Origin of the sequence: Virgibacillus dakarensis (genome assembly GCF_900155625.1) — a bacterium.
GTDB lineage: Bacteria > Bacillota > Bacilli > Bacillales > Amphibacillaceae > Lentibacillus_C > Lentibacillus_C populi.
In genome coordinates this window covers 402,349-633,034 of sequence record NZ_LT732553.1, presented here as the reverse complement: position 1 = coordinate 633,034, position 230,686 = coordinate 402,349, and the positions used below count along the sequence as shown (strand labels likewise).

The following is a 230,686-nucleotide window of genomic DNA, read 5'->3' as shown; positions in this document are numbered from 1 at the left end:
CGGCAGCTTCTACTTCCGTGTGAAAAAAGTCGACGACAATTGCTGTGCAGTTCTTGAGCTGCTGCGAGATCCAGCCGATGACGATTGCAATCCTGAAAATCCTGTTGATCAGGATACTTGTCATTTACGCGCTACCGGAATTTGCATCACCGTTGATGTAAACTGCTTCTGCCATGTAACATGCTTACCGGCAATTTCAGCATTTAACACTGTAGTATCACCTTCTCACAAATACTAATGCAGAACTTTTGGAGAAGAGGACATTTTATCCTCTTCTCCTTTCATTTTCAGTAAAGAACATATAAAATTTATAGCTGTATGGATTCTTTGACAGGAAGAGCCACGTCTGGCTCCAGCGCCCAGCGGCAACACCGAACCACACTAAATAGCAGGGCGAGAGCACTCTCGCCGCTAACCGAGCACTTCCGCCTTTGTGCTTACATACCAAGCATGCGAATTTCGATAATGTCTTCAATAGGTATACTGAATTTCCTTTTTCCCGTTCGAAGTAATATAACCTCATCCTCGCGTTCTATCATGATGCCACGGTATGATCGGTCCTCTGTTTTTACTTCACATTTTAGTTTAGGGATGTGGGACGGAATGTTAATAAAATAATCAATTTTTTCGGCAATGCTCATATCCTTGAATTTGGGTCTATTCTTATTTTCTTCCTCTCTGGCATCTTCAGTATCATTTCCCGGTTGTTCATGTACATCACTAGTTTCCGATTGAGTGTCAGTCAGTCTTTCACTTTCAGCCGTGGGTTGTGGATTTTGAAATTGCTCAAAGTTATTCCCTCGTGCAGACATTAAAGGGCTAAAATTGTTGTCACCCCGCTGTTTATTTGGTTTTGCTTTTTTTGGCGTCGTATAATTATGCTGCATGGGTGCCTCGGGCTTCTTTATTTTGGGTTGTTGAATGTAAAATAATGGGTCTCTGGCATATCTCTTTCTGACCATTGGACAATCTCTCCTTTTAAACTAATTATCAACTCATTATATGAGCCTATTTGCGTAAACGTGTTTAGGGAAATATCCCGGTGAGAGACTTCAATGCCCAGGAGGTGCTGTATTCTTTAAAACATGTTATTCGATATCAATAATCGCTTATAGTATGCAAAAAGAGTGATACCATTAGAATCACTCTTTTTAGCAAAACTCACAGCAAAAAACCCATGAATGCAGTTGCCAACCCAAAATAGATAAGAATGGAAATAAGATCATTGATCGTGGTAATAAATGGACCTGACGCTACGGCGGGATCAATTTTTAACCGATCCATTACCATTGGAATCAAGGCACCCGCGATTGTTGCAACGGTCAATGTCGCTAAAATGGAAATGCCGACAAGTAGCCCAAGAAAAATATCGCCTTTCCATAAATAGATCACAATCGTAATCACGACTCCACAACATGAACCGGTAATTAGTCCTGTACTGGCTTCTCGCATAATAAGTTTAAGCTTACCGGATTGACCGTATTCACCTGTTGCAATTCCTCTTACTGCAACTGCCAGAGCTTGTGTACCAGTGTTTCCGGACATCCCGGCAATTACCGGGATGAAGGCAGCCAAAATGGTTACTTTACTAAGTGTATCCTCAAACCGGCCAATCAAGCTGGCTGTTAGCATCCCTAAGAATAGTAAAATAATCAGCCAGGGCAACCGTTTTTTTGCAGAATGAATTGCACTTTCAGTAGGCCGATCTACATCAGATACTCCGGCAAGCTTGGAATAATCATCACTCGCTTCTTCATCCATAACATCCAAAATATCGTCGACCGTAATAATCCCGAGTAAATGCTGTTGAAAATCTACTACTGGAACCGCAAGAAAATCATAATCACGGATCATCTGGGCAACTTCTTCCTGGTCAAGAGCAACCGAAACGGACACAACCTTTTCACTCATCACTTCACCAATTAACGTATCTTCATCGGCAATGATAAGATCACGTAACGAAAGTACCCCAACTAAACGTTTATCTTCGTCTACCACGTATAAATAATAAATCGTTTCCGCATCCGGAGCTTCTTTTTTCAGGTCAAGCATCGCCTCTTTCGTTGTCTGTGTTTTGTAAAGGGCGATAAATTCCGTCGTCATAATACTTCCAGCAGTTTTTTCCTCATAATGGAGCAGCTGTTTAATCTCGCCGGCCGCCTCCTGATCCATGATCGTCAGGAAACTTGCAACTTTATCCTTTTCCAGTTCATTTAATATATCGACCGCATCATCGGTCGCCATGTCAGCGAAAACCATTGCGGCAAAACGCGGATCCATTTCACTAAAAAATGCTTCGGTATCTTCCAGTTCAATATTTTCCATGATCTCGGCGGTCTCTTCCGGAGATAAATACGTATAGATTTGCATCCGCAATTCTTTTGGCTGATCCATAAAAAATTTCCCCTGATCATACGGATGCATGTCCAAAAATTCTTCACGAAACAGATCAATTTGTTCATTTTCCAAGACCGTTGTCAAATTCCCCCATTGGCCTTCAATTTCGTTACGATTATCCATATGTATCACTTCCTTTCCGCCTATACTATATCATTATTCCCCAGGCTTTCAACTGTCATAAACACCGTTTATTATTTCACTTTTCAAAATTTGATAAGAATGCTTAAAAAAATCATGGTTTTCGTGTAAACTGTCTTAAGGAGCTTTATTTAAACAAATAAGGAAAAACAGAAAGCAAGGTATCCGAATGAACAGTCTATCGAACCGACTAAATATTGATTATACATTAATTTTCATTATCATCCTACTGGGGTGTGTAAGTTTATTTACCATATATACTATTGTGCCGTCCTTACCTGCAAGCTATGAGGGATCCAACTTTGTATTAAAACAATTTGCCTGGTATATTTGTGGTGGCGTTTTAGCAACATTTATTATGTTAATCGACTATGATCGATTTAAACAAATCACTTGGATATTATATGGGATTGGCATTGTATCGTTACTAATGTTAAAATTGCACTTTCCAGCACCACTTATTCATGAAGCAAACAACGCTACCAGTTGGTTTAAATTTCCGGGTATCGGCACCGTTCAACCGTCCGAATTTATGAAGATATTCCTTGTATTGACGCTTTCCCTTGTCACATCACAACATAATGAGAAGTATAAAGCAAGAACCATTAAAAGTGATTTGGGTCTGTTGCTAAAGATAGGGGCAATTGCTGTGCCACCCATGTTGTTAATAGCTACGGAGCCTGACTTAGGCGGCTTCCTGGTTTTGGCATTCATTACTGCAAGTATTGTGCTTGTATCTGGAATTAGCTGGCGTATCATCTTTTCGATCGTTTTCATTGTGCTTGGCGTTGTAGCTGCTGGTGTTGCTACATGGTACTTCTTCCCTGGTCCAATTGCTGACTTTCTTGAAGACTCGGTTTTTGGCCATGTATCAAGTCGGATATATGGATGGCTTGATCCGGAACAATATCCCGACTCTGGATACCAACTAATCTTAGCGATGCTTGCAATTGGATCTGGTCAGTTATTTGGTAAAGGAATAAGCAATATGGAAGTCTATGTTCCAGAGCGGCACACAGACATGATTTTCACAGCTATTTCTGAGCAATTTGGTTTTATCGGAGCAAGCCTTGTTGTTGCCCTATTCTTTATCTTGATTTATCGTTTAATTCATATCGCCTTATTAAGTAATGATAATTATGGCAGCTATCTTGTCACGGGAATGATCGGGATGTTTGGCTATCAAATTTTCCAAAATATTGGTATGTCCATCCAATTGCTTCCGGTTACTGGTTTACCTTTACCATTTCTAAGCTATGGTGGTAGTTCAACACTGGCCTACATAATGGCCATCGGTATTGTGCTTAATGTCCACTCACGGACGAGGAAGTATATGTTTGAATGATTATTCTCCAGCCACGCTGTTCTTTAAGAAATCGGCTACTTGGCCGATTTCTTTTATTTTTTCTCTTGCCCGATCGACCTGTTTCAAAATTTCTTTTTCCCGTATACTAAAACTATTCATATCAAGATAAAGGTGGGTAACTATGAAAATCGATGTTATCGGTGATGTGCATGGATGTTTGAATGAATTGCACACATTGTTTAATAAGTTAGGTTACGAAAAGCAAGATGATAGTTTTATCCATCCGGACGGGAGATTACCTGTTTTTGTCGGCGATATTACTGATCGAGGGCCACACTCGATGGATGTTATCCGGCTGGTATGTGGCATGGTTCTCGACCAAAATCGAGCAAGATATGTACCAGGAAACCATTGTAACAAGCTGTACCGGTATTTTTCAGGGAATAATGTCATGCTGAAGCATGGACTTGAGACAACGGCCGCGGAGTTTCAGGTGCTGAATGCGAAAGCACAGTCCAGCATAAAAAAGCAATTCATGACGCTCTATGAAAACGCGCCACTCTATTTGGAAATCCCCGAAGCAAATGCAATTGTTGCCCATGCAGGGATTAAGGAATCCTATATTGGGCGCTACGGGAAGAAAGTAAAAACGTTCGTTCTTTACGGCGATATTTCCGGTGAATATTATCCGGATGGGCGGCCAATCAGGAGAGACTGGGCGAGGCATTATCATGGAGATCGGTGGATTGTGTACGGACACACGCCCGTAATGGAACCGCGACTCGTTAACAAAACAGTCAATATTGATACGGGCTGTGTGTTCGGCAACGCGTTAACCGCTTTTCGCCTGCCAGAGGAAGAAACCGTAACAGTCCCATCCAGTCAGCCATTCATCGCCGAAAAATTTACACATTTTGATTAATCAGCCTGTTCATATCTTCCGGAATTGCCGAGTTGAACCGCATTACTTCCCTTGTAAATGGATGTTCAAACTCGATCTGGTAACAATGTAATGCCTGCCGTTCGATAACGTTGGAAGTACCCCCATACAGATCATCTCCGACAAGCGGGTGACCGATATGGGAAAAATGAACCCGGATTTGGTGGGTTCTTCCTGTTTCGAGATTAACATCAACAAGTGAGTGTGCAGCTGTCTCCTGGATAACATGATAATGGGTAATTGCCTGTTTCCCCGTTTCCGTGACCGTCCGTTCAATAATGGATCCCTGTTTCCTGCCGATCGGTTTATTGATCGTACCCTGATTCATTGGCAGCGTTCCTTCGACAATTGCCTGATAATGCCGTTTCACTTTCCCTTCCCTTTGCAATCGGGAAAGCAGTGAATGGCTGTAGCGGTGTTTAGCAATTAGCAAAAGCCCGGACGTATCCCGGTCAAGTCGTGTTACAACATGGACTGTAAAAGGGATTCGCTGCTGCTTGTAATAGGCCAAAACACCATTGGCGATGGTACCGGATGGCTGGTTCATCGATGGAATGGTCGCGATTCCAGCAGGCTTGTCAATAACTAAAACCCCATCATCCTCATAGACAACGGAAAGTGGCATTGTTTCCGGGTACATGCAGGTTCCGATTGTTTCTGGCGGGAGCTTTAATTCAAGCTGGTCACCTGTACCTAACGAAAACCGAACAGATTGCGCCTTACCATTTACACGTATTTCTCCTCCAGCAAATTTTACCTCCTTCAAAATCCGCCGGGAAACTCCTTGTACCTGCTGTAAATAATCACGGACCAGCATCCCGTTATATTCGTTCGTAATTGTCCACTTCACCCTTGTCACCTGCTGCTTTCTCTCTGTTTGTTCCACACTTTTAGTATCAAGCACGGCCTTGATCTGTTATTTCTTCTTATCCTCGTCCGTAACAAAGGAATCTCGCACCCGATTCCAAAACGGAAATGGCCGGAATCTGGCAAACCGTACTCTCTCTTTTGCGACACGGCACTGAATTGATTTCACATTTGTATACGTTTCGGTAAAGTGATCTATTGTAATAAGAAAGCTGCGATCGACAATTGGTTTTAGCAAGCATGTATGATGCTTTGGTAAAATTAATGGAGAACCAATTGTCCGGAAAACACGGTTATTAATCGATGCCATCTCCGTCAGCTGAATGGCTTCCAGTGACGGATGAATAATTCCGCCACCCAATGCCTTGTTGTATGCTGTGCTTCCCGACGGGGTGGATACACATAATCCATCCCCGCGAAACGTTTCAAAATGCTCGCCCTTAATTTCCACATCAAAAACGACCGAACCATCAGCTGTTTTGATTGTTGCTTCATTTAGCGCAAGGAATCGGTCTTCTGATGCCCCGCTTTTTGCCCGGATAATCACTTCCAGCAGCGGATATTCGACGACCTGGAATGGTGTTTTGGCAATTTCAATAATTAGCTTTTCCACTTCATTTGGGACCCAGTCAGCGTAAAAACCCAAATGCCCTGTGTGGATTCCGATAAATGCGGTAGAATCGGTTCGATGTACATAGCGATGAAATGCCTCAAGCAATGTGCCGTCACCACCAACTGAGATGACCAGATCGGGCTCTTTCTTATCATAAACTAAATCAAAATCGGTTAAATATTGCTTGATTGTTGCTTTGATGCTATTTGAACGTTCGTCCCCTTTTGATACGATAGAAAATTTCATGTGCAGTCATCCCTTTCCATTCCTAATTCCTTTTAACCTAGCTACTATTATTTACGGTGAAAGATCCGCTGCGCTTCCTGAACCTCATTTTTAATTTTCGACATTTCTTCATCCAGCTTAAACGCAGCCTCGGCGGCCCGTTTAAGTCTTGCTTTGATATCAGACGGAATTCTGCCTGCATACTTGTAATTCAATGAATGTTCATTTGTTGCCCAAAAATTCATGGCCAGGGTGCGGATTTGAATTTCCGCCAATACGATTTTTTCTCCGTGGATCGTTTCAACCGGATATTCAATAATCATATGAAACGAACGGTAGCCGCTGTCTTTTTTATGGGAAATGTAGTCCTTTTCTTCGATAATCGTTAAATCATTCCTTGATCTGATCATTTTTACGATCGTATAGATATCATCGACAAATTGGCAGACAACCCGTACCCCGGCAATATCCTGCATTTCGCGTTCAATGTTTTCAAGCTTTATCTGTTTCCGTTTTGCTTTTTCTAAAATGCTTGGAATCGGCTTCACTCTGCCACTTATAATTTCAATCGGTGAATGCCGTTTTTCATGTTCGAATTGTGCCCGCATCCCTTTTAATTTTACCTTTAATTCTTCAACAACCTGAGCATAAGGCGCAAGTATGGCTTCCCAATTCATCTGATGCACCACCCGTTATCTTTCAAAATTATAGCCCTTTATATTTTAACATATCAGCAGGCAATAGCTAATTTTTGCATATTTGGGTATGTGTCAAGTTTTTCTCGACGTTGCTTTCATACCAATATTTCAGGCGCTCCCATTTTGTACACCTTGTTCGGCTACCGCGCTGTCGCTTGCTGGCCTCATTTTTGACAGAACGGTCTTAAAAACCAAAGACCGTTCCATCAAAAACGAGGTTTATTGTAATATTTTAAATAAGTTACCTATGGCTGTTGAATGAGCCGCATATAAAGCGACAGAACCTTGTTTTACACCAATAGATGGTTGTGTTGGCTGACGTAATAATTGGGCCACTCTGACAGCTTTTTTTACATCCCGTTGTTTCCTGGTACTCCGTTCATTGCATTTCAGATAAGCGTTACGCAATGTATTATTCAACATGCCTTGTTTGATTTTCACCATTGCCTCCGCACCATCATTACTCCAATGCATTCCACGCTTTTTCATACGAAAAGACACATGCCGCTGGTTGGATTCCATAGCACCGAGTTTCCTGGCATCTCTAGGGCTGTCTGTTACAATATCCCGCCAGTCGTAAATGCGTTCCCAATTGTTGAGAATGTAACTGCGAAAGACGTTGATTTTCTCCATCTGCTTATCGTCTTCCAATGTGCTTTCGTATGTATCTAATTGAAGCTTGAATGCTTCTAAATCATGTTCCTTCAGTGCCTTTCTTCCTGCATCTTTATAGGCATTTCCTGCACTGCCAAATGCACGGTTAAATCCTTGTGAGATATGATAGTCATCCAGTTGGTTTAAAATCGGTTTATTCGATTGGGAAAAAGCAGCTTGAAACCTTTCAACTGTATAACCCGGGCCACCGTCACTGTTAGTAACAACCTGTGCGTCTTCCAGTGTATATCGGCTGGATGCCATCGCCTGCGTTTCATCCCAAAATGCATCTGTAGATTGCGTTGTCATAATTACTGTCGGTTCCTTAAGGGATACACGTTTCCCGTTTTTCTCCCATCCTTCATACATGATCGCATGGTGCACTTCCATACTCTGTTTTTTTTGGAGTCCGCGGACAAAAACACCATCTGCCTCCGCATAAAAGAAATCAACCTTTTTTCCTTCTGGCAGGGACGCTGCTTCATCCAACTCTTTCACCATCTCTTGATCCATCTCTGCCTGGGCTTTACCCACAGTCTTTACCATATTTCCTACCGTTTGGTGACTTAAGCTTACAGGTGTCCATTCCTTGAGAGTACGGGCCACTTGCCGGTAAGTACTTTCACTCGCCATTTCGGCTACTTTCAGTTCCACCAATGGACTGTATCGTTGCCTATCCCGCAGACCAATCCACTCATCCAATGGATAGACTGCCTTTCCTTTTTTATCCCTCATCAACGTATGATCAAAGGTAACCGTCCCAAACATAAATTGTACACTTCTTGAATCTGTGGTTTCCACTTTCCAGTCATCTGCACGTCTTTGTGCTACAATGACTTGATTTAATTCACTGAACATGCGCCCCATCAAAGAGGAAAAGAAGTTATACATTAAAATTTGAGCTCTTTCTTCAAACTCCACCAGATTCGTTGTATTCTTTATTAATTCATACAGCTTTGATATAATATGATCCATGAGAAGGCCTCTTTCTAAAATGTATTATGCCGTGCAAAGCATACATTTTAATGATAGAGCGCCTTCTCTTTTTTGGCTATCAAAAAGTACCGCAATTACTACCGAGTATAATTTTACACATACATATTTGGCGAACATCCGCGATAATCAATAGTAACCGATCTTGAAACGATGGAGGTTTTCATGATGCAGGAAATTGAAATCGAATATAAGAACCTGTTGACTGAGCATGAGTTCAATCGGCTTTTACGCCAATACTTCTTTCCCAAAGAAGCCGTAACACAAACAAATTATTACTTTGAAACAAAAGACTCTTTATTAAAAGAAAATGGCTGTGCATTACGAGTTCGTGAAAAAAACGGCAGCTTTATTCTTACTTTAAAAGAACCGCACCCAACAGGACTTTTGGAAACACATGATGCTTTAACGGAACAGGAAGTTCAGGACTTTCTAAATGGGAAATTTATCGAAAAAGCCAATGTCACCAATCGATTAAACACTATGCATATCCCCATTCAATCTTTAGTATACTATGGTAAATTAACTACTGAAAGACGGGAAACAATATACAAAAATGCTTTACTCGTGCTTGACCACAGTATGTACAATGAAACAGCGGATTACGAATTGGAGGTTGAAGCACCATCTGAACAAATTGGAATGCAGGTTTTCATGGCCGTGTTAGAGCAAAATACGATTGAGAGACGGGACACACCGAACAAAATCGAACGCTTTTTTGCAACGTTATAAATTTTTGGTAGATATTCCAGAAAGCGTTTACAAACAGATTAATTGCCCATTTACGGTTAACGTTGCTACAATATAGCTATCATTGCAACAGGAAAGTGAGAAACTCATGGAGCAAACCGGAACCATATTTGAAGCTATCGGCGGCTTCGATACAATAGATCGATTAGTAACAGCCTTTTATAAACGCGTTGGGAAGCATCCAAAATTAGTACCAATTTTCCCGGAGGATCTAACCGAAACAGCTAGAAAGCAACGATTGTTTCTTACACAATTTTTCGGTGGACCGAAACTTTATTCCGAAGAACGTGGCAATCCTATGATGAGGCGGCGTCATTTACCATTTGCAATAACACCATCACGGAAAGATGCATGGCTGGAATGCATGCACGCTGCACTGGAGGAAGCGGAAATTGCCGAACCATATCGGACAGCGATTTTTGAGAAATTAACCATGACGGCACACCATATGATGAACACACCGGAATAACAGAAAGGAGAATCGATGTGAGTTGGGAACATGCTGGGCTGCCAAGCTCGAACAAGACTAACACATCGGCTGGGTACAGATTATCTGACTATGTACAAAAACCTATTGAGATCTACGTTTTTATTGATCCACTATGTCCTGAATGCTGGTCACTTGAACCGTATTTGAAAAAGCTGGCGATCGAATATGGCGACTATTTCACAATCAGGCCAATCGTTAGCGGTCACTTGAACAATTTAAATAAAGATATTTTTGATAAGCCAAAAAAACTGAAAGACATTTGGGAAAAAACAGCAAGCCGGACCGGCATGAGCTGTGACGGGGATTTATGGATGGAAAATCCAATTTCGTCCCCAGCGATTGCTTCCCTTGCGATCAAAGCAGCCGAGCTCCAGGGTAAAAAAGCTGGACGGATATTTTTACGTAAGGTACAAGAGAACTTATTTTTAATGAAACGAAACATTTCTGATGAGGATGTATTGCTTACATGTGCCAAGGAAGCAAACCTGGATCTGGATGAATTCAAAAATGATTTGTACTCATCGTCTGCAAAAAAAGCGTTCCAGGGTGATCTAAAGTTAACACAAGAAATGCAAGTTGATTACATTCCGACAATCGTCTTCTTCAATCAAGTTATCGAACAGCATGGCATCAAAATCTCTGGCCTCTATCCATATGACATCTATGTACGTGTATTAAAACAAATGCTGCAAAAAGACCCGCAACCTGCTGAAAAACCACCCTTGGAAGAGTTCTTGGCTGATTTTGAGGTGGTAGGAAATAAGGAAGTCTCCGTTGTATATGACTGGACAATCGAAAAAGCTGACAAGGAAATGAAAAAACTGCAATTAAAACGGACGGTCGAAAAAATCCCCGCCAAGTTTGGAGCATTTTGGCGGTATATAAAGAAATAAGAACCCTCTATTTGGAGGGTTTTTGAATGGAAAAAAGGCAAGGTTGCCATACCCTTGCCTTTTTAACTTCCTATTAATCGTATACTGGTATTTTCCCATATGGACTTACCGTGACGCCACATTTGCTATTCCCTCCTTCTGTTAAAAATACCTTGTAAGATTATCTGCCAATCTCGTTGTTTGAAATTACGAAAACCGCTAAATTATTACTAACATCTAATGTTAACAAATATCACACAAAAGGAGACGGTTTTTATGGATCCCATATTTTTAATGAATAATGTATGGATTATTATTTGCACGGTCCTCGTTTTATTGATGCAAGGTGGCTTTATTTTACTTGAAGCAGGCTCAACTAAAATGAAGAACGCGGGACATATAGCAGGCAAAACAGTCTTTACTGTCGGGATTGCATCCTTAATCTTTTGGGCTGTCGGTTATGGACTAATTTATGGAGAAGGCAATTCCTTTATCGGTTTTTCCGATTTCTTTTTTGGTGATGCAACAACGATGGGAGAAGGCTTGGCTGGTTCTGTTGATTTTATGTTTCAACTGGCATTTGCTGCAATTGCGCTAACAATTGCTTTTGGCGGATTTGCTGAACGGGCAAAATTATCCGTTTATGTGGTTTTTGCCGTTCTGTTTTCTATCGTTATTTACCCGGTAATCGCTCATTGGATTTGGGGCGGTGGTTGGTTGGCTGAACATGGAAAACAGGATTTTGCCGGTTCAACAGTCGTGCATTTAACAGGAGCTATGGCTGCCATGGCCGCAACGATCATTTTAAAGCCACGGATCGGCAAATATAATAAGGACGGTTCAGCAAATAATATCGCAGGCCACAACCAGGTCTATACGGCATTGGGAACACTGATTCTTTGGGTAGGCTGGTTTGGATTTAATGCTGGAAGTACATTCGGTGTTGCAGACGCATTTTTCGGTTATGTCGCACTTAATACACAACTTGCTGCCGGGGCTGGTGCAATCGGTGCATTAGCAATTGTCTGGTTGGTAAACGGGAAAGCTGATATTCCCACAATATTGAATGGTGCTCTAGCAGGACTTGTAGCCATTACTGCTTCGTGCGCATTTGTAGAGCCTTGGGCAGCCGTAGTGATTGGTTTTATCGGTGGTCTGATTGTCTTTTATAGTATGCGATTCTTTGATAAACAAAAAATCGATGATCCAATCTTCGCATTATCGGTTCATGGTACTGCAGGTGTCTGGGGAACCCTGTCAAACGGTTTATTTGCAACACCTGAATTAGCAAGCATCGGACACCCTGGTTTATTTTATGGCGGTGGTTTTACGCAACTAGGTGTTCAAGCGCTCGGTGTTGTAACCTGCGGATTATATGCATTTGTTGCAGCATATATCATTTTGAAGGTAGTGGATCGTTTATTAGGCGGAATCCGTGTATCGAAGGAAGAAGAACTGATCGGTCTTGATTTAAGTGAACACGGCAGTTACGGGTATCCGGAAGCTATCCGTCATCCAAATGATAAGTTAGGTGCTTAAGCCATTGATGTAATTGAAACTAATTACAATACGAGCGGGATCCCCTCTCGTATTGCTTTCTTTAAATGCTGGCTGAAGTTTTGGAAAATGGAGCGGGATAATTTATGATGAAATGAAATCACCATGACTGTTCATTAAGGGATTAAAGAGGAAGTTACCCAACCGAAACGAGCATTCACTATAAATAGCAGGAGGAACAATTGATATTCATTTTTTCCTCACCCCAAATTGCGCATTAAACTGGCCACGTAACATTTCTTCCTTTAATTCTTTATCTTGCTTATTTTTCTCCTTCAACATGTCTTTGCGAATTTCGAATGTTTGAACTCCCTCTTCCCGCTTATTCGCAATATCAATAAGTTGTTCCACGTCATTGAAAGAATATTTCCGGTTTCCACGTTCCGACCGTTCAGGAAAAATAAGTTTTCTTTCTTCATAATACCTGATTTGCCTTTCCGTTAAGCCGGTTAACTCACTGACAGGTCCAATTGGAATTACTTTTCTTTTTTTATAGAAAGAGTCATTTGTCATCTTCCCACCTCAATATATTTGTTTGTTCGATTATACTAGAAAAACGGATGTGGATACTACTTTTATGTAAGAAAATCTGACATACTTGCTGTTTCCGACAATGTAACGTATCCACTAGCTTCACACCTTTGAGAAATCCACATAAAATAACTATTGGGCAAATTAGCCAGAAGGAGTGTCGTTATGTGCGGTATAACAGGATGGATTAATTGGAATCGAGAGCTAATAGGTGAAGAGCATATTGTAAAACAAATGGTTGCAAAACTGCAACATCGCGGCCCAGACGACTTAAATACATGGGCTTCCCGCCACGCGTTACTGGGACACTCACGTTTGATTGTTGTGGACCCCGCGGGTGGCAGGCAACCAATGACAAAACAAAAAGACGGAAAAAACGTCACGATGGTTTATAACGGGGAACTATATAATACGGAGGAACTGCGCACAGAATTAACCAAACGTCACCACACATTTCAGGGTCATTCTGATACCGAGGTTTTACTTGCGGCATACTTGGAATGGGGAAAGGCTTGTTTGGCTCGGCTTAATGGAATTTTTGCCTTCGCGATCTGGGATGAAGAAAGCGAAGAAATGTTTGCAGCAAGAGACCGTCTCGGTGTCAAACCGCTTTTTTACATCGAACAGAACGGCGAATTGCTTTTTGGTTCAGAAATAAAAGCAATCCTGGCTCATCCCGCGGTTAACCCAATTGTTGACCGAGAGGGTTTATCTGAAGTATTCGGCCTTGGACCTTCGCGTACGCCGGGGCATGGCGTATTCAAAGGAATTAATGAATTAAGACCTGCACATGCGCTTAGCTATAACCGTAATGGGATGAAAATCTGGCGATACTGGGATGTCGAAAGCGTGGAGCATACCGATGATGTCGACACAACCGTAGAAACAGTTCGTACTTTGTTCCAGAATGCGGTGGAGCGACAGCTTGTTGCAGATGTTCCATTAATAAGCTTCCTTTCCGGCGGTGTAGATTCAAGTGCCATTTCAGCATATGCCCAACAGGCTTTTGAGCAGCAGGGCAAGGCACCGCTTCATACGTATTCGATCGAATATGAGGAGAATGAAAAATACTTTAAAACAAGTAAATTTCAGCCTGATTCAGACAGTCAATGGATTGATCAGGTGAAAAATGCGCTTGGTACGGTACACCATGATCTAGTAATAGATAATACAACACTTGCTCATTACTTAAAAGATGCGGTATATGCAAGAGACCTGCCAGGAATGGCTGATGTTGATTCCTCGTTATTATGGTTTTGTGAGAGAATACAGCAACAGGCAACAGTAGGGCTTTCAGGTGAATGCGCGGATGAAATTTTTGGTGGGTACCCGTGGTTTCATAGTCCGGAAACGTCTGCAGCGGAGGGGTTTCCATGGATGCGCTCAACAGCTGAACGCCAGGCACTTTTAAATGATTCGTGGCAAAATAAGCTTCAATTAAATGATTACGTCATGCAGGGATTCCGTAACACTTTACAGGAAACACCACTGCTGGAAGGAGAATCCGAGATAGACGCCAAAAGACGACAGCTATTTTACTTGAATATGCACTGGTTCATGGCGACACTGCTGGACAGAAAAGACCGAATGAGTATGGCGGCAAGTCTCGAGGTCCGCGTCCCATTCGCCGATCATCGTATTGTGGAATACATGTGGAACGTTCCGTGGGCAATGAAAATGCTCGACAACAGGGAGAAAGGATTACTAAGAAGAGCTTTAACTGGAGTACTTCCTCACGATGTATTGTACAGGAAAAAGAGTCCTTACCCGAAAACATTCCATCCCCAATACACAAATGCAGTTGCTGATTGGCTGTCATCGATCATCAATGATTCAAATTCTCCACTACTGTATTTTTTTGATAAGAAGAAAATAAAAGAAATAATCGACACGAAAGGTGAGTCCTTTCAGGTTCCCTGGTATGGCCAGTTAATGACCGGACCGCAATTAATAGCCCACCTTGCCCAAATTAATACGTGGCTCAATGATTATAATATAAAGGTTGAAGAGTATTGAAAAACTTCCTTTCCGGGAAAAAGATGGAGGATTTGCCAATGTCGGCTTTCGCTCCATCTTTTTTGTTTGACTTCTCCGGCTTTTAATTTCCCCATTTTTCCGAATTTAAAAAAGAGCCATTTATGTATTGCCAAGCGAATGAAAACGTGTTAGATTAAACCTTGCAGAAATCGCGAAAGATATTTTTGGCTTAAGGGGGTATGTTTGACATGAAAGGTAAAGGTAATGTGGCAAGAAGGGAATCCAAAGATAATTTGTGGTTTATACCCCTAATTCTCTTTATCGGTAGCATCATTGCCATAAATCTTTATTATTAGGGTTGTAACCATATTAATGATAATTTGACATGTAATAAGGTCAGCAATTTCCTCTATACAAGAGGATGTGCTGACCTTCTCTTATTTTACCAGCAAAAAACTTCATAGCATAATCTTCTCATTTTTTCAGCTATCTCTCCGGAACCGTACGGCTGCTGGCACTTGATTTTATTGTATTTGCATTTCCTGCTGATGGACGAGATTTTTTAATGAAGAACGCTAGTATAAGACCAATTATGGCAAATACGCCGGCAACGATAAACGATACATTGACTCCATGAACCAGCCCATCGACACCTTCTTCTGGTATCGCATTATTTGACATAACGGTAACAAGCAATGCTGTTCCGACTGCACCTGCAACCTGCCTCATCGTATTGTTCATTGCAGTACCATGTGGAATTAAATCCGTTGGCAACTGGTTTAGTCCCGCAGTCGTAACCGGCATCATAACCATCGAAATTCCGAACATTCTAATCGCATTGACCGTTGCAATATACGTAAACGTTGTTTCGCCGGACATATCTGCAAATAAGAAGGTTGTAATAACAACAATGATTAAGCCGGTAACCGCAAGCCATTTCGCACCAAATTTGTCAAATAATCTACCCGTGATTGGGTTCATAGCCCCCATTAAAACTGCTCCAGGCAATAACGCCAGGCCAGACTCTAATGCAGAAAATCCGAGCATATTTTGCATCAATAATGGCAAAACAACGGCCGCCCCAATCATTGCCATAAATGTCACCATGCCAAGAGCAGTAGTTAACGTAAAAATTGAGAATTTAAACACTCGGAATTCAAGGATAGGTTTTTCCAATCTCAGTTGTCTGAAGATGAACCATGTAAGTGCAACCACACCAACGATCATAGAAATAATAACATGCATACTGGTCCATCCATCACTTCCCGCTGTACTGAATCCGTATAGCAAACCACCAAATCCTAATGTAGATAATATAATCGATAAAGCATCGACCTTTGGATTTTTTTGTTCGGTGATATTCCTCAGCATGAAATACGCAACAATAATATCAATAATAATGATTGGCAGGATTACATAGAATAAACTTCGCCATGGAAAATGTTCCACCATCCAGCCGGATAATGTAGGACCAATCGCTGGCGCAAAGGCGATGACCAAGCCAAACATCCCCATAGCCGTTCCCCGTTTTTCAATTGGGAAAATGAGAAACAGGATTGTTTGCATTAAAGGCATAATGATTCCTGCACCAGCGGCTTGGGCAACCCTGCCGAGCATCAAAATCGGAAAATCTGGAGCAACGGAGCAAATTAACGTACCAACCCCAAAGATTCCCATCGCAAACAAGAATAATCCTCTCGTCGTAAACCGTTCGATTAAAAACGCCGTAATCGGAATCATAATACCATTGACGAGCATAAAAATGGACTGCAGCCATTGTGCGACTGTCTCATCCAATTGTAAATCCCGCATAATATGAGGTAATGCTGTTGCTAATAATGTCTGATTCAGGATCGCTACAAAAGCTCCCGAAATTAACACAATCATTATTGGTGTTTTATTAATAGTATTTGACGATTGCGCAGGCACTTGATTTTCAACCATAATTTTCTTTCTTTCGTACGAATTTATTTCCCTTATCGTTTCCATAGCAAGCCTATTTTATGAATAGACTGCCTGCAGAAAAATTTTGATTGGAAACTTCCCATCATTTTCTTCCTTAAAAGGTAACATTTTATATCCTAACACAATAAATAAATGACTAAAAGAAATTAAGATCAAATGAGGAATTTAATTTCACCCGTAAAACACATAAAAAAACAAAGGATATGCGGGGCAGCGCATATCCTTCATTTTCACATCGCTTTGTATTATACAAAGGGGGATGGGAGAAAGTTCATGGTCAAACAAAGGGGTTTTGTTTGTTACTGATCTTACATTTATACTATAACAACGTTTCAAATGATTTTCAATAAGAATGTTCATCATTTCACAAAAATGTCACAGTTTTATTCATATTAACTTACTTTAGATACATATAATAGAGCAAATTAAACTTTTTGAGGTGATGTCGATGCAAGGTTTACTCCCCATTTTGTTTTTCATCATGACCATCATAGCTTTTTTCCTTAATATCCTGGCATTCATGAAACTGGTTCCAATATTTGTATCTTTGCCATTGCTATTCATATCGATCTATTTAACAATTTTCACGTTTACCCACAAACGTGTATTTCGCGGCATGCAATAATCAGATTATGTAGCGGGATGTAGCCGGTTTTCAGCGTTATCCCGTTTCATATCCGCCTGTTTTACGTTATTTCACCTGGCATCCTCAATTCGCCATTTTACATTATTCCCCACTTCTAGAGCCACCCGATTGTGTATTTACAAAATAGCTGCACCACCCCAGGTGATGCAGTATCTATGATCTTATTTCGATAACAATTTTTCCATTTCATTTAATTTTTCTTCAAAAACATCCAATGCGTCCAGTATCGGTTGTTTGGATGTCATGTCCACTCCAGCATGCTTTAAAACCTCAATTGGATAATCACTGCTTCCGGCTTTTAGGAACTTGTTGATATAACGATCAACTGCGCCCTCCTCACCAGATAGAATCCGATTTGCCAAGGTGGTGGCCGCGGAATACCCTGTGGCATATTGATATACATAATAATCCATGTAAAAATGCGGGATCCGCGCCCATTCCAGGCCAATTGCTTCGTCCGAAACAACATCGTCACCAAAGTATTTTTTATTTAAATTATAATAAATCTCCGTTAGCTTATCAGCTGTTAAGGCATCCCCATTTTGCATGCGAACATGGATATCGTGTTCAAATTCTGCAAACATCGTCTGACGGAAAACAGTGCCGCGAAAGCCTTCAAGGAAATGATTGAGAATATAAAGCTTTTGCTGCTCATCATCCAAGTGATGCAGCATATATTCATTCAATAATGCTTCATTACAGGTAGACGCTACCTCGGCAACGAAAATGGAATAGTTCCCGTAACGGAAAGGCTGTGCTTTTCTCGTATAATAGCTATGAACAGAATGACCTAATTCATGTGCCAGGGTAAACAAATCATTCAATCTGTCCTGCCAGTTTAATAAAATGTAAGGATGGGTTCCGTATGCACCCGACGAATAGGCACCACTGCGCTTTCCTTTACTTTCTTCGACATCAATCCAGCGATTTTCATAACCTTCTTTTACGATATTGACATATTCCTCTCCAAGCGGTGCCAGCCCTTCCAGTACGAGTTGTTGCGCTTTTTCGTATGGGATCTCCAAATCGACATCTTTGACGAGCGGCACATACATATCATACATATGCAACTCATCAACTCCGAGTACTTTTTTGCGTAATGCCGCATAACGGTGCAGAAGCGGTAATTTTTCATTGACTGCCCCAATGAGATTTTCGTACACCTGCTCATCAATATTATTACTATCCAGCGCTTCCTGTCTTGCTGAATCATAATGACGGACTTTCGCGCTGAAATTATTTGTTTTAATCGTTCCGGTTAGTGTCGATGCAAAAGTATGAATGAAATTCCCGTACGTTTCATACATCTTATTAAATGCCTCTTCACGTACACGGCGGTCTTTGGACTCTAAAAATCCAACATAACGGCCATGGGTCAAATCAACTTCTTCCCCTTTTTCATTCGTAATTGTCGGGAACTTCAAATCGGCATTGTTCAGCATACTGAATGTTTGCGACCCATTATCCATCGGTTCAGCTGCTTCGGCGAGTAATGCTTCTTCCTTTTGGCTCAACACATGGGGCCGCTGTCTCGTAATTTCATCCAGTGTGTGCTTATATACCTGCAATTCTTTCTTTTCCTCCAAAAATTGCTTTAATGTTGTTTCATCGATTGTTAAAATCTCTGGAACAATAAAACTCATGGAGCTGGATGCCAATGTTAACACACTTTCTGCCTTTTGATTGATCGCCTGATAAAATGAATTCGTCGTATCTTCATCATAACGCATATGTGCATATGTAAACAGCTTGCCCAGCCGCATAGATAAATTATCCTGCATTTGTAACAGGTCATACAGATTCTGTGCGGATTCTGCCAGTTTCCCCTGAAATTCTTCTATTTTAGGAATATCATTTTTTAAGGATTGTAATTCCTCTTCCCAAGCATCATCGGTTGCAAAAATATCTTCCAATTTCCATTTCAGTTCCTCTGAGATCTCACTTCTTTTTGGTAATTCCTTTGTTCCTTTCGCCAAGTCAATTTCCTCCTTTATTTTCTGCACTATACAGTTTCAACATCCATTGCCTAAATCCCTCTATTTAGATAGTATAACGAATTTATTCCGATTCATGCTCATATTTTGATCGAATTATTTGCTAACAGCCGATTAATAAACACATCGTCTCCTAATAATGCTTCTTCCACATTTTTATAAAATAAAAGGTTTGTTTGCTTGGTAAAATGAAAAGGAGATTGTTGCTTGAGGATGTTAAGCTGTTCTAGTAAAAGGAGATATTGCTGAATTGGTTGTATCTCGGCTGTAATAAGCGGGTAATTGGCTGAAGAAATGATGTGCTTTCTTAATAAATGTACACAGGTTGATAAGGAAATATGTCCGCCAATTGGTAAAGGGTCAAGTAAATCGAGACAAATCCGGCTTTGCCAATCCCATAATGGTGAACACATGCGATATTGTGCGGATACTGGAAGATGAATAACAGATGGCAGGTATTCAAAGTGGGTCCGTTTTAAGTAAAGCCACTGATGCCAGGCAAGCTCACTCCCATACAAACGATCTCTTTGTCGCAAGCGGAATCGCTTTTTTTCCTGTTTCCACAGCGTGTAAAGCAGTTGATTCGGCAGCCGATGTTGGCGAAAGATGTCGATGAATTTCATGTTGTTGAGGAGGGTATACGTTAGCTTTCCGATTGCCTGTTTTGTTGTTGTTATATAAATGTCTTGAAAAGTAGAAAACAGGGTAGTTTCCGGACAGAAGAACAATAAGGTTAACGGGAAACGCTTTGAAAATTGATGAAGAAAATGGTGGAGAAAATTATCCAGTTTGATTTGATACCGACTCAGTCGTTTAAACCGATTGGCACCGATGATCCATATTGGTTGTATGCCAAGCTGACGATAGCCTTCATTTCGTTTCCGGATTTCTTTCAAGGAAATTCTGGTACACTGATATTCCACAGCAATCTTTTTATTGTCAATTGTTACTAATAAATCCGGACGCTGTTTAATTTCAGATAAATATTCCTCAAGTTGAACGTTTAGTTTCTGCTGTTTTAACCATTTGTACAACATAAGCTTGCCTTTTTCATGATAGGCACCTTCCCCACCTTCATGTGAGGGACAATTCACTTTCGCTCGATGGGCAAAATGGGGAATCATTTTTGAGCCGGCCTTTATTACAACTTTTTCCTGACATGACGGACAGTAGAATTGTCCATTTGTTTTTAGTTCGGAAATTTCCTTCTTTGTCAATAAAGCAAGCATGACAAGGTTTCCCTCTTTTGTTTTCGCTTGCAGCATATACTACATCCACCTCCTTCATAATACCTATTCGACAGTAAGGTGTAAAATCCTGCAAAAAAATTAAAAACCTGCAACATATTATCTTTGCAGGCTTTCTACTTACCGAACATGGCACAGTTTTAAGAAGCCATATCCTTATAATTGAGCCGGGAAATGTGTTTTAACCTGGGTAAATACATCATTGGCAAAAATCTTTTTCCCGTATTCTTCGAGAAAATGAATGGTTAAGTCAGAATCATTGCCAAATTCGAGAACCTGGCTAATCAAATCTTCTTGCTGATCATCATCCAATTCATCTTGGGAAAATTCCATATATAAATAATAGATATCATTATAATGGTATAAGCTATTTTCCTCAATACCAGAACCTGTACCATGGAAATAATGACTTAGTTGAATAACATCCTCGAAATCATGGAAGCTTACGATAAGTGATAAATTGCCTTCTTCCGCTGTTTCATCATCCGGGTTTTGCTTGCTGGTTTTTCCAAATTTGTCGTCTAATATATTTTCAATTTTTTCATCAACAGATAAATCGATTGTTTTCCCATTTTCAACAGGAAGTTCAATACTCTCCCCACTTTTGGATACTTGGGCTTTTGTTACAATAATTTCTAAACCCTTTTCCAATGCTTGAACTTGAATCCATAATGGACCATCTACATTAAAATCTTCCTCATAGTTCAATTCATCCATCATTTGCCAAAATAATTGTTCACTGCGTTCGCGATTATACCAAATTTCTTCTCTTTCAAAACCGCGATCCTCAATGTCAATATAAGAAATATAAAATTTAACCGTATTTTCATTGATGCGTTCTATTTCCATTCCAATTCTCTCCCTTCTATAGAAAAACATTCGACCAAACTCAATATCCAAGTCACTCGTTTTTCCGTTACTTTACACCGCATTACTTTTAAACCATTTTAATGCGACAAATCATTAGGTGGAAGAGACAACTTCACCTGATACCTCTTTCCTATTGTTCTTATCCTAAACAGCGCTAACCATTCATTCTTCTATTTATATCTATATCTTATTGTATGACAGAATAACGCATTTTGAAAATTTAAATGCCTATATAATTAATTTATTATGATAACCGATTTTGGACAAATTGTCACTGGAATTTTTTGTGAATATAGTTAAAAATAAAGTGAATAAAAGCGCAGATCAATATTCCTGGATCTGCGCTTTTATTTTGTATCAGAACAATTAGTTTACCATACGCTGAGCTTCACGCAATTGAAAGGTACGGACCGTCCGCGGCAAGAAACGGCGAATTTCGTCTTCGTTGTAACCAACCTGCAGACGTTTTTCATCCAGAATAATGGGCCGCCGTAATAATCCGGGATTTAATTGAATTAATTTAAACAAATCTTTCATCGGCAATTGATCAATATTTACGTCCAATTTTTGAAAAACTTTAGAGCGTGTTGAAATGATCTCATCCGTTCCATCCTCGGTCATACGCAATATTTCCTTGATCTCATCCAATGATAATGGCTCGGAAAAGATATTCCGCTCTGAAAACGGGATGTCATGCTCCTCAAGCCACGCTTTTGCTTTTCTGCAAGATGTACAACTTGGTGAGGTATAAAGTGTTACCATGAAACTTCACTCCTCATTTCTATAAAATGTATGGTCATCTCATAAACTTTGAACAACCTATTAGATTAAAATAAGTTTAAATAACCTTATATGTATAAGTATACTACAATTGTCAAGCAAAAGGTAGGGGATTTCTTAGAAAAATAAGCTGAAATTCAAATGTTCACGAAATGTTTATATTTATGTATAAGATACCCCAGTTTATTTTCAATTAAACATTTTATTTGAAAAAAATATAGGATTTTTATGGAATGTCTTAAAGTGCGTGTTCAAAAAGTCGCCGAATTGGGTCTTGAAGGTCGAGGCAGCGTAGCTTTGAGCACCGGAGTGTACATAAAGGTACATGAGGAGCGGAAAAGCAAGCGGGCGACACGATTCGTCGCTTATCATTTGGTGACTTTTTGAACATCCTCTTCAAAGTCCGTATTCTAAAAATATCTCTTGAAGGCCAAAGCGGCGCAGCCCCGGCACCTGTCTTGGACAGGAGGTATTACCTTCTACTGTTGGCTATTGTCGTGGCGGTTTAGCAGAAGATCTCTACTGCCAGCTCCAGAGTTCGCCGCTCAGCATTTGGTGACTTTTTAAATATCCTCTAAAACATGAAATAAGGGGCATTCCATTTTAAGTCTTTTCCGTTAAACCATCAAATAAATTATCAGATTCCCGCTCTTCATCGTAAATTAATACCTCATCGACAGGCTGATATGATTTTCCATATAGCTCTTCATCTTTATACGTATGGATATCTTCATACATTTGTTTCATCTTTTCATAAATCACATCTTCTGATTCATCGTTGGGAGACCAGTATAAAATTTCCATTGGGGTTTCTTCATTTGTAGCAAGTGACCGGCGATTATAACCGATGGATTGCGCGTGGGTAAATCCTTCTCTTTGATAAAAATGAAGTCTTTTCCCAGTATCCGAATCATCATAATCAACAGGCTCTACCTCCAGGATAATCGGCTTATTTTTTTGTTTTAGCTTTTCAATCAGCTTATGCCCAATCCCTTGACCTCTTGATTTTGCTGAAACCCAAACATAATCAATAAAAATAAAGGTGTCAAATTCGGCGAACATTAATACATGATATGGCCCTTCATCCTTGTAGTACACGTCACCCTTTTCCCTTAACAGCATTTCCATATGTTCTTTGGATTTCATTTCTTCTACTGGAAAATATTTGTTTAACTTTTCATACCAATTCATTGACCTACTCCTTTTTTTATAATCCTTTTCTATTATAACGAAAATTTTCTTGTTTGTTAAATGGCGTTTACAAGGCACCATATGTAGTTTACCCGGCAGTGTTTTTTTTCAAACATACAAGAGGTCAGCAGCAACATAGCGACTGACCTTAACAGTTAATCGATCGGTGTATAATCAACATTCTTCGTATACACATTTGCAGCATTCCAAATCAAAAATTCGTTAATTCCATTTTCCTGCAGTGCCTTTATTTGCGCTTCCACTTCCGCTTTTCCATATTGGGTTGGGGCGCCATCATACAACCATGGTGCTTCAAAATCTTGGATCCAAGGCCTTGAAATTGGCGGATCGTCCAGCTTGCCTAATACGTCATTTTCCACCTTCGTATATTCGGTTACCAATTTATACGGATGTTTATCGGGAAAATCAATCCCGAAATAGGCTGTCCAATGACTTGGGTAAATCATTGATGAAATAACATCAACATTACTTGCGATTTTCGAGAAATTTTGTCCAATTCCTGGTGCTTCTGGGATAGTTGCCGAATAGCCGAAAATATCGACCCCAACCTTTACATCATAATACGCTAATTCTTTTTTGGCATATTTAACAAAATCCGTAACAGCCTGCACACGACGCTGGATATTTTCTACGTCAGTATCTTGATAGTCCCCTTGGCTGTATTCCAGTTCCTTATCATAATGTTCAAATCCTTCAGGAAACCGGACATAATCAAATTGAATTTCCTGAAAACCTAACGCTGCAGCCTGTTTTGCGAGATTTACATTGTATTTCCATACTTCCTTTTTAAATGGGTTAACGAAAGCCTCCCCTTTTCCATTTGTCCAAACCTTGCCATCTTTCTTGAAGGACAGGTCTGGACGTTTTTCTGCTAAAACGGAATCTTTAAAAACAACAATTCTGGCAATCGGATAAATCCCCTTTTTCTCAAGCTTTTCCAGCATTTTTCGCGGCTCATCTATGTAATTTTGGGCAACATCTTCATATGGTGATCCCTTTTCCGGTCTAAATGTAACGTTCCCATGATCTTCTTTGATGTCAATTACCATTGTGTTTAAATCGGTGGACTCAACCAAGTTTACGAGTGATTCAAACTGGCTTCCCCCAGCGGAAGGACCGGTAACATAGATCCCCCTGACAGCATCAGGATATGTAAAATTGAAGCCGGAGTCATATATGAAACGTTTGAAATGTTTGCTCTCGTCAAGTAGTTTTAAACTGGTCGTATTTTTAGCATGCAACTGGGCGATTTGTAATTCTTCTCCACTAATGACGCACGGCATACCTAATCCAAGCAGAAGAATCCCGAGAATCGTGATATCCTTCAGTTGTCCCTTCTTCATAAATTATCAATCTCCCTATTTTTAGCAACCTATTTATCTAGTATAAGGGAAACAATCAAATATTTGAACGGAATTTGGAGATTTTTGTCGAGTTTTTTAACTTTAAATCTGAATTAAATCAAAACTAGCAAGCGAAGAGATTATAACATAAAAGGCTTCTATCATTTTAAAAGCCCTTTACATTTTATAAAATCTGCTATTCTACTATCTAATTTACGCTAAGAGGCAAAGTAAACCAAAAGGTGTGGTAGTGACCGTTAGACTTTATCCCAATCTTGCCAGTGTGATGTTCAATAATTTCCTTTGAAATCGCAAGTCCAAGCCCTGTACCTCCTGTATCACGAGTCCTGGAAGGATCAACACGATAAAATCGTTCAAAAATTTTTTCTTGTTCTAAAAATGGAATCGTTTGACCAGGGCCAGAGACGGCAACCCTATATTCCGAGTTTAGGCTTTCACCTATAACTGTTATTGGCTCAGTCCCCTGATAATAACGAATGGCATTATCAATTAAATTACTGATGACTTGTGGAACTCCTCCATCATATACATTTACAATGCCGGGCTCGGTCTTTACATGCAACTTAATACCAGCATTTTTCAGAGACCAGCGAAACATCTCTACTGACTGCTCGACTAACACGGCCATATCTATCGGTTCTTTTTGAGAAAAGGTTTGCTTTGTTACATAATCCCATTCTTTCAGTTGTTCAAGTTGTTCAACCAAACTAATAAGTCTTTTTAATTCCTCATGAAGCGATTGATATAACTGCCTGTCACCCGAAATCACGCCACTTTTTAAAGCACTAAGGTACCCGTTTAAATTCGATAAGGGGGTACGAAGTTCATGCGACAAATCTGATACTAGTTTTTGCCGATACTGCTGATTATTTTTTAATTGCTTAACTAAATCATTAAAGTGACTGATTAATTGGCCTGTTTCGTCGTCAGACTTTACTTCAAGGGGATTCGGATATTGTCCCTGTTTCATCCGCTTCGTAGACTCAATCAATTCTTTTATTGGGTGTATCAATTTTTTTGTTAAATAAAAATGTATAAGGCTGCCGATTACAATTGCGGAAACACTAAATATCCACAAATACTGAAAAAGGGTTGAGTTAAACTGACCCTGTTTTTGATTATCCATTGCTCCCAATCCATCCGCCAAAAAACAAGCTGTGTTATAGATCGCCCAGCTGCTAAGTACAATAAAAAAGCCAATAACGATAATGTTTGTAAATGTTAACTTCCATAGAATTTGTTTGGGCCATGTCCTTCCACGTTTATTCATTAACATATTTATACCCCATTCCACGAACTGTATGAATACGTTTAGGTGAAGCAGGATTATCCTCAATTTTTCTCCGTAATTTTTTAATGTGTGCGTCAATTGTACGGTCCAGCACGGTTTTATCAGCGTAAGGATAAAGCCTGTGAATAAGCTCCTCTCTTGAAATGACAACATTAGGATTCTCCATAAAATGATAAAGCAGGTTAAACTCATGTTTAGTCAAATTCAATTGTTTATCAAGCAGCCATACTTCGCCCTTTCGCGGTTTTATGCATAGTCCACCATAGGTAATTTTTTGACAATACTGTCCAGTTCTTCGTAAAACCGCTTCAATATGTGCTACCAATTCATCTGGGTCAAACGGCTTCGTCAAATAATCATCCGCACCTATCTTTAATCCATTAATTCTTTCATCTACTCGTGCTTTTGCGGATAACATAATAATAGATACTTCATTACGTTCTTGTTCCCGGACCCACTTGCAGAAATCCTCTCCACTTAGTTTAGGGAGCATTAAATCAAGCACAATTAAGCATGGATGATAGGTTAAAAAAGCATCCTTTGCCATTTCACCATCAGTAGCCTCAACCACGTCATATTCCGCTTTTTTCAAATAAATGTTGACAAGCTCACGGATCATTTTATCATCTTCCACTACTAAAATTGTTTGTTTCACAGGATCACCTCTCCCCTATTGTACGTAAAAAGGGGTCCTACTTCATCTTTTCAAATTCTTCGACCATCATTTCATAATGTAATGCTCCGAAAGCCTTGTACTGAATAATTCCATTTGAATCAACCATGAAAGAAGTTGGAATCGGACGGATCGCATACGTATTGGCCACTTCAATATTCTCATCTAACAAAATAGGAAATGTTAAGTTAAATTCATCCACGAAATTTTGAACTTCTTGCATCCCTTGCTCTGTTTGTGTTAAATTGACCGCCAAAATAACGACATCTTTATTTTGATGGAATTTTTCCAAATCTGGCATTTCAGCACGGCATGGAGGACACCAGGTAGCCCAGAAGTTAACCATTACACGTTGGCCACGATAATCCGATAATTTCACATTCTTCCCGCTTAGCGTCTTTAGTTGAAAGTCAGGTGCAGCATTTCCTACCTCTAAGCCAACTGTAACTGCATTAGTTGTTTCACTCTTTTTATCAGCTGCTGCTTTGTTATCTTTATCACTATCGGAGCTAGCCTCTTGTTTTATTTCCTCATTTTCATCTTGAATTGACGTATCATCTGATTGGTTAACAAAATCATACACAGCCCATCCTATCATTCCAATAAGCACGATAATAATGATAGCTTTTTTCATTATTTTCACCTCCCTGGAACCCTGATAAGGGGATCATTTTACTCCATCTTTTCCAATTGTTGTACCATAAGATCATAATTCATCGCACCTAATGCAATAAATTGGATCCGACCATTAGAATCAATCATATAAGAAGTTGGATATGCCTGAACCTGATAAGCAGTAGAGACATCTGAGTTTACATCCATCAATACTGGAAAAGTCATTTCGTATTCTTCTACAAAATCGGTGATATTGTCTACGCTTTTTTCCGACTCTGTCAAATTGACGGCTAAAATAACAACATCCTTGTTATTATAAAGTTTTTCCAAGTCAGGAATTTCCGCCCGGCATGGCGGACACCACGTAGCCCAAAAGTTAGCTAAGACGCGTTTCCCTTTGTAATCCGATAAACGTACTGTCTCACCCTCCAGCGTTTTTAATTCAAAGTCGGGAGCAATTTGCCCCTTTGCAAGTCCCACTTTATCAGACTCTACGACCTTCTCTTCATTATCTGCCGGCGGAGAAGTAATTTTACCTCCGGAGATGCCGCCAGTATCTTCTTGAGTTGTTTCATCCGTTGAACTGACAAAATCATACGTGGCAAAACCAAGCATTCCTACTACAATTACAATAAGAATTATCTTTTTCATTGACCTTGACCTCCGTTACTATCCTAATCTCGATAGCCATGTATCTTGTACTAAATTAAGTAAAAACTCTGTAATACGCGGCATAAGACCGAAAAATAAGACCAACCCCATGATAATCATCATAACTGCACCTACCTTCATTATGACCTGACTATGCCTGACAATCCATCTTGTCGACCCAAGGAAAAAAGTCAAAATAAGAAATGGCAGTGAAAAACCAATAACATACATAACAGTGTAAAATATGCCCTGGCTTGGATTGCTTGCAGCCAGAAGCAAAATAGACCCAAAGATCGGACCGATACACGGTGTCCAACCAGCAGCAAATCCTAGGCCGATAAAAAATGTCCCCACATATCCTGCTGGCTTTTTAGAATAATGAAACCGCCTTTCCTTCATTAAGGCCGGTATCGTGATCCAGCCTGCAACAAACAATCCCATAACAATAATTAAAATCCCTGCAATTCGTTGAATAAACAATCCAGAATCACCTAGAAGTAAATTTTGTGCCCATCGACCCAAAAAGGAAGCGCTGGCACCCAAGCTGATAAAAACCAACGAAACTGCCAATAAAAAAAATAAAGAATGGCTTAATAACTGGCGACGAATTTTTGGGTTGTGATCTCCTTGCAATTCTTTTACACTGATTCCGGTAATATAGGACATATAAGCAGGGAAAATTGGCAGCACACAGGGGGACAAGAAGGATAATGCTCCTGCCCCTATCGCTAAAAACATTCCCACAATCAACATCGTATCTGCTTCAATTCCGCCCATTGCGATCCCTCTTTCTATGTTTAAAAATAATAAGTAAAATACTGCTGATAAAAAACAACCCCACAAACCACGGTGCCATTATATAGCCAAATACTGTTACAAACGGCTGAATAAATGTTAACAATAACACTCCTGCAGTCCAACCCGTTAATATCATAATTATTATCGTGATTACTGCTATACGTCCGCGGGTGAGGAAAAATAAAACAAGAAGAACAGTCAGTAAAACCAGGTACCCAAAAGCATATGTATTATCGTTCCAAACGAGCTGAATAAACTCATACGTAAATGACGCTACCAAAAATACATGTAGAAAGGATTCTATAAATTCAAGCACATACAGCTGCTGCCTTTTGGACTTATACACAAGTAGTAAGCCACTAAATAATACAGCCAGGTAAAAGCTTTGTGAATTGCTTGGATAAGCCAAAATAGCTAATGGATCCTTTATGAATATGGAAAAATTCAATATGACTTTTCCAAGCCAAATAAAGATGATAAAATTAATTAACTGTGAAATCATCTCCTCCATATGTTTTTTTCTTTGTTCCTTTGATAAATCGCTCGTTATATAATAGGAAATAAATCCCGCGAACATACTTACAGCAATAATACCAATGGATATTAATTTACTTACAATCACCAAAGAAGTTTCCTCCATTTCGATGTCTATCCAATCCTATCATAATAGGACAATGTGAAAATTTGATGAAAATAAGACTAATCCACAAAAAAGTTGGAATTAAAACAGGGACAATCTCGCGCCACGCTAAAGCTTCACCGCGTTAGTGTAGTGGAGGACTGTCCCACGTCCGTTTTAGATGACTTTATCAATAGATGCTATCAGTCTTTTCTCAATGTCTTGTGCAAGTTCCACAATGGATTCATTTTCGGTCATTTGCATCAATGCTGTCGGCCTAGGCATACCAATTTTTGTTTTTCCCTTATCATCATAAACAACAATTTTATTAGAAAACTTGGCATTCGCCATGCCTTTGGGCGAATGCCTTAGTTGCACTTATGCAGAATAAGAAAGTTTAAACTTTCTTATCTGCCAAGGTAAGAAATAGCCGACCAATTGATTCTGTGATAGCACGCGTTGTGCTGCTTCTGGGTTACACACTCCTAAAACATGATAGGCTTGCTGAAAGTCAATCGCTTTTTTCTGCAATGTTTCTCTAATATCAAATTGCCAAAGGACTCCAAACTTTTCATCTTTCAAACTCTTCTCAAGTGATTGAATTGCTTCATCGATTGTTTTATTTGTTTCAACTGTATAATGAAACATGATCAAGTATCTCCTTTTTAATTAAAGTTTTCCAATTTCAGAGACAGGATTTTATTTAGGGATTGCTCTTACAGCATAATTTGCCGGATTCAAGGGAACAACCTCCGTATCAAAGCCATTCCGTTCAAGAATGTTTATCATTTCGTTTGAAGAAATTCGGTGATGCAATGGCGGGCCTGATTCCGTTTCAATAGCCTCCCAATCGAGCAAAAGCATCTGTCCCTCAGGTTTTAAAATACGGTTTATTTCGGCAAGAGTCCTGTCAACATTCGGAACCTCATGCATCACAAAAGCAACGATAACTTTGTTTACGGATTCATCATCAAGTTTAATATGATCCAAGTCACTTTCTACATACTGAATGTTGTCAAGTTGTTCTTCTCCTGCATTTTCCTTCAGCATTTCCAGCATTTTGGGCTCAATATCAACTGCATAAACTTTTTCCGCGTTCTTGGCAATTGGAATGGTAAAATAGCCATTACCAGCTCCAAGGTCGGCAACAGTATCACCTGAATTCACACCTAGATATTCCATGATCTCATTCGGCGGCAATAATTTTTTACGCTCCGTTCGCATTAATGAATGTGCTTTTTCAGGATTAAATCGCTTGTCCGTCATATTTTTAGCCCCTTCTCTTCGTATTCTTGTCATCTCTTCTTGCCACTTCCAAAGTATTTTATTCAACAATATACTATTCTTCCCTTATCTACACCCAGGCACTCATACCACCTTTTACATTTGTCACATTCTTAAATCCTTGTTTCTTCAAGATTTTGGCTGCTTTCAGACTTCTCATCCCACTTTGACAAATAACTACCACTTCTTTATTTTTATCGAGTTTATTCATTTGTTGAGCTAATTGTGATAACGGTATATTTTTAAATGGTTTTCGGTGATTTGCTTGGTATTCCTGAGGTGTTCGTACATCAACAAATTGAACATTTTTGTCGTTAAACTTCTTTTTCAATTCCGGCACTGTTATTTGTGACAAACCTTTAACAGGCATGAATTTTCTTAGTACAAATGCTAATATTCCTATCAAGATTATCCACTGTATGATTCCCAAAATTATTTCTCCTCCCATTTGACCATGTTAAATGAAGATATCAACCCAAATTTTAATTGCTGTTCCCAAAATTAAAACTGCTAAAATCCACTGAAGATGCTTCGTATTTACCTTTTTCCCTATGTTTGCACCTAATGGAGAACCAAGTAAACTTGCTATTATCATGATTATGGCAGGTATAAATAATATTTGACCTGTCATCATCTTACTCGCAGTTGCACCAATGGATGATATAAAGGTAATTGCCAAAGAGGATGCGATGGTAACCCTTGTTGGAATATGCAATACAGTTAGCATCACTGGCACTAACAAAAATGCTCCACCAGCACCGACAATACCAGCTCCAATCCCAACCAAGAGTGCTATTGCAGCTGCAAGCCATCGGTTAAACTTTACACTGTCAAAAGTCGTTTCATCGCTTTCCCTTTTAGGCAAAAACATCATAATAACCGCAATTAAAGCCAGTATACCGTATATAATATTAATACCGGCTTCTGACATGTGTGATGAAACAAAGCCTCCTGCAAAACTGCCTATTAATATACTAATTCCCATATAACCAATGATCGTTTTATTTAAATATCCACCATTCCGATAGGCAACGACACCGCCTACTGTAGCAAACAGCACTTGAATAGCAGTAATACCAGAAACTTCATATGCACTAAAACTTGCAAAACCTAAAACAACAGGAATATATAATAACATCGGATAATTAATAATCGCTCCACCAATTCCTACCATTCCAGAAATAAAGGAACCGATAAAACCAATCAAAAAAATGGTAACGATAAACATCATACTATATTCCATATAACCTTTCCCCTAAATCAAAGGGGACCCAGCTGAAGGGTCACCTTTATCCTTTTTTTATCCAAAATTTTAGTACACTGTCTTTTTCTAATTCTTTTAAAAGCTCATGTCCACCGGATTTTGCCCATGCTGCTAGGTCACTTTTAGCACCCTTATCTGTTGCATGGACCTCCAATATTTCGCCTGTTTTTAGTTCATCCATTGCCTTTTTTGTTCTTACGATCGGCATGGGACATGATAAACCTGTTGCATCCAATACTTTATCTGCGCTCATTTTGATATACCTCCTAATTTATTCAGTTCAAATACATACGAGGGTATTATTCAAAAAACTATCCCTCAATCGCACAACGGTTAGGTCCTATTTCCATTTCTTTCTGTTCTTCCTGATCGGGCGAAAGTTTACCCATATTTATTTTGCGAATATCTTCATACGCATTCGGTTGCGGCGGAAGATTTTCGGTTACCATTTTTCTAAATTTCTGCTCATCATCTACTTGTAACCCTGCATTTTTCTGATAAAGGTCACCTAACCGAGCTAAGACTTTACCACCTTCACCAAGTTCTTCTGCAAAAGAGTAATGTGCAGGTAATACGATTAAATCATCGGAAAGTTCTTTGTAACGGTTATAGAGCGTATGTCGAAGATCTTCTACCCAATCTTCTGCCAATCCGGCTAAATCCGGACGACCAATTGATCGCACAAATAGATTGTCGCCAGTTAATAAATACTTACCATCAATTATAAATGACGTACTGCCAATTGTATGACCCGGTGAATAGATTGGTTGTATCTTTATAGCAGTATTACCCACCATGATGTCATTGCCTTCTTCAAGTGGTGTATACGAAAAGGTAGCATCCGCTGCATCTTTAGGTGGCAAGTAATAAGTGCCACCAACTTCTTCCGCGAGTTTGCGTCCGCCGGAAATGTGGTCTGCGTGTAAATGTGTGTCCATGACATGCTTAATCTGTACACCCTGTTCTTCCGCAAACTGTTTATAAATATCCGTCATCCTTGCTGTATCTACAATTGCTGCTTCTCCATTTGATTGAATGAAATATGATAGGCAACCTTTTCCTAAACGAACAAATTGGTGCAGGCTACCTCCGTCATTTAAATCAGCAATCTTTACCGGCTCCAAGTATTCACTCCAAGCTTTCATACCATCTTTCAGGCTATAAACCGTTGTAAATCCGGCATCGCTTAGCATATCTCCGATCATTTCGGATGAACCGCCTTTTGCACAGACAACGATTATTTCCTGATCTTTTTTCAACGTACCTTTAATAGGATCGATCCCGTCCAGTAAGTTGAAATACGGTTTATTGATAGCCCTGACCTTTTCGCCCTCTATTTTCCAATTATTAAATTCATCTGTATTCCGTACATCCAAAATCAACGTTTCTTCGCGGTTTACTATTTTTTTCGCCAATTCTTTAACTGAAATTGTTTTTGTCATTTGCAACCCCTCCGTTAAAATGATAGTGAGATATTTGCATCCTTCGCATAATCAATGAATGTAGCCGCGCCGCCTACTTCAATTCCATCAACAAATGCATCCTTAGCCAGATTCATTACATCCATCGTCATTTGGCAAGCAATTAATTTGACACCCAGTTCTTGAGCAATACCTACCAGCTTTTCAATGGATGGCACATTCGCCTTGCTAAATCCTTCCGCAAAATGTTCTTTTCCTTTTGGTAATGGAAGCTGTTTATGCGCCTCCTTATGAATTAGATTTAACCCTTCAAACGTAAAGAAAATCCCTACTTCGGCATCGGACGCTGCAGCTGCCGTCGCAATGTTAAATACCTTATATGCGTCAAATAATGTTCCGTTCGCTGCAATAATTGCTACTTTTGTGTTAGCCATTTAAAAATTCCTCCTAAAAGTGCGTGTTCAAAAAGTCGCCGAATGAGAAGGCCGGCTAAAATCGCAACGTCCTGTTGCAACGCCGGCACTAGCACTTCCTGTGCGTCGCAAGAAGGTCGAGGCGGCGTAGCTTTGAGCACCGGGCTTCCACAGGATGTGGTGACTTCTGCGTTGCCCACAGGACGTGGGCGGTTTTAGCAGAAGATCCTCTTCCGCCAACGAAGAGATTCGCCGCTTATCATTTGGTGACTTTTTGAACATCCACTATAAGTGGTTATTCAAAAATTGTTTAATTTTTTTCTATTGGGCTATCCCATGTGGACATACCTGGTAAAACATTTATCACATTCTTATATCCTTTTTCGGTTAAATTTTGTGCTGCTAAATCACTGCGGTTACCTGTACGGCAAATAATATATAGCTCCTTATTTTGGTCTATTTCATCTAGACGTTCATCTAATTCCTCAAGGGGTATATTGACCGCCCCTGGAATATGACCAAAAGCAAATTCTACGGGTTCACAAACATCTAGAATTGAAATGGGCGGTTCATTTAACTTACTGTGAAGTTTGTTAAGTTCAATGGTATATTCATGTTTGATTTCTTCCTTCAGTTCGGGATCACTTGCTTTTCGTAGATAATGTTTTAACAGATCACCGCCCTCGACTGTTCCAATATACTGGTGCCCGGTATTCTCTGCCCATGCCTTTAAATCAGCAATTGAGCCTTTATCTATAGCCTGAACTTCCATAACTTGACCAGGTTCTAAGTTCATCATTGCTTTTTTGGCCTTCACAATAGGCATTGGACATGTCAGCCCTTTTGCATCCACTATTCTATTTGCTGTAATCTGAATCCTCCTTACTTTTCAACTTCATCTTCCCAGTCCAGCATACCGCCTGTCATATTCGTAACATCATAGCCTTGCTCACTTAAAAACAAGCAAGCTTTGCCACTTCGACCACCAGAACGGCAAACCATATAATAATGTTTATTTTTATCCATCTCATCAAGACGGTCTGGTAATTGACCAAGTGGAATATGAAGTGCACCCGGTATTTTCCCTTGTGCTACTTCTTTCTCTTCCCGAACATCAATAATGCTCACGTTTTCCCCTGCTTTTAATTTTCCTGCTAATTCTTTTGCTGCAACTTCCTTCACTACTGTTCCCTCCTAACTAGTAAAATTCCAGACCAATCATCATTATACATATACCCGTACAGGTATTATATATTAAATAAAAAAATGGGTTAGTTGATTGCTTGCTTAACCCGTTTTTTATGATAAATGTTGTAAAACAGCTTGTCAATCTTATCTGCTTCTAACTAATAAATTAACTGCTTCTTTAATAAGATCCTCAGAACTTTCGCCAGTTTGTTTTTCTTCACGAATGCACTGTTCCAGATTTTTACTGACAACTAATGCAGCGGTACGATCCATTGCACTTCTGACAGCCGACATTTGCGTCACGACATCCCGGCATTCTTTTTCTTCCTCCATCATTTTTAATAATCCTCTAACTTGCCCCTCAATACGCTTCATTCTATTTTTCATTTGGGCATCATATTTCATTCGTAACACTCCTTTCAGCTTTACTAAGTGAACACATACATCTTTTTTGCGGGATACCGCTTCTGTCGTTTTATTATTGTCGCTATGCTCACATAATATACCCATGGAGGTATTTTGTCAACATGTTTCTACGTAAATGTTAAAAATCACATGAATACCCAACTTTTATATAAAAATAAAACAAGAACACTTATTACTTTCTAAGCATCCCTGTTTTATTTTCATCCATTCATTGAATTGTCACTTTAACAGTACGTACTCCCCACTTTATTGCAGCTTGCTTTGTCCGGACATAAACATCAATTTTGTTACCATTAATTGCACTGCCAATATCGCCAGCAATCGCATAACCATATCCTTCTACATGTACGACTGATCCTAAGGGAATAACATTTGGATCGACCGCAATTACTCTTGTATTAGGATTTTCCCTGAGGTCGATTCCGGTGTGCGTCACCCCTGAACCACCGGCACTCTCCATTGTATAAGCGGTGGCAGTAACGGTAAATGTTTTTTTGTTTGTGTTGTCCTGTGTTGCTTTTTTAGGTTTATCTACTTTTTCTTTACTTGCCGTACTAACTTTCCGTCCACTTTTTTTAACTTGTTCAGATTGCGAACTTTTTCTTGCTGCTGCTACAATATTTTGTTTTGCTTCCGTTTGAAGCGAGGCAATCTTTTTGTCTTCCAGTTGCAAGTTATCTATTAATGCAATTAACTCTTGCTGTTTCTTCTCTAACGACTCCCTGCGTTGTTCATTTTGCTGCTTTTCTTCTTTAATTTGTGCTAAAGTTTCCTCTTGTTCCGCTTTCATGGCGTTTAACTCATCAAGCTTTTCTAGTGCAAGCTTTTGCTTTTCGGCTACTTTATGTATGTCATTTTCGAGGGTTTCTAATAAGGAAGCATCAGCCTCCGTAATCTTGTTAACCATGGAAGTTCTGCTTATAAAATCACCAAAACTTTGCGCACCGAATATTACTTCTAAATAAGTCATTGAACCGCCCGCCTGTTGATAAGAGGCAATTCGTTCCTTTAAAATTTCCTTGCGTTTTTCAATATCCGTCTCTAATTCTTTAATTTCATCTTGAAGGATTCTAATTTCTTCTAGTGCACTTGTAATGTTTTGTTCTGTTTTCTCCATCATACCTTGCTTTTCATTCAATGATTGATTTACGCGTTCCATTTCTTTATTCAAATCTTCTATTTCTGACATCAGTTCAGCAACTTGTTCTTCTGCATTTGACAAATCTTCTTTAACATTCTTCCGTTGTTCCTGCAGGTTTTCTAACTTTGAATTTGCTTCTGCATAGCTATAATTGTTAAAAAATAAACTTCCTAAAACAATGATAGTTGCTAAGGTAATTGTAGCTAATTTTCTTGTCAACTTTTTCCCTCGCTTCCTATTTTTATTAAAAATAATTGCATTTCAACTCCAATAGTATATCACGGCAAACTTACACAACAATTAAGCTGAGATTACAATTGTATTTCATAAGTATCTCGCGTCAGAAATTACTTGCCATTTGTTTCATTTTTAAATAGTCTTTAAATAAACACCAATACAGAAAGGATTTTGTCACTGTGGAAAAAAAGATAAAGGATCTGACCCTGCTATTACTATATCTGACCTCTTGGAAGGAAGATGATATCCCAAAAGAAATGAGAAGAAGCTGGAAAGGCTATCCGTTTGAAATTTTAGATGAATTAACGGATGAAGATTTCATTAGAGGAAGTAAAAAATCAAAATCGGTCTATTTAACTGAAAATGGTATCAGCGAAGCGAAAAAATTAATGGAAACATATTTACAATAATGTATCTGCGCACTAAAGTTATAAACCAGTCTTCCCTTATATTTCATTGGCTTATTTTCTGAATAAACATGATATACTATATGAAGGATCTTTGACATGGAGTGATTGAAATTGAACGGTTAAACTTGAACGACCTAAACCAATGGATAGAAAAAAGCCTGAAGTTGAACGGCTAATAACCAGGAATCGTGATGAGAAAAAATAGGTTCGTACTCGCAAATGAGACGAAGATGAACAGAAAATAATCGACAAACTTTGTATTAGAAAATGGAAAATGGCTGATTAGGAAGGAAAAGTAAAATATCTTTCCAAACGAAAGTGGTTCTATGATTTCGATTGACGGGGCTAAATTGCGAATGGCGAATGGAGGGTAAATTATCCCTCTAATAAGCAAAAAAGGTGACTCCAAAATTAAAAGTAAATGTTGAGTCGCCTTTTTTGATAACTCTTTTGAAAAAATGAACACCTTTTAGTATATAAAGAACTAACTAAGGACTGCCTCTTCTTCGCTTAGACCAAGCGCTCGCGCTGTTAAAGCATGAATTTCTTGAATAAGTTCTGGATTTTCCACCAGTGACAAGCCATAAGAAGGAATTATTTCTCTTATTTTCGGTTCCCACTCTTTTAGATGCTGCGGAAAGCATCTTTTGAACATATCCAGCACAACATGAACGGCAGTGGAAGCACCTGGAGAAGCACCAAGCAATGCAGCGACTGAACCATCAGCGGCACTAACAAGTTCCGTACCAAATTGAAGCGTTCCTTTTCCGCCATCATCAGTGTCCTTAATTACTTGTACACGTTGTCCCGCTGTCACGGTATCCCAATCTTCACTTTTAGCATCTGGAATAAATTCCCGCAATTCTTCCATCCGTTGTTCTTTCGATAACATAAGCTGCTGCACCAGGTATTTTGTTAGTGGTATGTTTTTTGCACCTGCCGCTAACATCGTGAAAACATTATTCGGTTTTACAGAGCCTAATAAATCCATATTTGAACCAGTTTTTAAGAACTTTGGGGAGAAGCCGGCAAACGGTCCAAATAATAATGTTTTCTTGTTATCGATATATCGTGTGTCAAGATGTGGCACAGACATTGGAGGAGCGCCAACTGCAGCTTTTCCGTATACCTTTGCATGATGCTGCTTTACAACTTCAGGATTGTTACATACTAGGAATAGTCCGCTTACCGGGAACCCTCCAATATGTTTACTTTCGGGAATCCCGGTTTTTTGCAGTAACGGCAAGGCCCCTCCACCAGCCCCGATAAAGACGTAATTTGCAGTATGGTATTCGAGGGTACCGCGATCGAAATTACGAACTTTTACTTCCCACGAACCGTCGTCAGTACGTTTTATATCATCTACCGTGTGATTGTATTTTATATTTACATTTTGACCCTTTAAGTAGTCTAACAATTTACGCGTTAGTGCTCCAAAGTTGACATCCGTCCCTGAGTCGATTTTTGTTGCTGCTATAGATCCCTTAGATGTACGGCCATCCATAATAAGCGGAATCCATTCCTTTAATTTTTCCGGGTCGCAAGAAAATTCCATCCCTTGGAACAAAGGATGGTTTGCCAGTGCATCAAACCGTTTTTTCAAAAACATTACATTATCTTCCCCATGCACTAAACTTATATGAGGCAATGGTTTGATAAAGTCCTGAGGATTACTTATCAGATTGCTGTTTACAAGATAAGACCAAAACTGTTTTGAAAGCTGAAACTGTTCGTTAATCTTTAGTGCTTTGCTAATGTCTATGGACCCGTCCGGTTTTTCGGGAGTGTAGTTAAGCTCGCACAGTGCCGAGTGCCCGGTTCCCGCATTATTCCATTCGTTGGAGCTTTCCTCTCCTGGCTTTTCAAGCTTCTCAAATACAGTAATTCTCCAGTCCGGTGCCAATTCTTTTAAGAGTGAGCCCAATGTTGCACTCATGATTCCGGCACCAATTAAAATAACGTCTGTTGTCGTATGTTTATTACTCATATTTACCTTCCTTACATCTTAAAATTTGCACAAAGAAAGCAAGCGTTCCTGCTCATACGTTAACAAGTCAGGGCGCAACCTAGTTATACATCTTTTCTAACCATATTATAGTGTATTACAATTATACCATAAGTTATTTAAAAGCTGAAAAAAAGTGAGAAATCAAACGCATACGATATAGCAATGAAAAAGATAAAGTACAATTGCCCGTTGGATTTTTAGGGAGCTGGTGCAAACAAGTACCATGATAATTTGGAAAATTGGGCTTTGGAGCTAAATTTTTATAAGGTGATTCTGTGTCCAGCAGAATAATTAGGGTGGCACCGCGGTTCATGTGTCACAGAACCACAAAACCTTTGATTGCATTATTATAGAAATTACTATATAATCCAAGTGATTATTCTCTTCATTTTTAAGTTTCTATTCTAATTCCTAATCTTCCTATCTAATTGAATACGCCGATTTATTCGCCTCGCAATCGTTTCATCATGCGTTTACCCAAATCTCCTATGACAATTGACTGTAAACTCTTTCAATAGTATGAAGCAAAGTAGATATTCCCATTCTAGACTGGCACCATCCTATAGTGATTCAAACAGAACTTATATATTTTTCATTCCATCTATTTCAAATTTTAATAGACTGGGACTCTATAAATAAAAAGGATGTGGACTATGTTTTATAAACCGCGTACTATGTCTAATGAATTAATAATTCTGGAATTATTGAACGAGCGAAAGAATTTACCTAGAAAGGATAAGCAGCACTATTTTAATCTAAAAAAAGGTTACGAAGGAGAGATGCAATTTGATGCCTTAACAGAAAATCTTCAGTGTGAATGCTTGATATTAAATGATTTGTTACTAAAAGTAAATAATACTACCTTCCAAATTGATTCCCTCATTATTGCACATGGAAAGATTTACTTTTATGAGGTAAAAAACTATGAAGGCGATTATTATTACGAATCGGATAAGCTATTCAAAAGGAACCCTAAAGTAGAAGTAATTAATCCTCTGTACCAGTTAGGTAGAAGCGAATCCTTACTGCGTCAATTACTCCTCAGCATCGGATTCAACCCTCAAATAGATGCTTCCGTTGTTTTTATTAATCCGAAATTCACCTTATACCAAGCACCTCTAGATAAACCAATTATTTTTCCAACCCAAGTTAATCAATACATCGAAAATTTTAATGCAATACCTTCGAAATTGTCGGAAAAACATAAAAAAGTTGCAGATCAATTATTGTCGTTAAATAATACCGATTCTCCATATAAGCAAATACCTTCTTACTATTATGACGAACTACGAAAGGGGATTACCTGTTCTAAATGTCATTCATTTTCCTTATCTATTGAGAAAAGGAAATGTATTTGTCACGAATGTGGGAATGGAAAGCCGGTTATAGACGCTGTAATGAGAAGTGTTAAAGAATTTAAGATTCTATTCCCCAATGAAAAGATTACAACCAATATCATTCATGATTGGTGCCAAGTGGTACAATCAAAAAAGACAATAAGAAGAATTCTAGCAACCAATTTTAATATTGTAGGGGTTCATCAATGGACATACTACGAACAAGATTTAGATTTCTAACGCTATAAGTTCCCTCTAGTCCCTCATAATCAAAATGAAGGACTTTTTAGTGGATTGAAGAACATATTTGAGGTTTTCATCATATCGATGAGTGACTTCTTACTGGCTACACCATCTCATTTAGGCTTTCATCTCTTCTATGAGTGACTTTTCCCGGGTTCCTGCAGCGCGTTTAGGCTTTCATCTCTTCCATGAGTGACTTTTCTCGGGTTCCAGCAGCGCATTTGGGCTCTCATCTCTTCCATGAGTGACTTTTCTCGGGTTCCAGCAGCGCATTTGGGCTTTCATCTCTTCCATGAGTGACTTTTCTCGGGATCTACCATCATGATTTGTTCTTCGCCACAAGATGAAAGACGTTTAAGGAGTTTCATCTTGCATTTCAACCAACGGATCTATATAATAATAAAAAAGTCAATATCATAGCAATGAAAAAGATAAAGTACAATTGCCCGCTGGTTTTTTAGAGAGCTTGTGGCTGGTGAAAACAAGCACCATGGCAATTTGGAACTGGGCTTTGGAGCTTATTTTTTATAAAGTGATTCTGCGTCTAGCAGAATAATTAGGGTGGCACCGCGGTTCATTCGTCCCTTTATGCAGGGATAAATGGACTTTTTTAATGGAATTTTTTAATAAAACAAAACGGAGTGAAACAGATGAGCACAATATTTTCAGGAATACAGCCGAGTGGTACGCTAACAATAGGAAATTATTTAGGTGCGATGCAGCAGTTCGTCAAATTACAGGAAGAAAATCATTGCTATTTTTGTATTGTTGACGAGCATGCGATTACTGTACCTCAGGATCGTTTAAAGCTAAGACAAAATATTCGTTCGCTTGCAGCCTTATACCTTGCTGCAGGAATTGATCCGAACAAATCGACATTATTTATTCAGTCAGAAGTACCTGCACACGCGGAGCTGGCATGGATCATGCAATCGATCAGCTATATTGGGGAATTGGAGCGAATGACCCAATTTAAAGATAAAGCAGTTGGTAAGGAAGCAGTTTCTGTTGCACTATTAACGTACCCACCACTAATGGCCGCAGATATTTTACTGTACAATACCAATTTAGTTCCAGTCGGCGAGGATCAAAAGCAGCATCTCGAATTAACACGGAACTTGGCGCAACGATTTAACAATAAGTACAACGACATTTTTACCATTCCAGAAATCAGCGTCCCTAAAGTAGGCGCGCGCATTATGTCTTTACAGGAACCAACCAAGAAAATGAGCAAATCGGATAGTAATGAAAAAGCGTTTATTTCAATGCTGGACGAACCGAAGAAAATCGAGAAAAAGATTAAAAGTGCTGTTACCGATTCAGAAGGGATTGTTAAGTTCGATAAGGAAAACAAACCTGGCATTTCCAATCTCCTAACGATTTTGGCGAGCTGTACTGGCGAATCAATTGAAAAGCTTGAAGAAAATTATGCGGGTAAGGGATATGGGGAATTCAAACAGGACGTGGCCCAGGCCGTTATCCAGGTACTGGCACCAATTCAGGACCGTTACGATGCTCTTATCGAAGCTGAGGAATTAGACACTATCCTTGACGATGGTGCAGATCGTGCCGCTTTAATCGCAAATAAAACGTTAGCGAAAGCGAAAAAAGCAACAGGATTGGGACGAAAACGGAAATAAGATACTAAAAGTTGAACGTAAAAAGAAAAACACTTGACTAAAATTTAGCCAAGTGTTTTTACCGCTATTTTTTTTATTTTTGCCTCTGAGTTCCGCCCTCTTTATTTCTGCTTCGACGTATTTTGTTCCTGACTTTGTTCCAGTTCCCACATTTTTTCCAAAAACGGCTGACCTTTAATCATTTTTCCGCACAGGTCTTCATGGGCGCTGCTCCAGCCATGTTTGACACCATTATATAAAGCTTGCCAAACCTTTTCCTCATCCATATAACGAATATATGGGTATTTTTTTGGGTTCCATTCCGTCAGCCAATAGCGCAATTCTTCCAGGTTATTTGCTGTATGTAACTGATCAAGCGCCATCATCAGCAACTGTTTCAGCTGCCGCTCCCGTCTTGTTAATCCGAAGACAAGCTCTGGCGGCATGGATAGCATATGATATTCTTTTTTATACAAATCCCCATCAAATTTAAATGATTGTTTTTTCGTGTTTTCGATCATATCAAAGACAAGCTGTTCTTGCCTCGGTATTAATCTGCTTTTACGAATTGGAATCTGATAACCGATTGTATCCATTGCAATGATATCCGTTCCATCCGTAACTACACAGGCATAATCCAGTACGGTACGCTCCTGTCCTTTTCGAATATATGCACGTTTATATATGCAATCAAGCATTGGTTTTGGTAAATCATGCATATCATTTTCAATATAGTTGTATAAATCTTCATTTATGTACAAGAGCGGTACTTGATCAAGCAATTCGATCCCATCTTCCTTCCGCCATTCGTGAAAATAACATACATTATACCCATTCTCCTCCCCTTCAAACCAATTCACCCACACATCGTGCAAATACAACATAAACAACCCTCACTTTTCAACTAACATTTACCATACATTATGACCATCATGTTAGAAAAATATTCTGGGATTTTTATCACGGATTAACGGGTCATCATACCACCATCTCCAAGCGTGAGTAAACTAAAGACGTGAAGGTGAACGATAAACACCCCGTAAATTCCCGATTCTGTTCAATGTGTGTTTGGATATCGATAAATGGCAATCGCCATAAGGATAAACCCAATTGGTAAAAAGTAACATTCCGGTCGTCCTTTAAGGAAGATAAAATAATCAATCCAGCCTAATCCTGCCGGCAAAAAATTGGAATATGCAACAATGGTCACACCACCGGAAACAGCCAGTCCAAACCCCAATAAAAAGAGAAACAAATAAAACATGTCCATCCCACCCACGCTTGTCCATTCGTTTTAATTCAGTTTATGCTTGTGGACCGAAATACATGATAGGGTTGTCCATTTTCATGTTTTCGTTCCTGAATGCTATAGCAAGAATGCGTTCATGTTTCTGCTCTCCGGTTGATGTTTCCGTTCTCCGGTCGATATTTCTGCTCTCCGGTTGATGTTTCCGTTCTCCGGTCGATGTTTCTGCTCTCCGGTTGATGTTTCCGTTCTCCGGTTGATATTTCTGCTCTCCGGTTGATGTTTCCGTTCTCCGGTTGATGTTTCCGTTCTCCGGTTGATGTTTCTGCTCTCCGGTTAATGTTTCCGTTCTCCGGTCGATATTTCCGTTCTCCGGTTGATGTTTCCGTTCTTCGGTTGATGTTTCCGTTCTCCGGTCGATATTTCTGCTCTCCGGTCGATATTTCCGTTCTCCGGTTGGTATTTCTGTTTTCCGGCTGGTGTCCCTGCATCTCCAGTTGATGTTCTCTCCTGGGGCCTATATTCCCGCTTTTCCGCTTGATAGTTACCACCACCCGGTTCACATTCACAGCCTTCTTCATTTTTCTTGCTAGTAAAAAAAGACCAACCAGATCACTGGTCAGCCTCTTTTTAATCCGTAGAACTTATTTATATTTTTTAAAAATCAATGCAACATTGTGTCCGCCAAAACCAAGTGAATTGCTCATGACAACTTCTACATTTTGTTTACGTGCTTCATTCGGCACATAATCCAAATCACATTCCGGATCTGGTGTTTCATAGTTGATTGTCGCTGGTATAATATCGTCATCAATGGCTTTTACAGCAATAACGGATTCAATTCCGCCTGCTGCACCTAACAGGTGACCGGTCATGGATTTCGTTGATGAAACAGCTACCTTTCCAGCATGCTCACCGAATACGCGTTTAATTGCAGTCGTTTCATATTTATCATTTAAGTCGGTACTTGTGCCATGTGCATTAATATAATCAACATTTTCCGGGGAGAGCTCCGCATCATTCAATGCTTGTTGCATCGCTCTTGCTGCACCTTCGCCATCAAGTGCTGGTGCTGTAATGTGGTATGCATCCCCTGTTGCACCGTAACCAACAATTTCACCGTAAATATGGGCGCCACGCTTTTGTGCCGATTCAAGCGTTTCCAGGAGCAAAATTCCAGCCCCTTCTCCCATAACGAATCCATCACGATTTTTATCAAACGGTCTGCTTGCAGTTCGTGGATCGTCATTTAGCGATAAAGCCTTCGCCGAACAAAAACCGGCAAATGCCATATTCGAAATCGGCGCTTCGGTACCTCCGGCGATGACATAATCCGCTCCGCCACGCTGAATTACTTTAAATGCGTCACCGATGGAATTAGCACCTGATGCACAGGCTGTAGTCGTACAAGAATTAATTCCTTTTGCGCCCAATTGGATGGATACTTGGCCTGCAGCCATATCCGGAATCATCATTGGTACAAAAAATGGACTAACTCGTCTGGGGCCTTTTTCCAAAAACTTTCTGTGCTGATCCTCCCATGTTTGCATGCCGCCAATTCCTGATCCGATCCAAACGCCGACACGATCAGCGATTTCCTCATCGATTTTTAAATTTGCATCTTCCACAGCCATTTTTGCTGCTGCAACAGCGTATTGTGTGAATGGATCCATTTTACGAGTTTCTTTTTTATCAATATAGTTCAATGGATCAAAATCTTTCACTTCAGCAGCAACCTTTGCCGGAAAATCATCTTTATTGACTTTTGTGACAAAATCAATTCCGGATTTTCCGGCGACAAGATTATCCCATGTTGTCTTAGCATCATTGCCTAACGGAGAAATGGCTCCTAATCCGGTCACAACAACTCTTCTTTCCTCCATTTGGTCATTCACTCCTCGTCCTTTTACTCACCTATCATTATAATTGATTTTAAACGTTTAGGAAATTACGGCGCTCCGGTTCCCCGGAATCTTTCTCCTCTATTTCCCCCAACGTAATGCAACGGACCCCCATGTTAGTCCTCCACCAAAGCCGACTAATACCAGTAAGTCGTTATCCTTGATTCTACCATTCTTTACAGCTTCTGATAAGGCCATCGGAATAGAGGCTGCAGATGTATTTCCATATTTCTTAATTGTTTTTGCCATTTTATCTTCAGAAATGCCTAATCGTTCCCGGGCAGCTTCCATGATTCGTATGTTTGCCTGATGAGGAATCAGATAATCAACATCCTCTTTATGATACCCAATTTTTTCAATAACACTTACCGCTGATTTAGGCATTTGTCTAACCGCAAACTTGAATACCTCACGCCCGTTTTGGAACAAATATTTATCAGGATTCTGATATAAATATTTACCGCCTGATCCGTCAGAACCTAATTCAAACGATAATATTCCTTTTTCTTCCGATACTTTACCAACGACAGCTGCACCTGCACCATCACCAAAAAGGACACACGTATTTCGATCCTTCCAATCGGTTATTTTTGATAGCTTTTCTACACCTATGACCAATACGTGTTTGTAGGCATTTGTCTCGATAAATTGCTTGGCGGTGATCAACGCATACATAAACCCGGAACATGCTGCACCTACATCCATCGCCGCTGCTTTCGTTGCCCCCAGCCGATCTTGCAGGCGGCATGCAACAGATGGAAAAGGTGTATCAGGTGTTACAGTTGCAACCAATATCAAATCAAGTTCTTCTGGTTGCACGTTTGCTTCTTCCAATGCATTTTCCGCCGCATAAAAGGCCATATCTGAAGTATCGGTATCGTCATCAGCTATTCTGCGTTCTTCAATTCCTGTTCTCGTTTTGATCCATTCATCATTCGTGTCCACCATTTTTTCCAAATCTTTGTTTGTCAATACTTTCGGCGGAACATAATGACCCGTACCTAGTATACCAGCACTCATATCTCCATCCCCTTATATTCTAATGTTAATAGTGCTCTTCAAAAAGCTGCCAAATCAGCGTCTAGAAGGTAGCCTTGTAGATCCAGGGTACCGGGTTTGCTAGAAAGAAAGTATAAATTTGCAGCTGTATGGAGGCTTTGCCAGGAAGAGCCACCTCCAGCTCCAGTGCCCAGCGGCTAGTGTGCAACACCAGCCTCCGCAAGACAAGTCAACATCGGCTACTCCAGAGTTTACGCTTATTATTTGGTGGTTTTTGAACAACCTCTAATATCAATTATTATGACTTGGTACTAATTTTAATTCATTCTTCCCCCTGTTGCAAGGGAAAAAGAGAGTCAACCATTAACAACGTTTGTAATCGGGCAGGAACCACACAAATTAAGTCCCACCGTTACCGCTCATTTGGCAGCATACCAGTTTTTTTATAAACATCTATAGCGTCTTTTATCTTTTCCTGAAATTCTTCTGGGACAACCGGGCTGAACCTGCCTAATGAGATGGCATCATCCTGAAAATCAAATGTTAAAATTTGGCCTGAGAGTTCCCCTTTATTGAACTTTTTGGCAATAAGCTCATACAATTTGTCTGCATGCTGAACTGTGCTTGTTAATACTGCCGTTTTATCAATATCCGACTGATCGGAAACGTAGCCAATCGCATAGATTCCATCTTTACTTGCCAGTTTAATCATTTCACTACTAAAGGCATCTCCAGCAGGATAAATAACATCAGCATTCACATCACGCATTTTCTCGAAACTCTCCAAAGCGCTTTTTTCATCATTCCAATCATTAACATAATCAATATGCACTTCCGCATCGGGGTTTTGATATTTCACCCCTTCATAAAATCCTTCTATTTCGGGCTGCCATTCATATGCAGCAACAATTGCAACCTGATTTGTTTTTGTCATTTTTCCTGCAATCATTCCACCAAAATAACCCATCGCATGTGCATTAAAATTTAAACTTATCACATTATCCGCATAGTACCCACCATTAAAATAAACAAATTGTACATCTGGATACTCCTGGGAAATATCGACAAAGAACTTCCCATATGCACTGCTATGGCCAAAAATGAGGTTTACTCCATGGTTGACCAATTCATCCACAGCATTTGCCACGTCCTGCTCTGTTTTGATCCCCTCTTTAAAATAAACATCAACATCATACTTATCACGAATGGCGAGTAGGCCCTTATACCCCTTGGCTCCCCATGCTTGATCATGGATTGAGGTTTCTGCCAACATGCCTGCTTTTTGTATTTTGCCTTGGTCAAAATAAGAACTACAGCCTGATAATAGTATGATGAAACCGATTAGGATTATGATGTATCGCTTTTCCAACGTGTGCACTCCCATCCGTGAACATTGATGTACGGGCATCTCCCTATGTTAATTGTAGCGTTTAACCATCCAGCAGTAAACGTTATTCCCGATTACATTTATATTACATTAGTAAATAGTTTTAAATCTATTATAGTGATCCTGCACTTTTTTAACATTCTTCTCGATAGGTCTAATATCACGAAGGAAGATAAACCGTTTACTGTTCTTATCTAGTTTCCTATTGTCTTTTACAGACCTTAGTTCGATAAAGGATGGTAAATGATTGGATTGAATGATTTGCATCAGACAAAGAACAAAATCTTCAATATAAATGGCATCGTTTAAGAATACGTCTGAATCAAATGGTACAAATCTATTTTGAGCGTACATCCCCTTCTCATTCATTGGCATCCATTCACCAAACAGCAGTGGGAGCATAACCGTTGTCAACTGGGCATCACCTTCTTTCCTCGCTTCATCCCGACATAATTTAACCATTTTGTCTGCCTTCAGATCCAATGCATGACCATTTGATCCGTTTATAATAATTGCTGTATAACGTTCTCTGCATTCTTTTTTATCCTGCAACAAGGAAAATAAATCATTTCGTCCAACCATCATTGCCAAATTCTCTTTCTTATTTGTAGCAGTATTATCAAATCCATCTACCTGATAACCATTTTCAACCAAATAATTGATAATATGAAATCCAATCCAATCGAAACAATTTGTTACAAGAAATGACATCGCCTTTCCCCCTGTTCCTTATTACTATATTATTCATAAAATGAAACTTCATTCTGTGGGGGCTGCCGACGCGACAGGGCGTGCTAATACAGGCGAAGGCATGCGGACATGACGATTTTAGCCTGCCTTCCCTCCCCACAGAGTGTTGTGAGCGAATCAGGAATTTACGAACTCTTTATCTCCTACCTTCCCATTTTTGGTTTAGACACGCTTAGAGATGGGTGTATTACAGCCCGTCACTACGTGATAACGTAAAAGAAATACTTTTATTTTTTTAGCCAATTTGGTAAACTAAAAGCAGAATGTTAAAAAATGAGGTGTTTTCAGATGCGGTTCTTTTGGACGTTCATTTGGGCATTGGCAGTCGGCAGTGTTATTTCTTATATCCTGTCCAGTATGGCTGGTAATCCTTTTAACGTTGTTCATACACTTGCCCTGGCAATTATCTTTACATTAGCTATCTACTTATTAGGAGAAGGTGTACTGAAAGAACAAGAAGAGTAACCTTGGAACGACAAGATTGATTGTATATGTTCAAAAGTCTGACAAGTTACACATAAACCCTTGCCAACAAGGAGATGGCAAGGGTTTTAATGTTAGAAATGAAATGTGCGTCAATTGACTGTTAGTACCATGGTAATACACTTAATGCAGTAAGAGCAGCCAATGGCAAAATTAACCGTCGGAATCTTCTTGGTGGATACCCATAACCCGGGTACCCGAACCCTCCTGGATACCCATAACCCGGATATCCATAACCAAATTGCCGATTTTGATGGTTCATTTCCGGCTGTGTATGGTGTTCATACTGTTCTAAAGGTATAGCTAAATAAACATATTCATCATCCAGTCCGGTTACTATACCGTCAACTTTTGAGCCGTCAACTAATTCTGCAAGTACGTAAGAATGCATATGATCTTTACATAATTCGTATATATGATGATAGTCTTGTTTCATTTCCCTTTTTCACCCTCCTCTGCAACTAGACTATTCATTAGCCCAAAGAATAGTGACTGAAAAAGGATAGCAATTCACATAGATAATCAATTTAAAATGGAGGATTTTTTCATGGATGGCATTACAGAATTCTGGTTATTAGTAAAGTATGTACTGCTAGGAGTTTTCCAAGGGATTACTGAACCAATCCCGATTTCTTCGAGTGGACATTTAGTCATTTTACGTGAACTGTTTGGTATTGAGATCAAGGGGCTTTCCTTTGAAATACTAGTCAATTTTGGATCACTCATTGCCGTTTTAGTTGTCTATCGCAACGATATTATACGCCTAATCAACCATTTCTTCCGCTACATATTCACAAAGGATGCATCGGCAAAACGTGATTTTCGATTTGTGATGTATCTGGTAATTGCGACCATCCCTACCGGCATTATTGGTTTGCTGCTGGAGGATTACATCAGCAGCAAACTAAGCACGGTAGCGGTTGTCGGTGTAACACTGCTGATTACTGGTTTTGCTTTATGGATCATCCGTAACCTGCGTGGGAAGAAAAACGATGGTGATTTAACAGTAAAAGATGCGATCATTGTTGGCTTGGCACAATCGGTTGCCTTAATTCCCGGAATTAGCCGCTCCGGTGCAACCATTGTCGCTGCTATGCTTCTTGGAATGAAACAGGAAACTGCATTGCGCTTTTCTTTTCTATTATATATCCCGGTAAGTCTTGGAATAACCGTCATGTCTCTTTCCGATATTGTCAATGATCCTGACTTTGATGTATTAATGATCCCATATTTGCTCGCATTCATGGCTTCCATTATCGCATCATACTTTGCTCTGAAATGGTTTATCAACATTATGCGTCAGGGCAATTTGAAGTATTTTTCTTTCTATTGTTTTGCTATTGGGTTACTTGTAATCTTATTTTTATAATAAGCTCATCCCCTTGCTGCACTAAAGCTTAGTGTAGTAGGCACTGGGCACGGAAGCAATGGGAAATGGCAGCACAAAAAACTAGCGGATCGATAGAAACATTTGTATGTGATGAGCAAATTGTGACTGCCAGATCCGGCTCTAATTTAACATATTTAAGAAGTCGGTATCTTCTGTACATTCATAATTTTAAACAGCTACCTTTTATTTCAAGGATATTATCTGCTATACTTAGTGAAAGAAGATATGATTATTCTTTAAGGTGGTTATTTAAGATGTCTGAGAGGTACATCAAATCCAATATGTCCGATGATCTGAAGGAGCTGCTTGCTTCCGTTGACCATACGAAACCGATCAAAAAAGACACCTTTTTATTTTCGGAAGGCGAAAAAGCTGAAGAGTTGTACATTATAAAATCCGGGAAAATTCAAATTGGCAAGCTATCCCCTGACGGAAGGGAACTCACGCTTAGAATCTGCAACAGAGGTGACATTGTGGGTGAGCTTTCTTTATATGATAATGTGAAATATATTCTGAATGCAAAAGTGTTGGAGGATGGAGAAGTAGCTGTTATTAAAAAGTTTCATTTGGAAGAAAAACTGTTAAATAACGGCAGTCTGGCAATTGAATTTATGAAAGTAATGAGTGAATCCTTCCGCCGGGATCAAACAAGATTTCGTGATCTTGTCATGCATGGGAAAAAAGGGGCGTTATTTTCCACATTGATCCGCCTGTCAAATAGTTATGGCAAGAAACAAAGCAGTGGAAATATCTATATTGATATCGTCCTAACTAATCAGGAGCTGGCAAACTTCTGTGGTACATCCCGGGAAAGTGTCAATCGTCTATTAAATGATCTAAAGCGCAATCATATTATCTCAATGAAAAAAGGACATATTATTATTCATGATTTAAACTTTCTAAAGAAGGAAATAAACTGTGAAAATTGCCCGGTTGTCCTCTGCAGTATTCATTAATTGGACACAAACACTGCCATCATTTGTCAGTCACTCGACTGAGAATCAAAAGCTTCTAGCGTATAATACCTAGAAGCTTTATTCATGAAAGTTACTTTACAGCCCTTTTCTTCCCTCTCATCACCTTAGGTATATACACGCAATATGGCTCGGATTCCATGTAATCCCCCGTAACATTATAGGCTCTCGATCTTGAACCACCGCAAACAAAACGAAATTCGCAGACACCGCATTTCCCTTTATATTGATCTGGATCTCGTAGATTTTTAAATACTTCTGACTCCCGGTAAATCGTTGCTAACGGAGTGGTTCTTACATTACCAGCTTTAATTGGCAACAGACCGCTTGGATATACATCACCAATATGCGAAATAAATACAAAGCCATTGCCATCATTCACCCCTTTTGGTGCACGGCCAAGCCCGTCAATTTGCCCTGTCTTCCCATTCATCAAGGCATCCTCATAATAAATATGGTCTGTACTGCTTTTCCCATTATGTTCCCGCATTTTACCTTGGATAACGACGCGTCGATAGTGCTGAGCTGCAGTTGTTTTAATGTCGAATGGCACCCGTTTGGATAAATTATATAACCAGCGTAAGACACGTTCGTGCTCTGCTGGTGAGATCATATCCGATTCTTTCCCTCGCCCAGTCGGTACGAGGAAAAATACACTCCACAGCACACAGCCCAACTGTTCTACCATTTCAGCAAGTTCATCTAAATAATCAACATTGTACCGGGAAATGACTGTATTAATTTGCAATGGCATTTCCAATTCGTGCAAATAATTAATCGCATTCATTGTTAAATCGAATGAACCGGTTGTACCGCGAAAATGGTCATGAACCTCGGCGCAATGACCATCAATGCTGAATGCCCAGCGTGCCAGTCCGACATCTTTTGCCTTCTTCATTGCTTCCTTTGTGACATTCGGGGTTGCGGACGGTGTCATCGATACGCGAACCCCTTTGTGCACTGCATATTCGGCAATCTCAAAAACATCCGGCCGCTCCAATGGATCACCGCCGGTAAAGACAAGCATTGGATTATCCATTTCATAAATATCATCAATTAATTTCTTTCCTTCTTCAAACGTTAATTCTCTCGGATCCCGATGATACTGAGCCTCGGCGCGGCAATGCAAACATTTTAATGCACATGCACGTGTCAATTCCCATATTACAATAAATGGGTTTTTATTGTAATCTTGTGTAAACATAAAACCATCTCCTACCAATCATTACGACACTACGCTTACTGTACCACGATTTTCAAGTATTGGATGTGATGAAGTTCACAAATATCATTGCAAATGTCTTCGCTTTGAAGGTCCCTTGAATTTGTTTGGCGGATCCCATTATCAAATTTTGGGCTGGTAATGCTGATGTTTCAAGAGTCCTTCATAGTTTTTAACAGGGTATACTGTAAAAAACTTTTCGCTACAGAAGAGATTCACTGCTTAAATTTTACTGACTTCCTGAGCTTCATCTTATATTATTTTTTACCGATAGTAACTCGCCATATTGCTGGTCCCTGTTCCGTATATTCCCATGTAAATGCAGCTTCCCCCCGTTCGATCATCAATTGATAATGAAGTGGTTTTGGATCATGATCATTGGAAAGCTCCATATATTCGCCCGGCTTTAAACTATCAAATATTTCGAAAATCTTCGGATGACGAAAACGCGGCTCAATCTCCGGGGCATGGATTTTGGTTACAAAGTCTATGTTGTCCATTATTTTTCCTCCCTCTTCGTTTTATTACCACACACTTACTATAAAGGATAAATGCTATATAGGATGTGAGAATAAACACCTTCCAACTATGATTTTTATCACGCTATTAAAAACTGTTGACAATTAGGCTAATAACTTGGGGTGGAACGTGCTAAAATGATAAATAAGGATCAATATTTAAGATTTTATCTGCAGAAAAGAGGATGATTATGAACAGTCAATCCATTCAGGAGCTTCTGCAAAAAGTTCCCTTATTCAAAGATTTAACGGATTATGAAATGGAACCGATTGTAGATCTTGCAAAATCTCGAATATACCGGCGTGGGACACACATATTCATGCAAGGAGACCCATTAACGAACGTCTATTTTATCCACCAGGGAAAAGTGAAAATATACAAGACAGATTTTCATGGAAAGGAGCAAATCGTTAATGTCCTGCAGCGTGATGATATGTTTCCCCATCAAGGCTTTTTCAGACAGGACAATTACCCGGCACATGCGGAGATACTGGAGGATGCTACGCTAATCTATATTCCAATCCATTCTTTTGAAAACTTTCTTATCACCCATCCGGAAATTTGCATAAAGTTATTTCGTGTGTTAGGTGATATTATCGTTGATTTGCAAAGTAGATTGGAAGAGAAGATTTTGCACAATACGTACGAACAAATTGTTAAGCTTCTATTACGGCTTGCCCGGCAATACGGCACGAAGACAAGCGATCGTCACATTCGTGTAGCTACCCATTTTACCAACCGGGAGCTTGCCAACATGATTGGATCCAGTCGTGAAACGGTAAGCCGTACATTAACACAGCTGCGAAAGCAAAAATTGGTAACAATGGATAAAGCCGGTTTTTTCCTGCTGGATACGGAAAAATTGGAAGACGAGATGTTTTAGCCTACAAGCGACTGCTGGCATTGTAGTCGGTGTACTAACCTGCAACCTCAAACAGAATGACCCGAATATTCGTATATTTAGATTTAGTAAACTGCACAGCCATAGCTCTCTTGTCATAAAGAAGGCTGTCCTTTCATCGGACAGCCTTCTACTGCTAATCTACGGCTTTCCCATTCCCCGCAAAAACTGCAGCATCATCGTAATACTTTTATTAATCTCGGGATCCTTAAGCGCCTTTAACAGATCGAGCGGTCTGGTTGGTTCAGTTCGTTCATATGTGCGTGCCTCTTCCATCGCGTTGTTTAGTTTAGTTGTAAAATATTTCAGATCATCCACCCGGAGATCACCAAGCAGGAAAACCAATTTTCCGGCATTCTCCATTATTTCGGCATACTGTTCCTTGTTCAGTTCCCCCATAATATTTTCCATTGCTTCTTCTTTATGCTTCACAAGCGCGTTTATCATATCAAGGAACCCATTATCATGGATCGTTGACAATAAATCAATGCCTTTCAAAATAGCTTCTTTATTATCACTGACAGCTTTTATGACTTCTTCTATATTGCGCTCCTGAATGACCTCTTCAGGAATTTCCATTCGTTTAATGCTTGAAATAGGATTTGCCACTAGTTTTTCACCTTGCTTCCTGGAAAGATATAGTCTTTACGTTCCCATTTTCGTTCCACATTGACACTGATTTGCGGCTGCCGATTCCCTTTCCTGTGGTTGTGTGATGGGATTGGACTATTCCCTTTTCTCTGCAAAACTACCATTTTCGCGGCTACTTCCTTGTAAGCCGGTGTATTACTATCCTTATCGACTTTATTATTCGTTAAATAATTAATTGCCGATTTCCCATTATCATTTAAGGGCAAATAAAGCTCTTTCCCTTGTACTCGATCTGTTATATGGACTGATACTTTTACTTCTCCTTCTCTTGAGATCAGCTTCACTTTCGCCCCTTCTTCGACACCACGATCCTTGGCCAGCTCATGGGAAATTTCGACAAATGCGTTTGGTAATTCATGCGTTAATCCTGCTGATTTATAGGTCATATTACCTTCATGAAAATGCTCAAGCACCCGACCATTGTTAACATGCAAATCGTATTCCTCATCTGTATCATAATCATAGTTAAAATCCAATGGGTACAATTGCGCCTTATTATCCTCAAACGGAAACCCATCAACATATAATAACGGTGTATCAGTACCATCTTGTAAAACCGGCCATTGCAAACTACTATAGCCTGTTAAACGATCATAGCTTACTCCTCTAAATAATGAAGCAAGTTTTGCTGCTTCATCCATAATTTCCGATGGATGGGAGTAATTCCAGTCATAGCCCATTTCTTTTGCAATTAACGTGATGATTTGCCAATCCGGCTTTGCATCCCCGACCGGATCAAGTGCTTGGTATAACCGTTGGATGCGCCGTTCGGTGTTCGTAAACGTTCCTTCTTTTTCCAGACTAGGGACTGCTGGCAAAATAACGTCAGCATATTCAGCTGTTTTCGTTAAGAATAAATCCTGTACAATAAAGAAATCCAATTTTTCGAAGGCATTAGTTACGTAGTTTATATTTGCATCGACAACACCAGTATCTTCCCCTAAAACATATAAAGAATGGAGCTCACCATCATGAATAGCACGGATCATCTCATGGTTGTCCTTACCCGGTTCTCTTGGAATCTCAGTATTCCATGCTTTTTCATAACGCTCCCGAACTGCATCATCGGTTACTTTTTCATAGCCCGGGAAGAAGTCTGGCATACTACCAAAATCACTGCACCCTTGTACATTATTGTGTCCCCTTAACGGATATGCCCCAGTACCATTTCGCATATAGTTACCGGTGATTAGCAACAAATTGGATATTGCCGTGCTTGTGTCACTTCCCAACGTATGCTGTGTTACACCCATCGCCCAGCAAATGGCCAATTTATCGACACGAACTATTTCCTGGGCAATTTCCTTTAAATCGGCTTGGGAAATTCCCGTTAATTCCTCAGCATACGCTAACGTAAATTTTTCCAGACTTTTTTTGTATTCAGCAAAGTTATTGACCCATTTATCAATAAACTCCCGGTTTTCCCAGCCTTGGTCAATAATATATTTTGTCACGGCAGACAACCAGACTAAATCAGTTCCGCTTTTGGGCCGGAAAAATCGATCGGCTCGCTGGGCCATTTCATGTTTCCGTAAATCGAACACGTACAGTTTTTGCCCGAAAAGTTTGTGTGAACGCTTAATTCTTGAGGCAATAACGGGATGTGACTCCGCAGTATTCGACCCAATAACTATCACCATATCTGCTTGGGCGATATCGTCAATCGAACCGGAATCACCGCCATGCCCAACAGTCCGAAACAGCCCTTTCGTTGCAGGAGCCTGACAGTAGCGGGAGCAATTATCCACATTATTTGTACCAATAACTTGTCTTGCCAGCTTTTGCATAAGATACGATTCTTCATTGGTTGCTTTCGATGAAGAAATAAAGCCAAGTGCATCTGGACCATGTTCTGCGCTAATTTCCTGAAATCGTTTTGCGATAAAGTCCAATGCTTCTTCCCATTCCACTTCAGCAAAATGATCCTCTTTTCGGATGAGCGGCCTAGTAATCCGTTCCTCTGAATTCACGTAATCCCAGCCGAATTTCCCTTTTACACAAGTGGAAATGCCATTTGCTGGGGAATCTTTTTGTGGCTGGACTTTTAATATTTTCCGGTCCTTTGTCCATACATCAAACGTACAGCCTACCCCACAGTATGTACATACCGTCTTCGTTTTTTCAATCCGTTCTTCCCGCATTGCGGCTTCTGTATCCGAGACCGCAAATAAAGGCCCGTACCCCGTTTCTGCTTTTTTCGTTACTTCAATCATCGAGCGTAACAAGCCTGGTTTATGGTCGGTCATATAGCCAGCTTCGCCTTCCATGGACGTTTCCATTATCGCATTACAGGGGCAAACCGTTGCACACTGGCCGCAACTGACACAAGATGATTGATCAATTGGTACGTCATTATCCCAGATAACACGCGGTTGTTCTCTGTCCCAGTCAATAAGTAAAGTTTCATTCACCTGAACATCCTGACAAACTTCAACACAGCGCCCACATAAGATACATTGATCCGGATCATACCGGTAAAACTTGGACGAACGATCAACCTCATATGGCTTTGCTTGAAAAGGCCTTGCCTGATGTTCCAATCCGAAATCAGCAACCGTATTATGAATCTCGCATGTTCCATTGTTGTAATCGCAAACCGTACAATACAATTCATGCTTTTCTAATATTCTGTCTAACGCTTCCTTCTGTGCAGTATGGACCATTTCAGCGGTTGTCTCCACCTCCATCGCCTCGGTAATGGTTGTACCACATGCGCGGACAATTTCCCCATTGACCTTGACCATGCACGTGTCACAGGTCTGAATGGGCCCTAGTGATTCGTTATAACATATTTGTGGTACAAATTCGCCCGTAGTATTTATCAAATCTAGTAAAAGCTGTCCTGGTTCTGCCAGATATTCTCTACCATTTATTGTTACAATGATATGCTTTTGCATCAAGCTTTCCTCCCTATTTGGAAAAATACAGATTCCGCTGCACATCCCCATATATGCGCGAATCATGTGTATATACATTCAGTTTATTTTTGCGGACAAAACCAACTGCCGTAATGTGCAAATCATCAGCCAGTTTTAATGCCAAATCTGTAGGCGCTGATTTTGCTAACAGAATGCCCCCTCCCATTTTGGATACCTTCAAGACTACTTCAGAGGAAATCCTGCCACTAAATAAAATACATTTATCTTTCATTGACAGTTTATTTTGCAAAATAAATCCATATAGCTTATCAAGCGCATTGTGTCTGCCAATGTCAATGAAGGAGCTGATAATGCCGTTGCCAGCTGCCAGTGCTGCCTGGTGTACACCACCAGTACGATCAAACGCCTCGGCGATGTAATCGAATTGTTTCATCAAGTCAAGCGCCTGATCAGTGGAAATCGTTATTCTTGTTGTAATCGTTTTAGCTGTTTTAACGTCCTGTTTCAAATAAAATTCCCTGCTTTTACCACAGCAGGAACCAATCCATCGTTCAGTTCGTTCCGTAAATTCGATCGTGTTAACGAGCTCGACATAAGCAAACCCCGCCACATCGTCAATTGTTAATGCTCTCATTTGTCCGATCGATCGAATAATACCTTCTGAAGCCAAGAAGCCAATAACTAATTCTTCTAGATGATTTGGCGTACAAACAATCGTGGCGTATTGTGTACCGTTGATCACAATCGTCATTGCCGATTCGCGAGCGATTTCGTCTTCCTCTATTGTCTGCAGGTGGTGATGATATTTCGTTGTCTTCCATAATGTTGTACTATTTTTGTCCATAATCGCTCCTCCCTTTGACCATAAACCATACCTTTTCCCACGTAAGACCGACTATTAAATTATATTTCTAACAAGCGCCGATGATTCCACTAACGTGGTTCATTAACAATACCCGAAATTTCGATGTTTGCATCATATTGCTCACCTTGTAATCGTTTCATATCAACCCTGATCCATAGGGAAAGAATCAAAGCAACGATGAAAAGAATGCCAAAGACAAACATCGTAATATTGTAGCTTTTCGTTGAATCATAAATTAGTGATAAAAGAAGCGGACCAGCCACGCCAGCCATTGCCCAGGCAGTCAGAATATAACCGTGAATAGCACCGAGCTGTTTTGTCCCGAATATATCGCCAATATAAGCAGGAACGGATGAGAAGCCACCACCGTAACAGGACACAATGAAAAACACCAGTATTTGCAGCAATATTGCACTTGCAGCAAATGGCAAAAGAAAGAATGCAGCAATTTGAATCACAAAAAACGTGGTATAAACATTTGGACGTCCGATATAGTCTGACAACGTTGCCCAGCCGATCCGACCGCCACCATTAAATAACCCCATAATTCCAACCATGGCTGCAGCCGCGGCAGGTGTCATCCCGGCAATTTGCTGAGCCATTGGAGATGCAACTGAAATGATAGCAATTCCACATGTTACATTCAAAAACAGCATAAACCATAACATCCAAAACCGGCGCGTTTTTATTGCTTCATTCGCAGTAAGCTGGGAAAGATCCGGTTTAATTTTTCGTGTACCATTTTGTTCACTTTCTCGAAATCCTTTAGGTGCCCAGCCCTTTGGCGGTGGGGCAAGATACAAAGAGGCGAGGCTCATAACGGCAAAATAAATAATTCCAAGAATAAAAAACGTGTTGGAAATTCCTACTTTAACGATTAAGGATGCAGCTGCCGGGCCACTAATTAATGCCGCAAAACCAAAGCCCATAATGGCAAGACCCGTAGCAAGTCCCCGATGATCGGGGAACCATTTGACCAGCGTCGATACTGGAGCTATGTATCCTATCCCCAAACCAATTCCACCGATAATACCGTAGAAAAAATACAATAGAAGCAATGATTCCATTGCTGTGGCAAGACCTGAACCAGCTACACCGACACCAAAAAACAGCGCAGCCAGCATTGCTGATTTTCTCGGTCCATGTTTTTCAACAAATCTGCCCATAAAAGCAGCAGCAAACCCCAAAATAAAAATGGCAATACTAAAAACGAGCGAAATTTCTGTCGTACTCCAGCCAAATTGGTCTACCATCGGATTTGTAAAAACACTCCATGCATAGGCGGATCCAATCGAAATATGAACCCCGACAGCAGAGGCAGCAATTAACCAGCGATTTTTAACCCTCTCCAATGACATCCTCTCCCCTTTTGGTTTTCAATTATAAACACTTTGTGAATTAAATTTAAAGCAAATTTATCATGTAAGCGTATGCAAGTCAACCAGCATTTTGACTTTATTGAATTTTCATCGCGCTTTCCATTACGTTCCCACATTCTTGGTGATGTTTCACGTTTTACGTTGCATATGGACTTGTGACATTAATCACTACTTTTCTAATTGAAAATAATTATCATGGGGTATAACAAAGGCATATGAATCCGTAATACGAGGTGATAGTTCAATGAGCACAAAAAAATTTATCGAGTTAGATGTACGGGAGGATCTTCGTTTAAAAAAAGAGCCTTTCGATAAAATCATGGGAGCCGTGAAGCAGTTGGAAGATGGGCAAGCACTTGTATTACACGCACCCTTTAATCCTGTTCCTTTACATGCTGTTTTAAAGCGCAAAGGGTTCACACATGAAGCCGAAAAAGTAGCGAAAAAGCACTGGAAAGTTACCTATATCAAAAAAGGAGTTGAATGAAGTATGATTATTGATAATCGTGGACTAGAACCACCAAAGCCAATGATGCGTACACTAAAGGCATTGGACAAGATGAACAGCGGTGAGTCGTTAACCATTATCAATGACCGTCGTCCGATGTTTTTGTACGAGGAATTAAATGAGCGCGGATATTTGCATGAAACAGAACCTCAGGAAGATGGAAGTTTCAAGATTATCATAACAAAGACTGGTGATTAAACATGATGCCCGGTACGAGCATGAAATCAGACACAAACATTAAATTACCACTGGCTTTTATTCTTTATGCGCTAATAGCATTAGTAGCAGCACAAATAATACTTTTTGTAAATAATGATCTATTAGCTGCGGGAAATTTTCGCATCCCCGACATCTGGATGGGGGCTCATTTTTTGCTGTTAGGATATGCTGTCATGATTGCGATGGGGGCAATGTATCAGCTTGTCCCTGTTGCCTTCCTGACACCGATATGGAATCAAACATTTGGTTTTATCCAATTTCTTGTTACCGCTATTGGGATAACAGTTTTTGCGTTGTTACTGGGCTTGAAACCTGACCAGGCTATCTACGGTGGAATTATGGCCATTATTGGGATCATTATGTTTGTGATTCAGATGGCTAAAACGATCTTAAGGCAGCAAAAGAGAAATTCAATGACCCTATTTGTTCTTGGAGCAATTACCTGCTTTTTTTTAACAATTGTTGCCGGATTTTTGTTAGCATGGAATTTTGCCTTTGGCGGTGTTGGTAACCATAATACCATTTTGCATACGCATATCGTACTTGGCGTTGCTGGATGGTTCACCTTGCTGATTTTCGGGTTTTCCTATAAGCTTGTCCCCATGTTCAGTTTATCTCATGGTTATTCGATGAAATGGGCAAAAACCGCCTTCTTTACCTATATTGCAGGATTGCTCGGATTAATTGGATCATTTTGGACAGGAAGTGCATTGTTATCAGGAATTGGCTGGATTTTGCTGTTAGCCGGATTTAGCTTCTTTTTCTTTGATATTCGGGAAATCCTCGCAAAACGAATTAAGAAAAAATTGGATCGTCCTTTTTCATTTTCTTTGTTAGCCATTCATATTGGTTTAGGTGTCCATATAATCGCTGTAGGGCTATATCTTTTTCAGGTAAGTAATCAATTGATTTGGAGCTGGTTGATTTTTCTTTATGTGATGGGCTGGATCATCTTTAGCATTTTAGGATATTTATACAAAATTGTTCCATTTCTATGGTGGACATACAAATACTCGGAACGAATCGGCAAGGAAAAAGTTCCGACATTAAAAGATATGGTTAATGAAAAAGTGGCTGTAATACTGTTTGTGTTGTTTATCATTAGTGTTGCAGGACTCATGCTGTCCGGGTTATTACAACTTAGTATATTTTTACTTATTTTTCAGGCTCTGCTCGCGTTAACTTCATTACTTTACACAATATCCATTATCCGCGTGCTGCTTGTTTAATAATGAAAGGAGAGATTAGAAATGTCATTATTAACAGAGGTTAGGGCATCATTATTTGAAGTGATTGATCCGGAACTTGGTGTTAATATTATGGATTTGGGGCTTATTTATGCGATTGAACTGGATGATAATGATAACGTTAAAATCACGATGACACTTACGACCCCCGGATGCCCGATGCATGATAGCATTGCTAACGGAGTAAAATATCGAGTCGGTCAAATTGAAGGGGTTGCTGAGATTGATGTTAACCTCGTTTGGGAACCGGCATGGTCACCTGATAAAATGAGTGACCGGGCAAAAGAAATGCTAGGGTTTGCATAAAGTGAAGCTTCATTCAGCGGGGGTTTCCGACACACAGGACGTAGCGTTTTTAGTTTACTCACACTTAGAGGTGGGTATTGCAGCGTTAATACATAATAAAATACTAAAGGCTAAAGATACCGCTATATCTTTAGCCACTATGGCGCCTCCTCTTAATAAGGAGGAGTTAGCAGGTAATCGTAGGCCTCTCCTTGAAGAAGCCTATTTTTTTTATGATATCTCTATGCAAATGGCTCCATCATCCCCCGCTAACCGGCGGAATAAATGCGACGACATCACCATCCGCAATTTTCGCTTCTTCGGTTTGATACTCCTCGTTAACCGCAATCATCGCATTATCAAGGTTTTCCAACTGATAGGTTGCCAGCAATTTTGCTTTTAACTCCTTGACCGAAACAACATCCGCTTCGACAGAAATTTTCTCCTTTCCTATCGCTTCCCGCAACTCGGCAAAAAATAACACATCAATCATTTTTCATTTCCTCCTCTGTTGGCAGATTGTCCATATAAGAAACCATTTCTTTCTGATCACCTATCCACTCGGTGCCATCTTCCCAGTGTTCCTTTTTCCAGATCGGGACAATTTCCTTAATTCGTTCAATGGCATATCTGCTTGCCGCAAAGGCATCATTTCGATGTGGAGTCGAAACAGCAATGACAACAGCAATATCGGAAAGCTCCAAACGACCGATACGATGTACAATTGCTGTTTTGGCATCCGGCCATTTTTCACTTATTTCATTACCGATTTGGCAAAGCTTTTTCTCCGCCATTGCAATATATGCCTGGTATTCCAAAAATAATGTTCGCTTACCCTTCGTAAATTCGCGAACGGTGCCAATAAATGTATTAATCGCTCCCGCCTCGGTACGAACAACCTTTGCGATGCAATCATTCAGGTTTATCGGCTGATCGGTAATCCAAAAATCCTTTGCCATCCTAACACCTTCCGTCCAGTATGTAATCCGCCAGCTTAATTACATGTGCTTCCATGTTTGTGATCGGAAACGCAGGATAATTTACACCTTTTAGCAGGCCTTCATCCCATGATCCTACTGCAATTATCGACGAAAGCTTGTTTAAAAGCGATTTGTCCTCTTCACATTTTAATAAAACAATTTTGGGAAAATCCGCTTGTTTAAACCCTTCTACAAACAATAAATTAATCTGCAATAATGTAAATAATCGAATAAGTTCTGTTAAATCCAGATTCGGAAGGATTATTTGGCTGTTAGTTTCTCCTTGAACCAGACTAACGCTTGCACCTGCTGCAAAATGCTGATAATTATCCGTATTCTTTATTAATGCGGGCTCTCCTCCATGTCCGTGATGTTTTAACGAACCGACTTTCAAGCCCTTTTTGGAAAAGTGCGTTATCAAATACTTCATTACAGTTGTTTTACCTGAATTTTTATAACCAACTATTTGGCATGTTTGCATATCCAAGCCCTCATTTTAAAAATCTCATTTTGAAAAGTAAAAAGGCTGATCCATCACTAATGAATCAACCTTGTACCATAACACTGATCAATCTGGAATGCCTAATGCAATCTTTGCATAACGCGACATTTTATCTTTGCCCCATGGCGGATTCCATACGATGTTCACGTTAACTTCTTTTATTTCAGGGATGTCATCAAGTGCCCGTTTAATGTCAGCTTCAATATGCGCGGAAAGTGGGCAACCCATTGCAGTGAGCGTCATGGTTACATCACAAACACCGTCATCTTTCAAATCAACACCGTATATGAGACCAAGGTTTACAATATCAATGCCCAATTCTGGGTCAATAACATTTTCGAGTGCACCTAGTATGTTATCCTGTAACGCTTCATCCATCAGAATACCTCCCTACCTGTTTCTTATTCTTATTTAAACATATTTCCATGTTTTTTTAAATGATTTACCTCACACCTTATAGTACGTACTTGTGCAAAGGTCTTGAAGGCCTAGGCGGCGAGTTTCCGAGCACGGATTTGAACAGAATGTGCTGACTCCTAACGTTGGCGATTGTCGTAGGTGGTTTTGGCAGAAGATCCCCTATTGCCAGCTCGAGATTGACCGCTTACTTTTGGTACTTTTTGAACATCCTCTTACAAATGTGTATCAAACCATTTTACAGTTTCCAAAATGGCGTAACGGCTCACTTTATGATCACGATTTGCTTCTTTGATAAAACGAATATGATCCTGATTCGTATATTGATGTCTTGCTTCATCATAAAAGGTGTACGAATGATCAAACGGAACAACGGAGTCACTTTCGCCGTGCCAAAATAATAATGGCCGCTGATCAAGTTTTTCTGCCTGTTTTGACAGGTCAAAAGTCACAAGTTCTTCATACAATTGATCGATCTCTTCTTCTGTTACAGGCAGTTTCCCCATTTTTTTAAAGCTGTTAACCAATGTTTTAGCATAGGTGGTGATTTTTGGGGATCCCATTAACACGGCAGCAGCTTTTATCCAGGAATATTGCGTTAATGCAGCCGAGGTTGTAATTCCGCCCATACTTGTCCCGGCAACCCCAATTCGGTTGTCTACAATCAATTCCCGCTTCTCAAGTTCATCCTTGATCTCTTTTAATTCCTTTACATTCTGCATCACAATATCCCAAAATGAAATTTGTTTTTTTAGTGCTGAAATTACAATCTCACGCTCTCCATGGTATTCGCTATCAGGCAGAACAACACGGTATCCCTTCTCAGCTAATAAATACGCTATCGGTAAACTATGTTCTTTCGCACTCGTAAAACCGTGAAAATAGATGACAACCGGTAAGGCCTCCTTTTCCTTATTCGCGTCAACAACAACTAATGCTGGAACTTTATTGAAGTTTTTATGTAATACACCAATCATCATCAAGATCCTCTCGTCAATATTATATATAAGTACATATTAGTATTATTCAGCACCCATTTGCAAACAGTTTGAATATCCGAAAGTAAATGGTGTGTTAACTTTTTGCGTTCGTGCAATATTATCCTTTACATTCTGATGAATCACTTATAAACTAGGTTCAGGCGAGGTGAAAACTAATGGAAAACAAACGGTATTTAATTGCGTTGGATTTAGATGGTACACTTTTAACCGATAAGAAGGAAATTAGCCCCCGAACCAAACAAACGGTAATGAAAGCAAAAGAGGAAGGTCATATTGTTGTTATTTCAACAGGCAGGCCGCATCGTGCAAGCATTAATTATTATAAAGAACTTGGATTAAACACACCAATGGTCAACTTTAACGGTGCACTGATCCATCATCCATACGATGAAAATTGGCAGGCATTGCATAATCCAATGCCAAAAAGAACGGCTCTTAAAATCGTTGATGCCTGTTACCAAATTGGTGTGCAAAACATCCTTGCTGAGGTACAAGACAATATTTACCTTGATCAATATGATGAAAAAATCCTGGAAATTTTTCATACAACACAGAATGACCCGCCATTTACGATTGGCAGCTTAAAAAATGAATTAAAGGATGATCCAACATCATTGCTTATTCATCCGGAAGAAAACCACATTCAGAAATTACGAAACCATTTGGACGATTATCACGCAGAATTAATCGAGCACCGCAAATGGGGCGCCCCATGGAATATCATTGAGATTGTAAAGAAGGGGATGAATAAAGCAATTGGATTAAAAAAAGTCGCTCATTATTATCATATCCCAGAAGAACGAATTATTGCGTTTGGAGATGAAGATAATGACTTTGAAATGATCGATTACGCTGGTGTCGGTGTTGCAATGGGAAACGCCATTAATGAACTGAAAACCATTGCCGATCACGTAACAGATACGAATGAAGCAGATGGAATAGGTGTTTTTCTGGAAAATTATTTGAACCTGGATAAAAACGGAAACACCCATATAGCAAGGTAGAACTCCGCCTGTTCTACCATTCGGTACCTGATGGTAATTTCATTTATTGGATAGTTCTTCTTCTATTTAGAAGTATTCCTTCCATTTCGGACAGTATCTTATCCGACTTGGGCAGTTTTTCCTCTATCTCGAACAGTATCTTATTCGATCTGGACAGTATCCCCTTCATTCAGGATCATTGTTTTCCCAGTGACAGTGTTCCGTAAGTATCTCGTTTTTGTTGATTTCCGGCATTTACCTTCTATATTTGCAAAACATCTATCCATACTAGTAGTGAGCGTAGGATATACGTTCACTTATTTTGTTGGGAGGAATCATCATGGGAAAGCACAGTAAGTCGAGAAGATTTACACAGCAAGGCTCAGATTCCGTTAAAAAACATGATGAACGGTTTCCTTACAGAACACGTTTTTCAGATGTGGAACGAAAACATGAGGAAGCTGACAACCACACAGTAGGAGGATTTTAATTGGAAAATAATCTTTTTCAACAAGCCAAATCTGCTGTTAGTCGTTTAACAAATGCTCAAAATACGCCTAGTGAACAGGAAAAACAGGCTGCACAAAATGCTATCCAGCAAGCATACAACGATTGTACAGCTGAGGAAAAGCAGCAATTGCAGCAGCTTGAACAAACACTTAAACAAAAAAACCAATTGAGCTAATCTCCGCAAAAATGGTCTGGGCAGGCAGAAACCACATGCTTGTCCTACCTAAAAGCTTGGTCTTAGTCAATATCTACTTCATTAACAATGATGAAACAGTTTCGCTATTACTAAGCAAATCCCCCTGGCCAATGAAAATTGACCGGGGGATTTTTCATTTATATCTTTTTTCCCTGTTCTTTTTCTGCTAATATAGATGTAAGTAGGTATAATTTTAGGAGGGATTAATACATGGGAGTAAGAGCTGAAGCTACACCGAATCCAAACGCGCTGAAATTTACAACAGATAAATTGATCTTTCAAGGCAACAACAGTATTTCTGTAATGCCCGGGGATACAAGTGAACATGAAATACTCAATGATTTAATGAAGCTGAAAGGCGTTGATAATGTCTTTGGATATCAAAATTTCATTACAGTCAATAAACAATTTGATGTGGAATGGGACGACCTTCAACCTGAAGTGATAAAGGTATTTGAGAGCTACGGATATTAATCCGCGATGGGAACCGAATTATATTATAAAAAAAGCTTGGGTAGTCCAAGCTTTTTTACATAACTTGCTTAATGTTTTATTCTTTCCCAACATCCACTGGTACATAATTTGGATTAACGATCTCACCTTCGTTATTTTTACTATAAAACGTAAAGACCGGAATTTGTTTTGCTGTTTTTCCGTCATCAGGCTGATCAATCGCCAATTCGAAACTCCCCCACCCACTTTTATCCGTATCCAATTCAATTTTTCTCTCTTCCACAACAACGGTATCACCATATTTTAACGTAAAGAAAAATTCGTCATTTGTAGCGTTCGCATTCCCTTTCACTATAATTTTTCCATCTGGTGTTTTAATATCAATATTATTTAATTGTACCGAAACCTTTTCCTTGTCCGCTACTGGCTTATCCTGATTCTGGTTTTCCTTCTGGCCTGGATTATCTTGACCGCTGCAGCCTGCCAAAAGAAAAATGATGGAAGCTAACAATAGTAGTTTTTTCATGCTTTACCTCCTTGCAGCTTAAATTAGTCGTTGCGTCTAAAAAATCCGAAAATCCCTGTTGTTTGCACAATATTGGTGAATGCATTCGGATCCACTTCGGAAATAATTTTTTCCAGGTCATATAGCTCGTACCTTGTAATAACAAGATACATCATATTTTTGTTTTCTTTTGTATACGCGCCTGTTGCAGGTAAAATGGTGATGCCCCGCACCATTTTATTATGAATTGCCTGTTGCAGTTCTTCTGCCTTGTGCGTTATAATCATAGCCGTTACCTTCTCATGGCGAGTATGAATGGCGTCTATAACACGTGTTGTTACATATAATGCTACCATCGTATATAAAGCATTTTCCGGTTCATAAAGTACACCAGCCAACGCAATTATAACAGCATTCAGCAATAAAAAGTATGTACCAATTGGCCTGTCCTTCATTCGGGAAAGTACCATTGCCACAATATCCATACCACCTGTTGATGCACCAATCTTTAGTGTAATTCCTACACCAGTTCCTGCAATAACGCCACCAAATACAGCGTTTAATATAATATCCTCTGATAAGCGAAGTACCGGGAGAACTTCCAAAAAGATCGTTGTGCACAAAACAGAAATTGCACTATAAATCGTAAAACCTTTTCCTACTTTAAACCATCCCAAGACGGCAACCGGAATATTAAGCAGGAATAACAGAATACCAGTACTAATCCGAATATCCAAAAAGTCTTTAAAGATACTCGAAATGAGCTGTGCAGCACCCGTGAAACCACTCGCATAGACATTGGCTTCAATGAGAAAGAAGTTTAATGAAATAGCTCCTAATAAAGAACCGAATATAACAATAATAATCCGTTTTGCCTCAACTAAAAACATGTCTGCCTCCTTATAATTCAATGGGCTTTTTCCCTCTAACCGTTTGCTGAACGATCGAATCTTTACGGGTAGTTAATCCCCGGCATTTTCTTTTCCACTTTCTTTAAGTATCTGGAAGCAGTGTTTCACTGCCCGTTTAGACGGGTAAAAGCTGGCAATTTTGAAAATAATGAAGAAATATACTTTGACTAACTACTATATTAGCTATAAACTAATAAGAAAATAACGTTTTATTTTATGAATGAAGGTGAAAAACATGAATGTAAAAATTCTAGCCGATTCAGCATGTGATCTGTCGGAACAATATTATAACGAATTTGCCATTGAAATGATACCATTAACCGTTCATCTTGATGAAAAAGACTTTCAGGATGGAAAGACCATTTCGGCGAAAACCGTCTATGATGCAATGCGCGAAGGAAAAAGTCCGAAAACATCCCAAGCATCTGCCCAAGCTTTTAAAACTATTTTTACATCGTACGCGGAAACAAATCAACCCTTAATTTATTTCGCCTTCTCCTCGGAGCTATCTGGTACATATCAAGCAGCAAAAATGATGGAGCAGGAAATTAAAGAAAACTATCCGGATGCGCCCATTTATGCGGTTGACACAAAATGCGCTTCAATCGGCTATGGACTGGTCGTTCTCCGAGCTGCCCAACTCGCGAAAAACGGTGCAAGTGTGGAAGAAATTTTGGAAACTGCAACCTACCATGCCAACCATATGGAGCACATTTTTACCGTTGATGACCTGGAATACCTGTATCGTGGCGGGCGGGTTAGTAAAACAGCCGCATTTGTCGGTTCTTTATTAAAAATTAAACCGATCCTGCATGTTGACGATGGCAAATTAATCCCACTTGAAAAAATGCGCGGGTCCAAAAAATTGCTTGCCCGTATGGTTGACATTATGGACGAACGTGGTGTTGATATCAACAATCAGGTTATTGGTATTAGCCACGGCGATGATTTGGAACGAGCCGAACAATTAGCGGAAATGATTAAGGAAAAATTCCAACCAAAGGATATCGTGATTGAAATGGTTGGTTCAGTAATCGGAGCACACTCCGGGCCAGGTACACTTGCCCTGTTTTTCTTAAATGATCAATATAAATAAATGATATTAGAGCATGTTCAAAAAGTCACCAAATGATAAGCGGCGACTTTTTGAACATGCACTATTAGGCTATCCTGTTGGGTAGCTTTTTCTTTTTTATCACGCATTAACGCGAAGTAATACCCCACTGAATGAAGTTCACTTTATCACTAATGAAGTGCTGCGTTTGTTCGGAAAATAGTCCCTTCCACCGTTCCACCAGATCAAAGGCACAAGATACATTCAATTTCCCCTTGCCGCGCAGTTTTGCAGTTCCATTCATCACAATGTTCAACCACATTTTCAACTCCTTCTGTAACAAAAATAAATGTTCATCGTCTAATTTGTTAAACAGGATTAAAAATGAGGTGTATCCAATGAAAAAGAAAGTTTGGCTGGTTAGTGGTGTGTGTATTGCAATCACAGTCTGTGCATTTTTGTTTTTTTCCCATTCATTAAAAGTGGAGATTCCATTCGCATCTAGCCACGCACCCCCTTTTAAAGCTTGGCAGATTCATTTTTCTCAGGAGATGGATCCGGAAACGTTCCATCATGAAACAGTACAAGTCATTTCCGCTGATAAAAAATCTGTTCCGGTTTCCTGGAAATGGAATGTGGATCACACAGTACTTACAATCAACGCACCCGAATCCGGTTATACCATTGGGGAAACATACCAATTAATCATTACGGATACGGTGCAAACAGCCGGGGGTAAAAACTTCGGTGATAAATTCACCCACTCATTTCAGGCTGTTGACGAACTGCCGAGCATTAAAAACCGCAAGCAGCTGGTAACGCTTTTAGAAGAACGAACAGAGCAAACAAAAGAGTTTACTGTCCTTGAAGAAGATAACGCTACTGCTGATATGAAGACAGAGAGTTCTGCAGCAGAAAATACCCCCACTACATCGGAAACAAATGTGCAGGTACATGGTATTGACGAGGGTGATTTGATAAAAACAGACGGGAATTCCATTTATTTTGCCAGAGATTCCGACATCATCATTGCTGAAGCAAACGGGAAAAGCAGCACGGCAAAAAGCACAATTAGCGAAGAGCATTTTCAGCCTGTTGAATTGTACGTTCACAAGGATTTGTTGATCGCAATTGGCAATTCCAGTAAAAGCCTGCGTGATCAATCGAAAACAGCTGAATACGTTATGGAGCAAACAAGCATTATTTTTTATCGTATCTCTGATCAAAAACCACCAGAAAAAATTAGAGAAGTAACTTTGGAGGGTGATATGACCGCTTCTCGACAAATGGATGGCTATCTCTATTTGGTTGCCAACTCATATCCGCCGTATCATATTTTGCAAGACAACAAGCAAAATATGGATCCACGTCCATTTATAAAGGATAGTGCAGTAGCCCAAAGTAATAGCCAGCCGCTAGCATATCATGACATCTATTTTTTCCCGGAAAGCACGGAGAACGCCTTTATGTTGCTGGCATCCATTAATTTGAATGACATGGAAGAAGCTGCGCAAATTGAATCATACTTGGGTGCTTCTGATCAGCTATACATGTCAAAAAATAACATCTATATCGCAATGGAAAAGTATGATGCTGCCTTGGAAACAAGTGATTCAGCCGAAATAGCTGTCAATAATTCAGCTAATACTGAAATATTTCAATTTCATATTGACAATGGTTCGATAGATTTCCAAAATTCACTCTCCGTTAGCGGTACATTGGTAAATCAATTTGCCATGGACGAACGTGACGGGGTATTTCGTGTCGCAACCACAAATGAAAAAGACAATACCACGACAAATAATTTGTACACGTTTGATTCCAAACTCAATGCATTAGGTTCGATTGAGGATCTCGCGAAAGGGGAACAGATATATAGTGTACGGTATCTGGACAATGTCGCCTATATGGTCACGTTCAAGCAGGTTGATCCATTATTTGTAATTGACTTAGCTGATCCAGCGACACCCACTGTGTTAGGAAAGTTAAAAATACCTGGATTCAGTAATTACCTCCATCCCCTTGACAAAGATCATGTGATTGGATTTGGACAGCATACAAAGCTAGTACAGGAAGAAAATAGTAATGAACCATCCGTACGTATGGATGGGATTAAACTGTCTTTATTTGATGTCAGTGATCAAGCGAATCCGAAAGAAATAGATAGTGAAGTAATTGGTGAAGGCAGCTCGTATACCGAGTTGAATCATAATCATAAAGCTTTATTCAAACACCCGGATAAAAACCTGTTCGGATTTCCTGCTGTGGCGTTTGACGCTAAAACAGTCCATAAAGGCGATGCCACCTACGAAGAAGAACGGCCTGTTTTTGCAGGTGCTTTCTTATATAGCATTTCTCCAGAAGATGGGATTGTCTTGAAAGATTCGATCACTCACCAGGAAAATGTACAAGATTACCCGGAATGGGATTCGGAAATCAGGCGGATTGTTTCAGTTGATCATAACCTTTATACTTTTTCGTATGACCAAATGAGGGTATATGACCTGAAAGGTAAAAAAATTATCCAGAAAATAGCTTTTCCTGACCCATCCACCATGAATTAGCGATACTTAGCAGAGTTATGTATACACACTTTCAAAATTGAAATTCTTATAGATGAGTGATTTGCGTTATTTGATGCCCCCTTCCGTTGTATGAAGCACTCTAATAAGCTCGTAAATAAATTGAACATTAATGAGCCCTGGTAAACACTCCTGTCTGGTACAAAACCTTGTATCCGTGACAGGAGATCTCTTTTCTTCCCACAAAAATTGCCATTTACGACACAAAAATGTTATATTTCTTTGACATTCTTCTATTTCCTATTGCATCTTTTGTCCTATTTGATGAAAATTAATAATAGTTATTGATGTAGGAGCGATCATAGAATGCCGCGGCTATTTATACATTTTACCTTTATTTTATTTACCCTTACAGCTCTATCCGGTTTATGGATGCGATTATTTTCGTTTTTTCCAAGCAGCACGATTCCATACACAAACGTTATGCATGCACATTCCCATTTAGCTATTTTGGGATGGGCATTTATCGGGGTTTTCCTTATTTTTTTAACGCTTTTTTGGAAATCCATCAGGCAAAAACGGCAAGCAATTGCACTGATGATAACCATTTTTATCACCTCGTTTTTAATGTTTACAGCTTTTATTTATCAGGGTTATGGGGTATATTCGATTATCATCTCAAGTATTCATATTTTTACCGAATACTGGGCTGCTCTATTTATATACCGGCAGCTAAAACAACAGAATAACCTGCCTAATACAAGCCGGTTATTTATCAACGGTTCATTAATTGCATTAATCATCTCGTCAATCGGTCCTTTTTCATTAGGATTTATTTCCGCAAATGGTTTAAGGAACAGTCCGATTTTTGATATGGCCATTTATTTTTATTTACATTTCCAATACAATGGCTGGCTGTACCTCGTATTGATTGGATTATTTATTATTGTCCTTCACCAGAGAAGGATTCATTTTCATCATTCACTGGTAAAAACAGGATTCTGGATTTATTTTGCCGCCCTGTTTCCGGGATATTTCTTATCGGTTCTATGGGGGGATCTGGGGAGCTATGGCAGCATACTGGCAACCATTGGCAGTATTGGTCAGTGGATTGGGGTGCTTGCTCTTGTTGTTGCCTTTAAAGGAATATGGTTACACCTTTATAAACAAGTCAACGAAATCACTATCGTTTGTTTATGGATAACCTTTTTCTTGTTAGTCGTCAAAAGTACGATGGAGCTCGGGCTGATTTCACCAACGATGGCAGAACTTGTTTATCAAACGAGAAGTATCATTATTGGCTATTTGCACTTTACCCTTTTAGGTTTCGTCAGCATATTTATCCTGACCCAATATCAGCTGGCACGAATTATAGAAACAAAGAAAATACTAGTCCAATCAGGGATTATTATTTTCCTTATCGGTTTTTTAGTAAATGAATTGTTTTTATTTGGTGATGGGTTAGCCCGCTGGTGCGGATTTGGATCTCTTCCCTTTTTTTCGCAAGGGTTGCTTGCGGCAAGTGTACTGCTGGCAATTGGTATTTTGATCATATGGTTATCTTTTTCCAGACAGAAAAAGCAAGCCGTATGAATGAATTTACTATATCCTTCATATATTTTTAGATAAGCATTGACTGGACAAGTTCTAAAAAATATATGAAGGAGGATATTTATGCAGCTGCAAGATTTAATTCAGGCGTATGAACAAGATCGCGGGCAATCTTACCAATCGATAAACCAGTTGCTGGATTTTTACCAAAAGAAATATATTGCTGGCGAAATTGATATCACAACCTACCAAAAAGTATTTCATTTTTTACATGACCAAGGTGCAACTTCTTCACATGAGTATGCTTTCTAGATACTAAGCTTACATATAAAAGCACCCGGATTCATATTCCGGGTGCTTTATAAGTTTAAGGTTGTATTGCTTCGTTCTTGCGCTGCTTCCGGCTTAACAGGACGACCGCCAAAATAAATAACACAAAAACACCAACGATCATGCCGATAAACAGCCAATTAAACCCGTTATCCTTCTCAACAACAAATATTTCAACCGATTCACGATCAATCCCGATTTTGTACTTTCCCTGTTCATTTTTACGAACAATGTTATCACCCAACAAACCGGTTAGCTGCATACCATCAGGAACATCGGTGACCGATACTGCTTTCGTGCCAGTATCATTATTGATTGCGATAAACATCGTTGTATCTTCATCAGATCGTTTAAACACACTCATTGCTCCGCTTGATCCTGCAAGTTCAAAGTCTCCATACGACAGGACGGGAAATTGTTTACGAATAGCTGCGATTTTATTAAAGTAGTCCTGTAAATCCTGGTCACTATTGTTAAATTGCACCAGCCGTTGTACCTCTTCCAACGATGCACCATCCATCGGTATTTCTGAGCCTTGATAGATTTGTGGTACTCCTGGCGCTGTATATAAGTAGACAAGTGCGATTTTCCACGTTGTTAATGGGTTTTGCCCACTTTCTACGATCTTTTGGGTAAAACGTTTGGTAAACTTATCATCAACATAGACTAAGCCTCCCCTTTTTCCGTTCGACTCCCATGTATGATAAAGCTCTTCAACCGGTGTTCCTGCATTGGTCAATACATCTGATATTGCCTTTTGCATTCCCGCATTTTCTATCAACGGGATACCCACGTTATCATATTCATCGGTTAGATCATTCTCATGTAAAACACTTCCAGTTAAATCAATATTTGGCTTAACGCTTCTCAGATGATCAACAAATTCCTGTAAGAACGGGAGTGGTGTTTGATCAATTGCGTGAAGATTGTAGCCATCAATATTTGCTTCTTCAAGCCAAAAGTCTGCAGCCTTAAAAAGCATATTCTTCACTTCTGTATTTTCCAGATTTAACGTTACTGCCTTATCCAGCCATACCGAATCCTTTACAGAAGTTGGGATCGTTTTATCGGCATCTTTTGCAAATGGGTGTGTCGGTGCAACATAATTCGGGACAAATTCCAGTATAACGTGCAAATCACGTTTATGTGCCTCTTCAACCAGCTTTTGTAAGTCTTCCATCGTGCCAAATTGCTCTTCAACCTCGAAAAAATTTTCAATCCAATAGCCATGGTAGCCTTCTCCTGCGTTTTCCATAATGGATGATATGGAGATCGTCGTAAAGCCCAGTTGTTTTATGTAATCCAATTTATCGGTAATCCCTTTAATATCGCCACCATGGTATGCTTCTGGGTCATCCACATTGACCTGATTACCAAGCTGCTGATCACCATTGTTAAACCGATCAACAAAAATCGTATATATCATTTCCTCCTGTATGGAATTATTCTCCTCTGCATGGATCGAATCCCCCCAGCAATAAAAAAGTGGGATGACAAGCAGTAGTGATACTAGCTTTTTCATATGTATTTCCTCCAGAATAGTAGTCGCCTACCTTTCATTATTCTCCTTTTCGGTCAATAGTCAACAATCCCGGCAACATTGTTAAAAATCATTCATAATACGGTGGTTGTTAACAAGCAGTAGTTCCAAAAAGGCAGGATTCAGTAAAATTAGTCCGAAAAACGGTCCGTGTTAGTCGAAAACAGTGTTTCCAATTGCTCATTTGGTGCAATGTGCTGTTTGGCATGGTTTACCGCAATTGGTCCTTCATTAAATCCACCAGCGATTAAATGCAATTTGTTCGGATAATACGCAATATCACCAACTGCAAATATTCCAGGAATGGACGTCTGCATTGTACTGTCGACTTTAATTACCCCATCAAACATGTCACAGCCCCATTCTGAAATAGTACCTAAATCGATTTCGAATCCATGATTGACAATAAGATCGTCAAGTGGGAGTATTTTCTGTTCACCTGTTTTGACATTTTCAATTGTAATTTCAGCTATTGCTTCTCCATTACCGGTCAACCCGGTAATGCTATACGGTGTAAAAATGTTTACGGATGAATGTTGCATTTTCGTTACACTACTTTCCATCGCCGGAAACGCATCTTTTCGGTAAACCACGCTCACCTCCGCGGCAATCGGTTCGAGCTCATTTGCCCAATCAATCGCTGTATTTCCACCACCAGAAATAATAACTTTTCTACCACGGAACCGTTCACGCTCCCGGACAAAATAATGTAAATTCGTTTTTTCATAGACAGGAGCTTCTGGTAATCCGAGCTTGATTGTTTTTAAAGCGCCAAAGCCTGTTGCCAGGATAATCGTCCGGGTATAGTGCTCTTCCCCGGTTTGTGTTCGAACTATAAAATTACCATTTTCTAATTTCTGTAAAGTGGTTGCCTGTTGCTCCAGGATTATCGTCGGATCAAACGTTTTCGCTTGTTCGATTAGCTGCTCCGTTAATCCTATCCCGGATATCTTAGCTATTCCACCGACATCACGAATTATTTTTTCCGGATAAAAATAGGGAACTTTTCCGCCAAGAAAAGGGAGAAACTCGATTATCTTTGTTTTCATTTCCCGCATCCCACTATATAATGCCGTAAACAAGCCAACCGGCCCGCCACCAATAATTGTAACGTCGTAAAGCTCTAATTGTTTTTCCATCCGCTTTATCCCCTTTATACTTTCTGGCTTGATGTTCGTCTATACCGGCAAAAATAGGTAATTTCTGTCCGGAGTGAAGGATTTACAGTCCAATTTAGATGAAATACTGCCCAAATCAGATCTAACATTGTCCAACCTTTCACCAGTACGCTACCGCTCTTGTCCCTACTTCGTTTTCATCAATAAATATACAAAATATGGTGTACTTAAAATAGCAACGACAATGCCGACCGGGATCTGTGTTGGTGTAAGCAGATTTTTCCCGATTATATCTGCTGTCATTAATAATAAGGCACCGACAAGTGTCGAAATCGGAATAATCAACTGATGGGTTGGACCTACAATTCGCCTCGCGATATGCGGGACTACAAGCCCGAGAAAGGCAATTCCTCCACCTGCAGCAACACAAGCACCAGCAAGCGCAACTGCTAGCATTAAAAGAATTCGCCGCTCATTCTCCACCTTTGAGCCAAGCCCCGCCGCTATCTCATCACCCAGATTTAACACATTTAAGCTGCGTGCCTTATGCATGGCATACGGAATTAAAATGAAAATCCAGGGCAATAAAGCAAACACAAAATTCCAGTCAGCATTCCATATATCACCCGACAGCCAAACGGTCGCCTGGCGAAAATCCTGTGGGTCCATTTTTAATTGAATTATGATTAATGCCGCACTAAAAGCAGCATTAACACCAATTCCTACTAAAATAAGCCGAATTGGATTAACACCATTCTTCCATGCCAAGGCATAAATCAATAGTGCTGCAAAAAGAGCTCCGATCAGAGCGAATAGTGGCATGATAAAAGCAGATAAGGTACTTCCCGCGTTTAATGTATCCTGGAAAAAAAAGATAAATAACACAACGGCAAGCCCTGCTCCCGTATTGATTCCCAATATTCCAGGATCAGCAAGTTCATTTTGCGTTACCCCTTGCAATATCACCCCTGACACAGCTAGTCCCGCTCCAATTAATAAAGCAAGAATGATTCCTGGCAACCGGAAATCAAATAGAACAAGCTCTTGTTTAGCTGTTCCGTAACCAAACAAGGTACGAATCACATCTAACGGTGCTATTTTAATAACCCCGATACTTAAACTAACAAAAAACATTACCACAATGAGCACGATTAATAGACCTATTAATGCTATAAAGCTTTTTCGTTTCAAGGTTTTCTCTGATGTCATGATTTACTCCCCCCACTGCCACGTGCTAAATATAGAAAGAAAGGTACACCAATGAGTGATGTAATAGCTCCTACCGGCGTTTCAAAGGGAGAATTAACTAAACGCGCTGTTACATCAGATATCACTAACAAAAGAGCGCCAAATATTGCTGAGGTCGGGATAATCCAGCGATAATCTGTGCCAATAATAAACCTGGTAATGTGTGGCACAATTAAACCAACAAATGCAATCGTACCGGCAATGGAAACAGCCGATCCGGTCAGGACTAATACAGCAATAATACCAATTACCTTCGTTACCACATTATTCTGTCCCAAACCAGTTGAAACATCTTCACCAAGGCTTAGCAATGTGATTGATCTAGCAATAAAAAATGCCAAAAATAAACCTGCTGCACCAGACAGTAGCAGGATGTGAATCGACGTCCAATTTACACCAGCTAGTCCGCCGGCAATCCAGAAACCCATTTCTTTTTCAAGCTGGAAGTGTAATGAAATAACGGAGGACAAAGAACTTAACATGGTTCCGATTGCTACACCAGCTAAAGCTAATTTAACAGGAGTCAGGCCACTTGTGGAAAAGGAACCAACCATAAACACAAGGACAACCGCTATACCAGCACCGGCAAAAGCTGCCATGGTATAGCCCAAATTACCTGCTCCCGGGAAAAAGGCAAGCATCATTACAAGCGTAAATGCAGCGCCATCGGTAACCCCCATGATGGATGGCGATGCCAAGGGGTTTCGGGTCAGTCCTTGCATAATTGCCCCTGATACGGCTAAAAACGAACCAACTAATGCTGCAGCAATCGCCCTAGGTAAGCGCAATTCCTGGATTACTTGATGAGAGGTGAGCTTACTCTCAAAGTGAAAAATGGCTTGCCAAACAGTTGATAGTTTTATATCAACAGCACCATAAGAAACAGATATTCCGATGGAAAAAACTAAAGCTAGTAATGCAACTACATTAATTGCTAATTTAAGTGCGTGCGAATTTTTTATCATTGAAAACATCATATTCCCCTGACTTTACTAAATGTGCTCGGCAAATCAATTTGATTGATAATCATAATCAATTAAAAGTATAATCGTAAACGTTATGTACTGCAATGATATTTGATCGAAGGATTCAACAATTAATTGACAATTCAATTGAAAATGATTATCATTACCGTTAGGGAAAACATTAAAAAGGAGAATTACATATATGAAACGAATCCCATCACGTCTTACCATCTTCGCCTTACTAGTTGTACTATCCATGATTATTGCTGCTTGTGGAAATAGTGCAGATGATAAGCAAACAAATGAGTCCAAAACGGAATCAGAGGGTAATACAGAGGTAACACTTGATAGTAAAATGGGTGAGGTAACCTTACCGGCAGACATCAAGAATGTCATTGCGCCGTATCACGAAGATGCTTTATTAGCATTAGGGATAACGCCCGTTGCCAAGTGGTCCATCGGTGAATCAATCCAAAATTATTTGGAAGACGAGCTCAAGGATGTACCGCGAATTGAATGGAACCTGCCTGTTGAGCAAGTGCTTGAGAAAAGTCCGGATTTAATTATCCTGGAAAGTAATCTTGACAGTTATGAAGGAAGCTATGAGGATTATCAAAAGATCGCACCAACATACGTTATGCCTGAAGAAGTGACCACCGACTGGAAAAAACAAATTGAAACGTTCGGAAAAATATTCCAAAAACAAGACAAAGCTACGGATGTTTTAAACCAGTATAAGGATAAGGTGCAAGACGCAAAAGCAAAGCTTACTGACGCAATTGGTGATCAGACGGTTGCTGCTATAATGGTCATGGGAGATAAATTTTATCTATTTGAGAAAGACCGTCATGTTGCTGACGTACTTTATTCCGATCTTGGATTGCAAGTGCCAGCATTAGTTGATAGTTTAGGTAATGCAAAAGCGCAATGGAATCCGATTTCCATCGAAAAGCTATCCGAACTGAAAGCGGATCATGTCTTTCTATTGGCTGAAGAAGGCGAGCAAGGAATGGAAACATTACAAAATAGTCAAGTCTGGCAAAATACGCCGGCGGCCAAAAATGATCATGTTTATACCCTGAACGACCCAAGCCATTGGACAAATAAAGGACTAATTGCATCAGAGAAAACAATTGATGATGTGTTAAAAGAATTGGTGAAATAAAAATAAAGGGCAAGTCTCCCAGAGGTAATGGGGGCTTGCCCTTTATAGTTTATGGCAATAAGCCGCCTGGCAGTCGACCAAATCCTAAAACCATTGTTAACAATACAGCGATTACCAATTGGATCCACCAGCTTTTGGTCGGCTCTTCCCGACCTGTTTTCAAGCTGATCATTTCCATGGCAAATATTGCCCAGATACCTGCAAGTCCTTTAAAGATGGCCTCTCCCATCATTGGACTTCCACCAAAATATTTTGCCAGCAATGCCCCGCCTGAATACAGGATCAGTAAATAATCCAGTCTTAAAATCATTTGAACAATTTTTGCACCCTTCGCCTTCCCTTGCTTATTGAGTATGACAACAATAATAAACAAGATAAAGGCCAATGCCCAAGCTGTTATGTGTAAATGTGTATTCACCCGAAGTTCCTCCTCAATGTTTTTCATACTGGCCAATTTATTTGCCTAATAAAGCTATCATATCATGTCCATCCAATAAATTCATTTGAAAATTATATGAACATTGCTAAGGGAAGTCAAACATACAGAAAACTGTTATAATGAAAAATGTATTGTATTTCACTTTAGAATTCGGAAAAACACGAACTTGCCGCTCAATTTAAGCAGCGTTTTTCCAAAAACCAGGAGGGATAAGATGGCACAATCAAGTCAACAAATTATCGATCAAACCCAGGAGTACGGGGCAAAAAATTATCATCCGCTCCCTGTTGTGATAACAAAAGCAGAAGGTGTTTGGGTAGAGGATCCAGAGGGCAACCGCTACATGGATATGCTAAGTGCCTATTCAGCAGTTAATCAGGGACATCGGCACCCGAAAATTATTGAAGCATTAAAACAACAAGCTGATCGCGTAACATTAACTTCTCGTGCCTTTCACAATGATCAGTTAGGCCCATGGTATGAAAAAATTTGCAAATTGACAAACAAAGAAAATGCCCTGCCAATGAATACTGGTGCCGAGGCTGTCGAAACAGCTTTCAAGGCTGCGCGCAGATGGGCATACGATGTGAAAGGTGTTGCAGAAGGCAAGGCCGAGATCATTGCCTGTGAAGGAAATTTCCATGGCCGTACCATGACAGCGGTTTCTCTATCATCAGAAGCAGAATACAAGCGTGGATTTGGCCCAATGCTGCCAGGGATCAAACTTATTCCATATGGCGATATTGAGGCATTGAAGGAAGCTATTAATGAAAACACGGCAGGCTTCCTATTTGAACCAATCCAGGGGGAAGCAGGTATCGTTATCCCGCCGGAAGGGTTTCTGAAGGAAGCATATGAAATTTGTAAAGCGAACAACGTACTATATATTGCCGATGAAATTCAGGCGGGTCTTGCTCGTACTGGAAAAATGTTTGCCTGTGACTGGGAGGACGTCACCCCGGACATTCTCATCTTAGGAAAAGCACTTGGCGGTGGTGTGATGCCAATCTCTTGCATCGTCGCCAACAAAGATATTCTTGGTGTATTTAACCCCGGATCACATGGATCAACATTCGGCGGTAACCCATTAGCATGTGCAGTCTCCGTAGCCGCGCTTGAAGTGCTGGAGGAAGAAAACCTGGCAGACCGTTCACTGGAACTTGGCAATTATATGATGGACGAATTGCGTAAGATTGATAACCCAGCGATTAAAGAAGTTCGCGGCAAAGGACTATTTATCGGCGTTGAATTAACGGAATCTGCCCGTCCATATTGCGAGGCGTTAAAAGAAAAAGGATTGCTATGTAAAGAAACACACGAAAATGTAATTCGCTTTGCACCTCCACTTATTATTAAAAAAGAAGATTTGGACTGGGCGATTAAGCATATTAAAGAGGTTTTAGCAGAGTAATAGGTGACAAGGCTTTCTATTTGGAAAGCCTTGTTTTGTTGATGCTGCACAGTTTACTGTCTACAACTTGCATAGCTATTCACTAGACAACTGTTCTTTTCGGACCTTTTTCAGTGGCTGCCGCTGCCAATATGTTAAACTCCGCCAAATCCATTCCAATGGACCAAACAGAAAATGGGAAAACCACCATCTGCTCACAAAAATTTGACCAACGAAAACGATCACAACAATCACCACGCTAACACTTGGGCGGATTGACCCATACAACCCAAACCCGACTCCATAAAAGAGGATAAAACAGATAATCGACTGTGTTATGTAATTGCTTAGTGACATGCGACCAACATATGTTAATGGTTTCATTAGTTTCATACCCGTTTTAGTTTGGGTTAGCAACACAATCGATAGGACATAAAATAATGCGGATGCTGTTCCGCCAATATTATCCTGAATATACGAAAACCATGTCGGATTCCCGTACGCATACGGCCCCATTTTTAACACCAGGAAAATAACAAGACTTATAACCCATGCCGTAACAAGCAGACTTTTGTTTTTATCAGGCTGATGCAGCCAGCGTTTCCGGGCGATAAACATGCCGAAAAGGAACAACGGTAATAATGTTGTTGCTAACATAAAGTACGAGAATATGCCATTTGCGTAAAACCAGTCTTTACTATTCTGGCCGAGAATAACAAGCAAATTACTGCTGCTATAATGCTCTATCGCCAAATAAATGGCAGCAACATCATAATAATCCAAATAATCCCTAAAGGCATATAAGAAACGGGAATAGACATATGTACTACCACCTAAAATCAGCACTGCCCAGATTACCATTGTTTTGTTCGAACGATTGATAAATGCCGGCAGAAACAGCCCGATAATGCCATATGAAAGTAAAATGTCTCCGTTCCAAATGAAAAAAGCATGAATCACACCGAAACAAATCAGGATAAAAAGTCTGCGAAACAAAAATGGACCGACATCAATATTTTTTTCCACAAGTCGTTCCTTCAACATTTGAAAACCAAATCCAAATAATAGGGAGAATAACGTGTAAAAACTAGCCTGAAAGAAAATATCGATTATCTCCATCGTATAGCGGTCAATCGTCTGAGTCCACGTATCCTCTGCTCCACCATACAAAAAATATGGAGCGGAAAATGCTCCGATGTTCACCATAAATATTCCAAATATCGCAAATCCGCGAGCGGCATCGACCCATTGCAGGCGACTTGCTTCTTTTATTGGAGCAGCTTGACTGTTCATCTCCCACCCCCTCCCTCCTAATTATATATTCGCTGCTGCTCGCTGTACTTCCTTCCCTGTTTCAACAATTTAGGAAAATCACATAAACTATAGAACAAAGGCGCAAGCGCCCGGTTAGCGGCGTATGTGCTGCGCCCGCGCAACGTGGGTGGTTCGGTGTTGTTGCGCAAAGCAGCGGTTTTAACCGAACATTCCTACCGTAGGAGATAAAGGAAACATGCCCCTGCAAAAGGGGTATGCCGACGTTGGACGCAAAGTCCGCTTTTAGTCGGCCTTCCTTCTTACCCGAGTGGATGTTGACTTATCGTACGGAGGCGGGTGTTGCACTAGCCGCTGGGCGCTGGAGCCGGACGTAGCCTTTCCAGATAATAAATTAATATAGCTAATTTTCAATTTTTTTCATTAATAAAGAAGGGGGACTATCAATGCCAGCAAAAGTAGGTGCAGTTAAAGTCATAACAGTTGCTTCGTCCAGTATTTTTAATATTGGCGACGTATATTCCATGTGCCCGGAAAGCTCGGCAAAAACTTATGCTGGCGGCGGTTCCTTTAATACAGGTGACGGCATTCGGGTAAAACTTGCCAATTCGCATACGTATGTTCATGACAAAGATTTTATTGACCAGCCAGTTGAGTAATTAACGGAGTGAGGAATATGAATATTACGATTCATCAGTCCATCCATATTAATATCATCAAAATCGGTTCAATTACAAATTCTTCCGTTTTACAAATTGGCAGTACTGGCAGTATCCAGTCACAAGCAGATATCCACAATACCGGAGGATACACCGAACCGGCGGCAGAAGCTGAAGCAGTTAGAAATATAACTTCCCCATTAATTCCGCTAGCACCAGAGACGAGGAAGCACAACTTTTAAAGAGCCGCATACAATAATCATGGGCCCTAGCCTATTTTAAAAGCGCTAATTGATCTATCAGGTATTTAGGGGGACTTTTTCATGAACGGAAATGAATGGACGAATTACTTTTACGACCTCCATCAGCATATGAAAGAACAAGATAAGAAAATAAAAAAATTGGAATCAAGGCTAAATCAAGTGGAACAGATCGCACAGGAGAAAAACAAAAACACAATCGAGAAAATCGAATATAATTTTGATCAGCTAAAAATTGAGCGACTTGACGGGACACTGCATATCGGGCTGACACCAAGTGACTTGGCGAACATTGATGACCTTGGAATTAACCAGGCAAACCAAGCAAACCAGGGCGACCAGGTTGGTGTCGAACAGCCAATCAAGCAAACGTTATTAACTGATTTAAGCCGGTATCTCAGCAAAGAGGGACCGACACTTATCCAGCATTTAGCTGAACAATATCGGAACCCTGTTGATAAAGGATTCCAATCCATCATGCTCCAGGATATTGAAAAACAACTTCCCCATCGGATTGCTTTTTACGAGCAAGAAGCAAGAAAAAACAATAAAGTAGTTTCAGAGGATCAATTAACGGCCTACATTACGGAGCAAATTAAACAAGAAATTTACCAATCGCTTGTTTCCTATATGCAAGGAAATGAACAAAAAGGAGAAGATCAATGAATCTGGAAGTTCATAACTGGGGATTAAACGTATGTAATGTGGAAATTGATGCCATTACAGCCTCATCCGTGTTTCTGATCGGTGATAATGATGAAATGATCCTTTCATCATTTTTCGATACCCCACCTGAAGCTTTCACGGTTGGAGCGATTGTTCCATTAGCGCCATAATAAAGCAGACTAAACAGATTTCTGAAAAGGTGATTCAATTGGAAAAAAGGACTGCATGTGTAAAAAATGTCGAAGGTGCTTCCGTTGCCTTTAGTTCCATTTTAGCAATCGGCGATACGGAATTTTCACGGCCAATTTCAAGGGTGATTGCAGTACAAAAAGAAGGGGCTGTGTTCACTCCTAAAGACGATGTCCCATTTACAAATTACGATTTATTTACTCGGCCTGCCAAGTGGCTGAATAAAAGCAGTAACGTAAAGCAGCGAATCTATCATCATGAGCCATCTATCCATGTACAACAGGCTCAATTCATTGGGGTTGATACTTCTTCTATCTTTCAAATCGGCAGCATTCATAAACTATCTGCCGAGGCTCGAATAAAACATTTCCGGATCTTGCGTGAAGAAGATGTTAGCCCTGCACAAAGCACATAAAGGATTCATAGTTTATCCTAGGAAGAAAAAAACCCAGGAAGGTGTAAAAATGCCATCTATTGTAGGTCCGCTAAAAGTAAACAGCATTGATGGTGGGGTTGTTAATTTTGGAGATTCCTTTTACCTGTCTCCCAAAAGCACATCAAAAACAAGCTCTGGTTCCGGTTCGTTCAACACAGGGGACTTTATTTGTACCAATACAGGTATTAGCTCGACAAACCCATTTGATCAGGATGCATACGACCAAATTATATCTGCAAACGCATAGGGATCGGTCCTCCGCAAATCTAATCCAAAATCGCGGAGGGCGGATTCTTTATTCATAGGTTGATTGATCGGTGAAAATGAACTGGATACCATAAATAATCATACACGCCGCCATCGCAAGTGACCCCCAGCCAAGTGTTTTTTGATCGACCTCCAGGTAGTTGTTACATATTTGTTCATCCGTACCAATATACAAAACTGCCATTAATGAAAAAATAAGCATAATAAATACGTAAATAAATCTTTTTCCGAAAGTACTGAGCTTCTTCCAACTATCACGTAGGGGAACCCCAGCTAAAAATGGCAAACTAATAAATTTAAATATCTCGACGACCTGAATCGTAATTGCCTCATCCATCGCCCGTGGTATCATCCAATAACTCCAAACGATAAGGAAAAGGAGAAGCCCTGGTACACCATTTTGATTCCATTTGGCAAAAAAGCGTGGAAAGCGGAGTTGGAAAAATTGCGCCATAAGAAATCCGGAAAAAACGAGCAGCGGCATTTGGGTATGCATATGAACAATCATAATCGACTCAAGCAAATTCGCAACAGGCGGCAGGATCAAAAAAATATATAACAATAAACCATACATTGCCTGTTTCATTTGTCAGCCCCCCGTTTCATTACCAAGCATCGCGATAACGGTATCTGCAGCATCTTCTATTTTCGTATAATCCAGTATCTCCATTAAATGACCTTGCTTACCTATTAAATAGAATGCCGTATTATGAGTGAAATTTCCGTTCCCATCAGGAATGACAATGACACCTAATCTCTTTAATAATGAATCCAACTCTTTCTTATCATTGATCCGTGCCATTCGCCAAGTCTCACCATCACTGCCGAAATAGGTTTGATATTTCGCTAACGTTTCCGGATTATCCCGCTCCGGGTCAAAACTGATACTTAAGAAAAGGATATCCTTGCCAATATATTTTTTCGGAATCGCCTCATAAACATCAGCCATATTCATTTCCAATTGCGGACACACGGTTGTGCAGCTTGTATACATAAACGTTAGAAACACAATTTTCCCCTCGGCAAACTCATCGAATGAATATGTCCGCTCCTGACTGTCCTGTAATGTCACATCAGGGAAAACTGGCTTATCTTTTAACAATTCATATGTTCTCGCACTTTCCGCAGTAAACGCCCTGAACCCATCTGTACCAACGTAAAATAATGCACTTCCAAATATGATGACTAGTATAATAGCTAACGTATTACGCCAATTTTTCATAAACGATCACTTCCTTATCCAGCAATCAGATGACAAAAGTCGGAGGTCAGATTTAGATATAATGAATTTACCGATCTCTTTTCTCTGACTTCCGACTTCTGTTCACTGGCCTCTGAACTTATACAGTAATCAGGGGCCAGAATTCGGAGGCAAGATTTGCATGCAATGAATTCGCCGATCTTCTTTCTCCTGCTTCCGACCTCTGGCATCCCACCTCTGCTTCACCATGTCTTGATCGGTGGTGATCCTGGAGGTGCATTTACAATAAAATCAACAACAGGTACGACATACGCCATCGCAACAACCATTAGCATCAGGACAATCCATAACCCCCAGCGTTCCATCCAAATTGGCGTTGGCAGTGCATCGTCTTCCGGTTCACCGATTGGAAATTCAGTCTCTCCTTTTGGTGCAAAAAACATCATGTTAAATACGGCGTAAACTTGAATAATTACCCCGATTAGCAATAACGTCGCGCCAATCCCCATCACATATTCATAAGGAACCCAGCTTAATGCTGTGTTATGATCCCCGTATGTGGTAAAAGCTGTACGCCTTGGATCACCAAGGAGCCCTACTAGATGTTGGGAACCAGACATGAGAATCATTCCGACCGTCCAAATGATCGTTTGAATGACACCAAGCTTATTCATTTGTGGTGTTAGCTTGCGTTTTGCTAAATACGGGATCAGCCAATAACAAATTCCAAAGAATGTTAGAACAACTGATGTCCCGACTGTCAGGTGAAAGTGTCCTACTACCCATAATGTGTTGTGAATAACCTGGTTCATCTGGTTGCTCGTATTTACAATACCACCAGCTCCTGCAGGAATAAAGGCGATCATTGCAACCATCGGCGCCAGGAACCGAACATCGCCCCATGGCAGTTTTTTGAACCATCCCAGCAGCCCTTTTCCACCTAATTTCCTGCCAGCCCGTTCAAATACGGCAAACATAGCGAATGCAGTCATTAGAGAAGGAAACGCAATTGATATACTCATAAATACATGTAAAAACTTAACTGATTCCGAAATTCCCGGATCAATGATCTGATGGTGGAATCCTCCAGGTATATTAAGAATCACTAGTAAAACAACTACCAGTCTTGCTAATTTGTCACTAAACACTCTTCCGCCGATAATCTTTGGTACTACGACATACCATGCGGAGGTTGCTACAATATACCAAATGTTTACTAATGTATGACCAAAGCTCCAGAACAATGTACGACTAACCATTACATTGATCGTTTCTTTCCAGCCCAATGACCAAGGAATAAGCGTTAAAACTTCGGTGGTTACACCAAGACTTCCAAAAAACCATAATACAAAGACGCCCATAGCGAAAAATGCCAGTAATGGAGTTACCTCACCGCGATGATTTTTCCGCCAGTGGTTATAGTTGATAAACACCCCAAAACAGCACGACCATATTCCAAGTACAACAAACACTAATCCAATATAAAACACCGGTGATGCTGCAAGCGGCGGGTAAAACGTATATAAAACAGACGCTTCATTTGCCACAATCGTGATGACTACTAATGCTACACCAATTAGCATGAGGACAAATCCAGTCCAAGCCATTTTCCGGACTTTTGGCAGCAATCCGCCAAGTGTATGGGAAACCCCTGCATATAAATAACCGATTGTAAATGTTGACGTGAAAATAAGAATGAGTAAAATTCCATGTGCTGTTAACACTTGATAATAGTTCAGCCAAGCTGGCAATTCCAGCAAACCGGAACGCTCAAGCCCTTGCAATAATCCTAAAATACCGCCAACAAGCAAGGTGATGAAGGATACGGATAGGTATGCTTTTGATAGTTTCGCGTCCTTGAGATTGACACCTAATGCTCTGTTCGCTTTCTCCCGTAATGTTGATTGAATCGCTTGTTCCATTTCAGTTCCCCTCCTTTACTTCACGGTAATTGTTGTAGACATCATCTGATGTCCTGTGCCACAATATTCGTTACATAAAATTAAATAGTTTCCCGGCTTATCAAATGTGTGTGATATTTTTTGAATATGTCCTGGCATTACCATTGCATTCACATTTGTTTCAGCAATTTGGAAGCCATGTGTCACATCCTTTGACGTCATAGTAAAGTTCACTTTTGCCCCAGCTGGTACTTCAATATTACCTGGGTTGAAACCAAATGCCTGTAGTGTCATGACTACTTCATATTCGTTTTCACCAATTTTCTTTACTCCCGGATCGTTAAATGGTGCAATCTGATCTACTTTTTGCGGATCAATCGTTTCTTTTTCACTTGGCGGCCCCATACCTAATGCAAACGTTTGATAGCCGACAACCACCATAAAAATGATTAAAATACCTGCACTTAAGGTGAGCCAAATTTCCTCAAATTTATGCATGCCCTCTCCCCCCTATAATCTAGTCATATATAACCAAAATACCGCTACCCACATTATGACGATCACAGCACCGACGATTCCTGTTGACACCAACGTGCCTTTTAACGATTTTACGTCATCTGCGCCCTCTTGCTGTTTGGAAATATTCGCTTTGGTTGTGTTCATTTCCAACCCTCCTTGGTTCTGACTATTACACTTACATCTTATTAGGGAAGTGCTATGCAAGAAGTGAAATAAATCACGAGCAACTGTGATTTTTATTACAGTTATAGGGGGAAAAATTAGCAGCAGCGGGTTCCCACTGTAACGATATTGGGGCAAACCACTGGTATAGAAAGGTTTACGCGTTGTTAACACCAGTTATAAATTGCAACAAATCCGTCACAATCCAATAAGAAAAGCGCAAGCGCCCGTTTAGCAACGTACAAACTGGAGCACTCCGCAATGAGATAAAGGAAACACGGTGAGCTGGAAGCGAACCGATGTTGACTTATCGTAGTGAAGGAGTGTGAAGTTTGCTAGTTGCTGGGCGCTGGAGCTGGACATGGCCAACTCTGACGTAAGCAGAATAGAACCTAAATTTTTATACTTTCTTTACCTAGAACCCATATTCGGCACCTGAAAGATAAACTTTCTCCTATTTTTCAGGTGCATTTTTTAAAATTAATATCTCTATTTTGTTAATTCCTTAATAGTAGACTTTCTTCTTTGTTTTTCCTTTATATTCGACATTTCATTTTCGCAATCCCCCATATCTCACTTAAACTACTGTATTTTCTGCTTGTTTCGACACGTATATTGTCATATCATAACCCGCAAGTTCAAGGATTCGTTTACATTCTTCATTGATGTTATCTGGAAGAAAGCGAAGTGTCTCTCCATTTTGCTGGATATATATGATTTTTATTTTTTTGAGCTCTTTCAATAACACTTGACCTGTCGGATTAAATAACTTTCTATTTCCAGCTAAATTTAGAGGCTTCTCCTCCTGTTTCATTTTTTCTCGAACACGATTTTCAAGAATGCCATATACGAGAAGCGCCATCACAAAAACAATTCCTAATGCTGCCACGCGGCTAGGTTTTTTTAGGAAAAACCCATCTATCATTTGAGGACTTTTTAAAACACGAAAACGCGTTTCCGCAGCTTCTTGCCCTTTATAGGTTTGAAGGATCTCTAAGTCTGTCATCTCTTGACGATCACATTTGTCCGTGATAAGGATGAACGTACTTAATTTACGTTTCTTTTCCTCAACTGCCTCCTCTATTTCCTCCAGACATTGGAGATGAGGACGATATACCGTGATGACGTTGGGAACCTCATTCTTTTTTGGACGTCCCCGTTTCTTTCGTTTTTCCGTTTGTTCTTCCGGTTCCATCTTAAATGAATACTGGAAATAATGACTTGCATTTTCTTTTTCAAACTTCTCCAAAGCTTCCTTGGCATCTGATTCACAATGATACACGGTACTTTCAAATGTATCTATTGCCTTTTCGAGTTTTATACGTTCCTTTCCCAGTTTACGCAGGAAAGTTTTTTCCTTTTGTTCATTGAGCTTGTCCGAATAGACGACAACAAAGCGATACATAAAACCATCCAGTTTTTCTGTAAATGACTGGAGTTTATAGGAAGCAGCTTTCTTTTGTGGCTTTATCTGACCGATTTCTTCCCATCTATCTTTTTTCCATGCTTTTTCTTTTAATTCAGAACTCAAGCTGAATGTTTCGGGAAGCCGGGAAATGAAGTGGAGATTCCCCCGTATTTCTCGTAGGTTATCTAGGGTTATCAGGGCGGAATCTGCCTGATAAATCAGTTGCCCCCATTCTTCCTCCGACAGTAAGTTACGAAGCTTTTGAATGAATGTAAAATTCCACGTTTTATCATCCGTATTTCCGTTTTCAACCGTAGCTAAGATTGGAATACGTTCTGGTGTGACACTCATACCGAGTACAATTTGTTTTAAATCCGGCCGATGTTGTTTACTGAATCCATGCGTGATTTCCAAATCCTCCGCTGCTTCTTCTGACTTCGGTACTTTTTCCTTTGTGTTGTATTCGCCGTACAAAGAGTAGGAAGTCGTATCATTATGCAGCCTCCCAAGAGGCAGGCCTAGTTGATGGCAAGCTGAAATGGCCAACGTTGAATATACCTTCCACGGGTTGACTTCATACAAGGCATCCAGTGCACGACCAAGTGCGTATTCATTTATATGTGAAGCTTCTACATCAGAACCAAACAACATCTCCACATCTTGTTCTTCAAAATATTGCTCAACATGATACAGCGGTTCTCGATCCGAAAGAATATTAATAACCAGTGCTTTTAAGCGAGCACCAGGTGATAGTTTGCAGCGACTTTCATCCCATTCGATTTGTTCGTTAAGAAGGTCCTCAAAACCTATCTCATCGCAAATCGCAGAAATCAACTGGGATGGTCCTGTAGAGAGCATCATAACCCGATCTTTTGGCTTCATCCTATTTCCCTCCCTTTTTCTTCTTTCCTATACGTTTCGAGAAAGACGGGAAAAAACCTTTAAAAAATACATTATCTTTATTTATTCACCTGCCGAATGTGGGCTAGAACAAAAGGTGACAAGTTTTAGAAGCAGAGTGTTTCATTGGGAATCAATGGCTGTTCGTGGCACGCGAGAAAAACCTTATATCCATTTTTACCTGGCGTGACAGTCAGGCAAACTTATCCGATTTGATTCACTTTCTGTCTGTCTTTTACATACGTTATTATATATCGGTTTAAGGAAAGAGTTGGCTAGTGAAGGAATATCCGGGACTCATCCATATTTCTTAACCGCAACAGCCCTATTCCATTATGGAATAGGGCTGTTTATTGTTCAGTAATGATGTATGGCTGCTCTCCCAGGTTTGGCATGAATACAGGTTTCTTCTTGTCTCAACTCGTCCTGTTTTATTGTCCGCCCCCTCCTGGGGAATGTCACACACCTAATTTCATTGCTTGCTCACATCCCATAATCACGGTGCTTATTCGCCAGTGGCATCCGGTACTTTAACCACCAGCTGTTTAGCAAAGAAATAGAGGTATGTCTCTTTTACCGGCTGGTGCCAAATTGTTTCAATTGCTTGTCGGTACAGGTTCATTTGCGTCATGTATCTCTTCTTAAGTTTGCTGGTAACCTGTTCTGTTACTTCTCCATCAATGGCATCTGTCTTATAATCCAAAATAATCCAGCCATCATCCTTAGGAATAATACAGTCGATCACACCTTGAACCAAAACGTGTTCGTCCGTTTCACTTGACCAAGCCGGATAAACCTGACTAGCCGGCAAAGACAGACTAAACGGTACTTCCCGGTATAGTTTGGGGGTGGAAAGCATGTACTTGCCAATTTCGGTGGTGAAAAACTGAGCTATGGCACTAAAGTCAATGACTGCCGTTTCATCGTTTGTCAGTATTTCTTTCTCCACGAGGATTTCTGCAAATTCCTCAACCTCTTCAGCAGCTAATGCTTTCTCCAAAGGAATATGCTGCATCACCGTATGCATTACTGTTCCACGTTCGGCCGCTGAGATGGTTTGTTCCTGCTGCAGGAATTTAGGCCGTTTAACAATTGGCGCTTGAAACGTTTGGACAAGCTGTTCATCGCTGTATTCGTCTTTTATTTCCCGCTGCCGTTTTATTTCGGTAACAGTTTGTTTAGCCCGGGCCGTTTGGGCCTGCTGGAACGGGTATTGGAATGACAAACGTCGGTTAACAGCATCGGTTAACCCATCATCCGCTAATGGTAACGGCTGCCACTCGATTATATTTTCCTTCAATTTGGCGTCCGCCTCCACCTTTACCTCGTCCAAATTGGCATATTCACTGCCATGGACAATGGAAACGTTCCATGCCGATGGATCAACCTTAATTTCATCCAAAACAGCATCACTTAATTCCTCTGTTCGTAGTGCAGCATTTCTCTGGTGACGAAGCAGCGCAGGACCAACCCAATCCAAATATGTTTTTGCTTCCATACGATAGTGTGCTGGTAAAACCCATTCACCGTGATCGATCATCTTTTGCCATTTTGCTTGTTTCTTCTCAAAGGAAGCGACATTGGCCACCATTACCAATTTTTCTTTCGCGCGTGTCAGAGCAACATACAAAACCCGCATTTCTTCTGCCAAAAGCTCTCGCAATTTCTCTTTTTGGAAAGCATGGAAAAGCAGGGTCGGATATGTAATCCGTTTTACCGGATCAATATATTTACTGGCAAAACCAAGATCCTTGTGCAATAAATAGCGTTGTTTGAGATCCTGCATATTAAATTGTTTATCCATTGCACCTAAAATAACAACCGGGAATTCCAGTCCCTTGCTTTTATGAATTGTCATGATCCGGACAACATCTTCCTGCTCACTAAGCGCCCTTGCTGCACCTAGGTCTTCTCCACGCTCTTCCATCCGCTCAATAAAACGCAAAAAACGGAATAATCCCCGGAACGATGTAGTCTCATAGCCACGGGCACGGTCATAAAGCGCTCGCAGGTTTGCCTGGCGCTGCCGTCCACCTGGCATACCGCCGACAAAATCATAATAGCCAGTTTCCCGGTAAATTTGCCAGATCAGCTCCGATAATGCCCCCTGCCTTGAGGCGACACGAAACCGTTCAAGCTGCTCTAAAAAGTTGTTTATTTTTACAGCAGTCTCTCCTGTTTCCTGGCGATTAAACTTTTTCAATGCATCATAGTACGTATGCCTCCTGTCTGCCAGGCGAATCTTGGCTAACTCTTCCTCGTTCAGTCCAACAATCGGAGAACGTAAGACAGATGCAAGTGGAATATCCTGTCTTGGATTATCAACGACCTTCAGAAAGCTCAGCATAATCTTCACTTCAATTGCTTCAAAATAGCCAGTGGAGAGCTCGGCATAAACCGGGATACCTTGTTTTTTCAGTTCATCAACAATCGTTGGCGCCCATGTCATCGATCGTAATAAAATTACGACATCACGATATTGGATACCCCGTTGTGTCTGGGTTGCTTTATCGACAACCTTTAGTGGCGGGTTGTCCTTTTGCCCAATCCAGCCTTTAATCTTTTCGGCATATGCTCGTGCTTCAAGCTGCGCTTTTTCCAAGTCCTGATAATTTTCCGTTTCATCGTCCTGTGTTTCATTTTCTTCCGGCGCTTCGCGGTCAATAATTAATAGCTCTGGTTCGGATTCGGGAAACGCAAGCGAATCATACATGCCGTTTGCATAAATTAACTCGGCATCCTGGTCATAATTAATCTCTCCTAAATTCTCATCCAAAATTTGTCGAAAAATATAATTCGCACCAATTAACACCTGTTCACGACTGCGGAAATTACTTGCCAAGTCAATCCGTAATCCGTTCGTTTCCGGTTGGGCGAAACGTTTGTATTTGTCAATAAACAAGGACGGCTCAGCATGTCGGAAACGATAGATGCTTTGTTTCACATCACCAACCATAAACATATTCCCTGGACCGTCCTGATCACTGATCAACGACAAAATTGTCTCCTGCACCAGATTTGTATCCTGATACTCGTCCACCAATACTTCGGTAAACTGCTTTTTAAAATGATTGGCTACAGTTGACGGCACAGGATAATCAATCCCCGATGAAGTATCGCTTAACAGTTCGAGACAATAGTGTTCAAGATCGGAAAAATCGACAATCGCTTTTTCCCGTTTTTGCTCGGTAAATCGTACTTTAAATTGTTTGACAAGCTCCGTCAGCTGTTTAATGACAGGGGCAAGCTCCCGCATATCGGCAATATGACCCGAAAGATCACGGGTAAACCAGTTTAGTTTCATATCATTCCAGCGTTTTTTGTAGCTGTCTCTGAGCATCTTGACCTTATTTTTCTTCGTTTCGTCACAATCGACTTTTTTCCTGGACAGATTGGCAAAGGTGCTTTGTTGCATGTAAGCTTGCAGATTGTTCCATGATTCAAGCTGTGCTAATGCTTCTTCCAGGTTAGCTAAATCGGAAGCAATTGCTTCAGCATAATGGTATGGACCATCGTTTTCTCTCGTCAGCCCAAGAGCGAGGCTCGTTTCTTCTTTCATTGCAGCAAGTTGGCTGGCCACTTCCCGCTTCATGATCGAAAGCCACGGCAATTCAGCTTCTGTCCATCCGTCTTTCACGTCGTAAGTTTCCGCCAAACGATCAAGCCAGCGCTCCGGCCAAGGATTTTGCATCGCAAATGTATACAGGTCAAGTACGAGATTCTCCACATCTATATCACTGCGGTCGCTGGAAAAACGATCGACAACAGCAAAAAAGTGACCTTGTTCATCACCTTCCTTGCCATACCATTCCTCAAACAGATCAGCAATAACTTCCTGTTTGATTAAATCCGCCTCCATATCATTGGCAATCCGGAAGCCTGGATCAATATCAAGCAAATACGCATATTGCTTCACCACATCCAGGCAAAAGGAATGTAATGTTGAAATCGAAGCTCGCTGCAACAGGGACAATTGTTTTTTTAAATGGTTTGATGCTGGGTTTTCGACAAGTGCCCGTTCCAATGCCAGCCCAACCCGATTACGCATTTCCTGTGCGGCTGCATTTGTAAAGGTAACGACTAGCAATGTATCGATGTCAACCGGATTGTCCTGTTTAATTAACTTCTGAATAATCCGTTCTACAAGTACGGCAGTTTTTCCCGATCCAGCAGCTGCCGCAACCAGTACATCACTTCCATCTGTATAGATAGCCTTATGCTGCTCGTTTGTCCAATTCACCATATTACACTCCCCCGTCTTTCCGCAGTTTTTCGATAATGTCGTCTTCTTTCATTTCGGTTAGCTTGCGGAAATTATTCTCGTCCAGACTCGGGTCAAATTGACAGACGGAGCGAAATGAGCAAAATGTACAGGCGTTTTTCTGTTTATGCTGGTACGGGTTTAAGTGGACGCCACCTTCCGTCATATCAATACCCGCATTAATCATTAACTGTTGAATATGACCTTGGAGGATTTGAAATGTTTCCTGGTCCGCAACATGAGAGCTTGCGTAAAATCCCCCATTTTTCTTTACCCCTGCTGGCACAATTTGACTTGTCCCCGATTCGAGTGATGTATCCATCATTTTTACCGTGTCTTCATTGGCAAGAAGCAATCCCTGCATTTTATATTTTTTAAAAAGTTCATCGTCAATCTCCTGCTCATTCATGTTTTGCTTTGCCGAAATCATTGGATTATGGACATGGAAATAAAGTACTCCCGCTGGCGTTGCTTTGACCCCAAGCCATTGCTCTGACTGTGACAGAACAACATCCAAATAGGCAAGCATCTGCAATGTGAGGCCGTAATACACTTCAACAAGATTTAACCCCTTTGCACTTGATTTATAATCGATAATCCTAAGAAATAAATTTTCCTGATTGATAGCCTTGTCAACCCGGTCAATTCGCCCGCGAAGCATTAATTCAAACCCATTGGCAAGCGGTAATCTGACCGGTTTCAGTGTTTGTTTTTCTCCAAAACCAAGCTCCAGACCAATTGGCGAAAAATTACTTTGGCGAGCCTGCTCACTTAGTACATATGCAGCCCTGGCAATGACCTCCTCCAGTTTTTGCTGTATATAGTGATACCGGTTCGAACTGTGCAAAATCTGATGCTGTAAGATCGGTGCCAATTTCGTTACCGCTTTTTGTGCATAGTCGGTAGTGTCGGTTTTGCTTAATTGGGCAAAATCTTTTCCTTCAGCTTGAATCCATTCGGTTATTTTTTTCAATGCCTCATGAAAAAGCTGGCCAATATCAGGTGCATCCAATTGGTATGTTTTTCGCTCATCAAGTCCTAAACTGTATTTAGCAAAATGCTGATAGGAACAGCGATAATACATTTCCATCCTTGACACGCTTGCTTTTACTTGCTTAGGATATAATTTTTCCGTTGTTTGTTTTGATAGGTTGACCGGTTTATTCTGGTAATACAAGCTTTGTAAAATCGTATAGGTTGTCCCGTACTTTTCACTTGTTTTTATATACCAATTAAGAACATGCCACCAGATCGGTTGTACCGTGTATCCCTTCCGATGACGGGCAAGCTGGGCTGTTAACGCTGACCTTGTTTTAGCTGGTGTCGTAATAAACCGGTCAGCCTCCACTAGTTCATCCGGATCTTGAAGCAGCAGGTGATCACAGCATGCAGGAAACAAATCCTCCACCCGTTTAATCAATTGCGAAGGCATTTTCGCTTTCCCATCTTCATCACTCAGTGGATAACTGATCCATAGTTGATCACTTACCGCGGTAAACGCAAGATACATGTAAAACCAGTCGTCCAGCAATTGCCGCTTACTGCTTTCAGCCAACCGTAATCCATGGTCTGCCAAGAGCTCCCGTTCTCTTTCATTAATCATTCCGTCAGCTTGTGGCTTCATTGGCCAAACACCATCATTTACGCCAAGCAAGAATGCACATTTCATCCCGCTAATCCGCGAACGATCAATGGTTCCAACAATAACATGATCGATGCTTGGCGGAACATGGGCAAATTTCAGCGAATCAAACCCGGCATCAAGTGTTGAACGAAATGTTGCTAGATCCATCGTTTCATCCCCGACGATTTCGACCATTTCGTCAAGCAGCTGAACGACCGCATTCCACACTTGTTCCTGCTCACGACCTTTTTCAATCTGTCCGGCATCATCAAACACATCACGCATTTGTTCAAGGCGCTGCGGGACATGAAGCTGTTCAATCCATTGAAACAAAACCTGACACATTTCCTTTACTGTACCCGCTTGACGGATTTGATCATCAAACGGTTTTAATGCTCTTGCCACTTGTTTGCGGTATGCATTAATCCGCTGCTGCATTTCTTTTTCGCCATCTGTCTGGGCAGTTTGATCAAACCCGCGAAACCGCTGGAATATCCAATCTTTATCACTCGTCCAGCGTGTTCGTGAACGAATCCCGTATTCCAATACATAATTTTCCAGTTCATCAATCGCATCGTCCGTTAAAGGGTATCGTTTATCCGAAACAGGAATAAAGCCTGTCTTCAGCACGCGAAAAATAGCATCATAGCGCCAGTTCCCCTCAACAATATCAAAAGCGGAACGGATCAGCTCAATCAGCGAATGATTCAGCATTGTCCGTTTTTCATCGATAAAAACAGGAATACTGTAATCCTCGAATATCGTAGCAATCAAGTCATGGTAATTTTCCGATTGCCTGATAAATATCGCGATGTCCTGGTACCGATAATGTTCTTCCCTTACAAGCCGAATAATTTCCTGAGCAGCTCCTTCGACTTCTGCCCTTGGATGAACAGCCTCAGCAATTTGAATCGGTATATCACCTGGAAATTCGGGAGCGGGTCGCACATCAAAATTTGCTTCCAAATGGAGAAAAGCAGGATTATCTCTAAATCTGCCATATGCTGGATGCAATACAATTGTTTCCTCAACAGCAACCTGATTTTCTCCGGCAATTGTCCGGAGTAATTGGTAGGTTTCCTTCGTCTGATAAAACAAATCCAGTTCAGAAACAGCGGTATCTTCCGGGTCATCAATGGTCAGAGCAATCGTAACATGGCTTGCCTTTTTCATTAATGCCTCGACTACGAAGAGCTCCTGTGGTGTAAAGCGGTGAAACCCGTCGAAATAGATATCCGCATTATCCAGAAGTGAGGCTTGTCCTGCTTTTTCCGCCAGCAATTGCAATTGATCCTCACTATCAATATATTTATCTTGCAACGTAATGGATAATTTTTCGTATAAGTAAGTTAAGTCCTGAAGCTTATTCGTTAACGCCACTTCACCAGGTTCTTTATGTGTAAACTGATTTATTTGCTCTATTTCCATTTTCAGCATTTCGGGGGTAATACTATACCGTTTAAATTCAGTAATTATTTTTTCCAATTGCTCCAGAAATCCTTGCTTTTCCATTGCTTTTTGAAAAACGTTCCATTCCGATTGTTTTTCTTCTATAATCTTTCTTAGCATCATTTGCATACCCGTTGAACTGATAAACTGCCTTATTCCCCCGCCGGTTTCCTGTAAAACCCGCCATGCCAGCCGGGAAAAACTGACAACATTGGCACGGGTACTGCCATGGATCGTTTCATCACGAAACAATGCATATTCCTGCTGAAACGTCATTTGATCCGGAACAATGTAAAATATTGGTGCACCTCGTGGATCTTCTTCCAGCTTTTGTTTGATTTCGTCAAGTATTCTGCCGCTTTTCCCTGTACCAGCCTTCCCCAGTAAAAATCGTATCCCCACTGTAAAAATCCCCCTAACATGGCATCTATTTAATCGTCTTATTCTCACCAAAAGACATTTTCCATCAAAAAATAAAGCTTCTTTCCTATTTTATCAAAGAAAGAAGCTTTATTATACTCTCAGGCTTAGACTGTAACTTACTTGTGAAAGAACTCCATAGTGTGCTTCCATGGATAACTAGGTATTCATGTTTGGCCACGTCCAGCTCCAGCAGCGGCTAGTGAAACATTGCTGAATTAACCAATCCACTATCCTAATATATTTTTATGCCAAACACTAGAATCGGGCAATTCAATAACGGGTTATACATTTCAGCCATGCTCCACTAGTGTGCTTCCGCCTTTATTTTCCCAAACTGAAACTTGCCTGTGACAGTGGCCAATATTTAATATCTACCTTGCCGACAAGCTGTTCAACCGAAATAAAACCGAATGATCTGCTGTCAAGGCTATTATCCCGATTATCACCCATGACAAATAATTTTCCTTCTGGCACCTTGCTAGCTCCCGTTATTTCCTGTAATGCAAAATCTTTCGTAAATGGTGTCGCTTCGTTTACATCTCTAAATGGCTCAAGAAAATTTTCTTCTACATATTTCCCATTAATATACAGCTTATCATCTTGATAGACAATTTCATCTCCAGGCAAACCAATTACCCGTTTCACATAATCGTTCTGCTTATTTGCATGAAAAACGATAACATCAAAACGATCAACATCTTTTAAGTTATAGACTACCTTATTAACCATTAGCAAATTTCCATCGTTTAGTGTCGGTTCCATTGATTCACCATCAACAACATAGCTTGCAAACAATACAGTCCGGAAGATGATCGCTAAAACGATGGCAAAGAAAATGACCGAAATAATTTTACGGTAATTTAATCTTTTCATTGTCTTTCCTCCAGGGTTATTCTCTTTTACATCATACCCTGTTTTTGTCCTGTTTAATCACCGTTATGCTGCGATGCATCTCTTTCCTCCGCTCTTCTTTGCAACCTTTTTTCAATATATTTTCCTAACACCCAAAATAACGCGATACAAATGCCTACAATGATTGTTCGGACAGGATTCTCTGCAAATGACATAATACTTGCCCCAACATATGCCATTGTAAAGATCATAACTGACTTTCCCATGATAACTGCCAAGACAAATTGCTGCAGGCTGATTTTCGACAGCCCGGCAACAATATTGATGACGGATGATGGGGAAAACGGAAAACACATGAGTAAAAATAACGGCCCAAAACCGTGCCGTTCAAGCCACGCTGTTACTTTATGTACCTGTTTATTTTTCCGTACAGCTTTAAAAATCCGCTTTTTCCCCAGTTTGCGGACAATAATAAACACAAGGATTGCGCCAAGGCTTGATCCTAACCAGGACAATAAAAAACCTTGAAACAGCCCATATGCAGCAGAATTTGCAAAAACAAACACGACTAACGGTAAAAACGGTAAAAAGGCTTCCAGAAACGGCAGCAATATCCCCGGCAGCGGGCCCAATTTTTCATAATTGTTTAGAAGCTGTTGAATATACTCGTCCAGTAAGTCATTTTCAATAATCATTCGCCAATTTGTTATGCTGATGTCTAGTAGATACATTTCGTTAAAATCCCCTCACACAAGTAAAGCGCCAAGTTAAACAGTTTTGCTATATTTATTTTAAAGTAATTGTCTTCATCTGCATAGCAATAATTGCCGCTTTTTTGCCTCTTTCTTTTCATTATGAACAAAAATTATATTTTTAGTGTATTTTTTACTTATTTTATCATATAATAGTTATAGAACAAACGTTCCTGAGAGGGGATTGTTTATGCGCTATCTTAGTGATGAGGAAATAGATGTAGCATCAAGCTTTTTATTTCTTTCCATGGCATTAATCGTCATTCAGCAAGACATTCAGGAAATACAATCCGGAGCTTTCAAAATTAAAGAGCCTTATCTTGAACTTCTGGAAAAAATGACAGCGGAAGCAACTGAAGAACGAAGGAAGTTACAGGAAGTAATGAAGAAAAAAGATATAAAAGTCGTTACCTTAAATCAAAATGATTCTTTTTCTTCTTATCTCTTCCTTTGCCAAGGGCGTGAAGAAAAACGGAATTATTTTAACCCGGCTATCCGAAAAAAGGTAAAAGCAATTATTCAAGAGCTTATGCATAAGGCTCTGCAACCATTTCAACCGTTTGCTTCTGCAAATATTTGATCCGATTGTCCAATAAGTAACGAAATTGTGCCGTTCGCTGGATTTGATTTAACACCGAACCGAATGAAACTTCCAGAACTATTTTCTTGCCGGTTTTAAATAACACTTCCGTACATTGATTGGCAGCTTTATTCACCTGGTCAATATGAGAGTGAGCAATCCATGAACATTTTTCACTTGATGGTGATGTCGTGGGAAAGAAATACATGCCACTAGCCGGATCAATCGAAATTGGTGCCTTATGTGTGATCCCGCAAATATCCCTAGTTCCTTCCTGTCTCCCTTTTAGGCTCGACCCGAAGAACTTGCAGGCATAATCAATAATTTTCGTAGGGGTTTGTTCAACAATGATTTCTTCCTGCTCTTCTAAAATACATGTTGATACTTTTTCTGTTTTCGTTTTACCACGCTGAACTAATACGGCCATTGTCAAAGGAGTAATTTCATATGCTGGGTAGAAAAGATAATCATTAAACATTTTTCTCATCCATCCTTTCCATGTTCCATGAAAAGAAAGAGGCTTATTTACTAATTTACCAAAAATATAGGTAAAAAGATACTATAAAAATCAAATTTTCGTATAAGTTCACAATTTGTTCACAAACTATCATTCGTTTCATTATCCGTTAATTCGTTGTCTTTGCTCAGGTTCTCCTCAATCGCTTCCCTGCTCTCTACTGTATAAAAATCCGGATTTAGCAGTGTAAATGTTGCAAGTTCTGGGTCTTTTGTCTTATTTTTTCCCATTTTTAACAGATCCTTTTTATAATTAGTTTCCCTTTCAAATGGATAAATCATACATTTTGACGTTAATTAAGGTGAAATTTTATTCAGTGGGGAGACCCCCACCGAATGAAGTTTCACTTTATTGTCTCCTGCAGGTTTTTCCGTAATATTTTACCTGTTGTATTTTTCGGAAGTTCATCCAAAAATTCAATTTTTGCAGGTACTTTATATTTTGCTAAATGAGCCTTGCAAAATTCACGAAGGTCATCTTCCGCAATTGCCGGATCATTTGCAACAACAAAGCTTACGACCGCTTCACCTGAATCCGGATCCGGCATCCCAACAACCACCACTTCTGCAACACCCGGATGTTCGTATAATACTTCTTCAACTTCCCGTGGATATACATTATAGCCACCAACCAGAATCAGATCTTTTTTACGATCGACAATATAAAAATAGCCTTCGTCGTCCATTCTTGCCAGATCCCCGGTGTATAACCAGCCATTCTTTAAGGTAGCGGCTGTTTCCTCCGGCATTTTATAATACCCTTTCATAACATTTGGACCGCGAACAATTAACTCGCCAACTTCGCCCGTTTCCACTTCTTCGCCAAATTCGTCAACAACTTTATTTTCAACGTTGACAATGTTTGCCCCAATTGAACCGGGTTTTCTTGGCCGATCTAACGGATTAAAGCATGTAACAGGGGAAGCTTCCGATAATCCGTACCCTTCTGAAACAATGACATCAAATTTCTTTTCAAATTCCTTCAGTAGTGCAACCGGCATTGCTGAGCCCCCGGATATGCATAGACGGATTCCTTGCAAATCGTTGTCCTTGTCATTTGCACTTTGTAACAAATAATTGTACATCGTCGGCACACCTGCAAAAATTGTCGGGGTATGTGCCCTCGTTATCCGAAACACTTCTTTTGGCGAAAATTTCGGCATAATAATAACAGTTCCACCATTCATAAGTGGTGCATTCAATGCAACGGTTAAACAAAATACATGGAACATGGGCAATGCTGCAATGACACGATCATCCCCATTAATTGTCAAATAATCGGCCACATCCTTTGCATTTGAATATAAATTTTTATGTGTCAGCATTGCCCCTTTTGGTTTTCCAGTCGTGCCAGATGTGTATAAAACAACCGCAACGTCTTCCTCATCAAGTACTGGAGAAATAAACTCCAGGTTTCCTCCCTGGAGAATTTCTGTAAACGATTTCAATTTTGTCGATAAAGGATGAGCTGTTAATTTAAGTTCTGCACCGGTTCCGCACGATATGTAATGATTGACCCCAGGAAGTTTTTCCGCTATTGCTGCAAACTTTTCTACTAAAACATCCATTGTTAGAATTGCCTTTACATCACCATTTTTTAAAATATACTCCATTTCATATGGCGTATACATCGGATTTATTGGTATAACAACTGCACCAATACGGAGTGCACCATACAGTCCAATTACAAAATATGGACTGTTTCCGGCAACCAACGCTATATGATCCCCTTTTCGATAGCCCAGCTGGTGCAAAGCCGATGCAAACTTTGTTACAGCTCCCTCCAATTCCTGGTAGCTTGTATGGTTGTCCTGAAATACAAACGCTGTTTTGTTTGGATGATTTTTAGCAGTAATCGATAATTGACTACTTAAATTCATTTTCAAGCCCCCTCGAGTAATGAATGAACAATCATTCATCATGAAGTAGAATTCATATTAATTATAAAATACAGATAGCCAATTTCAAATGTAAGCGTTCACAGTAGATAGCGGATGACTTCGAACAAACAATATTGGTCGATATTTCTGCTCTCAGGTTGATGGTTCTGCTCTCGCGTTGATGTTCCAGCTCCCGGGTATATGTTCAGAGTATTTATATTCATTACAGTAAACTATTCACAGATTGTAAGATAAAAAAATTAGGCTGCCCTACTACTAGAGCAGCCTTAAAATACAGAAAGTTCACACGCGCATCAATACAATAAGTCAATAAACCCTTCTTTAGGAATTTTCCCCAAATAGTGTGGTACATCAACGTTGGCAAGTGCTTCCTCAATTGCTTTTCGTTCATGGCGAACACCGATTAATTTTTCCTCCAAATCGGCGACCGCCCCAACACCAAAGAAATCGCCATAAATTTTGCAGTTTTCTATAATCCCCTTTTTAACATTCAAACGTACATCGACAAGACCCGCATCAAATTTGTGGGATGCCTGCACATTAAACGATGGTGACTTACCATAATTCCATTCCCATTTTTGGTAGCGTTCTTTGGAAATTTTATGGACGTTCTCCCAGTCTTCATCCGTTAGTTCATATCTAGGGATATCTTTTACATCGTCTACATCAAAAATATAACGCAAAATAAGCGTTTTAAACTCGTCCATCGTAATTTTTTTGTCAAGAAATTCAGAGATGTTGGCAACACGGCTGCGAATCGATTTAATTCCTTTTGACTCAATTTTCTCCTGTTTAACATTTAACGCCGCAACAACATTTTCAATTTCCGAGTCGAGCATCAATGTGCCATGGCTGAACAGACGTCCTTTTGTTGAAAACATGGCATTCCCGGATATTTTCCGTCCAGCAGCAGCCAAATCGTTTCTGCCTTTTAGTTCAGCAGGTACCCCCAATTTGTTCAGCGCCTCAACGATTGGCTTAGTGAATTTAGCAAAGTTCTGAAAACTGTTTCCGTCATCTTTCGTAATAAAGCTGAAATTTAAATTCCCTTCATCATGATAAACAGCTCCACCACCGGAAAGCCGGCGAACTACTTTTATTCCGTTTTCCTCAACATAATTCGTATTTATTTCCTCAACTGAATTTTGATTTCGACCAATAATAATCGATGGTTTGTTAATATAAAATAGTAAATATGTATCGTTTTCACCGAAATTTTCCAATACATATTCTTCAAGTGCCAAGTTAATCATCGGATCCGTGATTCCTTTGTTATCGATAAATTTCATCTGAAAGCCCCTCTCTAGTATATTAGTCCCTTATCTATTGTAATCGAAGGCAGACAGGCAATCAAAGAATTGGTCCGTTTATTTCTCCCAAACAAGCCCTTCCTGCGCAAGCCGAATTTTCCCATTGAAAACTGTTGCAGCTTCTTCGACTAGTTTGTTTGGATCACCATATTGCGGTAAATGACTCAGAATTAGTTCAGTAACGTTTGCCTGCTTTGCTATTCGAGCTCCTTCTTTGCTTGTCATGTGTCCTGCCGCCGCCCCATTCTGATCCGCATAAAAGTTGCAATCTGTAATCAGTAAATCGGCATCGTTAGCAAAATCACTCCATTCCTTTTTAAAAGACGAATCAGCAGTATAGACGATTACACTATCACCATCCGAAATACGCATTCCGTAACAGGTAACAGGATGTTTTGTTTGCAAAAAATTGATCAGGAACGGACCAACCTTCAGTTCACCACTTGGATCATAGGGAATTCCTTCCGTACACTCATGTGTCAGGGTAGCAAAACCTTCCTCATCCTCGGTATGACCGTAAATCGGTAAAATTTCCTTCACCTCACGCAAATAGGACTGGACAAGCCAGGCATACTGCAGAACGCCAATATCAGCAACATGATCATGATGGTAATGAGATAGAATGACCGCATTAAGATCCATGACATGTTGATAATTTTGCAACTTGGCAAGCGCACCACTTCCCGCATCGATTAGTAATCTAAAATCATCTTTCTCAACCAAATAGGCGGACGTAGCACCATTTGCAGCTGGATAGCCGCCCCAGAAACCAATTACCGTTAACTTCATAAAAATCTCCCCTAATTTATCAAATTTGTTGTAACACACTATTGACAACCGACATACTGTTATAATACAATACAGTTACGATAACAAAGGAGGATGAACATGGAGAGCATCGTTGAATTTTATAAAAAATTACCAAAGAAGAAATGCCAAAGTTGTGGTCAGGTTATTGAAGAAAAAGCAGATTGCTATGGTAATATTTGTGACGAATGTGATCATCCCGCTCGATAAAAACTGTATGATAACTGTACTATAACATGATAAACCGATCATTAAACAGCTATACATCTAGCTGTTTATTTTTTGTAATTCAAGTTAGAAAACTCATATCATTCTTTTTCACTTTGTATTATACTACTATTTAGAGTAGCGAAATAATAGTTTGAAAGGGGAATTATAATGGCAACTGGAGCAAACGCTAAGCGATTGCAGCGTTCAGAAGTACCGCTTAAACAAACATGGGATTTACGCGATTTATTTACCACAAATAAAGAATGGGAAAACGAATTAGCTGCAATCCAGTTAGAAGTTAGTGTAGTGACCGAATACAAAGGGAAACTGGGAACGGATGCCGAAACACTATTAAACTGTCTTGCAACTTTAGAAAAATTTCAGCAGCGGATCATCCGTGCTGCGACATATGCAAGTTTGCGTGCCAGTGCAGATGGAGCTGAGCCAAAGAACCAGGCAGACGCTTCCAAGGTTTCAGCCACGCTGGCAAAAATCGGTGCCGAACTATCATTTGTCGATTCAGAGCTATTAACATTATCGAGCGAAACAATTAATCGATTTTTACAGGAAAAGCCGGAGCTACGAACATATCAAAAAATGCTTGATGATTTATTAGAAAGAAAAGCATATACCCTTACCCTGGAAATCGAGGAAACATTGGCAGCACTTAGTGAAGTACATAATGCACCGCAGACGATTTATGAGCGAAGCAAAGCATCTGATATGCAATTTTCACCGATACATGATCAAGATGGTAATGAATTGCCAATGTCAGCAGCACTCTATGAAGACCGCTATGAAATAACTGCTGATACCGCTATTCGTCGGCAAGCGTATAATTCGTTCATCAATACACTTAATCAATATAAAAATACGTATGCTGCAACATATGCTACGGAAGTAACCAAACAAGTTACCATGTCACGCCTGCGTGGCTATGATTCGGTTACAGACATGCTGCTCCACAGTCAGCAGGTTACAAAAGAAATGTATCGTAATCAACTGGATGTTATCCAAGAGGAGCTGGCCCCACACATGCGCAGATTCGCCAAGCTGAAGCAAAAGGATCTGGGACTTGCGGAAATGCGTTTTTGTGATTTAAAAGCACCAATCGATCCAGAATTTAATCCGAAAACAAACTACGAAGAAGCAACAGCCACTATTCTGGATGCACTGCAGGTCATGGGGCCGGAATACGTTGAAATCATGAAGAAGGGTGTCCATGACCGCTGGGTTGACCGTTCTGATAATATCGGCAAGGCAACAGGCGCTTTCTGTTCCAGCCCATATGGTGTACATCCATATATTCTCATTACATGGACCGACACAATGCGCGGAGCCTTCGTACTTGCCCATGAATTAGGGCACGCCGGGCATTTCTATCTTGCTGGTAAAAATCAATCATTGGTCAATACTCGTCCATCAACTTATTTTATTGAGGCGCCATCAACATTAAATGAACTACTGCTGGCGAACCACCTGATCGAAAAAACTGATGATAAGCGAATGAAACGCTGGGTTATCGGCCAATTGCTTGGAACATATTACCATAATTTTGTTACCCATTTATTAGAAGGGGAATACCAACGCCGTGTCTATACACTCGCTGAAACTGGTACACCATTAACTGCAAGTGTTTTATGCGAACAAAAAAAGCAAGCAATCGAAAACTTCTGGGGTGATACGGTTACAATTGACGATGGTGCAGGCCTGACTTGGATGCGGCAGCCACATTATTACATGGGACTTTATCCATACACGTATTCAGCGGGATTAACTGTTTCTACTGCAGTAGCACAAATGATCCAGCAAGAAGGGAAACCGGCAGTCGACCGCTGGTTAAACGTCCTAAAATCGGGTGGCACACTAAAACCGCTTGATCTAATAAAACAGGCTGGTGTTGATATGTCGAAGCCAGATGCAATCCGAACTGCGGTAGCATATGTTGGCGGGCTTGTTGATGAACTGGAGAAAAGCTATGAATAGATGGTAGAATGTTCTTATTACCCTAGTCAGGCAGTCCTGATTAGGGTTATGGTGTTGGGATAAGACTACTCCAGCCGTACATTAATTGGAAGGGGAAGCCTAATTAGAAGGGAACATCGGCATTAATAGTGAACCAATCTGTATCAACAGTAAATTAGTGAACATCAACAGTAAATCGCTACATATCGACAGTAGATTGCGGGACATCAACAGTGAACCGCTACACATCGACAGTAGATTGCGGGACATCAACAGTAATGCAGCAACTACACCAAGTGGCAAGCTTTTCTACTTAAAAAAGGACAAGGAGCATACTCTGCCCTTGTCCCATTTACTCTCTTAAAAACGCCAACACCTCCGCTACTGCTTTCTCTCCTTGCTTTATACAATCTGGCAAACCAATTCCTTCATACGAGCTACCAGTTAAGAACAGACCAGGCAACCGATTACTAACTTCGCCACGCACCTTGGCAATTCGCTCCAAATGCCCAACTGTATACTGTGGCATGGCATTTTTCCATCGTGAGACTACACAAAATTCCGGTTTTTGCGTAATATCCATCGTTTTATTTAAATCGTTCAACACGATATCAACAATTTCCTCATCAGACAGATCAACAACACTTTGATCATCAGGACGGCCGACATAGCAGCGTAATAACACTTTCCCATCAGGCGTTGTGGCTGGCCACTTTTTGTGTGTCCAAGTGCAGGCGGTAATCCGAAAATCACTATTTCGTGATACGACGAAGCCGGTACCGTCGATATCTTTTTTGATTGCCGATTGATCAAAAGCAAGTGCGACATTCGCAACTGAAGTAGCTGGAATTTCATTAAAAGTGGTAAAGAAGTCGTATTGGCTGAACATTTTAGGTACAGTATAATGCGGTGTTGCTATAACAACTGCATCTGCCTTATACACTTCGCCACTGTCCAGCAATACGTGATACCCATGGTCCTTCTTCTCAATATGGTCAACCGCGGTATTTAACAGGACCGTATCCCCTAATTGCGTTTCAAGCGCATCAATTAATACTTGTAATCCACCAGCAAACGATAAAAACATTCCGGGCTTTTTCTTCTTTTTCTTTGCTGGCTTCGGCATTGTTTCGCTCAAACCTTTAATTAAACTGCCATACTTTTGCTCCACTTGATAAAAGTTGGGGAATGTTGCCATTAAACTCATTTGATCAATATCTCCAGCGTAAATTCCGGACAGAAGTGGTTCAATTAAATTTTCCACTAATTCATTGCCAAACCGGTGCCGGAAAAATCCGCCAAGCGATTGATCTGTCTGCTGTTTTCCCTTTGGCAGGGCTAAATCAAATCCAGCCCGAACCTTCCCCTTCAAAGAAAAGATTCCCGAGAATAAAAATGGACGGACTTGTGTTGGTATCCCCATAAACGACCCGCTTGGCATTTTGTGGAGCTTGTTACCGACTAAAATATAGGATTGGCCTGTTCCATTACGCACAAGCTGATCACGTAAACCGAGGTTCTTTATAAGTTTAACCGCAGGCTTCTTCCGCTCCAAAAATGAGTCAGGGCCCTGTTCAATTGTAAAGCCATCACGTCTGTACGTCTTTACTTTGCCGCCTAACCGGTGACTTGCTTCAACCAGCTTTACATCGTATGGCAGCTGGTTCGCTTTAATCTCTTTTTGCAAATAGTATGCAGCAGTTAATCCTGTTATCCCGCCACCTACAATGACAATCTGTTTTTTTTCCCCCATTATGCTTCACTTCTAACTTTTTTTAGCACGATAGTTGCAAGCGTCTTGATAAATTTCGGATGTACATTTGGCATTTCTGGGCGATAATAGTTGGCTCCTAACTCTTCACAAACAACTTTACATTCATAATCATTATCATATAAAACCTCTAAGTGATCAGCAATAAATCCCACCGGTGCGTACACGAAGGAACGATAGCCTTTCTGTTTATAAAGATCGCGCGTCAAATCCTGTACATCAGGTCCGAGCCAGGGATCAGGGGTGTTTCCTTCACTTTGCCAGCCAATTGCATAATTGGTAATCCCGGTTTTTTCGGAAATTAGCCTTGCTGTTTCCTTTAATTGGTCTGGGTAGGGATCGCCATTTTGTAAAATCTTTTCTGGCAAACTATGTGCGGAAATGACCAATACTGCCTTTTCTTTTTCAGCCTCAGGCATTTTTTCGTAAACAGCATTAATTTGTTCTGCCCAAAAGCCGATAAAGCCTGGTTCATCATACCAGCTTTCAACAGCGTAAATATTCGGTTTACCATACTTTTCCGCTGCTTCGCTGGCTCTTGTGTTGTATGATTTGACACTGAAAGTCGAATAATGTGGTGCAAGAACAATAGATACGGCTTGTTCAATCCCGTCATTAGCCATTTGCTCCACTGCATCCTCGATAAATGGTTCAATATGTTTTAAACCAATATATACATGAAATTCATACTCTTCCTGTGAATCGTTTAAGGTTGTTTCTAATGCTTTTGCCTGTTCTTCGGTAATTCTTGCAAGTGGCGAAATGCCGCCAATTGCTTTGTATCTATCTTTCAAATCCTTAAGCATCTCATCCGTTGGTTTTCTGCCATGACGAATATCCGTATAATAGCGCTCCACATCTTCCTCTTTATATGGTGTTCCATAAGCCATGACAAGTAACCCCATTTTCTTTCTATCCATTTCCAACATCCTTCCTTATCCATTGCCTATCTTGTTTTTATTACGCTTGAATACGTTTGAACCAGCTCAGTTAGTTTCTTTAATGTTGCAGGAGTAATCTCCGGTGTCACACCATGACCAAGGTTAAAAACATGACGACATTCACTTTTTCCTTCATCAAGAATCGCTTTTGTCCGCTCCTCAATCGTTTGCCAATCAGACAGCAGAATAGCAGGATCCAAGTTCCCCTGCAGCACTTTCGTTACGCCCATTTGCCTTGCTTCCGTAATGGAGGTGCGCCAGTCTAGGCCAATAACATCAACCGGCAAATCGTTCCATTCCATAAGTAAGTGTCTGGCACCGATACCGAACAGAATTAACGGGACATTTTCTTTTTTTAATTCCGTAAAAATCTGCTTCATAACAGGTTTAATAAATGCCTGATAATCAGCTCGATTAAGCGCCCCTACCCAGGAATCAAACAGTTGGATTGCTTTTGCTCCAGCATTAATTTGTGCTTTGACATAGGTGATAATCATGGTAGCCAGCTTATCCATTAAGGGAAACCAAACCTCAGGGTGCCGGTACATAAAGGCCTTCGTCTGATTGTAATTTTTCGAAGGACCCCCTTCAATCATATAGCTTGCCAAAGTAAAGGGTGCACCGCTAAAACCAATTAACGGAACGCTTAGCTGTTCTTCTGTTAAGAGGCGAATGGTGTCTAACACGTATGGCACATCCGCTTCCGGGTTAATCACACCTAAATTATCCACATCATGGGAGTTTTGGATGGGATTATGAATAACCGGGCCAACATTTTTTTTGATTTCCACGTCGACTCCAATAGCTGGTAGTGGTGACATAATATCCTTGTACAATATCGCAGCATCCACCCCATAATGTTCAACAGGTAAACGTGTTACATATGCACACAATTCCGGCTGGTGGGTTATTTCAAATAATGAATATTTCTTTTTTAATTCCCGGTATTCTTTTTGTGACCTGCCGGCTTGCCGCATAAACCAGACAGGCGTATAATCCGTTTTTTCTCCCCTGTACGCTCTGATGATCGTGTCATTGATCTGTTTTGCCATTTTATTCACCCTTTTTCACACGTTAACTTACTTCAATTAAATAATAGAACTAGCCTATTGTGATCTTTTGAACTTCACCATTTACTATAACGATTTCCATACCAACTGTATAGCATTGCCCGTTAATTGTCATTAATTCGCCGTAAATTGACGGCTGCTCAGAGCAAAAACAGAGCATAGTAGCCGCTGCAGCTGGACGTAGCTTACGCTGCCATAAGCTGAATAGGTTCTTAATTTATATACTTTTGTATCTCATAAAGAAAGCTCAACGGAATTAGATCGTTTTCCTTCCATCTTTGTTAAGGGATTATATGGAACTACATAGTAATGATATGATGAAAAAAACGGTACGTCATCAACAATAAACTCGTTGGCATCTTCTACCGTGCCAATTCGTTTGTCCAATCCATCGTCATTTTCCTGATAAATATGATATACGACACGATCATCCTGCGCCCTGTTCCAAGTTATTTTCCCTTTGACAATCGAGAAACCGCCAAATATATGAGTGGCTTCTGCTTTAATGGATTCCGGAAGTGTAATCGGCTCCGGTACAGCTTTTACATTTTCAGGCTTTTTAAACGTTCCTTGTAGTGAAGATCGCTTATCCAATTCGGTTAAAATTGCTTTCGTCAGCTTCGTTGGATATTCACTGCCAACAGTCAAATAGTGATTTTCATCCGATTTGTCGTATCCCATCCATAATGCACTAACATACTGTGGTGTATACCCGACGAACCAGGCATCTTTATAATACTCTTCGGCGTACGGATGCTGGGTTGACCCAGTTTTCCCTGCCAATGCTTTTTGGTATTCACCCGCTTGTGCAGTTCCATTGTTAACTGCTGTCTGCAAAATTTCCGTCATGCTCCAGGCAACTTGTGGACTAAATACTTCCTCAGATGGGGGATCCGCCTGAAAAATAAGGTCATTATCCTGATTATAAATCCGATCAATTGTATGGGCATCGGTAACTTGTCCATTGTGAGTAAATGTACGATAGCTTTGTACCATGTCAAGCGGGGTTAACCCCTGCTTTAACCCGCCAAGGGCAATCGCCAAACCATCATCAGGCAAGGATATACCCATTTTTTCCAGATATCCTTTTGCATCGGAAATACCAATATTCTCTAACAGCCAGACAGCTGGGGCATTTTTTGATTCGACAAGCGCCTGATAAAGTGAAACGGCTCCATCATACTGACCATCATAATTTGTCGCAGTATACCCATCATAGGCGACTTTTTGATCTGGTATTAGTGAATACGGCTGATATTTTTCACGCATCATTGCTGGAGCATACACAGCAATTGGTTTCATTGTCGAACCAGGCTGACGCTTCACGGTTACCCGATTCAGTTCACCAGGTTCATAGTCTCTTCCACCAATCGCAGCGACAATGGCACCGTTTTGTTGATCCATCATGACAAAGGCACCTTGAACCCCTTTTGTATTGCCCGGGAAATAGTCCTCCTTTTCAAATTGTTCATAGGCAATTCGTTGGGCTGTTTCGTCCATATTTACTACGATTCGATACCCACCGCGCTTTAATTCATCAATCGACAATTGGTGCTCTTTAGCAGCTTCTTTCATTACCAAATCAACATAACTGTCAACTGAAGGGGTACTTTTTTTATCTTTCACATGCAATCCCAATGTTTTTCCCTGCTCGGCCACCCTTTGTTTGGTGGAAATTATCCCGGCATCATCCATCGCTCGTAGTACAACATTTCTTCTCGTTAATGCCTTTTCCGGGTGATTAATCGGGGAATAGCCATTTGGCGCCTTGGCAAGTCCCGCTAAAAGGGCCCCCTCTGACAATGTTAATTCACTTGCCGATTTAGAGAAAAACAGTTGTGATGCAGTTTCAATACCGTAGACACCGCGGCCAAAGTACATTTGATTTACATATAGTTCAAGTAGCTTCTTTTTTGAAAAATGACGTTCCAAGTAGATTGCTGCCATTACTTCCTTTGTTTTGCGCATCCATGTTTTATCATTGTGCAAAAACAAATTTTTAGCAAGCTGCTGGGTAATCGTACTCGCTCCCTCCACTTTTTCCATGGCAAGAATATCTTTATAAACAGCTCGAAAAGCCGACTTGAAATCAACACCAGCATGCTCGTAAAAACGTCGATCCTCGATGGCGATAAAGGCATTTTTCACATGTTCCGGAACGTCCTCAATCGCAATTGGATCCCTGTTTTCATGATATAATGACGCGATAACTTCCCCGTCTTGTGTTTCAAACGTTGTTGTCGCATCCAACAGTAAATCCTGTTCATCAACAACCAGGCTCCCACCATATACGATGACACCATAACCAATTAATGCTAAAATCAAAATAAACCCGGCGATTAGGATTGGCCATTTAATCCGATTCGGTATTGCTTTCCATTGTTTCTTTATTGAATTCTTTTTTTCCATGGTTCACCTCTAAGCACTAACGAATATATTATACGACAGAATACAACAATCCGAAAGTAATAACATTTATTACTTTATAATAATTATAATTCCACTAGATTAATATGTATCTGAACAGGGTACAACTAAACTATATGTTTTTACCTGAGAGGAGTTAATCGAACATGAACGCATACATGACCAATGGAACGTATGACTTTTTACGTAAACTGGAGGAAAAATACCCGGATATACCGTTTTATTTTATGGCAGGATCTTCAGGTACTCTAGCTTATTATGAAGGGCGCCATAAAAATGTTTTTGCCGCCGGCCGTGCGTATGAGGTATTAGAGCAGGGCGGCGATATGAGAGAAACAGGGTTTGTTGTGATGAACAATATCCCGGTAACGGACGATGGAACGGCAATGTTTGAAGAACGGTTCAGACAGCGAAAAAGCGAATTGGACAGCATGCCCGGCTTCCAAGCGTTCCGGCTGCTTCGTCCCAAAAAAGGGAATACGTACGTCGTTATAACACAATGGGCTTCGGAAGCAAATTTCAATAACTGGAAGGATTCTGACGCTTTTAAAAACCAGCACCAGCACGGATTGGCAAAACCACCAGCGTTTTTTGCAGACAAACCATTTATTACAAGCTATCAGATGATTAAAGAGGAAAAATAGGAAGGGCAGGCATAACAAGAGATTTGTTATGCCTGCCTGCTATGTTCATTTATGTGGAGGATCTTTATTTGCCAGTATGCTTGTCTAGGAATTTCTGGTACATTTCTTCCGTTTGTTCTTCATTCTTACCTTCCCCGCTTATTCTGTCCACTTCTTTTCCATCTTTATAATAGACAAGTGTTGGAGTTCCTTCAATACCGAACCTGTCCCAGTCATGTTCAAACTCCCAAAGGTTTAATTTCTTCATATCAACTCCAAAATCCTCTGTCATCGGAACAAGGATTGGTGTTACTCGCTTGCAGTGTGGACAAGTAGGGCTGTAAAAATAAACGAAAACATCTTCCTCATTTGTTAATTTCTCGTCTAATTTGTCAGGTGTTATCTGATTTTGGTATAACGGGTCATCCAATTGATCGATTGTTTCCTGTTTTAAATTTTCTTTTCCGTACGGGTTGTCACTTTCATCAACTGCCTGCTTATTTTTAAACACCGTTACGAAATAAAGTGCAGCAAACAAAACAACAATGACAACTGCAAAAATAACCATTTTCTTCTTCATCGAGATTATTTCCCCCTTTGCTGTTTAAGTAGAATCATATGGAGTACGAAAATGACAATAAACGCTACTCCCGCTAAAAATGGTATCGTAATAAAGCCAAGGTAATTCACATATTCGGTATTACAAGGGATGACTCCGCATGACCCGCCGGTTTCCTGTAGTGCGGGCAGTTTTTGAATCAGATAATGATAGATGGAAACAAATATGCCAATCCCGCTCAAAATAAGACCTGGCAAAGCAATAGAAAGATCCTTTTTGATTGCAGCAGCACCATAAATAATCACTAATGGATACATCAGAATTCGCTGGTACCAGCAGAATTCACAAGGGACATACCCCATCACTTCAGAATAAAACAAACTTCCGGCAAGCGCAATAACGGCCTGTCCCCATATAATGAGCAAAATCGTCTCACTAGATTTGGAATTTTCCATTTATGTATTCTCCTCAAATTCAATATACATAGGTATTATACAAGCGATAGATGAAAAAGACAAAAATGAGGATTTTTTAGGAAATTTTAGGACTGTAACTAAAACTTTAAAAGCAACCCTTTTTCCAATACATAAAGGATATGGCTGGACTTTTCCATATCCACCTTTTCGTTTCGAATTGCATACAGGTCCCAAATTAACGTATCAGCTTATTCCGATGAACATAAACCGCTGCCTGTGTCCGGTCATTTACACCTAGCTTCCCTAATATATTACTGACATGCGTTTTGACGGTTTTAATTCCGATATACAATTTTTCACTAATTTCCTGGTTGGTCATCCCATTACCAATGCAGAGAAGTACTTCCAGCTCCCTATCCGTCAGATCCTCATGGGCTTTTTTCTGTATCGAGCGAATATTAGTCATCATTTTGCCGGCAACCTTAGATTCGATCACGGTTTCCCCTTTAGCCGCCTTTTTGATGGCGTCGGTAATTTCCTCAGCAGAAGATGTTTTTAAAATATAGCTGAACGCCCCCGCTTCAATTGCCGGGAAAACTTGTTCGTCATCATAATAGCTTGTCAGAATAATAACCTTACAATTCGGTAACGCCTTCATAATTTGTTGTGTTGCTTCAATTCCTGTACCATTTTCCATCATTAAATCCATTAGTACAACGTCCGGTTTTTTCTCCAGTACGAGTTTTGCCCCTTCATTTCCGCTTGCTGCTTCTCCAACTACATCAAGCTCCTCATCTGTTCGCAAGTAGGCAATTATCCCTTTGCGAACAATTTCATGGTCGTCAACTACCGCTACACGGATCATATTTTCTGCCCCCTTAAATCATGCTTAAACAGCGCATGTTCAAAAGCCGCCGCTAATCATTTGGTGACTTTTTGAACATCCTCAACAAGGAATGCGAATATCAATATACGTTCCCTCACCCTTGTTTGATCGTATAATAAATGTTCCACCTAATTCCTCAGCACGTTCCTTCATCGTTTTTAACCCATAGGATGTTTTTCGATTAGTATCCCGTTCAATATCAAAGCCGTTACCATTATCGCTAATATGCAAAAACAATTCATTATCCCGTTTTTTTAACCGTAATGTAACTTCGGTCGCATTCGCGTGGCGTAATGTATTGGAAAGCGATTCCTGAATCGTCCGGAATACATGCTCCTCTGTCGTTTCGGAAAGCTTAAGATCATCATCAATGAATAGATGAAAATCAAGTGAACTTTTCTGTTTTAATTCGGTGATCAATTTTTTGACTCCCGTAGACAGCGCCTCCCCTGATAAATGTACAGGACGAAGGTGCAGCAATAATGCCCGCATTTCGGTTTGCGCTTTTAATGCTGCAGTTGCCACTTCCTGCATTTGTTCTTTGGCAATTTCCGGCTTTTTCTCCAGTTGCCTAACTGCAGCCTCTGACATCATCGTCAAAGCAAACAGCTGCTGGCTAACCGCATCATGCAGGTCACGTGCTAATCGCTGCCGTTCTTCAATTACAGCAGCCTTATGTGCTGACCTGGCAAAATCTGCTTTTTCATCCGCCATTCGCTGTAATGATTTTACTTGATTTTGCAGTTTTTCACCTAACGCATTCAGCTCATTCGCAATCCTCGTAAATTCATCGTCTTCGGTAAAATAAACACGGGAATGATAGTCACCGTTAGCAAATTGAGTAATCAGCACCGATAAATAATCCAAACGCTCTTTTAGATCACCGCTTGATTTAAACCCAGCGTAAAAGGAAATAATGGTACCTAAAAACCCTGATAACAACACATAAACAAATATACTGGCAGCATTCAGCCACGCTGGTTCAAACAATACGTAAATGGACAATAGCAGAGATAGAAGTGTTACTGTTGTTAAAAACAAACCGTATAAATGAGAGCGAATATAGCTGAAGCGTATACTGCTAAATCGTTTAATCATAACTCCTCCCCCTTTACACCGTATCTACACGGATTGATCCTGCTTTAAGTTTTACCGTTATATCCAGTTTTCGGTCCGCAATATCATAATCAACTGACTCATAGAAAATGCTGTGATTAATAACGCCATCAGCAGTTTGATCAATTATTTTAATTTCGCCCGCCTTCACCGATGCATCAATGCGAAAGGCCACATGCTCCGGCAGCAATATTTGCACATCACCGGCCCAGCTATTAATGGTGATTGGAATTTCCTTTTCCGGAATGAACGCTTTCGTGAAATCAATATAATAGCTTCCTGCAGCAGTCCATAAATTCATCGGCTCGACCTTCCAATTAGGCTGTTTAAATTCATGGTCTCCTACAGATAGACGGCGTACCTTTTTATCATAAAATTTCTTTTCTTTATCATCTTTTTCACTTACAAACGTCTTGTGCCTTCTTCCTGGCTTTATAATACTGTATCCGACATAAATAATTAATAATGGCCAAAGCTTCACAATATCGGAAAAGGTAAACTCAATGATTCCTAATTCGCCTAAAAGCAAAAGGCTGCCAAAAATAACAAGTAATGAACCAAAGATCCAGCTGCCGCCCTTATACTTAAACTCATCGATAAATAATTTCAAACCAAGAAGCATAATAACAAGCGGGATAATCAGACCCCAATATTCATCTATCTGGAAATCAATAATCCCGATATTGGCCAAAACAAGGACTGCGCCAAGAATTATTAACCCAAGTGCTAATATATAACGAAACATCATCTCACCCTCTCTTTTTCTGTTCTTGCTCAAAAAGTTGCCCAAATTGGAAACAAGCCAACGAAGAGCAGAGATTCATAGCTTAATATTTGGTAACGTTTTTGAACATCCTTTTAACACGCATTAACGGGCTGTAATACCTCCACTGATTGAAGTCTAACTTTATTGTTGATAACCGAGAATCCGTTTATTTCGCAGGCTCCCCAGTGCAAGTAACGTAACAACAACTCCGCCAACAATGATGATCATTTGTATCCTTGCACCGGCTGCAAGCAAGAAGGATGTTAAAACGTAAGAAACGGGAACTAAACCCGTTGATACGGTCATTAAAAAACTCATCATTCTGCCCAGCATTTTTTTATCCGTCGTTTGTTGCAATATCGTGAGAATAGGAATGTTAACTACCTGCATGAAAAATCCCAGCAAAGCAACGAAAACAGCGGTAACCACAAGATGAACGAAAAACCCGGTCAGCATATAGAGAACACCTAGCAAGACGAGACCTGTCAGCATTACAGCACCTGTTTTCCGGATTGTGATCGCTGCCAGTGCAACCGCTCCAAGTAACGATCCAACACCCATTGATGCTTCCACTAATGCCAAACCAGCTGCATCTCCAGCAAAAACATCTTTCACCATAATCGGCATTCCCATCGAGTATGGCCCGGTAAAGAAAAGGTTTAAAAATAATGCCAAGAACACAATGGAGATAATCAGCTCATTTTTTCTAGCATAGTGAAACCCCTCCTTTAAATCCTGCCACGGTGAAACCTTTTTAGCGGCTACTTCCCTATCAGGCACCCGGATAAAGAGTACAGCAATGGAGGATAAAAGCAGCATAACCAACGCCAGCGAAAAAACACCGCTAAAACCTAAAATCGCAATCATGCTGCCACCTAATGCAGGTCCTAATATTGGACTAACCTGGCTGGTCATCTGAATAAACGAATTGCCACGCTGAAGTTGATCGTCATGAAGAAGAATTGGTGTCAACGAATTCAATGCGGGGTAACTGAATGCATCCGATATCCCGAACAATGCGGCCAAAACAATTAAATGAACAACACCTGCAGCGTCAAACCAAACAAAGCCTAACAATACTGCAATTAATATGGCTCTCGAACTATCAGATAAAAACAAAATGGTGCGTTTATTAAAGCGATCGGCAATTAGTCCTCCGACCATAAGCAAAAGCAGTCTTGGAATAGAAGCTTCCAGAAACAGCATACCAGAGCAAAGGCGCAAGCGCCCGGTTAGCGGCGTATATGCTGGACTGAGCCGTAGGAGATAAAGGAAACACGACGACCGGAGGGAGTCGATGTTGACTTATCGTACGAAGGTGAAGGAAGCATACTAGCCGCTGGGCGCTGGAGCCGGACGTGGCCTACTCTGATATGAGCGGAATAGAGCCCAGACGCTCTATACTTTCTTACCTATAAATAAAAACGATTGTCCGTGATTGTCAGCATCAACCACTCCGCACCGATTAAATAAACATAATACCCTGGTGCAGAAAATAGTGCTGCCAGAAACAGAAATAGAAAATTACGATTTTTTAGAACAGGAACCTTTGCTTCATTTATACGTTCCACATGTCCGGATTCCATTATTATTTTGCCCCCTCGATTGTATCTTGCTTCAATCATATCGGAAGGAGCAATAGCAAGTAACGACCTGCAGATTGGATTAGCCTCAGCCTTAAGACGGAGTTGTCCGTGTTCGTAACTGCTTTAGATATTCATACAACTTTATCCATATTAAGACGAATAATAAACCAAACCCAAAGCCCGCTAAAACATCAGTCAAATAATGAACACGGATCATATAGCGGCTGATTCCGATTACGATAATCAGGATTGGCAAACCAGTTTTCACCGTAATGACAGCTTTTTTAGACTTCAACTTTCGGGTTATAAAATAAAGCAAAAGTCCATAGCACACCATGGAAATCATCGCATGCCCTGACGGAAAGCTGTACCCCTCCGCCTCAGCTGCTGCAAAAATACGCGGACGTTCCCTTGCTACCATTACCTTAATCGCAATATTAATGACATAACTAAGCAATGTCCCGCCGGCAAACATCATTCCCGTGAACCAATCACGATACATCCGCCACAACACTGCACCCATGATGATCGTTAACGGGGTTAAGAATGTCCCTGATCCAAGCTCTGTCAACCACCGGCAGAGGAAATAAAATTTGGTGCCAGCCAAGTTTTCAACAAAATCTCTTGACCATTGATCAAGATACGGAACCGTACCATGATCTATTTTTATGATCCAAAGGGTTGTTGTGCATAATAATAATACCAAAAGAAAAAGATAAAAGTAGCGTCTTTTTTTGTGCATTAAATTATTCCTCCCTGTTTTATACTACCGTAAAAAAGAGGTTTAAACTATTACTTTTGGGGAATTTATGAATATAGGCCAAATAACAAATAAGGTTGGGATAAAAATGAAGGAAGAATTAAAACAATTAATTGATGGATTAAACGTAGATCTGGCACATGAATATGGTGCAGCAATTCAATATACGTACAGTGCATCTGTCGTATCAGGGTTATATCGTTCTGCACTAAAACCATTTTTCGAAAGTGAAATAGATGATGAAATGGGACACGCCTCATACTTATCAGAAAAAATCAGCGCTTTAGGTGGAACACCAACAACAAAAGCTGCTGAAGTCGAACAGCCAACAGAAGTAAAAGCCTTATTGGAGGCAACATTAAAAGCGGAAAGTGAAACCATTGAACGCTATGAACAACGGAAAAAACAGGCCGCAGATTTAGGTTATACGGAACTTGTAGTGAAGCTGGAAGATTTAATTGCTGATGAAACACATCATAAAGAAGAAGTGGAGCGATTACTAGCTGATCCGAGATTTTCCTAATATAGACCACTCCCTTTTTACGGATGGCAAAATATGCCGTCCTTTTTTCTTTTTTTGCGGTAAATAAATTTGGTGTGCTGTTTATAACGATATTACGGGATTAGTCAGAACTGGCTTTGATTCTTAAATTATACCAGCGCCTGCCTTTTGGAGTTTATCAGTTACTTTTCAATGTTAATCAGTGCTTTTTGAAATTTATCGGCGATTTCCTGATTTTTACCGGCGCATTGAATTTTGTATGAGCGCTCCAGCAGAAACATGCTTTTAACAATTTTTCGTTTCGAATGGTATACTAATTGAAAAGTGATGCAGGAGGAATAATCTATGCTGGAAAAAATCAAAAAGGCAATTGATGATCTTTACCCAGGAATGATCAAAACACGCAGATATTTGCATCAGCATCCCGAATTATCATTTCAGGAGACAGAAACGGCAAAATTTATTGCAAGTTTTTATAAAACACTGGGGATTTCCTATCAGGAAAATATTGGTGGATACGGCGTTGTGGCCACATTAAACGGCGGTAAACCCGGAAAAACAATCGCACTTAGAGCTGACTTTGATGCATTGCCAATTCAGGAAGAAAACGAAGTACCATATAAATCAACTGTGGATGGTGTCATGCATGCATGCGGACATGATGGTCATACCGCGCAATTATTGGCACTTGCAAAAGCAGTTCGACCATTTCAGGAGGAACTCCCCGGAACTATTGTCTTTTTGCATCAGCACGCAGAGGAATATGCACCGGGTGGGGCTAAACCGATGATTGAGGCGGGGGTACTAGACGATGTCGATGCTGTATTTGGCACTCACCTTTGGGCAACGACCCCGTTTGGTGTTCTCCAAACATCAAAATCGGCTTTTATGGCAGGTGCCGACCGTTTTGAGATCACTATTCAAGGGAAAGGCGGACATGGCGGCTATCCGCATGAAACAAACGATGCGCTTGTAATCGGTTCGCAGCTTGTCACCCAACTCCAGCAAATTGTTTCACGAAGGATCGATCCATTAAAAACAGCTGTGATAACTGTCGGGCAGCTCGAAGCAGGCAGTGCCTTCAATATCATTGCGGATAAAGCAAAACTGGTTGGCACCGTCCGTTATTTAGATGCAGCAATTCAAGAACAAATCATTGCCGAAATCGAAAATATGATAAAGGGTGTGTGCATGGCATGCGGTGCAACATACACGTTCCACTATGACAAAGGTTATCCGCCAGTTATCAATCACCCTGAAGAAGCAACATTAATCCTGGAGATTGGCAAGCAAATGGAGGAAGTCGTCTCCAGTGATGAAGTTGTCCCCGTTATGGCCGGAGAAGATTTTGCCTATTATATGCTGGAGAGGCCTGGTGCTTTTTTCTTTACAGGTGCTCAAAAAGAAAGCAATCCATACCCACATCACCATCCGAAGTTTGATTTTGATGAGCGCGCAATGCCAATCGCAGCCAAAATACTAATAACAGCATATTTTAAGTATCAGGAACAAGGGTGAATCAAAAGGTTATCTCATGGGTGGGCACTATCCATAAGAGATAACCTTTTTAACGTCAGTTGATATTCTCACTCTCCGAACGATGTTCTCCCCCTCCGGTTGATGTTTTCGCTCTCCGGGCGATGTTCTCAATCTCCCGGCGATGTTCCCGCTCTCCGGGCGATGTTCTCGCTCTCCGGGCGATGTCCCCCTCTCCGGTTGATGTTCTCGCCTTCCTCCAATGTTCACGTCAGTTTCTGCTTTACATAACCGGTAATAAACAAATAGTTAAAAATGGATCCACCAGCTATGGTGAGGACAAAACCAAGGTAATCATCAAGTACAAGGAACAAAACAGCATAAATAAACGTTTGGACGAACGTCAGCAAATACAGCCATTTTAATACTGCCTGCTGTCTCCTTTGGATTGGGACGGGATATAGGTCAAGCCAAATAACCGTTCGATGATGCTGATACAGTGTCATCATCTGAAAACTGCTTAAGTATAAAAATAACAGGGCAAAAATAATTCGTATCCAGCTGTTGGGAACAAAATAGATTACAATTCCGCCAATGATAATTAAACGCAAATACATCCCCAGATAATCACCGCTTCTGACAAACGTGATCCGGTACAAGTAATCAAATGTGAACTTTTGCAAAAATGGCACCCGATCAACAACTGATACAAGCCATTGCCTTCTTTTCACCCGATTTTTCAAATGTGGTACGTCAGTAAACATATTGGCAATCCGGTAAAAGAATTGCATCCGGTTTTGATCTTTTTCCACTAAAAGGTCCCACACAATCCCCGCTTGCTTTCTGGAAACGCTCAGGTCGTATAGGAAAACAACAATAAACAGTACTGTCGCAACAGCTGCTGGAATCATATTGCCATTAACAAAAAAGTAAAATACTGCACAATTTAGCAGCACCCGGGCAAGCGTGTCAATCCGACGTATTCCTGGATCCCGCACCTTCAACATCCACCAGTTTGCCAGCAAGTTCCAAACTTTAAAAATCAGTACAACGGCGATTGTGATAAGGTAGAGACTGCCGCTACGATCTGGATAGGAAGCAAAATACAGCGGGCCAAAAGCGGCAACAATCAACAATATGACATACAGTTGGATGACAAAGCTGTAAATCAGCGAATTACGAAAATAGGCACCCATTTTATGTTCGGCCGCAATCAAGAAAATCAGGTCAGGTTCCTGCAATAATGTCCGGGCAGGGCTGTAGCTGACAAGCAAACCGAGCGTAATTCCAATAATCCACGCGGTTGGAAAATTGGCTGGAAGCCCAGCAAGCCACTGTTGATAATAATAGGCAGCAGCTGCAATAAAAAACAGCATCGCGAACGCCAGATGTCCATTAAATATATATTTTAAATAGCGGTTTGTCTCCTTTAAATGGGCCGAAAAACGTTTTTTAAAAAATGCATGGGAATCAAACATGGCTTTCTTCCTTTGTCAATTGAACATACAGATCATCGAGTGTTGCTCCTGGCATCTGAAATGCTTTACGCAGCTCAGCAAGCGTACCAATTGCCCGGATTTTTCCATCGTGGAGGATAATAAACCGGTCACAATAACGTTCAGCGGTTGCCAAAATATGTGTGGACATTAACACTCCGGAACCTTTCTGCTTCATTTCATCCATTAACTGCAGATACGACTGAATCCCCAGAGGATCCAGCCCGACAAACGGCTCGTCCACAATATAAAGGAGCGGTTCAATTAAAAATGCACACATAATCATTACCTTTTGCCGCATCCCTTTGGAAAAATGCACAGGAAACCATTTTAGCTTTTTCTCCATACGAAATTCCTTTAAGAGCGGCTGTAACCTTTTTTCAAAAATATCCTCCGGGACGTCATAAGCCATCGCAGTTAGACGAAGATGTTCATACAGGGTCAGTTCATCGTACAATATCGGCATCTCAGGAATATAGGCCATTTGCTTACGGTAGACTTCCGGATTTTCCTGAAACGTTTTTCCATTTACAGAGACAGTTCCTTTTTTTGCTTGCATTAGGCCAATAATATGTTTGATGGTTGTACTCTTCCCGGCACCGTTCAATCCGATCAGGCCAATAATTTCATTGGGATATACATCAAATGAAATGCCGTGCAGCACATTTTTATGCGTATAGCCACCGTGAAGGTTATCAATATGCAATAGTGGTTTCATAAGGCTCTCCTCCCAAAGCAAACGTAAAATGCCCGTTCACTTGCGTTCAACAATATTCACTTACCTAAAATTTTACCATTTCTCATCGGCAATGCCAAAACAAACCGTGCACGGAAATTCGACATGGCTTTTCCAAGTCATCTAATTGTTTAATTTTAAATATCTCATTAGTCAATCCTAAAAAATTTGTTCTTGGTGTATAAATGTGTATTACCAACACAAACTAGTTATTGAAGAACGGGGATGCTTCACTACAACAATTTTTTCGTGTAAAACACAAATGAGGTGTTAGTGATGGGAAATGCTAATCTGACTTTGTAAATTAACACAAAAATGAGGTGTCAGTGAAAGATAATCTAATGAAATAAAACCCTTCTGCCAGAATTCATCCCAAGGAGTCCCTTGAGATGCTGACAAAAAGGTTTTTGTAATCAAGTTAAGCGGCCAAAAGGCAATTAACGGAATTACGAAAAGTCCCCAACGTTAGATAAAATCGCAATCTCCGTTCTTCTTAAAGCAGGCTAGTCCCGCCAAGGACTAGTCCTGTTTGTTTTTTGGAATGCTTTTACGTTTTTGGAGTTGTTTGCTCCATTCTGAGCGATACCCGAGTTTCCGGATAAATTCTTACATATCCCCAGAAAAGTGTCTTCAGCTTCCCGCAAAAAAACACAGAAAACTTTACATATTCAATCCTTCCTATATACAATAGGAGATAATACATAAAGGAGTGAATGGTATGTCACATGAAGATTGCATTTTTTGTAAAATTATAAACGGTGCTATACCGTCTGCAAAAGTGTACGAGGATGATCATGTTTATGCGTTTCTCGATATAAGTCAAGTAACAAAAGGCCACACGTTGGTTATTCCGAAGACACATACGAAAAATATCTATGAAACACCTCCAGAAGTCGCAAAGGAATTATTTGCCCGTGTTCCTAAGATTGCTAAAGCGATTAAAGAGGTGTACAAACCAATTGGGATGAATCTGTTAAACAACAATGAAGCTCCAGCTGAGCAATCGGTATTTCACCTGCATATTCACATCATCCCGCGTTATGGTGAAGGTGACGGTTATCAATTAGGCTGGACAACCCATGATGATGCATATTCATCTGATGATTTACAACAAATTGCCAAAGAAATCAACGCTGGCATTAAATAGTTTAAAAATTAATACTTCTAATTCATCGATACATTTGTTATAATGAATATACGTTTCTGCAACTGGCGATGAGTGCACAGTTGGGAAAATCTTAAGAATAGCTGAGAAGAGGAGAGGTACAATTGAATACGAAGGTTTTAATTATCTTATCATTGTTTATGGGGATTGGTGCCGTTCTCCATGCAGTCGTTCCGGCAATTTTGTTCGGAATGAAGCCAGACATGCTATTAACGATGATGTTTTTAGGGATTATGCTGTTCCCTAAAACGAAATATGTTGTCCTTTTAGCAATTGTCACAGGGATACTTTCCGCACTGACAACGATGGCACCTGGCGGACAAATTGCCAACATAATTGACAAACCGATTACAGCAGCACTATTTTTCGGATTGTTTTTACTTATCAAGGATAAAGTCAACGGAAACATAAGTGCACCTATTTTAACAGCAATTGGTACGATCGTTAGCGGATCTGTGTTTATTGCCTCGGCATTATATATCGTCGGATTAATGGATGGAGCATTTCCCGTATTATTTGTAACGATTGTCCTGCCAACTGCTCTAGTAAACACTATTGTGATGGTTGTTATTTATCCAATTGTTGGGCGTATTTTAAAACGATCACGGCCAATTACAGTATCGTGATTATGACATAAGCATACAAAACCTCTGGCAAACGTATGTCAGAGGTTTTGTACCGAAATGAGCTTGTTTCACTAAAAAACCACCAAAAATCTAATGTTTTTCTTATACTTTTTACCGTAAAAGCTATATAATAAAAGTACAGGGGAAACCTGACTCCCGCCTTTTTGGAAGAAACGGAAACCAGTTTAAACTATTAGTGGTCATCCCGAAAAACTTATATTCTCTTTAAAAACACGTTTCATTTACGTGCAGGAAAAGGAAAACATAACTAAACAGGTCTTGAAAGGAGCGTCATCACTATGGCTAAAGGCAGTTCATTATTACTAGGATTTGTGGTTGGAGGCGTAGTAAGTGCGACAGCGACACTGCTTAGTGCACCTTCCTCCGGTAGAGATTTACGAAATCGAGCAAAGCAGCAAGGGATCGAATGGAAACAGATGATAGCTGATCTTAAAAGCGATGGTAAACGATTAAAGGAACAAATCACCTCGACATCAAAAGAAGGTGCATCATTAATTAAAGAGTTAACCCGAGAAATGAAAAGCTCTGTTCAGGACTGGAAAAAATCAGTCGAACCACATCAGAAAAATATCCAGCGATACTTAGAACAAATTGAGTCCAGTTTGAAAGACCTCGAAGATAAAATGCAAAACCAGACAGAAAAATATTAAACAGAGGTCAGTGAGAAGATTGTGACAACTTGAAAGAACCAGAGAATCCTGTTCAATCTAGGGAAGTTTTATCAGTTTAATTTAAAACGGTCTATCCGGTTTCCCGGATAGACCGTTTTTGGTAACTTATTCAGCCGGCTGCAGATCTTCTATAGAATCAATATCCATATATTCCGGTACGACCAGGCCTATTTTGGCACCTTTTAAATTTTCACCTAGATCCTCAAACTGACCTTCATATTCCTCATAAAAATCTTTGTGTGTTATAGGCATCCAAGCAGCTAGTGTTGCATCCCCATCACCTTTTGCTATTGCCTCAAAAACAACTGCAACATCTACAGGTGTAACGGTTACATTAAAACCCTTCGACCGCAAAACCTCAGCAACGACATTTGCAGACGCACGTTCTGAATCCCATGGGGTTGATACTAATTCGATTTCTGTACCATCGACATCATCGACACCTTTTGTCCATTCAGCAACAACATCCGGGTGTTCTTCCACCCATTTTTTAGCAACCTCTGCGATTTCGGTTCCTGTTTCTGTTGCTTCAAGCATAATACTTTCCATATCTTCTACTTCCCAGTGAAATTGATCGAGTAGTTTATATGCGTTAGGCTTATCCTCTTTTAACCCTTTACGGGCAAGTGTTTTAATCAGTTCTGTTTTTCCGTAAACACCTTTTGGATCATCAAGATATTTCATGTCCGGATACTTGGCAAACATCCAATGTGGGTTCCATCCCGTTATAATGATCGGTTCTTCTTTATCAATCGCCTCTCCAAGTTTTGTCATCATTGCTCCGGTAGATGATTGTTCCAGGTTCCAGCCTTTCAAACTGTCATATTTCTTTATTGCCTTTTCAGTTGTAACTGTAATCCCTGCTCCAGGCTCAATACCAGTAATTGAATAATCAACAGCTTCACTGTAATTAGTTTTACCGCTACCAGATTTTTCGGACTCGTTGTCTGACCCGCATCCAGCAGCAATAAGTGTAAGTAAAACTCCAATTAGAAAAGAACCTGTCACCAGTAGTTTTCTATTTATCATCTAAGTAAATTCCTCCTTAAAAATTTAGGCTGATACATTAAAGTGTATCAGCCTGATTCAATTCCTTATTCCATTAGTTTGCTCGGGACTATTCTATTATTCTGCGCCCTTTGTCCATTCCGCAACTTTATCCTGGTTATCTTCAACCCATGCAGCTGCAGCTTCTTCAGGATCTGTACCATTGTTAATGTCAAGCATGACACTTTCAATATCTGCTGGCTCCCAATGGAACTGATCCAGAATTTTATATGCTTTTGGCATATCTTCTTTAAATCCTTTACGAACCATTGTTTTAATTTCTTCTGCCTCACCAAATGAACCTTTTGGATCTTCTAAATATTTCAGGTCATATTTTTGGAACTTCCAGTGTGGAGACCATCCAGTAACAACAATTGGTTCTTCGTTTTCGATTGCTTGCCCTAAAGCAGTAGCCATCGCACCACTAGAAGAAGTTTTTACTGTCCAGCCGTCAAGATTGTCATAATCTTCCACAGCTTGTTCAGCAGCTTTTACAACTCCTGCACCAGGTTCAATACCTGTAATTGTTTTATCTGCCTGGGAGTCTAAATCTTCAATTGAATTAACATCCATATACTCTGGTACAACTAATCCAATTGCTGCACCTTCCAAATTTGTACCCAAATCTTCTAAATCACCTTTATACTGTTCATAAAGATCACCATGTGTTCCAGGTAACCATGCGGCTACCATACCATCTGTTTCACCGGAAGCGACCGATTCCCACATAACTGCATTATCAAGCGGAGTTACCTTAACATCGAACCCTTGATCTTCTAATACTTTTGCAATAACATTTGTGGAGGCAACTTCTGTATCCCATTCAACATAGGAAAGTTCAATCTCTTTTGATGCTTCTGATGAATTGCCGTCTGATGACCCTTCATCTGATGAAGAACCATCGTCCGACCCGCAGCCTGCAGCGACTAATGATAATGAAAGTCCAGCAGCAATGCCAAGACGTTTCCAGTTAAGTTTAAACATAACTATAAATCTCCCCTTTTTTGTTTTTAATATATGGAAACTTTTCATATTGAAAAGATTACCAGCCAACCTTATTTTTTCGCGTTCATGCTTTGTGTAAAACGGTCAATGATAATGGCCAGAATAACAATTCCGATTCCCGCCACGAATCCAGTACCAACCTGGGCACGTTGTAATGCAGAAAGCACCTCTGTTCCAAGACCAGGGGCACCGATCATCGATGCAATAACAACCATTGATAATGCAAGCATAACCGTCTGGTTGATCCCTGCCATAATGGTTGCCTTAGCCATTGGAAGTTCTACCTTAAACAATTTCTGGGCACCAGTACTCCCGAACGCTTCTGATGCTTCGACAAGCTCTTTTGATACTTGGCGAATGCCTAAGTTGGTGAAGCGCACTGTTGGTGGTGTAGCAAAGATTAACGATGCAAATATGCCGGGAACCATCCCGATTCCGAAAAACGCTACTGCAGGGATCAAATACACGAATGCAGGCATTGTCTGCATAAAGTCTAATATCGGTGTAATAATTGCTTCAGCTGTTTTACTTTTGGACATTAAAATACCAATAGGAACTCCGATAATGACGGATAAAACACTGGAAATTAATACTAGCGCAAATGTATTCATCAAATGCTCCCAGAGTTCTTGATTGTATATTAACCAAAGACCAACCACCGAGAAAGCAGCTAAGCCAAATTTCTTACCAGAAATAAAGAAAGCGCCGATAGCAACCAATAGGATAATAATCACTGGAGGAATAGCTATCAGCATATTTGCTATCCATTCCATAAAACTGCCAAGATTATCTTTAATCGGATCAAATAAGAACGAAAAAGTGTCCGTTAACCAATCGGTAAATTCCTTTGTTTTTTCCGCTATTGGAATCTCGGGAACAAATTCCAAAACTTTATCAAGCATCTACATTCACCTCGCCTTCTCCAGCAAGCGCCGAAATTACCGCACCACGTACAATAATTCCAAGTAATTTTCCCTCTTCAACAACGGCAACAGGGATTGGTGAATTATAGATAATATTGAAGATATCATTCATGGCGGTATCTTTAGCAACACGTGGAATATCATTTTGAATAATTTCCCTAATATCACGGATATCCTTTTTCCTTGCCTCTGATGCATCTTCAGCCGTCACATATCCTTTTAAATTCCGTTTTCCATCGACGACGAAGATACTGGATATCCCTTCTTCCCGCATTCGCTCCAATGCGACACGCGGCCCGTGCTTTTCAAGATTAATCGTCTCCGGGCGTTTCATGATATTTTGCGCTGTTAACACCTTCGAACGGTCTACATCCTCAACAAATTTTTCTACATAATCATTTGCGGGATTGACAAGAATATCTTCCGGTGTACCGATTTGGACGATCGAACCATCCTTCATCAGAGCAATTCGGTCACCTAGTCTGAGTGCTTCATCAAGGTCATGGGTGATGAACAAAATGGTCTTTTGCATACTTGCTTGCAAATCGATTAGTTCATCCTGCATTTCTTTGCGGATTAACGGGTCAAGCGCAGAGAAAGCCTCGTCCATTAACAGTACTTCCGGGTCGTTGGCAAGTGCACGCGCCAACCCAACACGCTGCTGCATCCCGCCGGATAACTGACCAGGATTCTGATTAATATAGTCACCGAGCCCAACCATTTCCAAAGCTTCTTGTGCTTTTTTCTTTCGGGTTTCTTTCGGTACGTTTTGAATCTCCAATCCGTACTCGGCATTTTCCAAAATGGTTCGATATGGAAACAGAGCAAAGCGTTGGAATACCATGCTTAATTTTTCCCTGCGAACCTTTCGCAATGATTTCTTATCCATTGCAGCCAAGTCTTCTCCGTCAATTAAGACATTACCCTTCGTAGGTTCAATAAGACGGTTGATTAACCGGACTAACGTTGATTTCCCACTTCCGGATAGCCCCATAATAACGAAAATTTCTCCTGCTTCTACAGAAAAAGAAGCCTTATTTACCCCCACTGTACTACCGGTTTCTTTTAAAATGGCTTCTTTTGACTTACCTTCATCCAAAAGCTTTAGGGCTTGTTTTTGATTTTTCCCAAATACTTTGGTTAAATTCTTCACTTCAATAACCGGCATAAAAGTTCACCTCTCTTAAGCAATTTATATTTGTTTACCGTATTGCGGTTCTGGTCAAAGCCAGGTATTGCCAGACCCGGTCGGTACACGTACGGGAACTCCGCCTGATTCTGCCAATATTTCTAATGAAGCATGCAATTCGTCTTACTACTTTTCTATCAGATTTATGTCATGCGTATATCTATTAAACTACTGTATATAGTTCAATAACGTTTCATCAGATTCCGTTCGGCTTTCACTCACTCTAATACTATATACTGTTTCACGTGTACAATTCAAACATTAAATTTCACTGATTTTGTACGTTTATTCCGTACAGTTTATTCTGTACGCACTTTCTGTTTAGTTTACTCTTAATTTCTTAGGTTTGCTTCCATTTACTACCCAATCACTGATTTTCAATATTTTTCATTTTGATGTAACCTTTTTATAGTAGTGTTTAGGAGGATTTTATGAATCAACAGCAAAATGAAATGGTGTTAAATAAAATTATAAGTGAGTTTGCCAAAACGATTGAAATGTTTGATTTATCTCCAGCTGGAGCGCGTCTGTTCGCTTTTTTGTATTTGAAGGAGCAGCCCATGACATTGGATGAAATGAGCGAGGCTTTAGGGAAGAGCAAAACATCCATGAGTACAAGTGTTAGAAATTTATTAGATTTAAATCTCGTTACACGTGTCTGGAGAAAAGGAGTACGAAAGGATTTATACCAGGCAAATACACATTTGTTTAAATCTTTTATGAATGCTTCTATTGCAAAATGGATTGATGCAACCAGCCATCAAAGGGAATCACTGGAGGAAATGTTTGATAAAGTTCAGTTGCAGAGGGCCGACGAAAAGCATAATAAAGAACTTGTCACATTAGAAAACAGACTAAAACAAATAATTGAATTCCATCAGCAAATTGAGAAAGCGTTCCAGAACATGAAAAATGACTAAATCCGGCTCGTATAAAACCGCACCAGGTGTGTCCTCAAACAAAGGGCCTCCTCTCTTAAACAGGCCCTTTTTAGGAACAAAGGCGCAAGCGTCCGGTTAGCGACGCGTTGGAGCCGGACGTGGCCTGCTCTGCTGTAAGCATAACTGCGCCTCGAATTTTATACTTTCTTTAGTTTTAAGTAAAGAAGGGATGGATTAGTTTGCCAGGAAGAGCCACATCAGTGAAAGCGGAACTTAGGCTTTGACGTGCCAGTTTTAATCGGCCTTCCTTAGACCAGACGCGCTTTTCGCTTTTGTGCTAAACCTCCTATCGGCAACTTCCCATTATTTCCGTTCAATAATTTTTATAAATTCACCCATTAAAGAAGGGAAATACCCTTCTCGTTTTAATGCAAAAATCGTATCATTCGGATCCAGTTTTTCCGTTAACATGCCGCCAAAGTGGACTAATAACGATGTGAAATCCAGAAAACCTTCCTCTTTTTGTGATTCATACTGTTCATTCAGCTTGTCCAACAGGAGAAAAAGATTGTTATATTCCTGGAAGGTGATGTTGTGTTCAATGATTAATTTAATAAAGGGATACTGCTTAATGTCAATCAGCTTTGATAATAATTGCAAATGAAAGTGTATTGTATCGTCATTCTTCAATTCGTCCACCCATACCCCCCCTTATTCAATCAGCCATAACTTTCTTACAAATTCAGGCGTAAAAGTGCTTGTTCAAAAAGTCGCCGAATCGGGTCTTGAAGGTCGAGGCGGCGTAGCTCCCGGCACCGGGCTTGCACAGGATGTGCTGACTTCTGCGTTGCCCACAGGACGTGGGCGGTTTTAGCAGAAGATCCCCTATGTCTTTGGGTACATGAGGAGCGGAAAAGCAAGCGGGCGACACGATTCGCCGCTTATCATTTGGTGACTTTTGAACATCCTCTAAAAAAGATTTATTTTATACAAAAAAACTATTGCTTTTTAGCTGAAATCGTACTATTATTCTTGAAGGAAATATCAAACCATCACGAATGTTTAGCAAGGAGGGTCAAGAATGAACTGTTGGAAATCGATTAACTTTAAAAAAGAATTTGGCCTGACCCGTATTTATACCATTTCATTTTTGATCAGTTTATTGACATTTATTTTCCTTTATGTACCGCTGTCAATTATTCATGGAACAACCAGTGTTAACGAATCTGGCATCATTCTATTTGGCATTGCCTTTATTCTATTACCTGCAATACATTCGTTTATGCATATTCTACCATTAATCATGACCAATAAACGAGCAAAAACAAGTGATAAAGCAAAAAAAGTAATGCTGCCAAACTTGATGTATTATCCGAAATCCTATTTATCAAAACAATTATCATTAATGGTCGCGCTGGCACCGACCCTTTTCATCACTATACCAGGTATTGTGGCTAGTTATTTGTTTGTAGATTACTATGTTTACATTCTATTATTTACGGCTTTCCATATTGGAATATCGTTTTCCGATTTTCTATATGTGATCCACATTACCAAAGCACCAAAAAAAGCGTTAATTGAAAATGAAAATGATGGTTTTACAATACTTGTAAAAGCACAGGAGTAAAAAGGATCTGTTACTACTAAAGATCCTTTTTTTATGTAAATAAACAATCTGCTCTGTTCATTATGTCTATATTTTGGTACAGTTATTAATATACTATTATAAAAGGATGTTCAAAAAGTTGCCAAATGACCGGCGGTTAACCTAAGCACTTCCTTGTTTCCCCACTCCTTGGAAAGAACTGCATACGATGTAAATGCAGGGAAGCTTTCCTCGGTACTCATGTATCTAAGAGATAGGGAGCTTCTGCTAAACGACTAAATTATTAGCCTCTGCAGAAGTCAACAAGTCCTGTACAAGCTCGCTGCTTGGCAAATGCTTTTCCTTTCCCGTGGTGGTCGCACTACATTGCCTCGACCTTCATCCAATTCGGTAAACTTTTTGCATCCAGCTTATAAATCGTAATTCTTGATAAGCTTTAGGGGGTTTTACTTGTGATTATCTTTTTTGTATTTTATGCGCTTTTTATCCTGCTAATCTTTAACTCATTAACCAATAGCTTTTGTTTAAAGTTGGACATGAACCAGCATAAACAATCGCGTGTTTTCCGCATGATCAATATTATGATCATTATTTTACTCGTTTCATCTTATGTTAAGGTAATAAACGTAGTAGGTTAATCAATCGACAATTTTTATAAAAAAATAGTAAAGTATGCCATAGGACTGTTTTTTTTTTGACCAAAAGTGTGGTATATTTATCATTAGTTTCAAAATCAAAAGAAACAATCAGATTAGGAGTGTTCGATGAAATGAAAAAACTAGTAGTTGCCCTCACGTTATCGGCTGGTGTTCTTGGACTGTCAGCATGTTCCAACGACACATCATCAGATGCAGTTGTAAAAACAGATGCCGGTAATATAACAAAAGAAGACTTTTATAATGAATTGAAGGATCAATATGGTGATCAAATCTTACAGCAAATGGTAACCGAAGAAGTATTGGATGATAAATATGATGTGTCAGATAAAGAAGTTGATAAGGAAGTCAAAAAAACCAAGGATCAGTTAGGTGACCAATTCAAAATGGCACTACAGCAACAAGGAATTAAAGATGAAGATGCATTCCGGAAGCTGGTTCGGTTCAGTCTCCTGCAGGAAGCTGCCTTATCGGAAGACATTGATATTTCAGAGGACGAAATAAAACAGCGGTACGACCGGATGAAAACGGAAATTAAAGCACAGCATATCCTGGTTGCGGACGAGAAAACCGCTAAGGAAGTGAAGAAGAAACTGGATGAAGGCGGCGATTTTGCCAAATTGGCGAAAGAATATTCAACCGATAAAGCAACTGCTGAAAACGGTGGTGATCTTGGCTATTTCTCTGTCGGAAAAATGGATCCTGCTTTTGAAGATGCAGCCTATAGTCTGGAAAAAGGTAAAATCAGTGATCCGGTAAAATCACAACATGGTTATCACATTATTAAAGTTACGGACAAGCGTGAATCAGAAGAAGATATTGGCAAATTTGAAGATATGAAAGATGATATTCGCCGCGAAATTTTAAACCAAAAAATTGATCCGCAGAAAGCACAGGAGAAAATTGATGGTCTGTTAAAAGATGCTGATATTAAAGTAGAAGATAAACAATTTAAAGATTTATTCAAAACAGCAGATGACAGCAAAGACGAGAAAAAAGAGGGCAAATAATAAAAATGGGGGCAGCAGTTGCCTCCATTTTTTTATTAGGAAATAGGTTGTCCAGGACTTGCTTATATAGTGCTGATACTTATCCGTCAGACGATATCCTGCGCTGCTCTTCTTTTTGTTTTCGTTCCTCTTCCAATCGTTCCATATAGACATTTCCTTCCCGCTCAATAAACTGCTGTTCCAGTTTTTTCTCCGCACGTATTGCCCGGTAAGCCATATATCCGCTCAAAAATATAAAAAGTATCATCATAAATACCCACCAAGGTACTCCAGCAATCATGTACTCGTCCCCCTTGTCCATCATCTATCACATATATATGTAACAGAGCGGAAAATAATAACCCCAAATTGCGAGCACGAGAAAAACCAGTAGTTGTGCAACTAAGGAGACCAGATGTCAGAGGTCGGATTTGCAGAAATACCTGGCCTGATGACCATTTTCTTGATTCTCTGTATATAGCAAATGAAGTTTCATTTTATTCATCGAAAACTGGTTTATAGAATTGGCGATTGTCCATCGCAAATAGTCTTTCGGTAAATTCCCCGGGTTTCACCTTAGTTAATGCCCGATTGAGCATATTCATTTTCGCATCGATTAAATCAATTAAATGAAGTATCTCCGCTTCACGAACTAATGGAGGTTTAGGGCTCCCCCATTCTGCTTTGCCGTGGTGGCTTAAGACGAGGTGTTTAAGAATCAGCACTTCCTCCCCTTCAATTTGCAGTTCATTTGCGACACGCCCGATTTCCTCCACCATCATTGGAATATGGCCAAGCAGTTTTCCTTCGATTGTATACGTGGTTGTGACGACACCCGACAACTCTTTCAGTTTTCCTAAATCATGCAAGATAATTCCGGAATACAATAAGTCCTTATTAATCTCCGGATACAATGTATGGAATTCCTTTGCCAAGGCAAGCATACTGACTATATGATGTGCCAGTCCGGAAACATATTCATGGTGGTTTTTCGATGCTGCCGGATAGGTTAACAAAGGTTCCTGATATTTTTTAATAAACGCTCGGACAATTCGCTGCATTGCCGGATTTTTCATTTCAAAAATCGCTTCCGTAAGTTTTTCCATCAATACATCGCGATGAACGGGGGCTTTTTCGACAAATTGCGAGACGTGTACATCATCTGTCGGCTGGGCTGGCTGTATTGCCATAATTTTCAATTGCAGTTTGCCACGAAATTGATTAATCTCACCATTCAACCTGACAATTTGTTCTGGCACGAATATTTCTTCATCTTCTTTTGTAGCATCCCATAGTTTTGCCTCGATTTCCCCTGTTGCATCACGCAAAATCAAAGTAAGAAACGGTTTCCCGTTACTTGCGACACCTCTTGTTGCTTCTTTGATTAGAAGAAAATCATCTATTTTCTCTCCTATACCAGCATAGCCAATCCCCTTATTGACACTCTTGTTCATATTAAAATCCTCCCCCATAAGTGTAAAAGAAAAAGATTGACTCAAACATATTGCAGAAAGTCGTTTGTTTTTATGTCAATCTCAGTTTACAGCTGTTTTATTTATTTTTTGGAATGTATTCAAAGATTTTGCCTGATTCAACTACCTGGATAAATTTCATCAGCCATTTATAATAGTTTTGTGCGTAGCGCAGTCGTTCCATATCTTCATTGATCTTTGCTTTTAATGACGCATCATTTGTTTGCAGGAGAATTGCTTCTAATTCCTCCATCGTTTCCTCCGCTTCCTCGATATTTGTTTCCGTGGTTTGACGCCATCTGTTTCCAAACAAGGAGGTAAATGATTTATACCAGTCATCCTCTGTCTGGTATAGATCTTTACGGATTCCCTTTTTAAATGTGGATTCAACCATTTTCATTTCCGACAATGCCCTGACACCTGTCGACATACTTGTTTTACTCATCTCCAGTGCCTCGCGCATATCATCCAATGTCAACGGTTTATCCGCAAAATACAATACACCATATAACCGTCCAACTGAGGAAGTGATACCATATAAATTCATATTTTTAGCAATAACCTGAATGAATTTTTCAATTGTTTCTTCATATTTTTCCCAATCCTTTGATACATGTTCTTCTGCCAATGGATTTCCCTCCACAAGGTTATTAATCATTAATCTGGAAATAGTTTATCATTATTTATCAAGAAATGCGAACAGTATTTTCTAAATAGACAATTTCACCATTATAAACCGTATCTTTTAGATCTTTTTTACAGGTTAATAGAATTACTTGCTGACTTTCGGCGATCTTCGTTAAAATCCGCATGATATTTTTTGTCCGATATAAATCAAAATGAACAAATGCATCATCAATAATAAATGGCAGTCGATGTTTTTCACTCATCACTTCGCTTATCGCAATTCTTAATGATACATAGAGCTGATCGGTTGTTCCTTGTGACAGTTCATTCACCGTATAGTGGATATCATTTGCCGATACTACTTGAAAAAGCTGCCCTTCAGTTGGAGCAAACACCTCTTTGTACGCGTTATTGGTTAGTTCGGCAAAGTAAGCAGATGTCTTTTCGATGACCTTGGTTATATATTTTTCACGGTAATTTCGTTTGGTATCGGCTAACAATTCTTTCGCTGTCTTTAACACCGCCCACTTTCTGGCCAATTCTGCTAACTGCTCCTGTTCCATACAAAAGCGGTGCAGTGTACTGGAATAGGTAACAGACGATTCCATCCTTGCTAAATCGGCATTTCGATCTGCAAGTTCCTGCCGTTTTGCGTCGAGTTCGGATTCAATGCGTTGGATCGCGGCAGTATGTGTCTCCTGTTCTTCTTTAAGCTCGTGTTCTATTAATAATTCCGTCTTAATTCGTTCCAATTCTTCCTCGGCAAAAATGGATAGCAGCTGATCGGTAATCTCGGCAAGTCTTGTACTGATTTTCTGTTTCTCTTCCCATTCTTTCGCTTTCTGGAAAAAAGCTTCCTCCGTTTTAACATCCGCTGCCTGGTATAATCGTTCCCGTTCCTTTTGATAGACGGCCATTTTTTGTTCGACTATTTCCTGTTCTTCTATATTCTCCTTAATCCAGCCGTTATATTGAGCAATAAGGTCATTTGCTTGCTGGTAGTCCCTTGCAAGGTTCTCCAGCATGATCATTTTCGCTTCAACACTTCCGCTTAATGCTTCCCCATTTCGTTCCTGAAAAAACCTGTTTATGTTTTGTTCAAGTGCAGCTTTTTTTTGACGTAATTTCGATTGTTGGTGCTCCATTTGTCCAGCTTCCTCATGCAACTGCAAAATGTTTTTCAGCGAATGATAAAATGGCACCCAATAGGATATGTCTATATCGCGGAGAAAAGGATAATTATCATATTGCTGCTCCATTTGCTGGTTGATCCGGTCTTGCTTTACATCTAACGCATTCCGCCGCTCCGATAATTTTAAAAACTGTACGTCAACTGATTGGAGCTGATCCTGAATAACAGCCAGATCGGTTTCGTTCTTCGTATGAAAAGCAAGCAGGGATTCCGCTTCTTCGTATGTTTTCTGGGTTATCGCCGGTTCAGGGAATTGTGCTTGTCTCCATTGTAGCATCCTTTCCGTTTCCTTTATCGAGTGTTTTCTAAAGAACCACTGGCCAAAACCGATGATCAAAGTAATTAACATAATACCAAGCATCGGTTTATTATCAAAAAACAATAAACCGATACCATTAAGCATCGCAAGGATTAGACTTCCTGCTAAAATAGTATTGGCAGATTTCTCCTTCCCGCTTTTCATTTGTTGCCATTCCCGTTGGTTGCTCGTATCATTCATCATATCGGTTTGTTGCTGATAGGCACGAATGGTTGCGGTTAATTCCCCGACACGCTGCTCTGGCAGCAGGTGTGATTTTAGTTCTTCCTGCTGGGTTTGTAATTCATCCCGCTGTCTTTTGGCAACACGTTCTTCTTCTTCCTGCTGGTTCCATTCCAATTCCAGTTGATTGGTTTCACCGGCAAGACTGTTCCAAGTTTCCTCCGTATGAAAGGTTAATGTGATCGATGCTAAATCTGGTAATGTAATACCGGTGTTTAATTGGTTAAGTAACGTCGTTATTTGCATTTCTTTTTGTTTTTGCGCTTCACGAAGTTTATTCAGCTCTTTTTCTATGTCCAGAAACGCCGCCGATTGCTCCAAAAGCTGTTTCACCTGCTTATATGTTGCTTCATCAGCCTGGGTTTCTTTTAGCTGCTCGGTTTTCGCCCGGTATTTCGTCAAATTTGCTGCTAATCCGGAATACTCACTTTGTAAAGGCAAGAGCTGCTCCTTCACCACATTATAGCGATCCCTAACATCTTTAGGAAATGGAATGGCGTCCGGGAACACTGCTAATTGTTTTGCATAATGATGGTATTGATGAATCAGTGGCAATGCATGCAGCTTTTTTTCGATAGCGGAAAGGCAAGATTTTTCTTCGTGCAGTTTAATTTTCAATCGTCCAATCTCCGTTTCCAATGTATCCAGCTTTTCTTTCTTATCCCGGTAAGCTGCTTCATCCTTTTCATACGCCGATAAGCTAGTATGTAATTCATCTAACGTTGCAATTTGCTTATTTATTATCGGCTTTTTCCCGTAAGGCTTAAATAATTCAGCCAATTGTGCGTCTAAACGCTTTTCAATCGCTTGGATATTTCTGGACCCGGTTAACCCAATACTCAGTAAAACATCTCCCAGATCTTCTTCTTTCATTTCGTTTAATACAAATAAATCTGCTGCAGAAAAGGAGAAGATGGACTGATAGGTTGGAAAAGTCATCCCTTGCAGGCGATTTTTAAGCCATTCTTCATCATGCTTATTTCCGTCGCCGGTATAACATAGTGCCGCCCCATTCCTGGCCGCATCGAACCGTTCGATCGTATACTCACCTATTTCTTCGTCATAAATCGTAAGCCTTCCACCCATTTTGGCACCTGTTTTTGGTCTGAAAAATGCCCGTTTCTTCGGTGGCAGTCCGAATAACATAAACAGAATAAATTGATAAAGCGTTGATTTACCTGATTCATTTTCACCGTACAAACAAGTAAGGCTGTCTTGTGAGAAATCAATTGATTGATCATACCATTTTCCGAATCCATCGATCGTTGCCCGTGTTACAATCATTGTGATTCACCACCATTATGTAAAAGTTCCCGGATAAGGTACTGTTGTGCTTCCTTTTTGATCGATTCTTCCTCGTGATCCTGCATCCGCTCAAGATATTTTCGTGCTTCCCTATGCTGATATAAATCCTTCACAAACGGCTGAATAGAAACGTTCGCTGTATGGCGCATTAATTCACCAACAAAATGCTGCCCCTGTTCTTCCATTGATTTATCTATTCCATTTCTTGTGCTGTTCAGTCGGCATTGGTAAATATAGACCCATTTCGTTTGCTGGCTGAGTGACTCATTTATTAGTTCGGTTAGATCATCGATAAGCCCGTCTGTTTCCCATTGCCAATGCACAGGGTTTGTACTTGTTAAATAGAGTGTAATTAATTGAGCTTCTGGAATAGACCGATCGATAATCGTATTGCGAATCACAGTTTCCAGCTCATGTGGCTGTTTACACTGCGAAATATCTTTCGTTATCGTATTAAAACGAAGTGCATGCAACGGCACAAATGACAGCTTCGCGCCAGATTTAGACAGCACAACATGGTAACAGCCCTTTTCACCCGATTCCTTACGATTGCGCCCCTGGATATTACCGGGGTAAACAATTGGCGGCTTTTCGGATAAAACAGCCCGCTTGTGAATATGCCCCAGTGCCCAGTAATCAACGCCTTTGCTGGATAGATCTGTCAGATGAAACGGTGCATATACATCATGCTCCGTATTACTACGCAAGCTTCCGTGGAGCATTGCAATATGAAACGGAACGGTATCATCGTTAATGGTGAATTGTTTCGCTTTGTTTTCGTGCACAGCACGATTTTCATAACTGAATCCGTAAATCGCTGCTTGCTTCTGTCCGTTTTTTTCATATGTAAAATGACGAATTGTTTCATCCGGAAAAATAAATACGTTTTCCGGATATTCAATCGGATACTTATTTCCATTCCGGTAATCATGATTGCCGTATGACAGATAGACATTGATATGATGGTGCTTTAATTTCTTAAAAACATCACGTAATCTTATTTGTGCTTTCAGGCTTTGTTTTTCATTATCAAACAAATCCCCAACAAGCAGAACAAAATCAACTTGTTTATCAATTGCAGTGTTCGCCAATCGGTTTAGTGCAATAAAGGTACTTTCTTGAATTTCTTTAAAAATCGCTTCTGGAACACGTGCCAATCCTTTGAATGGACTATCCAAATGCAGATCAGCAGCGTGAAGGAAGGAAATTTGTCCTGGCATTTTACCACCACCTTTTATACTGATTTTATCAAAGGCGGAATAAGAATGCACGTTCGAGGTTAAATGCTAGGTAAAAGTTTAATTCTCTTTCATTGTGGTCCCTATATTCCGGACGACGTATCTGTTCTTGAGTGGATGGGCACGCCCTGCCGTTGATGTTCCCATTCTCCAGTCGATGGTTGCCGCACTCCGGACGATGGTTTCATTCTCCAACCGATGTTCCCGTTCTCCGGTCGATATTCCCGTTCTCCGGCAGATGTTTCCGCGTTCCGGCAGATGTTCCCGTTCTCCGGTCGATGGTTTCACGCTCTGGTCGATGGTTTCACGCTCCGGACGATGTTTCCTCGCTCCGGACGATGGTTTCACGCTCCGGACGATGTTTCCTTGCTCCGGACGATGTTTCCGCGTTCCGGCAGATGTTCCCGTTCTCCGGTCGATATTCCCGTTCTCCGGTCGATGTTTCCGCGTTCCGGCAGATGTTCCTGTTCTCCGGTCGATATTCCCGTTCTCCGGTCGATGTTTCCGCGTTCCGGCAGATGTTCCTGTTCTCCGGCCGATGTTTCCGCGCTCCGGCCGATGTTCCCGTTCTCCGGTCGATGTTTTCGCGCTCCGGACGATGTTTCCGTTCTCCGGACGATGGTTTCATGCTCCGGTCGATGTTTTCGCGCTCCCCGCCGATGTTCTCATGCTCCGGTCGATGTTCTCACCCTCCGGTTAATCCCAACTTTCTCCGATCCACATTTATCCCAAAGAAAAAACCACTATCACAGTGGCCATTCCTCTTAAAATAATTATTCTTTCTTCGCCAGCTTCATCGCTTTTTTCATATCCTTCAATGTCCCGGAGTTACCGTACATCAACACGCCGCCTTTGTATACTTTTGCCCCGAATAATGCTAGCAGCAAAATCGTTGCGATCAATATTCCAAGTGACAATGCGACTTCCCAGGTTGGAACGTCGAGCATGCCAACACGCAGAAACATCAGCATTGGACTAAAAAACGGGATATACGAGCTAATTTTTACAAAACTAGCATCCGGAGCATTTAATCCATACATTGCAATCATGAATGCTGCTACAACAAGGAACATCATTGGCATCATTAGTTGTTGTACATCCTCAATCCTGCTTACCAACGATCCAAGCGTAGCCGCCAATGTTGCATACAACAAATAACCAAGAACAAAAAAGACAATGGCATATACAAATAATGATAGCGAAGCACCTTCAATACCGAAATACTTGAACATGCCACCTGTCAATTCATCCTGTTTTGCAGTTATCAATGCATAGCCTACTCCAATAATCAAAACAATTTGGGTCAATCCTAATAAGGCAATTCCGACGATTTTGGCAAACATTTGTGTTACCGGTGATACACTGGATATTAGAATCTCCATCACCCGGGAGGACTTTTCTGTCGCTACATCCTGAGCAATCATTTGTCCGTAAACCATAACGGTTATATATAGTAAAAACAACATGACATAAACGATTCCCCGTGCTTGACTGAGTTCCTCACCAGTTTTAGCACTTTTATCCAGTGCAACAGTTTCAAATGTAACAGGTGCATAAATCTCCGCGAGTTTCTCCTGATCAATGCCAGCCTGCTGGGTAGCTGCAGAAATTTTTAATTGTTGTAATTGCTCTTCCATTGCAGTTTGTATTCCTGCTTCGGTAATCGTATTTGCGTAATAGGTAGCCTCTGGTAATTGATTTTCATTTAAGGCTAATGTAACTAATGCCTGATAATCTTCATCCTGTACCGCTTTTTTTCCTTCCTCCACGGTTCCGTCAAAGGCAACTAATGCGATATCTTCTTCGATATTTTCTACATTCGCTTTTAATGGTCCGAACAATTCACCTGATTCATCGAGAACAGCTATTTTTTCTGAGCTGTCATCGGAAAACGCATCAATAATTGTTTGGATATTGGCAATCGCAAAAATGAACAACAAGGAAATAATGGTACTGATTAAAAATGATTTTGTTTTAAGCCTTGTTGTGTACGTATGGGATAAAATAATCCAGAATTTATTCATAGGAGGCACCTACTTTCTCAATGAAAATATCGTTCAATGATGGTTCCTCAAGGTCAAATTTTCGAATAAATCCTTTTCCTTGAAGTTCGGCAAAAATCGTTTGTGATACATCCTCATTTTCGATTTGCAGCTCACAGCCGTCCGTTAAGGCCTTATATTTCACAACACCAGCATGATCCTGCAAAAAGTCAAGCGGAAACTCTGCATGAATCACCAAGTTTTTCTTGCCAAACGAACGTTTAATGTCCCGTAATGAACCATGAACAACCTGCTTCCCTTTATGCAAAATACATAAATGCTCACAAAGCTCTTCTACATGTTCCATCCGGTGTGATGAAAAAACAATCGATGTCCCTTGTTCTTTCAATTCGACAACTGCCTTTTTCAGCATTTCTACGTTTACCGGATCAAGCCCGGAAAATGGTTCGTCCAGAATAAGCAGCTTTGGCTTATGAATAACCGCAGAGATAAATTGAATTTTTTGCTGGTTACCCTTTGATAATTCTTCTACCTTTTTATCGAGATACTCCGGAACCTTAAGACGGTCAAGCCACCATTTTAACTCGGTGATCGCTTCCTGTTTTGTCATTCCGCGCAACTTTCCAAGATAGATAATTTGATCCCGTACTTTTAATTTCGGATAAAGTCCGCGTTCTTCCGGTAAGTAACCAATTAAATGGCTCTTATTATAGCCGATCGATTCCCCGTTCCAGGAGATTTCCCCTTCCGTAATATCCAGGAGTCCAAGAATCATGCGAAACGTGGTTGTCTTCCCCGCACCATTTCCGCCAAGAAATCCAAACATCTCTTTTTCCGGGATTTCCAGTGACAGGTGGTCAACCGCGGTATGGTTTCCAAACCGTTTTGTTACTTCTTTTAATGATAATGTCAAATTTACTCTCTCCTTCCCCGTTAGGTGTTACGTTTAATTTGTATAATGGTTTCATTTTTTAATGTTTGCTGTTTGCATAGGCGCTGGTTATCATCAGTGTAATATTATGAAGCAAATAGATAGCCGTCAGCAGAAAAAAGCTAAACCCAATGCCGTCAAACATAATGACAACTGGCCATGCAATTAACATAATAACAAGCATGGCATCCCAGGATCTTGCCTTTGCCTGACTTTGGATTTTGTAATAGCGTTCATCATAGCGATAATTTTTCTTTCCAATATGACGCTGAAAGAAAAAGAGGCCGATCAAAAATACATAATTACCTAAGAGTATCAGAACTACATAAGGATCATCCAAAAAAGATTGACTAAACATTCTCCTCCCCCTCGAAAACAAATAATTCTTCAATCGAACAGCCAAACACTTGCGAAAGTTTATGTGCCAGAACAAGCGAAGGTTTGTATTTGCCCTTTTCCAGCGAAATGATCGTTTGCCTGGATACCTTCAACTTTTGTGAAAGCTCATCCTGTGTCATATTCATCGCCGTTCGCTTTTCCCGAATGAACGTTTTCATTTTTATCTCCTACTTTTTGTGAAGTAAAGTCAACTTTACAAAGAGTATACATGAGATCATTCCCTTTGTAAAGCCTACTTTACAAACTTTTTTTATTTTGATAGCAGGATTTTACTTCGTTTTATCGAATACTATAATGTAGTGCATTCAGGAGGTAATTCAAAAATGAGGACTTACGTATTAACCGTGTTTGCCAAAAACGGTGATAAACTGCTTGATGAATCTTTCACGGCAGAAAACGATAATGAAGCAAAAAAAGTTGGAGAAGCACGACTTGCTGAAGAAGGCTACAGCGAGCATACCCACCGCTGTGTGTCACCAGAAGCAAAACTGATTTTGTTTCACCGGTAGCACTAAAAAGGGGGGGATGGTCATTATGTTAAATGAAGACCCCTCCCTTTTTAGGGACCCCGTTAATTCCAATCATATTACCTGACCACAAATATGTAGGCAGGATTTCCGATTGGCCATTCTTCTTTTCACTTATAAAACCACTCGATTAATAAAAAATTAATACGATGCTAAAACTATTACAACCATATGCTTTTAACTCTAAAAAGAACGACCACTTCAAGTCGTCCTTCTATCTCACTTCCCGGAGAACACCGGCTTCCTTTTTTCCAAAAATGCTTGTACCCCTTCTTTGTGATCGCCTGTATTGCGCAGCTCCCATTGTGTCTTCTGCTCTTCCTGTAAATAATAGTGGAGTGTATCTTTTTGTTTGGTATGATACATCATTTTGGTTTTGATCATCGCAACGAGTGGGGTGGTTAACAGTTTTTGCCCCAAATTTGTTGCGTAATCTACCACTTTTTCCTCAGTAATCATATCGACCAATCCCATTGCCTTCGCTTCCTGCCCTTGTACTTGCTTCAATCCCCAGGTGAATTGCTTGGCCTTATGTGTGCCAAGACGTTCCTGCAACAGAAAATGTCCACCGCCATCAGGGGCCAATCCAATGCCGATAAACAGCATTCCTAATTTAGCTTCACTTTGTGCTACAACATAATCTGCCGTTAATGCCAAGCTTAATCCTAACCCAGCAGCAGATCCTTGGATAGCGGAAATAACAATTTTAGGCATCATATACAATTCCATCGCAATTTTTGCAATTGTATTCATGACATCATCAAAAAACTCCTTGTTGGCAAAATCCTTCATCATCGAAATATCTCCGCCAGCACAAAAAGCATTGCCCATTCCAGCCAGCACGACAACATGATCATCGCTTTTTTCTGTTTCTTCCACCACTTTGAGTAACTCTTCAAGCATCTCTTTATTGAGTGCATTGTAGCGTTCAGGCCGATTTAAATAAATAAAGGATATTCCGTCAACGCTTTCATGAAAAACAGTGCTCATGATAACCCCACCTTTTTATTCTTCCATCTTTCTATACATATTCGCGGTTCTTGCATTAAATCCTGCATGGCAAGAAAAACTGGGCAGCACCATCTTGTCTAATGTTTTTTTTGAATCGTTGTGAGTGCAAACATCAACAGTGAATTACGAAACATCGGCAGTGCATATCCGAACATCGACAGTGAATCACAAAACATCCACAGTACATGCGCGAACATCAACAGTGAATCACGAAACATCCACAGTACATTTGCTAACATCGATAGTGAATCGTGAAACATCGGCAGTGATGTAGGAGGAGTAATGTTATCTTTTCATAAAAAAGGACCCGCAAAATGCAGGTCCTATCATATGTATTATTTTATTCTCCTTGCTGAGCAGGATCACCATAAAGTTCTTCTAACGGTTTCGTGATAATCCGGCTAACATCGTTAATAACCAGATTCAACCGCTGCTCCTGTTCCATTAATTTGGAAATATCACCATGCTGCTGCACAAGTTCAACAACTTTCCGTGCTTGCTCAACCTCTTCTTCTGAAATTTCCTCACCTTGCATTTGCTTTTCTTGAAGTTCCATCTGTGTGTTACGAAAATTATCAAACATTTGCTTGGCCGATGCATCATTCATTACTACTTCGTAAGCTTCTTTCAAATCGTTGAATTCATCGCTTTCCCGAATCGCTTTTTCCAAATCGTAAGCACTATCGTAAATATTAGGCAATGTGCTTCCTCCTTTATTTTTTACTAAAACAACTATAACAGACGAATAACCTCATGTATACCATTTCAAGGAATTGTATAAATTTATGCAATCCTTTTCCCCTATTAATGCTATAATAAAAACAAACATACCATCATTGCAAAAGAGGATTTTTTATGATTAAAAAATTACAAGCTATCTTCCCGTCTCTCACTGCCTTAGCAGATGCAAACCATGTTGATAAAAACACATATAAGTGGTTTATTACCGCTGAAAATGAGGTTATTGGCATTAAAAAGCATGAATTAACCGAAAAAAATACGTTGCTGTTATCCGCTTTTTTAACACCTTATAAAACTTGGCTGCCACAGAAGACGTTGAAGGAGCAGCAATGGACACAGATTATCGAAAATAATGAACCCCCGGATGATAGTAAAAATATAAATGCGTACAGATTTATTTACTTCTGCTTTCCCCTGAACAAACTGGAGCCAAGTGCTTTCAAAGAAGCGATTCATGCGATTTTTACACGAGAAGTGCCGATTTTGTGGGAAAATGAACATTCCGGAATTATCATTGAGGAAAAACCTGAAACTATTTCCTATGAACAAATTGTCGAAGTGCTGATGAGTGATTTATACGTAAAAATTAACTTTTATGTTGGGTCATACTGTTCTGACCTAAGAATGGCAAGGCAATATTACCAAACTGTCCTGACAGATGGCAAAATTGTATTAGAACAAACTGGAAAGGCCGTCGTTTCCTGTATTGATGCAATTCCATACTTATTTATAGATCGAACAGACCATGACTTTCTCGTAAACATCCCGGAAATTGTCTTAAAAGAGGTCATCGATGACGATCAATTATTACAGACAATTGAAACATTTATCCACTGCAATTTAAATATCTCGATCACGGCCAAGAAATTATACCTGCACCGGAACAGCTTGCAATACCGTGTTGACAAATTTATTGAAAAAACCGGAATCGATATCCGGCAATTTCATCAGGCTATGACAGTACAGCTTGCGTTGCTTGCTAAAAAATACATGGACTAGCAAGCATGCACAAAACCCTTGTAAATCTTTGTGCATGTTTACCGTTTTCTTTTAGGCAGCCATTGTATACAATAATATTAAAAGGGCTTACATTGGGGGAATAAAAATGGCTGAGTTACGTTTAGAACATATTCAAAAATCATATGACAAAAAGACAACTGCGGTAGATGACTTTAATCTACATATACAGGATAAGGAATTTATCGTTTTTGTCGGTCCATCAGGCTGTGGAAAATCTACAACATTACGGATGATTGCCGGACTGGAGGAAATCACAGGCGGAGAATTATACATTGATGACAAGAAAATGAACGATGTTGCACCAAAAGACCGTGACATCGCGATGGTTTTCCAAAATTACGCATTATATCCACACATGAACGTCTATGATAATATGGCATTTGGCTTGAAGCTGCGCAAATTTAAAAAGGACGAAATTAAACAGCGCGTGGATAACGCTGCTCGAATTTTAGGTCTGGAAGCTTATTTGGATCGGAAACCAAAAGCACTATCTGGTGGTCAACGGCAGCGTGTTGCGTTAGGTCGTGCGATTGTCCGGGATGCGAAAGTGTTTTTAATGGACGAACCATTATCCAACCTGGACGCGAAGCTTCGCGTGCAAATGCGTGCCGAAATTCAAAAACTGCACCAGCGACTGCAAACGACAACAATCTATGTTACCCATGACCAAACAGAGGCTATGACAATGGCGACAAGGCTTGTTGTCATGAAAGACGGCATTATCCAGCAGGTTGGTGCACCAAAAGATGTCTATGACAACCCGGAAAATATGTTTGTTGGCGGATTTATCGGATCTCCATCAATGAACTTCCTTACTGGCAAGCTGAAAGACGGATTATTTGAATTAGGAGATGTAAAAATTAAAGTTCCGGAGGGTAAAATGAAGATCCTGCGTGAACAAGGCTTTACGAATAAAGATATTGTATTAGGAATTCGCCCGGAAGATATTCATGATGAACCAGTATTTATTGATGCCACACCAGATACGAAAATTACAGCAACGATTGATGTTGCTGAACTAATGGGGGCAGAATCATACCTGTACTCGAAAGTTGGGGAACAGGACTTCATTGCCCGTGTTGATTCCCGTTCAGACATAAATGGCGGCGAACGAATCGATTTAGCGTTTGATATGAATAAAGTGCACTTCTTTGACCCGGAAACAGAACTGCGAATCCGCTAATTGCCGATTTCCGGGTGAAAAACGCTCACCAAAAGCAGAGTTTCTATTGCTATCAAAAATTTCATGTATAGTTTCCTGATTTCCAGTAAATAATACCACCAAAATTATAGAGGGATGCCGTAATTGACATCCCTCTTATGATAGTGAGCTTTTTACTCACCGCAGCCATCATTATTGTGGTTGTTGTCCTTGCATTTGTTGTTGTGCAGCTGTTACAAGACGTTTTGTGATTTCTCCACCAACGGAACCGTTAGCACGAGAAGTAGTATCAGCGCCTAAGTTAACACCAAATTCCTGAGCAATTTCTGTTTTCATTTGGTCAAGTGCTTGTTGTACGCCAGGTACAACTAATTGGTTTGAATTGTTGTTGTTAGCCATGTCTTTCACCTCCTGTAACCATATTGTCTGCACTTCTACAAAACTTATCACAGATTTTCACTGGTAAATTGTGCTTGCAATTTGAGTAACTATCGGAGTATAGACAGGCTCATTTTGTATTCAACAGAGAAAGCCCATCCAATTCAAACTCGGATGAGCTTTTTATAATAGTCAAAAACGGATTCCCTTTGGAGAAATCGGCTGCTACTTACCGATCAGCTGATCTCCAACTTCTACTTAGGATGTGTCATTTCTTTCGGATTTACATATTGGTCAAATTCCTCTTCTGTTAACAATCCCAGTTTTACTGCTGTTTGCTTTAAAGTGGCATTATCACGGAATGCGGTTTTCGCTATTTTGGCTGCATTTTCATAGCCAATATGCGGATTCAATGCTGTAACAAGCATTAATGAGTCGGTTAAATAGTTATCAATTTGTTCTTGATTTGGTTCGATTCCTTGGGCGCAACGTTCATCAAAGGAAAGCATGCTGTCCGCTAATAGTTGACTTGACTGTAAAAAGTTGTATGCAATCACAGGCTTGAATACATTTAATTCAAAATTCCCTTGGCTTGCTGCAAAACCAATTGTTGCATCATTTCCCATTACTTGTACTGCAACCATTGTCACAGCTTCAGATTGGGTAGGATTTACTTTACCAGGCATAATAGAACTTCCCGGTTCATTAGCTGGAATCGTCAGTTCACCAATTCCACACCGTGGACCACTTGCCAGCCAGCGAACATCATTAGCAATTTTCATTAGATCGGCGGCCAATCCTTTTAACGCACCATGCGCGTAAACAGTCTCATCATGACTCGTTAATGCATGGAATTTGTTTGGTGCAGAAATAAAGTTTTTCCCTGTCACTTCATTAATAGCCGTACATACTTTTTCTGAAAAATCCGGGTGTGTATTAAGACCAGTACCGACCGCTGTTCCGCCAATTGCCAATTCCTTTAAATGATGCAAGCTTTCTGTAATCATTGTTTCTGATTTCTCAAGCATGCGGTGCCAGCCACTAATTTCCTGCCCTAACGTTAATGGAGTCGCATCCTGTAAGTGAGTCCGGCCAATTTTCACTATATCCTGAAATGCATCCATTTTTACTTTTAACGTATCTTTAAGTGCATGTAATGCCGGAAGTACAACATCTTCTAATTTTAACACCGCAGCAATATGCATAGCAGTTGGGTACGTATCATTTGAGCTTTGTGATTTATTTACATCATCATTCGGATGAAGTTTCAGTTCACTTCCCTGCTCGCCTAGCCACTTGTTTCCAACATGTGCGATTACTTCGTTTACATTCATGTTCGATTGGGTGCCACTTCCAGTTTGCCAAACGACTAATGGAAAATGCTCGTCCAGTTCGCCCGCAACAACAAGATCCGCTGCATAAGCGATTGCTTCCGCTTTTTGTTTCTCCATTAAGCCCAATTCACTGTTTGCCCTGGCAGCACTTTTCTTTAAAATCGCAAACGCCTGGACAATCTCGAGCGGCATTTTTTGACCGCCAATAGGAAAGTTTTGCTTACTCCGCTGCGTCTGTGCTCCCCAATATTTATCAGCAGGTACTTGAACCTCCCCTAGTGTATCTTTTTCAATACGATATTCCATAAGTGTAGCCTCCTATGTAAACCTTTTACTATCACCTTCTATTTTAGTATAGCACTTGTTACAAAACAATTTATTTGTAGAGGATGTTCAAAAAGTCCGGTAAAAATGACGCATCGAATTTCTTCCTTGGCGGAAGGGGATCTTCTGCTAAAACCGCCCACGACAATCGCCAACAGCAGAAGTCAGCACGTCCTGTGCAAGCCCGCTCCTCATGTACCTTTTTATGTACACTCCGGTGCTCAAAGCTACGCCGCCTCGAACTTCTCGGTCCTTTTTATCCTCCTTTTTGACCACGCATTTGTAACGAAAATCTGAACGATGCTGAATTGGCACAAAATTGTCCAAGCTTTTTTTACCAATTTGCTTGATATGTCTTTTATAATATAACTAACCACACACAACATCGAAGTCTTAAGAAAAGCGCAAGCGCCCGTTTAGCAACGTACAAACTGGAGCACTCCGCAATGAGATAAAGGAAACACGGTGAGCTGGAAGCGAACCGATGTTGACTTATCGTAGTGAAGGAGTGTGAAGTTTGCTAGTTGCTGGGCGCTGGAGCTAGACATGGCCAACTCTGACGCAATCAGAATAGAGCCTAAATTTTTATACTTTCTTTACCGATCAAAAAATCGAGGGGGGGAATTTCGATGCCGAATACTTGGACACACATATTGTTTTGTGAAGATGTTGTCGATTCAATTGAAAATCCAACTCCATTTTCAAACGATGAGGCATATATGAAGCTTGGTGCACAAGGTCCGGATCCATTTTTTTACTATAATTTTTGGCCATGGATCAAGGAAGAATCGGTACATGATATCGGCATGGCTTTACACACAAAACATTGTGGCGATTTTTTAATGGATTTGATTAGCTCAGCTAAAGTGATGAAATCTCATGTACAGGCTTATGTGTTCGGATTTGTCACCCATCACATTTTGGACAGAAATACACATCCATATATCCATTACCGGGCAGGTTATAAAGGGAACGATCACCAGCGGCTGGAAATATTGATTGACACATTAATGATGGAAAAATATCATCATTTAAAAACATGGAAAGCACCCGTGTATAAAGAAATTGATGTTGGGCATTCATTAGACAAGGACATTGTGGAGCTGCTTGATAAGACAATTCGTGCGTACTACCCGGTTGTAAAACAAGTAACCGGAAATTATATTCAAAAGTCCTATAGAGATATGAAATTGGCGTTAAAGTTATTGGCGGATCCTTATGGCTGGAAAAATGCACTATTTAAATCACTTGTCTCAGCCTACTCCCATCAGCCAGTTAAAACGGATACAGACTATTTGAATTTAAACGGAACAACATGGCGCCATCCTGCCACAAATGATCCCAGTACCAAAACGTTTATTGACCTTTATGAGCAAGGACGTGCAGAAGGGGTGGAAATAATGACTTTAATCGTCAGTTACTGGCAGGATCGTAATATAGATACAAAACAAAAGATTGCCGATTTAATCGGTAACATCTCTTATGATACCGGTAAAGCTCTATCATTAAACTTGGAAAACAAATATAGTGACCCAATCGTGTAATGACAAAGCGCGCATAGAAATAGCCGGTTACCATGTCATATAACCGGCTGTTCGCGTCATCTTACCTTGGTTTTACCTCCACTTTTTCTACAGGAGTTGTATGCCTCCCGAGCCTCTTCAACGCCTTTTTCGATATTCACAAATCGTAACAGGATAATTCCTACAATAAAGAAGAAAACAAGTGAAACAATTGCCAGTCTGCTTGAACCTGTCAGCTGACCGACCAGCCCAAATAAAAACGGACCGAAAATCGCAGCAAATTTTGATGAGATCCCGTAAAATCCGAAGAACTCCGCATGTTTATCCTCCGGTACCATGCGACCGTAAATCGATCTGCTTAATGACTGGGCACCACCTTGGACGATTCCTACACAAATCGCCAGTAAGTAAAAATGCAGTGCGGATGACATAAAGTAACCGAGGATGACAATCCCCATATACGCGTACAGTGTAATATATAATGCCTTTTTAGCGGTAATTTTTTTCGCCAGCCAGCCAAAGAAAAAGGTACAGGGAATGCCGACAAATTGAGTAATTAACAATGCTGCAATTAATGCATTGGCATCAATCCCGATATCCCGCCCGTAAATTGTCGCCATTTTGATGATCGTTGAGATACCATCATTGTACATCCAGAAAGCCAACAAAAAGATTAATAAGTGCTTATACTGTTTAATCTCTCTAAACGTTGAGGTAACCCTGGCAAAGCCAATTTTCATATAGGATTGATTACGTTTAACGGCAGTCTTTTTCTCTTCTCGAATATTTTTAAAAAGCGGCAAGGAAAAAATAAACCACCAGACCCCAACCGTAGCAAACGACACCTGGCTTGCGACGGTTGCATTTGGCATTCCGAACCATTGATATTTTAAAATCATCAGAATATTAATCGCGAGCAGGACTCCCCCGCCTATGTAGCCAACTGCAAATCCACCTGACGATACTTTATCAATATCCTCTTCATCGGCAATTTCCAGTAAAAATGCATCATAAAAAATATTAGCGCTTGAAAACCCGATCGTGCCGACAATTAATAGGATAGATGCAAACAGGTAGTCGCCTTCTCCAACAAAGGCAAGCAAAACACTTGCAATAATCCCCATATAAGCAAAAAAACGTAAAAATTTTTTCTTAGCTGCTGAATAGTCACTAATTGCCCCTAAAAACGGAGCCAGCACCGCGACAATTAAGACAGCGATCGACTGGGAGTACCCCCAATAGCTCGTCGCCAGCGATTCCTTAAGTCCGACGGCTGCGACATCGTAATAAAACACTGGTAATACGGCAGCCATAATGGTTGTGGCAAAAGCTGAATTACCGAAGTCATACAGCATCCAGCTAATTACTGTTTTTTTATTTTTCATCTGATTCGAAACACCTCTCTTCTATACCAGCATATCAGAAAGGACAACGAAATAGGACAATATTTTAAAAAATTTTATCCATGACAAAAGTACTATATTCACTATATTTGCTTTAAAAAAAGCCCCACCTACCTCAGGTGAAGCTAATTTACTCAAATCTATTCCCAAATAAAATGCTTATATTCTTCACTTAACTTTATAAATTCCGTTTTATTTCCTTCATCAATCGATTTGTTGATAGCAGCTTCCAATTGTGCTTTATTCCAGTTAAAACATAATTCATCGAGTAATAACCTGGACGATAGCTTCAATTCATACGGGATTTCCCGTTTAGCATGCAGAAGGTTGCCATCATATCGATAATAGCGGTAGACTACTTTCTGTTTTTTCATGGAACACAGCCCCTTTGTTCCTTTTTTCTATTATCCCAAATTTTGTGAATAATTTCAAGTAAAAAGATGCAAGTTTCTAGAGGATAAAGTCCAAACTTTATTCAGGGTGGTTTTCGATGCACTGGACGTTACAACAGGGCAGGCGTACTTAGCCTGCCTGCTCCACTAAACGTTAGTGGAACCAATCGGAACTTTACGATGCTGGACCCCCTTATCTTCCTCTATTCTTTTGCACATTTGAAGAGGGATATCGTACTGCGTTTTTCGGAAATTCTTATTCTTTCTACATTCTTTTGCAGACTTAGAAATGCCGTTAAAGCGGGGTAAACTCGAGTTCCATTACCAAATCTTATCCTGGAGAAAGATTTCTATTCGAACTCTGTCACCAGATAAATATCCTTTTTCAAATCTTTACTACATGAAACTTACTTTACATGAATCAATACATATAACCAGGCGCTTGAATGTTTCTCTAGACCCAACACATACTACTTTGATAGACTGTTTAAGAAATATAGATGCTAACAAAGTAACATACTCAAGACGGAGGAAATTGTTAATGAATCATGCAAACGACCTCAAAAAAGGAGAAAAAGGAGCCTGGATAAGTATTGCCGCCTACCTTTTTTTAGCTGTAACAAAATTAGTCATTGCTTCCATCGGCCAATCAGAAGCGTTACGTGCTGATGGATTAAATAATTCAACTGATGTGATCGCCTCCATTGCTGTTCTTGTTGGGTTAAAAATCTCCCGAAAGCCTCCTGATGAAGATCACCATTATGGACATTACCGTGCTGAAACAATTGCATCATTATTCGCCGCATTTATCATGATGACAGTCGGCCTGCAAGTTATTTTTGATACATGCAAAAAAATGATTTACGGCCATACCGTACAGCCTGATATGCTAACAGCCTGGACAGCAATTGGGGCTGCGATTATTATGTTTCTCGTTTATCGTTATAATGCCAAGCTTGCTAAGAAAGTTCAAAGCAGCTCCCTTCATGCGGCGGCACAGGATAACCGATCTGATGCACTCGTTAGTATTGGAGCTTTTATCGGTATCATTGGAGCACAATTCGGTTTATTCTGGCTGGATCCGCTGGCAGGTTTTCTTGTAGGTATTATTATCTGTAAAACGGCTTGGGAAATTTTCAAGGATTCTACACTAACACTTACCGATGGCTTTGATGAAAAACAATTGATGAAAGTAAAGGCAAGTATTGCGAAAGTTGCTGAGGTGAAAGAAGTTTACGATGTTAAAGGCCGGATTCACGGAAATCAAGCTTTTATAGACATCACAATTTTGGTCGACCCAAATCTTAACGTAAAGGAAAGCCATGATATAACTGAGCGGATTGAACGATTTTTAGCCGAAAAACATAACATTTCATACGCCCATATCCATATTGAGCCATATCCAAAAAAACATGATTAGAGCATACCGGTTTTCTTTTTTGTGAGAGAACCAGTATGCTTATTTCGTTTTGTTCATAAGATTAGAAACTTCGTGCCTAAAACAGGAACTTTCCATAATACGTATTTTTAGCATCAAGCTTTATTCCAGCTTGCCAGCAGTTGTTCAATACTTTCCCAGCCATATGCCGTTTCCTGGTAAGTTCCTTCACCAATTGTCGTTTTCTCCTCGCCAACAGGTTTTGCATCATATCGCTTATAAAACCTGCTTGAAGGATTCTGTGTTAGTACCCAAACAAGCAGTGATTGATAGCCATGTTCCTTCATTTCTTCGGCAAAGGCTCGTAACAGCATCGCACCTAACCCTTTACGCTGATATTCAGGCAATAAATAAATCGTATAAATCTCACTATCATAATTAAACCGTTTCGTTCGTTCTGGTCCGCCCGAAACGAAACCCACTGTTTTTCCATCAGTCTGTATAACAAACGTACATTGTTCCTTTTTCTGCATTCGTAATACCGCTTCCCATAATGTTTTGCGATTTTCGTATGTAATATTGGATAAATCCTTCTCATCAACCAAATCAGTATACGTATTCTTCCAGCTTGTAACATGAATATTCGCAATTGCCTCTGCATCAGCATAACTCGCTCTTCTAATTGAAAACATATACTTTCGCCCCCTGCTGTTGTTCAACTTCTATTTCTCTATATAATGGCAAAAAGAAACACGGTAATAATTGCACCAATAACAACTAAAATAACGTTCAGTCCAATATATCCCAGTATAATTGCAACAACCCCGCCAATAATCCCCACGTGTGGTTCCCCGGCTTTGACTGACATAATTCCCGGAAAAATAAGTGCACCCAAGGCGGCATACGGAACAGCATTTAACCAGCGATTCGCCCAATCCGGAAAATGTACTTTATCGACAATATACGCCGGAATCATTCTTGGGATCATCGTTACTAGTGACATACCAATAATAATAGCAACAATCATGACTGATCCCCCTTTAGCAAATAAATCCCGCTTAACCCGCCTAAAACAGTCCCAAACACAATTGCCCAGCCATCACTCATGAACTGAGTACATATTGTATTAATTAGCATAGCAATAATGGCAATTAGCCCAACCTTTATTTCCTTTTTTACCGACGGGACCAAGAGACCGATAAACATCGCATATAAAGCGATTCCCATGCTTTGGCTAAGTTTTTCCGGGATGATTTCGCCAAGTACTCCACCTAAAAATGAGCCAAATACCCATGAAAAATAGGCCGTTACGATCAAAGCTGTATAAAAAAGTGCTCCTTTTTCCACTTTTGCTTCTTTCGGGTGTAACGATGACACAGCAAACGTTTCATCGGTCAACCCTAATGATAAAGGAACTTTCCAGTTTAGTCCAATGCCCCGTAATCGGTTCATAAATGATAGGCTCATTACAAAATGGCGGAAATTAAGTACGAATGTCGCTACAATAATTTCCACCGCCCCAGCCCCGACGGCGATCATGTTAGCTCCCATAAATTGACTAGCACCAGCGAATACAAGTACACTCATCATCGTTAATTCTACGAGTGACATCCCCGCACTTTTAGCTAATACACCATATGTAATTGCAATTGGCAAATAGCCAAGCATGATCGGAAAGCCAACCGCTATCCCTTTTTTAATCATATGTATTGCCTGTGACGTGTCTTTTTTCTCTATCGTGTTTGTCACCATCTTCTTGTGTCCCCCTGCTTAGAAAATTGAAGTTATTATAACTGATATTTTACACGTTAAAAAGTATTTGGTCTCAAAAAAAATATATTGACAGGCTGCATGTTTTAGATGTATATTCAAAATTAATACTTTACAGATGAATATTTATCCGTGAATGCGAAGTAAAATCTTTCTAAAGCAGTAATAGAGACAGAGCGTCTGGTGCAAGCTCTGGCAGGAGGGATTTGAATTACACATTCAGGCTTAACGGATCTTTTTAGACAAGAGGATGATTTGCAACAGATCATCAATCAGGGTGGTACCGCGGAGACAAGCTTCGTCCCTATTTTGGGATGAAGCTTTTTCATAAGTAAAGAAAGTATAAAAATTCAGGCTCTATTCTGCTTACGTCCGAGTTGGCCATGTCCAGCTCCAGCGCCCAGCAACTAGCAAACTTCACACTCCTTCACTACGATAAGTCAACATCGGTTCGCTTCCAGCTCACCGTGTTTCCTTTATCTCATTGCGGAGTGCTCCAGTTTGTACGTTGCTAAACGGGCGCTTCCGCTTTTCTTATATTCATCAAAAGGTTCTAAACATTTAACTAACAAGGAGGTATTTCCATGTTTCCAGTCAGCCCCAAGCATAACCCGTCAATTGGGGAGTCCATTTTTTTCTTTATTGTTATCATCGGATTGATCAGTTATTTCATCATCAAACTTGAAACAGTACCACATGTTCCAATCATATTGGGTATCTTTTTTCTTGTAGCATACGGATTGATCAGACGTATTCCGTTTAAAGATCTTGAGGAGGGAATGATTTTTGGCGCCAAATCTGGAATGGGTGCAATCTTTTTATTTATATTAATTGGTGTATTAATTAGCAGTTGGATGATAAGTGGTACGATCCCCGCACTAATCGATACTGGTTTTCGTTTTGTTGGCGGGTCCTGGTTTTATGCTATTGTTTTTGCTATTACAGCAATCGTCGGCGTCTCACTTGGTAGTTCGCTTACAACGACTGCAACAATTGGTGTTGCTTTTATCGGTATGGCAAGTGCACTCGATGCCTCCCTCGCGATTACCGCCGGTGCAATTGTTTCGGGTGCATTTTTCGGCGATAAAATGTCACCATTATCCGATACAACAAATTTAGCGTCAACCATTGTCCAGGTAGATTTATTTGAACACATTAAACACATGAGCCTAACGACGATCCCGGCATTTATCATTACGTTTATTTTATTTGCTGTGCTATCACCAAACAGAGATGTCCCGGTACAAAATGTTACGGCATACCAGGATGCTTTAGCTTCAACAAATTTAATTCATTGGACATCATGGCTGCCGCTTGCTGTTTTAATTATTTGTACGATCTTTAAAACACCTGCGTTCATCGCCCTGGCGCTAAGCAGTTCGCTTGCAACATTGTTAGCAAGCTTAACGAACCATATCTCAGGATCAGAAATCTGGAATATATGGTTTAATGGTTTTACTGCGGAAACAGATTTTCAGCCGGTTAATGAATTGTTGACAAAAGGCGGCATCAATAGCATGCTGTTTACCGTTTCACTTGTAATTTTAGCATTGGGGTTTGGTGGATTATTATTTGTCACGGGCATCATTCCGTCGATTTTAAATACATTTAAGGAAAAACTGAAAAAAGTTCGTACTGTCATTATTTCGACCGCTGCAACGGCGATTGGGGTCAATGTTTTAATTGGCGAGCAGTATCTGTCCATTTTATTAACCGGGGAAACGTATAAAGGGATTTATCAAAAAGCCGGCCTTCCCAATAAAGTATTATCACGGACATTGGAAGATGCTGGTACAGTCATTAATCCGCTTGTACCATGGAGTGTCTGTGGCGTGTTTATTGCAGATGTACTTGGTGTACCGGTGCTAACGTATTTGCCGTTTGCTTTCTTTTGTCTACTGAGTCCAGTTATTACAGTTCTTTTTGGCGGGAGACGGATAAAGGGTTGATGCTTCCGTTCTCGGGTTGATGTTTTTGCCCTCGGGTCGATGGTCTTGCCCTAGGGTTGAATGCTCTCGCCCTTGGGTTAATGTTCTCACCCTCGGGGCGAATGCTCCTTCCCCCGAGTTGATGCTCTTACTCTAGGGTTGATGTTCTCACCCCTCGGGGCGAATGCAGCGATGTTCTCCCTAATGTGGCGCTAGTCTCCCCGTACAACAAGAAAATGCTGACGAGGTTCAGCAGCCTCAGTCAGCTTTTCATCAATTTATCAATTTATCAAGCTTCCGCAACCCTTCCAGCAACCTAGGAGAGGGCCGGCAATATAATGACTCCTCCATTACGTGAATTTTCCCTTGCCGAACAGCCTTCATCGTATCCCAGCCAGGACGCTTCATCACTAGTTCCGGGCGCATTTTTTCTTCCTTGACCCCCACCCACACCATACAAATGTGGTCTGGGTTCCGCTCTTTAACATCATCCCAGTCGGTTTGAAAACTCGCGACATCTTCTGTATCAAAAATATTGCGGGCACCGGCAAGCTGGCTGAGTTCAGTTAGCCAATTAACTTTCCCCGGAGTGAAGATCGGCTTTGGCCACCATTCCCAGTAAAGTTCAGGCCTATCATGGTTAAATTGAGGCCTCTCCTGGAAATAATTTATTTCATGACGGAAAGTCTCCGCTTTTTCAAGACCAAGTTCTGGAAGATTCAAGGCTTCCCCTACCGTTTGGATATCGCCCGCTATTTCCTCGAGTGAATTTGGATTTAGCGTAATATACGGGAGCCCTTGTTTCTTAAGTGCATCAATATTTTTTCCCATCCCCGGGACACTAAGGGATGCCAATACAAGATCAGGATCGAGTTCGGCGACTTTGTCCATGTTGATGGATAGATCAGGCCCCAATTTCGGAAGGTTGGACACTTCGTCAGGCCAATCCGAAAAATTATCAACACCGACTAATAGATCCGTCTTTCCTAAATAAGCAACAATTTCCGTGTTACTGGGGCAGATTGAGACGACACGCATTCCGCCACCTCCTCCGTATTTGGACAACAACATAGCTGATCTGTTCGTCCGTTTATGGTAGTGCTTCGGTTTTCACCAAGCTGTTCTGGTCACTCCAGCCGGCCAAGAGGTTGATGATCGTTTCTTATGCATCCTGTTCCGTCGTAATTAATGGGCCATCTTTTGTAATGACAATGGTATGCTCGTATTGTGCGGAACGTCCGCCGTCGACCGTTCGTGCAGTCCAGTTATTGCTATCCATTTTACTTTGCCAGGCACCTTCATTGATCATTGGCTCAATCGTAACTACCATGCCTTCTTTTAGTCGGAGCCCTTTATTTGGCAAACCAAAGTGCGGGATATGCGGATCTTCATGAATTGTTGGGCCAATGCCATGTCCCGTGAAGTCCCGCACAACGGAAAATCCTTCCCCTTCTGCATAGGTTTGAATCGCATGGCCAATATCACCGATACGGTTACCTGCTTGTGCTTGTTCAATCCCTATATAGAGTGCTGTCTTTGTAACATCCAATAGACGCTTGCCAACCTGATCAATGTTGCCGACCGGGTATGTCCATGCCGAATCCGCTAATCCGCCATTCAGATTTACAACAATATCGATGGTTACAATATCGCCATCGACTAATTTATCGTCACGCGGAAATCCATGGCAAATTTCATCGTTTACGGAAGCGCAAATCGCATACGGATAGCCATTGAACCCTTTTTGTTCCGGTGTTGCACCATGGCGGGCTAAAAATTTCTCGACAAATGTATCAATTTCCATCGTAGTAATTCCAGGCTTGATCATTTTCGCAATTTCTTTGTGGCATTGAACGAGTAAATCCCCGGACTTTTGCATCATTTCAATTTCGCGTTTACTTTTTCTTGTGATCATAACTTTCTTCCTTTCAAACAATTATCTGTATTATACCATTCTGTGATATGGTCTTTGATCATGTGCATAATGATTTACTAAATGCAGGCATTGGAATTCCTGATGTTTTTATGCACCCTAAAGTGTAACATAAATTCTCAATAAATTAAGCATAGATGAATCGAATCGAGGCGAACTCAAGCAGACGATAAAGCGAAACTTCATTCAGAGGAGGGGTCCGACGCACAAGACGTGCTAGTGAAGGCGAAGGCATGCGGACGTGACGGTTTTAGCCTGCCCTTCCTCCCCCACTGAATTAGCCTGAGGCCTACACGATGCGGTCACAAGACGAAGACATAAGGACGTGGCATTTTTAGTCTTCGTTCCTAAAATTGGAGAAGTACGGGCTGTTTATCCCCTCCTTCACATTTTGGTTTACTCAGGCTTAGAGGTAGGGGGTATTACAGCCCGTTAATGCGTGATAAATAATCTATCTCCTCCTTTTGCGGTAACTTTAAACAATGCCCTATCAACCGGCCATTAGCCGATCAAAATATCCATTTTTCACTTATTATCAACTTATAACATAAAAAGGAGAAGCCCATTTCTTTATTAGCCCTTCCATGTCAACACTTTATACATACATTGATAAAAAGGGGAGGTGAAGTTAGTGAGTGAGTATGCTGGAGGTGGAAGCGGCTTTGCACTCATCGTCGTGTTATTTATCCTCTTAATCATTGTAGGTGCCAGTGGCTTTGTTGGCGGCTACGGTGGTGGAGGCGGCTACGGCGGCTATGGCGGTGGCTATGGTGGCGGATTTGGTGGTGGTTGGTGGTAACCAATCACCTGAGATCATTTTTCATAAAGGAGGTGATCTTTCATGAGCTATGGCGGCGGAGGCTATGGTATGGGCTTTGCGTTAATCGTAGTATTGTTCATCCTGCTGATTATTGTTGGAGCAGGTGGATATGTTGGCGGAGGTTATTAATTGTTACGCCGATAAAGAACGTACTAGCGTAAAATTCATTGGATATAGCCTTTAAGTAGTTCTCAGATTTTACAGCTTTTCCATTCATCTTCTTGGACTTAACCAGCAGTCCATTTCTCCATTACCATCAAAAAAGCGAACCTCCGTTTTGTGGCGGAGGTTCGTTTTTTCATAAAGAGATAACCCATTCATATATTTTAAGTTCCTTTGCTTGCACTACTCGCAACCACTTCATACTGTTAACCGACTAAAAATAGTCCTTCACATTGTATATTTTTCCGTTTTCAATACTTTCTTCGTCCGTTAAAATATCTACCAATACTCCACCAACCGCCTCGGTATCCTTTAATAAATCCTTTTTCTTATAGTCGCGAAATGTATCTACTTCAATGAAATCATCTGCTGAACTTGCCCGGATTTTTTCCTGCATCTGTGTATCCATGATTCCTGGGTTAAATGCAATAACCTTGTTTCCGGTCTTTAACTCCTCCTGTTCAAGTGCAACTGCCTGTGTATACATATTGATGCTTGCTTTTGTGCTGCAGTAGGCACTCCAGCCAAAAACAGGCCTTTCTGCCGCACCCGATGTTATGGTGACGCCAATCATCCGCACATCCTGTTCAACTGCTGTTTGCAATAATGAGTTTATTAATACCATTGGTGCAATGGTATTAATCTGTACATGGTACTTGAGATCAGTGTTTTTAATGGATGTCGCCGGTGCAATTGGTTCAAGGACAGCTGCATTGTTTACTATATAAATCGATTCTGGTTCTTCTGCGAAAATTTGGCTGCTAACCCGTTCAACTGTCTCCTCTACCTCTCCAAGTTCTCCTAAATCACAACGATAATGCTGGTATACGACATTATTTTGCTGGGCGCAGGCTATTAACGACTTGTTATGGTTGCGGGAAATACCGATGACGTGAATCCCCGATTCCATAAATAATTTGGCAACTGACTCTCCCAAGCCTCTTGAGACCCCGGTTATCACTGCATATTTCATTTTATATCCCCCCGTTTCATGTAGCGTACTTAGCTATTTTTACCCTTTTCGATTGCAAAGAAAACAGCCAATTTTGAATTACCTTTCAATAACAATTGCTTGACTTCCCATTTGTTTCCATGCCTTTTCAAAACCTTGCTTATCTACCTTTTGGTTCTTCTGGCCGTATGGGTTATTTATATAGACATAGTCTTCATCAAAACCTGTCATGACTACACTATGCACACTATAGGTTACTTCTACTATTCCAGAAGGTGTTTCCCATGCTTCCCAGTCATTTACCGGAACGGAATTCACTGTCGTTATGACCCAGACTGGCATGCCTTCTGTAAGATACTTGTATAGGACATCAATTGGTTCACCTGTGATATCTGCCGTTTTTCCCCCAGCGTATTGTTCGGCAAGTTTTTTTACAGGTCCATGATAAACGGCCAACCCAGGCCCATCCTCCATATTTCCGACAAATCCATCATTGGGGTTTCCTTTCAATCCGTTTCCATATGCTAATGGGACGCGGTCGATTTTTTCAGCCAATTCATTTTTAGATACCTTAATACCATGATAATTTAATACCATTGCCAAACTGCTGACCTCGCACCCATTATACAAACGCGGTGGATCCATCTGATTAATGAGTGGTACATCCAGCGGTTTGATCCTTTTTGGCGCTGCTAATGTAATCGGTTTTTTATCCGTTAATTCACTATATTTCTTTGCTGTCGAACCAGCAGCATTTTCTGTAACTGCCTTTGCTTGGCATGCTGCTAGCAAAACAAGTATGATTAAAAAGTAACTTAACGGCTTATACATAAGTTTCATAGTGGAATTCTCCAACTCCCACTTTAATTAATAGATTAAAATATTTTGTCAGCCGGGTGATCCGCAAAATGCAAGGGGTTTCCCTTTGTTTAACCTCAAATACGCAATTTTCAAAACCTAACTTGACAAATTCCTGGCTTTATGGATAATCGGTTAAAAACCCCTTATTATTCCAATGGAAAATAGACTTTAAACTTACTTTTCCATACTCCCTGCATCAGCCAGCTTCCTTAACCTCCTATTAAGGGAAGCTGTATTCAGGATGTTCAAAAAGCCACCAAATGATAAGCGATGAGCACTAAAGTTGGCAATAGAGGATCTTCTGTTAAAACCTCCTACGTCCTGTGCATGCCCGGTTCCGGGAGCTGCGTGGCCTCGATCTTCAAGACTCAGATTCGGTGACTTTTTTAACACACACTATTACTCATTTATTTCTACCGTATTTCATCCCAGTAGTATGCTAATGTTTCCATTCCTTTTACAAAACTGTCTATTGGGAAACTCTCATTTGGGGAATGCAGGCGATCATCTGGTGTACCAAACCCTAATAGAACAATTGGAATATTGTAGATTGCCTCAATCCATTCCACGACGGGTATGGAGCCACCCATTCTGACGTAGACTGTATCCTTCCCAAATGCCTTTGTATAGCTTTTTGCAGCTTTTTGAATCAGTGGATGATTTGGCTCCACCTTGTAAGCTTTAGCCGAAAGCTTTTCCTTTTTTACATCGACAGTAACACCTGATGGCTTATTTTCTTGAACATGTTGTTCCAGTAGAGTTTGAATTTTTTCCGGATCCTGGCCAGGTACAAGACGACAGGTAATTTTCGCGGTGGCTGACGACGGGATGATGGTTTTCGTTCCTTCTCCTTGATATCCACCATAAATTCCGTTAACTTCAAAAGTTGGACGGCCCATTGTATGTTCTTTGGCTGTATAGCCTTTTTCTGAAACGGTCTCCGTTACGCCGGTTGATGCTTTGTAATCTTCACTCTCTACTTGTTTGATTAATTGCCGTTCACCGTCGTCAAGGGGCTCCACGTCATCATAGAAACCATCCACTGTGATGACTTCTTCTTCGTTTTTCATCGATGCTAAAATATGAGTTAAGGCCATGATTGGATTTCGCACTGCTCCACCATACATACCAGAGTGCAAATCATGATCAGGGCCATTTACCGTAAGTTCGATTCCGGTAAATCCTTTTAATCCATAGAGTATTGTCGGCCGATTTTCAGCAACCATCCCTGAATCCGAAATTACTGCAAAGTCAGCAGCAAACAATTCTTTGTTATCGTGAAGCGTACGATACAAATTCTCACTGCCGATCTCTTCCTCGCCCTCAATACAAACCTTGACATTTAATGGAAGTTTCCCCTCTGTCTTCATGTATGCTTCAAAAACGGCAAGCTGCATAAATACTTGGCCTTTGTCGTCACTGGATCCACGGGCATATAGACGACCATCCCGTATTTCTGGTTTAAACGGATCACTTTTCCATTGGTCAAGTGGATCAACCGGCTGCACATCATAATGGCCATAGAATAGAACAGTTGGTGCATCTGAACCCGCTTGCTTGTATTCTGCAAATACAAGCGGATGTCCGCCAGTTTCCCGCTGTTCTACATGCTCAAAGCCAATATCATTTAAATATGTCTCCAAAAAGCTTGCCGCTTCTCTGACGTCGTTTTTATGTACACTATCTGTGCTGACACTCGGAATCGACAAAAATTGGTTCAATTTTTCCAACAACTGATCATGATGTTCAGTTAGATAACTGATAACTTTTTCACTCATGTACTATTCCTCCAATGTTTTATATTTATTTTAGCATATCATATTTGAATAGATCTGCGCATATTGTTTGGATATGTGTGTGATTTTGTATGGATGCAATTGCTTTACATGTCAGATCAGTGGTCTCCTGCCACGATTCTGGATGATAACATCAACAAAAAAGGGATATTATCAACAATATTAGCAACATACGGAAAACCTCGATATTCCCGAGGTGAAGGACACCAGCCGCTGGGACTGGAGCTGGACATGGCCCCTCTCGACTATCCAGTTATCCACAGCGTATAAATTTATAGTTTCCCCACTAGCGTTGCAGGAAAATAAAATATAAAAGTCAAGAAATATATTTTATGTGAAATTTGGCAATAATGGCAATTTAACCTTTAAAAGTCATAAAAAAAGCCTTATAATTAGGGTATGGTAGTCCAGTCCAAATCCCTAACTATAAGGAGCTAACATGGACAATAATACCATAAAACATGTATTTAAGGAATACATTCATCCACTGGATACAAAAGTTATACAAAAAATGATTGACCATGCCCAAATCGATAAATATGTAAAAAAGCTTGGTGTACTCACGTTTATCAGAACTTTCATTTATGCTCAGCTGAAAGAATTAAAGAGTCTTGGGCGGATAAGCGATAATGTAAAACGCAAGAAAATGGTACAAAGACTTGTTGGCATAAAGCGTATTAGTAAATCTCAGCTTTCACGAAAGCTGGGTGAAATACCGCCTGAAATTTTTCAGGTTATCCTGCATCATCTGGTTCAAAAATTGCATCAAGAACTCGGTTCCAAGCAAGCAGATAAGGCACTTGGAAAGATACATTTAATCGATTCATCAACGATCTCGATGTGCCTTAGCCAATATGAATGGGCCGTTTTCCGAGAGACAAAAGCTGGAATAAAGCTACATACTTCCGTCAATTTTTGTGATGGTGTTTCTTATCCAAATGACGTGATTCTTACTCCTGCAAAGCCAGCAGATGTCACACAGTTAGACCCATTAATTTTGGGTAAAGATGCGCTTCACGTATTCGACCGCGGCTATTTCGACTTTGGCAAATTTGAGTATTATTGTGCAAACGGAATTCGATTTGTCACCAGAATTAAAGCAAATACGATCGTTCACGTGATAGAGGAACTACCTGTAGATCCATCCTCTGCAATCATTCGTGATGCGATGGTGAAAATCGGAAATATGAAACATCCTTTACATTTGGTAGAAACATTGGATAGTAAAGGCAACCTCATTTCGATTGTATGCAATGATGCAAAAGTGAGCGCGCAAGAAATTAGTGACCTCTACCGTACACGTTGGCAAATCGAATTGTTTTTCAAATGGATAAAGCAGCATTTGGTCTTGATAAAATTTTACGGACAAAGCGAAAATGCCGTATTCAACCAGATTTACATCGCGATGATTACATTCTGCTTAAATCTGTTAATGAAAAACAAATTAGGATATAAAGGTACATTACTGGAAATGTTCAATTGGGTAAGTGATTTTTGGTCTAAAAGTCTTTCGAGCTTCATAAAAGAACTTTTCAAAAAACCGGATCGAACATCCAACGGACGCCGAAAGATGCAGCATCAGCGAATATTTGAAGAAACCTTAGCACAATATGAATCAGGAGATGTTTTACATTTAGATGATCTAACGTACGATCCACTCGTTTAAATAACTAATGAATTCCAAAAAATGGATGAAGGACTACCTTTATAGCCCTATTATCTTTTTTTCTCTGATTCACGAAGAAGGTGAGACTGAATATTCTTTATAATTGATAAATGTAAATAAGTTACAAATCAAAATGGTTGACTAGATCTTTTATTTTTTATGCAACGCTAGTGTAGTTTCCCAGACAATAAAAAAACAGCCCAATCAGACTGCCTGTAATATTGTTTGTTTCAACGCTTCCTTCAAATCTTCAATTAATTCGTCGCTATTTCTGCATTCCAATTGACGGAAACCTTTTTAGTCAAAATCAGGGGTAAGAAACCCTCCCCTTATTCCACAAAAACCTGATGCCATTCCTTACGGTGTGCCAGCATCTCCTTTGCAATCTCTTTTGCACCATCCAAGCTGTGACTGGCAGCCCAACCACATTGAACCTCATTACATGCAGGAACTTCATCGGCTTCTAAGACATCCTGCAACGTTTTTTCAATCGTGTCAACTATCATATCATAATTATTATTGTTAAAGATCGATAAATAAAATCCTGTTTGACATCCCATTGGACCGATATCAAGTACATTATCCATATGGTTGCGAATGTTTTCTGCCATTAAATGTTCGAGTGAATGGAGACCAGGCATATCCATATGTTCCTTGTTCGGTTGTTTAAAACGAATATCGTATTTGTATACCTTATCACCATTTACACCCTCCGTTACCCCTACTAACCGAACATAAGGTGCCTTTACCTTCGTATGATCCAAGTTAAAGCTTTCTACATTCATTTTCTTTGTCATCGTTTTACGTCCCCTTCACATTTTTAACCGATAATTCATTTACTCGCCTAAATAATTTCCTTCAAATATTCTCTTTAAGTTCAAAACGCTCTTGTTTTTATATAACTTGACCGATTTATTAAAACTAGTAACAAACCAAGATTAGTGTGAATTATATGCGTTTAGCATAGCATAAATTGGCGGTTTTTTCAAAGAACTGTCAGGCTTGAGCATTAAAAAACGAGCACCCCGTTAGGATACCCGCTTTACACTTTGTGTACTTATTGGTTATTTTGTGGAAATACCCGTTCAATCATATTGCCAATCTGGTCGAAGAATCCTTCAATTGGTTCACCATTGTCTACATCATCTGCATAGTTATTGGCCAAATTTAGAAAATCAGGGTTTGTGGAAACATAAACATTATCGATATCGTTGTCAACCGACTTAACAATATCAGTGATTTTTTGTTTTACTTCATCGGTCAGTTCATCACCATTATTATTGTTATCATTGTTAACACCGTTGTTATTGTTGTTAGTATCATCCATTCCAATGTTGTTGTTGCCATTCATTCCATTGTTATTGTTCTTATTGTTATTATTGTTGTTGCCGTTTATTCCATTGCCATTATTGTTATTTCCATTATTGTTGTTCACATTACCGTTGTTGCGATTATTGTTATTTTCATCTAAGGCTGCTGCTACATATGCATTATTATCTGTTGTTAAAACATATGCCCGATCAATTCCATCTACCTCATCGGTTATTCTATCGGCAGCTTCTCGGGCAATCTCATATCGGTCGTTGTTGTTCTGGGCATTATTATCGTTAAGATTTCCCCGATCTCTGTCAGCATTTTCTGCGTTTCGTAAGTTTTGACCATTATTTCGATCATTTGCAGTGTTATTTCTGGTATTCTCAACATTACCGTCCGCGTTGTCATTGCCATTTGCCCCATTATCATTTCCATTGTTTCCACAAGCAGCAAGCATAAACATTGCTGCAAAACCAACTAAAAAAAGTTTCCATTTCATTGTGTAAATTCCTCCTTGCTGTTTTGTCGTTAGTATGTGTCAGCAAGGCAGGTTTATACCGATATCCTGATTTTGGCAAATACACCATTTTTGTTTCAGACAATATATATAAAAAGCGGAGAAACTACAAATAACCCTTGAATTATAAGGAGGGGAAAAATAATGGATATACCGGATTACGACAAAGCGTTATATTACTCACTGTGGGGACAATGGGACGATTTATTGGTTTTAATGGTGCGAACAAACGATGATATGCTTTCAAAAAAAATTCAAAACTTTTTACATGCCTATCATTATTCACTCGATCAAACAAAAATTCTTCAGTTGCATGATGAGCTGCTTTACTATATTGACCATGCCATGAAGCACGTGCCAACTGCTGTTATGGAGGTCTAATGCTAAAAGGAATGCACCACCTTTTCGGTGCATTCCCTTTTTATTTATTATGATAATAATTGCCATTCTCTTTTTCGTTATCTTGGTGGTTGTTTTTCCTATGTTTATTTTCACTCGGTTTGTGACTTTGTTTATGGTTATGCTCCTTAGTATGTTTTTCGTCCCAATTATCACGAGGGTGATATTCCTTGCGATTATCACTTTGCTTGTCCCGCCAATTTTGCTGATTGGGGTCATGATCCGTTTTCGAATGATGATTGCGATAATTCCTTTGGTTCTCTTTTTCGCTGTTATTTTCTTTATGCTTATGGTTACTGGTTGCTTTTCCATTTTTATCTTTTAATTTGCTGTGATCCTGCTGGTGATTGTTTTCTTCTGTTTGCTTTTTTCCTTTTTCTGACTCATCTTGCAAATTTTCTTTTGGCTTATCCTTATTATAAAAAGATCGAATAATAGCTTTTTCTTCATCATTTAATTTTTCCTTTTCCTCAACATGCTTTGGAAAATCCTTTTCCTCGAGCTTTTTGGCCATAACCTTATTCATTGACAAATCCTTTTCCCTGGCCGTCTTTCTGATTTCTTTCGGCACACGAAATGTGACAATTTCCCAATCGGTTTGATGGCCACTAAAATAGCTATCTAATGTATCCAACACAGAAACGTCACTATTCTCTCTGTAGCTGACACCAACCATGACGTTCTTGCCGTTTTTAATGAAACCCGACTTTTCACTGTTGTCCATAATAAGCGCAACCATTTCTTCCAGTGATTTATTTTTGTAATCGCTTAACTTCTCTACAAGAATTTTTGCATCATCGTTTAACGCTTTCACTGACCGGACATGTAACTGATCATCAATTTCCAATTCAACACTTGGATTAATGTCAACATTCACATAGGCATATGTTTTGCCGCTGCCTGCAATAAAATAAAAAGGAACTGCAAATAGCAGCAGCAAACAAGTAACAGCAATCACTCTAAAGGAATTTTTTACTTTCTCCTTGGGTCGAAAAAAGAATAAATAACGTTTGTTTGCCTCCAGTATTTCAAAGGCAACTTCTGTACCAATTCTAGCATCTCCAACAGGCTTTGCCTTCAGAAACAGGCCGCTTCCCGTCATAATTATCGTGTATTGGCGATGTTTTTCCATTACGATCCCTTTTTTCACTTACCCACCCCCTTAAGGTAGTCCTTAAGATACACAAAATCATTACTAAGCACAATGAATATTGCTAAAATATACTTCCGGTTGCGTTCCAGTGTTTTTTTACTGACACTTACTTTTTTCACTAAAGCTTTGATTGGGAGCTTTTTCTTGCGCTCAACAAACTCCTTTAATGCAGGATCATTAAACAGGATCCTCGCTGTATGAACCGCAGAATCTCTGGCATCCCTATGCTTGGGAGATATTTCAGTTAATTCAGATAATGTTAATTTATACATTTTTAGCTTCTCTTTAAATTCGGCAATTTCCTCCCTTCGATACAATGCCTCCTGTTCTTCCCGATAAATCTCCTTCACAGCAATTATTTCACTGGGGTTTTCCATTTGCTCTTCATCATAACTTTCATCCAATGAAGCTGCTATCGGTGTTTTTTGCACATAACGAATATAATCGATCACTTTCCGCTTTACGACCAGTTTGGCAAAGGATAAAAAGGAGCTCCCCCGCTCCGGAGAATAAGTTAAAATAGCCTCGTTAAATGCGGCTAAGCCAACGCTGAATTCATCATCCTTTTTCGGATCAATATACCGTTTGCACACTTCTGAAACACATTTGGCAATAAATGGCTGATAAGTCTTTAAAAGGTAATTTTGTGCATATTCATCCCCTGATTGGACTGAGGTTATCATTTCTTTAAGGGATTTTTCTTTTAATGACCGATTGCGAATCAACCTGAAACACCCCCAGCCATTATAAAATACGAGTTATGTTTTAACTTTTTGGGTGTATTTAGCAAGTATTTATCATTTAGCAATTTTATTATATCGTTCACGATGTATCCACCATCTTTATTTTAATTAATAAATAATCAGCTTACTCATCAATTTGAATTGACTTTCAGCATTGACCATATGCAGTCAATATACTTAATCCTACCGCAAGCGGACAAACCTTGCTATCACAGAATATTTACAGTTTGTTTAAATCTTGATTGCAAAAAGCAAAAGCAATGCTTGGGACTGTTTGAAGCTGGCCATGGTTAGGTAAGAATAACGCAGGGAACATCGACAGAAACATCTACGAAAACGGCTTTTGGAACGAAAAAAATAGCCTACAACCTGCTTCGGCCATAGGCAATTTATCGATGAACCGTCGAGCTAGAGATTTTTCATGATCTCTTTTCTTGATTCATACCCTATTTCCTGGCTGAACATATCTGTCGTACAATCTACATACAGATCTTCTTCCAGCCAATCTACTGACTGAATCATTTCCATCTTTATTAAATAGAGTTTGGTGGCGGGAACGTCGATTCCTTCGATAATGAGATAGCGAATTTTCCAGTATTCATCATCAAAAATGAAATCAACCACTGTACCGAGTCGGCCATCGTTAGCATGGGCTCGTATTCCAATTGACTCCGCCTCGCTGCGTAATTCATAGTCGTTGTTTTCGTGTAATGGATCCTGGTATACAGTTCTTTCGGCTTTCATGTCCGGCAGAGGGGTAAACGGCTGATCCTGCCCGCCCCAGAGCATGTTCCCCAGCCAATAGCGACTCCAACCGTAGTAACCAGCCAAGGTAAACTCAGTATCTCTAGTGATTGGTTCACCCTCATTGATGGATGGACTATTCCGAATCGTCTCCTTGTCCAAATTTACTTCTACCAGACCGTCTAACTCATTTACATGTTCAAACGATGCCGGTGATAAGAGAACTTTCCTTCCCGGCAGCCATTTTCTCGTATCAACAATGCAATAACGAATTGCCCATTTACGATCATCAAAATAAAGATCTTGCATTTTACCCATTTCCCCGTCTGTCGCATCAATTCGATAATTCTTTAATTCTGAACTGAAGTATAACATGGGAATACTACCTCCTGATTTTTGTGTTATAGGTAAATACCCCCTACAAATTTTCTCAAACAAAAAAGAGATGAAGCCGGTTTACCTCTTAAGTTGCTGATGCAAATAATCAATTGGTACGACCAGGCCAACTTTCCCGTAAGTTTCATGATCGAGCGTTGCAAATACTACACCAATCACACTACCTTGTTCATTGATAACCGGACTGCCGCTGTTCCCGCGGTAAACCGGCGCCTTGATCATGAGTACATTCTCTTCCCAATCATCCAAGCGTATATAATCAATGATGGTACCTTTATTCGCGATTCCATTAAACATGAGTGGGTTTCCAATAAAATAGATCGCCTCATCTGGCTGGAATACTGGCTGATCAGCTAATGTCAAATAGGGCAAGTCTTTATGTTTGCCGTCAATTTGGATCACTGCCAGATCAACCGATGGATATTTTCGGATAACGTTCCCCTCAAACAAACCATCATCGGGAAAAGCTACGGTAACAGCTTTCTCTCCTTCAATAACATGATAATTTGTTACAATTGTGCCAGTATTAGAAATCGCAAAACCAGTACCTTTACTGTCACCTGTTTCAACGACAACAACGGCTTTTTTATAGGCGCTGATATCATCCTGGGCTGATAATTTTGCCGATGTGATCAGAAAATTAATGGCGGGGATCGAAAAGGTTTTCGGAATTAAGGCTGCAACATTTATTAGCATTGCAACTACAATTAGCCAAAACGCCCACTTCGGAAATGAGCGCTTCGGTTTACTTTTCTCCTGCTGCGATCGCTCGACAGCTTTTTTACGTTCTTCTTCCACCAGCTCAATCAATTCTTCTTCATCTATTTCTTCATATAAATCATCATCAATCACGTCACGGGTCTTTCGTTCCTTATGGTCCATACGTCACCTCAGGTTATACAGCCTCTCTTGCCTTCCCTTGCTGCATTTGATACATCTGATGATACAGGCCTTTTTGTTTTATTAGCTCTTCATGATTCCCTTCTTCCATTATTTTACCATGTTCCAGCACAAAAATGGCATCTGCCTGCTGGATAGTTGATAAACGATGGGCAATCACAAGTGTAGTACGACCTTTTTTCAATACTTCCAACGCCATTTGGATAATATTCTCCGTTTCAGTATCAATGTTTGCGGTTGCTTCATCCAAAATCAGGATTGCTGGATCAAATGCAAGTGCACGGGCAAATGATAGCAATTGTCTTTCCCCTAGTGAAAACGCTGATCCACCTTCTGTTACCTTTTCATCATACTTATTTGGCAGTTTTTCAATGAAACGATCAGCACCAACCGCTTTCAAGGCAGCGATCGCCATTTCCCGGGTAATAGTCGGATCATTCATTGTGACGTTTGAAATAATCGTTCCCGAAAACAGAAATGGATCCTGTAACACTATCCCCATGTAGCTTCTGACCTGCTGCCGGGACCATTCGCTTGTTTTATGGCCATCAATGGTAATCGCACCCTTTTGTGGATCATAAAAACGGAATAACAAATTCATGATTGAACTTTTTCCCGATCCAGTATGGCCGACAAATGCAGCAGTTTGACCGGCACTTACCGAAAAAGACATATCATCGATAACATAATCCTTATCATTATAAGCAAATGAGACGTGATCAAATCGGATGTTCCCGCGATATTTCGCAATTTTTGCATCCCGTACATCTTCGCCGTTGCGGTCCATCAACTCAAATACACGGCTGCCCGCTACCCTCGCTTGCTCAATCAGTGGAAGCTGATTGACAATATCCTCAAGCGGTTCAAATAATCGGTTCAAATAGTCAACAAATGCGTATAAAACGCCAATCGATATAATGCTTCCAGGTTCCAGCGAAGCCGATCCAAAATACCATATAAAACCGACAAAAGCTAAATTGCGAAATACAGTAACAAGATTATAGGAAGTCAAAGCACTTAATTTAACCAGCTTGCGTTGATAGGTGAAATTACGCTCGTTTAATACCTCGAATTCTTCTTTTGTCTTTTTTTCACGACTAAACGCCTGAATAATCGGCATCCCTTGAATCGCCTCATTAATATTAGCGTTAATAGCACTAACGGTGGAACGAACGACTTTATTATATTTCGTACCAAAATGCTTATAAACCTTCATCCATCCATAGATCAACGGAATTAGCAGTAAACTGAATGCCGCCAATTTAACGTCCAGAACAAACAATGCAACGAAAATTCCTGCCATATAAATGACACTTGTTACGACAATCGATAATACCCGCTCATATAAATCACGGATCGCTTCCGTATCATTGGTAATCCGGGCGACAATTTTACCTGCAGGTTGATCTACATAATAATTGATCGGAATCCGCTGTGTATGGGCGAAAACATCATTACGCATTTTTTTCACGATTTGATTGGAAGCCTTTTGTAATAAAAACGTCTGGAAAAACTGGAAAAACGCCGCGATAACAAGTAATACTATATATAGTCCGAGCAAGAAAATAATCGGTCCCTGTTCTGGTTTAAAAAATGGATAAATCTCCGACAAAGAAAGCTTCTCCCCAGTAAATGTCCGTGTTTGGTCCGTTTGCTTAATCGTTATAGTATTCCCCTTAGCACTTCGTTTTCCGGACAGCGGGACATCCTCGTCGACAAAATAATAGTCATGGCCAACCTGCAAAATTGTTGCTGTTTCTCCTGATTGCTCATCATTTGTAATTCGGTCTGCTCGTTTATAAAAATCACGCTCATACGAAACTGTGTATTTGTCATTCTTGTTTTCAACTTGCCGCCAATTTCCTTCCACACCAAGAATATGGTCATCAATTACTGTTTTGGCAATTAAAGGTCCTGCCAGTTCAAGTGCAACAGCAATAACAAGACAAATCAAGCCGATAAAAATACCCTTTTTAAATTGTAATGCATAATTTAATAACCGTTTTTCTGTTGATTGTTTCATTAGGAGATCGCCTCCTCATCCTCTAGCTGCTGCAGCAGGTATTGTTCTTTATACCAGCCGCCTCGACTCATTAACTCCTCATGTGTTCCTTCTTCAACAATCTTTCCATCTTCAAGTACAACAATCTGATCCGCATGTGTGACAGCTGAAAGCCTGTGTGCTGCGATAAACGTTGTCTTATTTTGCCGTTCTTGCCGCAAATGCTCAATAATTTTCGCTTCGGTTTTCCCGTCGACTGCGGACAGCGAATCGTCCAAAATTAAAATTTCCGGGTCTTTGATAAATGCCCTGGCAAGTGCAACCCGTTGTTTTTGACCACCCGACAATGTCACACCACTTTCACCAACTTGGGTGTCCAGACCATTTGGCAGTTGTTTGATATCATCCAGAAAATGCGCCAAATCCATAACACGATAGATTTCCTCATCGGTGGCATCTGATTTCCCGAACCGGATATTTTCTCGAATTGTTTTAGAAAACATGATCTGGTCCTGTGGTACATAGCCAATCCAAGCTCGAATTTGCTCCAAACTAATTTCCTCAAGGTCAACATCGGACATTTTAATGCAGCCTACTAGACCTGGATACTGTCGAAGCATCAGTCTAAACAAGGTCGTTTTACCAGCGCCGGTTTTCCCGACAATCCCAATTGTCTCACCGCGTTTCACCTGCAAATTGATATGACTTAGTTGCTCTGTCGCTGTCTCCGGATAAGAAAAAACAACATCTTGAAACGTAATGGTATCTACCGTTTTCACCGTTTTCGGATTTTCACAGTTTTTTACGTCCGCTTCATAATCCAATGTCTCATTAACACGGTCTAATGACGCATTGCCACGCTGCAGAATATTAATGAGTTCACCAACCGCAAACATCGGCCAAATCAGCATTCCAAGATAAACATTAAACGTAACCAAATCACCGAGTGTTATTCCATTTTGAAACACAAGTAATGCGCCATACCCGATGCCAATTGTGTAGGATAGCCCGACAAGAATTTTCATGGTCGGTTCGAATAGTGCATCGATTTTAACCACTTCAATATTTTTCTGATAGACATCCTCCGTCATGTCATGGAAACGCTTCTCATCCTGTTTCTCTTGTACAAACGCCCGGATAACCCGGACACCGCGAATCGACTCCAATACATCGTTGTTCATTTCCCCGAAAGCAGCCTGCGCCTTCATGAATCGGGCATGAATCGCTGCACCATATTTATTCATCACTGCTGCCATAATTGGCAATGGAATCAGCGCAGCAAGGGTCAATTTCCAGCTGATCGTAAAGCCCATCATTGCCACGATCATTAACATGAATAAACTTGAATCCACAAGGGTCAGCACACCAAATCCTGCTGTTAACTGGATAGATCGTAAATCATTGGTAGCCCTGGCCATCAAGTCTCCCGTCCGATATTTTCCAAAAAAGGTTGGGGTCATCGCTAAGAAATGATCCATTAGCCTGCTTCTGGTCCAGCGTTCCAGAATAGCTGCTCCGCTAAACAGCGTGTAATCCCAAAGGAAGGAAATCGCATAATGAATAAAGATTAACAGCAAATACCCTGCTACCATCATTGTTAATAATTTTAATGTCAGTGTTTCAAACTGTATCTTATCAATTGCAAATCCAACCAATTTAGGAGGAAGCAAACCAATCGCACTTGCAATAATTAGTGCCACAATGGCAAATACATATCTTTTCCAGTAATGCTTAAAAAACCAATCAAGCTTCTTAAAAACCTGAAACATGTCAATCACCTGCTTTGTTCATAAAATCCAATAACGTTATATTGCTTTCAATAGCTTTTTACATTTTATCCCACCTCAAAAACAAAATAAAAGCACACGTCGCTATGACGCATGCTTTCCAAAAAGGGAATCCCCCCATTAATCGCAAAAAGGCCACAGACAGATGTGACCTTTATAAACAGATTTAGAATATGTATTACTAAAATACGTTTCCACTATCCGCGAAGGTCACACGATATATAAAATTAGGGTTCATTTGCTTTAACTGCAGTTGAAGCTGAAGTTGTATTTGCTTTTCCATAGCCGTGACCTCCTCTCATTTTTTGGTTCCCAATAATTATAGTATTAGCAAAATTTAAAGTCAATCTTTTTTTTAATTCTTTTCAAATATAGCTGAATTTAATCAAGCAGAACGTGCAGTGAAGGCTTGGTTAAATCAGCAGGTGCGTACATAAAAATGCTGGACACTGCTGACCATGACCAATCCTGCTACTGAATATATACCAACAAGAAGAGAACTCTTTAAAACGTCTTTCATCTGGTAGCGAAGGACAAATCACGGTGGTGGAGCCTGACTAATGTCACTCATGGAAGAGATGAATGCCCAAACTCGGTGGTGGAGCCTGACTAATGTCACTCATGGAAGGGATGAATGCCCAAACTCGGTGGTGGAGCCTGACTAATGTCACTCATAGAAGAGATGAATGCCCAAACTCGGTGGTGGAGGTAGTAAGAAGTTGCTCATCGATGTGATGAAGTCCCCAAATGCGTTCGGCAATCCAGTTAAAGATTCCATTATTTGCATTATGAAGAACTCAGGAGTCATCTTATAACGTCAGAACCCGGGTTTGACAACAAAGTTCCAAACTCAGTAATGTCATGGATTTAAGCTTCAACCTAATTATTGTAGTCCTAAATTGTGATTTTAAATAATGGTATGACAGGCTTTATAACGTCTTTTTTGGAACTATAAGCCATTATTAATATAATAAAAAAATAATTAAAAAAATTAACACCAAACTTGGGTTAGAAATCTAAATTTTATTCGTAATATGTCCATTGATGAACTCCTACAAATTATATACTTTCCTTACCAACAAAAAAGACACAGCCTGATATACACATCATCTGCGTCTTTTAAACTCCATGCCGCGCTTCCTTATCTGGTTTCATCTTAACTTTATTTGTTCCAATTGCTAATCCTTTTATTACTAAAGTGACCGTTTTTAAGTCCCCTCATAAGGTGGTGAATCATTCCAGTAAAGACGAATAACCATACGGCAATTGCAACAACTACCATGAATTTAGGTATAATCAACAGAAAGGACAATCCCAGTGCTTTGGAAAATTGAAATGTACTTGTAGTATACATCGCCAGCGGAAATGCCATACCCCAAAATTGCGGATCATAGGATAATGGATAGTGGTGAATACCATGTCGCCAGATTGCCAGGATAAAAAGCAACGGGATCCACCATGTGCCTGTTATCCAGAAAAATAACGTGAATCCTTTCAAAAACGGAATAATCTGGTTTAACAACGGCGACAGATCGGCATGTAAAATTAGTGTTGATCCAGCCAAAGTGGTAATCGCTACTGCTCCCATATTAATCCAGTAAGGGGGTGTCAGTGCCTCAAACTTGAACTCCACAAATGTAAACCTGTAGAAAATAAGTGTAATGATATTTAAATAGAGCATACACCCCAGGAAATACATAGCCAACGTAAAAAACAGAACGACCTGCTGCTTTTCCCCACCTATATATGGGGCAAGCAGTGTACCTAAAATGGAAACAGATTGTGTCGCAACCGATGCAATAAGCCAGGCGCCATTAATTCCTTCTGACATCGTCGGCTTGTTCTTTCTAATGGTGACAGCCGTAAAAAATGTGTACATAATGATGAACCACAAAATGATTGCCAGGATCCACAAAAATTTCGATATTGTATGAATATGTACTACGATAATTAATTGACTGCCAAACACGCATGTTCCAGCAACTAATGTAAAAAAACCAGGTCCGTTTAAATGGCTTGTTAAATCCTTGATCACTTTTGGGAAAAAATAGATAAGACGAGTTAAGGTTAATATCCACAATATTATATACGCAAGCACATTAATAAATACGAGAATCCAGGAGATTGTATGCATTTCAAGCAAGTGTGTCCCAATCGATAATGCCCCTGTTGCCATGACAAGCGCAAAATAGCCAGAAAAGAGATTCTCCGCTTTTTGTTTCAAAAAATGTATCAATATCTCCACCTCCCGTTTCAAAACATTCCTTTATTGCCTTATCAAGGTTATCATAGCGCCGTTTAAATAGGAAATCCTGCCGGAGCTTATTCATCCTTAATATCAACAACATGGCTATCTTTGAAACCAATAATTTTATAGGCACTACCTGTATACTAGTTTAAAATCATAAGACAAACTATGAAAAACATCATAACAAAGCTATATGACAACCTTTTGCCTTTACACTTCAGTGGAAGACACGTCAGGTTTATCTATTTTTAAACCTTTGACAGGTGACTGAAATACACAATGAGAAGAACTTGAAGAAAAACAGGATTGGAAAATGGGAAAATTAATTACGTCGACACCAGGCCTTGCATGAGCTGTGGAAGGGAAATAAGAATAACAAATAACAAAGACTATCGCTTATTAGAATGAAGAAAATCACTCTATTCCCAAGTGATTTTCCAGTTTATCAATGTATGAATTTTTTCTATTCAGTTCCAGCCTGGCCATTTTTTAAATGAAAATACTCTCTTTCCAGAATAGAAAAATAATACTGGTCAGTCCATTTATTTTGCCAAAACAGCTCTTCCCTAAAAATAGCTTCTCTTTCCATACCAATATGTTCCATCAAAGCTGCTGAACATATATTATTTGCATTGCACATGCCAACTACTTTATGTGCATCCAATTTTTCAAAAGCAAATTGTAATAAAAGTTTGGCCGCCTCGGTACCATAACCTTTTCCCCCATATTCAGGAAGTATTGCAAAACCAATTTCCCAGCTCTTTCTATATTCATTATCGCTCCATATTTGTGCTAAACCAATCGGAGTTTTACTTTCATCCGCTGCTAAAGTTACAATAAAATCGTAACTGCTTGGCTTTCCGTTTTCCTCGATCTTATGAATATATTCTTCGCGTACAACCTTTTCATCCGACTGTACGTATTCTTCAAAATACCACAAATTTTCATCACATTCTATTCTACAAATAAAATCCAAATCATCAATTGATATTTTTGACAGCAATAATCTTTCCCCAAAAAGCTCCATAACACTTCTCCTTTGATGTGTACCAATTCTTTAGCACCATATAGCTCCTAAAATCGTCTGTAAGCAATTATCCACAGTGGTGTCTTAAGGCGGAATCTGCTTTTTATTTTCTCCCTCTTAGCACCATAAAAAGAAAAATTCCAAATCACCATATGCGATTTTGGATCAAACGCTATACAAAATATCAATTTTCATTATAAACGATCGTACTTTATTTTAAAACTGCACACATTGCTTTCTGGAAAAAGCACCCCTGCCTAAATCTTCAAATGTAGGGGTGCTCTGTTATAAGTATCTACTCAAAAAATATAAATCCAGTACTGGAAAATTCCGGTGCCGTCACCACTGACTGCCGACCCTTGGTACCCGACCTCTGTTTTATGCTTTCCTTGTTCTGCTTCGGTAAACAACGTAATTTCTTCTCATATATCGGAGCGGCAAGCTAAATACATGGACAAGGCGAGTAAAAGGCCAGACAACGGCAATCCCGTAAAATGCTGTTATATGGACTTTAAACCAAACCGGCACCCCGGCCATTAATTCTGGCTGTACATGGAAGACGAACAATCCCCTAAGCCATGGTGCAATCGTCGTCCGGTAATCAAAGCCATTGGCATCAATATTCGCAAATGTTGCCGATAATCCGGACCCAATTACGAGCAAAAGAAAGAACAGAACCGCCCAGTCCCCTTTTGACGATGTCGCTTTAATCCGTTTTACTGTTAAACGGCGCCAGTAAAGTAGAATCAGCCCAATGAAAGCGGCAATTCCTGCTGGTATGCCGAATACTAATGCCACTGTATGGTATAAATGCTCTGAAATACCAAGAGAATTGTACAGGCCTACTGGTACAATCAGGCCAAGAAAATGACCACCAAAAACAATCAGTATCCCCCAATGAAATAATTGAACTCCAACACGAATGCTTTTTTTGTCCAAAAATTCACTGGACTTCGTGCTCCAGCCGAATTGATCACGCTGATACCGGTAAATGTGTCCGCCGATAAAAATAGTTAAGACGATATAGGGTAAAACTCCCCACCATACGAAATCAATCATGTCCTTCACCCCATCTCCCTACGCTGTTTTTACCAGACCATTGCTTTTCATTACCGAAAGCAATGCATCCAATACGTATACATAATCACTTTCCGCTTTTTGCAGCTGGGTACGGATTTCTTCAATATTTCCCATATACATTCCTAGAAGTTCCGTACTTACTGCAACACTGACATGCCCACAAAACTCAAGCATTAATGGTAAGTAGTCAGGCAGCTCTTTGTCCGATATTTCATAACCATTGGATGCATAAAATTTCTTGAGTTTTAGCAGTTCCAGACCGCGTTCCCGCTGTTCACCAAGTTTTAAATACGTTATATAAAGGTTCGTAATTTTTCCGAAGTCAAAGTACTCGATATAGTGATCGACCCATTCTTCATACGTTAGCTGCTGAACACGATTAATAAACGTCCCAAGCTGATTACGAACATCCTGATCCGTTAGCTCGTTGATAGCATCTTTTATTTCGGGGATTGCTTCCTTCGAACGATCCGGATATTGCAGGATAAAGGCGATTAATTGATAGCTTGTCTGTACTTCTCGTTCATTCATTTCTTCCATCCTCCCCAGCCCTATGATAAGACGCCACAGCTTCCTGGCCCGCCGGCAAAATCCAAACCACACGCTCCCTGCTCACTATAAGCATCTTCTGCCATTTCTTTATGACTTTTTGGAATGACGAAGCGGTCCGTATATTTAGCAATTGCCAGTAAGCGGAACATACTCTCAATTTCCGGTTCCGTTAAACCGAGCTGTTCAATTAAATCGGTATTAAAGCTTTTTCCGGTTTGCTTTGCCCGCATGTAATTCCGCATCACGGCCATTTTCTTCAGTACCACACGAATTTGTTCCGTATCCCCTGCCGTCAGCAGATTTGCCAGATATTCAATCGGAATCCGCATTTGATCAATCGCCGGGAAAATATCCTCCGTTTCTGCTGTCGATCCCTTTCCTTCAATTACATTCATAATTGGACTTAACGGCGGAATATACCAGACCATTGGCATGGTTCGATATTCTGGATGTAATGGTAAGGCAATCTCCCAATCCATGATCATTTTATAGATTGGTGACTGTTGTGCTGCCTCAATCCAATCTGCCGGAATTCCTTGCTTTTTCGCCTCAGCAATAATTTCCGGATCGTCCGGATCAAGGAAAATACCTAATTGCGCCCTATATAAATCTCGGTCATTTTCAACTGATGCCGCCTCTTTAACTCGATCGGCATCATAAAGCATGACACCGATATAACGAATCCTGCCGACACATGTTTCCGCACAAATGGTTGGCTGTCCGTTTTCGATTCTTGGGTAGCACAATGTACATTTTTCTGCCTTGTTTGTTTTCCAGTTAAAATATACTTTTTTGTACGGACAGGAGGTCACGCAATGACGCCAGCCGCGGCAGGCGTTTTGGTCTACCAGGACAATCCCGTCCTCATCACGCTTGTACATCGCACCAGACGGACATGCCGATACACATGCCGGGTTAATGCAATGTTCACAAATCCGAGGAAGATACATCATAAATACATCTTCAAATTCCGTTTTAATCGATTCTTCCATTTCAACAACATTCGGATCCCGAAGCCCTGTTACATGCGCCCCAGCAAGGTCATCATCCCAGTTTGGCCCCCATTCAATATCCATAAATTCATTAGTAATGGCGGATTTGGCACGGGCAACCGGCTGATGTTCTTTCTCTGGACTGTTTGTCAATGTTTCATAATCATATGTCCATGGTTCATAGTAATCTTCCAATTTTGGCTGGTAAGGGTTATAAAATAAATTTAATAGACGATTCGCTTTACTGCCGGACTTCAGACGCAGTTCGCCATTTTCCAGTTCCCAGCCGCCTCGGTATTTCTTCTGGTCTTCCCATTCTTTCGGATAACCAACACCAGGCCTTGTTTCCACATTATTAAAATACATATATTCTGCACCAGGGCGGTTGGTCCAGGTGTTTTTACATGTCACACTGCATGTATGACAACCGATACACTTATCCAAATTCATTACCATGCCAACTTGCGCTTTAATTTTCAAGCCAGTCAACCTCCTTCAATTTCCGAATGATTACGTTTAAGTCACGCTGATTTCCTGTTGTTCCATAGTAGTTGAAACCATAGCTTAATTGCGCATAGCCACCGATCATATGAGTTGGCTTGACATGAATCCGCGTTGGACTGTTATGGGTACCGCCACGGTTCTCTGTTAATTTTGTCCCCGGAACATGAATATGCCGATCTTGAGCATGGTGCATAAATGCAACACTCCTTGGAATCCGGTGTGAAACAACGGCACGAGCTACCACTACTCCATTCCGGTTAAAGCATTCAATCCACTCGTTATCTTTTACGTCAATTTCCTCTGCATCATCTTTGTTTAGCCACACTGTCGGTCCGCCTCTAAACAATGTGAGCATTGGCTGCGCATCGAAATACATACTATGGATTGACCATTTGTTATGTGGTGTTAAGTAGTTCAAAACAATTTCTTTTCCTTCCACTTTCGGCCGGTCAGCCCGAAATGGTGTATGATCCAAAATCGGTTTAAACGTTGCCATTCCCTCCCCAAATTCCAGCATCATTTCATGATCAAGATAATAGGACTGTCTGCCGGTTATCGTACGGAACGGAATCATCCGTTCAATATTCGTTGTAAATGGCGAATACCTTCTACCGCCTTTTTCTGACCCGCTGAATGCTGGTGAGGTAATAACCGTTTTCGGCTGTGCCGTTATTTGCGCAAATGTAAAGCATTCTTCAGTGCGTTCTTCTGCTAGGTCGGAAAGCTTGAGACTCGTTTGTTTTTCCAACGCTTTCCACGCTTTAACAGCCACTTTTCCGTTTGTTGTCGATGAAAGCATTAAGACAGCCTCACAGGCATCACGAGCTGAGGAAATATCCGGACAGCCATCTGCCACGCTTCCATCCTTCACTGTCCCGATTGTCTGTTTTACTTTTTCATACTCCTCTTTCATTTCCCAATTGATGCCTTTTGTGCCATACGGTTTTGAACCAATGTTTGGTCCAAGTGCCGTCAGCTTCCGGTAAATTTGCTTATAATCGTACTCCACAACATGAATTTGCGGCATTGTTTTCCCGGGAACTGGCTCACATTCTCCTTTCGACCAATCCTTGATTTCACCAAATGGTTGAGCCATTTCCTGTGGTGTATCGTGCAATAACGGTGTGGCAACCACCTCTTTAACTGGTTCTATATCAAGTTCTTCCGCTAACCGGGAAACTCCCTTAGCTAGCTCTTTAAAAATATCCCAGTCTGATTTCGATTCCCACGGTGATGCGATCGCTGGGTTAAACGGATGCACAAATGGATGCATGTCGGTACTGGATAAATCGTGTTTTTCATACCATGTTGCAGCAGGCAAGATTACATCGGAATATAAGGCTGTACCTGCCATCCGGAAATCAAGGTTGATTAACAAATCAAGCTTTCCTTCTGGAGTTTCATCGCGCCAGGTGATTTCTTCCGGACGTAAACTGTCATCATCTGAATTCAACAGGCCGTGTGTTGTTCCAAGCAGGTGTTTTAGAAAATATTCATGTCCCTTACCGGAACTCGAGATCAGGTTGGCCCGCCAGACAAACAAGTTGCGCGGAAAACTTTCTGGTGCATCGGGATCTTCAATGGCAAATTTCAGGTTGCGATTCTTCAGCTGCTCCGCTACATAGTTGCCGATTTCCTCCGGTGTTTCATACCCATTTGCAACTGCCTCTTTATAAATGTCTAAACCATTCCGGTCAAATGTCGGATACGATGGCAGCCAGCCGAGCCTTGCCGCTAATACATTATAGTCGGCATAATGCTCATACCGCGGTTTATCAACGGTTGCTGCTGTTAAATTACTTACTGGTATTTCTTCATATCGCCACTGTCCGGTCGCAAAGTAGAAAAATGATGTACCATTCTGCAGTTTTGCCGGCCCATGCCAGTCTTTAGCTGTTGCAACATTTGTCCAGCCTTCCGCCGGGCGCAGCTTTTCCTGCCCAACATAATGCGCCCAGCCGCCACCATTAACACCTTGAGCGCCGACCATAATAACCAGGTTGACAACGGCACGATAGATCGTATCAGAGTTATACCAGTGATTAATCCCGGCACCAACGATAATCATCGAGCGTCCACCCGTATCAATTGCGTTTTGGGCAAATTCACGGGCAATCTTCAAGACTAGCTCCCGTTTTACGCCAGTAATTTTTTCCTGCCATGCTGGCGTGAATGGTGTCTCATCATCATACGATTTAGCTGCTTCCCCACCAATACCACGGTCAATTCCGTAGTTGGCCAGCATTAAATCATAAACAGTCGTGACATACGTTGTCTCTCCATCGATTTCTACTGTTTTAACCGGAACAGCACGCTCCAGTACACTGCGTTTTTCAGCGTCGAAATATGGCATATTGACCGTTATTACGGAATCCTCCTGACCGAGAAAACTCAATGTCGGTTCAATCGCTTCTTCCGTATTTTCATCCACTAGCTGCAAATTCCATTTCCCTTTGTTATCCCAGCGAGCGCCCATCGTCCCTTGAGGAATCGCAAAATCGCTGGTTTCATGATTATACATTGCTGGTTTCCATTCACTGTTTTCCGATTTAATCCCTAAATCTTTCGCATGTAAGAACCGGTCGGCAACATAATTATCCTTACCCTTTTTCAGACGTACAACAAAGGGGAAGTCCGTATATTGTTTTGCATACGATTCGAAATACGGCTGCATATGCTGCTGGTAAAATTCATTTAAAATTACATGCCCCATTGCCATTGCAAGCGCACCATCCGTACCTTGCTTCACACTTAGCCAGTCGTCAGCAAATTTCGTTGACTCTGCATAATCAGGGCTAACTGAGACGACCTTGGTCCCTTTATAACGAGCTTCTACAAGAAAATGCGCATCGGGCGTTCTTGTTAGTGGAACATTCGAACCCCATGTCATAATGTAGCTTGAATTAAACCAATCCGAGCTTTCTGGAACATCGGTTTGATCACCCCAGATTTGTGGTGAAGCTGGTGGCAAATCTGCGTACCAGTCGTAAAAACTAAGCATCGGACCACCAATTAACGACATAAACCGGCTACCTGCAGCATGACTAATCATCGACATTGCCGGAATCGGTGAAAAACCGACATTGCGATCAGGACCATATTTTTTAATCGTATATAATGTCGATGCTGCGATCAGTGAAGTCACTTCATCCCAATCTGCCCGAATAAGTCCGCCTTTTCCGCGGGCACGTTTATACAAATTTGCCTTTTCCGGATCTTCCACAATACTTGCCCAGGCCTCAAGAGCATTCTTATTGGCTGCTAATGCGTCACGCCACAGCATCAGCAATTTTTTTCGTACGTATGGGTATTTGACCCGTAACGGACTGTAAATATACCAGGAAAAACTGGCACCACGCGGGCATCCGCGCGGCTCGAATTCTGGCATATCCGGGCCTGTTGTCGGATAATCCAGCTGCTGTCCTTCCCAGGTGACGATTCCATCCTTCACATAAATATTCCAGCTGCATGACCCTGTACAGTTCACACCATGTGTACTTCTGATCACTTTGTCGTGCTGCCATCTTCTTCGATATACATTTTCCCATTCCCGATTACCTTCTTGTAACTGGCTGTGGTTATCCGAATAGGTCTCTTTCGGTTTCATATACGTTAATCTCTTCCATAATGGAGAATGATTCTTTTTCACAAGGATTCCCTCCGAGTCTATAGATTCAACTTCGCTCTACGCATTCATTAAAACAGGCAACTGATGTGTCCAACTGTGAAAAACATCACATCTGGAACAAAAGTCACGAAATCGCCATTTTTCATTGACTATTTCGGCACAATTAATTCGAAGTTTTGACGTAAAGTACTGAAGATTTTCTGGATGTTGCTGAAGTCCCAGGTGAAAAGATGCTGAAGTTGTTCCGGAAGATGCTGAAGTCCAGTGAAAATGCTAAACCAAACTCATCTTTATCTGTTACTAAATTTGTTCCATGCACAAAAAAATCCTGAGCAAAAAGCCAGCCCAGGATCCAAAAATTTATCATTTCGATTGTTTTGTTTCTGTTATATCACTAAACATGCCAACATAACATTCGATTTCTCCTGCACTATTTTTGATCGGACTAATGGACAGCCATTCAGGATAAACTTCACCGTTTTTTCGCTTATTCCAAATTTCTCCTTCCCAATATCCTTTTTCTTCAATAGTTTGCCACATGTTCTTATAGAAAGAAGGCCCTTGTTTTCCTGATTGCAGAATGCTTGGTTTTTCCCCTACTACTTCCTCTTTTGCGTAACCTGTAACCCTGGTAAAAGCTGGATTTACATTTTGAATAATCCGGTTTCGATCCGTCACCATAATTCCTTCAGCGGTACCCTCAATGATTTTGCTCTCTATATTCAAACGATCCCGGTAATACATATAAATAACAATAACAAAACTGACTAGCGAAAACTCTGACAATGCCATAAAACCAATCGCATAATGTCCTGTCATATTAAATACGGTAGTCAGAACAATCGGTGGGAAAAACCCGCCTAATCCACCCATTGCCGCTACGATTCCATTGACAATTCCGGATTGTTTGGAAAAATACAGTGGAACAAGTTTAAATACCGTTCCATTACCAAGACCGACAAAAACTGCAACCGATAATGTCCCAATTGTATAAATGCCGATTGTCGGTGAAAAGGATAATAATACCCCAGAAACACTCGTTCCCAGAAATACAACCATTAGTATGATATATGGATTAAATTTATCAGCCAACCAGCCACCGATTGGACGTATGATTGTAGCCAGAACAATGAATCCAGCAGTTCTGATCCCGGCATCTGTCGGATTCAAGGAAAAATGATCCACTAAAAAACTCGGCAGATAAACCGTAAATGCAACAAATGCGCCAAACGTAATAAAGTAGAATAAACTTAAGAACCATAACGTCTGGTTTCGGTAAACAGCTTGCCATTGCTTCACCATGGAAACACGAACTTTTTTCTCTTGGCGATCCCCTAAAATAAAATTTAATGCAGCTAATACGAGCAGCAAAATTAAAAATAAGCGAATCGTATTAACCCAACCAATAGCTCCGGCTATTATCGGTGCCCCAAATGTTGTGACTGCTGTCCCAGCGTTACCGATCGCATAAATTCCATTAACTAGCCCATGTTTTTCTTTCGGGTAGTATTTTGGTAATGAGGTTACCCCAATTGAAAAAGTAGCACCAGCAACACCCAAAAATAGCCCCCCGATAAATAAATCAGCAAATGAATTCGCGATACTTAGGTAAAATACCGGAAACAGGAGGATAATGAAACTAATGATAAACATGCTTCTGGCGCCATACCGGTTCGTGTAAAAACCCAATGGAACGCGCAACAATGACCCAAGAATAACAGGGATAGCCGTAATTAGTGACAGTTGCCCCGCAGTTAAATGAATATCTTCATTCATGATTGGCATGAGAGATGAAATTAACACCCATACCATAAACCCGCCTATCAAACTGATCGTTTGCAGCGAAAGTTGAACATTTGGTTTGCCCATACAGCATCATTCCTTTCGAATTGTCTAAAATAAAATATTTACCAAATTGCCATGTTTATTTAACTTACATGCTATCAAATTCTGGATTATCATTTATCCTCAGGGATTTTTTCAACATTATTTGTTGGTTGTTTATAGCCTAGCAATAAAGCTCGTTTGCAACTGTGATAAACTTCACATGAACAGACGATATCGTGACATTATTATGAACTTCTTCTTGATATGCCTGTTCGGCATCTTGGACGATATTCTACTCGTTTTGGATAGTATTTGCGTAAAGTTGGACAGTATTCCACTCGTTTCGGATAGTATTTGTGTAAAGTTAGATAGTATTCCGCTCGTTCGGATAGTATTTGTGTGAAGTTGGATAGTATTCCACTCGTTTTGGACAGTATTTGCTCGATCTGGACAGATTCCGCTACTAGACGATTGAACGCCACTTGCTATAGTATAGTAGTTAGACGTTTACATAATGATTAAAGGAGCTGATGGACGTGCGTATTGAAGAAATGCTTGCGTACAACAAACAATTTGTCGAAGGAAAAGAATACGAGGCATTCAAAACGGATAATATCCCAAATAAACGGATGGTTATCGTTACATGTATGGATACACGACTAGTGGAATTACTGCCGAAAGCATTAAACATTCATAATGGTGACGTAAAAATGTTAAAAAACGCTGGTGCCATTATTCGTGATCCATTTGATAGTATAATGAAAGGAATCTTAGTCGCAATCTATGAATTGCAAGCAGAAGAAGTTGCCATCATCGGACACCATGACTGTGGAATGTCTTACGTAGAAACAGAAGTATTTACGCAAAAAATGAGGGAAAAAGGGATTACGACCGAAACATTGCAAACACTTGAAAATGCCGGAATCGATCTGCATGAAGAGTTCCGCGGTTTTAAAACGGTGGAAGAATCGGTTCAACATAGTGTATCCATTGTTCGCAATCACCCGCTGCTTCCCGAAAATATTAGGGTTCATGGATTCGTAATCGATCCGGGAACAGGGAAAGTTGACGTTGTTACATTGGACAAATAATACTGTACAAAATTTGCCTATCCTTTCCAGCTGCTTTCGATCAGGCAGCTAAGGAAGGCATTTTTTAAAAGATAAGAAACCAACATGGCTCCGCATTCGCGCAGCCACCATCTATGATGAAAAAGAATTTCTAGCCTGGATAGGAGGTATATCACATTCATTTATTGCCAATACAGTTTAATAACAATACAACAAGGCCGAAAATACTCTGGTGGATCCTGAAAGGGGATACCCTGTATAAGAAACGGGTTGTGACAGTATAGAAGTACCATCTATTGTGACTAGAACACGTATACAAAAGTTTTTCAATAATACTACTGTCATTTGTATTGTTATATTGGTAATGTGGTCATCCTCCATTAACTATAATATAAAGGAGACCCTAACCAAAATTGCTAAATTTGTTCAAAGAAAGGACATAGTATTTTATCTTTAGATCACAAATAAAGCCCGTAGATAATTTAACCCCTTCAAAAAATTGAATGATGAAGGGTCTAGCTTTGTATTGGCTTTTCTCGATAAGTGTTTTCATACAAAAGTATATAAATTTAGGCTCTATTCTGCTCTCGGCAGGGTAAGCCACGTCCGGCTCCAGCGCTAAAGCTGTAGTGGACTTCCTTCACCTCCGTACGATGAGTCAACATCGGTTCGGGTAAGAAGGAAGGCCGACTAAAAGCGGACTTTGCGTCCAACTCACGTCTACCCCTTTTGCAGGGGCATGTTTCCTTTATCTCCTACGGTGGGAATGTTCGGTTAAACCCGCCGCTTTGCGCGGCAACACCGAACCACCCTGCTTGGCAGGGCGCACTCCATACGTCGCTAAACGGGCGCTTGCGCCTTTGTTCATTACCTTCTACAATTTTCCAATCTTTTCTTCTTGTAGTTCAATAATTCCAACTTCCACCTTTAGCAAAATCAAGTTGCAACCTGACCGAATCTCTTATTATCACATTCATCTATATATTTCTTCGGATCTGCCAAGTCCTGCGATTTTATGTACTTTCCCTTCCCTATTTTTATATACCATCATAATTTCAGGCAATTATTCACATACTAACGCCAGTAGAAGTTTCATCAGGAGGTTCCTATGAAAAGAAATCGCCAGCGGAAGAAAAATCCGGATAGTATTTTTCCGATTAAAATAGATAAATTAAAGCAGATAATGCAAAGCAAATTTGAAAATAACGATGACTTACTTTTCACAATATATGAGCAGGAGCAGGGTAAAAAGGCGGCAGTGTTTTTTATATCCTACCAGGCTAATTCAGACAAAGTGGAGGAATTTTTACTGGATCCTCTTCTAAGCAGCAAAAATGAATGGTCCACATCATCAATCAAGAATGAAATTCCTTTAGGTGCTCGGACAACGAAAGAAACACTTGAAGATATATTAAAAGGTTTGTTAATTGGCGAAGTATTTATTTATGTTGAAGATGAGACGGAAGCAGTTTCTTACTTACTGCTAAAAAAACAACATCGTCAGCTGGATCGCGCAGAAAATGAAACGGTCGTCCTTGGTCCACAAATATCTTTTACTGAATCACTTGTGACAAACATGAATGTTGTCAGGTGGAGCATCCGGTCGACAGATCTTGTTTTAGAGAAATTAATGATTGGAAAACGCTATCCACGCGAAGTTCGGATTGTTTATGTAAAATCGGTTGCGGACGAGGTCGATGTTAATACCATGCGGCAGCGACTGCAGGATTTGGATATCGATGAATTGGAAGACAGTACCGTCCTGCAGCAATATATCGGTGATTCATCGTTATCTGTTTTCCCGATTTTCTATTCCACCGAATTGCCTGACCGGTTTAGCTATGCTGTCAGGCAAGGACGTGTCGGTGTTTTAACGGAAAATAGTCCAACTGGATTTATTGGGCCATCAAGCTTTTTCAGTTTCTTTGAATCAACGGAAGATATGTATATGCGCTGGCCTCTTGGCTCGTTTTTACGAGTTTTGCGCTTTGCAGCCATGCTTTTCTCGATTATTTTAACGCCATTATATGTTGCGGCGGTGACCTATCATTATGAAATCATCCCGATAGATGAGCTTATCACCCTTGGGCAATCAAGAGCCGTTGTGCCATTTCCACCGATCTGGGAAGCAATCATCCTGGAATTTCTCATTGAGCTTTTGCGTGAAGCCGGTGCCAGACTGCCGACCAAAGTCGGACAGACAATCGGTATCGTTGGCGGGGTTATCATCGGACAGGCAGTTGTGCAGGCTGGACTAACGAGCAGTATTTTAATTATCGTCGTGGCGTTAAGTGCCTTGTCATCGTTTACGGCGCCAAACTATTTGATGGGAACAACTGTCCGTATTGTTCGTTTTCCCATGATTATTTTAGCCGGCTTATTTGGTCTGATTGGTATTATGTATGGTGCATGTTTTATCGTCATTCATTTATTAAAACAAAAATCATTAGGACGCCCATATCTTTCACCGGTTTATCCGTTTCGCTGGGCTGATTTAAATAAAACACTGTTTCGTGGGCCATTACAATATGAGAATAAACGTTTTTTCTCATTTCGGCCAAAGAATTTGCTCCGCTACGGGGGAAATGAGGCAAAAAGAAAACATGACATAGATGAGTAGGTGAAACAATGGATGTCAACCTAAAAGTAAAAGCAAACCTACGTATTCGTGCATTTTATTTATTTTTTGTTATTGGCAGTATCCAGATCGGCGTTGGAGTCATGGGTTCTCCAATGTATGTTTTTAGAGAAGCACGTCAAGATTCATGGATATCCATTATTATCGCATATATTTTCATCCTGTTTGTCTTATTTGTCATGCTTCGGATTCTGCGTCAGTATGACAATGCAGATATTTTTGGGATTCAGGTTGATTTGTTCGGGAAATGGCTTGGCATGGCATTGGGAACCTTTTACATTATCTACTTTTTTGTTACATTATTGACTGTATTGGTAACCTATATTGAAGTTATTCAGATTTTTATTTTTCCGGAAATCAGTTCACTGGTTCTCGGGGTATTACTATTATCCTTGGTGATTTATAGTGTGCTGGGCGGAATTCGTGTCATTATCGGCGTTGTGTTCCTTTTCTTTTTTCTTGCTCATTGGCTGCTGCTTTTATTGTATGAGCCTGCCAGGAATATTGAATTGGATCATTTTCGTCCTGTCCTTAATGCATCTGTAATGGAACTATTAAAAGGATCCAGGGAAACAGTATTTACGTTTGCAGGATTTGAGATTCTGTTCATTATCTACCCATTTATTCAAAACAAAAAACAAGCGGGGCGTCCTGTCTATTGGGGGACAACCTGGGCCGCAGCTATTGTATTCATTAATACCGTCATTTCAATCGGGTACTTTAGTCCGCAGCGGATGGAGGAAATGGAGTGGTCTGTCTTATCCTTATTTAAAATTGTTAAATTCCCGTTTATTGAGCGGTTTGATTATATTGTTGTTGCGGAATGGATGATGGTAACACTGCCAAATATGATTTTATTAATGTGGGTCATTACTTATGGATTAAAGCGAATGTACAAGGTTCCGCAAAAGATTACATTATACGTATCAGCAGGTATTCTGTTCGTATTATGCGGCTTTGTTACCTATCATTACTGGATAATGAATTTAACGGACGCACTTTCCAATATCGCCTTTTGGGTCGTTTATATTTATCCGTTGATACTTCTTCCCCTTGTCATTCTGAAAAAAAAGCTGCGGAAGAGGAAAAAGGGAAGTGATCAAAAGTGAAAAAACTGATAGTATTGGCGTCAATAATAGTACTGTCTGGCTGTGTCCAACCAAGAACAATAGAAGATATGGGGATCATTCTCACGCGAGGGGTGGATAAGCTTGAAGATAATAATATTGAAACAACCATTTCCTACTTTGAATTTAACGCACAACAGAAAGAATATTCTAATATTGTAACCGGCAGAGCTAATACAATTAAACAAGCTCGGATAGATGCAAATCGTAAAACAGACTTCCGCTTGACGCCAGGATCATCCAAATTGGAAGTATACGGAAGAGAAACTGCCGAAAAGGGAGTGCTGCGCTATTTGGATACACTAATCCGTGATGCCCGTGTATCAGACACAATGCTATTAGCGATAAGTGATACAACCGCGAAGGAACTGCTTTACAAAGCTGAAAAGCACGCTGACGTAAATACTGGACTATATTTACACTATATTTTAGAACGAAATATTTTAAACAATGTAATACCACGCGTTAATTTGCAAGACTTTTTGCGATTCTACTTTGACAAAGGACAGGATCCATTTCTGCCAATACTGTCGATTAGCAATGATAAACCGGTTCTGTCGTCACTTGCCTTATTTCAGGATGATAAAATGGTTGGCCAGTTACCAATTGAAAAGGCCTATTTAATCGGTGCTTTCCATAAAGATTTGCGAGATTTATTTCTCGAGGTGGCCCTTCCATCAGAACCTTTTAAAGGGCAGATGAGAACAGATGCACAATCGAAAAATGAAACAGGTATAGATAAATTCTTTGCTCTATTAACTGTTCTTAATAGTAAGAGCAAATCTAAAATAACTGATATACAAAAGCTAAAATTTCGTACAGAAGTAACGTTTGATGTTAGCTTAATGGAGCTGACCGAGGAAATTAAACTGAACAACCCAAAGGTAGTTAGAAAATTGGAGAAAGAGGTGGAAAAGGAAATCAAGAAACAGTATGAACAGCTTCTGGCAAAACTTCAGGAGCTGAACACCGATCCGTTAGGTTATGGAACCATCTACCGGATCAACAAACCAAATGGTGAGCTTAAAGAAGGGGAATGGTATGATTATTTCCCAGATATTCATGTTGATTATCATGTAAATGTACGAATATTTCGCCATGGGACGGAAAGGTAAAACCAGGCTCGGCATGGGAAGGGCAGATAACAGCTGCTGTTTTCTGCCTGTTCTTTTGCACAAAATGCCTATGGGAAACCCTGTACTACTGCGGAATATTATCTGGGTGTGACCCAACACGCAACCCTTCATCCAACTGATCCAATAATGTCATGTCATGCTGATCAATGTTAAAATCAAACACGGTCATATTTTGCCTTTGCCGGTCCTTATTGGTCGACTTCGGAATGACGACAAAATCATGCTGCAGGTGCCATCTAATGATGAGCTGAGCAGGTGATTTTTTATATTTTTCACCAAGTTGGACAAGAAGCGGATCGTCCAAATACCTCGCTCTGGCTAACGGTGACCATGATTCAACTGCAATTCCCTGCTCTCGGCAATAGTCCACGGTATCCTTTTGCTGCAATTTAGGATGAAGCTCGATCTGGTCTACCGCCGGGTTTACCTCCTGGGTGGCTGCCAACGTTTTTAAGTGATGATCGAGAAAATTGCTCACGCCAATTGCTTTTGTCACATTGTCATGGTAAAGCTTCTCTAATGCTTTCCATGTTTCCGGAAATAGATCCGGCACCGGCCAGTGAATAAGATAGAGATCAACATAGTCAAGCCCCAGTCTGGCCAAACTTTTTTCAAATGCACGTAAGGTACGATTAAATCCATGATCATCATTCCAAACCTTTGTCGTAACAAAGAGCTCCTCTCGTGATATTCCAGACTCTCTTATTGCCCTGCCTACCCCTTCTTCATTTCCGTAAAAGCTTGCCGTATCAATGTGCCGGTAACCAAGTTCCAGTGCATGTGCCACTGTATCGTAAGTTTGTTCAGCCGGCACTTTATAAACACCGAACCCCAGTTGCGGGATTTGCGTTCCATTGTTCAATTTCCTTTTTGTTTGCATATCCATTTGTCACAACTCCTTTTGTTGTCTAGTTTATCGCACCTAATACCGGACTTCCAACGGTAAGGTATGAAATAAATGGTCTCATTTAAAGGAAGCTATTTTTTAAAAGTAAAGAAAATATATAGTTTTTAGCGATATTAATTCATGATCGAGAAGGGCCATGTCCAGCTCCAGCGCTAAAGCCAAGCAAACTTCACACTCCTTCACTACGATAAGTCAACATCGGTAAAAGGGGAAGTTCGGTTAAAACCGCGACGTCCTGTCGCAACACCGAACTGACCTACGTCCTGTAGGCCTCAGCTCACCGTGTTTCCTTTATCTCATTGCGGAGTGCTCCAGTTTGTACGTTGCTAAACGGGCGCTTCCGCTTTTCTCACTGAAAAGTTAAGTTGATTACAATTTTTGAGTTTATAATCATGGAGGTTCAGCGGCTTTCTGGCTTGGTTCAGTACCTTCCAAAGAATCTTCAGCTTTTTTCAGCTCCAGTTTAGCAAATTCAGTCAAACTTCAGCATTTCTCTAAAAAACCAAGTGAAAATTTCACACAACTGCAAATTCTATACTTTCTTTACTATTAAAAAAAGCGGAGACCCTTTAAATTCAGGAGTCCCCGCTATTGCTATCCAATATATTCTTCACTCTCATCGACCTCATCAGCCACTAGTCCCGACAATACATGAACCCGGAGAATAAAACCAATTAATTTATCCTCTTCATTTACAACGGCTAACGGAAATTTCGACTCAAGTGTTTTGGCAATCAGATCATTGACATACTCATCCCGTTTAACGACTGTAATAGCAGTCAGCATCACGTCAGCCAACGTCTTCTTTTCCTTAATGCCTGCGATTGCATCATCAATCGTGACGATTCCTTTTACCTGTCGCTGCCGGTCTACCACAAACACACTGGAAATATTGTTTTCTTCCATTTCTTTTACAGCAACGTTCAAACCATCTTTCATCGATACCAACGCATTCGGTTTAATCATGACATGTTCAGCCTGGAAAACCTTTGAGCGATCAATATCTTTAATGAAATCAGAAATATATTCATTGGCCGGAGTTTCAATGATTTCCTCTGGTGACCCGACTTGAACGACACGCCCGTCTTTCATAACCGCTACTCGATCTCCGAGTTTAAATGCTTCATTAACATCATGGGTGATAAAAATGATCGTCTTCTGCAGCCGTTCCTGAATATCGAGAAGCTCCAGCTGCATTTCCCTGCGAATTAGCGGGTCGAGTGCACTGAATGGTTCATCCATTAATAGGATATCCGGATCATTTGCCAGTGCCCTTGCTAATCCAACCCGCTGCTGCATCCCCCCGGAAAGCTGATCGGGATACTTTTCCTCATACCCTTTTAACCCGACACTTTCAATATTTTTCATAGCGATTTCCCGACGTTTTTCCTTTGGCACATTACGAATTTCCAGCCCGTATTCGACATTTGCCAAAATCGTCCGGTGGTTAAACAGTCCAAAATGCTGAAATACCATCGCAATTTTTTCCTGACGAACCTGTTTAAGCTGTGCACTATTGTATTGAATGATATCTTCACCATCAATAAAAATGGATCCTGCTGTAGGCTTATTCAGCAAATTGAAGCAACGGATCAGAGTTGATTTTCCACTTCCGGACAGCCCCATGATAACAAAAATCTCTCCCTGCTGAATTTCCATGGAGGCGTCATATACCCCAACCGTATGTCCCGTTTTTGCCAGAATTTCCTGTTTTGTCATGCCATCCTTTACTTTCGGTAATACAGACTTTGGCTTCGGCCCAAAAATTTTCGATACGTTTTGTAATTTTACCTTTGCAGTCATTCACTCACCCTCCTATGCTTTTGGAGTTTATCCGCAATACCGCTTGAAACACGATCGATAATAATTGCTAAAAATACAATACTGATACCTGCCTCAAATCCTAGTGAAATATCAATCCGGTTGATAGAAACCAAAACTTGCTCTCCCAACCCTTGGGCACCAACCATTGATGCGATGACAACCATCGCAAGCGCCATCATCGTTGTCTGGTTTACCCCTGCCATAATTGTTGGCAGTGCTTGCGGTAATTGAATTTTCCTAAGCATTTGCCATTTTGACGAGCCGAACGATTGTGCCGATTCAATCACTTCTTTATCAACACCACGGATAGCAAGCTCTGTTAAACGGATAACAGGTGGCAATGCATAAATTAATGTTGCAAAAATTGCTGAAATATTTCCGAGTCCGAAGAAGAAGATAGCGGGAATTAAATAAACGAAGCTCGGCATTGTCTGCATCGCGTCCAAAAAGGGCCGCATTACTGTGGAAAAGCCTTTACTAAATGCCATCCAAACACCAAGCGGGACGCCCAGTACGAGTGAAATAATAACTGCTGTCATCACGATCGCGATCGTTGTCATCATATCTTCCCATAATCCAAATGAGCCAATTAAAAATACAAACACACCGTATAACACACCGGCAAATAATGACTTAAAATACCATCCGATTAATATAATAAAGGCAATGAACGCCCACCATGGCAGCCAAAGTAAAAACGTTTCAATCCCATTAATGAATTGGGACGAGACAATATAAATAAAATCAAAAACACTGCTTAACGACGTATCCAAAATATCAACTATTTTTTCAACATAATCCCCTAGGTTTGTTGTAATATCCGGAAAACTTCCCATCAGCAGACTGTAATAAACAGCCCTTTCACCTCACTTTAGATTAATTGGAAAAGCAGCCAAGCCCCTAAGACCGGCTGCTTTTCATCGTGCTTTTTAAACTAGTAATTACTTGGATGAATTAACTTCTAACTTCCCTGAACGGGCACTTCCGCTTTTGAGTTTACATAGATTCTTTTACTTTCTTGGCGATATCTTCTGAAACCCAGCTGGTCCATATATCCTCATGCTGTTCCATCCACCACATTGCTGCTTCTTCCGGGGATGCGTCATTTTCATCCATGTATTTAAGTGCCTCTTCCGTTAATGCACTGCTCGTTTCATAATTGCTTAGAAAGTCAACAACTTCAGGTGCCGCCTCAGGTAAATCTTTGTTTACCGCTACAACCACATCATTCGGCGGAAATGCGGTAGCTTTTGTTTCTTCAAACACTTCTTTATCGTATTCCGGTTCTTCCAGCAAGGTTAAATCGTATTTTGCCGTAACCGCAGTAGGCGACCAATAATATCCTACCCATGCTTTTCCTGAATTAATGGCATCCGTTAAAGAGGATACGATTGCCGCATCTGATCCCGGCTTAAAGTTGACAAATGTATCATTCAATCCATAAGCATCCATTTTCTCCGTAATAGCCTGTTCAACTGCCCAGCCACTCGGCGCATTAATTAAGCGGCCTTTGTCAGGTTCTGCCGGATCGGCAAATAATTCCGGATACTTTTTTAAATCCTCCACGGTTTTTAAGTCCGGTGCCATTGGTTCAATCCCTTTTTCCTTGTCACCTTCAATGACGTAGGTTGGGACGTATAATCCTTGCACATTATCGTCAAAGTTAACCGATACTTTTTCAATCTCTTCTTTATCAAGTGCTTTATTATAAATTTCTTTAATATTGTCGGTCCACACTTCCATGTAAACGTCAATATCCCCTTCCGTTAACCCTTGAAAAGTGGCTGCTGTCGAGCCGGATGTCACTTCGGTATCAATTCCATAGCCCTCCTCAATGATTGTTTGGGCTATACTGTTATGAACACGAATACTATCCCAGCCGGCATCTGCCAGTACGATTTTATCTATATCTCCATCAGCCTTTGAACCACTGCAGGCAGAAAGCACTACCAATATTGCAGTGGATAGTAACAATACGAATTTCTTCATTTCTTTTCCCCTTTCTTGTTGATTCAAATTTAGGTACCGCCTGTTTTCTGCACTATTGCCAATAATGAAAAAATTAATGATGCCATTAGTCACTGGATTAACTGACTATTTATCGTTAACAAAATTGAAAAGCTTTTCGCAGGCAGTAGAGGGTGCAATGCCAAGTAATTTTTGAGGTTAATAAATCAAATAAACTTTCCAGTGAAAAAGGATTAACCTGAACAACACTATTAATGGTATCGTAAATAGTTTAGACACTCAAATGTGCTAACAAGCTAAAATATGAGATTATTGCTGATTAAACGAGATCAGCCGACATTAACATAGTCTATTAGCTATATCATATCAAATACTCTGTATAACTCCATTTTTCCGACATTTGGTCAGGAAACCAATTACCTATCAATCCCCCGCTGTTACTTTCTCACGACCTATACCTATCCGTTTACACCTCTTTTCCCAATCCCAATAATCCTTAAACCTGAAATATGATTTCTTTGTGAAAGGAGTAAAATTTTCTTGCTTAATCCCGTTAAAATTGTTATTATTTAATAGTTCTACATATGAACTATTCACTTATTGAACTATCTTGTCCTTAGGAGGTTTATTTTTTTATTATGATTATGGAATTAAAAGAATTGATTGACCGCTATCAAGAAGCAATGAACACCATTTACCGGGGTGTGAATGGAATATTGAAAGAAAGAATTCACTCCGATATTACAACAGACCAATTTTCGACACTGCACTATATTCGAAATCACGAAAACGCTACATCAACGGAAATTGCCCATGCATTTGGTATTGGTAAAAGTGCTGTAACGGCACAAATAAACCGTTTATTTGATAAGGGATTAATCGAACGGGAGCGTGACGATAAGGATCGGCGTAATGTCTACTTATATGTTACAGCCAAAGGGATAGAACTGGTAAACTTCACGGAAAAGGAGCTGTACGCTGAAATTGGCAAACAGCTTGCACACTTTAATGATGAAGAAATTCAGACCTTTATCTGCTCCCTGGAAAAATTAGCAGAAGTAATGAAGGAAAACCGATAGAAAGGGGACTATTATGAAACATATTATCAAATTCCGCTGGCCCATCGCTATCCTATGGGTTGCGGTGGCAGTTTCATTATTTATCTTTGCACCAAATCTTCAGGAGCTTGTACAGGAAAAAGGCCAAATAACTGTTCCTGAAGGATATACATCACAGGAGGCACAAGCATTAATAGAAGATATGTCAGCCGATGAAGATAACAGTTCAGCAAGCAGTGTACTTGTTTTTCATGATAATGACGGGCTGGATAAAGCAAAAAAGGAAGAAATCGCACAAGCTATCGATGAGCTGAAAAAAAATCAGGATAACCTGCAGATTTCCGATATTCTGGATTTCAGGGAAGATCCGGCAATCGCCGATCAGACTGTGGCAGAAGACGGGAAAACGATTATGGTTCCATTTCAGGTTTCATTAAAAGATCAGGAAGTAAATAAGGCTCGCGATAACATCTATGATACGGTTGATGATATCAATGTCGAACACTACCTAACAGGTGAACAAATGATACAGCAGGACATTCTTGACAACTCGGAGGAAGGCCTGAAAAAGACAGAATTTATTACAGTCGGGTTAATTTTGATCATCCTGTTTGTCGTGTTCAAATCATTTGTCGCACCGTTTATTCCATTATTGACTGTCGGAATTAGCTACCTGGCCGCCCAAGGCATTGTCTCGATCTTGGCGGATACGGCTGGTTTTCCGCTTTCAACGTTTACACAAATTTTCATGGTTGCGGTGATGTTCGGGATTGGAACCGACTATTGTATCTTACTAATCAGTCGTTTTAAGGAAGAAATCGCCCAGCATGATTCCATCAAAGATGCTGTTGCAACTACTTATAAATCAGGTGGAAAAACGATTTTCTTTGCTGGATTAGCAGTATTAATTGGTTTCTCAACCATCGGGCTATCCACATTTTCTCTCTATCAATCGGCAGTTGCCGTTGCAGTTGGTGTTGCGGTTGTACTTATTGCCTTAGCTACATTAGTACCATTTTTCCTAGTTGTACTGGGTAAGAAACTGTTCTGGCCATTTGATAAAAATGTTGCCCATAAGGAAAGCCGGATTTGGGGGACAGCCGGAAAATTCGCTTGGGGCAGGCCGGTAGTAGCATTAGTTATCGTTGCCGTCATAACCCTGCCATTTTTATTAACGTTCGATGGCGACAAATCGTACAACTCGCTTGAAGAAATTGGTGATGACTACGGATCTGTGAAAGGATTTAACTGGATTGCCGATAGCTTTGGCCCAGGGCAAACGATGCCGACTAGTGTTGTATTTAAGACGGATAAGCCAGTCGATTCTGTAGAAGATTACCAAGCAATCGAAGACATGTCACAAGAACTTGCCCAAATGGACGGTGTTGAACAGGTTCGCAGTGCGACAAGACCCGCTGGTGATGTCATTGAGGATTTTAAAGCCAATAAACAAACTGGTATGCTGGCTGACGGAGTTGATCAAAGTACAGAGGGGATCACAAAAATTCAGGAAGGTTTGCAGGAAGCAGCCTCAGAATTGAAAAAGTCTGGACCACAATTAAAGGATGCACAAAATGGCGTTGACCAATTGATGCAAGGCACACAGGAAGCTAACAATGGCGTTGGCGACATGAACACAAATTCAGCAAGGGATTGAATCTGGTTCTCAAGGAGCAGGGGAAATTAAAACCAACCTGCAAACCATTAAGGATAATCTCGATCAGACAATAGCTGGAAATAGGCAATTATTACAAGGTTATCAGGCCATTGCTGATGGGTTAAAAAGTGTTGGCGGCGGCGAATTTGACGCTCAGGGAATTGATGAATTAAAAGGTGCTATGCAAGGTTCATTAGATCAGTTAAAGACTTTACAAAATTCCAATCCTGAACTTAATCAAGAACAGCAAATACAACTAGGTACTGCTATTCAGTATACTGAGGGCGCGATAAAGGGAATTGAGCAATTACAAAACAAAATAAAAGATGTACAGGGTGCGCAAACAGGATTACAAGAAGTTAATGCTCAATTTAGCAAGTTAAACCAAGGTTTCGCTGACTCCATCGCTGGCCAGGAAAAACTAGCTGCAGGGATTGGTGAATTAATTTCAGGAATTGATCAGTTGCAATCCGGATTAAATCAGGCAGCAGATGGCCAAGGTCAAGTAGTCAACAATATTCCGAGCCTGCAGGATGGATTGTCGCAAATCTACGGAGGCCAGGAAGAATTAAAAACAGCCTTCAGCGATATGCAGGGGCAATTGGATGAGCTTGCCGGCGGACTAGGGGATAGTTCGAATGGCTTGAAAAAGATCAATGACGGATTATCCAAGGTACAGGATCACCTTAGTGAATTCGATGCAGATTCAAGTAAACCAATTGTCATTATTCCAGAAGAGGCACTGGAAAACGAAGACTTTATCGAAGGAACAAAAGCCTATCTATCGGACGATAAAACAATCGTCAAATTTGATGTTGTCTTATCACACAACCCTTATTCAACAAAGGCTATTAATATGGTGGATAAAATCAAGGATACGGTGAATAACACAAAAGAGGACACTGTCTTAGCAGGGAGTGATCCAAAACTCGGCGGGGTTAGCAGTACGAATAATGATTTACAAAATATTTCGGATGCTGACTATTCTCGTACCGTATTTCTTATGATCGCAGGAATCTTTATCATATTGGTCCTCCTGTTACGATCACTAATAATGCCGCTGTATTTGATTGGTTCATTAATCTTGACCTACTTTACCTCTATGGGAGTTGCCGAATTAGTATTTAACCAGCTGCTCGAATATGACGGCCTGACATGGGCTATTCCGTTCTTTTCCTTTGTGATGCTGATGGCACTGGGTATCGATTACAGTATTTTCGTGATGGATCGATTCAATGAATATAAAAACGGCAATATTAAAGAAGCATTACTATCAGCCATGAAAAACATGGGAACAGTCATTATATCAGCTGCCATTATTTTAGGTGGAACCTTTGGAGCAATGCTCCCATCTGGTGTGTTGTCAATCTTGCAAATTGCAACGGTTGTACTGACAGGATTATTCCTGTATGCCTTTGTAATGTTACCATTATTTATTCCAGTTATGGTACGAATCTTTGGCAAAGTAAACTGGTGGCCATTTAAGTACAATAAAGAGTAATAGAAAGGAAATCGGCTTATGTGCCGATTTCCTTTCTATATTTGGGGACAGATATCTTGCGTTGTCCCCAATTATTAAAATAAACAGGACAAGGCCAATTTGTTCACTGTCAAACTTATACAATTTACTTGCTATTTGTGCGCATTTACTGGCCAAAATCGATCATTACTGTCCAAAACCGGTGAAATACTGTCTAAACCGGCTATCGGAGGCAATCTATTTTTTTCCAATCTCCTTAATAATTTCAATTACACGTTCTTTTGCCTTTTTACTTTGATATTTTTTCATATAATCGATCATAACCGGGGCTTGTTCTTTTAACCGGAAAAGTTCTTGTACTAGATTATCCGATGTAAGCTTTTCCTCTTCCATAACCCGTGCATATTTTTTCTCCATAAACGATTTTGCATTAATGATCTGGTCACCTCTGCTTGCTTGCTTGGACAAAGGAATGAGGAGCATCGGTTTTTGTAACGCCAAAAATTCAAAAATTGCATTGGCACCGGCCCGTGATAATACAAAATCGGTGGCTGCGAAAAGATCCTTTAATGTTTCATTTACATATTCAAATTGTTTGTACCCCTCCCGATTTAATGCTTTATCGATTTTTCCATTTCCGCAAATGTGGGCAATTTGAAAAACCGGTAACAGTTCATCAAGGCTTTCACGGACCGTATTGTTAATCTTCTCAGAGCCGCCGCTTCCGCCCATGATCAGCAGCACCGGCCTGCTGCTGGTGAATCCGCATAATTCCAGTCCTTTTTCCCGGCTGCCTTGAAACAACTCGTCCCGAATAACCGCCCCAACGTATTCGGATTTTTGCTCTGGCAAAAATTTCATCGTCTCCGGAAATGTTGCCAGGATCTTTTTCGCAAACGGAAAAGCGAGCTTGTTCGCAAGTCCCGGGGTAAAATCCGATTCATGAATGATTGCCGGCACCCTCCCCAATTTCGCCGCTAAGATGACCGGGACCGATACAAAGCCACCTTTTGAAAAGATAATGGACGGTTTACGCTTTCCGATAATCCGCCAGGCCTGCATCGTCCCTTTTAACACTTTAAATGGATCTTTGATATTTTCCTTGGAAATGTAACGTCTCAGTTTCCCGGTTGAAATCGGATAATAGGTTACATTCTCCATTTGCTCGACTAATTTACGTTCAATCCCAGTTTTGGAGCCAATATAATCAATCTCCCATCCTTCTTCCTGAAATACCGGAATTAAAGCCAGATTCACAATCACGTGTCCGGCCGTTCCGCCACCCGTAAAAAGGATTCGTTTCTTTTTCATAAAATGTACTTCCTTTCTATCGATAAAACGGTATAATTGCATTTGTATTGAAATCCATCTCTATCCTAATGGAAAATAAACAAAAAAGGAAGAGGAATATGCATGAAACAGCAACATTAAGAGAAAAATTGAAGCTTTTTACCATCATATTAGTGCCTATTTTGATCACACAGATCAGTCTGTATTTAATGAACTTCTTTGACACCGTCATGTCCGGCCGGGTAGGTGCAGCGGATCTTGCCGGTGTTGCAATCGGATCCAGTCTCTGGGTGCCAGTTTTCACCGGAATCAATGGAATACTGCTTGCGATAACCCCGATTATTGCCCAGTTAACCGGTGCAAAATCGGAGCATGAAGTACCGAACAAAGTACAGCAAGGAATTTACTTGGCAATTGTGTTAGCTCTGTTAGTTGCTTTGGCTGGAGCTTTACTGCTTAATCCTATTTTACAGCTTATGGATCTGGAAACAGAAGTCAGACATACTGCAACGTTTTATCTGGTTTCCCTTGTTACAGGAATTGTGCCATTATTTATTTTTAATACATTACGGTGTTTTATTGATGCACTAGGGCAAACCCGCGTTTCAATGCTGATCATTTTGACTTCCCTGCCATTAAATGTCCTGTTTAATTATATATTCATCTTCGGAAAGCTCGGTGTACCGGCGTTTGGCGGGGTTGGTGCTGGTATTGCAACATCGATTACCTACTGGCTGGTTTGTGGAATTGCCTTTGGTGTTATCTATAAAAATAAACCGTTTCGTATGTATGAGATCTTTTCTAATTGGGTGAAACCATCGTTAAAAGAATGGTGGGAACAATTAAAAATCGGTATCCCTATTGGCTTTTCCATCTTTTTTGAAACGAGTATTTTTTCAGCAGTAACATTACTGATGAGTGTCTACAGCACATATACGATTGCTGCCCATCAGGCTGCGATGAATTTTGCTTCCCTATTATACATGATCCCGCTCAGTGTCGGTATGGCATTGACAATCGCCGTTGGGTATGAGGCTGGTGGCAGGCGGCTTGGAGAGGCAAAGACGTACAGTTATATCGGGATCAGCGGCGGATTATTTATTGCCGTGTTTGCTGGTCTCGTATTATATGTTTTCAATGACACGGTTGCTGCAATGTACAATGATAACCCGGAAGTTATCGAACTGACAAAGCATTTTATTTATTATGCAATTTTCTACCAGCTGGCAGATGCGTTCGGAGCACCGATCCAAGGGGCATTACGCGGCTACAAAGACGTCAATCTTACCCTGGTGATCTCATTGGTTTCATACTGGGGCGTTGGCTTGCCAAGTGGCTTTTTACTTGCAAACTATACACCTTTGGAACCGTTTGGATACTGGGTAGGAATCATTATTGGCTTGAGCTTCGGTGCAGCTTGTCTATTGGCACGGCTCTTTTACTTGCAAAAAAAACTTGCTAAAGAGAAAAAGCAACTAGCAATCCAACAGCACGGTTAAATTATGCTGGTGTTTTTTCATTTGCCTCATTTAATTCATAGTTGTAAATACCAATCATTACAATCTCTTTTATAAACCGAATCAATGTTCCTTCATAACAAAAGCGAGAACACCTTAACAAGTGTTCTCGCTTTTGTTAACCAATTTACAAAAATAACCCGGCGATCGTTGCGGATAAGATGGATGCTAACGTTGCACCAATCAGTAATTTCATTCCGAACCCGGAAACTTGCACCGCTTTTTTACTATCAATACCTTGCACAGTCCCCGCGATAATTCCAATCGATGAAAAGTTGGCAAAGCTTGTCAAGAAAACCGAAACAATCCCGATCGTTTTTTCCGACATACTGCCAAGCATCTTCTGGAATTCAAGCATGGCGACAAATTCATTTGTTACAATTTTGGTCCCCATAACGCCACCGGCACGAATTACCTCACCCGGCGAAATCCCCATTAACATTCCAATCGGTGAAAGAATATATCCGAGAATTTCCTGCAGTGTCACACCGGCAAAAATAAACTGAATCAGCCAATTCACAAGCTCAAGGGAAGCAATGAACGCAATAAGCATGGCTGCAACGATTAATGCTATCTTACCACCATCAAGTGCACCATTCCCCATTGCTTCGAAAATACTTCTGTCCTGGGAGACATCTTTTATATCTACATGATCCTCTTCTTTCGGTACTTTAACTGGAGCGATCATGGAAGAGATCATTAAGGCACTAAACATGTTTAATGGCAGTGCAACCAAAACATATTCCGGCGGGAGAATCTGTAAATAAGAGCCAACGATAGATGCCGATACAGACCCCATAGCCGAAGCACTAACAATGTATAACCGGTTCTTGTCCAAATGATGAAACTGTGTCTTTATCGCAAGCAGCGCCTCTGACTGACCGAAAAAGATACTATTGACGGCGTTGAATGATTCCACCTTTGGCAATCCGGTGATTTTCGAGATAAGTCCGCCAAAATATTTAATAATTACAGGCAATATTTTCAAATACGTCAGTACAGACAAAATGGTTGCGAAAAAGATGATAAGCAACAATACATTAAAGAAAAATACGCCACCTTCCCCAACTGTAATGCCGCCAACAACGAAATTAATTCCTTCCGTACCAAATTCAATTAATTTATTGAACCCTGCAGAAATACCATTAATAATGTTTTTCCCGATTTCTGTCGAAAACATAAACCACGTGATAATCAGCTGTGCAACAAGCATAACAACGATGGCTTTGTAGTTGATGTTTTGCTTATCATTCGACATTAAATATGCAATTCCGAGGACAATAATGATTGCTGCCAGTCCTAGAAGAATATCCACGGATGTTAAGCCTCCCTTTAATTAATTAGTAGAATGCATACATGATTGCAAATGCTTTCAATTAATACGAATTCCAAACCTGATTTTAACAGGTTGTCAGACGTCATGCAAGTTAAAATACAATTAAAATTATCAATGCAGTTAGTTGTCCCCTATCCCGGCTTTTTTAGTAAATGGAGCAGCAAAAGACCCCAGTACACGTAACTGAGGTCTTTCTCGATTTCATATATTACTTGTTAATGCGCGGGGAAAAAGATCATTTGCAGCACAAAAATAATCCCGAACAAATATAGAATCCAGTGAACATCCTTCCCTTTCCCGCTAACTAATTTCAATAATGGATACGTAATAAACCCGATTGATATTCCAGTTGCAATACTTGACGTCAATGGCATCGTTAAAATAATCGCAAATGCTGGGAATGCTTCATCAAACGTCTTCCAGTCAATTCGTGCCAGCCCCTCCATCATGAAGCATCCGACAATGATCAAAACGGGGGCTGTAATGGCGGACAGATTGGCAATTGCCCCAATGATCGGCGTAAAAAATATCGATATGGCAAAAAGAATTGCTATAACTACGGACGTCAAACCAGTTCTACCACCCGCCGCCACACCAGAAGTCGATTCGACATAGGCAGTTGAAGGACTTGTCCCAAACATCGATCCAATCGTAGTGGCAGTCGCATCAGCCATGAGTGCTGCTTTCGCACGTGGCAGCTTGCCATTTTTCATAAAACCAGCTTGTTCAGCCACGCCAATTAGTGTACCTGTTGTATCAAAAATGGTAACAAGTAAAAAGGCAAACACAATGGTATACAGTCCATTACTAAATACACCAGCAATATCCATATCAAAAAATACTGGTACTGGCGGTGCTAAAACAACCCCAGCAAACTTTAATTGCCCCGTAAAAAAGCCAATCACCCCTGTTGCGATCATGCCAATAAACAATGCACCCTTCACCTTCCAGGTCATCAGGATTAGCGTAATAAACAATCCGGCTAGTGTTAATAAGGTTCCAGGGGCATGCAAATCGCCAAAACCAACCATATTGGTTTCATTTGGCACAACAATTCCCGACATTTTCAGCCCTAAAAAAGCAATAAACAAGCCAATCCCTGATGTAATCCCAAATTTCAATGATGACGGAATTGCTTCGATTAATGTTTCGCGCAATGTGGTAAAGCTTAATAACATAAAAATAATACCTGCTAGAAATACCGTTCCAAATATAACTTGATACGATAAACCCTGTGTGGCAACAACACTGGCAAAATACGCATTCATCCCCATTCCCGGAGCAATCGCAATTGGATAATTTGCAAAAAATGCCATGCACAACGTTCCAACTACTGCGGAAATAACGGTAGCCATAAACACTTGATTAAAAGGGACTCCTGCAGAAGAAAGAATTGCCGGATTAACAACGATAATATAAACCATGGTAAGAAATGTTGTCACGCCACCAACTATCTCTGTTCGGATATTTGTATTGTTTTGCTTTAGTTTAAATAATTTATCCATCTGTTACACCTACAATCACGAATAATTTCAATCAACACTTAATATATTATTCGTTTTTATTGGTTTTTGCAATAGATCAGAAATAAATTTATGTAAAATTGTATTTCCAATGTAAATAGTTATCCAAAAATACCATTTTCTCTATGTGAAAATTCAATTTTAAGTAGTGTTCTTTAGTGAGAAATTAAAATTTAACTTCATGACCAATTTGGCAAACATGGTATAATAGAATATACCCCAACTATCGGGGTCTACTAACATGAAATAATATATAGAAGGGTGGTCGTATAATATGGGCAAAGATTTACAAATAGTATTGGAGCAAATTAATAAGATAAACACGAGATTGGATTCTATTGAAGGAAAAGTTGATTCTCTTGATGGAAAAGTTGATACTTTTGATAGTAAATTCGATTCCCTTGATACAAGGGTTGGCGCTTTTGAAAGTAAATTCGATTCATATGAGAGCAGATTTAAATCATTCGAGCAAACAACGAAAAAAGAATTTAGCAATATACAACTAAAAATCAAAAATCTTCATGAATTCGTTGAAATGAACCACACATTGATCAAGACCAATCACGCAATGACCATTAATCATTTGAAGTCCACGCAAAATGATGTACAGCTAATCAAAAAGCAGACCGGAAAAAAAGCAGAAATGAAACCCGATATAGAAGGGCTAAAAGAGAAGTCTCCGAAATGCAAGCTGATATAAAGTTGTTAAAAAGAGTTACAACAAATTAGTATTCAACTATGTCATCTATTCCCACATATAGCTTTCCGAGTAAATTACCATAAAACACAAAAAGCCTCACCCTGTACCACAAAGTGAGGCTTTTATATATTATCCTTCCAACAACAAATCGTAAGGGTCTTCCAAAAGCTGTTTAATGCGTACCAGGAATTGGACTGCTTCTTTACCGTCAACAACACGGTGGTCATACGATAAAGCAAGGTACATCATTGGCCGCACTTCGATGGTATCATCCGGCATAACCATTGGCCGTTTAACGATATTGTGCATTCCAAGGATACCAACTTGCGGTGCATTTAAAATAGGTGTTGACATCATGGAGCCGAATGTTCCGCCGTTCGTAATCGTAAATGTACCGCCCTGCAGATCATTTAACGATAATTGTTTGTTTTTTGCCTTCTGCCCCAAATTGCCGATTTCGCGCTCAATACCAGCGAAGTCTAATCGGTCCGCATCACGAACAACTGGTACAACGAGACCTTCATCTGTTGATACTGCAATACCAATATCATAGAATTTTTTCAACACTAGTTCATTACCTTGAATTTCCGAGTTAATTAGTGGAAATTCTTTCAGAGCGCCAACTACTGCTTTGGTAAAGAACGACATAAATCCAAGTTTGACATCATGTTTTTTAATAAAGTTTTCTTTACGCTGGCTGCGGAGCTTCATAACCGCAGTCATGTCTACTTCATTAAACGTCGTCAACATTGCTGCTTCATGCTGCACTTCAACAAGACGGTTAGCAATTGTTTGCCGGCGTCGTGACATTTTTATCCGTTCGACAGGTTTGTCAAATTCCGTTTTCTCCGTATTTTTAGGTGTTGCTGTTTTAGCAGGTTTTTCCTGTTTTTGTTCATTTCCACCTTTGGCTGCTGCTTCAACATCTTCAGGGCGAACCCGGCCTAGCGGGTCGCGTGTACTTACCTGGCTAAGATCAATGTTTAATTCACGAGCCCGTTTTCTAGCTGCAGGTGATGCGATAACACCTTGGGTATTGTCCGATTTTGTTTCTTCCTGCTTTTCATCCTGCTTTGGTGCTGCTTGTTTCGGTTCTTCTTTTGGTGCTGTTTTTTCTTCTGTTTTTTCTTCTGCTTTTGGTTCTGCTTTTTCCCCTGAAGCATCACCGCCAGCTTCTCCATTTTCATCTACTTTTGCGATAACATCCCCTACTTCGACATCATCACCTTCACTCGCGACAATCTCAACAAGTACACCTGCAGAATCAGCGTTTACTTCGACGTTTACTTTGTCGGTCTCCAGTTCAACTACCGGATCGCCCTTCTCGATTTTGTCACCCTTTTTTACTAACCATTCAGCGATTGTGCCTTCTGTGATGGACTCAGCTAGTTCTGGAATCTTAATTTCTTTCACTGGAATCTCCTCCTATTGATTCATTGATTGCTTCACGGACGATTTGGTTTTGTTCTGTTTTATGCACATTCGGTTCGCCAACTGCAGGGGCTGCACGATCAGGCCGGCCAATATAGCGTAAAGTTTGACCGTCTTTTAGCAAATCACGTAAATAATCATCAACAAAGTCCCAAGCTCCCATGTTTTTTGGTTCTTCCTGTACCCAAACGATTTCCTCAACGTTTGGCATTTCTGCTAATTCTTTTGCTAATTCTTCCTCAGGGAAAGGATAAATTTGCTCTAGTCTTAATACCCGTAACCAGTCAAAGCTTTCTTCTGATTTATCAAGAGCCTCCTCAATGTCCACCATTACTTTTCCGCTTCCGATCAGCAAGCGTTTCGCATCCTCCTTGCTCACTTTTAAATTAGGCTGTGAGCGTAACGCCTGGAATCTCCCTTCCGAAAATTCCTCAGCACTCGATGCAACACGCTGATTACGCAAAAGACTTTTCGGTGTCATTAGGATAAGCGGTCTTGCTTCCTCACGTCCGCGCATTGCCGCCTGACGACGAATCAAATGGAAGAACTGTGCGGATGATGTAACATTGGCTACAATGATGTTGTTTTCTGCGGCCAACTGCAAATATCTTTCCAAACGGGCACTGGAATGCTCCGGTCCTTGACCTTCATATCCGTGCGGCAGCAAAATAACCATGTTTGATTTCTCGCCCCATTTTGCCCGGGCTGCCGAAATAAACTGATCAAAAATAACTTGGGCCGCATTGGCAAAATCACCAAATTGTGCTTCCCACAGCACTAATGTATTCGGTGATTGAACACTATACCCATATTCATAGCCTAAAACTCCTGCTTCTGAAAGCGGGCTGTTCCGAATATCAAAAGATGCTTTGGCCTCATCCAGACCATGCATTAAGCAATAGGAATCCTGCTTCTTCACATCATGTAACACAATATGACGATGGGCAAATGTCCCCCGCTCTGAGTCCTGCCCTGTTAGCCGGACCGGAATCCCGTCCTGTAAAATGGAAGCATATGTCAACGCTTCGCCAGCACCCCAGTCGGCTTTATTGCCTTCCTCCAGGACATTTTCACGCCGCTTCAGGATTTTTTCCAGCTTCTTGAATCCGGTAAATCCTTCTGGGCGTTTCAACAATCCTTTATTTAATGCTTTCAATTGCTCAAGTGGGACAGCTGTATCAAATTGGTCGATATCATTTGTTAACGCTTTGGGCATGCATTTTGCTTCCGCTTCACCGGTGTCGTTTTCTCTCATACTGTCAAAAATGTCACGCAAACTGCTTTCTACCTGATCTTTTATTTTTGCCAGGCTTCCTTCCTCAATAATGCCATCCCTCGTTAATACATCAGTAAAAACCTGTGCAACGGTTGGGTGTTTATCGATATCTTGATAGAGCTGTGGTTGTGTTGTTCTTGGCTCATCCATTTCGTTATGGCCATAACGACGGTAGCCAACCAAATCAATCAAAAAGTCTTTATGAAACTCTTTACGGTATTCATAAGCAAGATTCATTGCCGATACACAGGCAATTGGATCATCCGCATTCACATGAATAATCGGGATTTCATAGCCTTTTGCCAAATCACTTGCATATCGGGTTGAGCGTCCATCTCTTTGGTCTGTTGTATAGCCAACAAGGTTATTTGCAATTAAATGAAGTGTCCCGCCTGTATGGTAACCAGGCAGCCCGCTTAAATTCAGCGATTCAGCGACAACTCCCTCCCCAATAAAGGCGGCGTCCCCATGAATTAACACATTAAACGCCTTGTTAACGTCCTGTTTTGGATATCCTTTTTCCGAACGAGTATCCTGTGCTGCACGGGTAAATCCTTGAACAACCGGGTTGACAAATTCCAAATGAGACGGATTGTGCGCCAACGTAATATGGGTGGACATTTCTTCACTGTCCTTCACTTCCGTTGTTGCCCCGAAGTGATACTTTACATCACCAGTCCAGCCATAATTAATCCCAGTTGAACCTTCTGAAGGAATCAATTCCTTATCCGGTGAATGATGAAATTCGGAAAAAATCTTATCGTACGGTTTTCCCAAAATATGTGACAATACACTTAGCCGACCACGGTGTGCCATCCCCATCATAATATGTTCAATTTTGTCGGATGTCGCATGCTTCACAATTTGGTCCAGCATTGGAATCATTACCTCTAAGCCTTCAATCGAAAAGCGCTTTTGTCCAACAAACGTTTTTTGTAAAAATCCTTCAAAACCTTCTACATGGGCAAGACGCTCCAGTAAATGTTTCTTTTCTTCGTCTGAAAGCGATAGTTGGTACTTTCCAGATTCGATTCGTTCCAATAGCCATTTACGTTCGTCATCATTGTTGACATGATCATATTCAAACGTTATTGTACCGCAATAATATTTTTTCAATTGCTCCATAACTTCAAATCCATTGTCGACACCAGTCGGTGCTTCCTCCCATAACCATGATGCCGGGATATTTTTTAAATCCTCTTCTGATAATCCATAGGTTTTCGGATTGACAATGTCTGACTTTCGGTTTTTATCGCGTCCAACCGGATAAATATCAGCTTCCAAGTGTCCATAACGACGAATAGCCTCAACAAGTTTCATTGCTGAGGTCAGTTTTTTCACATCGCTTATGGAAGGTGATGCTGCTGATGTTTCTGCTGCACCATTCGTATAATGCGTCCAGTTGGGGGCTCCATGCTGTTCAAAAAGTTCTCGTAAAGATGAATCAATAGCTTCAGGATCCTCTTTGTATAAGTCATATTGTTCTTCAATATACCCCATGTTAGGACCATAAAATTTTCCCCAGAATCTCTCACTCGATTCTTCATTCTGTGCCACGTCTTATACCCCCATTAGCAGTTAACTTTCTCCGTTTCGTAACGGTATTATCACATTCCGTATCCATTATAGAACGGTCGAATGACTTCATCAACTAATATACCCTATTTTATGCCGATAAACAATATAAGACACCATCAGCGGTTAAACTTTTTAAATGTCGATATTTTGTAAAAAAGAAAGGTCAGGTTATATAAGATAAAACCCGATTTAGAGATGTTTTTCATTTGTCTCTTCGGATTTTTTATAACTATCCCCGCAAATAGTTCACATCCGGAAAATTATTCGGTATAATAAGGACATATTAATTAACGATAATCTTTTTACATACAGTTATAAAAGGGAGGCAACAGAACATGAAAATGGCATTGTTAATGGGAGTTATTGTTACATTTATTGTATCTTGCTTTACTTCAGGTTATGAAGCAAAGCCCGGGAAACCAACAAAACAATAAAAAGAAAGCTGCCCCGTTTTATAGCGGAGCAGCTTTTTATTTCAAGCCATGAAACCCTTGTTGTCTTAACGCTTCATACACAATAATTGCTGCAGTATTGGATAAGTTCAGTGACCGTACCTTATCAGTCATATGAATTCGTAAACATTTATCTTCTTTTCCCTCTAACAAGTTTTTGGGAATTCCGTTCGTTTCCCTGCCAAATACAAAAAACAGGTCTTCCGCCGTATTACTATAATCATAATCCGTGTAATATTTTTTTCCGAAGTTTTCAATATAGTAAAAGTTACCATCTGGATATGTCCGGTATAATGCTTCGAGTGAATCGTATTCCCGAATATCTACATGTTTCCAATAATCGAGTCCAGCCCGCCTTACCATTTTATCATCGGTAGAAAATCCAAGCGGGTGGATTAAATGTAGTGTTGCACCTACTGCTAAGCATGTTCTAGCTATATTTCCTGTATTTGCTGGAATTTCTGGCTGATATAAAACAACGTGTAAACTCACAATTCATTCTCCTTACCTTGTTAAATACGAAGATTATTATACCACTACTCGCCAATGCGGAAAAACTTATAGTTGATATTCGGCGTCCATGCAGTTGAATCTTCGTACGACCAATACCGGTTGCGGCTGTTATCTGTATGGGCATTGACAAGCGGCATTCCATACGCATCCTTCGCCACGACAATTGTCGTGTGATTCCACTTGTCGTCCCCTTCAAAATCATAGCAAATCACATCACCAGGGATTAGCTCCTCAGCTGATTCCATTTCTTTCCCTTTTAAACCCTTTGTTGAACCGCTTAAATACCAGCGAAGCGAATGAGCTACTGCCCAGCTGAAACTCCAATTGTCATTTTGGTACCACCACCCGTTCCCCCTGTCTGGTGCCCCCCGCATTGGCGCCCCTCCAGCATAAAGACACTGCGAAATATAGTTTGTACAATCGACAGTAAATGTGCGAAAAGCAGGATTATAGCTGTTCCACCAACGTTCTGCATATTTCACTGCAGCTAACCTATCATAAGAAAAGCGATGTTCCTCCAAATCTCGTTCCCCGTCAGATGGCAGTATCTTATTTTCACCGGTATTTTCAAGCTTTCGGTCAAGGGGCAGATGTTCAATCTTTTGATCGCTGCTAATTCGAAATTGGAACGGTACTACTTGCTCTTCACGGTAAAAATATTCCCCTTGTTTCATTAAATAGGATACATGCAAATTATATTGAAAGGTTGATCCCCGATCATAACGCAACTCCTGGAAAATATGTCCATTCCCCTGAATGCGGCTAATTTCTACTCCCCGCTCTTTGCATAAATCTTTTTTCCGCCTCCACCATTCTTCATGCGTAACTTCTGATTGAAAGAAATCAACCCACCAATCCTTTACTATTTCCATAAAAAATCCCCTCCATTACATATATATGGAGAGAAAGGTTGTCTCAAGAATTGATTTTTAAAGAGTGTGTTCAAAAAGGAGGATGAAAAGGACCGAGGTCGGCTAAGTTCTCGGGCGTCCTGTTGCAACGCCGACACTAGCACGTCCAGTAGTCACAGTTCAAGGCGGCGTAGTTTCGAGCAGCTCACCTTGCACAGGAAGTGCTGACTTCTGCTGTTGGCGATTGTCGTGGGTGGTTTTAGCAGAAGGTCCCCTATACAATTAGATACATGAGCAGCGGAGAAACAAGCCAACGAGCTTCCACAGGATGTGGTGACTTCGACGTTCGACACAGGACGTGTCGGAATTTAGTCGAAGATCCCCTTATCTCGAAGTGTCATTTTCACCGGACTTTTTGAACATCCTCTTAAACTTGAATCCCGAACAATGCTTCCGTTTTCCTGAATGTTGTTAACTCCAAAAATAATACCTTAGAATTATTCACACTAGCAAAACTTGTTCATGCTGCAGCAAATACTCTTTTTTATCCAGTCCACCATTGTACCCGACCATTTTCCCGTTTGTACCAATTACCCTGTGGCACGGTACAACAATTGAGAACGGGTTCTTATTGACTGCCCCGCCGACTGCCCGCACTGCTTTCGGATTGCCAATTGTTACAGCAATATCCTTATATGTTTTCGTTACACCATATGGAATCGTATCATATAGAGCCTGCCAGACTTTTTGCTGAAATGGGGTTCCGTGAAAAGCAAAATTGAACGAAAATTCCTGACTTTTACGTTGAAAATACGCCTGAAGCTGTTCTTTTACATGGTTCACTTTCTTTGCATCCTGTACAAACACCGGATGGTCAAAATAACGATCCCCCCACTTTTCCAGCTGTGTTTCCAAATCGGCCATTGAGCCGTAATCGATCCGAACGATTCTTTGGCCGTCACTAATGATTAATAATGAACCGACTGGTGAAACCATTTCGTCGTAATACAGCTTTGTTTCTCCCATATTTATTCCCCCCTTTTCTATCATTAGTATCTGTTCTTCTGGAAATCTAACCCTTTCTCCATTTCGAACAAAACCTGATCATCAGTTTCCTTTTCCATTGCTTCCTTAATTGCTGTAATTGCTTCATCCGTGCCAATTTTCCCAAGTGTCCACGCTGCAGTTCCGCGAATGACCGGACGCGGATCATTGTTCATCACTGCAACTAATTCGTCTACAGCTGTTTCATCTTTAAAATGTGCAAGTGCGATTATCGCATTTCGCTGAATGGGCTTCTTCCCACGCCAGGAACCAGCCATATGACCAAACGTCTCCTTAAATTCCCGATTCGATATGCGTAACATCGGTTTCAGCTTCGGTTTGGCAGCTTCCGGTTGTGGTTCAGCTTCGGGGTGAAGATGAAAATCCATTTGTTTATTTTTCGGACAAACCTGCTGGCATGTATCACAGCCATATACACGGTTGCCAAGCTCCACGCGGAATTCATCGGCCAAAAATCCTTTTGTCTGGGTTAAAAATGATAAACAGCGCTGAGCATTTAACTGCCCGCCCTGAACAAGTGCTCCGGTTGGACAAGCATCAAGACACTTGCGGCAATCTCCACAGCTATCCTCAACCGGTGAATCCGGGATAAACGGGATATTTGTGATTAATTCACCAAGGTAAACATAAGAGCCAAACTCGGGCGTAATGATGGCACAATTTTTACCACTGAAACCAATACCTGCTCGCTCAGCCACCGCACGGTCCGAAAGCTCGCCTGTATCCACCATCACTTTAGTGGAGGCCTCTGGAACCTTTTCCTCAATAAATGCGGACAGTTTCTCCAGGCGCTCCCTTAAAATAACATGATAATCGGTTCCCCAGGATGCCCGGCAAAAAATCCCGCGACGCTCCTCCCTGGTTCCCTTTGGTGCGTTCTTCATACGTGAGGGGTAAGCAATGGCAATGGACAGGATCGATTGTGCTTCCGGCAATAATCGCTTTGGTTCGGTCCGTTCCTCGATCGATCCCTTTTCAAACCCGGATTGATAGCCGAGAGTTTGCTGACGTTTGAGCCGTTCTTTTAATTCTCCAAACACATCGGCAGAAGCAAAGCCAATTTTATCGATGCCTATTTCCTTGCTGTATGCAACTATTTCTTGTTTCAGCTGTCCTACATCCATTGAACTCACTTCCTCTTTCTTGTACATAGATCCCATACCATTCCCAATTCCAATTCCTTAACGTTGATAGTGAACTGTGTTGCATCGGCAGTAAATTGCGCAAGTATATCCGTAGTGAACCGGGTAATATCGGCAGTTAAACTGGCAATATCAACAGTAAAGCACTGAATATCGACAGTTAAACTCGGAACATCGACAGTAAATTGCATTATATCAACAGTAACCACGTAACCCCGGCAGTGAACCGCCCTAATCCAGTTGGCTTACCTTCAATGTCCGGATTCGGTTCAATACGGCAGCAATTTCATATTTGCGTGGGCGGGCAATATCACCGGGATGCTGGTTTGGAAATGCTGTAAATGAAGCCAACCCATTATGATCTATTTTTCGCTCTATTGTCGTAAGCAATTCCGCTAAAGAACCTGCCTTTTCCAATCCATTCGTCCGGTCCAAATAGGAAATTATCTCGGCAATCATCCGGGTTTGTGATGCGTCTGTCAATTGTTCGGTCTGACCAAATGAAATTTCTGTTCTTCCCATCAGGATTTTGGTTAACCCTTTTGCCTGCGTTTTGGCCCGCTTTCCTTTTTGTGTTTGCAGACTGCTCTGCTTTAAACGCCGATCCGAGATAACACCAAACTTTCCGGTATTGGCATGATTCCGCTCCATTGGATATTGCTCCATAATTGCCTTAGCCTTCTCCGTTACATTATGCGGCACATATTCATCCATCATCATCACTTCATCGGCTACTGCAAAATAATCACCGGAACCTCCCATTACGAGGATGGTCGAGATATTAAGCTGATCACGCATTTGTTTCACCTTGTCAATAAAAGGTGTAATTGGCTCCTGTTCTTGTTTCACCAACTGTTGCATGCGATGATCCCGAATCATAAAGTTGGTTGCACTCGTGTCCTCGTCGATCAGTAATGTTGTCGCACCAGCCTCTAGTGCTTCCATTACATTTGCTGCTTGTGACGTACTGCCACTTGCATTTTCTGTTGAGAAAAATTGTGTGTCCTGTTTATGTGGCAGGTTCGAAATAAATGGCGAAATGTTTACCCCGGTAATCTGACGGCCATCCTCTGCACGAATTTTTACCGCATCTGGATCGGTAAGAACAAATTCACGCCCATCACCCTTCGTATGGGAGTAAACCCCACGTTCAATTGCTTCCAGAACCGTACTTTTACCATGATAGCCACCACCAACAATTAAGGTGATTCCTTTTTTGATAGCCATTCCAGTGATCGGTTCTGTTCGGTGCGGGATGCTGATCGCAACTTCATTTTCTTCCGGACTTTGAAACGGAACCGCCTGTTTAAGTGGACGATTGCTTACACCGCTCTCTCTTGGCAAACTTGCGCCATTAGCAATAAAGGCAACCCAGCCCTGATCCCGCATTTCGACCCGAATCGCTTCCTGCTGATCGGCCAATTGCACAGCCCGTTCAATTTCTTGATCGGTAATGGTAAAGATCGATTTTTGCATAATAGAAGGAATCACTTGCGCAAATAACTTTTCCGCTTCCCTGCCGTTTATTCGTCTCCCATTCGCAGGTAAACCAACCGAGATACAAATCGTTGTACTAGCTGAATCGATCTGAACGGCACTTCTTTCCAGTATTTCCTGACCCGGTGTATCAAACAGAATTGCCCCGCTCTTGCCAGATCCTTTCACCTGAAGTCTGCCTCCAGCAACTGCTCTCCCTACTGTTCGCGCAATTGCATCTTCTGCTGCCACTTTACGATAGGACGTTTCTATCCATTCCTCTTTTATGGAACGTTGTTGTGGTGGCACAACGATACGAATTTTTGATGGTGAAGCAAAAGGATCTCCTTGCACATAATCAATGTAAAGGCTAAAACGGTCGTATTTGTAGTGCCCTTGTAGACTTTTGTACGCCTTATACCCTTTTCCATCAAGTTGTTTTAACTGTTGCATTAAATTTTTCATGTAAATCCCTCAATATTTTAATATTTATTCCTTAAGAATACTATCTGGGAAGCCTTTTATTCAAGTAATGCGGCTAATTATAACCGCGGGATACTCAGATGTAACAGTCGCACCGTTATATGTAAAGCACACTATCCGCTGGAGCTGGACGCGGCCCCTCTCGACTATCCAATTTCTTAAACAATAAAAAACGCAACGCTTCGTATATTAAATAACGAAACACTGCGTTATGACATATGTATGGAGCGGGTGAAGGGAATCGAACCCTCATCATCAGCTTGGAAGGCTGAGGTTTTACCACTAAACTACACCCGCATTCCGCATTTTTTCAATGCATTTTTTATTATACCAACTGACTCGCCATGAATCAAGAGAAATTTGTTTTAAGTTTACCTTTTTTCGCCGCATAAAACGGAATTATTTCACCTTAAGAGTCCTTTAGAAGGTTTTTTTTCGTTTTTATTGAAGGAAGCAAATTTTTAACCAGCACAAATAGACATACTTATCAGTATGTTTTTTCTTACTATTCAATTAATAAATTCAGAGTTGTAATGTTAGCTGCCGTGAACTTACTGGTTTCTCTATGTATTTAAAATGCCGAATGCCATGTTTGTCTTTTATCAATATGGCTTCCATCCCCGCTGAAAAACGATATAGAAACATCTTAATTTTATCCTTTGCTTTAATCCCTTTTGCCCGTTCAATCACGTCATGGAAAAATCCATTCTGCTTTTCTACTTTCAGCGTCATAAACGTTATCATAATGGAAACGAGTAAAAACATTCTTTTCAGTCTTGGCAATGTACGAACCCGAACATTTTCTAAGTCAAATTCCTGCTTTTGAACGCGAAACATTTCTTCGATACGCCATCTAGTAATATAAGCTTTCAAAATAGACAGGACCTCTTCCTTTTTTTGAACCCGTTTATTTGTAAGCAGCACCATCGGCTCTTTTCCGTATCCATACACCACAACCATAGTGAATTTTTGACCCTTTAGCGAAGGAATTTCCACAGTAAGATGAGAGACTTTCAAATCATATACGGTTCCCTTTATTTCAGAACGAAAATTGATTTTCCCTTTCCTTCTGATCGCTAAGTTGTGTACAGGGAATTTTTTATTCTGGTACAATAAATTCCGATTTTTCTTCAAACGAATGATAAAGTTATTTTTCTGCTTGAGGATCTTTTTCATGACTTCTATATTGTCATACCCACGATCCATCACAAAGGTTGCCTTCTTTGCCTCTACAAGTTGATTCACGTAATCCAAGCCCTTGTATGTTTCTTCATTTTCGCTGACAAATCCCTTTTCGGCGGCGGAGTACAGATGGGAATAAATTGAAATCGGGTGCTTTGTTTTCGGAGCCACGGCAATCATGTTGGTTGTCCAATATCCATTGCCTATCTTTCCTGTTGAACCATCTCTCACTTGTCCAAGTGCTTCCATTTTACTGGCAGTAGATTTCACAATCTCGGAATTATCGACTAAAACCAGATTATCTTCCTCTTGTAGAAAAGGTTTTACCATTTCCTCATAGTTCTCCAACAGCTCGGATGTTTCGTGAAATTCGTCCATGCGATTGGACAGTCGCTTGACGGTTTGTATCGCTTCAATGGGTTCTTCCAGAGCGCGTGCAATTTTAGTAAGCAAAACAGATCTGCCTTTTGCTAGTCCAAATAACATGTCCAGGATAAAGTTTTTGTTGGGTTTTTGCAGCCCTTGGGTTAATTTGGACGCAAAATGAAAAATGGAACGTTTTGTGGTATAAATTGATTGGTTAAATGTGTTATGATTAGACATAAAGAGTCTCCTTTTTGTGTTCATATATTTTGTTTTAACCCAATAAAATTTTAACACATTTAGGGAGGCTTTTTATTTTTCTTTTTCAATAAATGACGTACATTTTAAACAAAAAACGTTAAAATAGGCATCAAAAAGTTCATTTATCACTAGAACTTTTCGATGCCTATTTTTTGTTGGAAGTCAATCATTATTTTTAGGTAAACTTAAAAAATTTGTCGTTTTTTTATAGAAAATAACAAGGGGCTGGGACATAATTAAAACGTTCAACTCTAAAAACGAACAATGCTCTACTTTAGCGAAGTATATTTCCGGAGCGGGGTTATGCACAAATCATCATATAGTTCGGATTTTTCTTTGATAAAAACACTTTTGTCCCAGCCTCCTACAATATACAATTTTCTACACCGCATTGATCACAAGCAAGTAATTTTTTTAAATACCCTATCTCCTTCACCAAAAAGTATTTATTATCATTTGTCAGTATCCCCTGCGATTTCCATTTGTTCACAATCCGGCTTACCGTTTCTCGGGAAATTCCGACATACATGCTGACATCGCGGATCATGACCGGCTCGGTTATTCGGACTCCGTTCGGGGTGACGACCCCGTACATGTTAGCAAAACGGACAAAGACAGATGCGACAGCGCCCTCCGAACCAAACATGAGAAAATCCCGTGTTTGGGCTTTGCTTGCTTCCAATGACTCAGCAACCCATTTCGTGAACTGTAATCCCAATTTCCCGTTCTCCCCTAAGATGGTTTCAATTCCTTGCCTTTCCAGTGATAATAGAATACTATCCTTTGTTGCTTTAGCTGTGTTTGAGTACTTTTTCCCGCTAAAAATACCGATCTCACCGAAGCAATCTTGCTCACCACGAATAAAGACTGTTATCTCTTTATTTTCACCAAGATCCTTAAAAATGCGGATTTTACCCTTTTGAATAAAATATAAATTATCCGCGCGACTTCCTTCTGTAAAAATCATTTCGCCCTTTTTCACAGAAAATCGTTTTGTATTGGCAATCAGCATATCATGATCATGGCTATCCAATCGTTGCAATAAAGGTTCCATTTGCCATCACAGTCCTTTTCCTAAGATAGACGGGAAAAAGGTGCAATCCCCGAACAACAACACGAATGCTTTTCTTTATCAATACCATTATATAGAAGCCGCTAAACAAAAACTATGATATTTATCACTCAAATTATAAAATGAAACCTCATTCGGTTAGGATTTGCGACGCACAGGACGTGACGGTTTTAGCTTGCCCTTCCTCCCCACCCTCCCGTTTTTTGGATTACGTACACTTTGTGGTGTAGTGATAAATTAATTCCTCATTTACAAGTTCAACGGGAAGATATAGAATAGGCTTATGCTTTTATGGGAGGCGAAAGAATGGCGAACTATCCAATTATTTTATCGCAAACGAAATTTACCCATCGTGACACACTGCAGTATCCTTATGAAGAACGCGGATTACAGTTTGGCGATGGTGTATACGAAGTTATCCGTATCTATAACGGAAAATACTACCTGCTTGAGGAGCACATCAATCGTTTGTTCCGGTCAGCAGAGGCCGTGAAAATTGCGTTGCCATTTACCAAAGATGAGCTTACAAATTTATTAAACACGTTATTGCAAAAAAATGAGGTCGAAACAGATGCCAAAGTATATCTTCAAGCTACTCGAGGATCAGCCCCACGAGAGCACACATTCCCTGAGGATGTTCCAGCTAATGTATACGCATATGTAACAGCATTATCACGTAACCTGGAGTTTTTGAAAAATGGTGTTGGAACGATTACGAAGCGTGATGTCCGCTGGGAAAACTGCTATATTAAGAGCTTGAACCTGCTGCCTAATGTTCTGGCAAAACAAGAAGCAAAAGAACATGGCTGCTATGAAGCAATTTTGCATAAAGACGGGTTTGTAACCGAGTGCAGTTCATCTAATGTCTACCTGGTTAGAAACGGTGAAATTTTCACCCATCCGGCAACAAACAACATTTTGCATGGCTGTGTACGGATACGCGTTGAACAATTTGCGAAAAAGCTTGGGATACCCTTTAATGAGGAAGGATTTTCGGTTGAAGATATCGCACAGGCAGATGAATTATTTTTATCCAGCAGCACGTCGGAAATCATGCCGGTCATTTCGGTTGATGGAAAAACAATAGCGGACGGAAAACCGGGTGCGACTACCAAACAGCTTCAGGCAGAATATGAAAAGGATGCAGTAATATTACCGAATCAGGTCACACAGACAACCTAATACATCATAGCGTATTCCCCCTTGCCACGTTTGTAAGGGGGTTTTCGGTTCACAATTGATGAGGAGGAACGCCATGAAAAAAATTATGATTGTCGGCTCTGGTGGTGCAGGCAAGTCAACATTGGCAAAACAGCTTGGGGAAAAGCTTGATATACCAGTTTATCATCTTGATGCCATCTTCTGGCAGCCAGGGTGGCGGCCAATTGAACGTCAAGCATTAGTTCAAGCACAACAGCATATCATAAATCGGGATACGTGGATTATCGATGGAAACTACAGTTCAACAATGGATATTCGGCTCAAACATGCTGATACGGTCATTTTCCTGCATTACAGCACCATTCGCTGTTTATATGGAATTGTAAAACGCCGGATTCAATACCACAAGAAAACGCGACCCGATATTGGAAAGGATTGCCCCGAAAAACTTGACCTTGAATTTGTTCAATGGGTTTACCAATTTAATAAGAGCAAAGCTCCAATCATTCATCAAAAATTAAATCAGCAGCGAGATACAACCATTCATATTTTTAATCGTCCAAAACAAACAAAGAACTTTCTGAAAAACGTAAACTAGTATTTCTAAAATTCTATTATTCTAATTGATTCGAAACTCGAAATAGTTTAAAATTAACAAAACGATTAATTGGAGGATATTTCTATGCCAAAAGTGAAACGAGCATTAGCCGTTGAAGATTTAACAAAAATTGCCATGTACAGTGACCCGCAAATCGCGCCAAATGAAGATACATATGCATTTGTTTCCGCTACGGTAAATGATGATAACGAGTACCAATCACAATTGTTTTTGCAAAAAATTAACGGAGGAGAACCCAAGCAATGGACGTTTGCTAACGCCAAAAATAGTCATCCACGGTTCTCCCCAGACGGGAAGAAACTTGTTTTTCAGTCGACACGGAGCGGGCTGTCCCAGCTTTGGGTAGTTCCAACAAACGGCGGCGAGGCACAACAACTGACATTTTTCAAAAATGGTGCCGTTAATCCGGAATGGTCAAAGGATGGGAAATATATCGTCTTTACCGCTAGCTTGAAAGAGGATGATGACGTTGGGAATCAGCACGAACAAACCAAGGAAGAACGGCAAAAGGAAAAAGAACAGCAAGCAAAGGAGCCAATTGTCATTGATCGTCTAAAGCATAAGTCTGATGCACATGGATTTCATGATGACAAACGTGCTCAATTAGTACTTTATGATGTAGAGAAAGCTACCTTTACCCAGCTGACGGTTAACGATACCGATCATGGATTTGAGGGTATTTCGCCTGATGGAAATCTTATACTTTTTTCCGCAAACCTTGACGATGATGCTGATTATGCTTTAACAAATGATCTTTTCATGTTAAATCTGGCAACAAAGGATGTAATTAAACTAACGGATGGAAATGGGTCATACGGCAATGCCAGATTCTCGCCAAGCGGTGATAAAATTGCTTGCTTCGGCCATGAATGTGCCTACAGTGGGGCGACATTAAACGAGCTGTATGTGTTCGATGTTGCAACGAAAGAACGCACGTGTTTAAGTTCAAAAGTCGATATGCAGCTTGGTGATGTCATGGTTGGCGATTCACGAATGGGTTACTCGACGGAAGGTCCGGTTTGGTCGCTTGCTGAGGATAAATTATTCTTTATCGGCAGTGATCACGGTACAACAGGGCTCTACCAAGCTGACTTAAAAGGCAATATGGAGGTGTTATATAAAGATAACAATCATGTCTTCGGTTTTTCCTATAACGGAGTGGACAATACATTTATTCTTGGGATCAGTACCCCAACAAATCCATGTAACTTTTATCAGTGGAAAAATACGGAACTGACTCGATTAACAAATGCCAATGCGGAACTTTTAGAAGAGGTTTCTCTTAGTGAACCGGAGACATTAACGATTACGGCAGAGGATGGCTCGGAAATTGAGGGCTGGCTTCTGCATCCGTATGATTTTAAAGAAAATAAAAAATATCCATTTGTATTAGAAATTCACGGAGGTCCGCATGCGATGTACGGGCAAACATTTTTTCATGAACTGCAATTACTTGCTGCAAAAGGATATGTTGTCCTGTACACCAATCCTAGAGGAAGTCATGGTTACGGACAGGAATTTGTGAACGCATGCCGGAAAAACTACGGAAATGGTGATTATACCGATTTAATGTCCGCTGTCGATTATGCCCTGGAAAACTATGACTTTATCGATAACGATCGGCTTGGGGTAACCGGGGGAAGCTATGGCGGCTTTATGACAAACTGGATCGTCGGACACACAAACCGCTTCAAAGCAGCAGTTACACAGCGTTCTATCTGTAACTGGCTAAGCTTCTACGGTGTCAGTGATATCGGCTACTTTTTCACAGAATGGGAACTTGGCAAAAATTTGTTAGACGATCCCGCCAAGCTATGGGATTTTTCACCGTTGAAATATGCCGAAAATGTAGAAACGCCGCTGTTAATCGTACATGGCGAACAAGACTTGCGCTGTCCAATCGAGCAAGGTGAACAATTATTTATTACTCTAAAGCATCTGAAGAAGGAAGTTGCATTTGTCCGTTTCCCTGGTGCCAATCATGAATTAAGCAGAAGCGGCAACCCGGAAATGCGAATAGCGCGTTTAAATCATATTTGCGGTTGGTTTGAGAAATATTTGTAGAGATTTATTGGGGTGAGCTGGCACGTGTGATGTGCCAGCTCTTTTTGTACAGATAAAATATGGTATGCTCTCGTTCCGGTTGAAATTTCCGCTCTCCGGTTGATGTTCTCCCTATACCGTTGGTGTTTAGTGCTCTACGGTTGATGTTCGGCCCCTCCCGTTGATACTCGCGCTCTCCAGTTTGATATTCGCCACCACCGGTTGATGTTCCAGCTGGGTTATCCCTTCTTTCCCTAATCCACACAAAAATAAGCAGCCATACGACTGCTTATTCCTTCACATATTTACGCAAAAACGCGCTAAGTTTATTTTCATAACGCTCGCGGTCTACAACAAATGATTCCCCATGTCCAGCTCCATCAACAATCATGAGTTCGGCATTGCTTTTCGTATTTTCATAAAGTTCCTTGGACATCTCCGTCGGGACAAATGAATCGGCATTGCCGTGGAAATAAAGTATCGGAACTTCCGCCTTTTTCACCTGATCCAGCGCAGATGCTTCGGATAATGAGTAATCTGCCTTCATATCTGTCACCAGGCTTGTTGTTGGCAATACTGGAAATGTCGGGATATGAAACATGCGCTTCATTTGATAGGCGAACATTTCTTTCACACTAGTATATGCGCTGTCTGAAACGATAGCTTTAACATTGTTCGGAAGCTCTTCCCCGCTTGTCATTAAAACGGTTGCCGCACCCATCGACACGCCATGCAATACAATTTCAGTATCCGGACCCAATTTGTCAATCAGCAAACCGATCCAATCCACATAGTCTAAACGGTCGTGCCAGCCAAATCCGATGTAATCTCCTTCACTTTGTCCATGACCACGAGCATCCGGCATCAACACGTTATACCCAAGTTCCTGATAATAATATTGGGCGTACAATCCCATGTCCTTACCTTTCCCAAGATAACCATGTGCTAATATAACGGTTTTATTTGTCGGTTTCTTCGCTGGTAAAAAATAGCCTTTTAGTGTTAATCCATCGAAAGAGTTCATTTCCAATTCTTCAAATTTCTGATTGTCTACCCATGTACGCCAATCGCCATCCATAAAAACTTCCATTGCTTCAGCAGATACTTCCAGATCACTATTGCCCTGGAGGAAATCCTTCTGGTTGCGATCAATTGCCAAATTATAAAAATAAA

Annotated in this window: 220 protein-coding genes, 1 tRNA gene, 2 pseudogenes and 1 other annotated feature (2 of these 224 running past the window's edge); of the genes and pseudogenes, 70 read left to right on the top strand and 153 right to left on the bottom strand. The window is 40.4% G+C overall.

Annotated features, from left to right (window positions below; genetic code table 11):
* On the top strand, positions 1-238 hold the end of the coding sequence (locus CZ382_RS03185; RefSeq protein WP_088049787.1) for a CotY/CotZ family spore coat protein. Its footprint begins 269 nt before the window's first position; only the last 238 of its 507 coding nucleotides appear in the window; its start codon lies beyond the left edge, outside the window; it ends in the stop codon at positions 236-238.
* A gap of 199 nt (positions 239-437) precedes the next feature.
* Here CZ382_RS03185 and CZ382_RS03180 read toward each other — a convergent pair whose 3' ends face one another.
* Together CZ382_RS03180 and mgtE are read right to left on the bottom strand one after the other, a co-directional pair.
* The gene (locus tag CZ382_RS03180) at positions 438-962 is read right to left on the bottom strand and encodes a CotO family spore coat protein (RefSeq protein ID WP_088049786.1); all 525 of its coding nucleotides are present in this window, start codon (positions 960-962) and stop codon (positions 438-440) included.
* A gap of 199 nt (positions 963-1,161) precedes the next feature.
* Complete coding sequence (gene mgtE / locus CZ382_RS03175; RefSeq protein ID WP_188724954.1) at positions 1,162-2,520, bottom strand: magnesium transporter; 1,359 nt, start codon at positions 2,518-2,520, stop codon at positions 1,162-1,164.
* A gap of 187 nt (positions 2,521-2,707) precedes the next feature.
* Between mgtE and CZ382_RS03170 the strand changes: the two genes are divergently transcribed.
* Positions 2,708-3,883, top strand: a complete 1,176-nt coding sequence (locus CZ382_RS03170) for an FtsW/RodA/SpoVE family cell cycle protein (RefSeq protein ID WP_088049784.1) — start codon at positions 2,708-2,710, stop codon at positions 3,881-3,883.
* A 142-nt stretch (positions 3,884-4,025) separates the two neighbouring features.
* The gene (prpE, locus tag CZ382_RS03165; protein ID WP_088049783.1) at positions 4,026-4,766 is read left to right on the top strand and encodes a bis(5'-nucleosyl)-tetraphosphatase PrpE; all 741 of its coding nucleotides are present in this window, start codon (positions 4,026-4,028) and stop codon (positions 4,764-4,766) included.
* Here the strand turns inward: prpE and CZ382_RS03160 are convergent.
* The 4 genes from CZ382_RS03160 to CZ382_RS03145 all read right to left on the bottom strand — a co-directional run bounded on the left by CZ382_RS03160 (position 4,750) and on the right by CZ382_RS03145 (position 8,816).
* The gene (locus tag CZ382_RS03160; protein WP_235000404.1) at positions 4,750-5,643 is read right to left on the bottom strand and encodes an RluA family pseudouridine synthase; all 894 of its coding nucleotides are present in this window, start codon (positions 5,641-5,643) and stop codon (positions 4,750-4,752) included. The genes prpE and CZ382_RS03160 overlap by 17 nt on opposite strands.
* A 57-nt stretch (positions 5,644-5,700) precedes the next feature.
* Positions 5,701-6,510, bottom strand: a complete 810-nt coding sequence (locus tag CZ382_RS03155) for an NAD kinase (RefSeq protein WP_088049782.1) — start codon at positions 6,508-6,510, stop codon at positions 5,701-5,703.
* 47 nt (positions 6,511-6,557) lie between these two features.
* Positions 6,558-7,166 carry a GTP pyrophosphokinase gene (locus CZ382_RS03150; protein WP_088049781.1) on the bottom strand — a complete coding sequence of 203 codons (609 nt, stop codon included), beginning with the start codon at positions 7,164-7,166 and terminating at the stop codon, positions 6,558-6,560.
* A 240-nt stretch (positions 7,167-7,406) separates the two neighbouring features.
* Complete coding sequence (locus tag CZ382_RS03145) at positions 7,407-8,816, bottom strand: ISLre2 family transposase (protein ID WP_088049780.1); 1,410 nt, start codon at positions 8,814-8,816, stop codon at positions 7,407-7,409.
* A gap of 183 nt (positions 8,817-8,999) precedes the next feature.
* On the opposite strand from CZ382_RS03145, the gene CZ382_RS03140 reads away from it, so the two are divergent.
* The 4 genes from CZ382_RS03140 to CZ382_RS03125 all read left to right on the top strand — a co-directional run bounded on the left by CZ382_RS03140 (position 9,000) and on the right by CZ382_RS03125 (position 12,485).
* The gene (locus CZ382_RS03140; RefSeq protein WP_088049779.1) at positions 9,000-9,566 is read left to right on the top strand and encodes a CYTH domain-containing protein; all 567 of its coding nucleotides are present in this window, start codon (positions 9,000-9,002) and stop codon (positions 9,564-9,566) included.
* A 106-nt stretch (positions 9,567-9,672) separates the two neighbouring features.
* Complete coding sequence (locus CZ382_RS03135) at positions 9,673-10,053, top strand: globin domain-containing protein (protein ID WP_088049778.1); 381 nt, start codon at positions 9,673-9,675, stop codon at positions 10,051-10,053.
* Positions 10,054-10,070: 17 nt separating this feature from the next.
* The gene (locus CZ382_RS03130; RefSeq protein WP_088049777.1) at positions 10,071-10,967 is read left to right on the top strand and encodes a ClpXP adapter SpxH family protein; all 897 of its coding nucleotides are present in this window, start codon (positions 10,071-10,073) and stop codon (positions 10,965-10,967) included.
* A gap of 255 nt (positions 10,968-11,222) precedes the next feature.
* Positions 11,223-12,485 (top strand): ammonium transporter, encoded by a 1,263-nt coding sequence (locus CZ382_RS03125; RefSeq protein WP_088049776.1) that lies wholly within the window; start codon positions 11,223-11,225, stop codon positions 12,483-12,485.
* Between the two features lie 207 nt (positions 12,486-12,692).
* Here CZ382_RS03125 and CZ382_RS03120 read toward each other — a convergent pair whose 3' ends face one another.
* Positions 12,693-13,016, bottom strand: a complete 324-nt coding sequence (locus CZ382_RS03120; RefSeq protein WP_088049775.1) for a MerR family transcriptional regulator — start codon at positions 13,014-13,016, stop codon at positions 12,693-12,695.
* Positions 13,017-13,199: 183 nt separating this feature from the next.
* Between CZ382_RS03120 and asnB the strand changes: the two genes are divergently transcribed.
* Positions 13,200-15,050 carry an asparagine synthase (glutamine-hydrolyzing) gene (asnB, locus tag CZ382_RS03115; protein ID WP_088049774.1) on the top strand — a complete coding sequence of 617 codons (1,851 nt, stop codon included), beginning with the start codon at positions 13,200-13,202 and terminating at the stop codon, positions 15,048-15,050.
* A gap of 447 nt (positions 15,051-15,497) precedes the next feature.
* Here the strand turns inward: asnB and CZ382_RS03110 are convergent, their stop codons facing one another.
* The 24 genes and pseudogenes from CZ382_RS03110 to CZ382_RS24640 form a co-directional block, all read right to left on the bottom strand.
* Positions 15,498-16,955 (bottom strand): DHA2 family efflux MFS transporter permease subunit, encoded by a 1,458-nt coding sequence (locus tag CZ382_RS03110; protein ID WP_088049773.1) that lies wholly within the window; start codon positions 16,953-16,955, stop codon positions 15,498-15,500.
* An 828-nt stretch (positions 16,956-17,783) separates the two neighbouring features.
* Positions 17,784-19,598: an oligoendopeptidase F gene (gene pepF, locus CZ382_RS03105; RefSeq protein WP_088049772.1), complete on the bottom strand. Its 1,815-nt coding sequence runs from the start codon at positions 19,596-19,598 to the stop codon at positions 17,784-17,786.
* 98 nt (positions 19,599-19,696) lie between these two features.
* Positions 19,697-20,881, bottom strand: coding sequence for a competence protein CoiA (locus CZ382_RS03100; protein ID WP_088049771.1), 1,185 nt, complete (start codon positions 20,879-20,881; stop codon positions 19,697-19,699).
* 138 nt (positions 20,882-21,019) lie between these two features.
* The gene (gene mecA, locus CZ382_RS03095; protein WP_088049770.1) at positions 21,020-21,712 is read right to left on the bottom strand and encodes an adaptor protein MecA; all 693 of its coding nucleotides are present in this window, start codon (positions 21,710-21,712) and stop codon (positions 21,020-21,022) included.
* 387 nt (positions 21,713-22,099) lie between these two features.
* The gene (gene spxA, locus CZ382_RS03090) at positions 22,100-22,495 is read right to left on the bottom strand and encodes a transcriptional regulator SpxA (RefSeq protein ID WP_088049769.1); all 396 of its coding nucleotides are present in this window, start codon (positions 22,493-22,495) and stop codon (positions 22,100-22,102) included.
* A gap of 621 nt (positions 22,496-23,116) precedes the next feature.
* The gene (locus tag CZ382_RS03085; protein WP_088049768.1) at positions 23,117-23,704 is read right to left on the bottom strand and encodes a GNAT family N-acetyltransferase; all 588 of its coding nucleotides are present in this window, start codon (positions 23,702-23,704) and stop codon (positions 23,117-23,119) included.
* A 155-nt stretch (positions 23,705-23,859) separates the two neighbouring features.
* Positions 23,860-25,068 carry a putative glycoside hydrolase gene (locus tag CZ382_RS03080; RefSeq protein WP_088049767.1) on the bottom strand — a complete coding sequence of 403 codons (1,209 nt, stop codon included), beginning with the start codon at positions 25,066-25,068 and terminating at the stop codon, positions 23,860-23,862.
* A gap of 208 nt (positions 25,069-25,276) precedes the next feature.
* Positions 25,277-26,215 carry a sensor histidine kinase gene (locus tag CZ382_RS03075; protein WP_235000379.1) on the bottom strand — a complete coding sequence of 313 codons (939 nt, stop codon included), beginning with the start codon at positions 26,213-26,215 and terminating at the stop codon, positions 25,277-25,279.
* A 136-nt stretch (positions 26,216-26,351) separates the two neighbouring features.
* Complete coding sequence (locus CZ382_RS03070) at positions 26,352-27,035, bottom strand: response regulator transcription factor (protein ID WP_088049765.1); 684 nt, start codon at positions 27,033-27,035, stop codon at positions 26,352-26,354.
* A 37-nt stretch (positions 27,036-27,072) separates the two neighbouring features.
* Positions 27,073-27,687 (bottom strand): redoxin domain-containing protein, encoded by a 615-nt coding sequence (locus CZ382_RS03065; RefSeq protein WP_088049764.1) that lies wholly within the window; start codon positions 27,685-27,687, stop codon positions 27,073-27,075.
* A 38-nt stretch (positions 27,688-27,725) separates the two neighbouring features.
* A complete protein-coding gene (locus CZ382_RS03060) occupies positions 27,726-28,319 on the bottom strand; it encodes a TlpA family protein disulfide reductase (protein ID WP_088049763.1) in 594 nt (197 codons plus the stop codon).
* Positions 28,320-28,337: 18 nt separating this feature from the next.
* Entirely contained in the window at positions 28,338-29,096 is a 759-nt protein-coding gene (locus tag CZ382_RS03055; RefSeq protein WP_088049762.1) for a cytochrome c biogenesis CcdA family protein, read from the bottom strand.
* A complete protein-coding gene (locus tag CZ382_RS03050) occupies positions 29,083-29,739 on the bottom strand; it encodes a hypothetical protein (protein ID WP_230856172.1) in 657 nt (218 codons plus the stop codon). Before CZ382_RS03050 ends, CZ382_RS03055 begins: the two co-directional genes overlap by 14 nt.
* Before the next feature lie 174 nt (positions 29,740-29,913).
* Positions 29,914-30,384 (bottom strand): annotated as a pseudogene (locus tag CZ382_RS03045) (DUF302 domain-containing protein).
* Positions 30,385-30,435: 51 nt separating this feature from the next.
* A complete protein-coding gene (locus CZ382_RS03040; protein WP_230856169.1) occupies positions 30,436-31,071 on the bottom strand; it encodes a class I SAM-dependent methyltransferase in 636 nt (211 codons plus the stop codon).
* 19 nt (positions 31,072-31,090) lie between these two features.
* Positions 31,091-31,450 (bottom strand): rhodanese-like domain-containing protein, encoded by a 360-nt coding sequence (locus CZ382_RS03035; RefSeq protein WP_088049759.1) that lies wholly within the window; start codon positions 31,448-31,450, stop codon positions 31,091-31,093.
* A gap of 27 nt (positions 31,451-31,477) precedes the next feature.
* Complete coding sequence (locus CZ382_RS03030) at positions 31,478-32,263, bottom strand: sulfite exporter TauE/SafE family protein (protein WP_088049758.1); 786 nt, start codon at positions 32,261-32,263, stop codon at positions 31,478-31,480.
* Between the two features lie 46 nt (positions 32,264-32,309).
* Positions 32,310-32,537 carry a sulfurtransferase TusA family protein gene (locus CZ382_RS03025; RefSeq protein ID WP_088049757.1) on the bottom strand — a complete coding sequence of 76 codons (228 nt, stop codon included), beginning with the start codon at positions 32,535-32,537 and terminating at the stop codon, positions 32,310-32,312.
* A gap of 58 nt (positions 32,538-32,595) precedes the next feature.
* Complete coding sequence (locus CZ382_RS03020) at positions 32,596-33,726, bottom strand: MBL fold metallo-hydrolase (RefSeq protein WP_088049756.1); 1,131 nt, start codon at positions 33,724-33,726, stop codon at positions 32,596-32,598.
* 14 nt (positions 33,727-33,740) lie between these two features.
* Positions 33,741-34,139 (bottom strand): DsrE/DsrF/DrsH-like family protein, encoded by a 399-nt coding sequence (locus CZ382_RS03015; RefSeq protein ID WP_088049755.1) that lies wholly within the window; start codon positions 34,137-34,139, stop codon positions 33,741-33,743.
* A gap of 289 nt (positions 34,140-34,428) precedes the next feature.
* A complete protein-coding gene (locus CZ382_RS03010) occupies positions 34,429-34,995 on the bottom strand; it encodes a sulfurtransferase TusA family protein (RefSeq protein ID WP_088049754.1) in 567 nt (188 codons plus the stop codon).
* A 5-nt stretch (positions 34,996-35,000) separates the two neighbouring features.
* Entirely contained in the window at positions 35,001-35,300 is a 300-nt protein-coding gene (locus CZ382_RS03005; RefSeq protein WP_088049753.1) for a rhodanese-like domain-containing protein, read from the bottom strand.
* 150 nt (positions 35,301-35,450) lie between these two features.
* A complete protein-coding gene (locus CZ382_RS03000; protein ID WP_088049752.1) occupies positions 35,451-35,711 on the bottom strand; it encodes a metal-sensitive transcriptional regulator in 261 nt (86 codons plus the stop codon).
* A 229-nt stretch (positions 35,712-35,940) separates the two neighbouring features.
* Complete coding sequence (locus tag CZ382_RS24640; protein WP_088049751.1) at positions 35,941-37,092, bottom strand: PcsB-like coiled-coil domain-containing protein; 1,152 nt, start codon at positions 37,090-37,092, stop codon at positions 35,941-35,943.
* Positions 37,093-37,289: 197 nt separating this feature from the next.
* Between CZ382_RS24640 and CZ382_RS02990 the strand changes: the two genes are divergently transcribed.
* On the top strand, positions 37,290-37,520 hold the full coding sequence (locus CZ382_RS02990) for a DUF6429 family protein (protein ID WP_088049750.1): 231 nt from the start codon (positions 37,290-37,292) through the stop codon (positions 37,518-37,520).
* A gap of 484 nt (positions 37,521-38,004) precedes the next feature.
* Here the strand turns inward: CZ382_RS02990 and CZ382_RS02985 are convergent, their stop codons facing one another.
* On the bottom strand, positions 38,005-39,507 hold the full coding sequence (locus CZ382_RS02985; protein WP_088049749.1) for a malate:quinone oxidoreductase: 1,503 nt from the start codon (positions 39,505-39,507) through the stop codon (positions 38,005-38,007).
* Positions 39,508-40,181: 674 nt separating this feature from the next.
* On the opposite strand from CZ382_RS02985, the gene CZ382_RS02980 reads away from it, so the two are divergent.
* Positions 40,182-41,105: a nuclease-related domain-containing protein gene (locus tag CZ382_RS02980; protein ID WP_088049748.1), complete on the top strand. Its 924-nt coding sequence runs from the start codon at positions 40,182-40,184 to the stop codon at positions 41,103-41,105.
* Positions 41,106-41,521: 416 nt separating this feature from the next.
* Positions 41,522-41,697, top strand: a binding site (T-box leader).
* A gap of 61 nt (positions 41,698-41,758) precedes the next feature.
* Positions 41,759-42,748: a tryptophan--tRNA ligase gene (gene trpS / locus CZ382_RS02975; RefSeq protein ID WP_088049747.1), complete on the top strand. Its 990-nt coding sequence runs from the start codon at positions 41,759-41,761 to the stop codon at positions 42,746-42,748.
* Positions 42,749-42,849: 101 nt separating this feature from the next.
* Here trpS and CZ382_RS02970 read toward each other — a convergent pair whose 3' ends face one another.
* The 7 genes from CZ382_RS02970 to CZ382_RS02940 all read right to left on the bottom strand — a co-directional run bounded on the left by CZ382_RS02970 (position 42,850) and on the right by CZ382_RS02940 (position 48,971).
* A complete protein-coding gene (locus CZ382_RS02970; protein ID WP_088049746.1) occupies positions 42,850-43,611 on the bottom strand; it encodes a YjbA family protein in 762 nt (253 codons plus the stop codon).
* A 173-nt stretch (positions 43,612-43,784) separates the two neighbouring features.
* Complete coding sequence (locus CZ382_RS02965) at positions 43,785-43,991, bottom strand: hypothetical protein (protein ID WP_088049745.1); 207 nt, start codon at positions 43,989-43,991, stop codon at positions 43,785-43,787.
* 119 nt (positions 43,992-44,110) lie between these two features.
* Positions 44,111-44,536, bottom strand: coding sequence for a hypothetical protein (locus tag CZ382_RS02960; protein ID WP_088049744.1), 426 nt, complete (start codon positions 44,534-44,536; stop codon positions 44,111-44,113).
* An 81-nt stretch (positions 44,537-44,617) separates the two neighbouring features.
* On the bottom strand, positions 44,618-45,856 hold the full coding sequence (gene fabF / locus CZ382_RS02955; protein ID WP_088049743.1) for a beta-ketoacyl-ACP synthase II: 1,239 nt from the start codon (positions 45,854-45,856) through the stop codon (positions 44,618-44,620).
* A 99-nt stretch (positions 45,857-45,955) separates the two neighbouring features.
* Positions 45,956-46,894, bottom strand: coding sequence for a beta-ketoacyl-ACP synthase III (locus CZ382_RS02950; protein ID WP_088049742.1), 939 nt, complete (start codon positions 46,892-46,894; stop codon positions 45,956-45,958).
* A 391-nt stretch (positions 46,895-47,285) separates the two neighbouring features.
* On the bottom strand, positions 47,286-48,251 hold the full coding sequence (locus CZ382_RS02945; protein ID WP_088050958.1) for a BMP family ABC transporter substrate-binding protein: 966 nt from the start codon (positions 48,249-48,251) through the stop codon (positions 47,286-47,288).
* Between the two features lie 99 nt (positions 48,252-48,350).
* The gene (locus tag CZ382_RS02940) at positions 48,351-48,971 is read right to left on the bottom strand and encodes a hypothetical protein (RefSeq protein WP_088049741.1); all 621 of its coding nucleotides are present in this window, start codon (positions 48,969-48,971) and stop codon (positions 48,351-48,353) included.
* A gap of 327 nt (positions 48,972-49,298) precedes the next feature.
* On the opposite strand from CZ382_RS02940, the gene CZ382_RS02935 reads away from it, so the two are divergent.
* Positions 49,299-49,475 (top strand): YjzD family protein, encoded by a 177-nt coding sequence (locus CZ382_RS02935; protein WP_088049740.1) that lies wholly within the window; start codon positions 49,299-49,301, stop codon positions 49,473-49,475.
* Between the two features lie 121 nt (positions 49,476-49,596).
* On the opposite strand, the gene CZ382_RS02930 is transcribed toward CZ382_RS02935, so the two are convergent.
* Complete coding sequence (locus CZ382_RS02930; RefSeq protein ID WP_088049739.1) at positions 49,597-49,929, bottom strand: hypothetical protein; 333 nt, start codon at positions 49,927-49,929, stop codon at positions 49,597-49,599.
* Between the two features lie 120 nt (positions 49,930-50,049).
* Between CZ382_RS02930 and CZ382_RS02925 the strand changes: the two genes are divergently transcribed.
* Both CZ382_RS02925 and CZ382_RS02920 read left to right on the top strand, forming a co-directional pair.
* Positions 50,050-50,862 carry an undecaprenyl-diphosphate phosphatase gene (locus CZ382_RS02925; RefSeq protein WP_088050957.1) on the top strand — a complete coding sequence of 271 codons (813 nt, stop codon included), beginning with the start codon at positions 50,050-50,052 and terminating at the stop codon, positions 50,860-50,862.
* 275 nt (positions 50,863-51,137) lie between these two features.
* Positions 51,138-51,839 (top strand): Crp/Fnr family transcriptional regulator, encoded by a 702-nt coding sequence (locus CZ382_RS02920; RefSeq protein WP_155554511.1) that lies wholly within the window; start codon positions 51,138-51,140, stop codon positions 51,837-51,839.
* Positions 51,840-51,930: 91 nt separating this feature from the next.
* Here CZ382_RS02920 and CZ382_RS02915 read toward each other — a convergent pair whose 3' ends face one another.
* On the bottom strand, positions 51,931-53,061 hold the full coding sequence (locus CZ382_RS02915) for a TIGR04053 family radical SAM/SPASM domain-containing protein (RefSeq protein WP_088049738.1): 1,131 nt from the start codon (positions 53,059-53,061) through the stop codon (positions 51,931-51,933).
* 275 nt (positions 53,062-53,336) lie between these two features.
* Complete coding sequence (locus CZ382_RS02910) at positions 53,337-53,579, bottom strand: DUF2249 domain-containing protein (RefSeq protein WP_088049737.1); 243 nt, start codon at positions 53,577-53,579, stop codon at positions 53,337-53,339.
* Positions 53,580-53,788: 209 nt separating this feature from the next.
* Here CZ382_RS02910 and CZ382_RS02905 point away from each other — a divergent pair, with 209 nt between their 5' ends.
* Positions 53,789-54,481 (top strand): Crp/Fnr family transcriptional regulator, encoded by a 693-nt coding sequence (locus CZ382_RS02905; RefSeq protein WP_088049736.1) that lies wholly within the window; start codon positions 53,789-53,791, stop codon positions 54,479-54,481.
* Positions 54,482-54,640: 159 nt separating this feature from the next.
* Here CZ382_RS02905 and CZ382_RS02900 read toward each other — a convergent pair whose 3' ends face one another.
* The 4 genes from CZ382_RS02900 to CZ382_RS02885 all read right to left on the bottom strand — a co-directional run bounded on the left by CZ382_RS02900 (position 54,641) and on the right by CZ382_RS02885 (position 60,246).
* Positions 54,641-55,108 (bottom strand): DUF1641 domain-containing protein, encoded by a 468-nt coding sequence (locus tag CZ382_RS02900; protein WP_088049735.1) that lies wholly within the window; start codon positions 55,106-55,108, stop codon positions 54,641-54,643.
* Complete coding sequence (gene fdhF / locus CZ382_RS02895) at positions 55,108-58,047, bottom strand: formate dehydrogenase subunit alpha (protein ID WP_088049734.1); 2,940 nt, start codon at positions 58,045-58,047, stop codon at positions 55,108-55,110. The genes CZ382_RS02900 and fdhF overlap by 1 nt, the downstream gene beginning before the upstream one ends.
* 13 nt (positions 58,048-58,060) lie before the next feature.
* Positions 58,061-58,873 (bottom strand): formate dehydrogenase accessory sulfurtransferase FdhD, encoded by an 813-nt coding sequence (fdhD, locus tag CZ382_RS02890; RefSeq protein ID WP_088049733.1) that lies wholly within the window; start codon positions 58,871-58,873, stop codon positions 58,061-58,063.
* A gap of 89 nt (positions 58,874-58,962) precedes the next feature.
* On the bottom strand, positions 58,963-60,246 hold the full coding sequence (locus tag CZ382_RS02885; protein WP_200809509.1) for an L-lactate MFS transporter: 1,284 nt from the start codon (positions 60,244-60,246) through the stop codon (positions 58,963-58,965).
* Between the two features lie 271 nt (positions 60,247-60,517).
* On the opposite strand from CZ382_RS02885, the gene CZ382_RS02880 reads away from it, so the two are divergent.
* Genes CZ382_RS02880 through CZ382_RS02865 form a run of 4 tightly spaced genes read left to right on the top strand, consistent with a single transcriptional unit; the run spans position 60,518 to position 62,553 of the window.
* Positions 60,518-60,760, top strand: a complete 243-nt coding sequence (locus tag CZ382_RS02880; RefSeq protein WP_088049731.1) for a DUF2249 domain-containing protein — start codon at positions 60,518-60,520, stop codon at positions 60,758-60,760.
* Positions 60,761-60,763: 3 nt separating this feature from the next.
* A complete protein-coding gene (locus CZ382_RS02875; protein WP_088049730.1) occupies positions 60,764-60,979 on the top strand; it encodes a DUF2249 domain-containing protein in 216 nt (71 codons plus the stop codon).
* A gap of 2 nt (positions 60,980-60,981) precedes the next feature.
* Entirely contained in the window at positions 60,982-62,229 is a 1,248-nt protein-coding gene (locus tag CZ382_RS02870; protein ID WP_088049729.1) for a hypothetical protein, read from the top strand.
* Between the two features lie 21 nt (positions 62,230-62,250).
* Complete coding sequence (locus CZ382_RS02865) at positions 62,251-62,553, top strand: metal-sulfur cluster assembly factor (protein WP_088049728.1); 303 nt, start codon at positions 62,251-62,253, stop codon at positions 62,551-62,553.
* Between the two features lie 238 nt (positions 62,554-62,791).
* Here the strand turns inward: CZ382_RS02865 and moaD are convergent, their stop codons facing one another.
* The 5 genes from moaD to CZ382_RS02840 all read right to left on the bottom strand — a co-directional run bounded on the left by moaD (position 62,792) and on the right by CZ382_RS02840 (position 65,408).
* Entirely contained in the window at positions 62,792-63,025 is a 234-nt protein-coding gene (gene moaD, locus CZ382_RS02860; RefSeq protein ID WP_088049727.1) for a molybdopterin converting factor subunit 1, read from the bottom strand.
* Positions 63,018-63,491, bottom strand: a complete 474-nt coding sequence (locus tag CZ382_RS02855) for a molybdenum cofactor biosynthesis protein MoaE (RefSeq protein WP_088049726.1) — start codon at positions 63,489-63,491, stop codon at positions 63,018-63,020. Before CZ382_RS02855 ends, moaD begins: the two co-directional genes overlap by 8 nt.
* A gap of 1 nt (position 63,492) precedes the next feature.
* Positions 63,493-63,993 (bottom strand): molybdopterin-guanine dinucleotide biosynthesis protein B, encoded by a 501-nt coding sequence (gene mobB / locus CZ382_RS02850; RefSeq protein ID WP_088049725.1) that lies wholly within the window; start codon positions 63,991-63,993, stop codon positions 63,493-63,495.
* 87 nt (positions 63,994-64,080) lie between these two features.
* Entirely contained in the window at positions 64,081-64,392 is a 312-nt protein-coding gene (locus CZ382_RS02845) for a metal-sulfur cluster assembly factor (protein ID WP_088049724.1), read from the bottom strand.
* A gap of 254 nt (positions 64,393-64,646) precedes the next feature.
* Entirely contained in the window at positions 64,647-65,408 is a 762-nt protein-coding gene (locus CZ382_RS02840; protein ID WP_088050955.1) for an alpha/beta fold hydrolase, read from the bottom strand.
* A 179-nt stretch (positions 65,409-65,587) separates the two neighbouring features.
* Between CZ382_RS02840 and CZ382_RS02835 the strand changes: the two genes are divergently transcribed.
* The 4 genes from CZ382_RS02835 to CZ382_RS02825 all read left to right on the top strand — a co-directional run bounded on the left by CZ382_RS02835 (position 65,588) and on the right by CZ382_RS02825 (position 67,595).
* The gene (locus CZ382_RS02835) at positions 65,588-66,436 is read left to right on the top strand and encodes a Cof-type HAD-IIB family hydrolase (protein WP_088049723.1); all 849 of its coding nucleotides are present in this window, start codon (positions 65,588-65,590) and stop codon (positions 66,434-66,436) included.
* A 319-nt stretch (positions 66,437-66,755) separates the two neighbouring features.
* Positions 66,756-66,905, top strand: a complete 150-nt coding sequence (locus CZ382_RS23910; RefSeq protein ID WP_188724945.1) for a hypothetical protein — start codon at positions 66,756-66,758, stop codon at positions 66,903-66,905.
* The gene (locus CZ382_RS02830) at positions 66,906-67,100 is read left to right on the top strand and encodes a DUF3813 family protein (RefSeq protein ID WP_088049722.1); all 195 of its coding nucleotides are present in this window, start codon (positions 66,906-66,908) and stop codon (positions 67,098-67,100) included. It begins immediately after the preceding gene.
* A gap of 231 nt (positions 67,101-67,331) precedes the next feature.
* A complete protein-coding gene (locus CZ382_RS02825; protein WP_088049721.1) occupies positions 67,332-67,595 on the top strand; it encodes a NifU N-terminal domain-containing protein in 264 nt (87 codons plus the stop codon).
* Between the two features lie 76 nt (positions 67,596-67,671).
* Here the strand turns inward: CZ382_RS02825 and CZ382_RS02820 are convergent, their stop codons facing one another.
* The gene (locus CZ382_RS02820) at positions 67,672-68,100 is read right to left on the bottom strand and encodes a lipoprotein (RefSeq protein ID WP_088049720.1); all 429 of its coding nucleotides are present in this window, start codon (positions 68,098-68,100) and stop codon (positions 67,672-67,674) included.
* 23 nt (positions 68,101-68,123) lie between these two features.
* Entirely contained in the window at positions 68,124-68,969 is an 846-nt protein-coding gene (locus CZ382_RS02815) for a YitT family protein (protein ID WP_088049719.1), read from the bottom strand.
* 256 nt (positions 68,970-69,225) lie between these two features.
* On the opposite strand from CZ382_RS02815, the gene CZ382_RS02810 reads away from it, so the two are divergent.
* Entirely contained in the window at positions 69,226-70,086 is an 861-nt protein-coding gene (locus tag CZ382_RS02810; RefSeq protein ID WP_088049718.1) for a DegV family protein, read from the top strand.
* 106 nt (positions 70,087-70,192) lie between these two features.
* Here CZ382_RS02810 and CZ382_RS23615 read toward each other — a convergent pair whose 3' ends face one another.
* On the bottom strand, positions 70,193-70,366 hold the full coding sequence (locus CZ382_RS23615) for a hypothetical protein (RefSeq protein WP_159457754.1): 174 nt from the start codon (positions 70,364-70,366) through the stop codon (positions 70,193-70,195).
* A 76-nt stretch (positions 70,367-70,442) separates the two neighbouring features.
* Here CZ382_RS23615 and CZ382_RS02805 point away from each other — a divergent pair, with 76 nt between their 5' ends.
* The 3 genes from CZ382_RS02805 (at position 70,443) to yppF (ending at position 74,429) form a co-directional block, all read left to right on the top strand.
* Positions 70,443-72,608: a beta-propeller domain-containing protein gene (locus CZ382_RS02805; RefSeq protein ID WP_159457753.1), complete on the top strand. Its 2,166-nt coding sequence runs from the start codon at positions 70,443-70,445 to the stop codon at positions 72,606-72,608.
* 324 nt (positions 72,609-72,932) lie between these two features.
* On the top strand, positions 72,933-74,159 hold the full coding sequence (locus CZ382_RS02800) for a hypothetical protein (RefSeq protein ID WP_088049716.1): 1,227 nt from the start codon (positions 72,933-72,935) through the stop codon (positions 74,157-74,159).
* 81 nt (positions 74,160-74,240) lie between these two features.
* A complete protein-coding gene (gene yppF, locus CZ382_RS02795; protein ID WP_088049715.1) occupies positions 74,241-74,429 on the top strand; it encodes a YppF family protein in 189 nt (62 codons plus the stop codon).
* A gap of 55 nt (positions 74,430-74,484) precedes the next feature.
* Here yppF and CZ382_RS02790 read toward each other — a convergent pair whose 3' ends face one another.
* The 4 genes from CZ382_RS02790 to CZ382_RS02775 form a co-directional block, all read right to left on the bottom strand.
* Positions 74,485-75,969, bottom strand: a complete 1,485-nt coding sequence (locus CZ382_RS02790; RefSeq protein ID WP_088049714.1) for an alpha-amylase family glycosyl hydrolase — start codon at positions 75,967-75,969, stop codon at positions 74,485-74,487.
* Positions 75,970-76,118: 149 nt separating this feature from the next.
* Positions 76,119-77,126 (bottom strand): NAD(P)/FAD-dependent oxidoreductase, encoded by a 1,008-nt coding sequence (locus CZ382_RS02785; RefSeq protein WP_088049713.1) that lies wholly within the window; start codon positions 77,124-77,126, stop codon positions 76,119-76,121.
* A 165-nt stretch (positions 77,127-77,291) separates the two neighbouring features.
* Positions 77,292-78,314, bottom strand: a complete 1,023-nt coding sequence (locus tag CZ382_RS02780; RefSeq protein WP_088049712.1) for a FecCD family ABC transporter permease — start codon at positions 78,312-78,314, stop codon at positions 77,292-77,294.
* A complete protein-coding gene (locus CZ382_RS02775; RefSeq protein ID WP_088049711.1) occupies positions 78,311-79,327 on the bottom strand; it encodes a FecCD family ABC transporter permease in 1,017 nt (338 codons plus the stop codon). The genes CZ382_RS02780 and CZ382_RS02775 overlap by 4 nt, the downstream gene beginning before the upstream one ends.
* Positions 79,328-79,520: 193 nt before the next feature.
* Between CZ382_RS02775 and CZ382_RS02770 the strand changes: the two genes are divergently transcribed.
* Positions 79,521-80,483, top strand: coding sequence for an ABC transporter substrate-binding protein (locus tag CZ382_RS02770; protein WP_088049710.1), 963 nt, complete (start codon positions 79,521-79,523; stop codon positions 80,481-80,483).
* 49 nt (positions 80,484-80,532) lie between these two features.
* Here CZ382_RS02770 and CZ382_RS02765 read toward each other — a convergent pair whose 3' ends face one another.
* Positions 80,533-80,901, bottom strand: a complete 369-nt coding sequence (locus tag CZ382_RS02765; protein ID WP_088049709.1) for a YisL family protein — start codon at positions 80,899-80,901, stop codon at positions 80,533-80,535.
* A gap of 235 nt (positions 80,902-81,136) precedes the next feature.
* Between CZ382_RS02765 and CZ382_RS02760 the strand changes: the two genes are divergently transcribed.
* Positions 81,137-82,333, top strand: coding sequence for an ornithine--oxo-acid transaminase (locus CZ382_RS02760; protein ID WP_088049708.1), 1,197 nt, complete (start codon positions 81,137-81,139; stop codon positions 82,331-82,333).
* A 75-nt stretch (positions 82,334-82,408) separates the two neighbouring features.
* Here CZ382_RS02760 and CZ382_RS02755 read toward each other — a convergent pair whose 3' ends face one another.
* On the bottom strand, positions 82,409-83,605 hold the full coding sequence (locus CZ382_RS02755; protein ID WP_088049707.1) for a DUF418 domain-containing protein: 1,197 nt from the start codon (positions 83,603-83,605) through the stop codon (positions 82,409-82,411).
* Positions 83,606-84,030: 425 nt separating this feature from the next.
* Here CZ382_RS02755 and CZ382_RS02750 point away from each other — a divergent pair, with 425 nt between their 5' ends.
* From CZ382_RS02750 to CZ382_RS02725, 6 genes are all read left to right on the top strand, one after another.
* On the top strand, positions 84,031-84,243 hold the full coding sequence (locus CZ382_RS02750) for a spore germination protein (RefSeq protein WP_088049706.1): 213 nt from the start codon (positions 84,031-84,033) through the stop codon (positions 84,241-84,243).
* 17 nt (positions 84,244-84,260) lie between these two features.
* On the top strand, positions 84,261-84,485 hold the full coding sequence (locus CZ382_RS02745; RefSeq protein ID WP_088049705.1) for a spore germination protein GerPB: 225 nt from the start codon (positions 84,261-84,263) through the stop codon (positions 84,483-84,485).
* An 81-nt stretch (positions 84,486-84,566) separates the two neighbouring features.
* On the top strand, positions 84,567-85,169 hold the full coding sequence (gene gerPC, locus CZ382_RS02740; RefSeq protein WP_088049704.1) for a spore germination protein GerPC: 603 nt from the start codon (positions 84,567-84,569) through the stop codon (positions 85,167-85,169).
* Positions 85,166-85,339: a spore gernimation protein GerPD gene (locus tag CZ382_RS02735; RefSeq protein WP_088049703.1), complete on the top strand. Its 174-nt coding sequence runs from the start codon at positions 85,166-85,168 to the stop codon at positions 85,337-85,339. The genes gerPC and CZ382_RS02735 overlap by 4 nt, the downstream gene beginning before the upstream one ends.
* Before the next feature lie 38 nt (positions 85,340-85,377).
* Positions 85,378-85,773 (top strand): spore germination protein GerPE, encoded by a 396-nt coding sequence (locus CZ382_RS02730; RefSeq protein WP_159457752.1) that lies wholly within the window; start codon positions 85,378-85,380, stop codon positions 85,771-85,773.
* Positions 85,774-85,822: 49 nt separating this feature from the next.
* Positions 85,823-86,041: a spore germination protein gene (locus CZ382_RS02725; protein WP_088049701.1), complete on the top strand. Its 219-nt coding sequence runs from the start codon at positions 85,823-85,825 to the stop codon at positions 86,039-86,041.
* A gap of 48 nt (positions 86,042-86,089) precedes the next feature.
* Here the strand turns inward: CZ382_RS02725 and CZ382_RS02720 are convergent, their stop codons facing one another.
* The 10 genes from CZ382_RS02720 to CZ382_RS02675 all read right to left on the bottom strand — a co-directional run bounded on the left by CZ382_RS02720 (position 86,090) and on the right by CZ382_RS02675 (position 101,492).
* Positions 86,090-86,647 carry a hypothetical protein gene (locus tag CZ382_RS02720; RefSeq protein ID WP_088049700.1) on the bottom strand — a complete coding sequence of 186 codons (558 nt, stop codon included), beginning with the start codon at positions 86,645-86,647 and terminating at the stop codon, positions 86,090-86,092.
* A gap of 3 nt (positions 86,648-86,650) precedes the next feature.
* The gene (locus CZ382_RS02715) at positions 86,651-87,283 is read right to left on the bottom strand and encodes an SCO family protein (RefSeq protein WP_088049699.1); all 633 of its coding nucleotides are present in this window, start codon (positions 87,281-87,283) and stop codon (positions 86,651-86,653) included.
* A 221-nt stretch (positions 87,284-87,504) separates the two neighbouring features.
* Entirely contained in the window at positions 87,505-89,184 is a 1,680-nt protein-coding gene (locus CZ382_RS02710) for a cbb3-type cytochrome c oxidase subunit I (RefSeq protein WP_088049698.1), read from the bottom strand.
* 15 nt (positions 89,185-89,199) lie between these two features.
* Complete coding sequence (locus CZ382_RS02705) at positions 89,200-89,661, bottom strand: cytochrome c oxidase subunit II (RefSeq protein ID WP_088049697.1); 462 nt, start codon at positions 89,659-89,661, stop codon at positions 89,200-89,202.
* Positions 89,662-89,673: 12 nt separating this feature from the next.
* Entirely contained in the window at positions 89,674-89,826 is a 153-nt protein-coding gene (locus CZ382_RS02700; protein WP_088049696.1) for a cytochrome c oxidase subunit 2A, read from the bottom strand.
* A gap of 595 nt (positions 89,827-90,421) precedes the next feature.
* Positions 90,422-92,134: an IS1634 family transposase gene (locus tag CZ382_RS02695; RefSeq protein WP_088049437.1), complete on the bottom strand. Its 1,713-nt coding sequence runs from the start codon at positions 92,132-92,134 to the stop codon at positions 90,422-90,424.
* 523 nt (positions 92,135-92,657) lie between these two features.
* Positions 92,658-96,395, bottom strand: coding sequence for a helicase-exonuclease AddAB subunit AddA (gene addA, locus CZ382_RS02690; RefSeq protein ID WP_088049695.1), 3,738 nt, complete (start codon positions 96,393-96,395; stop codon positions 92,658-92,660).
* Between the two features lies 1 nt (position 96,396).
* The gene (addB, locus tag CZ382_RS02685) at positions 96,397-99,888 is read right to left on the bottom strand and encodes a helicase-exonuclease AddAB subunit AddB (protein WP_088049694.1); all 3,492 of its coding nucleotides are present in this window, start codon (positions 99,886-99,888) and stop codon (positions 96,397-96,399) included.
* A 342-nt stretch (positions 99,889-100,230) separates the two neighbouring features.
* Positions 100,231-100,782, bottom strand: coding sequence for a signal peptidase I (gene lepB, locus CZ382_RS02680; RefSeq protein WP_088049693.1), 552 nt, complete (start codon positions 100,780-100,782; stop codon positions 100,231-100,233).
* Positions 100,783-100,835: 53 nt separating this feature from the next.
* Positions 100,836-101,492, bottom strand: coding sequence for a TVP38/TMEM64 family protein (locus CZ382_RS02675; RefSeq protein ID WP_088049692.1), 657 nt, complete (start codon positions 101,490-101,492; stop codon positions 100,836-100,838).
* A 211-nt stretch (positions 101,493-101,703) separates the two neighbouring features.
* Between CZ382_RS02675 and CZ382_RS02670 the strand changes: the two genes are divergently transcribed.
* The gene (locus CZ382_RS02670; RefSeq protein WP_088049691.1) at positions 101,704-102,093 is read left to right on the top strand and encodes a hypothetical protein; all 390 of its coding nucleotides are present in this window, start codon (positions 101,704-101,706) and stop codon (positions 102,091-102,093) included.
* On the opposite strand, the gene CZ382_RS02665 is transcribed toward CZ382_RS02670, so the two are convergent.
* From CZ382_RS02665 to CZ382_RS02650, 5 genes are all read right to left on the bottom strand, one after another.
* Entirely contained in the window at positions 102,041-102,571 is a 531-nt protein-coding gene (locus CZ382_RS02665) for a competence protein ComK (RefSeq protein ID WP_088049690.1), read from the bottom strand. The two genes, CZ382_RS02670 and CZ382_RS02665, sit on opposite strands and share 53 nt — an antisense overlap.
* A gap of 119 nt (positions 102,572-102,690) precedes the next feature.
* Positions 102,691-102,840, bottom strand: a complete 150-nt coding sequence (locus CZ382_RS23610; RefSeq protein WP_159457751.1) for a hypothetical protein — start codon at positions 102,838-102,840, stop codon at positions 102,691-102,693.
* 113 nt (positions 102,841-102,953) lie between these two features.
* The gene (locus CZ382_RS02660) at positions 102,954-104,489 is read right to left on the bottom strand and encodes a fatty acid--CoA ligase family protein (protein ID WP_088049689.1); all 1,536 of its coding nucleotides are present in this window, start codon (positions 104,487-104,489) and stop codon (positions 102,954-102,956) included.
* Between the two features lie 314 nt (positions 104,490-104,803).
* Entirely contained in the window at positions 104,804-105,799 is a 996-nt protein-coding gene (locus tag CZ382_RS02655) for a lipoate--protein ligase (RefSeq protein ID WP_088049688.1), read from the bottom strand.
* Positions 105,800-105,877: 78 nt separating this feature from the next.
* Positions 105,878-106,609, bottom strand: coding sequence for an MBL fold metallo-hydrolase (locus CZ382_RS02650; RefSeq protein WP_088049687.1), 732 nt, complete (start codon positions 106,607-106,609; stop codon positions 105,878-105,880).
* Positions 106,610-106,708: 99 nt separating this feature from the next.
* On the opposite strand from CZ382_RS02650, the gene yhfH reads away from it, so the two are divergent.
* Both yhfH and pepF (CZ382_RS02640) read left to right on the top strand, forming a co-directional pair.
* A complete protein-coding gene (gene yhfH / locus CZ382_RS02645) occupies positions 106,709-106,837 on the top strand; it encodes a protein YhfH (protein WP_088049686.1) in 129 nt (42 codons plus the stop codon).
* Between the two features lie 168 nt (positions 106,838-107,005).
* Positions 107,006-108,823 (top strand): oligoendopeptidase F, encoded by a 1,818-nt coding sequence (gene pepF, locus CZ382_RS02640; protein ID WP_088049685.1) that lies wholly within the window; start codon positions 107,006-107,008, stop codon positions 108,821-108,823.
* Positions 108,824-109,154: 331 nt separating this feature from the next.
* Here the strand turns inward: pepF (CZ382_RS02640) and hemY are convergent, their stop codons facing one another.
* The 4 genes from hemY to CZ382_RS02620 all read right to left on the bottom strand — a co-directional run bounded on the left by hemY (position 109,155) and on the right by CZ382_RS02620 (position 114,993).
* A complete protein-coding gene (gene hemY / locus CZ382_RS02635) occupies positions 109,155-110,555 on the bottom strand; it encodes a protoporphyrinogen oxidase (protein ID WP_088049684.1) in 1,401 nt (466 codons plus the stop codon).
* Positions 110,555-111,493 carry a ferrochelatase gene (hemH, locus tag CZ382_RS02630; protein ID WP_088049683.1) on the bottom strand — a complete coding sequence of 313 codons (939 nt, stop codon included), beginning with the start codon at positions 111,491-111,493 and terminating at the stop codon, positions 110,555-110,557. Before hemH ends, hemY begins: the two co-directional genes overlap by 1 nt.
* A 26-nt stretch (positions 111,494-111,519) precedes the next feature.
* The gene (gene hemE / locus CZ382_RS02625) at positions 111,520-112,566 is read right to left on the bottom strand and encodes a uroporphyrinogen decarboxylase (protein WP_088049682.1); all 1,047 of its coding nucleotides are present in this window, start codon (positions 112,564-112,566) and stop codon (positions 111,520-111,522) included.
* 252 nt (positions 112,567-112,818) lie between these two features.
* Complete coding sequence (locus CZ382_RS02620; RefSeq protein WP_088049681.1) at positions 112,819-114,993, bottom strand: transglycosylase domain-containing protein; 2,175 nt, start codon at positions 114,991-114,993, stop codon at positions 112,819-112,821.
* A gap of 164 nt (positions 114,994-115,157) precedes the next feature.
* Here CZ382_RS02620 and CZ382_RS02615 point away from each other — a divergent pair, with 164 nt between their 5' ends.
* A complete protein-coding gene (locus CZ382_RS02615; RefSeq protein WP_088049680.1) occupies positions 115,158-115,655 on the top strand; it encodes an antibiotic biosynthesis monooxygenase family protein in 498 nt (165 codons plus the stop codon).
* A gap of 64 nt (positions 115,656-115,719) precedes the next feature.
* Here the strand turns inward: CZ382_RS02615 and CZ382_RS02610 are convergent, their stop codons facing one another.
* The 8 genes from CZ382_RS02610 to CZ382_RS02580 all read right to left on the bottom strand — a co-directional run bounded on the left by CZ382_RS02610 (position 115,720) and on the right by CZ382_RS02580 (position 121,705).
* The gene (locus CZ382_RS02610; RefSeq protein ID WP_088049679.1) at positions 115,720-116,214 is read right to left on the bottom strand and encodes a thioredoxin family protein; all 495 of its coding nucleotides are present in this window, start codon (positions 116,212-116,214) and stop codon (positions 115,720-115,722) included.
* A gap of 5 nt (positions 116,215-116,219) precedes the next feature.
* Positions 116,220-116,648 carry a disulfide oxidoreductase gene (locus tag CZ382_RS02605; RefSeq protein WP_088049678.1) on the bottom strand — a complete coding sequence of 143 codons (429 nt, stop codon included), beginning with the start codon at positions 116,646-116,648 and terminating at the stop codon, positions 116,220-116,222.
* A 196-nt stretch (positions 116,649-116,844) separates the two neighbouring features.
* On the bottom strand, positions 116,845-117,474 hold the full coding sequence (locus CZ382_RS02600; RefSeq protein WP_088049677.1) for a response regulator transcription factor: 630 nt from the start codon (positions 117,472-117,474) through the stop codon (positions 116,845-116,847).
* Positions 117,475-117,555: 81 nt separating this feature from the next.
* Entirely contained in the window at positions 117,556-118,593 is a 1,038-nt protein-coding gene (locus tag CZ382_RS02595) for a sensor histidine kinase (RefSeq protein WP_088049676.1), read from the bottom strand.
* A 13-nt stretch (positions 118,594-118,606) separates the two neighbouring features.
* Entirely contained in the window at positions 118,607-119,359 is a 753-nt protein-coding gene (gene liaF / locus CZ382_RS02590) for a cell wall-active antibiotics response protein LiaF (protein WP_088049675.1), read from the bottom strand.
* A 159-nt stretch (positions 119,360-119,518) separates the two neighbouring features.
* Positions 119,519-120,541, bottom strand: coding sequence for an MFS transporter (locus CZ382_RS02585; RefSeq protein WP_230856056.1), 1,023 nt, complete (start codon positions 120,539-120,541; stop codon positions 119,519-119,521).
* A 248-nt stretch (positions 120,542-120,789) separates the two neighbouring features.
* On the bottom strand, positions 120,790-120,963 hold the full coding sequence (locus CZ382_RS23360) for a hypothetical protein (protein WP_230856058.1): 174 nt from the start codon (positions 120,961-120,963) through the stop codon (positions 120,790-120,792).
* A gap of 91 nt (positions 120,964-121,054) precedes the next feature.
* On the bottom strand, positions 121,055-121,705 hold the full coding sequence (locus CZ382_RS02580) for a phosphatase PAP2 family protein (protein WP_088049673.1): 651 nt from the start codon (positions 121,703-121,705) through the stop codon (positions 121,055-121,057).
* Positions 121,706-121,811: 106 nt separating this feature from the next.
* On the opposite strand from CZ382_RS02580, the gene CZ382_RS02575 reads away from it, so the two are divergent.
* Together CZ382_RS02575 and CZ382_RS02570 are read left to right on the top strand one after the other, a co-directional pair.
* Positions 121,812-122,246: a ferritin-like domain-containing protein gene (locus CZ382_RS02575; protein ID WP_088050954.1), complete on the top strand. Its 435-nt coding sequence runs from the start codon at positions 121,812-121,814 to the stop codon at positions 122,244-122,246.
* Positions 122,247-122,570: 324 nt separating this feature from the next.
* A complete protein-coding gene (locus CZ382_RS02570) occupies positions 122,571-123,743 on the top strand; it encodes a M20 metallopeptidase family protein (RefSeq protein WP_088049672.1) in 1,173 nt (390 codons plus the stop codon).
* A gap of 224 nt (positions 123,744-123,967) precedes the next feature.
* On the opposite strand, the gene CZ382_RS02565 is transcribed toward CZ382_RS02570, so the two are convergent.
* Complete coding sequence (locus CZ382_RS02565) at positions 123,968-125,179, bottom strand: ABC transporter permease (RefSeq protein WP_088049671.1); 1,212 nt, start codon at positions 125,177-125,179, stop codon at positions 123,968-123,970.
* Positions 125,172-125,915, bottom strand: a complete 744-nt coding sequence (locus CZ382_RS02560) for an ABC transporter ATP-binding protein (protein ID WP_088049670.1) — start codon at positions 125,913-125,915, stop codon at positions 125,172-125,174. Before CZ382_RS02560 ends, CZ382_RS02565 begins: the two co-directional genes overlap by 8 nt.
* Before the next feature lie 736 nt (positions 125,916-126,651).
* Here CZ382_RS02560 and CZ382_RS02555 point away from each other — a divergent pair.
* From CZ382_RS02555 to CZ382_RS02545, 3 genes are all read left to right on the top strand, one after another.
* Positions 126,652-127,080, top strand: a complete 429-nt coding sequence (locus tag CZ382_RS02555; protein WP_088049669.1) for an HIT family protein — start codon at positions 126,652-126,654, stop codon at positions 127,078-127,080.
* 122 nt (positions 127,081-127,202) lie between these two features.
* On the top strand, positions 127,203-127,724 hold the full coding sequence (locus CZ382_RS02550) for a tryptophan transporter (protein WP_088049668.1): 522 nt from the start codon (positions 127,203-127,205) through the stop codon (positions 127,722-127,724).
* Between the two features lie 299 nt (positions 127,725-128,023).
* Entirely contained in the window at positions 128,024-128,395 is a 372-nt protein-coding gene (locus tag CZ382_RS02545) for a YtxH domain-containing protein (protein ID WP_088049667.1), read from the top strand.
* A 126-nt stretch (positions 128,396-128,521) separates the two neighbouring features.
* Here the strand turns inward: CZ382_RS02545 and CZ382_RS02540 are convergent, their stop codons facing one another.
* From CZ382_RS02540 to CZ382_RS02525, 4 genes are all read right to left on the bottom strand, one after another.
* A complete protein-coding gene (locus CZ382_RS02540) occupies positions 128,522-129,445 on the bottom strand; it encodes a glycine betaine ABC transporter substrate-binding protein (RefSeq protein ID WP_088049666.1) in 924 nt (307 codons plus the stop codon).
* A gap of 96 nt (positions 129,446-129,541) precedes the next feature.
* On the bottom strand, positions 129,542-130,447 hold the full coding sequence (locus tag CZ382_RS02535) for a glycine betaine ABC transporter substrate-binding protein (RefSeq protein ID WP_088049665.1): 906 nt from the start codon (positions 130,445-130,447) through the stop codon (positions 129,542-129,544).
* 71 nt (positions 130,448-130,518) lie between these two features.
* Positions 130,519-131,370, bottom strand: coding sequence for an ABC transporter permease (locus CZ382_RS02530; RefSeq protein WP_088049664.1), 852 nt, complete (start codon positions 131,368-131,370; stop codon positions 130,519-130,521).
* A complete protein-coding gene (locus tag CZ382_RS02525; RefSeq protein ID WP_088049663.1) occupies positions 131,363-132,559 on the bottom strand; it encodes a quaternary amine ABC transporter ATP-binding protein in 1,197 nt (398 codons plus the stop codon). The genes CZ382_RS02530 and CZ382_RS02525 overlap by 8 nt, the downstream gene beginning before the upstream one ends.
* 452 nt (positions 132,560-133,011) lie before the next feature.
* Here CZ382_RS02525 and CZ382_RS02520 point away from each other — a divergent pair, with 452 nt between their 5' ends.
* Positions 133,012-133,500: a GbsR/MarR family transcriptional regulator gene (locus CZ382_RS02520; protein ID WP_088049662.1), complete on the top strand. Its 489-nt coding sequence runs from the start codon at positions 133,012-133,014 to the stop codon at positions 133,498-133,500.
* Between the two features lie 324 nt (positions 133,501-133,824).
* On the opposite strand, the gene CZ382_RS02515 is transcribed toward CZ382_RS02520, so the two are convergent.
* Positions 133,825-134,160 (bottom strand): DUF1878 family protein, encoded by a 336-nt coding sequence (locus tag CZ382_RS02515; RefSeq protein WP_088049661.1) that lies wholly within the window; start codon positions 134,158-134,160, stop codon positions 133,825-133,827.
* 382 nt (positions 134,161-134,542) lie between these two features.
* On the opposite strand from CZ382_RS02515, the gene CZ382_RS02510 reads away from it, so the two are divergent.
* The 3 genes from CZ382_RS02510 to CZ382_RS02500 all read left to right on the top strand — a co-directional run bounded on the left by CZ382_RS02510 (position 134,543) and on the right by CZ382_RS02500 (position 136,733).
* Positions 134,543-135,088: a DUF3267 domain-containing protein gene (locus CZ382_RS02510; protein ID WP_088049660.1), complete on the top strand. Its 546-nt coding sequence runs from the start codon at positions 134,543-134,545 to the stop codon at positions 135,086-135,088.
* A gap of 431 nt (positions 135,089-135,519) precedes the next feature.
* Positions 135,520-135,705: a hypothetical protein gene (locus tag CZ382_RS02505; RefSeq protein ID WP_088049659.1), complete on the top strand. Its 186-nt coding sequence runs from the start codon at positions 135,520-135,522 to the stop codon at positions 135,703-135,705.
* 131 nt (positions 135,706-135,836) lie between these two features.
* Complete coding sequence (locus tag CZ382_RS02500) at positions 135,837-136,733, top strand: peptidylprolyl isomerase (protein ID WP_088049658.1); 897 nt, start codon at positions 135,837-135,839, stop codon at positions 136,731-136,733.
* 79 nt (positions 136,734-136,812) lie between these two features.
* Here the strand turns inward: CZ382_RS02500 and CZ382_RS02495 are convergent, their stop codons facing one another.
* The 11 genes from CZ382_RS02495 to CZ382_RS02445 all read right to left on the bottom strand — a co-directional run bounded on the left by CZ382_RS02495 (position 136,813) and on the right by CZ382_RS02445 (position 146,578).
* Positions 136,813-137,013, bottom strand: a complete 201-nt coding sequence (locus CZ382_RS02495) for a sporulation YhaL family protein (protein WP_250889881.1) — start codon at positions 137,011-137,013, stop codon at positions 136,813-136,815.
* Positions 137,014-137,209: 196 nt separating this feature from the next.
* Entirely contained in the window at positions 137,210-138,166 is a 957-nt protein-coding gene (gene yhaM / locus CZ382_RS02490) for a 3'-5' exoribonuclease YhaM (RefSeq protein ID WP_088049657.1), read from the bottom strand.
* A gap of 97 nt (positions 138,167-138,263) precedes the next feature.
* On the bottom strand, positions 138,264-138,812 hold the full coding sequence (locus CZ382_RS02485; protein WP_230856060.1) for a GbsR/MarR family transcriptional regulator: 549 nt from the start codon (positions 138,810-138,812) through the stop codon (positions 138,264-138,266).
* A gap of 58 nt (positions 138,813-138,870) precedes the next feature.
* Entirely contained in the window at positions 138,871-141,828 is a 2,958-nt protein-coding gene (locus CZ382_RS02480) for an ATP-binding protein (protein ID WP_088049655.1), read from the bottom strand.
* Positions 141,825-143,069 carry a metallophosphoesterase family protein gene (locus CZ382_RS02475; RefSeq protein WP_088049654.1) on the bottom strand — a complete coding sequence of 415 codons (1,245 nt, stop codon included), beginning with the start codon at positions 143,067-143,069 and terminating at the stop codon, positions 141,825-141,827. The genes CZ382_RS02480 and CZ382_RS02475 overlap by 4 nt, the downstream gene beginning before the upstream one ends.
* A gap of 78 nt (positions 143,070-143,147) precedes the next feature.
* Positions 143,148-143,375, bottom strand: coding sequence for a hypothetical protein (locus CZ382_RS02470; protein WP_088049653.1), 228 nt, complete (start codon positions 143,373-143,375; stop codon positions 143,148-143,150).
* 16 nt (positions 143,376-143,391) lie between these two features.
* Positions 143,392-143,715: a hypothetical protein gene (locus CZ382_RS02465; protein WP_088049652.1), complete on the bottom strand. Its 324-nt coding sequence runs from the start codon at positions 143,713-143,715 to the stop codon at positions 143,392-143,394.
* A gap of 145 nt (positions 143,716-143,860) precedes the next feature.
* Positions 143,861-145,111 carry an ABC transporter permease gene (locus CZ382_RS02460; protein ID WP_088049651.1) on the bottom strand — a complete coding sequence of 417 codons (1,251 nt, stop codon included), beginning with the start codon at positions 145,109-145,111 and terminating at the stop codon, positions 143,861-143,863.
* The gene (locus tag CZ382_RS02455) at positions 145,104-146,003 is read right to left on the bottom strand and encodes an ABC transporter ATP-binding protein (RefSeq protein WP_088049650.1); all 900 of its coding nucleotides are present in this window, start codon (positions 146,001-146,003) and stop codon (positions 145,104-145,106) included. The genes CZ382_RS02460 and CZ382_RS02455 overlap by 8 nt, the downstream gene beginning before the upstream one ends.
* 58 nt (positions 146,004-146,061) lie before the next feature.
* Positions 146,062-146,379 (bottom strand): DUF2178 domain-containing protein, encoded by a 318-nt coding sequence (locus tag CZ382_RS02450; RefSeq protein ID WP_088049649.1) that lies wholly within the window; start codon positions 146,377-146,379, stop codon positions 146,062-146,064.
* Positions 146,372-146,578 carry a helix-turn-helix transcriptional regulator gene (locus tag CZ382_RS02445; protein ID WP_088049648.1) on the bottom strand — a complete coding sequence of 69 codons (207 nt, stop codon included), beginning with the start codon at positions 146,576-146,578 and terminating at the stop codon, positions 146,372-146,374. Before CZ382_RS02445 ends, CZ382_RS02450 begins: the two co-directional genes overlap by 8 nt.
* A gap of 165 nt (positions 146,579-146,743) precedes the next feature.
* Here CZ382_RS02445 and CZ382_RS02440 point away from each other — a divergent pair, with 165 nt between their 5' ends.
* Complete coding sequence (locus tag CZ382_RS02440) at positions 146,744-146,929, top strand: YhzD family protein (protein WP_088049647.1); 186 nt, start codon at positions 146,744-146,746, stop codon at positions 146,927-146,929.
* A gap of 237 nt (positions 146,930-147,166) precedes the next feature.
* Here CZ382_RS02440 and CZ382_RS02435 read toward each other — a convergent pair whose 3' ends face one another.
* Both CZ382_RS02435 and CZ382_RS02430 read right to left on the bottom strand, forming a co-directional pair.
* On the bottom strand, positions 147,167-147,937 hold the full coding sequence (locus CZ382_RS02435; protein WP_088049646.1) for an enoyl-CoA hydratase: 771 nt from the start codon (positions 147,935-147,937) through the stop codon (positions 147,167-147,169).
* Positions 147,938-148,298: 361 nt separating this feature from the next.
* Positions 148,299-148,658 (bottom strand): YlbF family regulator, encoded by a 360-nt coding sequence (locus CZ382_RS02430; RefSeq protein ID WP_088049645.1) that lies wholly within the window; start codon positions 148,656-148,658, stop codon positions 148,299-148,301.
* 155 nt (positions 148,659-148,813) lie between these two features.
* On the opposite strand from CZ382_RS02430, the gene CZ382_RS02425 reads away from it, so the two are divergent.
* Together CZ382_RS02425 and CZ382_RS02420 are read left to right on the top strand one after the other, a co-directional pair.
* A complete protein-coding gene (locus CZ382_RS02425) occupies positions 148,814-149,698 on the top strand; it encodes a PucR family transcriptional regulator (RefSeq protein WP_088049644.1) in 885 nt (294 codons plus the stop codon).
* A 106-nt stretch (positions 149,699-149,804) separates the two neighbouring features.
* Entirely contained in the window at positions 149,805-150,902 is a 1,098-nt protein-coding gene (locus CZ382_RS02420; protein WP_088049643.1) for an ABC transporter ATP-binding protein, read from the top strand.
* Between the two features lie 171 nt (positions 150,903-151,073).
* Here CZ382_RS02420 and CZ382_RS02415 read toward each other — a convergent pair whose 3' ends face one another.
* Positions 151,074-151,280: an alpha/beta-type small acid-soluble spore protein gene (locus tag CZ382_RS02415; protein ID WP_088049642.1), complete on the bottom strand. Its 207-nt coding sequence runs from the start codon at positions 151,278-151,280 to the stop codon at positions 151,074-151,076.
* Positions 151,281-151,513: 233 nt separating this feature from the next.
* The gene (gene fumC / locus CZ382_RS02410; RefSeq protein WP_088049641.1) at positions 151,514-152,899 is read right to left on the bottom strand and encodes a class II fumarate hydratase; all 1,386 of its coding nucleotides are present in this window, start codon (positions 152,897-152,899) and stop codon (positions 151,514-151,516) included.
* A 647-nt stretch (positions 152,900-153,546) separates the two neighbouring features.
* Between fumC and CZ382_RS02405 the strand changes: the two genes are divergently transcribed.
* The gene (locus CZ382_RS02405; protein ID WP_088049640.1) at positions 153,547-154,461 is read left to right on the top strand and encodes a zinc dependent phospholipase C family protein; all 915 of its coding nucleotides are present in this window, start codon (positions 153,547-153,549) and stop codon (positions 154,459-154,461) included.
* A gap of 56 nt (positions 154,462-154,517) precedes the next feature.
* Here the strand turns inward: CZ382_RS02405 and CZ382_RS02400 are convergent, their stop codons facing one another.
* On the bottom strand, positions 154,518-155,825 hold the full coding sequence (locus CZ382_RS02400) for an MFS transporter (protein WP_088049639.1): 1,308 nt from the start codon (positions 155,823-155,825) through the stop codon (positions 154,518-154,520).
* 158 nt (positions 155,826-155,983) lie between these two features.
* Positions 155,984-156,217, bottom strand: a complete 234-nt coding sequence (locus tag CZ382_RS02395) for an IDEAL domain-containing protein (protein ID WP_088049638.1) — start codon at positions 156,215-156,217, stop codon at positions 155,984-155,986.
* A gap of 559 nt (positions 156,218-156,776) precedes the next feature.
* Between CZ382_RS02395 and CZ382_RS02390 the strand changes: the two genes are divergently transcribed.
* Positions 156,777-157,655: a cation diffusion facilitator family transporter gene (locus tag CZ382_RS02390; protein WP_088049637.1), complete on the top strand. Its 879-nt coding sequence runs from the start codon at positions 156,777-156,779 to the stop codon at positions 157,653-157,655.
* A gap of 113 nt (positions 157,656-157,768) precedes the next feature.
* On the opposite strand, the gene CZ382_RS02385 is transcribed toward CZ382_RS02390, so the two are convergent.
* From CZ382_RS02385 to CZ382_RS02375, 3 genes are read right to left on the bottom strand one after another with little or no spacing between them, the layout of a single operon-like run.
* Positions 157,769-158,305: a GNAT family N-acetyltransferase gene (locus tag CZ382_RS02385; protein ID WP_088049636.1), complete on the bottom strand. Its 537-nt coding sequence runs from the start codon at positions 158,303-158,305 to the stop codon at positions 157,769-157,771.
* A gap of 38 nt (positions 158,306-158,343) precedes the next feature.
* Positions 158,344-158,640, bottom strand: coding sequence for an AzlD domain-containing protein (locus tag CZ382_RS02380; RefSeq protein ID WP_088049635.1), 297 nt, complete (start codon positions 158,638-158,640; stop codon positions 158,344-158,346).
* Positions 158,637-159,365, bottom strand: a complete 729-nt coding sequence (locus CZ382_RS02375) for an AzlC family ABC transporter permease (protein ID WP_088049634.1) — start codon at positions 159,363-159,365, stop codon at positions 158,637-158,639. The genes CZ382_RS02380 and CZ382_RS02375 overlap by 4 nt, the downstream gene beginning before the upstream one ends.
* 602 nt (positions 159,366-159,967) lie before the next feature.
* Between CZ382_RS02375 and nhaC the strand changes: the two genes are divergently transcribed.
* Positions 159,968-161,332 carry a Na+/H+ antiporter NhaC gene (nhaC, locus tag CZ382_RS02370; RefSeq protein WP_088049633.1) on the top strand — a complete coding sequence of 455 codons (1,365 nt, stop codon included), beginning with the start codon at positions 159,968-159,970 and terminating at the stop codon, positions 161,330-161,332.
* Between the two features lie 252 nt (positions 161,333-161,584).
* On the opposite strand, the gene CZ382_RS02365 is transcribed toward nhaC, so the two are convergent.
* Both CZ382_RS02365 and map read right to left on the bottom strand, forming a co-directional pair.
* Positions 161,585-162,349, bottom strand: a complete 765-nt coding sequence (locus CZ382_RS02365) for a cobalamin-binding protein (RefSeq protein ID WP_088049632.1) — start codon at positions 162,347-162,349, stop codon at positions 161,585-161,587.
* 124 nt (positions 162,350-162,473) lie between these two features.
* Positions 162,474-163,226, bottom strand: coding sequence for a type I methionyl aminopeptidase (gene map, locus CZ382_RS02360; RefSeq protein WP_088049631.1), 753 nt, complete (start codon positions 163,224-163,226; stop codon positions 162,474-162,476).
* Between the two features lie 649 nt (positions 163,227-163,875).
* Between map and CZ382_RS24110 the strand changes: the two are divergent.
* Both CZ382_RS24110 and CZ382_RS23900 read left to right on the top strand, forming a co-directional pair.
* A pseudogene (locus CZ382_RS24110) lies at positions 163,876-163,974 on the top strand (YjcZ family sporulation protein); the annotation flags it as partial.
* Between the two features lie 111 nt (positions 163,975-164,085).
* On the top strand, positions 164,086-164,193 hold the full coding sequence (locus tag CZ382_RS23900; protein ID WP_088049629.1) for a YjcZ family sporulation protein: 108 nt from the start codon (positions 164,086-164,088) through the stop codon (positions 164,191-164,193).
* Positions 164,194-164,440: 247 nt separating this feature from the next.
* On the opposite strand, the gene CZ382_RS02345 is transcribed toward CZ382_RS23900, so the two are convergent.
* The 3 genes from CZ382_RS02345 to CZ382_RS02330 all read right to left on the bottom strand — a co-directional run bounded on the left by CZ382_RS02345 (position 164,441) and on the right by CZ382_RS02330 (position 167,817).
* Entirely contained in the window at positions 164,441-165,199 is a 759-nt protein-coding gene (locus CZ382_RS02345; RefSeq protein ID WP_088049628.1) for a (S)-benzoin forming benzil reductase, read from the bottom strand.
* A 78-nt stretch (positions 165,200-165,277) separates the two neighbouring features.
* Entirely contained in the window at positions 165,278-166,018 is a 741-nt protein-coding gene (locus CZ382_RS02340) for a C39 family peptidase (RefSeq protein ID WP_235000377.1), read from the bottom strand.
* Between the two features lie 434 nt (positions 166,019-166,452).
* Complete coding sequence (locus CZ382_RS02330) at positions 166,453-167,817, bottom strand: dipeptidase (protein WP_088049626.1); 1,365 nt, start codon at positions 167,815-167,817, stop codon at positions 166,453-166,455.
* Positions 167,818-168,274: 457 nt separating this feature from the next.
* Between CZ382_RS02330 and CZ382_RS02325 the strand changes: the two genes are divergently transcribed.
* A complete protein-coding gene (locus CZ382_RS02325) occupies positions 168,275-169,501 on the top strand; it encodes an IS4 family transposase (RefSeq protein WP_088049366.1) in 1,227 nt (408 codons plus the stop codon).
* Between the two features lie 329 nt (positions 169,502-169,830).
* Here CZ382_RS02325 and CZ382_RS02320 read toward each other — a convergent pair whose 3' ends face one another.
* Complete coding sequence (locus tag CZ382_RS02320) at positions 169,831-170,298, bottom strand: S-ribosylhomocysteine lyase (RefSeq protein ID WP_088049625.1); 468 nt, start codon at positions 170,296-170,298, stop codon at positions 169,831-169,833.
* A 260-nt stretch (positions 170,299-170,558) separates the two neighbouring features.
* Positions 170,559-171,314, bottom strand: coding sequence for a YhcN/YlaJ family sporulation lipoprotein (locus CZ382_RS02315; RefSeq protein ID WP_088049624.1), 756 nt, complete (start codon positions 171,312-171,314; stop codon positions 170,559-170,561).
* Positions 171,315-171,476: 162 nt separating this feature from the next.
* Between CZ382_RS02315 and CZ382_RS02310 the strand changes: the two genes are divergently transcribed.
* A complete protein-coding gene (locus CZ382_RS02310; RefSeq protein WP_088049623.1) occupies positions 171,477-171,713 on the top strand; it encodes a YhdB family protein in 237 nt (78 codons plus the stop codon).
* Positions 171,714-171,753: 40 nt separating this feature from the next.
* Here CZ382_RS02310 and CZ382_RS02305 read toward each other — a convergent pair whose 3' ends face one another.
* The 13 genes from CZ382_RS02305 to CZ382_RS02245 form a co-directional block, all read right to left on the bottom strand.
* Positions 171,754-172,881, bottom strand: a complete 1,128-nt coding sequence (locus CZ382_RS02305; protein WP_088049622.1) for an anti-sigma factor domain-containing protein — start codon at positions 172,879-172,881, stop codon at positions 171,754-171,756.
* Positions 172,878-173,609 carry an RNA polymerase sigma factor SigI gene (gene sigI, locus CZ382_RS02300; RefSeq protein WP_088049621.1) on the bottom strand — a complete coding sequence of 244 codons (732 nt, stop codon included), beginning with the start codon at positions 173,607-173,609 and terminating at the stop codon, positions 172,878-172,880. The genes CZ382_RS02305 and sigI overlap by 4 nt, the downstream gene beginning before the upstream one ends.
* Positions 173,610-174,035: 426 nt before the next feature.
* Positions 174,036-174,746 carry a hypothetical protein gene (locus CZ382_RS02295; RefSeq protein ID WP_088049620.1) on the bottom strand — a complete coding sequence of 237 codons (711 nt, stop codon included), beginning with the start codon at positions 174,744-174,746 and terminating at the stop codon, positions 174,036-174,038.
* 81 nt (positions 174,747-174,827) lie between these two features.
* Positions 174,828-175,649, bottom strand: coding sequence for a S1C family serine protease (locus CZ382_RS02290; protein WP_088049619.1), 822 nt, complete (start codon positions 175,647-175,649; stop codon positions 174,828-174,830).
* A gap of 13 nt (positions 175,650-175,662) precedes the next feature.
* Positions 175,663-177,690, bottom strand: coding sequence for an ABC transporter ATP-binding protein (locus CZ382_RS02285; RefSeq protein WP_088049618.1), 2,028 nt, complete (start codon positions 177,688-177,690; stop codon positions 175,663-175,665).
* A complete protein-coding gene (locus CZ382_RS02280) occupies positions 177,690-179,438 on the bottom strand; it encodes an ABC transporter ATP-binding protein (RefSeq protein ID WP_088049617.1) in 1,749 nt (582 codons plus the stop codon). Before CZ382_RS02280 ends, CZ382_RS02285 begins: the two co-directional genes overlap by 1 nt.
* Before the next feature lie 1,180 nt (positions 179,439-180,618).
* Positions 180,619-181,701: a tellurite resistance/C4-dicarboxylate transporter family protein gene (locus tag CZ382_RS02275; RefSeq protein WP_088050951.1), complete on the bottom strand. Its 1,083-nt coding sequence runs from the start codon at positions 181,699-181,701 to the stop codon at positions 180,619-180,621.
* A 466-nt stretch (positions 181,702-182,167) separates the two neighbouring features.
* Positions 182,168-182,731, bottom strand: a complete 564-nt coding sequence (locus CZ382_RS02270; protein WP_088049616.1) for a GNAT family N-acetyltransferase — start codon at positions 182,729-182,731, stop codon at positions 182,168-182,170.
* A 378-nt stretch (positions 182,732-183,109) separates the two neighbouring features.
* Positions 183,110-183,790: a respiratory nitrate reductase subunit gamma gene (narI, locus tag CZ382_RS02265; RefSeq protein ID WP_088049615.1), complete on the bottom strand. Its 681-nt coding sequence runs from the start codon at positions 183,788-183,790 to the stop codon at positions 183,110-183,112.
* A gap of 18 nt (positions 183,791-183,808) precedes the next feature.
* Positions 183,809-184,342: a nitrate reductase molybdenum cofactor assembly chaperone gene (gene narJ, locus CZ382_RS02260; RefSeq protein ID WP_159457750.1), complete on the bottom strand. Its 534-nt coding sequence runs from the start codon at positions 184,340-184,342 to the stop codon at positions 183,809-183,811.
* 20 nt (positions 184,343-184,362) lie between these two features.
* Complete coding sequence (narH, locus tag CZ382_RS02255; protein ID WP_088049613.1) at positions 184,363-185,835, bottom strand: nitrate reductase subunit beta; 1,473 nt, start codon at positions 185,833-185,835, stop codon at positions 184,363-184,365.
* Complete coding sequence (locus CZ382_RS02250; protein WP_088049612.1) at positions 185,825-189,508, bottom strand: nitrate reductase subunit alpha; 3,684 nt, start codon at positions 189,506-189,508, stop codon at positions 185,825-185,827. The genes narH and CZ382_RS02250 overlap by 11 nt, the downstream gene beginning before the upstream one ends.
* A 342-nt stretch (positions 189,509-189,850) precedes the next feature.
* Positions 189,851-191,356, bottom strand: a complete 1,506-nt coding sequence (locus CZ382_RS02245; RefSeq protein ID WP_088049611.1) for a nitrate/nitrite transporter — start codon at positions 191,354-191,356, stop codon at positions 189,851-189,853.
* 488 nt (positions 191,357-191,844) lie between these two features.
* Between CZ382_RS02245 and CZ382_RS02240 the strand changes: the two genes are divergently transcribed.
* The 4 genes from CZ382_RS02240 to CZ382_RS02220 all read left to right on the top strand — a co-directional run bounded on the left by CZ382_RS02240 (position 191,845) and on the right by CZ382_RS02220 (position 197,264).
* Positions 191,845-192,405, top strand: coding sequence for a beta-class carbonic anhydrase (locus CZ382_RS02240; protein ID WP_088049610.1), 561 nt, complete (start codon positions 191,845-191,847; stop codon positions 192,403-192,405).
* Between the two features lie 1,087 nt (positions 192,406-193,492).
* Complete coding sequence (locus tag CZ382_RS02230) at positions 193,493-195,004, top strand: spore germination protein (RefSeq protein ID WP_088049608.1); 1,512 nt, start codon at positions 193,493-193,495, stop codon at positions 195,002-195,004.
* An 8-nt stretch (positions 195,005-195,012) separates the two neighbouring features.
* Positions 195,013-196,131: a GerAB/ArcD/ProY family transporter gene (locus CZ382_RS02225; protein ID WP_088049607.1), complete on the top strand. Its 1,119-nt coding sequence runs from the start codon at positions 195,013-195,015 to the stop codon at positions 196,129-196,131.
* Positions 196,128-197,264 carry a Ger(x)C family spore germination protein gene (locus CZ382_RS02220; RefSeq protein WP_088049606.1) on the top strand — a complete coding sequence of 379 codons (1,137 nt, stop codon included), beginning with the start codon at positions 196,128-196,130 and terminating at the stop codon, positions 197,262-197,264. The genes CZ382_RS02225 and CZ382_RS02220 overlap by 4 nt, the downstream gene beginning before the upstream one ends.
* A gap of 85 nt (positions 197,265-197,349) precedes the next feature.
* Here CZ382_RS02220 and CZ382_RS02215 read toward each other — a convergent pair whose 3' ends face one another.
* The 4 genes from CZ382_RS02215 to CZ382_RS02200 all read right to left on the bottom strand — a co-directional run bounded on the left by CZ382_RS02215 (position 197,350) and on the right by CZ382_RS02200 (position 202,005).
* Positions 197,350-198,171 (bottom strand): aldo/keto reductase, encoded by an 822-nt coding sequence (locus CZ382_RS02215; protein WP_088049605.1) that lies wholly within the window; start codon positions 198,169-198,171, stop codon positions 197,350-197,352.
* Between the two features lie 615 nt (positions 198,172-198,786).
* Positions 198,787-199,995, bottom strand: coding sequence for a quaternary amine ABC transporter ATP-binding protein (locus tag CZ382_RS02210; protein ID WP_088049604.1), 1,209 nt, complete (start codon positions 199,993-199,995; stop codon positions 198,787-198,789).
* A complete protein-coding gene (locus CZ382_RS02205; protein WP_088049603.1) occupies positions 199,992-200,852 on the bottom strand; it encodes an ABC transporter permease in 861 nt (286 codons plus the stop codon). The genes CZ382_RS02210 and CZ382_RS02205 overlap by 4 nt, the downstream gene beginning before the upstream one ends.
* A gap of 160 nt (positions 200,853-201,012) precedes the next feature.
* Positions 201,013-202,005: an ABC transporter substrate-binding protein gene (locus CZ382_RS02200; RefSeq protein ID WP_088050950.1), complete on the bottom strand. Its 993-nt coding sequence runs from the start codon at positions 202,003-202,005 to the stop codon at positions 201,013-201,015.
* Between the two features lie 617 nt (positions 202,006-202,622).
* On the opposite strand from CZ382_RS02200, the gene CZ382_RS02195 reads away from it, so the two are divergent.
* From CZ382_RS02195 to CZ382_RS24630, 3 genes are all read left to right on the top strand, one after another.
* Entirely contained in the window at positions 202,623-203,063 is a 441-nt protein-coding gene (locus tag CZ382_RS02195; RefSeq protein WP_230856146.1) for a MarR family winged helix-turn-helix transcriptional regulator, read from the top strand.
* A gap of 13 nt (positions 203,064-203,076) precedes the next feature.
* Complete coding sequence (locus tag CZ382_RS24635) at positions 203,077-204,699, top strand: MMPL family transporter (protein ID WP_327365021.1); 1,623 nt, start codon at positions 203,077-203,079, stop codon at positions 204,697-204,699.
* Between the two features lie 181 nt (positions 204,700-204,880).
* Positions 204,881-206,200, top strand: coding sequence for an MMPL family transporter (locus tag CZ382_RS24630; protein WP_327365020.1), 1,320 nt, complete (start codon positions 204,881-204,883; stop codon positions 206,198-206,200).
* A 216-nt stretch (positions 206,201-206,416) separates the two neighbouring features.
* Here CZ382_RS24630 and CZ382_RS02185 read toward each other — a convergent pair whose 3' ends face one another.
* Positions 206,417-207,490 (bottom strand): undecaprenyldiphospho-muramoylpentapeptide beta-N-acetylglucosaminyltransferase, encoded by a 1,074-nt coding sequence (locus CZ382_RS02185; protein ID WP_088049602.1) that lies wholly within the window; start codon positions 207,488-207,490, stop codon positions 206,417-206,419.
* Positions 207,491-207,588: 98 nt separating this feature from the next.
* Here CZ382_RS02185 and CZ382_RS02180 point away from each other — a divergent pair, with 98 nt between their 5' ends.
* The gene (locus tag CZ382_RS02180; RefSeq protein WP_088049601.1) at positions 207,589-208,968 is read left to right on the top strand and encodes an MATE family efflux transporter; all 1,380 of its coding nucleotides are present in this window, start codon (positions 207,589-207,591) and stop codon (positions 208,966-208,968) included.
* A gap of 145 nt (positions 208,969-209,113) precedes the next feature.
* Here the strand turns inward: CZ382_RS02180 and CZ382_RS02175 are convergent, their stop codons facing one another.
* Positions 209,114-210,301 carry a NupC/NupG family nucleoside CNT transporter gene (locus tag CZ382_RS02175; protein WP_088049600.1) on the bottom strand — a complete coding sequence of 396 codons (1,188 nt, stop codon included), beginning with the start codon at positions 210,299-210,301 and terminating at the stop codon, positions 209,114-209,116.
* A gap of 236 nt (positions 210,302-210,537) precedes the next feature.
* Positions 210,538-211,827 (bottom strand): NCS2 family permease, encoded by a 1,290-nt coding sequence (locus tag CZ382_RS02170; protein ID WP_088049599.1) that lies wholly within the window; start codon positions 211,825-211,827, stop codon positions 210,538-210,540.
* Positions 211,828-212,119: 292 nt separating this feature from the next.
* Here CZ382_RS02170 and CZ382_RS02165 point away from each other — a divergent pair, with 292 nt between their 5' ends.
* Positions 212,120-212,545 carry a hypothetical protein gene (locus tag CZ382_RS02165; RefSeq protein ID WP_088049598.1) on the top strand — a complete coding sequence of 142 codons (426 nt, stop codon included), beginning with the start codon at positions 212,120-212,122 and terminating at the stop codon, positions 212,543-212,545.
* 129 nt (positions 212,546-212,674) lie between these two features.
* On the opposite strand, the gene odhB is transcribed toward CZ382_RS02165, so the two are convergent.
* The 11 genes from odhB to CZ382_RS02110 form a co-directional block, all read right to left on the bottom strand.
* Entirely contained in the window at positions 212,675-213,958 is a 1,284-nt protein-coding gene (gene odhB, locus CZ382_RS02160) for a 2-oxoglutarate dehydrogenase complex dihydrolipoyllysine-residue succinyltransferase (protein ID WP_088049597.1), read from the bottom strand.
* Positions 213,945-216,809 (bottom strand): 2-oxoglutarate dehydrogenase E1 component, encoded by a 2,865-nt coding sequence (locus CZ382_RS02155; RefSeq protein ID WP_088049596.1) that lies wholly within the window; start codon positions 216,807-216,809, stop codon positions 213,945-213,947. The genes odhB and CZ382_RS02155 overlap by 14 nt, the downstream gene beginning before the upstream one ends.
* Positions 216,810-217,300: 491 nt before the next feature.
* Positions 217,301-217,774, bottom strand: coding sequence for a tRNA (uridine(34)/cytosine(34)/5-carboxymethylaminomethyluridine(34)-2'-O)-methyltransferase TrmL (trmL, locus tag CZ382_RS02150; protein WP_088049595.1), 474 nt, complete (start codon positions 217,772-217,774; stop codon positions 217,301-217,303).
* A 44-nt stretch (positions 217,775-217,818) separates the two neighbouring features.
* Positions 217,819-218,667, bottom strand: coding sequence for an amidase domain-containing protein (locus CZ382_RS02145; protein ID WP_088049594.1), 849 nt, complete (start codon positions 218,665-218,667; stop codon positions 217,819-217,821).
* A 480-nt stretch (positions 218,668-219,147) separates the two neighbouring features.
* Complete coding sequence (locus CZ382_RS02140) at positions 219,148-219,672, bottom strand: methylated-DNA--[protein]-cysteine S-methyltransferase (protein WP_088049593.1); 525 nt, start codon at positions 219,670-219,672, stop codon at positions 219,148-219,150.
* Between the two features lie 23 nt (positions 219,673-219,695).
* Positions 219,696-220,835: a tRNA epoxyqueuosine(34) reductase QueG gene (gene queG / locus CZ382_RS02135; RefSeq protein WP_088049592.1), complete on the bottom strand. Its 1,140-nt coding sequence runs from the start codon at positions 220,833-220,835 to the stop codon at positions 219,696-219,698.
* Between the two features lie 5 nt (positions 220,836-220,840).
* Positions 220,841-221,062 (bottom strand): hypothetical protein, encoded by a 222-nt coding sequence (locus CZ382_RS02130; protein ID WP_088049591.1) that lies wholly within the window; start codon positions 221,060-221,062, stop codon positions 220,841-220,843.
* Between the two features lie 22 nt (positions 221,063-221,084).
* Complete coding sequence (locus CZ382_RS02125; protein ID WP_088049590.1) at positions 221,085-222,794, bottom strand: ABC-ATPase domain-containing protein; 1,710 nt, start codon at positions 222,792-222,794, stop codon at positions 221,085-221,087.
* Positions 222,795-223,035: 241 nt separating this feature from the next.
* A tRNA-Gly gene (locus CZ382_RS02120) sits at positions 223,036-223,109 on the bottom strand.
* Between the two features lie 225 nt (positions 223,110-223,334).
* Complete coding sequence (locus CZ382_RS02115; protein WP_159457745.1) at positions 223,335-224,597, bottom strand: transposase; 1,263 nt, start codon at positions 224,595-224,597, stop codon at positions 223,335-223,337.
* A gap of 385 nt (positions 224,598-224,982) precedes the next feature.
* Positions 224,983-225,672: a Crp/Fnr family transcriptional regulator gene (locus CZ382_RS02110; protein ID WP_088049589.1), complete on the bottom strand. Its 690-nt coding sequence runs from the start codon at positions 225,670-225,672 to the stop codon at positions 224,983-224,985.
* Positions 225,673-225,996: 324 nt separating this feature from the next.
* On the opposite strand from CZ382_RS02110, the gene dat reads away from it, so the two are divergent.
* From dat to CZ382_RS02095, 3 genes are all read left to right on the top strand, one after another.
* Positions 225,997-226,872: a D-amino-acid transaminase gene (gene dat / locus CZ382_RS02105; protein ID WP_088049588.1), complete on the top strand. Its 876-nt coding sequence runs from the start codon at positions 225,997-225,999 to the stop codon at positions 226,870-226,872.
* 73 nt (positions 226,873-226,945) lie between these two features.
* Positions 226,946-227,449 (top strand): DNA topology modulation protein, encoded by a 504-nt coding sequence (locus CZ382_RS02100; RefSeq protein ID WP_088049587.1) that lies wholly within the window; start codon positions 226,946-226,948, stop codon positions 227,447-227,449.
* An 84-nt stretch (positions 227,450-227,533) separates the two neighbouring features.
* Positions 227,534-229,534 carry a S9 family peptidase gene (locus tag CZ382_RS02095; RefSeq protein WP_088049586.1) on the top strand — a complete coding sequence of 667 codons (2,001 nt, stop codon included), beginning with the start codon at positions 227,534-227,536 and terminating at the stop codon, positions 229,532-229,534.
* 268 nt (positions 229,535-229,802) lie between these two features.
* Here the strand turns inward: CZ382_RS02095 and CZ382_RS02090 are convergent, their stop codons facing one another.
* Positions 229,803-230,686 carry the 3' portion of an alpha/beta hydrolase gene (locus tag CZ382_RS02090; protein WP_088049585.1) on the bottom strand. Its footprint extends 76 nt past the window's final position, so only the last 884 of its 960 coding nucleotides appear in the window; its start codon lies beyond the right edge, outside the window — the gene reads right to left on this strand; its stop codon occupies positions 229,803-229,805.

Excerpts from the sequence above, each read along its gene's own strand:
- CZ382_RS03180 (WP_088049786.1), bottom strand. The coding sequence starts at position 962 with ATGGTCAGAAAGAGATATGCCAGAGACCCATTATTTTACATTCAACAA.
- mgtE (WP_188724954.1), bottom strand. The coding sequence starts at position 2,520 with ATGGATAATCGTAACGAAATTGAAGGCCAATGGGGGAATTTGACAACG.
- CZ382_RS03170 (WP_088049784.1), top strand. The coding sequence starts at position 2,708 with ATGAACAGTCTATCGAACCGACTAAATATTGATTATACATTAATTTTC.
- prpE (WP_088049783.1), top strand. The coding sequence starts at position 4,026 with ATGAAAATCGATGTTATCGGTGATGTGCATGGATGTTTGAATGAATTG.
- CZ382_RS03155 (WP_088049782.1), bottom strand. The coding sequence starts at position 6,510 with ATGAAATTTTCTATCGTATCAAAAGGGGACGAACGTTCAAATAGCATC.
- CZ382_RS03150 (WP_088049781.1), bottom strand. The coding sequence starts at position 7,166 with ATGAATTGGGAAGCCATACTTGCGCCTTATGCTCAGGTTGTTGAAGAA.
- CZ382_RS03145 (WP_088049780.1), bottom strand. The coding sequence starts at position 8,816 with ATGGATCATATTATATCAAAGCTGTATGAATTAATAAAGAATACAACG.
- CZ382_RS03140 (WP_088049779.1), top strand. The coding sequence starts at position 9,000 with ATGATGCAGGAAATTGAAATCGAATATAAGAACCTGTTGACTGAGCAT.
- CZ382_RS03135 (WP_088049778.1), top strand. The coding sequence starts at position 9,673 with ATGGAGCAAACCGGAACCATATTTGAAGCTATCGGCGGCTTCGATACA.
- CZ382_RS03125 (WP_088049776.1), top strand. The coding sequence starts at position 11,223 with ATGGATCCCATATTTTTAATGAATAATGTATGGATTATTATTTGCACG.
- CZ382_RS03120 (WP_088049775.1), bottom strand. The coding sequence starts at position 13,016 with ATGACAAATGACTCTTTCTATAAAAAAAGAAAAGTAATTCCAATTGGA.
- asnB (WP_088049774.1), top strand. The coding sequence starts at position 13,200 with ATGTGCGGTATAACAGGATGGATTAATTGGAATCGAGAGCTAATAGGT.
- CZ382_RS03110 (WP_088049773.1), bottom strand. The coding sequence starts at position 16,955 with ATGGTTGAAAATCAAGTGCCTGCGCAATCGTCAAATACTATTAATAAA.
- CZ382_RS03100 (WP_088049771.1), bottom strand. The coding sequence starts at position 20,881 with ATGCTGCAAGCGAAAACAAAAGAGGGAAACCTTGTCATGCTTGCTTTA.
- mecA (WP_088049770.1), bottom strand. The coding sequence starts at position 21,712 with ATGGAAATAGAACGCATCAATGAAAATACGGTTAAATTTTATATTTCT.
- spxA (WP_088049769.1), bottom strand. The coding sequence starts at position 22,495 with ATGGTAACACTTTATACCTCACCAAGTTGTACATCTTGCAGAAAAGCA.
- CZ382_RS03085 (WP_088049768.1), bottom strand. The coding sequence starts at position 23,704 with ATGAATTGGTATGAAAAGTTAAACAAATATTTTCCAGTAGAAGAAATG.
- CZ382_RS03080 (WP_088049767.1), bottom strand. The coding sequence starts at position 25,068 with ATGAAGAAGGGACAACTGAAGGATATCACGATTCTCGGGATTCTTCTG.
- CZ382_RS03075 (WP_235000379.1), bottom strand. The coding sequence starts at position 26,215 with ATGGATAATCAAAAACAGGGTCAGTTTAACTCAACCCTTTTTCAGTAT.
- CZ382_RS03065 (WP_088049764.1), bottom strand. The coding sequence starts at position 27,687 with ATGAAAAAAGCTATCATTATTATCGTGCTTATTGGAATGATAGGATGG.
- CZ382_RS03060 (WP_088049763.1), bottom strand. The coding sequence starts at position 28,319 with ATGAAAAAGATAATTCTTATTGTAATTGTAGTAGGAATGCTTGGTTTT.
- CZ382_RS03055 (WP_088049762.1), bottom strand. The coding sequence starts at position 29,096 with ATGGGCGGAATTGAAGCAGATACGATGTTGATTGTGGGAATGTTTTTA.
- CZ382_RS03030 (WP_088049758.1), bottom strand. The coding sequence starts at position 32,263 with ATGGAATATAGTATGATGTTTATCGTTACCATTTTTTTGATTGGTTTT.
- CZ382_RS03025 (WP_088049757.1), bottom strand. The coding sequence starts at position 32,537 with ATGAGCGCAGATAAAGTATTGGATGCAACAGGTTTATCATGTCCCATG.
- CZ382_RS03020 (WP_088049756.1), bottom strand. The coding sequence starts at position 33,726 with ATGACAAAAACAATTTCAGTTAAAGAATTGGCGAAAAAAATAGTAAAC.
- CZ382_RS03015 (WP_088049755.1), bottom strand. The coding sequence starts at position 34,139 with ATGGCTAACACAAAAGTAGCAATTATTGCAGCGAACGGAACATTATTT.
- CZ382_RS03000 (WP_088049752.1), bottom strand. The coding sequence starts at position 35,711 with ATGAAATATGATGCCCAAATGAAAAATAGAATGAAGCGTATTGAGGGG.
- CZ382_RS02985 (WP_088049749.1), bottom strand. The coding sequence starts at position 39,507 with ATGAGTAATAAACATACGACAACAGACGTTATTTTAATTGGTGCCGGA.
- CZ382_RS02980 (WP_088049748.1), top strand. The coding sequence starts at position 40,182 with ATGTTTTATAAACCGCGTACTATGTCTAATGAATTAATAATTCTGGAA.
- trpS (WP_088049747.1), top strand. The coding sequence starts at position 41,759 with ATGAGCACAATATTTTCAGGAATACAGCCGAGTGGTACGCTAACAATA.
- CZ382_RS02970 (WP_088049746.1), bottom strand. The coding sequence starts at position 43,611 with ATGTTGTATTTGCACGATGTGTGGGTGAATTGGTTTGAAGGGGAGGAG.
- CZ382_RS02965 (WP_088049745.1), bottom strand. The coding sequence starts at position 43,991 with ATGTTTTATTTGTTTCTCTTTTTATTGGGGTTTGGACTGGCTGTTTCC.
- fabF (WP_088049743.1), bottom strand. The coding sequence starts at position 45,856 with ATGGAGGAAAGAAGAGTTGTTGTGACCGGATTAGGAGCCATTTCTCCG.
- CZ382_RS02950 (WP_088049742.1), bottom strand. The coding sequence starts at position 46,894 with ATGAGTGCTGGTATACTAGGTACGGGTCATTATGTTCCGCCGAAAGTA.
- CZ382_RS02940 (WP_088049741.1), bottom strand. The coding sequence starts at position 48,971 with ATGTCATTTCTTGTAACAAATTGTTTCGATTGGATTGGATTTCATATT.
- CZ382_RS02935 (WP_088049740.1), top strand. The coding sequence starts at position 49,299 with ATGCGGTTCTTTTGGACGTTCATTTGGGCATTGGCAGTCGGCAGTGTT.
- CZ382_RS02930 (WP_088049739.1), bottom strand. The coding sequence starts at position 49,929 with ATGAAACAAGACTATCATCATATATACGAATTATGTAAAGATCATATG.
- CZ382_RS02920 (WP_155554511.1), top strand. The coding sequence starts at position 51,138 with ATGTCTGAGAGGTACATCAAATCCAATATGTCCGATGATCTGAAGGAG.
- CZ382_RS02915 (WP_088049738.1), bottom strand. The coding sequence starts at position 53,061 with ATGTTTACACAAGATTACAATAAAAACCCATTTATTGTAATATGGGAA.
- CZ382_RS02910 (WP_088049737.1), bottom strand. The coding sequence starts at position 53,579 with ATGGACAACATAGACTTTGTAACCAAAATCCATGCCCCGGAGATTGAG.
- CZ382_RS02905 (WP_088049736.1), top strand. The coding sequence starts at position 53,789 with ATGAACAGTCAATCCATTCAGGAGCTTCTGCAAAAAGTTCCCTTATTC.
- fdhF (WP_088049734.1), bottom strand. The coding sequence starts at position 58,047 with ATGCAAAAGCATATCATTGTAACAATAAATGGTAGAGAATATCTGGCA.
- fdhD (WP_088049733.1), bottom strand. The coding sequence starts at position 58,873 with ATGGACAAAAATAGTACAACATTATGGAAGACAACGAAATATCATCAC.
- CZ382_RS02880 (WP_088049731.1), top strand. The coding sequence starts at position 60,518 with ATGAGCACAAAAAAATTTATCGAGTTAGATGTACGGGAGGATCTTCGT.
- CZ382_RS02875 (WP_088049730.1), top strand. The coding sequence starts at position 60,764 with ATGATTATTGATAATCGTGGACTAGAACCACCAAAGCCAATGATGCGT.
- CZ382_RS02870 (WP_088049729.1), top strand. The coding sequence starts at position 60,982 with ATGATGCCCGGTACGAGCATGAAATCAGACACAAACATTAAATTACCA.
- CZ382_RS02865 (WP_088049728.1), top strand. The coding sequence starts at position 62,251 with ATGTCATTATTAACAGAGGTTAGGGCATCATTATTTGAAGTGATTGAT.
- moaD (WP_088049727.1), bottom strand. The coding sequence starts at position 63,025 with ATGATTGATGTGTTATTTTTTGCCGAGTTGCGGGAAGCGATAGGAAAG.
- CZ382_RS02855 (WP_088049726.1), bottom strand. The coding sequence starts at position 63,491 with ATGGCAAAGGATTTTTGGATTACCGATCAGCCGATAAACCTGAATGAT.
- mobB (WP_088049725.1), bottom strand. The coding sequence starts at position 63,993 with ATGCAAACATGCCAAATAGTTGGTTATAAAAATTCAGGTAAAACAACT.
- CZ382_RS02845 (WP_088049724.1), bottom strand. The coding sequence starts at position 64,392 with ATGGATGAAGCGTTACAGGATAACATACTAGGTGCACTCGAAAATGTT.
- CZ382_RS02840 (WP_088050955.1), bottom strand. The coding sequence starts at position 65,408 with ATGATTGGTGTATTACATAAAAACTTCAATAAAGTTCCAGCATTAGTT.
- CZ382_RS02835 (WP_088049723.1), top strand. The coding sequence starts at position 65,588 with ATGGAAAACAAACGGTATTTAATTGCGTTGGATTTAGATGGTACACTT.
- CZ382_RS23910 (WP_188724945.1), top strand. The coding sequence starts at position 66,756 with ATGGGAAAGCACAGTAAGTCGAGAAGATTTACACAGCAAGGCTCAGAT.
- CZ382_RS02825 (WP_088049721.1), top strand. The coding sequence starts at position 67,332 with ATGGGAGTAAGAGCTGAAGCTACACCGAATCCAAACGCGCTGAAATTT.
- CZ382_RS02820 (WP_088049720.1), bottom strand. The coding sequence starts at position 68,100 with ATGAAAAAACTACTATTGTTAGCTTCCATCATTTTTCTTTTGGCAGGC.
- CZ382_RS02815 (WP_088049719.1), bottom strand. The coding sequence starts at position 68,969 with ATGTTTTTAGTTGAGGCAAAACGGATTATTATTGTTATATTCGGTTCT.
- CZ382_RS02810 (WP_088049718.1), top strand. The coding sequence starts at position 69,226 with ATGAATGTAAAAATTCTAGCCGATTCAGCATGTGATCTGTCGGAACAA.
- CZ382_RS23615 (WP_159457754.1), bottom strand. The coding sequence starts at position 70,366 with ATGTGGTTGAACATTGTGATGAATGGAACTGCAAAACTGCGCGGCAAG.
- CZ382_RS02805 (WP_159457753.1), top strand. The coding sequence starts at position 70,443 with ATGAAAAAGAAAGTTTGGCTGGTTAGTGGTGTGTGTATTGCAATCACA.
- CZ382_RS02800 (WP_088049716.1), top strand. The coding sequence starts at position 72,933 with ATGCCGCGGCTATTTATACATTTTACCTTTATTTTATTTACCCTTACA.
- yppF (WP_088049715.1), top strand. The coding sequence starts at position 74,241 with ATGCAGCTGCAAGATTTAATTCAGGCGTATGAACAAGATCGCGGGCAA.
- CZ382_RS02790 (WP_088049714.1), bottom strand. The coding sequence starts at position 75,969 with ATGAAAAAGCTAGTATCACTACTGCTTGTCATCCCACTTTTTTATTGC.
- CZ382_RS02785 (WP_088049713.1), bottom strand. The coding sequence starts at position 77,126 with ATGGAAAAACAATTAGAGCTTTACGACGTTACAATTATTGGTGGCGGG.
- CZ382_RS02780 (WP_088049712.1), bottom strand. The coding sequence starts at position 78,314 with ATGACATCAGAGAAAACCTTGAAACGAAAAAGCTTTATAGCATTAATA.
- CZ382_RS02775 (WP_088049711.1), bottom strand. The coding sequence starts at position 79,327 with ATGTTTTCAATGATAAAAAATTCGCACGCACTTAAATTAGCAATTAAT.
- CZ382_RS02770 (WP_088049710.1), top strand. The coding sequence starts at position 79,521 with ATGAAACGAATCCCATCACGTCTTACCATCTTCGCCTTACTAGTTGTA.
- CZ382_RS02760 (WP_088049708.1), top strand. The coding sequence starts at position 81,137 with ATGGCACAATCAAGTCAACAAATTATCGATCAAACCCAGGAGTACGGG.
- CZ382_RS02755 (WP_088049707.1), bottom strand. The coding sequence starts at position 83,605 with ATGAACAGTCAAGCTGCTCCAATAAAAGAAGCAAGTCGCCTGCAATGG.
- CZ382_RS02750 (WP_088049706.1), top strand. The coding sequence starts at position 84,031 with ATGCCAGCAAAAGTAGGTGCAGTTAAAGTCATAACAGTTGCTTCGTCC.
- CZ382_RS02745 (WP_088049705.1), top strand. The coding sequence starts at position 84,261 with ATGAATATTACGATTCATCAGTCCATCCATATTAATATCATCAAAATC.
- gerPC (WP_088049704.1), top strand. The coding sequence starts at position 84,567 with ATGAACGGAAATGAATGGACGAATTACTTTTACGACCTCCATCAGCAT.
- CZ382_RS02735 (WP_088049703.1), top strand. The coding sequence starts at position 85,166 with ATGAATCTGGAAGTTCATAACTGGGGATTAAACGTATGTAATGTGGAA.
- CZ382_RS02725 (WP_088049701.1), top strand. The coding sequence starts at position 85,823 with ATGCCATCTATTGTAGGTCCGCTAAAAGTAAACAGCATTGATGGTGGG.
- CZ382_RS02720 (WP_088049700.1), bottom strand. The coding sequence starts at position 86,647 with ATGAAACAGGCAATGTATGGTTTATTGTTATATATTTTTTTGATCCTG.
- CZ382_RS02715 (WP_088049699.1), bottom strand. The coding sequence starts at position 87,283 with ATGAAAAATTGGCGTAATACGTTAGCTATTATACTAGTCATCATATTT.
- CZ382_RS02710 (WP_088049698.1), bottom strand. The coding sequence starts at position 89,184 with ATGGAACAAGCGATTCAATCAACATTACGGGAGAAAGCGAACAGAGCA.
- CZ382_RS02705 (WP_088049697.1), bottom strand. The coding sequence starts at position 89,661 with ATGCATAAATTTGAGGAAATTTGGCTCACCTTAAGTGCAGGTATTTTA.
- CZ382_RS02700 (WP_088049696.1), bottom strand. The coding sequence starts at position 89,826 with ATGAACACAACCAAAGCGAATATTTCCAAACAGCAAGAGGGCGCAGAT.
- CZ382_RS02695 (WP_088049437.1), bottom strand. The coding sequence starts at position 92,134 with ATGAAGCCAAAAGATCGGGTTATGATGCTCTCTACAGGACCATCCCAG.
- addA (WP_088049695.1), bottom strand. The coding sequence starts at position 96,395 with ATGGTGAATTGGACAAACGAGCAGCATAAGGCTATCTATACAGATGGA.
- lepB (WP_088049693.1), bottom strand. The coding sequence starts at position 100,782 with ATGAAAAGATTAAATTACCGTAAAATTATTTCGGTCATTTTCTTTGCC.
- CZ382_RS02675 (WP_088049692.1), bottom strand. The coding sequence starts at position 101,492 with ATGTATCTACTAGACATCAGCATAACAAATTGGCGAATGATTATTGAA.
- CZ382_RS02670 (WP_088049691.1), top strand. The coding sequence starts at position 101,704 with ATGCGCTATCTTAGTGATGAGGAAATAGATGTAGCATCAAGCTTTTTA.
- CZ382_RS02665 (WP_088049690.1), bottom strand. The coding sequence starts at position 102,571 with ATGTTTAATGATTATCTTTTCTACCCAGCATATGAAATTACTCCTTTG.
- CZ382_RS23610 (WP_159457751.1), bottom strand. The coding sequence starts at position 102,840 with ATGGGAAAAAATAAGACAAAAGACCCAGAACTTGCAACATTTACACTG.
- CZ382_RS02660 (WP_088049689.1), bottom strand. The coding sequence starts at position 104,489 with ATGAATTTAAGTAGTCAATTATCGATTACTGCTAAAAATCATCCAAAC.
- CZ382_RS02655 (WP_088049688.1), bottom strand. The coding sequence starts at position 105,799 with ATGAAATTTATCGATAACAAAGGAATCACGGATCCGATGATTAACTTG.
- CZ382_RS02650 (WP_088049687.1), bottom strand. The coding sequence starts at position 106,609 with ATGAAGTTAACGGTAATTGGTTTCTGGGGCGGCTATCCAGCTGCAAAT.
- yhfH (WP_088049686.1), top strand. The coding sequence starts at position 106,709 with ATGGAGAGCATCGTTGAATTTTATAAAAAATTACCAAAGAAGAAATGC.
- pepF (WP_088049685.1), top strand. The coding sequence starts at position 107,006 with ATGGCAACTGGAGCAAACGCTAAGCGATTGCAGCGTTCAGAAGTACCG.
- hemY (WP_088049684.1), bottom strand. The coding sequence starts at position 110,555 with ATGGGGGAAAAAAAACAGATTGTCATTGTAGGTGGCGGGATAACAGGA.
- hemH (WP_088049683.1), bottom strand. The coding sequence starts at position 111,493 with ATGGATAGAAAGAAAATGGGGTTACTTGTCATGGCTTATGGAACACCA.
- hemE (WP_088049682.1), bottom strand. The coding sequence starts at position 112,566 with ATGGCAAAACAGATCAATGACACGATCATCAGAGCGTACAGGGGAGAA.
- CZ382_RS02620 (WP_088049681.1), bottom strand. The coding sequence starts at position 114,993 with ATGGAAAAAAAGAATTCAATAAAGAAACAATGGAAAGCAATACCGAAT.
- CZ382_RS02615 (WP_088049680.1), top strand. The coding sequence starts at position 115,158 with ATGAACGCATACATGACCAATGGAACGTATGACTTTTTACGTAAACTG.
- CZ382_RS02610 (WP_088049679.1), bottom strand. The coding sequence starts at position 116,214 with ATGAAGAAGAAAATGGTTATTTTTGCAGTTGTCATTGTTGTTTTGTTT.
- CZ382_RS02605 (WP_088049678.1), bottom strand. The coding sequence starts at position 116,648 with ATGGAAAATTCCAAATCTAGTGAGACGATTTTGCTCATTATATGGGGA.
- CZ382_RS02600 (WP_088049677.1), bottom strand. The coding sequence starts at position 117,474 with ATGATCCGTGTAGCGGTAGTTGACGACCATGAAATTGTTCGCAAAGGG.
- CZ382_RS02595 (WP_088049676.1), bottom strand. The coding sequence starts at position 118,593 with ATGATTAAACGATTTAGCAGTATACGCTTCAGCTATATTCGCTCTCAT.
- liaF (WP_088049675.1), bottom strand. The coding sequence starts at position 119,359 with ATGATGTTTCGTTATATATTAGCACTTGGGTTAATAATTCTTGGCGCA.
- CZ382_RS02585 (WP_230856056.1), bottom strand. The coding sequence starts at position 120,541 with ATGGTCGGAGGACTAATTGCCGATCGCTTTAATAAACGCACCATTTTG.
- CZ382_RS23360 (WP_230856058.1), bottom strand. The coding sequence starts at position 120,963 with ATGGAATCCGGACATGTGGAACGTATAAATGAAGCAAAGGTTCCTGTT.
- CZ382_RS02580 (WP_088049673.1), bottom strand. The coding sequence starts at position 121,705 with ATGCACAAAAAAAGACGCTACTTTTATCTTTTTCTTTTGGTATTATTA.
- CZ382_RS02575 (WP_088050954.1), top strand. The coding sequence starts at position 121,812 with ATGAAGGAAGAATTAAAACAATTAATTGATGGATTAAACGTAGATCTG.
- CZ382_RS02570 (WP_088049672.1), top strand. The coding sequence starts at position 122,571 with ATGCTGGAAAAAATCAAAAAGGCAATTGATGATCTTTACCCAGGAATG.
- CZ382_RS02565 (WP_088049671.1), bottom strand. The coding sequence starts at position 125,179 with ATGTTTGATTCCCATGCATTTTTTAAAAAACGTTTTTCGGCCCATTTA.
- CZ382_RS02560 (WP_088049670.1), bottom strand. The coding sequence starts at position 125,915 with ATGAAACCACTATTGCATATTGATAACCTTCACGGTGGCTATACGCAT.
- CZ382_RS02555 (WP_088049669.1), top strand. The coding sequence starts at position 126,652 with ATGTCACATGAAGATTGCATTTTTTGTAAAATTATAAACGGTGCTATA.
- CZ382_RS02545 (WP_088049667.1), top strand. The coding sequence starts at position 128,024 with ATGGCTAAAGGCAGTTCATTATTACTAGGATTTGTGGTTGGAGGCGTA.
- CZ382_RS02540 (WP_088049666.1), bottom strand. The coding sequence starts at position 129,445 with ATGATAAATAGAAAACTACTGGTGACAGGTTCTTTTCTAATTGGAGTT.
- CZ382_RS02535 (WP_088049665.1), bottom strand. The coding sequence starts at position 130,447 with ATGTTTAAACTTAACTGGAAACGTCTTGGCATTGCTGCTGGACTTTCA.
- CZ382_RS02530 (WP_088049664.1), bottom strand. The coding sequence starts at position 131,370 with ATGCTTGATAAAGTTTTGGAATTTGTTCCCGAGATTCCAATAGCGGAA.
- CZ382_RS02525 (WP_088049663.1), bottom strand. The coding sequence starts at position 132,559 with ATGCCGGTTATTGAAGTGAAGAATTTAACCAAAGTATTTGGGAAAAAT.
- CZ382_RS02520 (WP_088049662.1), top strand. The coding sequence starts at position 133,012 with ATGAATCAACAGCAAAATGAAATGGTGTTAAATAAAATTATAAGTGAG.
- CZ382_RS02510 (WP_088049660.1), top strand. The coding sequence starts at position 134,543 with ATGAACTGTTGGAAATCGATTAACTTTAAAAAAGAATTTGGCCTGACC.
- CZ382_RS02500 (WP_088049658.1), top strand. The coding sequence starts at position 135,837 with ATGAAAAAACTAGTAGTTGCCCTCACGTTATCGGCTGGTGTTCTTGGA.
- CZ382_RS02495 (WP_250889881.1), bottom strand. The coding sequence starts at position 137,013 with ATGATTGCTGGAGTACCTTGGTGGGTATTTATGATGATACTTTTTATA.
- yhaM (WP_088049657.1), bottom strand. The coding sequence starts at position 138,166 with ATGAACAAGAGTGTCAATAAGGGGATTGGCTATGCTGGTATAGGAGAG.
- CZ382_RS02480 (WP_088049655.1), bottom strand. The coding sequence starts at position 141,828 with ATGATTGTAACACGGGCAACGATCGATGGATTCGGAAAATGGTATGAT.
- CZ382_RS02475 (WP_088049654.1), bottom strand. The coding sequence starts at position 143,069 with ATGCCAGGACAAATTTCCTTCCTTCACGCTGCTGATCTGCATTTGGAT.
- CZ382_RS02465 (WP_088049652.1), bottom strand. The coding sequence starts at position 143,715 with ATGAAACCATCGTCCGGAGAACGGAAACATCGTCCGGAGCGCGAAAAC.
- CZ382_RS02460 (WP_088049651.1), bottom strand. The coding sequence starts at position 145,111 with ATGAATAAATTCTGGATTATTTTATCCCATACGTACACAACAAGGCTT.
- CZ382_RS02450 (WP_088049649.1), bottom strand. The coding sequence starts at position 146,379 with ATGTTTAGTCAATCTTTTTTGGATGATCCTTATGTAGTTCTGATACTC.
- CZ382_RS02445 (WP_088049648.1), bottom strand. The coding sequence starts at position 146,578 with ATGAAAACGTTCATTCGGGAAAAGCGAACGGCGATGAATATGACACAG.
- CZ382_RS02440 (WP_088049647.1), top strand. The coding sequence starts at position 146,744 with ATGAGGACTTACGTATTAACCGTGTTTGCCAAAAACGGTGATAAACTG.
- CZ382_RS02435 (WP_088049646.1), bottom strand. The coding sequence starts at position 147,937 with ATGAGCACTGTTTTTCATGAAAGCGTTGACGGAATATCCTTTATTTAT.
- CZ382_RS02425 (WP_088049644.1), top strand. The coding sequence starts at position 148,814 with ATGATTAAAAAATTACAAGCTATCTTCCCGTCTCTCACTGCCTTAGCA.
- CZ382_RS02420 (WP_088049643.1), top strand. The coding sequence starts at position 149,805 with ATGGCTGAGTTACGTTTAGAACATATTCAAAAATCATATGACAAAAAG.
- CZ382_RS02415 (WP_088049642.1), bottom strand. The coding sequence starts at position 151,280 with ATGGCTAACAACAACAATTCAAACCAATTAGTTGTACCTGGCGTACAA.
- fumC (WP_088049641.1), bottom strand. The coding sequence starts at position 152,899 with ATGGAATATCGTATTGAAAAAGATACACTAGGGGAGGTTCAAGTACCT.
- CZ382_RS02405 (WP_088049640.1), top strand. The coding sequence starts at position 153,547 with ATGCCGAATACTTGGACACACATATTGTTTTGTGAAGATGTTGTCGAT.
- CZ382_RS02400 (WP_088049639.1), bottom strand. The coding sequence starts at position 155,825 with ATGAAAAATAAAAAAACAGTAATTAGCTGGATGCTGTATGACTTCGGT.
- CZ382_RS02395 (WP_088049638.1), bottom strand. The coding sequence starts at position 156,217 with ATGAAAAAACAGAAAGTAGTCTACCGCTATTATCGATATGATGGCAAC.
- CZ382_RS02390 (WP_088049637.1), top strand. The coding sequence starts at position 156,777 with ATGAATCATGCAAACGACCTCAAAAAAGGAGAAAAAGGAGCCTGGATA.
- CZ382_RS02385 (WP_088049636.1), bottom strand. The coding sequence starts at position 158,305 with ATGTTTTCAATTAGAAGAGCGAGTTATGCTGATGCAGAGGCAATTGCG.
- CZ382_RS02380 (WP_088049635.1), bottom strand. The coding sequence starts at position 158,640 with ATGATTGTTGCTATTATTATTGGTATGTCACTAGTAACGATGATCCCA.
- CZ382_RS02375 (WP_088049634.1), bottom strand. The coding sequence starts at position 159,365 with ATGGTGACAAACACGATAGAGAAAAAAGACACGTCACAGGCAATACAT.
- nhaC (WP_088049633.1), top strand. The coding sequence starts at position 159,968 with ATGTTTCCAGTCAGCCCCAAGCATAACCCGTCAATTGGGGAGTCCATT.
- CZ382_RS02365 (WP_088049632.1), bottom strand. The coding sequence starts at position 162,349 with ATGCGTGTCGTCTCAATCTGCCCCAGTAACACGGAAATTGTTGCTTAT.
- map (WP_088049631.1), bottom strand. The coding sequence starts at position 163,226 with ATGATCACAAGAAAAAGTAAACGCGAAATTGAAATGATGCAAAAGTCC.
- CZ382_RS23900 (WP_088049629.1), top strand. The coding sequence starts at position 164,086 with ATGAGCTATGGCGGCGGAGGCTATGGTATGGGCTTTGCGTTAATCGTA.
- CZ382_RS02345 (WP_088049628.1), bottom strand. The coding sequence starts at position 165,199 with ATGAAATATGCAGTGATAACCGGGGTCTCAAGAGGCTTGGGAGAGTCA.
- CZ382_RS02340 (WP_235000377.1), bottom strand. The coding sequence starts at position 166,018 with ATGAAACTTATGTATAAGCCGTTAAGTTACTTTTTAATCATACTTGTT.
- CZ382_RS02330 (WP_088049626.1), bottom strand. The coding sequence starts at position 167,817 with ATGAGTGAAAAAGTTATCAGTTATCTAACTGAACATCATGATCAGTTG.
- CZ382_RS02325 (WP_088049366.1), top strand. The coding sequence starts at position 168,275 with ATGGACAATAATACCATAAAACATGTATTTAAGGAATACATTCATCCA.
- CZ382_RS02320 (WP_088049625.1), bottom strand. The coding sequence starts at position 170,298 with ATGACAAAGAAAATGAATGTAGAAAGCTTTAACTTGGATCATACGAAG.
- CZ382_RS02315 (WP_088049624.1), bottom strand. The coding sequence starts at position 171,314 with ATGAAATGGAAACTTTTTTTAGTTGGTTTTGCAGCAATGTTTATGCTT.
- CZ382_RS02310 (WP_088049623.1), top strand. The coding sequence starts at position 171,477 with ATGGATATACCGGATTACGACAAAGCGTTATATTACTCACTGTGGGGA.
- CZ382_RS02295 (WP_088049620.1), bottom strand. The coding sequence starts at position 174,746 with ATGTTATACTTCAGTTCAGAATTAAAGAATTATCGAATTGATGCGACA.
- CZ382_RS02290 (WP_088049619.1), bottom strand. The coding sequence starts at position 175,649 with ATGGACCATAAGGAACGAAAGACCCGTGACGTGATTGATGATGATTTA.
- CZ382_RS02285 (WP_088049618.1), bottom strand. The coding sequence starts at position 177,690 with ATGAAACAATCAACAGAAAAACGGTTATTAAATTATGCATTACAATTT.
- CZ382_RS02280 (WP_088049617.1), bottom strand. The coding sequence starts at position 179,438 with ATGTTTCAGGTTTTTAAGAAGCTTGATTGGTTTTTTAAGCATTACTGG.
- CZ382_RS02270 (WP_088049616.1), bottom strand. The coding sequence starts at position 182,731 with ATGGAGCTTTTTGGGGAAAGATTATTGCTGTCAAAAATATCAATTGAT.
- narI (WP_088049615.1), bottom strand. The coding sequence starts at position 183,790 with ATGATTGATTTCGTATGGTGGGGAGTTTTACCCTATATCGTCTTAACT.
- narJ (WP_159457750.1), bottom strand. The coding sequence starts at position 184,342 with ATGAATGAACGAGAAGTACAGACAAGCTATCAATTAATCGCCTTTATC.
- CZ382_RS02245 (WP_088049611.1), bottom strand. The coding sequence starts at position 191,356 with ATGGGCAAACCAAATGTTCAACTTTCGCTGCAAACGATCAGTTTGATA.
- CZ382_RS02240 (WP_088049610.1), top strand. The coding sequence starts at position 191,845 with ATGGACGTGCGTATTGAAGAAATGCTTGCGTACAACAAACAATTTGTC.
- CZ382_RS02230 (WP_088049608.1), top strand. The coding sequence starts at position 193,493 with ATGAAAAGAAATCGCCAGCGGAAGAAAAATCCGGATAGTATTTTTCCG.
- CZ382_RS02225 (WP_088049607.1), top strand. The coding sequence starts at position 195,013 with ATGGATGTCAACCTAAAAGTAAAAGCAAACCTACGTATTCGTGCATTT.
- CZ382_RS02215 (WP_088049605.1), bottom strand. The coding sequence starts at position 198,171 with ATGGATATGCAAACAAAAAGGAAATTGAACAATGGAACGCAAATCCCG.
- CZ382_RS02210 (WP_088049604.1), bottom strand. The coding sequence starts at position 199,995 with ATGACTGCAAAGGTAAAATTACAAAACGTATCGAAAATTTTTGGGCCG.
- CZ382_RS02205 (WP_088049603.1), bottom strand. The coding sequence starts at position 200,852 with ATGGGAAGTTTTCCGGATATTACAACAAACCTAGGGGATTATGTTGAA.
- CZ382_RS02200 (WP_088050950.1), bottom strand. The coding sequence starts at position 202,005 with ATGAAGAAATTCGTATTGTTACTATCCACTGCAATATTGGTAGTGCTT.
- CZ382_RS02195 (WP_230856146.1), top strand. The coding sequence starts at position 202,623 with ATGATTATGGAATTAAAAGAATTGATTGACCGCTATCAAGAAGCAATG.
- CZ382_RS24635 (WP_327365021.1), top strand. The coding sequence starts at position 203,077 with ATGAAACATATTATCAAATTCCGCTGGCCCATCGCTATCCTATGGGTT.
- CZ382_RS24630 (WP_327365020.1), top strand. The coding sequence starts at position 204,881 with ATGCAAGGTTCATTAGATCAGTTAAAGACTTTACAAAATTCCAATCCT.
- CZ382_RS02185 (WP_088049602.1), bottom strand. The coding sequence starts at position 207,490 with ATGAAAAAGAAACGAATCCTTTTTACGGGTGGCGGAACGGCCGGACAC.
- CZ382_RS02180 (WP_088049601.1), top strand. The coding sequence starts at position 207,589 with ATGCATGAAACAGCAACATTAAGAGAAAAATTGAAGCTTTTTACCATC.
- CZ382_RS02170 (WP_088049599.1), bottom strand. The coding sequence starts at position 211,827 with ATGGATAAATTATTTAAACTAAAGCAAAACAATACAAATATCCGAACA.
- CZ382_RS02165 (WP_088049598.1), top strand. The coding sequence starts at position 212,120 with ATGGGCAAAGATTTACAAATAGTATTGGAGCAAATTAATAAGATAAAC.
- CZ382_RS02145 (WP_088049594.1), bottom strand. The coding sequence starts at position 218,667 with ATGGAAATAGTAAAGGATTGGTGGGTTGATTTCTTTCAATCAGAAGTT.
- CZ382_RS02140 (WP_088049593.1), bottom strand. The coding sequence starts at position 219,672 with ATGGGAGAAACAAAGCTGTATTACGACGAAATGGTTTCACCAGTCGGT.
- queG (WP_088049592.1), bottom strand. The coding sequence starts at position 220,835 with ATGGATGTAGGACAGCTGAAACAAGAAATAGTTGCATACAGCAAGGAA.
- CZ382_RS02125 (WP_088049590.1), bottom strand. The coding sequence starts at position 222,794 with ATGAAAAATTTAATGCAACAGTTAAAACAACTTGATGGAAAAGGGTAT.
- CZ382_RS02115 (WP_159457745.1), bottom strand. The coding sequence starts at position 224,597 with ATGTCTAATCATAACACATTTAACCAATCAATTTATACCACAAAACGT.
- CZ382_RS02110 (WP_088049589.1), bottom strand. The coding sequence starts at position 225,672 with ATGGAACCTTTATTGCAACGATTGGATAGCCATGATCATGATATGCTG.
- dat (WP_088049588.1), top strand. The coding sequence starts at position 225,997 with ATGGCGAACTATCCAATTATTTTATCGCAAACGAAATTTACCCATCGT.
- CZ382_RS02100 (WP_088049587.1), top strand. The coding sequence starts at position 226,946 with ATGAAAAAAATTATGATTGTCGGCTCTGGTGGTGCAGGCAAGTCAACA.
- CZ382_RS02095 (WP_088049586.1), top strand. The coding sequence starts at position 227,534 with ATGCCAAAAGTGAAACGAGCATTAGCCGTTGAAGATTTAACAAAAATT.